Source organism: Pseudomonas sp. Os17 (genome assembly GCF_001547895.1).
Taxonomy (GTDB): domain Bacteria; phylum Pseudomonadota; class Gammaproteobacteria; order Pseudomonadales; family Pseudomonadaceae; genus Aquipseudomonas.
Genome location: NZ_AP014627.1, coordinates 4808837 through 5035899, shown reverse-complemented (window position 1 = coordinate 5035899; position 227063 = coordinate 4808837). Strand labels below are relative to the sequence as shown.

Genomic DNA, 227063 nt, shown 5'->3' with positions numbered 1-227063 from the left:
TGATGAAGGCAAAGGCCAGGGGCACACCGGCGAAGTTGCTGGTCATGTTGGCGAAGGCGTTGACGAAGTTGCGCAGCCTGGAGTCCACCCGGCGCAGCGAGTAGCTGCCCAGCACGGCGATGATGATGCCGAACACGCTGGACCAGAAACTGATCTCCAGGCTGTACTGGATGGCCTGCAGATAGAACTTCGAACTGAAGATCTTGCTGAAGTTGGCCAGGCCCCAGCCGAACTCTTCCGACTGCAGGCTGTTGATCAGCACCCATGCCAGCGGGGCGATCTGGAACACGATGAAGAACAGGGCAAAGGGCACCAGGCACAGCGCCGCCAGCCATTTGCCGCGGGTCACTGAATTCACTGCAACAGCTCCCGGCAGAAAGGTTTGTTATGGGGCACGCCCAGCAGTTGGCAGACGGTGCCGCACAGCTCGGTTTGTTTGGGCGTGGCGTTGGGGTCGAGGCTGAAGGCATCGCCGAGCACGAACAGCGGGACTTCCCGCTCCTCGGCCAGCAGGCCGTTGTGCGAGCGGTCGTTGTTCATGCCGTGGTCGGCCGTCACCAGCACCTGATAGCCGGCCTCGAGCCAGCCTTGCAGATAGTCGGCGAGGATGATGTCCGCCGAGCGCGCGCTGTTGCGGTACTGGGCGCTGTCCAGGCCGTGCTTGTGCCCGGCATCGTCGATGTTCATCGGGTGCACCAGGAGCAGGTTCGGCTGATGGCGCAGGCGCAGGTGCTCCGCATCGGCGAACAGGTGGGAATCGGGGTAGTGATCGCTCCAGTAGAAGTGGCCGTACTGGATCGGCAGTTCCGGGTTGGCGGTATGGCGGTCACGGGGGGCGTTGAACGGGCTGCGGTTGTAGAGCTCGCTGACCCAATGGTAAGCCGCCGCGGCGGTGATCAGGCCGGCCTCGCGGGCATAGTGGAACAGGCTGCGCTGGGTGGACAGGCGCGAGACCTGGTTGTGCACGATGCCGCTGTCGATGGGGGCGACACCGGTGAGGATGCATTCGTACAGGGGGCGGGACAGGGCCGGCAGCTCGCATTGCAACTTGTACAGGGCGGCGCGGCCTGCGCCGACGTAGGCTTGCAGGTGGCCCATGGCGTGTCGGGCCACTTCGTGGTTGAGGCCGTCGAGCACCACAAGAATGACGTTGTGCTTCATGAACGGGGAAACTCCGGGATCAGGCGGCGCATGGAACCTGTAGGAGCGGCCGCACGGCACTGCGTATGCCGGCGAAGGCGTCTGCACATTCGTGCAGGCCTGCGCCGGCAAGCCGGCTCCTACGACTGATGCAGCGTTACGGCATGTTGATGATCACTTCTTCCTGCCACTTCTGCGGCAGGGCCTTGGAGGTTTTCTCCCAGGCATCGGCGTCCTTGATCGGAGTCACGTGCTTGTACTGTTCGTTGGGCAGCAGGTTGGCCTGCACGTCCGCCGGCAGGGTCAGGTGTTCGGCGCGGATCGGCCGGGCATTGCCGCGAGCCAGGTTGGTCTGGCCGGCATCGCTGAAGATGTATTCGCGGGTCAGCTTGGCGGCGTTGGGGTGCTTGGCGTACTTGTTGATGATGGTGGTGTAGCCGGAGATCACCGAGCCATCGGACGGGATCAGCACTTCGTAGTCGTCCTTGTTGACCATCTTGTTGCGGTAGCTCAGGCCGTTGAAGTCCCAGACCACGCCGACTTCCACTTCACCCTTTTCCATGGTGGCGATGGTCGGGTTGGCCAGGGACAGGCGACCCTGCTTGGCGATCTCGGCGAACATCAGCAGCGCTGGCTGGATGTTCTTCTCGTCGCCGCCCTTGGCGATGGCCGCTGCCAGTACGCCGTTGGCGGCTTGGGCGGCGGTGCTCACGTCACCGATGGAAACCTTGTACTTGCCTTTTTCCAGGTCGGCCCAGCTCTTGGGTGCTTCGGAACCGTGCAGCAGCTTCTTGTTGATGATGAAGGCGATGGTGCCGGTGTAGGCCAGCGCCCAATTGCCGTCCTTGTCCTTGGCCCAATCCGGGACCTGGGCCCAGGTGCTCGGCTTGTAAGGCTGGGCCACACCCTGCTTGACCGCGATCGGGCCGAAGGCCGCGCCGACGTCGCCGATGTCGGCACTGGCGTTGTCTTTCTCGGCGGCGAACTTGGCGATCTCCTGGGCCGAGCTCATGTCGGTATCGATGTGCTTGAGGCCGTAGGTTTTCGCCAGGTCCTCCCAGGTGCCTTTCCAGTTGGCCCAGTCATCGGGCATGCCGACGCTGTTGACCGCGCCTTCTGCTTTCGCAGCGGCTTCCAGGGTTTTCAAATCGTTATCAGCAGCCATGGCGGCGGTGCACAGGGCAATGGTCGAGCCTAACAGTGATGCCAGGAAAAGCTGTTTCATCCGAAGCTCCTTTGGGCGTGTTCAACGCTGCGTTTTTATCGACGGTCTTGCGGTGGGTTGGTCTAGGTCAGCAATACCTGAGCCAATTTAGGCGTGTTGGATGACACTTTGATGTCGGAGCCAACGGTCGGCGCATGGATTCGGGCGCAGGTCCGGCGCTGCGAAATAAGCGTAGACCATGAGCAAACACCCGTTCTGCAAGGATCTGGCGGGCAATTTGCAGGTTCGCCAGGGGGCCGCTCGGCGGCTTTGTCATCTCTCAGTCATATGCATTGCCTAGGCTTTGGACACGGCTGCGGAGCGCTGTCCCGACCACTGCGCTGCCCTGAAACAGTGCTGGTCTAGTCCAGATAGGTAACGTTGATGCGTATTGATGCAACCAAAGCGGTGACAGCCATCGGCCAGGTCCTGCAGGAGCAGATCGCCCACGGTCTGTTGGCGCCGGGCAGCAAGCTGCCGGCCGAGCGCAAGCTCAGCGAGCTGTTCGCCACCACCCGGATCACCGTGCGCGAGGCCTTGCTGCAACTGGAGGCCCAGGGGCAGATCTACCGTGAGGAGCGCCGGGGCTGGTTCGTTTCGCCACCGCGGCTGGCCTACAACCTGATGCAGCGCAGCCACTTCCACGCCATGGTCAGTGCCCAGGGACGAGTGCCTTCCACCGAGGTGATCTCGGCACGCCTGCAACCGGCTTCGGCGGCGGTCTGCGCCTGGCTGCAGCTACCGGCGCTGTCCAGCGTGATCCAGATCTGCCGGGCGCGGCGCATCGACGACCGGCTGGTGCTGTACGTGGAGCACTACCTGAACCCCAAGTACTTTCCGCACATTCTCGAGCTGGATTTGAACCAGTCGATCACCGAGCTCTATGCCCGGCATTACGACCTGCATTACGGGCGGGTGCGCTTCGAGATCGTGCCCACCTCCTTGCAGCCGGAAGCGGCGGCGGCCTTGAAGGTTTCGGTGGGCAGTCCCGGGCTGCGCATCGCCCGGGTCAACTATGACCAGCACGAGCGGCTGATCGATTGTGATCTGGAGTTCTGGCGGCATGACGCAATTCATGTCGGCGTTGACGTGCTTTAGAGGCCGGTGCCGTTCGCCGGCAGCCGGCTCCTACAGGGTCATTGTTTCTCCGGGGCGCTGCCGGGGGTGATCACTTGAATGCTCATGCGCGGGGTGGCCAGGTCCAGCCCGGCTTCGTCCAGGTGACGCTTGAGGGACAGGTTGAAGGCCCGGGACACTTCCCATTGCTTGATCGGCGCAGTCTTGAAGCGAGCCCGGAGGATGGCGCTGCCGGACTCGAAGCTTTCCACGCCCTGAATCTCCAGCGGTGACCAGATATTGCGCCGCTGCAACGGGTCGGTGCGCATCTTCTGGCCGACATCGCGCATCAGCTTGATCGCGTCGTCGATCTCCATGTTGTAGGGAATCGCCACGCGGAAGATCGCGTAGCCGAACTCCCGGGAGTAGTTCTTGATGCTCTTGATCTCGCTGAACGGGATGGTGTGCACGATGCCGTCGATGTCCCGCAGGCGCACGGTGCGGATGGTCAGGCCCTCGACGGTGCCCAGGTGGCCGCCGACATCCACGTAGTCGTCGATGGCCAGGGAGTCCTCGATGATGATGAACAGACCGGTGATCAGGTCCGCCACCAGGGACTGGGCGCCGAAACCGATGGCCAGACCGATGACGCCGGCACCGGCCAGCAGCGGCGTGACGTTCATGCCCATGTTGGCCAGGGCGACGATGGTGGCGATGATGAAGATCGCCACGAACAGCACGTTGCGGATCAGCGGCATCATGGTTTGCGCGCGGGCGTTGGCCAGTCCCTTGCGCGAGCGGGTCAGGGCGTGATGCACCGCGGTGTCACTGAGAATCCAGATCAGCCAGGCGAAGATCAGGGTACCGCCGAGGCTGAACAGCTTGACGCTGACTTCATGGCCGTCGCCTTCGGTGAAGCGGATCAGCGACATGCCCCAGACCCGCAGGCCCAGTTCGATGAACGCCAGCCACACCGCCAGGTGGGCCAGGGTATAGAAGAAGCTTTTCAGCCTTTCGGAGTACAGCGCGTGGCGCTTGTGGCCCCGTTGCGGCTTGAGCGCATGACGCCGCACCAGGCCGTTGATCACCATGCACAGCACCAGCAGCACGGTGCACAGCAGGGACTGGCGCAGGGCGGTGCTGGTGTCGCCGGCGGACACGAAGGTGGCGAACAGGGAAATCCCGACCAGCACCAGGGCCGGCAGGTACCAGAAGGTGCCGATGATTTCGATGGTGTCGCTCAGGGCCCGGCGGGTCAGGCGCCGGGACAACGGTTGGTTGCGGATCAGGTGGGCGATTGGCCGGCGGAAACGCAGGATGAACACCCCGGTGGACAGCGCCGCCATCACATTGGCGAAGGTCGCCGCGGTATGGGCCAGGTGCTGGCCGAGGCTGGCCACCATGCGCGGGTCGCTCAGGGCTTCGCCAAAGGCGGCGAAACTGCCGATCCACCACAGCGGGCGGAAGGCCTGGCGGCGCAGGATGTACAGCGCGCGATGGCGGTGCGGGCCATCGAGCACAGAGAACGCCACCACGCAGATCGCCGAGAAACAGGTGCCCACCACCAGCGCGTAGGCCAGGACCATGGCCAGGTCCTTGCCCAGGGAAGAAGGCAGGGAATAGGTCATGTAGACGGTGATCAGCAGGGCGATCAGCCAGGGGCCGAGCTTGCGCAGGGCGAAACGCAGCAAGTCCCAGGTCTTGGGATGCTGGGGCAGTTCGTCGGTGAGGCCAAAACGCAGGCGCACCCGGTGACTGAGCCAGATCAACGCCGCCGCCAACAGGCTCCAGACCATGAGGATCAGGGCAAAGGCAAAGATGATCGGCAGCCATTGGCTGGCCGGCAGCATCAGCGCGGCCAGTTCTTCCTGGGCCAGATCGAACTCGTCGGTCCAGCGGTTGACCGGACTGTCGGCACCTGAGAACTGCTTCTCAAGGCTGCTCAGGGTGCCGCCGATCAAGCCCAGTACGCCTTCCTCGGGGGTGGGCTGAGCTTTTTTCGTGGCGTCCCGGAGCTTCTTCAGGTCCGCCAGCAGCTTGGCCCGTTGCTGGTCGTTCTCCAGGGACTTGATCACCTCGTCCAGGGATTGTCCCAGGGGTTCCTCGGCCTGGGGCTGTGCCTTGGTCTGGCTGCCCAGCAGGCCAGGCAGGCCCACCGCCTGGGCGCTGCTCAGCGGCAGCAGGGTCAGCAGGCAGACAAGTGCATAGCAGGGCAGGGCGAAAAGACGAGCAAACACTGGGCGGTCAACCTCGCAGGCAAAAGGATCGACCGAGTGTACGAGGCCACCAAATTCAATGCGAGGGCAGGCGCCGCATTTATTCCGCGAGCTTGGCCAGGATCTTGTAGACCACGGTGCCGAGAATCAGCAGCATGCCGATCCACATGCTGAACACCCCGAGGTTCTTGTCCCGGAAGTTGAAGCCGATGGCCAACAGGATCATGCCCGTGAGAATCGGGATGAGCATGGAATGGAACGAAGACATCGAGATCATGGCGACGGCCTTGTCTGAAGAGGTACTCATGAGTCTAGGTCGCTTTGTCGCGACCTGGGTTGATGTGTATCAGAAGCCGGCGGGCGTGGAGGTCCACGCCCGCCGCATGCCTTACGGCAGTTCGCGGCTGGCGTAGAAGGCGCTCAGCACCTTCACCAGGTGGGCCAGGTCATGGCTGCCGCACAGTTCGCGGATCGAATGCATGGCGAAAGTCGGCAGGCCGATATCCACGGTGCGCACCCCCAGGTGGCTGGCGGTGATCGGGCCGATGGTCGAGCCGCAGCCCATGTCGCTGCGCACCACGAAGCTCTGCACCGGCACTTCTTCGGCCATGCACAGGTGGCGGAAGAAACCGGCGGTTTCGCTGTTGGTGGCGTAACGCTGATTGCTGTTGACCTTGATCACCGGGCCGGCATTGAGTTTCGGGCCATGGTTGGCGTCGTGCTTGTCCGCGTAGTTGGGGTGCACGCCGTGGGCATTGTCGGCGGACACCAGCAGCGATTTCTGGATGGTGCGCACGAACTCGTCGCCTTCGGGCAACAGGCGACGCAAGGTTTGTTCGAGCATCGGACCGTCGGCGCCGCAGGCCGAGCAGGAGCCGACTTCCTCGTGGTCGTTGCACACCAGCACGCAGGTTTCTTCGCTGTCGGCGTTCAACAGGGCCTGCAATCCGGCGTAGCAGGACAGCAGGTTGTCCAGGCGCGCACCGGCAATGAAATCGCCATGCAGGCCGATTACCGCAGCGCTCTGGGTGTCATAGAAACTCAACTCGTAGTCCAGCACCACGTCGGCGTTCAGGCCGTGTTCCCGAGCCAGCTGGTCGGTGAGTACCGCACGGAAATCCACGCGCTCGTCGCCGGCGAACTGGGCCAGGATCGGTGGCAGTTCATTTTGTGCATTGATCGCCCAGCCCTGGTTGGCTTCCCGGTTGAGGTGAATGGCCAGGTTGGGAATGATCGCGATCGGTGCCTTGAAATCGATCAGTTGGCTTTCCACCTTGCCATCGCGACGGAAAGTCACGCGGCCGGCCAGGGACAGATCGCGGTCGAACCAGGGCGCCAGCAGCGCGCCGCCGTAGACTTCCACGCCCAGCTGCCAGAAGCCCTGGCGCTGCAGTTCCGGCTGCGGCTTGACCCGCAGGCACGGACTGTCGGTGTGCGCGCCCACCAGGCGGATACCGCCTTGCAACGGCGAGTGCCGTCCCAGTTTGAAGGCGACGATGGAGGAGTCGTTACGGGTGACGTAGTAGCGACCGTTGGCCTCGGTGGTCCATGGCTCGCGCTCGTCGAGGCGTTGATAACCGGCCGCTTCCAGACGTTGAACAAGGCTGGCAGTGGCATGGAAAGGGGTAGGGGAGGCCTTGAGGAAGTCGATCAGGCCTTGGTTCAACTCTTCGCGCATAAGTAGCTCCAGACAGCAGTGGCGCGAGTTTAACGTATCGCCGGACGCTGTAGGAGCCGGCTTGCCCGGCGAAGCGGCTGTCGACCCGGAGATCGCCTTCAGAGTGCCTTCGTCGGCAAGCCGGCTCCTACAAAAAAGGGGGGGCTCAAAACGGCGCAGGGCAGTCGAAGCGCAGGCGCTCACCGGTCTGGGGGTGGGTGAAGCTGAGCATGCTGGCGTGCAGGCACAGGCGTGGCCAGGCAGCCAGGGCTTGCGGGTGGGCGTAGAGGCCGTCGCCCAGGAGCGGGTGGCCGATGGACAGCATGTGTACCCGCAGTTGGTGGGAGCGTCCGGTGATCGGCGTCAGTTCGACCCGGCACCAGTCGCCGCAGCGCTCCAGCACGCGCCAGAAGGTCAGGGCGTGTTTGCCGAATTCGTGATCCACCACATGCCGGGGCTTGGTTGGCGGGTCATAACGCAGGGGCAGGTCGATGCTGCCGCTGTCCAGTTCCGGCTGGCCCCAGCACAGGGCGGTGTAGGCTTTTTCGGTTTCCCGGTCATGAAACTGCCGCGACAGCTCGCGATGTGTGTCCGGGTCCCGAGCCAGGAGAATGATTCCGGAGGTTTCCCAGTCCAGTCGGTGGACGATCCGGGCTTCGGGGTAACCGTTTTCCTGCAGACGGGTGATCAGGCAGTCCTTGTTGTCGTCGGCGCGACCAGGGACTGAAAGCAGCAGGGTGGGTTTGTTCACCACCAGGACGGCGGCGTCCTGATGCAGGATGTGGATATTCGACAACGGCATTAAAACAGCCTCGTAACAAACGCCAACGGCGGCTCGCCGACCCCATTCAATGCATGAGGCCTGCGAGCCGCCGTGGCTCCTGGCGGATCAATCAGCGATCAGGCAGGGTGATATTGAGTTCCAGGATCGAGCAACTGCCCTGGTTTTCCAGAGCGACGTGCACGTCGTCGGACCCGATATTGACGTACTTGCGGATCACTTCCACCAGTTCCTTCTGCAAGGCGGGCAAGTAATCAGGGGTGCTGCGCTGGCCGCGTTCATGCGCCACGATGATCTGTAGACGCTCTTTCGCTACCGACGCGGTGCTGACCTTTTTGCTGGCACGAAAGAAGTCAAAAAGATTCATTATCTACCTCCAAACAGGCGCTCGAAGAATCCCTTCTTCTCGACATCAAGGAACCGATGTTCCACGGTTTTGCCCAGCAGACGATCGACCGCGTCGCTGTAGGCCTGGCCCGCATCGCTCTGGTCGTCGAGAATCACCGGTACGCCTTGGTTGGAAGCCTTGAGTACCGCCTGGGATTCGGGAATCACCCCGAGCAGGGTCACTGCGAGAATTTCTTTGACGTCTTCAACGCCGAGCATTTCGCCATTGCTGACGCGCTCCGGGTTGTAGCGGGTCAGCAGCAGGTGCTCCTTGATCGCATCTTCGCCCTTTTCGGCGCGGCGGGATTTGCTGGCCAGCAGGCCGAGCATGCGGTCGGAGTCACGGACCGAGGACACTTCAGGGTTGGTCACGACGATCGCTTCGTCGGCGAAGTACATGGCCAGGTGCGCGCCTTTCTCGATACCTGCAGGCGAGTCGCAGACCACGAACTCGAAGGTTTCCTTGAGTTCCATCAGGACTTTTTCCACGCCTTCGAGGGTCAGCGCGTCCTTGTCCCGGGTCTGGCTGGCGGCCAGCACGTAGAGGTTTTCCAGGCGCTTGTCTTTGATCAGGGCTTGCTGCAGGTTGGCTTCGCCGTTCACCACGTTGACGAAGTCATACACCACGCGACGCTCGCAGCCCATGATCAGGTCGAGGTTACGCAGGCCGACGTCGAAGTCGACGATGACTGTTTTGTGACCACGCAGAGCGAGGCCGGTACCGATAGCGGCGCTGGTGGTGGTTTTACCCACGCCACCCTTGCCGGATGTAACCACGAGAATCTTGGCCAAGGTGTTTCACCCCTAAGGAAAAAGGACTTTTAGCCCCTGAAAAACATCTCTTGAAAACTACTGCAGTCGGACAGCCTTGGCTGGAGCTCGGTCAGCGGCAGGGTTCATCGTCGATAAACACTGCTGATTGCCAATTTCCTACTTCGTTTGAGCCGTAATCGCTACGTTTTAGAGATGCTTGGAAAATGCGGCAGTATCCGTTAAAGGCGTGTGATGTTCAACACGTCACCCGACAGGCTGACCTGGACTCCAGAGCCCCATAGCGGGTCGCGTCGCAGGTCCTCGGAAACCTTGTACTGACCGGCGATGGAGATCAGTTCAGCGCTCAATTGCTGACAGAAAATCCGTGCCTTGGTGTCACCTTTGACGCCAGCCAGGGCCCGGCCGCGCATCGGGCCGTATACATGGATATTGCCATCGGCGAGAAGTTCCGCTCCGGGGCTGACCGAGGACACCACCACCAGATCGCCACCCTGGGCATAGATCTGCTGTCCGCCGCGTACTGGCGAAGTGATGATGCGGGTCGGTTTGACCGTAGGCTCCGGGGGCTTTTCCGGCACTTTCTTGATTTCGCTCTCGGGCGGCTCAAGTGGCCGTTCCCGGGCACCGGAAGGCGGTAGCACCGGCAGGTCGACGGCAATCGCCGCGGCAATGTCTTCTATGCGGCTGGCACGAATGGCCAGGGTGCGCAGGCCGTGCTGGCGGCAGACGCGCATCAGCCCGGGCAGATCCACCGAGCCCTCGGCGGCAGGCAGCTTGTCCAGCGCCAGCACCAGCGGCGCATTGCTGAAGAAGTTCGGGGCCTGGGCGACTTTCGCGGCCAGTTGGCGATCGAGGCCTTCAAGGTCGTTGCGGGCCAGTTCCAGCACCGTGATGGCGAGCATGCTGCCCTTTAACTGGAACACAGGATCTTGGTCTAGCGATTCGGTTTGGCTCATGGTCTGCAGAAGGCGGCTTGTCACTAAAAGTGCCGAGACTTATAACGAGATCGCCCGCGGCCCGCAAGCCAGGGCGAACCGATGTAGAATGCGCGACCTTGTTGTCTGTCCCGGAATCTGTAATGGATCGCCCGCGTTTTCGAGCTGCATTCTTGTCTCCACGTTTCTGGCCGCTGTGGCTGGGACTTGGCGTGTTATGGCTGATCGTCCAGCTGCCTTATCCCGTGCTCCTGCAAATCGGTCGTGCCCTGGGGGCGCTGATGTACCGGGTGGCCGGTGATCGGCGGGCGATCGCCCGGCGCAATCTGGAACTGTGCTTCCCGGAAAAGTCCGCCGCAGAGCGCAAGCGCCTGCTCAAGGAGAACTTCGCCTCCACCGGGATCGCCTTCTTCGAGATGGCCATGAGCTGGTGGTGGTCCAAGCCGCGCCTGGCGCGCCTGGCCCATGTCGAAGGGCTGGAACACCTCAAGCAGGCCCAGCGCGACGGGCATGGGGTGATTCTCATGGCCCTGCACTTCACCACCCTGGAGATCGGCGCGGCGCTGCTGGGCCAGCAGCACACCATTGACGGCATGTATCGCGAACACAAGAACCCGTTGTTCGACTTCATTCAGCGCCGTGGCCGTGAACGGCACAACCTGGACTCTCTGGCCGTCGAGCGTGAGGACGTGCGTGGCATGCTCAAGCTGCTGCGGGCCGGCCGGGCGATCTGGTACGCGCCGGATCAGGACTATGGCATCAAGCAGAGCCTGTTCGTGCCGCTGTTCGGCATCCAGGCCGCTACCGTTACCGCCACCAGCAAGTTCGCGCGTCTGGGCAAGGCCCTGGTGGTGCCTTTCACCCAGGAGCGCCTGGCCGACGGCAGTGGCTACCGCCTGGTGATCCATGCGCCGCTGACGGATTTCCCTGGCGCCACGGAAGAAGAGGATTGCCTGCGGATCAATCAGTGGGTCGAAACGGCGTTGCGCGCCTGCCCCGAGCAGTACCTATGGGCCCATCGGCGCTTCAAGAGCCGGCCGCCGGGCGAGCCCAAGCTCTACACGAAGCGCGGTTGAACTTACGGGTACCGATCGGGACCTTGTGCGCCATGGATGGAGTGAATTGATGAGTGCGGCGGAACCGGTTACCGGTTTGATTCTTTCGGGTGGTGGCGCCCGGGCGGCCTATCAGGTGGGCGTGCTGGCGGCGATTGCCGAGTTGATGGGCCCGGGGGCGCGCAATCCGTTTCCCGTGATTGTCGGCACCTCGGCCGGGGCCATCAATGCCGTCAGCCTGGCCAGTGGCGCCACGGATTTTTCCGCGGCAATCAAGCGTCTCACAGCGTTCTGGAGCAGCTTTCGCAGTGATCAGGTGATGCGCAGCGATTGGCCCGGGGTGATTCGCCAGGCCAGCCGTTTTGTCGGCCACAGTCTGCTGGGGCTTGGTGCTCAGGTGCCGGTGGCGTTGATCAACAACTCACCGTTGCGTGACCTGCTCAACCAGCACATGCACCTTTCGGGCATCAATCAGGCCATTGCCCAGGGGCAGTTGCACGCGGTGGCGGTAACGGCTTTCGGTTATGAATCCGGACAGGCGGTGACCTTCTATCAAGGGGGCGGGGTCATCAATCCCTGGTTGCGCCACCGGCGGATCGGCATTCCCACCCATCTGACGGTGGACCATCTGCTGGCCAGTGCGGCCATTCCCCTGTTGTTCGCTCCGGTCAAGCTCGACCAGGAATACTTCGGCGATGGCGCGGTGCGCCAGTCGGCGCCCATCAGTCCGGCCTTGCACCTGGGAGCCAGTCGCGTGCTGGTGGTGGGGGTCAGTGGCAACCCGCGGGGCAACGATCCGGACACCTCACTGCAGCGCACGTACACCGGGCAGCAGCCGACCCTGGCGCAGATCGGTGGCCATATGCTCAACAGCACCTTCATTGACAGCCTGGAAAGCGATATCGAGCTGCTGGAGCGACTCAATCATTTCAGTCGCCTGTTGCCGGGCAGCGCGGCGGATCGCAGCCTGGGCATTGCGCCTGTGGAAGTGCTGGTGATTGCCCCGAGCCAACCGATCGACGAAATCGCGGCGCGGCACCGGCAGGAGTTGCCGGCGGCGTTGCGCCTGTTCCTGCGTGGACCCGGGGCGACCCGCACCAGCGGTGCCGGGGTCCTGAGTTATCTGCTGTTCGAGGCGGCGTACTGCAGCGAGCTGATAGAACTGGGCCGCAGTGACGCCCTGGCCAAAGGGGAGGAGTTGGCGCGGTTTCTGGGACTCAAGGGCTTCGCGGGCACGCCCGCTCCTACAGAACCTGCGCCGTAGGAGCGTGCTTGCCCGCGAAGAGCGAGGCACGGGTCAACCGCACGTCGCCCAAAGCTCCGTACGGCATCAGCGGCTCGCCCAACAATCAGAAGTGGTACTTGACCAGCAGGCTGGCAGTGTCCTGGTTGGTCTCGAAGTTGCGCGAATCCTCGATACCGTACTTGTTCTTCCAGTAGTCGTATTCGAAACCGACGTACAACTGCTTGGCGCCCCAGTTCAGGGCCTTGCCCAAGTCATATTTGATCTGTGGGTTGAAGTGCAGGTTGGCGTGGTAGGTGCCCTTGGCGTTCTGGTCGTTGTCCACCACCCAGTCCATGAAACCGTCGATCAGGATGTCCGAGCGGCCCACGGGAATGGTGTAGGACCACACCGGAGTGATCTGCCAGACGTTGTCGCCCGGGCGGCTGCCTTCGGTGTGGCGCTGGTAGAAGTTCAACTGGAAGTAGTCGAAGCCCGGTACTGCCAGGTCGAAGCCCGGGCCGATCAGGTAGGACTCATTGTCGCCTTCGCCGAATTCGTAAGTGAACGCCAGGAGCACGTCCTTGATCGGGCCGAATTCCAGTTTCTGGTCGAAGATCTTGCCGAACGACAAGCGTGGCGAGAACTCGCCGTAGTAGGTGTCCGGGCCGACGTTGCCGTCTTCCTTGCCGTTGTAGAAGATCCGGTCGAGGAAGAAGAAGTTGTCGCCGTACTTCCAGGCGTCGGCATGTTCGAAGGTCACCGTCTGTTGAATCTGCGGGTTGACCTCGAAGTTCTTGCCGTACAAGTAAGTCAGGCTGTTGTTCTGCCACTGCAACAGGTCGCCAGCCGCGGCCTGTCCCCCCACCAGCGCACTGGCGGCCAACATCAGGCTCTTGCACATCGGTTTCATTCGGTTGCTCCCAAGTAGGTAGTTCCACGTTTTTATGGCTCGGCGCTCTGGTATGGCGCCTTTTTTCTTTGCTTTAAAAAACCATCCGATCGGTCAGCTTTGTTGCTGGTAGCAAGAGCTGAGCCAAGGCCGAAAAAAAGCAAAAAAACTCCCGGTCGGCTGTAGCAATACAGTCGAACGAGAGTGTTTCGAGCGTTGATTTCGTGCGCCTCGAGACCTGTCCTGGCCGGGATAAGTTGGCCTTCAGGTCAGGTTTTTCATCCGGGCTTTTTTTTAGACCGGATTTGCGCGGCCGCGGAGAATACTGGCTCCCACGGCAGGGCTCAAGTGCTCTGCAACAGCGCACTGGCAGCCACTTTGGGGCAGGCAGATCGCACATCTCAGCGCGCTGTCCGTACTGAGAGGCGCAGAAACCGCGCGGACGACCCGCCATCAGGGGCGCAGTGGGTGGCCGCAAGTGGGTGAGCGGCGGACAGTTGTCGGGCTGGTGCAGGCTGCATGGCGGGCTCCCTGTTTATTCTTGTTTTCAAGGCGCGGCGTTGTTGGGCAGTGATCGGTGCAGGGCTGACGAGCACTGCACTTATGCATGAGCGGTGAGGCAGGGATCGGGGCGCCGGTCCGGCGCCCTGGTCAAGCCTTAATGCTGGTGAGCCTGTTCAGCGTTGCTGATGGCGCGCTCGGTGCCCCCGAGAATGTTGAACAGCAGGTTCAGCACCAGGGCGCTCAAGGTCGCCATGGCAATGCCGCTGTGGGTGATGGGGCTCATCCACAGTGGCAGGTGGGCAAAGAACTCCGGGCGCACCACGGGAATCAGGCCCATGCCGATGCTCACCGCCACCAGCAGTTGATTGCGCCGGTCGCCAATATCAGCCTCCTGGAGGATCTTGATCCCGGTGGCGGCCACCATGCCGAACATGGCGATGGCTGCGCCGCCCAGTACCGCTGGAGGAATCGAGGCCACCAGGAATGCCGCCTTGGGCAGCAGGCTGAGGATGATCAGCAGGCCGCCGGCAACGATGGTCACGGAACGGCAGCGCACCCCGGTCATCTGCACCAGGCCGATGTTCTGGGCGAATGAAGAGTGGGTGAAGGTGTTGAGGAAACCGGCGAAGAACGAGGCGCCGGCATCACACAGCAGGCCACGGCGCAGCATGCGCGGGGTGACCTCCTGGCCGGTGATCTTGCCCAGGGCCAGGAACATCCCGGTGGATTCGACAAAGATGATCACCACCACCAGGCACATGGACAGGATGGGCGCCAGGTGGAACTGCGGCATGCCGAAGTGCAGCGGGGTGACGACCTGCAGCCAGGGCGCCTGGGCCATGCCGCTGAGGTCGACCATGCCGATCATGCCGCACAGCACGTAGCCAAGGCCCATGCCGATCAGCACGGAAATGTTCACCCAGAAACCACGCATGAAACGATGGATCAGCAGGATGGTGCCCAGCACCAGTGCAGCGATGGTCAGGTAGATGGGCGAACCGAACTGCGCGGTACTGCTGCCACCGCCGGCCCAGTTCACCGCCACCGGAAACAGTGACAGGCCGATCGAGGTGATCACCGTGCCGGTGACCAGGGGCGGGAAGAAGCGCACCACCTTGGACATGAACGGCGCCATCAGCATGCCGAAGAAGCCTGCGGCGATGGTGGCGCCAAAAATGCCTTGCATGCCGATGCCGGGCATGCCGGCCATGGCCACCATGCTGCCTACGGCGGCAAAACTGGCGCCCATCATCACCGGCATGCGAATGCCCATGGGGCCGATGCCCATCGACTGGACGATGGTGGCGATTCCGGCCACCAGCAGGTCGGCATTGATCAGGAAGGCGATTTCTTCACGACTCAGGCCCGCGGCCTGTCCGATGATCAGCGGCACCGCAATTGCACCGCCATACATCAGCAGAACGTGTTGCAGCCCCACCAGGATCAGTTGCAGGAAAGGCAAGCGCACAATGGCGGGCGCGGCGGGGACGCACTGTTCGGATGAATCGGACATGCAACACCTCGAATCTTTTTATTCTTGTGATTTAACCGCTGCGTCATGGTGCGCAACGGGTTTGCCGCGGACGAATCTTGGACGGCTGACGGCAATCAAGCCCGCCCCTACAGATGAATCCGGTTCTGTAGGAGCGAGCTTGCTCGCGAAGCAGCCTGGGTGTAGGCACTGATCAGTGGGTCTGGGCCCCCTGGGCAATCCAGGCGCCGATCAATTCACGTTCCTGCTGGGTCATCTGGGTGATGTTGCCCAGCGGCATGATCTGGCTGGTCACGGCCTGGGCCTGGATACGCGCAGCTTGCAGGCGGATCTGTTCCGGTGTGTCGAACATCACCCCGGCAGGCGCGGCGCTGAACAGCGGGCTGGTGGGCTTGGCCGAGTGGCAGACCGCGCAACGCTCCTGTATCACGCTGTGCACCTTGTCGAAGGCCAGGCCGGCATTCGAAGCCTGCGCCGGGGCGCTGGCCGCGGCAGGCGCAGCTGGCGCTGGTGCTGGTGCTGGCTGAGCTTCGGTCGTGGTTGCCGGTTTGCCACCCAGGGCGGTTTCCGGCAATGGCTGGAACTGGGTCTGGGCAGGGGCCTTGGCCACGTCCGCAGCACTGGGCGCTGGCGTCGGACCGGTCACATAGGCCAGGCAGATCATGCCCAGCGCCGCCACGGGCAGGGTCCAGGCGAACTTGTGGCTGTCATGACGGGTGTTGAAGTAGTGACGCACCAGCACTGCCAGGACCGCGATCCCGGCCAGGATCAACCAGTTGTACTGGCTGCCGTAGGTGCTCGGGAAGTGGTTGCTGATCATGATGAACAGCACGGGCAGGGTGAAGTAGTTGTTGTGACGCGAACGCAACAGGCCCTTGGCCGGCAGGGTCGGGTCGGGGGTGCGGTTTTCCGCGATCGCCGCCACCAGCGCCCGCTGGGCCGGCATGATGATGCGGAACACGTTGCCCACCATGATGGTGCCGATGATTGCACCCACATGCAGGTACGCTCCTCGGCCGCTGAACACCTTGCTGAAGCCGTAGGCGGCGCCGATCAGCAGGAGGAACAGAATGAAGCCGAGCAGGGCGGGTTTCTTGCCCAGTGGCGAGTCGCAGAGGAAGTCGTAGACGAACCAGCCGGCGATCAGCGCACCGATCCCGATGGCCACGCCTTCAGGGCCGGTCAGGCCGCTGCCGGGAGCCACCAGGTAGAGCATCGGGTTGTAGTAGAACACCAGGCACAGCAGGGCGATCCCCGACATCCAGGTGAAGTAGGCTTCCCACTTGAACCAGTGCAGGTTCTCCGGCATCGAGGGAGGGGCCAGCTTGTATTTTTCCAGGTGATAGATACCGCCACCGTGAATCGCCCAGAGGTCGCCGGACAGGCCGTCCTTGGGGTTGACGCGATTGAGGTTGTTCTCCAGCCAGACGAAGTAGAACGATGCGCCGATCCAGGCCACACCAGTGATCATATGTACCCAACGCACGCTCAGGTTGAGCCATTCCAACAGATGTGCTTCCACAGTCTTTACCTCTTGCCTGTCACCCTTGTTGTCGAGTGATCGGGCCTTCTCTTATTGGTGGGGGGCGAGGATCAAACGCTCATCCTCTTTGAAGAAATGCTCATCGCAGTTATTGCCTTTGCCACTGCGATCAACCACCAGGAAGTCATCCCGCTTTTCGATCGTCAGCACCGGGTGGTGCCAGACGCCGCGATGGTAATTGATGCCCTGCCTGCCATTGCTGACGAAGGCGCGGACCAAGCCTGATACAGGTTCATCGCCAAGTGGCGCGACCACGATCAGAAAGGGGTTGCCGAGCAGCGGGATGAAGGCCTGGCTGCCCAGCGGATGGCGTTCCAGCATGCGAATGGTCAAGGGCATTTCCAGCGCGTCGGCGCGGAAGATGCTGATGATCGCTTCGTCCTCCGGCTGGGCGGTTTCAACCGTCGCCAGGCGGTGGAAGCGCATGGTCGAACCATTGTTGATCATGAAGTGGTCGCTGCCGTCGGTCTCGATTACGTCACCGAAGGGGGCGAAGGCTTCTTTGCTCAGGGGTTCAATCACTAATGTGCGCATGCTGTTCTTCTTATATTCTCTGATAAGGGTGTCGGTTCATCATCCCCTGGCGCCGCCGGCTTGCCGGCGACGGCGGCCTCAAGCGGAGCGGGGATGCTGAGCTGCCGCTACAGGGCCTGTAGGCGGAACAGGGCGATCTTGTTGATCTCGGCCAGCGCGCATTTGAACTCGGTATCCACGGTGTTGTGGATGCGGGTTTCGAACGCGGCGAGGATCTGGTGCCGGTTGCTGCCCTTCACCGCCATGATGAAGGGAAACTTGAACTTGGCCTTGTAGGCATCGTTCAACTCGGTGAAACGCTGGAACTCTTCGGCCGTGCATTGGTGAATGCCGGCACCGGCCTGTTCGTTGGTGCTGGCTTCGGTCAGCTGGCCCTGGACGGCGGCTTTGCCGGCCAGGTCCGGGTGAGCGTTGATCAGTGCCAATTGGGCGGCGTGATCGGCGCTCAAGAGGATATCGCTCATGCGCTGGTGCAGGCCTTCGATCTGGTCGACGGAGGCGTCGAGGCCCAGGTCGTAGGCTTTTTCAGCCACCCACGGCGAATGCTCGTAGATGTCGGCGAAGGCCTTGACGAAGGCTTCACGGCTCAGGCTCGAGGGCTTGAGGCTCTGGAAGGCGGTCATTTCGTCGCTCCCTGGTAAGGATGGGTCTGTTGCCAGTGGCGGGCGATGTCGACGCGGCGGGTGAACCAGACCTGTTCATGGCCTTTGACGTACTCGATGAAGCGCTTGAGCGAAGCCAGGCGTGCAGGGCGGCCGATCAGGCGGCAGTGCAGGCCGATGGAGAGCATCTTCGGCGCTTCGGCACCTTCGGCGTAGAGCACGTCGAAAGCGTCTTTGAGGTAGTGGAAGAAGTCGTCGCCCTTGTTGAAGCCTTGCACCTGGGTGAAGCGCATGTCGTTGGTGTCCAGGGTGTAAGGGATCACCAGGTGGGGCTTGCCGGTAGGGTTGTTGGGTTCCCAGTAGGGCAGGTCATCGTCGTAGGTATCGCAGTCGTAGAGGAAACCGCCTTCCTCCATCACCAGGCGCCGGGTGTTCGGGCCGGTGCGGCCGGTGTACCAGCCCAGGGGACGCTCGCCGGTGATCTCGGTGAGGATGCGGATGGCTTCGAGCATGTGCTCGCGTTCCTGGGCCTCGTCCATGTACTGGTAGTCGATCCAGCGGTAGCCGTGGCTGCAGATCTCGTGACCGGCTTCGACCATGGCGCGGATCACGTCCGGGTGGCGCTGGGCGGCCATGGCCACGGCGAAGATGGTCAGCGGAATGTCGAATTCCTTGAACAGCTTGAGAATCCGCCAGACGCCGGCGCGGCTGCCGTACTCGTAAAGCGATTCCATGCTCATGTTGCGCTCGCCCTGCAGCGGCTGCGCCGAAACCATTTCCGACAGAAAGGCTTCCGATTCCTTGTCGCCATGAAGGATGTTGCGCTCGCCGCCTTCTTCGTAATTGAGCACGAAGGACAGGGCGATGCGGGCATTGCCCGGCCAGTGAGGATGAGGAGGGGTGGAGCCGTAACCGATCAGGTCGCGAGGGTAGTCAGCGCTCACTGCAGTCTTCCTTCTTGTTCGTGATAACGGTGGCGTGGCGGAACCTGAAGCCGGGAAGCCAGGTGGGCGTCACTGCGATGGGGCGATTGTATACAAATTTATATTCAGTTTGTAAGCCCGATTTTTTGCATTTTTCCGCTTTTGTCACGAGGGATCCTGCTTGCAAGAAACTTGCCCGGTTGGTCAGCTTATGCCTGGAGAGTCGCCTGCTGCTGAGGTTTGGAGGGTGATTCGCAAGTTGCCGGGGAGGGCACCGGTTGTGGGCATATTTGTGATTATTATTGTGTACAATTTTTTTGAAAAATGTCTTAATCGGAACCTCTCCGCAGCCTTTTCACTGCTGAAACGCCGCGGTCCCCTTTCAATCACTGACTCCGGGAGGCGCGAGGCCTGTTCACTCATTGGGCGACAGGCACGCAGAATCAATGGGACGTTTGACTACACATGTTTTGGATGCCGCACATGGCTGCCCTGGCAGCGCTATCAAGGTCGAGCTGTATCGGGTTGAAGGGACGCAGCTGGAACTGGTCGCCAGCGCCCTGACCAATAGCGATGGCCGCTGCGACAGTCCCTTGCTGCAGGGGGAGGACTACCGCTCCGGGGTCTACCAGTTGCAGTTCCATGCCGGTGACTACTACCGCGCCCGAGGCGTGCCACTGCCGCAGCCGGCCTTTCTGGATGTAGTGGTGCTGCGTTTTGGCATCAGTGCCGAGCAGGAGCATTACCACGTGCCGCTGTTGATCTCGCCTTACAGCTATTCGACCTACAGAGGAAGCTAGGACTTACCCCCAAGAATCCTGCGCAAATAGCTTCTTTTGGTCCTTGCCCGCTCACACTGCGGGCTTTTTTTCGTCCTGTTGAAAGTGCCGCCGGTGCAGGTGGCTATTGGCGGGTTGGCAACAAGCGTGTCAACGACTCAGGAGGGATGCAGCTCCAGCCGCGCCGAACAGTCCGGCGCTGAGGCGATTGAACCAACTCTGGCCCTTGCCGCTGCGCAGGTAGCCGGCGGCGCCGCGGGCGCCAAGGCCGTAGGCCAGCTTGCAGCCCAGGTCCAGCAGGGTCCAGGTGGCGAGCATGATCAGCAGTTGCGGCATAAACGGTTGCTGGGCGCTGAGAAACTGCGGCAGGAAGGCGGCGAAAAACAGAATGTCCTTCGGATTGCTCGCCCCCAGGACAAAAGCGCGCCCGAACAGTGCACGAAAGCGCGGTATCGGTGCGGCATCCATCAGCACGGCGCCTTGCTTGTGCAGCCGTGACTGCAGCCAGCTTTGCCGGGCCAGATAGAACAGGTAAAGCGCGCCGACGATCTTCAAGGTGCTGAACAGCTGTTCCGAGGCCATCAACACCGCCCCCAGGCCCAGGGCCGATGCGCTCAACAGGCAGATCGAGGCCAGCACGCCACCCAGAAACGCCGGGTAGGAGCGGCGCAGGCCATGGTTCAGGCTGTTGCTGATCATCAGCAAGGACAAGGGCCCGGGGATCAGAATCACCACCAGTGCAGCGCCACTGAACAACAGCCAGGTTTCCGGGTTCATCACGTTCTCTCCATGCGCAAAAGCCCCATCCGGCGGGATGGGGCAGGTGAAGCCGGAGCAATTTACAAGAAAATGAACTTGGCGATGAAGATTGCGCACAGCACATACAGGCTGATGGAGATTTCCTTGTGCTTGCCGGTTCCGGCCTTGAGCACCACATAGGTGATGAAGCCCAGGGCAATGCCGTCGGCAACGGAGAAGGTCAGGGGCATCATGATTGCCGTGACGATGGCCGGAATGCTGTCGGTGGCTTCGTCCCAGTTGATGTGGGCCATGCCGCCCATCATCAGCATCGCGACATAGATGAGGGCGCCGGCTGTGGCGTAGGCGGGGATCATCCCCGCCAGCGGCGCGAAGAACATGGCGGCGATGAACAGCACGCCTACGGTGACTGCCGTCAGACCGGTGCGCCCGCCGGCCGCCACCCCGGCGGCACTTTCCACATAACTGGTCACTGGCGGTACGCCGACCACGGCGCCGAAGACGCTGGAGGCGCTGTCCGCCTTGAGGGCCCGGGACAGGTTCTCGATCTTGCCGTCGGGGTTGACCAGGCCGGCGCGCTGCGCCACGCCCATCAGGGTGCCGGCGGTGTCGAACATGTGCACGAAAAGGAAGGCCAGGACCACGCTGATCATGCTGACGTTGAACACCCCGGCGATATCCATGGCCATCCAGGTTGGCGCCAGGCTCGGTGGGGTGGAGAGAATACCGTTGTAGTGCACCAGGTCCATGCCCCAGCCGGCCAGGGTCACGGCGATGATGCTGAGCAGAATGGCGCCGAACACCCGGTGGTAGCTGAGCACCGCGATCATCAGAAAGCAGATCGCCGCCAGCAGCGGGCCGGGCTCGCGCAGGGAGCCGAGCTTGATCAGGGTCGCCGGACTGTCGACGATGATGCCGGCGGTTTTCAGGCCGATCAGGCCGAGAAACAGGCCGACCCCGGCGCCCATGGCATAGCGCAGGCTCACCGGAATGCTGTTGAGCAGCCATTCACGGACCCGGGACAGGGTCAGGATCATGAACAGCACGCCGGAAATAAACACGGCTCCGAGAGCCGTTTCCCAGTGGTAGCCCATGGTGCCGACCACGGTGTAGGTGAAAAAGGCGTTCAAGCCCATGCCCGGGGCCAGGCCCACCGGCCAGTTGGCGTACAGGCCCATTAACAGGCAGCCCAGGGCGGCAGCGATGCAGGTGGCGACGAAGGCGGCGCCGTGATCGATACCGGCATCGGCCATGATGTTGGGGTTGACGAAGATGATGTAGGCCATGGTGATGAAGGTTGTCAGACCGGCAATCAGCTCGGTCTTCACCGTGGTGCCGTGCAACCTGAGTTTGAAGATGCGTTCCAGCCAGCCGCTGTTCAGCGAGGGCGAGAGGTCCAGCGGAGAGGCTTCGGATTTGCGGCTTTCCACAGCGAGTACTCCTCAAGAGTTTTATTGTTTTTTCCAGAACCGGGCATCAGAAGGTGGGCGGCGGCTCTTTGAGGCAGGCAGGGCTTGTGGGGTTTGTTGACTTTAAGGTCAAGAACTCACACGGGCGAATTATGCTTTTGTATACAAAGAAAGCAAATAATGTTTTTGCTTTTGTGTGCGAAAAATCTGAGGGCGTGGCTATATACCGGCCCCCGCTTATGCCCAGGGGCCGACCGTCGTGCGTGTGCGATAGACGCCGCCCGAGCGGACGGCGAGGGAGGGCAGGATCAGAGGTCTGCGGTTTTTCCGGCCAGGGCCTGGTTCACCGCCAGCCAGCCGTCGACGGCGCTTTCTCCAGCTTCGCTGAACGCGCGTTGCAGCAGCTTGACCTGCTCGCGGCGCAAGGCTTGTTCGAAACGCGCACCATCGGCGCTCAACTGCAGCAGGCGTTTTCGTTTGTCGCTGTCCGGGGCGACGCTGTCCACCAGGTGCATTTCCATGAGTTGGCGCAAGGGCGTGTTCAACGCCTGCTTGCTCACACCCAGCAGGTTGAGCAGCTCTTTCACGCTCAGCCCCGGGTAGCGCGCGATGAAGAACACGATGCGTTGGTGCACGCGACTCAGGCCACGGCGTTCGAGCATTTCGTCGGCCTTGGCGGTGAAGGCCTGATAGCCAAAGAAGAAGGCCTCCATGGCGGCCTGTTGCGAGGTCGGGTTTTTAAGGTCAAGCATATTGACGTATCTGCGAGAGTCGGCGTAATTTTGGTCAAGCAGTTTGACGTATTTTCTCCCTCCTTCGCTAGCGGTGATCTCCATGGCTTTCTCCGAACGTGTATCGCGCCTCAAAAGCTCCCTGATCCGTGAAATCCTGGCAGCGGCCCAGCGCCCGGAAGTGATGTCGTTCGCTGGAGGCCTGCCGGCCGAAGTGATGCTGCCCAAGGTGCAGTGGCAAGACATGCCGCTGTCCATGGGGCAGTACGGCATGAGTGAAGGCGAGCCGCAGTTGCGAGAGGCCCTGGCTGCCGAGGCGCGCAAGCTGGGTGTAGCCTGCGAGGCGAGCCAGGTCCTGGTGGTCAGCGGCTCCCAGCAGACCCTCGATCTGGCGGCCAAGCTCTACATCGACAAGGGCACGCGGATCATGCTGGAGGCCCCGACCTATCTGGCGGCCCTGCAGATCTTCCAGCTGTTCGGTGCTGATTGCCTGACGGTGCCCCTGGAGGCTGACGGTCCGGACCTGGCGCAGATGCGGGCGAACCTGGAACAGCATCGTCCGGCCTTCGTCTACCTGATTCCGACCTTCCAGAACCCATCGGCGGTGCGCTATAGCGAGAGCAAGCGCGCCGCCGTGGCGGCGTTGCTGGACGAGTTCGGGGTCACCCTGATCGAGGACGAGCCCTATCGCGAACTGACTTTCGATGGTGGCAGTGCCACGCCGATTGTCAGTCGTCTGCAGAAGGCCAGCTGGATCTACACCGGCACGGTGTCGAAAACCTTGCTCCCGGGATTGCGGGTCGGCTACCTGATTGCCAGTCCGGACCTGTTTCCCCACCTGTTGCGTCTGAAACAGTCTGCTGACCTGCACACCAACCGCGTCGGCCAGTGGCAAGCCATGCAATGGATCGGCAGCCGGCAGTTCCAGGAGCACCTGGACGCGCTGCGCAGTTTCTACCGCCAGCGACGGGATGCTTTCCAGGTGGCATTGCAGAGTCATTTCGCCGATCTGGCGGATTGGCAGGTGCCCGAGGGCGGTCTGTTTTTCTGGTTGAGCTTGAAACAGCCCCTGGATACCCGCACTTTGCTCAAGTCGGCGTTGGAGCAGGACGTGACTTTTATGCCCGGCGAACCGTTCTTCTCTGAACCGGAGCGCAATCATGGGCATCTGCGGCTGAATTTCAGCCATATCGATCCGGCGCGTCTGGACGAAGGCCTCAAGCGGCTGGCCACCGTGATACGTCAAGCACAGGCTGCACAGGCAGCCTAAGGGGAGGGCCATGTACAAGGTTTATGGCGATTACCGTTCGGGCAACTGCTACAAGATCAAGCTGATGCTCAATTTGCTGGGGCTGCCCTATGAATGGCAGGCGGTGGACATTCTCGGAGGCGATACCCAGACCGAGGCTTTCCTGGCGAAAAATCCCAACGGCAAGATTCCGGTGCTGGAACTGGAAGACGGCACTTGTCTGTGGGAGTCCAACGCGATTCTCAACTTTCTCGCCGATGGCAGCGAGTTCCTGCCCAGCGAACCGCGCCTGCGTACCCAGGTTCTGCAGTGGCAATTCTTCGAGCAATACAGCCATGAGCCCTATATCGCCGTGGCGCGTTTTATCCAAGTCTACGAAGGCTTGCCCGAAGAGCGTCGGGAGGAATACCTGAAGTTGCACAAGCGTGGCTACAAGGCACTGGATGTGATGGAAAAGCAGCTGAGCCGCACGCCTTACCTGGTGGGCGAGCACTATTCGATTGCCGATATCGCGCTCTATGCCTACACCCACGTAGCCCATGAAGGCGGCTTCGACCTGGCCCGATACCCGGGGATCCAGGCCTGGATCCAGCGAGTGCAGAGCCATCCGCGGCATGTCGGGATGTTCGATTGAACGGACCTGGCCGGATCTGCAACTGACCCGGGACGGCATCGTCCCGGGGAAGGGCCTCAGGCCGCGGAGAAGCGCTGGTTCAGGTAATCGATGATCACCTTGGATTCGTACATCCAGGTGGTCTGGCCGTTTTCTTCGATCCGCAGGCACGGCACCTTGATCTTGCCGCCCTGTTCCAGCAGGGTCTGGCGATCCTGCTCGTTGTTCTTGGCGTCGCGCAGGGCCACCGGCACGTTCAGGCGGTGCAGGGTGCGGCGGGTCTTCACGCAGAACGGGCAGGCGTGGAATTGATACAGGGTCAGGCCCTTGGCGGCCGCTTCGACGTTCGCCTGAGCAGCAGCTGTGCGCTTCTGCTTGCGCGGACGGGTGATGAAGTCGATGAAAATGATGAGTTGACCCAGGCCGACTCGCAGCGCTTTGACGATCACGGTATTGCCTCTTGCCCATGAATGAAGGGGCGGCAGCTTACCTGATTTTGCCGGGCGAAAAAAAACCGGCGAACATCGCCGGTTTCTTGTCTGCCGCCTGTCACTTGATCAGGCTGAGGAACTCGCTGCGGGTCGCCGCATTCTCGCGGAACTCACCCAGCATCACCGAGGTGATCATCGACGAGTTCTGCTTCTCCACACCGCGCATCATCATGCACATGTGCTTGGCCTCGATCACCACGGCGACGCCCAGGGCACCGGTCACTTGCTGGACGGCGTCGGCGATCTGCCGGCTGAGGTTTTCCTGGATCTGCAGGCGACGGGCATACATGTCGACGATGCGCGCCACTTTCGACAGTCCCAGAACCTTGCCGCTGGGAATGTAGGCGACGTGCGCCTTGCCGATAAACGGCAGCAGGTGGTGTTCGCACAGCGAGTAGAGCTCGATGTCCTTGACCAGCACCATTTCGCTGTTGTCGGAGCTGAACAAGGCACCGTTGGTGACCTCTTCCAGGGTTTGGGCATAACCGCGGCAAAGGTACTGCATGGCTTTGGCGGCACGCTTGGGCGTGTCGAGCAGGCCCTCGCGGGAGACGTCCTCGCCCAGTTGGCCGAGGATCGCGGTGTAATTCTGTTCCAGAGACATGAAACTACCTGTGGGATTTTACGCAAAGGGCAAGGGTACGGTGGCGGACACGACGCTGCAAGCGTGATGCAGCGGCTTTATTCGTCACGGCCTTCCATCATGGTGCGTTTGAGCATCACGTAAAGCGCACCGGTGCCGCCGTGTTTGGCCTGGCACGAAGTGAAGCCCAGCACCTGTGGATGTTGGCGCAGCCAGGTGTTGACGTGGCTCTTGATCATCGGGCGCTTGCCGTCCAGGCGCACGGCCTTGCCGTGGGTGACGCGCACGCAGCGGATCTCGAAACGGGTGGCCTCGGCAAGAAACGCCCAAAGGGTTTCCCGGGCCTTTTCTACCGTCATGCCGTGCAGGTCGAGGCTGCCTTCGAAGGGGATCTGGCCGATTTTCAGCTTGCGCATCTGGCTTTCCTGGACCCCGTCGCGGGCCCACATCAGCTCATCTTCCGGTCCTACATCGATGACGAACTGATCGGACAGCCCATCCACCGTAGTGGTTTCGCTGCGCACGGTGGCGGCCTGGCGCAGCTTGGCGATCTGCGCGCGGTCAGCCTTGGGTTTGCCTGTGTCGGCACGATCGTGCTTGATCGGCTTGACGCCGCGGATCTCGTTTTTGAACAGGGAAAAATCGTCGTCTTGCATGTCAGCCTCCGCGAAGGGCGGCTAGTTTACCCAACTCGGTACACCTTCTGGCGCGCAAATCGCGCGCAGATTCGTCAGTCGTGTTTTTTCATCAGGTGTGGCGCCATGTTCAGTGCCAGGGGCTGGCGCATGCGCCGCCGGCAACGCCGCCACAGGCGAACGCCGACATACAGCAGTAACAGGCCAACCGCCAGAATCACCGCCGACCCGGCCGGGCTGGCATTGAGTTCTCCCAGTGCCGGAGCGCGGCCCAGCAGGCTGGCCGCACCTGCCATGGCCAGCAGTACGCCGAATGTCGCCAGCAACGCGGAGAATCCCGCCCCCAGGCGCAATCGCCAGTTCCGCGGGCTTCTGGGCCGCAACCGGCGTGCGTCAAAACCATCGGATATCTTCATTCCGACCTTCCTCAATGGGTATCGGCCCTTCGACCGGGAGTTGACCGGGTGGTTCCTGAGGCTAAGGCAATTGCTGCAAATGCGAGGCGTTTATGGATGAGCGGCCCGCCAGCCGCTCACCAGGGCTGATCAGATCAGGCTTGCGGTCTGGGCGAGGGTGGCGAAGTTGTCGGCCATGATCGCCATTTCGGTCTGCTGAACATGCTCGGCACTGAGGATGCCGCCCTTGTAGGGCAGGTCGCGGGTGGCACAGGCGTCTTCCACCAGGGTGCAGCGGAACCCCAGGTTCTTGGCTGCCCGAACGGTGGTGCTGACACTGGAGTGGCTCATGAAACCGGCCACGATCAGGTCCAGGGAACCGAGGTCTTGCAGGCGTTTTTCCAGTTCGGTGCCATGGAAGGCGCTGGGCAACAGCTTGCCGATGATGGTTTCGTCGCCTTGCGGCTCAAGGCCGGGGATGAACTCGCCGCGCTCGCCCTGGGGGTCGAACAGACCACCGACGGTGCCGAGGTGGCGCACATGCACGATAGGCCGGCCGGCTGCCCGGGCCGCCACCAGCAGTTGACGAATATTGGCTACGGCCGCGTCCATGCCGGACAGGGCCAGGGGACCGCTGAGGTACTCTTTCTGGGCGTCGATGATCACAAGGGTCGCGTGGCTCAAATTGGCCGCGGCGTAACCACGACCGCTGAGTTGAAACATCGTCTTTGGAACGGACATTCTGGGGCTCCTGTGAGTGGGGCTTTTGCGACATTGTCCTCTGGCAGAGCGCTTCTGTGAATCGCTACTAACGTAAGGTGCGCCGTTGTTGGCCTGCAGCCTTGTCAAGAGGGGCAAGGTATTGGCCCTTGAGCGGCAAAACCTGCGCGGCGGACGATTGCCTGCCTGCGGTTTTTCATTCGTCGTCGGCGGGCGTTTTGGCTGGTAGTATTGCCGGTCGTTTTGTCAGGAGTCTGTCCCGTGATCACTTCCCGCCTGCGCACCTTGCGCGACCATATCCGCTGGGCTGTCAGCCGCTTTCATGGGGAGGATCTGTTCTTCGGCCATGGCACCGACAATGCCTGGGACGAGGCCCGCCAACTGGTGCTCGGTGCCTTGCACCTGCCTTGGGAAATTGCCGACAGCTATCTGGATTGCGCTTTGGAAGAGGACGAACTGGCCCACCTGCAGCACCTGCTCAAGCGCCGTATCGAAGAGCGGGTGCCCACCGCCTACCTGTTGGGCGAGGCCTGGTTCTGCGGCATGTCGTTCATCGTCGATGAGCGGGTGCTGATTCCCCGTTCCCCTATCGGCGAACTGATTGAAAAACGCTTTGAACCCTGGCTGGGCAACGAGCCGGCGCGGATTCTCGACCTGTGCACCGGCTCCGGTTGCATCGGTATCGCCTGCGCCTACGAATTCCGCGACGCCGAAGTGGTGCTGGCGGACCTGTCCTTCGAAGCGCTGGAAGTGGCCAATCAGAACATCGAGCGGCACGGCGTCGACGAGCGAGTGTTTACCGTTCAGGGCGATGGCTTCGATGGCTTGCCGGGGCAGCGCTTCGACTTGATCGTGTCCAACCCACCCTATGTCGATGCCGAAGACTTTGCCGACATGCCGGACGAGTACCAGCATGAACCCGAGCTGGGCCTGGCTTGTGGCGACGATGGCCTGAACCTGGTGCGCCGCATGCTCGCCGAAGCAGCCGATCATCTGACCGAGAAGGGACTGCTGATCGTCGAAGTGGGCAACAGCCAGGTTCACGTCGAGGCACTTTATCCGGAAGTGGATTTTGCCTGGCTCGACTTCGAGCGCGGTGGTCATGGCGTGTTCATGCTCACGGCAGAGCAGTGCCGCGAGCATCAGGCGCTGTTTGCTTCTCGCGTTTGAGTGATGGGCCGGCCCGCGTGATGCGGGCCTTGAGCCGTCAGCAGTATGCGACTCAGCGGTGCGTCGCAATCCAGATCAGCAGCCCCGCCTGGAATACCGCGAAGGCCACCAGGCAGGTGATGGTGAAGCGCAGGCCGGTGTCTTCACGTTTGTACTTGGTGACTTTCTCTTCCTGCTTGCGCAGATTGACTTCCAGCTCTTCCAGGTTCTGTTCGGCCTGCTGGAGCATCTGCGCCGCTTCCAGTATTTCCACGAACTGCAGCTTCTCGGTGTTCCACTGGCTCAGCAGCTCGCCTGCCTGGACATCCTTGACGCTGCCCTTGAGGTGTTGGGCGTCGGCATACACCACGTCGAAACCCTGGGTGCGCAACACATGATCGCGACGCAGGCGAGTGTCTTCGTTGAGGGCCTCCTTGTTGCCGAGGTCGAAGCCGTCCACGCGGTAATGCGGCCACTTCTTTTGCGCCCACTGCGCGGCCTGGGCTAGCAGGAAGCGCCCGATGCCGCGGTTCAGCGGTTCGATCTGCAGCCCACCCTCGGGCTCGAAGTACACCCGGCGGGTCTCGTGCTCCACCCAGACATCCAGGTGATTCTGTTCCTTGCGCACCCGCTGACCGGGCAGGCGGATCGTCATGCGCAGCAGGCTGTGCTCTTTGTTGTTGCGTTCGGCATAACCGAACTCGACAAAGCGCAAAGGCCGCACGCCGGTGGCGCGATCGGTCTTCAGGGGCGCCAGGCGCAGCATCTTGTGATGTTCGGCCTGAACGTCCGCCCACGGCAACGGCGGCGCTTCCGGGGCGACGGCTTCCTGCTCGGAGGCGGGTGAATTCGGGGTATCAGTCATAAGGGCAAGTCCTGTCCAATCGCTGCGCGCCGACAGCAATTGAACGGCCGGCAAAGACTTATCGGCCGTTTTTTTCAGGACTGGAGGGTAAAAACAGCCTAACGGGTGTGAAGTCCGTCAATAAAACTGATGATCGACCGGCCCAGTTCTGCCGCCAGGGGCAGTTGCGGGTCCCTGTAGGACGCCAGTTGGCGCTTGAGATCGTTGGGCACGATACGCATGACGTGGTTCATGCCGTCGATCAGGGTCAGTTGGGCGTCGGGTTTCGCCGCCTTGAGCACCCGGGCGTCGTCGACGCTGACCTGGATGTCGTTGCTGCCCTGAATGATCAGCGCCGGCATTTTCAGGCGAGCGAAGGCGGCGGCCGGGTCTTCGCGAAACAGGGTGATCAGATAGGGCTGTACGCTGGGGCGGAAGATCACTTGCAGGGCCGGCGGCACATCGCTGTCCACCTGGCCGGCCTTGAGGCTGTCCAGCAGTTCATTGCTGCGCACCATCAGTGCGGGTGGCAGGCGATAACTCAATTGCTGGCGCAGGACCTGATCCACGGGCCGGGCGGTGCCGGAGATGGATATCACCCCCGCGGCATCCAGTTGCGGTGCGGCGAGGCTGGCGATCAGCGCCCCCTCGCTGTGGCCCAGCACAATCAGTTGGCCCAGGCGCGGGTCGGCCTTGAGCTTCTTGCCCCAGGCCACGGCGTCGGCCACGTAGGCATCGAGCGTCAGGTTGCGTTCGTCCGGGGTCGCCGCGAGACTGGCCGCCACGCCGCGCTTGTCGTAGCGCGCGCTGGCAATGTTGTGCTTGGCCAGGACCCAGGCCAGGCGCTTGAGGCTGTCGTTGCGTCCACCGTCGGGATTGTTGCCGTCGCGGTCGGTGGGGCCCGAGCCGGAAATGATCAGCACCACCGGCACGGGTTGCTCGGACTTGGGCAGCAGCAATGAGCCATACAGCTCGCCGTGGCCGGTGTCCAGGCTGACGGGGCGTTGCAGGACGGTCGCCTGGACCAGGCCGGTGAACAGGGAAAGGCTCAAGAGAAGGGCTCGCAGCATCATCACGCCATCATGGATAAGGTGCCAGTTGGACTCAGGCAGCGGCAGAAGGTTCGAGGATGAACTAGTTGGGTAGCCTGCGTATACTTGCGCCCTTCAGTAATCCTGATTGAGTTATTTCGGCTGATTTCACGGAGCTCCCCGCATGTCCGGCAATACCTACGGCAAGCTGTTCACTGTCACCACCGCGGGCGAAAGCCATGGCCCGGCGTTGGTCGCCATTGTCGACGGCTGCCCGCCGGGTCTTGAGCTGTCCCTGGAGGATCTGCAGCGTGATCTGGACCGGCGCAAGCCCGGCACCAGTCGGCACACCACCCAGCGCAAGGAGCCCGACGAGGTCGAGATCCTTTCCGGAGTGTTCGAGGGCAAGACCACGGGCTGCGCCATTGGCCTGCTGATCCGCAACACCGACCAGAAGTCCAAGGACTATTCGGCGATCAAGGATCTGTTCCGTCCGGCTCACGCCGACTACACCTACCACCACAAGTACGGCATTCGCGACTACCGTGGCGGCGGTCGCAGCTCGGCGCGGGAAACCGCCATGCGCGTGGCGGCCGGAGCCATTGCCAAGAAATACCTGGCCACTCAGGGCATCGTGATCCGCGGCTACATGAGCCAGCTGGGGCCGATCGAGATTCCCTTCAAGACCTGGGATTCGGTGCAGGACAACGCCTTCTTCAGTCCCGATCCGGACAAGGTTCCGGAGCTTGAAGCCTACATGGACCAGTTGCGTCGAGATCAGGATTCGGTGGGAGCCAAGATCACCGTGGTGGCCGAAGGCGTGATGCCGGGCCTGGGCGAGCCGATCTTCGATCGTCTGGATGCCGAGCTGGCCCATGCGTTGATGAGCATCAATGCGGTCAAGGGCGTGGAAATCGGCGCCGGTTTCGCCTGCGTCGCCCAGCGCGGGACCGAGCACCGCGATGAACTGACCCCGCAAGGGTTCCTCAGCAATAACGCCGGCGGCATTCTGGGGGGCATTTCCTCGGGGCAACCGATCATCGCCCATCTGGCTCTCAAGCCGACGTCCAGCATCACCACGCCCGGGCGCTCGATCGACATCGATGGCAATCCGCTGGACGTGATCACCAAAGGCCGCCATGACCCCTGTGTGGGCATTCGCGCCACGCCGATCGCTGAAGCGATGATGGCCATCGTGCTGATGGATCACCTGCTGCGTCACCGCGGCCAGAATGCCGACGTGCGCGTCAGCACGCCGGTACTGGGTCAGCTGTAATGGCGGTTCTGCCAGTCGCCACGGCCTGATGGCCGGGGCGGCGCTGCCGTACTGGCGGCTTTCCAGTTTCTACCTGTTCTACTTCGCCCTGCTGGGGTCGACCGCGCCGTTCCTGGCGTTGTATTTCGATCATTTGGGTTTTTCCAGCGCGCGGATTGGCGAGCTGGTGGCCATTCCCATGCTCATGCGTTGCGTGGCGCCCAACCTGTGGGGCTGGCTCGGTGATTACACCGGCCGGCGCCTGGCAATCGTGCGTTTTGGCGCGTTCTGTACCCTGGTCTGTTTCTCCCTGATCTTCGTCAGCAAGAGCTACGCCTGGCTGGCGATGGTCATGGCGCTGCATGCCTTTTTCTGGCATGCGGTCCTGCCACAGTTCGAGGTGATTACCCTGGCGCATCTGCAAGGGCAGGCCTCTCGCTACAGCCAGATCCGTCTCTGGGGCTCCATCGGTTTCATCCTTACGGTGGTCGCGATGGGCCGCCTGTTCGAGTGGCTGAGCCTGGATATCTATCCCGTGGCGCTGGTGATGATCATGGCGGGGATCGTGTTCAGCAGCCTGTGGGTGCCCAATGCCCGCCCCGTGGTCCAGGGGCCGCGTCTGGCCGGGGACGGCTTTCTCCAGCAGTTGCGCGGTCCCGGTGTGCTGGCGTTCTACCTGTGCGTGGCGCTGATGCAGATGAGCCACGGGCCGTATTACACCTTCCTGACTCTGCACCTGGAACGCCTGGGCTATACCCGCGGCCTGATCGGCATGCTCTGGGCCCTGGGAGTGGTGGCCGAGGTGCTGATGTTCCTGGCCATGAGCCGGATTCTCGCGCGGTTTTCCGTGCGTCGGGTGCTGTTGGCGAGTTTTCTGTTGGCGGCGCTGCGCTGGTTGCTGCTGGGCAGTCTGGCGGAGTATCTCGGGGTGCTGTTGTTGGCGCAGGTGCTGCACGCGGCCACCTTCGGCAGTTTTCACGCCGCGGCCATTCATTTTGTCCAACGCAGTTTCGGTGCGCGCCAGCAAGGTCAGGGGCAGGCGTTGTACGCCGCCCTGGCCGGAACCGGTGGTGCGCTGGGGGCCTTGTATGCCGGCTACAGCTGGAACGTCCTGGGCGCCACATTGACCTTTAGTATTGCCAGCGTCGCCGCCATGGCCGCAGCCGTTATCATTGCCACCCGCATGCAAGAGGAGTTGCCGTCATGAGCAGCCTGTCCGTCTACCACGTATCCAGCCCGGACCTGCCGAACAAGGTTCTGACCCATTTCGACGATATCGCGGCGACCCTGGCCGAGCAGGGCATTCGCTTCGAGCGCTGGCCCGCCACCACCCGCATTGTGCCGGGCGCCAGCCAGCAAGAGGTGATCGATGCCTATCGCGAGCAGATCGACCGGTTGATGACCGAGCAGGGGTATCTCAGCGTCGACGTGATCAGCCTCAACCGCGACCACCCACAGAAAGCCGAGCTGCGCGCCAGCTTTCTCGACGAACATCGTCATGGCGAGGATGAAGTGCGATTTTTCGTGGCCGGACGCGGTCTGTTTTCGCTGCACATCGACGACTACGTCTATGCCGTGCTCTGCGAAAGAAATGACCTGATCTCGCTGCCTGCGGGCACTGCGCATTGGTTCGATATGGGCGAGGAGCCGAATCTGGTGGCCATCCGCCTATTCAATAACCCGCAAGGCTGGGTTGCCAATCCGACCGGCGATCCCATCGCCAGCCAGTTCCCGCGGCTGGACGACTAGGCGCGGGGAACAACGACCACAGGCCGGCCCACGCAACGTGGGCCGGCCAGTCGAACCATGGCAGCAGGCTTACGCGCTGTGGTAGGTCGGCAGGGCGAAGCGGTTCTGGCTTTGCAGCATGGAAATCTGAGGCAGCTCACTGGCCTGTTCGGCCAGATCTCGACGAATCGCGCTGATGACCCAGGACAGTTGGTCGGCGGCATGCAGCTGCGCGTAGGAAATCGAACGCTTGAACTGTTTGCCTTCGCTGTTGCGCAGGGTCAGCAGGATGCCGCCGTCGGGACGAGGCTGGGTGGTGACTTCGAAGTTGGAGAACAGGGAGGAGAATTTTTCTTGGATCAGGCTCATGTCTATCAGCTCCGTTAGCTCTTGAAGGGCAAGCGTGAACGGATAGGTGCAGCGATTGTGCCAGTATTGATATTTTAAAAAATCCTTTCAAATCAATAAGTTATATTTTTAATTGAAATCCTGATTCGTGCAAATTGCATGAAAGGCCATCGTGCATCCTGCATTTTGCAGGTTGGTGGCGGGGCAGGGCGGGCGTAGGTACAGAGGTGTGACCACAGGCTGCGGCGGAAAATTCAATCGCTGATGCAAGGTTTCAGGCCTCTGCCGAATCCCGCCGCAGAGATACAAAAGTTTGCAAAAACCCCGTGTACAGTCTCGCGACGGCTGACGTATTTTCCAGCCAGTCACGCCGTTTCAAGTCGGCCTTGGCACCTTGCCGAAGACCGTTGAGAGGCGTTTCTGCGACATGGAATGGTGGGGCGCGATCTTGGCGATCCAGCCCGCCAGATAATAAAAATACCAGGACGCCCTCCATGAACGGTCCCACCGCATCGATGCCGGTGCTGTCAGCAGCGCCGCGCTTGTCCTTTCTCTGTCCCGCCCCGGGAGCCATCCACCGTCCCTGCTTGCCCGTTGCCGACACCCGGGGCGCGGCGCCCGGTTGAGCCCTGTTCCGGCCCTTGTCACGCCCGACCCGTCTGGTCGGGGCACAGACTGTTGTCTTCGAACCGGAGCACGCATGAACAAGCACAAGAGCGACATGATCACCTGGGGCATGATGCTGCGTAAGCTGCCTTCCATTGCCAGGGCGCTGCCGCGGGTGGTGCGTGGCGTCAGGGCGGGAAATATCGACAAGCCTGATCAGGCCTGTGGCCTGGGCTGGAGCTTCGAGCAGGCGACCCGGCGCAATCCCGATGGGCCGGCCTTGTTGTATGGCGATCGGATCCTCAGCTATTCCCAGGTCAATCAGTGGGCCAACCGTATCGCCGCCTACCTGCAGGATCGAGGCATCGGCAAGGGCGATGTGCTGGCAATCTTCATCGAGAACCGCCCGGAACTGCTGGTCACGGTGCTGGCGGTGGCCAAGCTTGGGGGGATCTGCGCGATGCTCAACACGGCCCAGACCCACAGCGTGCTGGCGCATAGCCTGGAGTTGGTGAGGCCGGCGGGGATCATGCTGGGCGGTGAGTTGCTGGCGGCCTACGGGGCGGTGCGCGAGCAGGTGGGGATCGACCCGCAGTGCACCTGGTTCGTGGCCGATCAGGACACCTTCGCCGATCCGGGCACTGCCCCGGACGGGATGCTCAACCTGATGGGCGAGAGTGCCGGTTATCCCGCCGACAATCTGCAGCAGACTCAGCAGATCTTCTTCAATGACCCCTGCTTCTATATCTATACCTCCGGCACTACGGGCCTGCCCAAGGCGGGGATCTTCAAGCATGGGCGCTGGATGCGCACATCCGCCGGTTTCGGCACCATCGCCCTGGATATGCAACCCGACGACGTGGTGTATTGCACCTTGCCGCTGTATCACGCCACCGGATTGTGCGTGTGCTGGGGCTCGGCCATCACCGGGGCGTCGGGATTCGCCATTCGCCGCAAGTTCAGCGCCAGTCAGTTCTGGGACGATGCGCGTCGCTACAAGGCGACGACCCTGGGCTATGTCGGTGAGCTGTGTCGCTACCTGATCGATCAGCCAGGCAGTGCGCAGGACACCGAGCATGGTGTGTTGAAGATGATCGGCAACGGCCTGCGGCCGGGAGTCTGGAGCGAGTTCAAGCAGCGTTTTGGCGTCGGTCATGTCTGTGAGCTGTACGCGGCCAGCGACGGCAATATCGGCTTCAGCAATATCCTCAACTTCGACAACACGGTGGGGTTTTCCCTGATTCCCTGGGCGTTGGTGGAATATGCCCACGACACCGGGGCACCATTGCGCAACAGCCAGGGCTTCATGCAGAAGGTGGCCAAGGGCGGCCAGGGCCTGCTGTTGGCGAAGATCGACGACAAGGCGCCGCTGGATGGCTACACCGATCCGGAAAAGAACCTCAAGGTGATCCTCAAGGATGTGTTCGAGAAGGGCGATTGCTACTTCAACACCGGTGACTTGCTGCGCGACATCGGGTTTGGCCATGTGCAGTTCGTCGATCGGCTGGGGGACACCTATCGCTGGAAGGGCGAGAACGTTTCCACCACCGAGGTGGAGAACATTCTCCTGGGGCATCCGCAGATTGCCGAAGTGGTGGCCTATGGCGTTGAAATCCATAACACCAACGGCCGGGCGGGGATGGTGGCGATCACGCCCGCGGAGTCCCTGGCGACCCTGGATTTCGGCGAATTGTTGCAATTTGCCCGGCAGCAGATGCCGGCGTATGCCGTGCCGCTGTTTCTGCGGATCAAGGTGAAGATGGACACCACCGGCACGTTCAAATATCAGAAAAGCCGCCTCAAGGAGCAGGCATTCGACCTGGAGCAGGTGGCCGATGATCCGATCTATGCCTGGTTGCCGGGGTCGGACACTTACGTGCGGCTGACCCCGCCGATTCTGGCGGACATTCAGGCCGGACGCCTGCGTTATTGATTGTGTCTATGGCGCTTCTTGGGAAAAAAGGGATGACAGGCCGCGGCCGGCTTGGGGACACTAGCGCCTTTCCGATTTGCCGAACCTGGAGTTTCCGATGACCGACAAAAGCCGCCAGATGACTGAAGAAGAGGCCGCCCAGTTTGTCGAACAGGTATTCAACGTGGCCCGTCAGGGTGACGCACAGATGCTCGACAAGCTGGCGGCCAGTGGCCTGCCGGTCAACCTGCGCAACCACAAGGGCGACACCTTGCTGATGCTGGCCGCCTATCACGGGCATGTCGACGCCGTGCAGGTGCTGCTCAAGCACAACGCCGATCCCGAGATTCGCAACGACAATGGCCAGAGCCCGATAGCCGGCGCTGCCTTCAAGGGCGACCTGGCGATGGTCAAGGCCTTGGTGGAGGGCGGCGCGCAAGTGGAAGGTTCGTCCTTTGACGGGCGTACCGCGCTGATGATGGCGGCGATGTTCAACCGCTGCGAAATCGTCACCTACCTGATCAGCCAGGGCGCCGATCCCAAGGCGCGTGACAGCAATGGTGTCAGTGCCCTGGAAGCCGCCAGGACCATGGGCGCGGTGGACACCGCCGCACAGCTGGAAAAACTCCTGGCCTGAGCCGTCTAGGCCCGAGGGGCGAGGGCGCCGGGTGCGCCTCACAGGCGTAGGTCTGGCCGCGCACTTTAGGCTATCCTTCGCGCCCTCGAATTTCCTTGCCTGCAGGATGTGCCCATGAAAACCGCCCTTATCGAACTCATCAGCAAAATCAGCTCCGGGTGCATGGGCGACGCCGAGATCCAGCAGATCGCCGACGAAGCGGCCCAGGCCTACGCCGATCCCCAGGCGTTCCTGGCGGCCAACCCGGACATCAACTATGACGACAGCTTCCCCATTCCCCTGGGCGAGTGGGTGGTGGTCGGCAGCTTGCCCGATACCGTGCTGTTTCAGGCCGACACTTATGTCGATCTGTTTGCACAGATCGTCGCTTCCTTCGGCAAGGACGTGCCTTTCAACATCAAGCCCAAGCAGCTGGCGAAGATCGAAGCCCTGACGGCCTTGAACCGCATCCAGATCCAGATGGGCAGCATGAACCCGGAAAACGGCGGCTATGTGCTGATGAATTTCAGCCAGTTGCTCGATGACGAGCTGCAGATGGTGCTGGTCTACGGCCATGACCTGCCGCGAGTGCTTGAGCTGTGTGCCGAGGTCGGGATCGCCGCGGCGCCGGCCCTGGAAGCGCTGAAGATTGCCGTGCACGTCTGAGCGGGTCTCCGTGCAATACAGGGGAACCCCGAAGGTGGGCGGCTATCCTAAGGAGGCACACCATCATTTGGGAGCGACACCATGGGTTCCACCTTCAATGGCCTGATTGGCCTGATCATTCTGGCCCTGGATATCTGGGCCATCATCAACGTGCTGAAAAGTGGCGCCGAAACCGGGATGAAGATCCTGTGGGTGCTGTTGATCATCTTCCTGCCGGTTTTGGGGTTGATCATCTGGGCCATTGCCGGGCCGCGAGGCAATGTGCGGCTCTGACCCGTGAAGGTTGCAAGATGAAGAAAAGGGCCGTCAGGCCCTTTTTGTGTGACTAAACATGCGTTGAACGAAATTTTCACAAAGCCTCAAAGACAATTCGCCGGCGTTTTTCCCCTGGTGTAAATCCCCGCCATCTGTTGTTCCAGAGCCGTAGGAGGTGGGCTGGTCGGTAGTGCCCACTAATCAATGGCAATGCCTTCAGTGATCGTGCAACATCTGCGCACCGCGTAATCCCCGTCGCCCTGGCGACAAAAAGAGGGCAGAACGCCGCTTTTTCTTTGCAACTTAAACTTCCAATGGGTCCTAAAACGACATGGCAAACTCGGATGCCCTGAGTCAGCAGCGATCCTCGAATCGCCTGCTTCAACCGACCGTTAAATCCCATCTGGCCTACACGCTGCTGTGTGCGCTGGTCGTGATGGTGATGCTCTCTTTGTTGCGCGTTGCGCTGCTGATCTACAACCGCGAGATGATTCTCGACACCCCGGCTTCGACCTTTCTTGAGGCGTTCGCCAATGGGCTGCGTTTTGACCTGCGGCTGGTGGTCTATCTCAGCGTTCCGCTGATCCTGGCGCTGACCAGTGCCCGGGCCATGGCGGCGCGCGGACTGTTGCGCTTCTGGCTGACGGTGACCTCCAGCATCGCGCTGTTCCTCGGCCTGATGGAGATGGACTTCTACCGTGAATTCCACCAGCGCCTCAACGGCCTGGTCTTTCAGTACGTGAAAGAAGATCCGAAAACCGTGATGAGCATGCTCTGGTACGGTTTCCCGGTGGTTCGCTACCTGCTGGCCTGGGCTGTGGGGACCTGGATTCTCAGCCTGGCATTCAAGGGCGCTGACCGCGCCACTCGGCCCCGTGGCCCGTTCAGCGGAGGCAATGTCGGTACGCGGCAGATTGCGCCCTGGTATGCGCGCATCGCGGTGTTCGTGGTCTGCCTGCTGATCTGTGTGGTCGCCGCCCGTGGCACGCTGCGGCAGGGCCCGCCCATGCGTTGGGGCGACGTCTACACCACCGAGTCGAACTTCGCCAACCAGCTGGGCCTCAACGGCACTCTGCAGTTGATGGCGGCCGCCAAGGATCGCCTGTCCGAAGACCGCAACAATATCTGGAAGGCGACCCTGCCTCAGCCATTGGCTCAGCAGACCGTACGCGACATGCTGCTGGTGCCGAACGACAAGCTGGTGGATGCGGACATCGCCGCCGTGCGCCGTAACTACAGCCCGGATGCGGACAAGACCCTGCCGATCAAGAACGTCGTGGTGATCCTGATGGAAAGCTTCGCCGGGCACTCGGTCGGTGCTCTGGAGCGTCCGGGTCAGATCACCCCTTATTTCGACAAGCTGTCGAAGGAAGGCCTGCTGTTCGATCGCTTCTTCTCCAACGGCACTCATACCCACCAGGGCATGTTCGCCACCATGGCTTGCTTCCCCAACCTGCCGGGCTTCGAGTACCTGATGCAGACCCCGGAAGGCAGCCACAAGCTGTCTGGCTTGCCGCAGCTGCTCAGCGCCCGCAAGTACGACGATGTGTATGTCTATAACGGTGATTTCGCCTGGGACAACCAGTCGGGGTTCTTTGGCAACCAGGGCATGACCAACTTCGTCGGCCGCAATGACTTCGTCAATCCGGTGTTCTCCGACCCGACCTGGGGTGTGTCCGACCAGGACATGTTCAACCGGGGCCTGGAAGAGTTGAAGGCCCGTGATGGCAAGGGGCCGTTCTACGCCCTGTTGCAAACCCTGTCCAACCACACCCCCTATGCGTTGCCGACACCATTGCCCGTGGAGAAAGTCACCGACCGTGGCAGCCTCAACGAGCACCTGACCGCCATGCGCTACTCCGACTGGGCGCTGGGCCAGTTCTTCGAGAAGGCGCGCAAGGAGCCGTACTTCAAGGAAACGCTGTTTGTCGTGGTCGGCGACCACGGTTTTGGCAATGAGCAACAGATCACGGAAATGGACCTGGGCCGTTTCAACGTGCCGATGCTGATGATCGCACCCGGTATCCAGGAGAAGTTCGGCCAGCGCGACCACACCGTGGGCACGCAGATCGATATCGTGCCGACCATCATGGGCCGCCTCGGTGGTGATGTGTTGCACCAGTGCTGGGGGCGTGACCTGCTCAACCTGCCCGAAGGCGACAAGGGCTTTGGCGTGATCAAGCCGTCGGGTAGCGATCAGACCGTGGCGCTGCTGACGGCGGATCGGGTGCTGGTCCTGCCCAAGGAAATGCCGCCCAGGCTGTACAAGTACGAACTGGGTGCAGCACCCGGAGGCGAGCTGATTTCCGGAGCCGCCGATGAGGCGCAGCTCAAGCAGAAGCTGGAATCCTTCCTGCAGACGGCGACCAAGAGCCTGATCGACAACACCGCCGGCGTGGTCAACGGCAAGCCGGATTGACCCTTGGACTTGTCGGCGCTTGTAGAGCGTTGGCAAGACCTTGCTGAGAAAGAAAACACCCCTGATGGGGTGTTTTTTTTTGCCTGTCGACAGATGAGGCCATTGATTTGTCTTGAGGTATTTCCCGTTCTTCTTGGGAAAAGTTTCTCGGTGATTAGTCGATTTCTCGCTTTTAAATGGGAAATTTCTTGGATTTTAGGATTCATCTGATGTTAGCCAATACAACAGACTGTAATGATCGCATCCGCTTCGGCCCGGACGGATACGCACAAAGCTCCAGATCTGGCACGCAGCATTGATTGTTGAATGGTGTGGTCGGCAGTACGCCACGATGATGGGTAAATGGAGAATTAAATGAAAAAGTTTCGTTTGGCGGCGGGTGTTGTATCGGCTCTATTCTTCGCGGCAAACAGTGCTTTTGCATATGATGTGCTGCTTACATTTGAGGGTAAGGTTGTACCCACGACATGTAAGGTAGACGGGCTTTCTGAAATTAAACTTAATCCTGTGAGTACAAGTGCTCTGAAAAGCTCGGGTGATTTTGCAGGTGCGAGTCCTTTTACTATTCATGTGTCGGGGTGTGATGCTACTAAGTTAAAAGGAAAGTTTAGTTTTGAGTTTCCTAAAGTGGACGCTAAAACAGGCGCTCTTATAAACAGTGCTCCAGGTGGTTCCACGGCTCAGATCCAACTGCTTGATCATGGAAGTAATCCTATTCATCTACTGGCCTCATTTGCTCAAGAGCCGTTTGCGCCCGTGGTTGCAAATGAAAGTGAGGCGCGATTTGCATTCGCTGCTCGGTACTTGGCAGGTGAAGACCCAGTGACTGCAGGGGACGTTAAAGCCGAACTGACCTTTGATCTTGTTTACGAGTGAAATCAAAGCCTTGAAGCCTGAGCTTCGAGGCTTAATCCTGTGAGCGATAGAGTCCATGTTTTGTTGTTTCATTTCACGTCTGATCACTTGTATCGCTATTTTGCTGTGTTCTCTATCCGTCCAGGCCAGCGTGGTGGTTGATGCCACGCGAATTGTCTATCCAGCCAAGGAGCGCGAGGTTTCTCTCAGGCTGAGCAATCAGGGGCAACAAGCGGCGCTGGTACAGACCTGGATCGACGATGGCCGCGTCGATGCCAAGCCGGATGAGGTGGATACACCTTTCATGGTGACGCCGCCCATGGTGCGGATCGATCCCGACAAGGGGCAGTCGCTGCGGATTGCCTTTGTACCGTCAACTCATTTGCCCAAGGATCGTGAGTCGGTGTTCTGGCTCAATGTGCTGGATGTACCCCCACTGGCGAGTGCGCAGGTCGGCAATCACATGCAACTGGCGTTTCGTACGCGTCTGAAGTTGTTTTTCCGCCCTGCGGATCTTCCGGGAAGTTCCACTGAAAGTGCGGAAAAACTGCGCTGGAATTTATCCAAGTCTGGCAAGGATACTGTCTTGCAGGTGCACAATGATGGAGCCTTTCATGTGTCTTTCAAGTCGGTTGAGTTAAAGCTCAAAGATGGTCGGGCTGTAACAGTAGAAAGTCATATGGTTGCTCCAAAATCATCTGCTGATTTTGTTTTTGAACAAACACCCAAGGCCTCCGAGGTCGGGGTGGGTGTGATGTACGAATGGATCAACGATTTTGGAGTCAATGTGCGCGTTGAGGCCAAGCTGCAACAATAAAATACTCCAGAAAAAGCTCTTGGTTTTATCCCCTGCTTAATGTTCGTGCCGAGGCATTTGCCTCGGTATTTTCGTCATTGACCCATCGTACTGACTGTTCGGGCAGGTTAGATGAGTGCTTTGTCAAAAAAGTTGCTGTTACTTGTGAGTTGCGTACTTGCTTACTCTAGAAAGTGTTTGGTTGTGCGTGATGGTTTTATTCTGGGCAGCATGACGCTGATCGGATCGTGGATGGTTATTGATGTCAGCGCGGCTGACGAGCCGATTCGTTTCAATCCGGCGTTCTTTGGCAACAGTCGTGGAGAAACGCTGGACCTGTCCAGGTATGAGCAAGGTAATCCGCTGACGCCCGGGACTTATCGCCTTGATGTGTATCTCAATCAAAACCGGGTTGGGACTCAAGAGATCCTACTGAGGACCGTGGCCGATGGTTCAAGGGTCGAGCCCTGCCTACCCCCCGCTTTGCTGGAGCAACTGGGCGTTGATTTCACCCGGCTGCCCGAGGACCAGGCCAACCGGGCCCGCGCCGCCGAGTGCCTGGGGCCCGACGAAATGGTGCCTCAGGGGCGCTTGGAAGTGGACATGGCCGACTTGCGCGCTGATCTGTCCATTCCTCAGTTGTACCTGAGCCGGACCCAGCGCGGTTATGTGTCGTCCAAAGAGTGGGATGCGGGGGTCAATGCAGGCTTTCTCGGCTACAGCAACAACCTGTCCGAGAACCGTAGCAACGGACAGCGCAGTCGCCAGTTTTATAGCGGCCTCAATACGGGGCTCAACCTGGGCCAATGGCGCCTGCGACACAATGGCTCCTACAGTTATGACGATCAGTCAGGTTCCGGCGGTCGCAGCCAGTACAACGCCTTGAGCAGCTATGTGCAGCGCGATATCACCGCAGCCCAGGCCCAGCTGACCTTGGGGGAGTTCTATACCCCCGGCAATCTGTTCGACAGCTTTTCCTTTACCGGCGTACAACTGCGCAGCGATGAGCGCATGTTGCCTGATTCGATGCGTGGGTTTGCGCCCGTGGTGCGTGGCGTCGCCGATACCACCGCCAAGGTCAGCGTGCGTCAGGGCCAGAACCTGTTGCATGAAACTACGGTGCCCCCGGGGCCGTTTGCCATCGATGACCTGAACAGCGCGGGCTACGCCGGTGACCTCAATGTCACCATCACCGAAGCCGATGGGCGGACCAAAAGTTTTGTGGTTCCCTATGCCTCGATGGCCCAGTTACTGCGGCCCGGCAGTTCGCGCTTCAGCCTGAGTGCCGGACGCTACCGCGATGACAGCCTGGATACGCTGCCCGGTTTTGTCCAGGGAACCTATCAGTACGGCTTGTCCAATCTGTGGACCGGTTATGGCGGCAGTATCCTGGCTCAGGATTATCGGGCCTGGCAGGGCGGCGTGGCCTTGAGCACTTCCGTGGGAGCGGTGGCGCTGGATCTGACCCATTCCCAGGCCTCGGGCTTGAACGATTCAGAGGCTGACGGCCCCACGCAACTCAGTGGTCGCAGCCTGCGCTTGTCGTACAACAAGCTGATTGAAACCACTGCCACCAACTTCAGCGTGGCGGCCTATCGGTTCTCCAGTGAGGGTTATCTGAACTTCGACGAGTACGCTCGCCTGCGGGACAGCCCGTCGCAAGACCGGTCGTTCAAGCAACGCAGTCGGCTGCAGTTGAGCCTGAGTCAGCCGATAGGCGAGCGCATGGGGCAGCTGAACTTTTCCGCTCTGGCGCAGGATTACTGGCGTCGCGATCAGGGGCGGGATCTGAGCTATCAGGTGGGGTACTCCAACAGTTACAGCTGGGGAAGTTTCAGTTTCAGCGCCGCCCGCACCCGCAGCGGAGGGGGCAGCATGGACAATCAATACCTGCTCAGTATCAGTTTGCCTCTGGGACGCAGCCGCTATTCACCCTACCTTAGCTCGTCCATCAACTACGACGGCAGCGGCAATCACGGCGTCAATAGCTCCTTGAGTGGCAGTCTCGGCGAAAACGCCCAGGTCGGTTACAGCCTCTACGGTTCACGTGATCATTATGCGGGGCAAAGCAACAGCAACTATGGCGGCAACCTGCGTTATGACGCGGCCCATGCCAACTACAACCTAAGCGCCAGCCGTGGCCAGAACTATCAGCAAGCCAGCTTCGCCATGCAAGGCACCCTGGTCGCCCACCCGGGCGGCATCAACGCCACTTCGGGGCAGGGCGAAACCATGGCCGTGCTCGAAGCCGCCGGGGCCAAGGGCGCCCAGGTCCTGAGTAACGCCAACACGCGGATCGCTGATAACGGTTATGCAGTCGTGACCGGACTTACGCCTTATCGACGCAACGATATGGCCCTGGACCCTAAGGGCACTTCCCGGGATGTCGAGTTGGAGATGACCTCGCAACAGACAGCTCCGCGTGCGGGGGCGGTGGTCATGTTGCGTTATCCGACCGTGGTGGGGACGGCCGTGCTGCTCAAACTGGTACGCGATGATGGCCAGATGATTCCCTTGGGCGCGCAAGTTCTCGGTGTCAATGGGGAGGTGTTGACGCAGGTCGGACAGGGCGGCCGAGCCTTTGTTCGGGGGTTGGAAGGTCAGGGCCAGTTGTTGATTCAGTGGGGGGCAGGGCAGAGTTGCCTGGCCTCTTATCGTATGCCCAGCGCCCCCTCCTCGAATGACGAGTATTACCAGCAATTGGAGTTGCCCTGCCATAAGGGCGGCGCAATCTTAAACAGGTAGGTAAGGGATGAGTATCAAAGTCCTGCTCAACAATCGATGGTCCTTAATGGCTTGGTTACTGCTTGCCACCATTCATGGCGGTCACGCTTGGGCCAATAAATGCATCGGAGAGCCATTGGCGACGCACTTCACCAGTGCCGATTTCGCCATGCTCAAGCCTCCGCGCGATATTCCGGTGGGCAGCACTATCCTGGTCAAGGAGATAGATCAGGGCAACACCACCATGACCTGTAGTGGCAACGGGCTCTGGTTTGACTACGGCTTTGTCGGGGGCGCCACCAAGACCGCCTTTGAGCATGTCTATGAGACGGGAGTGCCGGGGATTGGCATGCGGATCTACTGGTACAACGAGGGCGGTGTTTACATGGAATGGCCCAGGTTCGAGCGTCGGTTGAACCCCACCACCTATTCACCGCCGCATAAGTTCAAGTTCGAACTGGTGAAGACCGGCACCATCAGCTCGGGAAAGTTCATCGATCACAAGATCGAGATTTATTATCACAACCAATTGAGCAATAAGATTTCGTTCAATAACGTGTCCTACACCGCTCAGAGCAGGGGTTGTACTGTCGCCCGTCCGGTGCAAACGGTCACCATGCCCACTGTTCCACTGGGCAAGTTCAAGCCGGATGCCACTCCGATCGGCCCCAAGTCGTTTGCGATCGATCTTAAGTGTGACAAAGGCGTCAAGGTTGCCTATTACATCACCGGGCTCAATACCGACCTGCATATTTTAAAAAACAGCGTGGGGAAAGGCATGGCCAAGGGCGTGGGCCTGATCCTGGTTCAAGGTGATGCCAGCAGCCAGACCCAGCAAATGTTTGGCACCCGCACTGAGTTCAAGACTTCGCAAACTACTGTCGATGACGAAAGACTCAGTATCCCGCTGACTGCCTTTTACATTCAGTACGGTCCGGAAGTAACGGCAGGCGATGTCCTGGCCAACGCCACGGTGACGTTCATGTATGAATGAACGGGGGTTCTTCACTCGTCTGTGAACCCTGCCCAGCGTCCTGTCGTCAGGACGCTGGCTGTTTCAGTAGTCAGTTCACGCTAAAGCGGTCTGGCTGATTCAAATCCTGCCCAGCAGCAATAACACCAAGAGCACCACCAGCACGACGCCGATGATTCCCGAAGGGCCATAACCCCAACTTCTGGAGTGAGGGAATACAGGCAGGCCGCCAATCAGCAGCAAAATCAGAATGACGATCAGAATGGTGCCCATGGTGGTTTCCTTGAATTGAATAGAGTTGAACAACGCAGTTGTTCAAGGACAACTTGGCTTTATGAATAAAGCCAAGCGCTTAATAAATCCGACTCTGCGCCTATCGAGATAATTCCAAATTTTTTAATGCATTGCGCTGCCCGGGTTATTTCCTTTGCGTCTGTCATCGATCGCGCGGCAGCGTGCACCCGGCCAGCGGTTTGCCCGGGGCATTCAGCAGCCTGATGGTGCGTGGGTGGCGCAGGGGCCTTCGCTACACTGCGGCCCATCTTCCCCGGAACCACAAGGCAACTCTTATGCACAATCGCATGATGATCACTGGCGCGGGCTCCGGCCTGGGTCGCGAAATCGCTTTGCGCTGGGCCCGCGATGGCTGGCGGCTGGCCTTGTCCGATGTCAGCGAAGCGGGCCTGCAGGAAACCCTGAAGCAGGTACGCGCCGCCGGTGGCGACGGTTTCGTGCAGCGTTGCGATGTGCGTGACTACAGCCAGTTGACGGCGTTTGCCCAGGCTTGCGAAGTGAAGTTCGGCGGCATCGACATCATCGTCAACAATGCTGGCGTGGCTTCGGGCGGGTTCTTCGGCGAGCTGTCCCTGGAGGATTGGGACTGGCAGATCGCGATCAACCTGATGGGCGTGGTCAAGGGCTGCAAGGCCTTTCTGCCGCTGCTGGAACAGAGCAAGGGCAAGATCATCAATATCGCCTCCATGGCCGCCTTGATGCAGGGCCCGGCCATGAGCAACTACAACGTGGCCAAGGCCGGAGTGGTGGCGCTGTCCGAGAGCCTGCTGGTCGAGCTGGCGCAGCAGGAAATCGGCGTGCACGTGGTCTGCCCGTCGTTCTTCCAGACCAACCTGCTGGATTCCTTCCGTGGTCCGACCCCGGCCATGAAGGCCCAGGTGGGCAAATTGCTGGAAAGCTCGCCGATTACCGCCGCCCAGATTGCCGATTACATCCACACCCAGGTCAACGCCGGCCAGTTCATGATCCTCCCCCACGAGCAGGGGCGCATGGCCTGGGCCCTGAAGCAGAAAAACCCTCAGGCGCTGTACGACGAAATGACCCTGATGGCCGACAAGATGCGCGCCAAGGCCAAACAAGGGGCCCACTGAGCTTGCTCCACCCCCTTGGCCTCGTTAGGGTTGCCGGCACCTGGCAATCCTGACGAGACCTTGCATGCTCAATTACCTGTGGTTCTTCCTCGCCGCGCTGTTTGAAATCGCCGGCTGCTATGCCTTCTGGATGTGGCTGCGCCAGGGCAAGAGCGCCTTGTGGGTGATTCCCGCCCTGATCAGCCTGACCCTGTTCGCCCTGTTGCTGACCAAAGTCGAAGCCAGTTACGCCGGACGCGCCTATGCCGCCTACGGTGGCATCTACATCGTTGCGTCCATTGGCTGGCTGGCGGTGGTGGAGCGGGTGCGGCCCCTGGGCTCGGACTGGTTGGGGCTGGCACTGTGTGTGATCGGGGCCAGTGTGATTCTGTTCGGCCCGCGCTTTTCCAACGGTTGAGCATCCCGGCCCAAAGGTTTGGGCCGGTCCAGGCATCAGTCGAACAGCTCCTTGGGCACGTCGTGCTTGAGCATCAACTGGCACTGTTCGCTGTCCGGATCGAAAACGATCACTGCCTGGCCCTTGCTCAGGGCCTGACGAACCCGCAGCACACGGGTTTCCAGAGGCGTCTCATCGCCGTTGTCGGTGCCCTCGCGGGTGACGAAGTCTTCGATCAGACGGGTCAGGGTGTCGACTTCAAGTTGGTCGTGGGGAATCAGCATGGGGGCCTCCGAAAAACAATCCCGGATGCTACTGCGCCCGGGGCCGTGCCGCCAGTTGTAGCGCGCACAAACCCCGGGTCGCGGTTCAGGACCTGTTGCCCACCAGGCTGTCTACCGAGGGCACCCGAGTGTCGCTTTCCATCTGGGTGTCGTGTTCCAGCTGATGACTGAAGCGGTCCAGGGAACCCTGGGCCGGTTGTGCATCGCTGGCAAACACCGGCGGGCTGAGAATGTAGGCGCTGAGCAAGCGGCTGAGCGCCGCCAGGCTGTCGATGTGGGTGCGTTCGTAGCCGTGGGTGGCGTCGCAACCGAAGGCCAGCAGCGCCGTGCGAATGTCATGGCCGGCGGTCACGGCCGAGTGGGCGTCGCTGAAGTAGTAACGGAACAGGTCGCGGCGCACCGGCAGTTCGTGCTCGGCGGCCAGACGCAGCAGGTGCCGGGACAGGTGATAGTCGTAAGGGCCGCCGGAGTCCTGCATGGCCACGCTCACCGCGTGTTCGCTGGAGTGCTGGCCCGGGGCGACCGGGGCGATGTCGATGCCGACGAATTCACTGACGTCCCAGGGCAGGGCCGCCGCCGCGCCGCTGCCGGTTTCCTCGGTGATGGTGAACAGCGGGTGGCAATCGATCATCAGCGACTCACCGCTGTCGACGATGGCCTTGAGCGCCGCCAGCAGGGCGGCGACGCCGGCCTTGTCATCCAGGTGCCGGGCGCTGATGTGGCCGCTTTCGGTGAACTCCGGCAGCGGGTCGAAGGCGACAAAGTCGCCCACGCCTATACCTAAGGATTCGCAATCGGCGCGGGTGGTGCAGTAGGCGTCCAGGCGCAGTTCGATATGGTCCCAACTGATGGGCAGCTCATCCACCGCCGTGTTGAAGGCGTGGCCGGAGGCCATCAACGGCAGCACGCTGCCGCGCAATACGCCGTTGTCGGTGAACAGGCTGACCCGGCTGCCCTCGGCAAAGCGGCTGGACCAGCAACCCACCGGGGCCAGGGTCAGGCGGCCGTTGTCTTTCACCGCGCGAACGCTGGCACCGATGGTGTCCAGGTGCGCGGACACCGCCCGGTCCGGGCTGTTCTTCTGGCCCTTGAGGGTGGCGCGGATGGTGCCGCGCCGGGTCAGCTCGAAGGGAATGCCCAGTTCTTCCAGGCGTTCGGCAACGTAACGCACGATGGTGTCGGTAAAGCCGGTGGGGCTGGGAATGGCGAGCATTTCCAGAAGGACTTTCTGCAGGTAAGCGAGATCGGGCTGGGGGATCTGACGGGTCATGGAAACTCCGGATGAAAAAGGCCATCGATGGTTTCGATGAGGCAGTGAGAGGCCTGAAGAGGGCTTTCGCTGGCAAGCCAGCTCCTACGAATGAGGGTAGGAGCCGGCTTGCCGGCGAAGGATCAAGGCGCAGGTTGGCTGTGGGGAAACAGCAGGTCGATAAAACGCTCGGCAGTGGGTTGCGGGTCGTGGTTGGCCAGCCCGGCGCGCTCGTTGGCCTCGATGAACACATGGTCCGGCTGGTCCGCCGCGGGCACCAGCAGATCCAGGCCGACCACCGGAATGTCCAGGGCCCGGGCCGCGCGGATGGCGGCGTCGGCCAGGGCCGGATGGAGGAGGCTGGTGACGTCTTCCAGGGTGCCGCCGGTGTGCAGGTTGGCGGTGCGTCGGACGAACAGCCGCTCCCCGGCCGGCAGCACGCTGTTGTAGTCGTAACCGGCGGCATGCAGGGTGCGCTGGGTTTCCTGGTCCAGGGGGATCTTGCTTTCGCCGCCGGTGGCTGCCTGGCGTCGGCGGCTGCGGGCCTCGATCAACGCGCCAATGGAGTGCTGGCCGTCGCCGATGATCTCGGCGGGACGGCGAATGGCCGCGGCCACCACTTCAAAGCCGATCACCAGGATGCGCAGGTCCAGGCCTTCGTGGAAGCTTTCCAGTAACACTCGGTTGTCAAAGCGGCGGGCGTGGTCGACGGCCTGCTGCACCTCTTCGATCGTGCGCAGGTCCACGGCCACGCCCTGGCCCTGTTCTCCGTCCAACGGCTTGACCACCACTCGCTGGTGCTCGTCGAGAAACTCCAGGTTGTCGTCGGCGCTGCCCGCCCGTTGCTGGGCGGGCAGCTTCAGGCCGGCCTCTTTGAGCACCTTGTGGGTCAGGCTCTTGTCCTGGCACAGGCTCATGCTGATGGCACTGGTCAGGTCGCTCAGGGATTCCCGGCAGCGCACCCGGCGACCGCCGTGGCTGAGGGTGAACAGCCCGGCGTCGGCGTCATCCACCTGGACATCGATGCCACGGCGATGGGCCTCCTCGACGATGATCCGTGCATAGGGGTTGAAGTCCGCCTGGGGCCCGGGGCCGAGGAACAGCGGCTGGTTGATGCCGTTCTTGCGCTTGATGGCAAAGGTCGACAGGGTGCGAAAGCCCAGCTTGGCGTAGAGGCTCTTGGCCTGGCGGTTGTCGTGCAGCACCGACAGGTCCAGATAGCTCAGGCCGCGGCTCATGAAGTGTTCGATCAGATGCCGCACCAGCACTTCGCCCACGCCCGGGCGGCTGCAATCGGGGTCCACCGCCAGGCACCAGAGGCTGCTGCCGTGCTCCGGGTCCTGGAAGGCCTTGTGATGATCAAGGCCCATGACGCTGCCGATCACCGCGCCGCTGTCCTGGTCTTCGGCCAGCCAGTACACCGGACCGCCCTGATGGCGCGGGGTCAGCCGTTGCGGGTCGATGGGCAGCATGCCCCGTGCCTGGTACAGGCGGTTGATGGCCTGCCAGTCGGACTCGCTTTGCGCGCGACGGATGCGGAAGCCGCGAAACACCCGGGTGGCCTGGCGGTAGTCGCTGAACCACAGGCGCAGGGTGTCGGAAGGGTCGAGGAACAGCTGCGTCGGTTCCAGGCCCAGCACCTGCTGCGGCGCGGCTACATACAGAGCAATGTCGCGTTCACCGGGCTGCTCGTTGAGCAGTTCCGCGGCGAGGCTGCCGGGATCGGGAAAGGTGTGGCCGATCAGCAGTCGGCCCCAGCCGCAGTGCAGGGCAATGGGGGCGTTGCCGGGTTCGCTGCCGTCTTCGGCAAAGCGCGCTTGCAGACGTTCATAGGAGGGCGCCTGGCCGCGCAGCAGGCGTTGGCTGTAAGCCGTGGCATTGGCTTTCATCGGTCAGATTCCTTGTTCGCTGAGCCACAGGTTCAAGGCCGCCAGTTGCCACAGCTTGGAGCCGCGCAGGGGCGTCAGTTGGCCCTGGGGATCGGTCAGCAGGCGATCGAGCATGGCCGGGTTGAACAGGCCGCGATCCTGGCTCGGGTCCAGCAGCAGTTCACGCACCCAGTTCAGGGTGTCGCCCTGCAAATGCTTGAGGCCCGGCACCGGGAAGTAGCCTTTCTTGCGGTCGATGACCGCGCTGGGGATCACCCGCCGCGCCGCTTCCTTGAGCACCTGCTTGCCACCGTCCGGCAGCTTGAAGCGTGCCGGCACCCGGGCCGACAGCTCCACCAGGCGGTAGTCGAGGAAGGGCGTGCGCGCCTCCAGGCCCCAGGCCATGGTCATGTTATCCACACGTTTGACCGGGTCATCCACCAGCATCACCGTGCTGTCCAGGCGCAGGGCCTTGTCCACAGGCGCGTCGGCGCCTGGTTGGGCGAAATGCTCGCGGACGAAGTCGCCGGCGGCGTCGTGTGCCGTCAGCCATTGCGGCTGCACGGTGGCCGCGTAGTCGTCGTAGCTGCGATCGAAGAAGGCCGCGCGGTAGGCAGCGTACGGGTCGCTGGCGCCGTCTACCTGCGGGTACCAGTGGTAGCCGGCGAACAGTTCGTCGGCGCCCTGGCCGCTTTGCACCACCTTGCAGTGCTTGGCCACTTCTCGGGACAACAAATAGAAGGCGATGCAATCGTGGCTGACCATCGGTTCGCTCATGGCGCGGAACGCCGCCGGCAACTGGTCGATGATCTCGCCCTCGTCGATGCGCAACTGGTGATGCCGGGTGCCGTAGTGGCGGGCAATCAGGTCCGAGTACTGGAACTCGTCGCCGCGTTCGCCGCCGGCATCCTCGAAGCCGATGGAGAAGGTCGACAGGTCGTCCACCCCGACGTCCCGCAGCAGGCCCACCAGCAGGCTGGAATCGACACCGCCGGACAGCAGCACGCCGACATCCACCGCCGCCCGCTGACGGATGGCCACCGCCTCGCGGGTGCTCTCGAGCACCCGGTCAGTCCAGTCTTCCAGGGTCAGCTGGGTTTCGTCGGCACGGGGGCCGTAGGGCAGGGACCACCAGGTCTGCTGTTCGGTGCGGCCGTCGGCTTCGATGCGCATCCAGGTGGCCGGTGGCAGTTTCTCGATGCCCGCCAGCAAGGTGCGGGGCGCCGGCACCACGGCGTGGAAGTTCAGGTAGTGATTGAGCGCCACCGGATCGAGAATCGGGTTGATGTCGCCGCCCTTGAGCAAGGCCGGCAGGGCCGAGGCGAAGCGCAGGCGCTGGCCGGTGCGCGACAGGTACAGAGGCTTGACCCCGAGGCGGTCGCGGGCGATGAACAGGCGCTGGGCGTCGCGCTCCCAGATGGCGAAGGCGAACATGCCGTTGAGCTTGGGCAGCAGGTCGGCGCCCCAGGCGTGATAGCCCTTGAGCAGCACTTCGGTGTCACCGCCGGAGTGGAAGGCATAGCCCCGGGCTTCCAGTTCGGCGCGCAATTCGGGGAAGTTGTAGATCGCGCCGTTGAAGGCCAGGGACAGGCCCAGTTGGTTGTCGATCATGGGCTGCGCCGAGCCGTCCGACAGGTCCATGATTTTCAGTCGTCGATGGCCGAGGGCGATCGGGCCCTGGCTGTGAAAGCCCCAGGCGTCGGGGCCACGGGGGGCCAGGTGATGAGTGATTCGTTCAACCGCTGCCAGGTCGGCAGGTTGATGATCAAAGCGTAATTCGCCAGCTAATCCGCACATAAGTCCTTACCGGTTTTTCCGTTGGGGAGAGTCGATCCGCAGTCGCCAAAAGGGCGGCTACCTGGAAACTGACCTGTGCATAACTCGGGAGTTTTAGATCGATCGGTTATAAGCCGACCGGTGGTGCTGAGGCGTGAAGAGCGGTTTTGCGTTCGGCCAAGGGCCGGCGGCGCTCTTCAACACCCGGGGTTGGCGCTCTGTCTCAGGCCTTGCCGCGAATCAGGCGGCGCAGGGCAAAGCGATTGGGATGGCAGGCTTCGGCCACGCTCCTGGGCAGTGGCAGCGGCTCGTTTTCCAGCCAGGCGGCCAGCAGTTCGCCGGACAGTGGCGCAGTGATCAGGCCGCGAGAACCGTGGCCGCTGTTGATGTACAGGCCGTCGAGCCAGGGGCAGGGCAGGTCCGGCACCTGGCGCGCGTCCTTGCCCAGGGCGGCGTAGGTGTCGGCGAACGCTGCCGGGTCCGCCAGGGGGCCGACGATGGGCAGGTAGTCCGGGCTGGTGCAACGGAAGGCCGCACGACCTTGCAGGCGGTCCAGGGGCAGTTGCTCGGCGTTCAGGCGTTGCAGCAGATCACTGGAGATTTCCCGCAGCATGTCCAGGTTGCCGGCATGCTCGGCGCTGGTCGGGGTCAGGTCCTGGCTCTTGAAGTCGAAGCTGGCGCCCAGGGTGTGCTCCCCAAGGCGCGGCGGAGCGACGTAACCCTCGGCGCAGACCACGGTGGCCAGGCTCTGGCTTTGCGCGGTCTGCGGCAGGCGGGTGATCTGCCCGCGAATGCGCTTGAGGGGCAATTCGGCACTGGCCGGGAAGCGCCTGATTTCGGCGGCACCGGCAAGGATCACCACCGCCGCACTGGCCAGCATCCGTTCGCCGTCCCAGGCTTGCCATTGCTGATCGACCCGGCGTAACTCCAGCACCTCCCGGTGCGCCAGGACCTGGATCTGCGGATGATCGGCCTGCCACTGACACAGCGCTGGCGGATGCACCCAGCCGCCTTCGGGGTAGAACAGGCCGCCGTGTTCCAGGCCGATGCCGGCCAGGGCCTGGGCCTCTGGCTGGCCCAGCCGCCGCAGCAGGTCGGCGGGGAAGGCCGCGGCCAACTGCGCCTGGCGCTCGGCTTCCTTGGGATTGAAGGCCAGTTGCAGTACCCCGCAGCCGTCCCAGTCCAGGCCACGTTGCAGGTGTTCCAGCTGGCGCCGGGTGTAGCCGAAACCGCTGAGGATCATTTGCGATAGCGCAGTGCCGTGGGCGGAGAGCTTGAGGTAGAGCACCCCTTGCGGATTGCCCGAGGCTTCCTGGGCCAGTTGTTCGTGGCGTTCGAGCAATTGCACCTGCCAGCCGCGGGCGGCAAGGCTGGCCGCACTGGCGCAGCCGGCCAGGCCGCCGCCGATCACCAGGGCGGTTTTGGCCTGGGCTGGCGGGCGGGCGAACCACGGCTTGGCCTGTGCCGGCGATGGACTGTCCTCGGGCCAGCCCAGGAATTCGCCGCGCAGCACTTCCCACTTGCGACCGATGCCCGGGGTGCGCTTCATCTTGAAACCCGCCGCGTTCAACAGGCGGCGTACCCAGCCGGTGCTGGTAAAGGTGCTGAGGGTGGACCCCGGTGCCGCCAGGCGCGCCAGTTCGGCGAACAGTTCCGGGGTCCACATGTCGGGGTTCTTCGCCGGGGCGAAGCCGTCGAGAAACCAGGCGTCGATCTGTGCGTCCAGGTGCGGCAACTGCTCCAAGGCGTCGCCGATCAGCAGGGTCAGGGTGACCCGGCCGTCGTCCAGCACGATGCGCTGGAAACCGCCGTGCACGGCGACGTAGTGCTTGAGCAGCTGCTGGCTCAGTTCCGTCAGTTCCGGCCACAGGGCCAGGGCCCGTTGCAGATCGGCCGGACTCAGGGGGTACTTTTCCACGCTGACGAAATGCAGCCGTGCAGTGGCCGGCGCCTGCTGCCGGAACAACTGCCAGGCGCAGAGAAAGTTCAGCCCGGTGCCGAAGCCGGTTTCACCGATGACGAAACGCGCATCGGCATTCAAGGCGGCAAAGCGTTCCCGCAGGCGGTTCTGTTCGATGAACACATGGCGGGTTTCCTCCAGGCCCGAGTCGCTGGAGAAGTACACGTCATCGAAGACCCGCGAGCGCGGGCGTCCTTGGTCGTCCCAGTCGAGCTGGGCGTGGGGCAGTTCAGGTGTCATGTTCGGCTCGTCTGGCGCAAGGCGGCCATTCTAGCCGATCGCCGGCGCCGTGCCTGATCCACGGCAAGGCTGAGCGGGGTCGGGGATTTGTTTTCCTTGGCCGAGGCCGATCCGCTAGTCTTGGACAATTCTTGGAAGGAGCCACCCATGTTCGAATCCGCTGAAATCGGTCACGCCATCGACAAAGAAACCTACGATGCCGAAGTGCCGGCCTTGCGCGAAGCCTTGCTCGAGGCGCAGTTCGAGCTGCGCCAGAAGGCCAGGTTTCCGGTGATTGTGTTGATCAATGGCGTCGAGGGCGCGGGCAAGGGCGAGACGGTCAAGCTGCTCAACGAATGGATGGACCCGCGGCTGATCGAAGTGCGCACCTTCGACCAGCAGACCGATGAAGAACTGTCGCGACCGCCGGCCTGGCGCTACTGGCGGATGCTTCCGGCCAAGGGCCGCATGGGGGTGTTCTTCGGCAACTGGTACAGCCAGATGCTCCAGGGCCGGGTGCATGGCCAGATCAAGGACCCGCGCCTGGACCAGGCGATCAATGGCGCCGAACGCCTGGAAAAGATGCTCTGCGATGAAGGCGCGCTGATCTTCAAGTTCTGGTTTCACCTGTCCAAGAAACAGATGAAGGACCGCCTCAAGTCCTTGCAGGATGATCCGCTGCACAGCTGGCGCATCAGCCCGCTGGACTGGCAGCAGTCAGAAACCTACGACAAGTTCGTCAAGTACGGCGAACGGGTCCTGCGGCGTACCAGTCGCGACTATGCGCCCTGGCATGTGATCGAGGGTGTCGATCCGCATTACCGCAGCCTTACCGTGGGCCGGATCCTTCTGGAGGGCCTGCAGAATGCCTTGAACCGCCAGCCGCTGAGACCGGCCCAGGTCAACGCCGCGCCGTTGCCGACAGCGGTGGATGAGCTGAGTCTGCTGGACAGCCTGGACATGACCCAGCACCTGGACAAGGACGACTACGAGGAGCAGTTGATTACCGAGCAGGCGCGCCTGGCCGGTCTGCTGCGGGACAAGCGCATGCGCAAGCACGCCCTGGTGGCGGTCTTCGAGGGCAATGACGCGGCGGGCAAGGGCGGCGCCATTCGTCGGGTCGCCGCGGCCCTGGACCCGCGCCAATACAGCATCGTGCCGATTGCCGCGCCCACTGAAGACGAACGCGCGCAGCCCTATCTCTGGCGTTTCTGGCGGCATATTCCGGCGCGCGGCAAGTTCACCATCTTCGATCGTTCCTGGTACGGCCGGGTCCTGGTGGAGCGGGTCGAGGGCTTCTGCCAGCCCGCGGACTGGCTGCGGGCCTACAGCGAGATCAACGACTTCGAGGAGCAGTTGGCCGATGCCCGGGTGATCGTGGTGAAGTTCTGGCTGGCCATCGACAAGGACACGCAACTGGAGCGTTTCCAGGTGCGGGAGGCGATTCCCTTCAAGCGCTTCAAGATCACCGAGGACGATTGGCGCAACCGCGATAAATGGGGCGATTACCGCCTTGCCGTCGGCGACATGGTCGACCGTACCAGTACCGAAGTGGCGCCCTGGACCCTGGTGGAAGCCAACGACAAGCGCTGGGCCCGGGTCAAGGTTCTGCGCACCATCAACCGTGCCCTGGAAGCCGCCTTCGAGCGCTCCGACAAGCACGACAAGAAAGACCGGAAGGACAAGAAGTAGGCCGATGGTCGCGCATACGCCCAGTGAATGATTGTCGCGGCAGCGAGGGAGGGGCATCTATGCTCGAGGCTCTTCCTGCTGCCAACAACAATGAGGTGCGTCATGCGTGAAGTGGTGATCGTCGACAGCGTACGGACTGGCCTGGCCAAGTCCTTTCGCGGCAAGTTCAACCAGACCCGTCCGGATGACATGGCCGCGCACTGCGTCAATGCGCTGCTCGCCCGCAATGGCATCGATCCGGCCAGCGTCGAGGACTGCATCGTCGGCGCCGGTTCCAATGAAGGGGCCCAGGGCTTCAACATCGGCCGCAACGTCGCGGTGCTCTCGGCCCTGGGTACCGGCACGGCGGGCATGACCCTCAACCGTTTCTGCTCCTCGGGCCTGCAGGCGATCGCCATCGCCGCCAACCAGATCGCCTCCGGCTGCAGCGACATCATCGTTGCCGGTGGTGTCGAGTCCATCAGCCTGACCATGAAGAGCGTCAACACCGACAACCTGATCAACCCGCTGCTCAAGGAGCAGGTGCCGGGCATCTACTTCCCCATGGGCCAGACTGCCGAGGTGGTGGCCCGGCGCTACAACGTCAGCCGTGAAGCCCAGGACCGGTATTCCCTGCAAAGCCAGCAGCGTACCGCCCAGGCCCAGGCCGACGGCCTGTTTCGCGACGAGATCGTGCCGATGACGGTCAAGTACCACGTCGAGGACAAGCACACCGGGCAAGTACAGATGCTCGACGGTGTAGTGGATCGTGACGACTGCAACCGCCCGGATACCACCCTGGAAAACCTTGCGGCCCTCAAGCCGGTGTTTGCCGAGGACGGTTCGGTGACCGCGGGCAACTCTTCGCAGCTGTCCGATGGCGCCTCCATGACCCTGGTGATGAGCCTGGAACGGGCCCTGGCCCTGGGGCTCAAGCCCAAGGCGTTCTTCCGTGGCTTTACCGTCGCCGGCTGCGAGCCGGACGAGATGGGCATCGGCCCGGTGTTCTCGGTGCCCAAGCTGCTCAAGGCCAAGGGCCTGAAGGTGGATGACATCGATCTGTGGGAACTCAACGAGGCATTTGCCTCGCAGTGCCTGTATGCCCGCGACCGCCTGGAGATCGACAACGCCAAGTACAACGTCAATGGCGGCTCGATCTCCATCGGCCACCCGTTCGGCATGACCGGCTCGCGCCAGGTCGGGCATCTGGTGCGTGAATTGCAGCGGCGCAACCTGCGTTACGGCATTGTCACCATGTGCGTGGGCGGTGGCATGGGCGCCACGGGGCTGTTCGAAGCCGTGCGCTAGTTTTCGCGGAGTCGGCAAGCCGGCTCCTGCGGGGCCGGTTTGCGACCTGCACAATTCTGTTTGCGCTGGGTCGCCAACTGTCACTGTGTCGAGGGTTGGCGCGGGCCTAGAATGTGCACCTCACTGGCACGGCTTTTTGGGGTTCGCATGCACGTCTCGTCCGGTCGTTGGGTCTACGGTCTGTTCCTGGCCCTGTTGACCGCGCTGTTGTGGGGCATCCTGCCCATCAAGCTCAAGCAAGTGCTGCTGGTGATGGACCCGGTCACCGTGACCTGGTTTCGCCTGCTGGTGTCCGGCGGCTGCCTGTTCCTCTATCTGGCGGCGGTCAGGCGCCTGCCACGCTGGCGCTTGCTCGGCCCGAAAGGGATATGGCTGGTACCGATCTCGGTCTTGGGCCTGGTGGGCAACTACGTGCTGTACCTGATGGGCCTGAACCTGCTGAGCCCGGGCACCGCGCAACTGGTGGTGCAGATGGGACCGATCCTGTTGCTGATCGCCAGTGTGTTTGTGTTTAAGGAGCGGTTCAGCCTGGGGCAGGGACTGGGGTTGCTGGTGCTGCTGATTGGCTTCGGGCTGTTCTTCAATCAACGGCTGACCGAGCTGCTGACCTCGCTCAGTGACTACACCGCCGGCGTTCTGACCATTCTCGCCGCTTCCGCGGTCTGGACCTTCTATGCCCTGGGCCAGAAGCAGCTGCTGAGCGTGTGGAATTCCTTGCAGGTGATGATGGTGATCTACCTGTTCTGCGCCTTGTTGCTGACGCCCTGGGTACACCCGCTGGAAGCCCTGGAGCTGAGCCCCCTGCAAGGCTGGCTGTTGCTCGCCTGTTGCCTGAATACCCTGATCGCCTACGGTGCCTTTGCCGAGGCCCTGGCGCATTGGGAGGCGTCGCGGGTCAGCGCGACCCTGGCGATCACGCCCCTGGTGACCTTTGCCGCGGTGGCGTGGGCGGCCTGGGTCTGGCCGGAGCATGTGCAGGCCGAACAGATCAACGGCCTGGGTTATGGCGGGGCGCTGCTGGTGGTGCTGGGGTCGGCGCTGACGGCCCTGGGGCCGTCATTGATGGCGGGGTTGCGCGCCCGGCGGCAGCGGATCGCGGCGGGGTGAGCTGCGCTGGCGAGTCAGTTCCTGCAGCAACCCGTCTGTAGGGACTGGCTGGCCAGCGAACAAGACGCCGCGCTAACCCTGTTTTCCGGCCTCCAGCATGTTTTCCGGGCGGACCCAGGCATCGAACTGCTCATCGGTCAGGTAGCCCAGCTCCAGCGCCGCTTCGCGCAGGGTCAGGTTTTCGGCATAGGCCTTCTTGGCGATCTCGGCGGCCTTGTCGTAGCCGATGTGGGTGTTCAGCGCGGTCACCAGCATCAGGCCGCGTTCCAGGTGCGCGGCCATCTGCTGGGGATCCGGTTCCAGCCCGGTGATGCAGTGCTGCTGGAAGTTGCTGCAGCCGTCGGCCAGCAAGCGGATCGATTGCAACAGGTTGTGGATGATCACCGGCTTGAACACGTTCAACTGCAGATGGCCCTGGCTGGCGGCAAAGCCGATCGCCACGTCGTTGCCCATCACTTGGCAGGCGAGCATCGACAGGGCTTCGCACTGGGTCGGGTTGACCTTGCCGGGCATGATCGAGCTGCCCGGTTCGTTGGCCGGCAGCTTGACTTCGGCCAGCCCCGCCCGCGGGCCAGAGCCCAGCAGGCGCAGGTCGTTGGCGATTTTCATCAGGCACACCGCGAGGGTTTTCAGCGCGCCGGACAGGGTGGTCAGCGGCTCGTGGCCGGCCAGGGCGGCGAACTTGTTGGGGGCGGTGACGAACGGCAGGCCGGACAGCGCGGCCAGTTCGGCGGCGATGGCTTCACCGAAGCCGTGGGGCGAATTCAGCCCGGTGCCCACCGCGGTGCCGCCCTGGGCCAGTTCGCAGACTGCCGGCAAGGCGCTGCGGATGGCCCGTTCGGCGTAGCCCAGTTGAGCGATGAAAGCGGAGATTTCCTGACCGAAGGTAATGGGCGTGGCATCCATCATGTGAGTGCGTCCGGTCTTCACCAGCTTCATGTGCCGGGCCGACAGTTCGGCCAGGCCGCCGGACAGCTCGGTGATCGCCGGCAGCAGTTGGAACTGCACGGCCTGGGCCGCCGCGATGTGCATGGCGGTGGGGAAGCAGTCGTTGGAGCTTTGCGAGCGGTTGACATGATCGTTGGGGTGCACCGGATACTTGCCGCCCCGGGGATTGCCCGCCAGTTCGTTGGCCCGCCCGGCCAGGACCTCGTTGACGTTCATGTTGCTCTGGGTGCCGCTGCCGGTCTGCCACACCACCAGGGGGAACTGATCGTCATGCTCGCCGGCCAGCACTTCGTCGGCTGCCTGTTCGATCAGCCGGGCGATGTCGGCGGGGATATCGCCATTGCGATCATTGACCCGGGCGGCGGCTTTCTTGATCAGGGCCAGGGCATGCAGCACGGCCAGGGGCATGCGCTCGTTGCCGATGGCGAAGTTGATCAGCGAGCGCTGGGTCTGTGCGCCCCAATAGGCTTGTTCCGGGACTTCAACCTGGCCCAGGCTGTCGGTTTCGATTCGATTCATCGTGACATTCCTCCAAGTCTGACTGGCCAGTTTAGGCCCTGATCTGCGGCCCGGGTTCCGTGCGCGGAGGTTTTGTGTCGGTTATCCGGGCAAAACCGGGGTCGCTGGGGCGTGGGGTTGAGGGACGCGGATTAATAGGCGCAGAATGGGCGCCCTTGGGGTTTTACCTCGCCTGCTAGAAAAGGAAACTCGATGACCCGTTTTCGTGCCATCTGTACCGCGGTTGTTCTGGTGTGTGCCAGCGGCCAGGTTCTTGCCGATACCGCCAGCCACAACGCCAGTGCCGAGGCCTTCCTGACCCTGGCCCATGCGGACAAGCTCGGTACGCCGGTGTACATGCAAGTCCAGCAAATGTTCGCCCAGCGTTTTGAACAGACCAAAGCCCCGGAATCCAAACGCGCTCTGCTGGAAACCTACCAGGCCAAGGCCAACGCCGCGCTGGATCAGGCCATTGGCTGGAACAAGCTGAAACCGGACATGGTCAAGCTCTACACCAGCAACTTCAGCGAGTCCGAGCTCAAGGACCTGGTCGCGTTCTACCAGTCGCCACTGGGCAAGAAAGTCCTGGAAAAAATGCCCCAACTGACCCAGCAATCGGCGCAGATGACCCAGGCCAAGCTGGAAAGCGCGGTGCCGGTGGTGAACAAGCTGCTGGCCGATATGACCGCCGAGCTCGAGCCCAAGGCGGCCCCGGCGAAGAAGAAGTAAGCGGAGCCCGCAATGACCATGCAACAACGTATCGAAGCGGCGCTCGCGGCCCTGCAGCCCGAGCACCTGCAAGTGCTGGATGAAAGCCACATGCACAGCCGTGGCCTGGAAACCCACTTCAAGGCGGTACTGGTCAGCGAGCAGTTCGCCGGCCTCAACAGCGTCAAGCGTCACCAGAAGGTCTACGCCACCCTCGGTGAGCTGATGGGCCAGTTCCATGCGTTGGCGCTGCACACCTACACCCCCGAGGAGTGGTCGAAGATCGGTGTGGCTCCGGCCTCGCCGACTTGCGCCGGTGGTCGATAGGAGCGGGTGCGTCTCGCCGCAGTTCTGAGGTCACTCAGGTGCGGCTTGCCGCTTGGAGCTTGAGGCTGCCTTTCTGATAGAATCCGCAACGCGCCGCTTATGCCGGCGCGTTTTTTTTTGCATCCGGTTCACCCTTTACGAGGGTAGCCACCTGGAGAGATTTCCCATGACACAACCCATTGTCGTGGCGGCACTGTACAAGTTCGTCACCCTCGAAGATTACGTCAGTCTGCGCGAGCCCCTGTTGCAGGCCATGCTCGACAACGGCATCAAGGGCACCTTGCTGATCGCCGAAGAAGGCATCAACGGCACGGTTTCCGGCAGCCGCGAAGGCATTGACGGGCTGCTGGCCTGGCTGAAGAACGATCCGCGCATGGTCGATATCGATCACAAAGAGTCGTATTGCGACGAGCAGCCGTTCTATCGCACCAAGGTCAAGCTCAAGAAAGAGATCGTCACCCTGGGTGTGCCCGGCGTGGACCCCAACAAGAAAGTCGGGACCTATGTCGAGCCCCAGGACTGGAACACCCTGATCAGCGATCCGGAAGTGCTGCTGATCGACACCCGTAACGACTACGAAGTGTCCATCGGCACCTTCGAAGGCGCCATCGACCCCAAGACCACCAGCTTCCGCGAGTTTCCGGACTACATCAAAGCCAACTTCGACCCGAGCAAGCACAAGAAGGTGGCGATGTTCTGCACCGGCGGCATCCGCTGCGAGAAGGCGTCGAGCTACATGCTCAGCGAGGGCTTCGACGAGGTGTTCCACCTCAAGGGCGGGATCCTCAAGTACCTCGAAGAGGTGCCACAAGAGGAGAGCAAGTGGCAGGGCGACTGCTTCGTGTTCGACAACCGGGTCACCGTTCGCCACGACTTGAGCGAAGGCGACTACGATCAATGTCATGCCTGCCGGACTCCGGTGAGCGTCGAGGATCGGGCGTCCGAGCACTATGTGCCCGGCATCAGCTGCCCGCATTGCTGGGACAAGCTGAGCGAGAAGACCCGCCGCAGTGCCATCGACCGGCAGAAGCAGATCGAATTGGCCAAGGCGCGCAACATGCCGCACCCGATCGGTTACAACTACAAGCAATCTTCCTCCGAGGCTTGAGCCATGTCTGCCCGCCTGCTCTATGTGATGGACCCGATGTGTTCGTGGTGCTGGGGTTTTGCGCCCGTGGCCCAGGCCCTGGCAGAGCAGGCCCAGGCTGCCGGTGTCGAGCTGCATCTGGTGGTGGGCGGCTTGCGCACCGGGAGCGGCTCGGCGCTGGAACCCAACACCCGGCGCTACATTCTTGAGCACTGGCAGGCGGTGCAGCAGGCTACAGGCCAGCCGTTCACCTTCGAAGGCGCCTTGCCCGATGGCTTTGTCTACGACACCGAGCCGGCTTGCCGGGCGATCGTCACCGCCCGGAGCCTGGCCCCGGACTGCGCCTGGAGGCTGCTGGGGCTGATCCAGCGGGCGTTCTATGTCGAAGGCCGTGATGTCACCCTGGCCAGTGTGCTGGTCGAGCTGGCGGAGCAGGCCGGGGTTCCGCGGATCGAGTTCGCCGAAGCCTTCGACCGGGCCGAGCAGCACGCGGCCACGGCGGCGGACTTCACCTGGGTCCAGGACCTGGGAATCGCCGGATTTCCGACCTTGCTGGCAGAGCGCAACGGCCAGTTGGCGCTGCTGACCAATGGCTATCAGCCGCTGAGCGAGTTGTCGCCGTTGCTTGGCCGCTGGCTGGAGCGCGCCGCCTGTGCCTGAGCCGGTCGAATCCAGCATCCCCGGCAAAACCGTCGATCGTCTGAGCTGGGGTGAGATCCGCCGTCTGGCCCTGCACCACCGGAAGTCGCTGTGGATCGCCAACGGCGTGGCCGTGCTGGCAACGCTGTGCAGTGTGCCGATTCCGCTGTTGCTGCCATTGCTGGTGGACGAGGTGCTGCTGGGGCATGGCGACGCGGCGCTGCAAGTGATGAACCGCCTGCTGCCGGGCGGCTGGCAGAGCGCGGCGGGCTACATCGGCCTGATGCTGCTGGCGACCTTGATCCTGCGTTGCTCCGCCCTGGTGTTCAACGTGGTCCAGGCGCGGCTGTTTGCCGGGCTGGCCAAGGACATCGTCTACCGGATCCGGGTGCGCCTGATCGAGCGGCTCAAGCGTATTTCCCTGGGGGAATACGAAAGCCTGGGGGGCGGCACGGTGACCACCCACCTGGTCACCGATCTGGACACCGTGGACAAGTTCGTCGGTGAAACCCTCAGCCGGTTCCTGGTGGCCATGCTGACCCTGGTGGGCACGGCGGGCATCCTGATGTGGATGCACTGGAAGCTGGCGCTGCTGATCCTGCTGTTCAACCCGCTGGTGATCTTTGCCACGGTGCAACTGGGCAAGCGGGTCAAGCACCTGAAAAAACTGGAAAACGACAGCACCTCGCGGTTCACCCAGGCGCTGACCGAGACGCTGGAGGCGATTCAGGAAATTCGAGCCGGCAACCGTCAGGGCTACTTTCTCGGTCGCCTGGGGCGGCGTGCCGAAGAGGTGCGCGATTATGCCGTGGCCTCGCAGTGGAAGAGCGATGCCTCGGGCCGGGCCAGCGGCCTGTTGTTTCAGTTCGGCATCGATATCTTCCGCGCCGCCGCGATGCTCACGGTGCTGTTCTCCGACCTGTCCATCGGCCAGATGCTGGCGGTGTTCAGCTACCTGTGGTTCATGATCGGCCCGGTGGAGCAGTTGCTGAACCTGCAATACGCCTACTACGCCGCCGGCGGGGCCCTGACCCGGATCAACGAGTTGCTGGCGCGGGCCGACGAGCCGCAGTACAGCGGTGGTACGGATCCGTTCCTGGGCTGCGAAACCGTGGGCATCGAGGTCCGCGGCCTGAGCTTCGGTTACGGCGATGAACGGGTGCTGGACAACCTGAACCTGTCCATTGCGCCTGGCGAAAAGGTGGCCATCGTCGGCGCCAGTGGCGGTGGCAAGAGCACCCTGGTGCAGCTGCTGCTGGGGTTGTACACGCCGCAGACCGGCGTGATCCGTTTTGGTGGTGCGACCCAGCAGGAAATCGGCCTGGAAACCGTGCGCGATAACGTCGCCGTGGTGCTGCAGCATCCTGCGCTGTTCAACGACACCATTCGCGCCAACCTGACCATGGGGCGCGAGCGCAGTGACAGCGCCTGCTGGCAGGCTCTGGAAATTGCCCAGTTGGACGCCACCGTCAGGGCCCTGCCGCAGGGACTGGACAGCGTGGTCGGACGTTCCGGGGTGCGTTTGTCCGGTGGCCAGCGCCAGCGCCTGGCCATTGCACGGATGGTCCTGGCCGAGCCCAAGGTGGTGATCCTGGACGAGGCCACCTCAGCCCTGGATGCCGCCACCGAATACAACCTGCATCAGGCCTTGACGCGCTTTCTGCGTGGGCGGACTACGCTGATCATTGCTCATCGCCTGTCGGCGGTAAAACAGGCAGACCGGGTTTTGGTGTTCGATGGCGGACAGATTGCCGAAGATGGCGACCATCAGCAGCTTATTGCCGATGGCGGCCTATATGCCAAGCTTTACGGGTATCTGCAGCAGGTTCGATAGTCTTGAGTTTTATCCGGCTTTCTGTGCTTAGTGCTTGAATTTCCTGGTGGAATAACCGTTTCAGCGTGAGGCAGCGGCCGTTTCCTCCTGCTGGTCAGATTCGCTTGCAGCTCGCCTTGCGTCGGATCTGAGGAAATTGGCCTAATCTGTGCTGGCTGGGGCGGGACTACTGGGTGTTCATTTGGCAGTGCGCGAGCAAGGACCCTCATGAAGCAAAAGCGGACTTTCGCAACGCCGCGGTTGTTGGGCATCGTCTGGCCCTTTATCGCCGTGGTGTTATTCCAAGCCTTGTTGGGCGGCCTCAGCCTCTATGTCCTGTCGGCAGTGCGTGGTTACGTGGCTGGCGAAAGCCTGTGGTCCAAAGGGCAGAAGGACGCCATCTACTACCTCAATCTGTACGCCGACAGCCGCGACGAAGGCACCTTTCTCAAATACCAGAACGCCATAGCCGTGCCTCAGGGCGGGCATGAGCTGCGGGTGGCCCTGGATCGCCAGCCGCCGGATCTTGAGGCGGCGCGGCTGGGGATCCTCAAGGGCGGCAATCACCCGGATGACGTCCCCAGCCTGATCTGGCTGTATCTCAACTTCCGTCATTTCAGCTATCTGGAAAAGGCCATCGATTTGTGGACGGTGGGTGACGGCTACCTGCTGCAGCTCGATACGGTGGCCCGAGAGATGCACCAGGGGATCGGCAGCAACAGCGCCAGCGAAGCCGACGTCAAGCGCTGGAAGGGTCAGATCTTTGCCATCAACGATGGGGTGACGCCGGCGGCCAAGGCCTTCAGCGACGCCCTGGGAGAGGGCTCGCGGGTGATCTTGCGCCTGTTGCTGGTGACCAACCTGGCCACGGCGTTGGTCCTGATTGCCCTGGCGTTGCTGCGCACCCACAAGCTGCTGGCCCAGCGCCATGCCTTTGCCGACGCCTTGCAACTGGAGAAGGAGCGCGCGCAGATTACCCTGCAATCGATTGGCGATGGGGTAATCACCACGGATGTCGAGGGCGCCATTGCCTATATGAACCCGGCCGCGGAAGAGTTGACCCGCTGGAAGGCCGAGCAGGCGGTGGGATTGCCCCTGGCCGCGCTGTTCAATCTGCTGGATGAGAATGCCCAGACCGATGGGTTCACCCTGATCGAGCACATTCTCAGCGGCCAGCTCAGCGGTGGCAGCGAACATTCCAAGCTGATCCAGCGCCTGGATGGCAGCACGGTCTCGGTGACCCTGGTGGGGGCGCCAATCCGTAATGCCGGCAAGGTCAGTGGCACGGTGCTGGTGCTGCATGATATGACCCAGGAGCGGCAGTACATCGCCAATCTGTCCTGGCAGGCGACCCACGATGCACTGACCGGGCTGGCCAACCGCCGCGAGTTCGAGTTCCGCCTGGAGCAGGCCCTGCACAACCTGATCCGCCAGCCGGCCCGGCACGCGTTGATGTTCCTGGATCTGGACCAGTTCAAGCTGGTCAACGACACCTGTGGTCATGCCGCCGGAGACGAGTTGCTGCGACATATTTGTGCGCTGCTGCAGTCGGGGCTGCGCGAAGGTGACACCCTGGCGCGGCTGGGGGGCGACGAGTTCGGGATTCTCCTGGAAAACTGCTCGCCGGAGGCGGCGGAAAAGATTGCCGAAGGGCTGCGTCAGACAGTGCAGAATCTGCACTTTGTCTGGAAGGGCCGGCCGTTCGTCACCACGGTGAGTATCGGTCTGGTGCACATCGCCCAGACCCCGACCACCCTTGAGGCGTCATTGCGGGCGGCGGATATGGCCTGCTACATGGCCAAGGAAAAAGGACGCAACCGGGTCCAGGTCTACCATGCCGACGATTCGGAGCTTTCCCTGCGATTCGGCGAGATGGCCTGGGTCCAGCGTCTGCACATGGCTCTCGAGGAGAACCGTTTCTGCCTCTATTCCCAGGAAATCACGGCCTTGGGTCATGCCGAGCGTGAGGGTGGGCATGTCGAGATTCTCCTGCGTCTGCACGACGAGGCGGGCAGGATGATCCTGCCGGACAGCTTTATCCCGGCGGCGGAGCGCTACGGCCTGATGACCTCTCTGGATCGCTGGGTGGTGCAGAACGTGTTCAAAGTCATTGCCCAGTGCATCGCCGAGGGGCGTGAAGGGCCCATGGCCATGTGCGCGATCAACTTGTCGGGGATCACCATTGGCGACGACGAATTTCTCGACTTCCTGAGGGAGCAGTTCATCGTCTACGGCGTACCGCCGCAGATGATCTGTTTTGAAATTACTGAAACCAGTGCGATTGCCAATTTGGGCAGTGCGATCCGTTTTATAAATGAACTCAAGGGCTTGGGCTGTCATTTTTCCCTGGACGACTTTTGTGCGGGAATGTCGTCGTTCGCTTATCTCAAACATTTGCCTGTAGACTTCCTCAAGATCGATGGAAGTTTCGTAAAGGATATGCTGGACGACCCGATTAACCGCGCCATGGTCGAAGTGATCAACCACATCGGGCATGTCATGGGTAAGCGCACGATTGCCGAGTTTGTTGAAACACCGCAGATCGAGCAGGCCTTGCTTGAGATCGGCGTGGATTATGCTCAAGGCTACATTGTTGAACGCCCGCAATTGTTTACCTGTGACAGCCTGCAGTGTCGACCCGTGCGACCACGGCCCTTGTTGTTCAAGGCGCCCGGCACCTTCCGTTGAAACCTCTTTTGGGTCCGCACATCACAATCAAAAGGAGTCCGACAGTGATCGACACATTCAACCGAACCGGCCCGCTCATGGAAGCTGCCAGCTACCCCGCCTGGACCCAGCAATTGATCCAGGACTGCAGCGAGAGCAAGCGCCGTGTGGTGGAGCATGAGCTGTACCAGCGCATGCGCGACAACAAGCTCAGCGCCAAAGTCATGCGCCAGTACCTGATCGGCGGCTGGCCGGTGGTTGAGCAGTTTGCCCTGTACATGGCGCAGAACCTGACCAAGACCCGTTTTGCCCGCCACCCCGGCGAGGACATGGCGCGCCGCTGGCTGATGCGCAACATTCGTGTCGAACTCAATCATGCCGATTACTGGGTGCACTGGAGTCGGGCCCACGGTGTGACCCTGGAGGACTTGCAGGCCCAGCAAGTGCCACCGGAACTGCATGCCCTGAGTCATTGGTGCTGGCACACCAGCTCTGCGGATTCGCTGATCGTGGCTATTGCGGCCACCAATTACGCCATCGAAGGGGCGACGGGCGAATGGTCGGCCCTGGTTTGCTCCAGTGGTGTCTACGCTGCCGCGTTCCCGGAAGAGGAGCGCAAGCGCGCCATGAAGTGGCTGAAGATGCATGCCCAGTACGATGATGCTCATCCCTGGGAAGCGTTGGAGATCATTGTCACCCTGGCGGGCCTGAATCCGAGCAAGGCGCTGCAAGCCGAGCTGCGGCAGGCGATCTGCAAAAGCTATGACTACATGTTCCTGTTTCTGGAACGTTGCATGCAGCAGGAAAAGACCACGGTAACCCGCGAGCGTCTCGCGCTGGTCGAGGGGTAAGGCAGGAGGTGCGGGCAGGTCGCTGGTCGCCGGCGCGGGGCGCTTGTGACGATGGCGTTGCCCGCCACTGCTTGTGAGGTGTGGGCCGGCGTCTAGCCGGCCATCGCCAGGCGATTGCGGCCCTCGCGCTTGGCCACGTACAGCGCGCTGTCGGCGCGACGCAACAGGCTCTCGGCGGACTCTCCCGGCAGCAGGGTCGAGCAGCCCAGACTCACCGTCAGTTCGATTGAGTGGTCATCGGCTCGATACTCCTGCGCTTGCGCGGCATGTCGCAGCCGTTCTCCCACCATTGCTGCGGCTTCGCGTCCAGTGTTGGAAAGCAGGATCAGGAACTCCTCCCCGCCAAAGCGAAACACCATGTCCACATTGCGCAACTGCGCCTTGATCGAGGCCGCCACGGCTTTGAGCACTTCGTCGCCGGTACTGTGGCCGTAGCTGTCGTTGATCCGCTTGAAGTGATCGATATCCAGCATCAGCAATGACAGTGGTAGCTGGTGGCGGCGAGCCATCTCGATTTCCCGTTGCAGGGTCTGGTCCATGGCGATGCGGTTGCCGGTGTCGGTCAGCGGATCGCGCAGTGCACTGCGGGTGGCGGCGCGATACAGCAGGGCGTTGCGCATGGGGTACAGCAGGGTGGACAGCAACGACTCCAGGCTGCCCTGTTCGCTGTCGCTGAAACGCTGGTTGCGCCGGAACACCAGTTCGCCCATGGGCTCGCCTTCATGGCTCAGGCTGTAGCTGATGGAGTGGTGCCCGCGCTGGCCAAATTCCAGGCGCAGATCACTGGGGGCGTGCTCATAGCGCAGGGCATCAAGGGGGACCAGTCTTTGCGCTTCGCGAAAGAACAGGCCGAGGATGCGTTGTGGCTCAAGGCTGGTCTGCAGTTGCAGGCTCAGTTGCTGGCGCAATTGTCCGAGGCTGATGGGGTGCTTGACCGGCGGTGTCTGTTGGCCAAAACCCAGGCGTTGCAATTTCGCGCTATCGAAGTCAATTGCGTTGGTCTGGGAAGGTGTTTTCATCTGAGCTTGAGCCCCCTGAGCACTGTGTACGCTGTTACTGCCTGGGTGAGAGCGGCTCGGAGCTGCGCGTCATACTGTTCCTTCAGTCCCGTAGGACAATTGCGCGCATTTTATGCCGCTCGCCATTGGCTAGAAAGCCCTTGGCGCAAGCCGGTTACCACAGTGTTGATGCACTGTGCGTTGAGTGTTCTTAGAGCGAAACTCGTGCCATTCGGTTCATCTGAATAAAACTCGTTTTAATTCAAATGGTTGGTGATTGTTTCGGAAGGCATGTCGCCTCAAGCGACACTTGTTTGGCTTGAGAACCCCCGAGAACCGGGAGCGGTAGAGGCATCGCGCCAGTATTCTGGCGCGACGAACGGGAGGGGTTACTGCGCGTCGAAAGCCTGGCCGTTGATCCCGGCGCTGTCCGGGCCCATGAGGTACAGGTAGACCGGCATGATCTCTTCCGGTGTCGGGTTGTTGCTCGGGTTTTCCCCGGGGTAGGCCTGGGCCCGCATGCTGGTGCGGGTGGCGCCGGGGTTGATGCTGTTGGCGCGAACCGGGGCCACGGTATCCAGCTCATCGGCCAGGGTTTGCATCAGGCCCTCGGTGGCGAACTTGGACACGCCGTAAGCCCCCCAATAGGCCCGCCCCTTGCGTCCGACGCTGCTGGAGGTGAAGACCACCGAGGCATCCTGGGACAGCTTGAGCAAGGGCAGCAGGGTGCTGGTCAGCATGAACATCGCGTTGACGTTGACTTGCATCACCCGCATGAAGTTTTCCCCCGACAACTGCTCCAGCGGTGTGCGAGGGCCAATGATCGAGGCGTTGTGCAGCAGGCCGTCGAGATGGCCGAACTCGGTCTCGATCATCGCCGCCAGCTCGTCGTATTGGTGTGGCAGGGCGGTTTCCAGGTTGAACGGGATCACCGCAGGCTGAGGGTGGCCCGCGGCTTCGATGGCGTCGTAGACCTCGGCCAGGTTGGCTTCGGTCTTGCCCAGCAACAGTACCGTGGCGCCGTGGGCAGCGAAGGTCTTGGCGGCGGCGGCGCCGATGCCGCGGCCGGCGCCGGTGACCAGGATGACCCGATCCTTGAGCAGTTCGGGGCGAGCGGAGTAATCAAACATAAAGGGCCTCAACAGAAAATGGAGCGTTCCCGGCGCTTAGCCGGGAATGCCGCTGCTCAGCAGCTGCACAATGCGTTATCCAGAACCTGGCGCAGTTCCAGCGGGTGATTGATCACCACATCGGCGCCCCAGTGCCGGGGGTTATCGTCCGGATGGATGTAGCCATAGGTCACTGCGGCAGTCTTGGTGCCGGCGTCGCGGCCGGACTCGATGTCTCGCAGGTCGTCGCCGACGAACAGGACGCTGGCAGGGTCCAGGTCGAGCATCTTGCACGCCAGGATCAGCGGCTCCGGATCGGGCTTGCTGTTCTTGACGTGGTCAGGGCAGATCAGCAGCGCCGAGCGCTCGGCCAGTCCCAGTTGCTGCATGATCGGTTCGGCGAAGCGCAGCGGCTTGTTGGTGACCACGCCCCAGATCAGATTGGCTTTTTCGATATCGGCCAGCAGCTCGGCCATGCCGTCGAAGAGCCGGCTGTGCACGGCGCAATGCGCGAGGTAGCGCTCGAGGAACTCCAGGCGCAGTTCTTCGAAGCCCGGGGATTCCGGATCCATGGAGAAGGTCACTGCCACCATGGCCTTGGCGCCGCCGGAGACTTCGTCGCGAATGTGCTGATCGTTGATCGGTGGCAAGCCGCGATCATGGCGCATGCCCTGGCAGACCGCGATGAAGTCCGGCGCAGTATCGAGCAGGGTGCCATCCATATCGAAAAGAACGGCTCTGATAGCCATGTCTCACTCCTCTCGCAGGGTCTGGATCATGTAGTTGACGTCAACGTCCGCCGCCAGCTTGTAGTGCTTGGTCAGCGGGTTGTAGGTCAGGCCAATGATGTCCTTGACGGTCAGGCCGGCGGAGCGGCTCCAGGCGCCAAGCTCCGAGGGGCGGATGAATTTCTTGAAATCGTGAGTGCCGCGGGGCAGCAGCTTCATGATGTATTCCGCACCGATGATGGCGAACAGGTAGGCCTTGGGGTTGCGGTTGATGGTCGAGAAGAACACCTGGCCGCCGGGCTTGACCATGCGGAAGCAGGCACGGATGACCGATGAAGGATCGGGAACGTGTTCGAGCATCTCCAGGCAGGTGACCACGTCGAATTGCTCGGGCATTTCCTCGGCCAGGGCTTCGGCGGTGATCTGCCGGTACTCGACGTTGACGCCGGATTCCAGCTGGTGCAGTTGTGCCACGGCAAGGGGGGCCTCGCCCATGTCGATGCCGGTTACGGTGGCGCCACGTTGGGCCATGGCTTCGCTGAGGATGCCGCCGCCACAGCCGACGTCGAGGACTTTCTTGCCCGCCAGGCCGACCCGCTCATCGATCCAGTTGACCCGCAGCGGGTTGATGTCGTGCAGGGGCTTGAATTCGCTTTCGCGGTCCCACCAGCGATGGGCCAGGGCTTCGAATTTGGCGATTTCAGCGTGGTCGACGTTGCTCATGGGTGGTGCTCCAAAGCTAATGAATGCTGTGTTGGGCCTCGAGCATCCGCTCAAGGCCCGGGTTATTGGGTGTGGCCGCCGATGCGCTGGCCCCAGCTGCGGGCGGTGGCGCCAAGCTGTTGTTCATCGAGGCGGGTCAGGCGCCGGTCCTCCAGCAGTTGCTTGCCGGCGACCCACAGGTGCCTGACGCAGTCCCGGCCGGTGGCGTAGATCAGTTGCGACACCGGGTCGTAAATCGGTTGCTGGGCCAGTCCGGACAGGTCGAAGGCCACCAGGTCTGCGGCCTTGCCGATTTCCAGGGAGCCGACTTCGCTCTCCAGGCCCATGGCCCTGGCGCCGTTGAGGGTGGCCATGCGCAGCGCGCGATGGGCGTCCAGGGCGGTTGCCGATCCGGCCACGGCCTTGGCCAGCAGGGCCGCGGTGCGAGTCTCCCCCAGCAGATCCAGATCGTTGTTGCTGGCCGCGCCATCGGTGCCCAGCGCAACATTGACTCCGGCCTGCCACAGGCGCTCCACCGGGCAGAAGCCGCTGGCCAATTTCAGGTTGGACTCCGGGCAATGAATGACGCTGGTGTTGGTTTCTACCAGTAAAGCCAGGTCGTCATCGCTGATTTGGGTCATGTGAACGGCCTGGAAGCGCGGTCCCAGCAGTCCGAGGCGAGCCAGGCGCGCCAGCGGCCGTTCACCGCGCTGCTCCAGGGATTGCTGCACCTCGAATGCGGTTTCATGCACGTGCATGTGGATCGAGGCGTCGAGCTCTTCGGCGATCACCCGAATCTTTTCCAGGTTTTCGTCGCCCACGGTGTAGGGGGCGTGGGGGCCGAAGGTGATCTTGATCCGTGGGTGATGCTTGAGGTCGCCAAACAGTTCCACTCCCTGACGAATGGCTTCGTCGGCGTCGTGGGCGCCGGGGATGGGGAAGTCCAGGATCGGCATGGCGATCTGTGCACGAATGCCGCTGTTGTGCACCCGTTCACTGGCAACCTTTGGGAAGAAGTACATGTCAGAGAAACAGGTGATACCGCCTTTGATCTGTTCGGCGATGGCCAGGTCGGTGCCGTCACGGACGAAGGCTTCATCCACCCACTTGGCTTCGGCGGGCCAGATGTGCTTCTCCAGCCAGGTCATCAGTGGCAGGTCGTCGGCCAGGCCTCGAAACAGGGTCATGGCCGCGTGCCCATGGGCGTTGATCAGACCGGGGCTGAGCAGCATGCCGGGCAGCTCGCGGATTTCGCTGGCGCGGCACTTCAAGGCTTCGCTGCGTGGCCCGATGAAGTGGATGCGGCCGTCGCGGATGCCCAGCCCGTGGTCCTTGAGCACGACCCCGGCCGGCTCCACCGGTACCAACCAGGTCGGCAACAGCAGCAGGTCGAGCGCAATGTCACGGTTTGGCATCGAATATCGGTCCAGGGCTTCATATAAAGGATGGCGAAGTATACCCGAGCGTCCTGGCGGGGTGATCGCTATAATCGGCCGCTTTTGTTCATGAGTACGGGGTGAGGGATGCGCGATCGTCTGTTGGCTGCGGAGAAGGTCAAGGCCATTGAATGGCGAGATAGCACTCTGTACCTGCTCGATCAGCGGAAATTGCCCCGCGAGCAAGTCTGGGTTGCATGCGACAGTGTGGCCGGGGTGGTTGAGGCGATTCGCTCGATGGTGGTGCGCGGTGCGCCGGCCATTGGCATCTGCGCGGCCTATGGCGTGGTCCTGGCGGTGGGCGCGCGCCTTGCCGCGGGCGGTGACTGGCTGGCAGCCCTGGAAGAGGATTTCAACCTGCTGGCGGACTCGCGCCCAACCGGTGGTCATTTGCTCTGGACCCTGAATCGCATGCGCGAGCGCCTGGATCGGGTCAAGGATCAGGCCAGTCCACTGGCGGCCCTGGAAGCCGAGGCACTGGCGATCCACGAAAGCGATCGGGAGGCCAATCTGACCATGGCCCAATTGGGCGTGGAGCTGATTCGCCGGCATCAGGGCAATCCCCAGGTCCTATTGACTCACTGCAACACCGGCGCCTTGGGCTCCGGCGGTTTCGGCACTGCGCTGGGGGTGATCCGTGCGGCGTGGCTGGAAGGCATGGTCGAGCGGGTCTATGTCGATGAAACGCGGCCCTGGCTGCAAGGCTCGCGCTTGACCGCCTGGGAGCTGGCCCATGAGGGGATTGCGTGCACCATCAATGCCGACTCCGCGGCCGCGCACATCATGAAGACCAAGGGGGTGACCTGGGTGGTGGTCGGCGCTGATCGGATCTGCGCCAATGGTGATGTGGCGAGCAAGATCGGCACTTATCAACTGGCGGTCAATGCCATGCACCATGGCGTGCGCTTCATGGTGGTGGCCTCCAGTTCGAGCATTGATATGACCCTGGTCAGTGGCGAGGATGTTCCTCTGGAAGAGCGCGAAGGCAGTGAGCTGCTGGATGTCGGCGGGCAACCGCTGGGTGCCTTGGTGGAAGTCTTCAATCCGGTATTCGATGTGACCCCGGCGGACCTGATCGATGCCATCGTCACCGAGAAGGGCGTTGTCGAGCGTCCGGACGCCGCCAAGATGGCGCAATTGATGTGTCGCAAGCGCTTGCATTGACCGTGGTCCGCGGAAATGGTCGGTGGCGACTTCCCGGGGCGGCTGTCCAGTCAGCAAAAAACGGTCAAATGCGTACGAATTTGTCCTCTGAGGCTCTCTCGTCTCTTATCAGGCTGTCACCGGTCAACTAACTATGCTCCATGCGCGTCTGGGGGATAGGTGCGTGGCGGCGATTGTGATAACATCCGGCGGTTTCCAAGGTGGTCCGATGCGGCCGCCTTCACTGCGCAAATCCATGGCATAACTTGTTGATTTGTCGTAAGTCGGTGCATGGCACTAGGCCTGCAGCGGCGAGCTTCGTTCGTCCCATATGGATGTGACGAAGTTTCACCAGAAAAAGGAATCAGGCTTCTCATGGGCGAACTGGCCAAAGAAATCCTCCCGGTCAATATCGAAGACGAGCTGAAACAGTCCTATCTCGACTACGCGATGAGCGTAATCGTCGGGCGGGCACTGCCTGATGCGCGCGATGGCTTGAAGCCCGTGCACCGGCGTGTGCTCTACGCGATGAGCGAGCTCGGTAACGACTGGAACAAGCCGTACAAGAAATCTGCCCGTGTTGTCGGTGACGTGATCGGTAAGTATCACCCGCATGGTGATACCGCGGTGTACGACACCATCGTTCGTATGGCCCAGCCATTCTCCCTGCGCTACCTGCTGGTAGACGGCCAGGGTAACTTCGGTTCGGTCGACGGCGACAACGCGGCGGCCATGCGATACACCGAAGTGCGCATGACCAAGCTGGCGCACGAGCTGTTGGCCGACCTGCACAAGGAAACCGTGGACTGGGTGCCGAACTACGACGGCACCGAGATGATCCCGGCGGTCATGCCGACCAAGATCCCCAACCTGCTGGTCAACGGTTCCAGCGGTATCGCCGTGGGCATGGCGACCAATATTCCGCCGCACAACCTCGGTGAAGTCATCGACGGTTGCCTGGCGCTGATCGACAACCCCGAGCTGAGCGTTGACGATCTGATGCAATACATCCCCGGTCCGGACTTTCCGACCGCGGCGATCATCAACGGTCGTGAAGGCATCATCGAGGCCTATCGTACTGGCCGTGGCCGCATCTACATGCGTGCCCGCTCGATCATCGAAGACATCGACAAGGTCGGTGGCCGCCAGCAGATCGTCATCACCGAGCTGCCTTACCAGCTGAACAAGGCTCGCTTGATCGAGAAGATCGCCGAGCTGGTGAAAGAGAAGAAACTCGAAGGTATCACCGAGCTGCGCGATGAGTCCGACAAGGACGGTATGCGCGTAGTGATTGAGTTGCGTCGCGGCGAAGTGCCTGAGGTGATCCTCAACAACCTCTACGCCCAGACCCAACTGCAGGCAGTGTTCGGCATCAACATAGTGGCGCTGATCGACGGTCGTCCGCGGATCCTCAACCTCAAGGACCTGCTGGAAGCCTTCGTTCGTCACCGTCGCGAAGTCGTGACCCGCCGCACCGTGTTCGAGCTGCGCAAGGCCCGTGAGCGTGGCCATATCCTTGAAGGCCAGGCCGTTGCCCTGTCCAACATCGACCCGGTCATTGCCCTGATCAAGGCCTCGCCAACACCGTCGGAAGCCAAGGAAGCGCTGATCAGCACGCCGTGGGAGTCCAGCGCGGTCATGACCATGGTCGAGCGCGCCGGCGCGGATTCCTGCCGTCCGGAAAACCTTGATCCGCAGTACGGTCTGCGCGATGGCAAGTACTTCCTGTCCCCGGAGCAGGCGCAAGCCATCCTGGAGCTGCGTCTGCACCGCCTGACCGGCCTCGAGCACGAGAAGCTGCTGGCCGAGTATCAGGAGATCCTCAACCAGATCGGCGAGCTGATCCGCATCCTCAACAGCGCTACGCGCTTGATGGAAGTGATCCGCGAAGAGCTGGAAGTGATCCGTGCCGAATACGGCGATGCCCGTCGCACCGAGATCCTTGATGCCCGTCTCGACCTGACCCTGGGCGACATGATTCCGGAAGAAGAGCGCGTGGTGACCATCTCCCACGGCGGCTATGCCAAGACCCAGCCGCTGGCTGCCTACCAGGCTCAGCGTCGCGGCGGTAAGGGCAAGTCGGCTACCGGCGTCAAGGATGAGGACTACATCGCTCACCTGCTGGTTGCCAACAGCCACACCACGCTGCTGCTGTTCTCCAGCAAGGGCAAGGTGTACTGGCTCAAGACTTACGAGATTCCCGAAGCATCCCGCGCCGCTCGCGGCCGTCCATTGGTGAACCTGCTGCCGCTGGACGATGGCGAATACATCACCACCATGCTGCCGGTCGAGGAATACACCGAAGGTCACTACATCTTCATGGCTACCGCCAACGGCACCGTGAAGAAGACCCCGCTGGAATCCTTCAGCCGTCAGCGCAGCGTCGGTCTGATCGCCCTGGAGCTGGACGAAGGCGATGTGCTGATCAGTGCCGCCATCACGGATGGCGAGCGCGAAGTGATGCTGTTCTCCGACGGTGGCAAGGTGACTCGCTTCAAGGAGTCCGACGTGCGTGCCATGGGCCGTACCGCCCGCGGTGTGCGCGGCATGCGTCTGGCCGAAGGCCAGAAACTGATCTCCATGCTGATCCCGGAAGAAGGCAGCCAGATTCTCACCGCTTCCGAGCGTGGTTTTGGCAAGCGCACGGCCATCAGCGAGTTCCCCGAGTACAAGCGTGGCGGACAGGGCGTTATCGCCATGGTCAGCAACGAGCGTAACGGTCGCCTGGTTGGTGCGGTGCAGGTGCTGGACGGTGAGGAAATCATGCTGATTTCCGATCAGGGCACCCTGGTTCGTACTCGGGTCGACGAAGTGTCGAGCCTGGGCCGTAACACTCAGGGCGTGACCCTGATCAAGCTGGCCAACGATGAAACCCTGGTGGGCCTGGAGCGTGTGCAGGAGCCATCGGAGATCGAGGGCGAAGAGTACGAAGGTGAAGAGGGCGCTGAAATCGAGGGCACCGTGCTGGATGCGGCAGCCGAGCCGGATGATGCAACCGATAGCCAACAGGCAGACGCCGCAGGCGAAGAAGAGTCGCAAGACTAAATAAATCGTAGCAGGGCAGAGTGTTTGCTCTGTCCGCTACCGTGAATGCATAGCGAGAGTGGATGTGAGCAAACGAGCCTATAACTTCTGCGCAGGTCCCGCTGCGCTACCTGAAGCTGTCCTGTTGCGTGCCCAGGCCGAATTGCTGGATTGGCATGGCAAGGGCCTCTCGGTCATGGAGATGAGTCATCGCAGCGATGAATTCGTCTCCATTGCCACCAAGGCCGAGCAGGATCTGCGTGATCTGCTGAATATCCCCTCGAACTATAAAGTGCTGTTTCTGCAAGGCGGCGCCAGCCAGCAATTTGCCCAGATTCCACTGAACCTGCTGCCAGAAGGCGGCAAGGCTGACTACATCGACACCGGTATCTGGTCGCAGAAAGCCATCGAAGAGGCTTCCCGCTACGGTCAGGTCAATGTCGCGGCCACTGCCAAGCCTTACGACTACTTTGCGATTCCCGGCCAGAACGAATGGCAGCTGTCGAAAGACGCCGCCTACGTGCACTACGCGCCGAACGAAACCATCGGCGGCCTGGAGTTCAACTGGATCCCGCAAACCGGCGATGTTCCCCTGGTGGCCGACATGTCTTCCGACATCCTCTCGCGCCCTGTGGATATCTCCCGTTTCGGCATGATCTACGCCGGCGCGCAGAAGAACATCGGTCCCAGCGGCATCCTGGTGAACATCATTCGCGAAGACCTGCTGGGGCGTGCCCGTTCCCTGTGCCCGACCATGCTCGACTACAAGGTCGCTGCGGATAACGGCTCGATGTACAACACGCCGCCGACCCTGGCCTGGTACCTGTCCGGCCTGGTGTTCGAATGGCTGAAGGAGCAGGGCGGGGTGGAAGCCATCGCCAAGCTCAACGAGGTCAAGCAGCGCACCCTGTATGACTTCATCGATGCCAGCGGCCTGTACAGCAACCCGATCAACAAGTCCGACCGCTCGTGGATGAACGTGCCGTTCCGCCTGGCCGACGATCGCCTGGACAAGCCGTTCCTGGCTGGCGCCGAGGCCCGCGGTCTGCTCAACCTCAAGGGCCATCGCTCGGTGGGCGGCATGCGCGCCTCCATCTACAACGCCGTGGACATCAACGCCGTCAATGCGCTGGTGGCTTACATGGCAGAGTTCGAGAAGGAACACGGCTGATGTCTGAGCAAGAACTCAAGGCCCTGCGCCTGCGCATCGATGCTCTGGACGAGAAGGTCCTGGAGTTGATCAGTGAGCGTGCGCGGTGTGCCCAGGAAGTTGCCCGGGTGAAGATGGCTTCCCTGGCAGAAGGCGAAGTGCCGGTGTTCTATCGTCCCGAGCGTGAAGCTCAGGTGCTCAAGCGTGTCATGGAGCGCAACCAGGGGCCGCTGGGCAACGAAGAGATGGCGCGTTTGTTTCGCGAAATCATGTCTTCGTGCCTGGCCTTGGAGCAGCCGCTGAAAGTGGCTTACCTCGGCCCTGAAGGTACCTTCACCCAGGCAGCGGCCATGAAGCACTTCGGTCACGCCGTGATCAGCAAGCCGATGGCGGCGATCGACGAGGTGTTCCGCGAAGTGGCGGCCGGCGCGGTCAATTTCGGCGTGGTGCCGGTGGAGAACTCCACCGAGGGCGCGGTCAACCATACCCTCGACAGCTTCCTCGAACACGACATGGTGATCTGCGGCGAAGTCGAGCTGCGTATCCACCACCATCTGCTGGTGGGCGAGAACACCAAGACCGACAGCATCAGTCGTATCTACTCCCATGCCCAGTCCCTGGCCCAGTGCCGCAAGTGGCTGGACGCCCATTATCCGAATGTCGAGCGCGTGGCGGTGTCCAGCAACGCTGAGGCGGCCAAACGGGTCAAGGGCGAATGGAACTCGGCGGCCATCGCCGGCGACATGGCTGCGGGTCTGTATGGGCTGACGCGCCTGGCAGAGAAGATCGAGGATCGTCCGGACAACTCCACGCGCTTCCTGATGATCGGTAATCAGGAAGTGCCGCCGACCGGCGACGACAAGACTTCGATCATTGTCTCCATGAGCAACAAGCCCGGTGCCCTGCACGAGTTGCTGGTGCCGTTCCACGACAACGGTATCGACCTAACGCGCATCGAGACCCGACCCTCGCGCAGCGGCAAATGGACCTATGTGTTCTTCATCGACTTCGTTGGCCACCACCGTGATCCGTTGATCAAGGATGTGCTGGAGAAGATCAGTCAGGAAGCAGTGGCACTCAAGGTGCTGGGTTCCTACCCGAAAGCGGTTCTCTGAGGCTTTAACAATGAGTGGCGACTTCCTCGCACTGGCACAACCAGGCGTGCAACAACTTTCGCCTTACGTTCCGGGCAAGCCCGTGGACGAACTGGCCCGTGAGCTGGACATCGATCCGGCCACCATCGTCAAGCTGGCGAGTAATGAAAACCCGCTGGGCGCCAGCCCCAAGGCGCTGGCGGCGATTCGTGACGAGCTGGCGGAATTGACCCGTTATCCCGATGGCAACGGCTTTGCCCTCAAATCCCTGCTGGCCGAACGCTGCGGCGTGGATATCCAGCAGGTCACTCTGGGCAACGGCTCCAACGACATCCTTGAGCTGGTGGCGCGGGCCTACCTGGCGCCAGGACTGAATGCGGTGTTCAGCGAGCATGCCTTTGCCGTCTATCCCATCGTGACCCAGGCGGTGGGGGCCGCGGCGCGTGTGGTTCCGGCCAGGAATTGGGGGCATGACTTGCCGGCCATGCTCAAGGCCATCAATGAGCAGACCCGTGTGGTGTTCATTGCCAACCCGAACAACCCGACCGGTACCTGGTTCGGTGCCGAAGAACTGGATGAGTTTCTGCAGGACGTCCCGGCTCATGTGCTGGTGGTACTGGACGAAGCCTATATCGAGTACGCCGAAGGCAGCGATCTGCCGGACGGCCTGGACTTCCTGGCGGCCTACCCGAACCTGCTGGTATCGCGGACCTTCTCCAAGGCCTATGGCCTGGCGGCCCTGCGGGTCGGTTATGGTCTTTCGACCCCGGTGGTGGCGGATGTGCTGAACCGAGTCCGTCAGCCGTTCAACGTCAACAGCCTGGCCCTGGCGGCGGCTTGTGCCGCGTTGCAGGATGGGGATTACCTGGTTGAGAGCCGTCGTTTGAATGAGGCGGGCATGCAGCAGCTGGAGGCCGGGTTCGGTGATCTGGGCTTGAGCTGGATTGCGTCCAAGGGCAACTTCATTGCCGTGGATGTGGGGCGCGAGGCTGCCCCCGTGTTTCAGGGCTTGTTGCGTGAAGGGGTGATTGTGCGTCCGGTGGCTAACTACGGGATGCCTAACCATTTGCGCGTCACCATCGGCTTGCCGGCGGAAAACACACGTTTCCTTGAGGCTTTGGCCAAGGTTCTGGCTCGTGGTTGATGTCATTCCAACGCAATCTGCTGTACCTATGATCGGTCGCCTGGTGGTGATCGGTCTGGGATTGATTGGCGGCTCCTTCGCTAAGGGGTTGCGCGAAAGTGGCGTGTGCCGCGAAGTGGTCGGTGTCGATCTGGACCCGCAGTCCCGCCAGTTGGCGGTTGAGCTGGGGGTTGTGGATCGCTGTGAAGAGGATCTGGCTCTGGCTTGCCAGGGGGCCGATGTGATTCAGCTGGCCGTGCCGATCCTGGCCATGGAAAAGCTTCTGGCGCTGTTGGCCAGGATGGATCTGGGGCAGGCGGTGCTGACCGATGTCGGCAGTGCCAAGGGTAATGTGGTGCGCGCGGCACAAGAGGCGTTTGCTGGCATGCCGGCGCGCTTCGTCCCCGGGCATCCGATTGCCGGCTCCGAGCAGAGCGGTGTCGAAGCCTCCAATGCCCAGCTGTTCCGTCGCCATAAAGTGATCCTGACGCCTCTGGAGCAAACCGATCCGGATGCGCTGGACCTGGTCGACAGGCTTTGGCGTGAACTGGGGGCGGATGTTGAACACATGCAGGTCGAGCGCCATGACGAGGTCCTGGCGGCCACCAGTCACTTGCCGCACTTGCTGGCATTCGGCCTGGTGGATTCGCTGGCCAAGCGCAGTGAAAATCTCGACATCTTCCGTTACGCTGCGGGCGGGTTCCGCGATTTCACGAGAATCGCCGGCAGCGACCCGGTCATGTGGCACGACATCTTCCTCGCCAATCGCGAAGCGGTTCTGCGCACACTCGATACATTTCGCAACGACCTCGACGCCCTGCGCGATGCGGTCGATGCAGGGGACGGGCATCAGTTGTTGGGCGTATTCACTCGCGCCCGGGTTGCCCGCGAGCATTTCGGTAAAATCCTGGCCCGCCGGGCCTATGTGGACGCTATGAACTCCAACGATCTGATTTTCCTGGCAAATCCTGGTGGCCGCCTGTCTGGGCGGATTCGTGTACCGGGCGACAAGTCGATTTCCCACCGTTCGATCATGCTCGGCTCCCTGGCTGAAGGCACCACTGAAGTCGAGGGTTTCCTCGAGGGTGAAGATGCCTTGGCCACGTTGCAGGCATTTCGCGACATGGGGGTGGTCATCGAGGGGCCGCACCATGGGCGTGTGACCATCCATGGCGTGGGGTTGCATGGCTTGAAGCCGGCACCGGGCCCGATCTACCTGGGCAACTCCGGTACTTCGATGCGTCTGCTCTCCGGTTTGCTGGCTGCACAGAGCTTCGACAGCACTCTGACGGGGGATCCTTCTCTGTCCAAGCGCCCAATGAACCGCGTGGCCAATCCGCTGCGGGAAATGGGGGCGGTGATCGAGACGGCGGCCGAAGGGCGTCCACCGATGGTGATTCGCGGTGGCCACAAGCTCAAGGGGCTGACCTATACCTTGCCAATGGCCAGTGCCCAGGTTAAGTCGTGCCTGCTGTTGGCCGGTTTGTACGCCGATGGGAAGACCACCGTCACCGAGCCTGCGCCGACTCGCGATCACACCGAGCGCATGCTGCGAGGCTTCGGTTACTCGGTGAATGTCGACGGTGCAACCGCTTCGGTTGAATCCGGCGGCAAGCTCAAGGCGACTCATATTGAAGTGCCGGCAGATATCTCCTCTGCAGCGTTCTTCCTGGTCGCGGCGTCGATCGCCGAAGGTTCGGAGCTGGTGCTTGAGCACGTGGGTATCAACCCGACCCGTACTGGCGTAATCGATATCTTGCGGCTGATGGGTGCTGATATTCGTCTGGAGAACCAGCGCGAAGTCGGCGGTGAGCCTGTTGCGGATCTGCATGTGCGCGCAGCCAAACTCAAGGGGATCGAGATTCCCGAGGAATTGGTACCGCTGGCAATTGATGAATTCCCTGTGTTGTTCGTGGCGGCGGCCTGCGCTGAAGGACGCACTGTGCTGCGCGGCGCGGAAGAGCTGCGGGTCAAGGAATCTGACCGCATCCAGGTCATGGCTGACGGCCTGTTGACCTTGGGGGTCAAGTGCGAGCCGACTCCGGACGGCATCATCATTGATGGTGGGCAGATCGGCGGGGGCGAAGTGCACGGTCACGGCGATCACCGTATTGCCATGGCCTTCAGTGTTGCCTCGTTGCGGGCCAATGCGCCGATTCGTATTCACGACTGCGCGAACGTCGCGACTTCGTTCCCGAATTTTCTCGCGCTGTGCGCGCAGGTGGGGATTCGGGTTGCACAAGAGGCTCAGTCGTGAATATCAAGGCGCCTGTAATCACCATCGACGGGCCCAGCGGTTCCGGCAAGGGCACCATTGCCGGCAAGTTGGCCAAGCATTTGGGGTGGTGCTTGCTGGATTCCGGCGCTTTGTACCGGTTGCTGGCGTTCGCGGCACGCAATCATGGGGTCGACCTGACCAACGAAGAGTCGCTTAAGTTGCTGGCGGCGCATCTTGATGTGCAGTTTCTTGGCGCCACCGAAAATCATCCGCAGAGAATCATTCTCGAGGGCGATGATGTAACTGATGATCTGCGTAATGAGCAGGTTGGTTCCTGGGCTTCTCAGGTCGCGGCGCTGCCGGCCGTGCGTGATGCCTTGTTGCAGCGTCAGCGAGCTTTTCAGGAGCCGCCGGGGCTGGTTGCGGATGGTCGCGATATGGGGACAGTGGTGTTTCCGGATGCGCCGTTAAAAATTTTCCTCACTGCCAGTGCCGAGGAGCGTGCTCGTCGACGTTACTTGCAGTTGAAGGGGAAAGTCGATGGTGTTAGTCTGTCCAGTCTGCTAGATGAGATTCGTGCGCGCGATGAGCGCGATACCCAGCGAGCGGTGGCCCCGCTCAAGCCGGCGGCCGACGCCATACAGCTGGATTCTACGGAGTTGTCCATCGATCAGGTGTTGCAACGCATTCTGAGCGAGATCGCCATTCGCGATATCGCCGGGTGAACAAGGAAGATCGCGGGGGACCAGTCATAGTCCTGCGATCTTTCTTTTATATGAACGTAACCCACATTGTCTGGGATGTGGCAGATGGGCGTATTCTTCGCCCTTATCAACAGGAATTAAAATGAGCGAAAGCTTTGCGGAACTCTTTGAAGAAAGCCTAAAAACCCTGAACCTTCAGGCAGGCTCCATCATCACCGGTGTTATCGTCGACATCGACTACCAAGCGCGTTGGGTAACAGTTCACGCTGGTCTGAAGTCTGAAGCACTGATCCCGCTTGAGCAGTTCTACAACGATGCTGGCGAACTGTCCATCAATGTTGGTGATGAAGTTCACGTTGCTCTGGATTCGGTTGAAGACGGTTTCGGTGAAACCAAGCTCTCCCGTGAAAAAGCCAAGCGCGCTGAATGCTGGATCGTTCTGGAAGCAGCCTTCGCAGCCGAAGAAGTGGTCAAGGGCGTTATCAACGGTAAGGTTAAAGGCGGCTTCACTGTCGACGTTAACGGCATCCGTGCGTTCCTGCCAGGTTCTCTGGTTGACGTCCGTCCAGTGCGCGATACCACGCACCTGGAAGGCAAAGAGCTCGAGTTTAAAGTCATCAAACTCGATCAGAAGCGCAACAACGTTGTCGTTTCCCGTCGTAGCGTCCTCGAAGCCGAGAACTCCGCTGAGCGTGAAGCTCTGCTGGAATCCCTGCAGGAAGGTCAGCAAGTCAAAGGTATCGTCAAGAACCTCACCGACTACGGCGCATTCGTTGATCTGGGCGGCGTCGATGGCTTGCTGCACATCACCGACATGGCTTGGAAGCGCATCAAGCATCCATCCGAGATCGTCAACGTTGGTGACGAGATCGATGTCAAGGTTCTGAAGTACGATCGCGAGCGCAATCGTGTTTCCTTGGGTCTGAAGCAACTGGGCGAAGATCCATGGGTCGCTATCAAGGCTCGTTACCCAGAAAGCACCCGCGTTACCGCGCGTGTAACCAACCTGACCGACTACGGCTGCTTCGCTGAGCTGGAAGAGGGCGTTGAAGGCCTGGTACACGTTTCGGAAATGGACTGGACCAACAAGAACATCCATCCTTCGAAAGTCGTACAAGTTGGCGACGAAGTGGAAGTTATGGTTCTGGACATCGACGAAGAGCGTCGTCGTATCTCCCTCGGCATCAAGCAGTGCAAGTCCAACCCATGGGAAGACTTCTCTGGCCAATTCAACAAGGGCGATAAAATCTCCGGCACCATCAAGTCGATCACCGATTTCGGTATCTTCATTGGTCTGGACGGCGGCATCGACGGTCTGGTTCACCTGTCCGACATCTCCTGGAACGAAGTGGGCGAAGAAGCCGTACGTCGCTTCAAGAAGGGCGACGAGCTGGACACCGTTATCCTGTCGGTTGACCCAGAGCGCGAGCGTATCTCCCTGGGTATCAAGCAGCTGGAAAGCGATCCGTTCTCCGAGTACGTTCAAGAGAACGACAAAGGCGCAATCGTTAAGGGTGTTGTAAAAGAAGTTGACGCCAAAGGCGCCATCATCACCCTGGCTAACGATATCGAAGCTACTCTGAAAGCCTCCGAAATCAGCCGCGACCGCATCGAAGATGCGCGTAACGTTCTGAAAGAAGGCGAAGAAGTTGAAGCCAAGATCATCAGCGTTGACCGTAAGAGCCGTGTAATCCAGCTCTCGATCAAGTCGAAAGACGTTGAAGACGAGAAAGAAGCTATCCAGAGCCTGCGCGACAAGCCAGCTGCTTCGGATATCGCTGCTGGTCCTACCACTCTGGGCGACCTGCTGCGTGCACAGATGGAAAAACAGAACTAAGTTCTGTTTGACCATAAAAAGGGCGACTTCGGTCGCCCTTTTTTGTGCGTGAGATTTGAGGTGAAAAGAGTGGGGAAACCAATGTTAGCAATGGGTTGTCTCTTTCTTAGTGGCTGGCTCCTTTGGGTCTAAGACTTTTAGTCTAACGGTGTGTTGCCCGGGCGGCGCTGGCTGTCCTAAGGAAGAGCATGATCAGGCAGAGTGTTGTTGTTTTTCTTCTTCTCCCGGCCGGGTGTGTGACCAATGTAAAGGCTCATGCAGTTCGTAGGGGGGGGGGGCAGCGGTATAGAGATTGCCTGTTCAGGATTGGGGGTGGGCTGGAGCAAGTGTTACGAGCGTGCTGAGCTTGAGTGTAGGGCTGATGGATACAAGGTCATCACCAAGTCCCGCGACTCCATGGATGAGGAGGGGAATTACCCTTTTGGTTGGAATCCGGCGGGTCATCTGACTCGAACGATGTTAGTCGTGTGTCGATAGGTAGATATTGTATTTTGGCTGCTGCTTCTTTTATGGACTGCTGAGTTTGTATCTGCTTTGCGCATGGGCTGTTCAAAACCTTCTGGGCGTGCTAAAACCTTTTGAGCACTGACCTAGCTGCTTGAAAAAGAAGGGAAAAATATGACGAAGTCGGAGTTGATCGAACGAATTGTCACCCATCAAGGGCTGCTGTCATCTAAGGATGTCGAGTTGGCCATCAAGACAATGCTTGAGCAAATGTCTCAGTGTTTGGCTACAGGTGATCGGATTGAAATTCGCGGGTTTGGTAGTTTTTCGCTTCACTATCGGGCTCCTCGGGTAGGTCGGAATCCAAAAACGGGTCAATCAGTTAGTTTGGATGGAAAATTCGTTCCACATTTCAAGCCTGGTAAAGAGCTCAGAGATCGGGTGAATGAAGATGAGGAATGATTTAAAGGCTATGTGATTTTTGCTTTATAAGTTTATTCTATTATTTAGCCTTGTAGTTATAAAGAATGTTGTTGTGAGATGGCTTGGCGAAGTGCCCCCTGTTGCATAGATTATATGGTTTGATTTTTCTTGATTGTTTTTTAGGGGGGGCGCTTAGCCTTTTCGAGTTTTGATCTTTATTTAGGCTTTGTGTAGTACTCATCTATTCAGGTGGGCGTTGGCTGTAGTGAGTTATTCGTAGATTTTATTTTTTCGGATTTTGGTGTTTCATGAAGGGCTTGGTTCGCCATGCCCTTGCAAGCGCATAATGAAATTTCAAGTTTTTCAGCTGTTATTCTGTAGCGTCGTGTTGAGTAAGGTATGTTAAATCATGAGTAGAGTCCTTTTGACGGGCGCTTCCGGTTTTGTAGGACGGGCTGTTGTTGAGCGCTTGTCTAGTATTTCAGCTCATCAATTAACCGTCGCAATACGCAAGCCATTGCAGGGCTTAGCAGCCACTACGAATGCAGTTCAGATCAACCAGATAGATGGTGCTACTGATTGGACTCAGATTCTGCCCGATTGTGATGTTGTCATACATGCAGCAGCCCGTGTTCATGTGATGCAAGAGTTCTCTGTGGATCCTCTTGCTTCGTTTCGAAAGGTGAATGTGGAAGGAACGCTAAAACTGGCGCGACAAGCAGCCCAAAGAGGAGTGCGTCGTTTTATATTTATCAGCTCCATCAAAGTCAATGGTGAGGGGACGTCACTCGGTATCCCCTATACTGCCGATTCAGAGTTACTCCCGCTTGACCCTTATGGCATCTCGAAGATGGAGGCGGAAAAAGGACTTTTAAGTATTGCCTCGCAAACGGGGATGGAGGTAGTGATCATTCGTCCACCGCTTGTTTATGGTCCCGGAGTTAAGGCGAATTTTTTGACTATGATGCAGTACTTGTATAAAGGAGTTCCCTTACCCTTCGGCTCCATACACAATCGAAGAAGCTTAGTGGCATTGGATAATTTGGTAGACCTAATTGTAACTTGCATTAATCATCCCGAGGCCGCAAATCAAGTTTTTTTGGTTAGTGATGGGGACGATCTATCAACTACTGCATTGATGAGAAAGATGGGGGATGCACTGGGTAAGCCTGCTCGCTTATTGCCGGTGCCGAGCGGTATTTTGACATTTTTTGCTGGTCTGTTAGGAAGGACATCACTTTCTCAGCGATTATGTGGTTCGCTTCAAGTTGATATTGCAAAAAATCGCGAACTGTTGGGGTGGGTTCCGCCTGTCAGTGTAGATTCGGCGCTTATTCTTACGGCCAAACATTTTCTTGAGGGAGAAACTTAGTTTCTATCGCTGTGTGGTGTGTTGAAAGCTGGATGTATCTAAGAGGGGTAATGCTGGTTATCTTTTTTATTCGGTCTCAGGGTGTGGATTTTACATGGTGATTTTGTGGTTGATGTTGGCGGTACTTGGTATCTCGCTCTTTTTAACATGGGGGTTGCGGCGTTACGCGTTAACTCGCAGCTTGCTGGATATTCCCAATCATCGTAGTTCCCATTCTGTTCCTACTCCAAGAGGAGGAGGGGTAGCAATTGTCTTGAGTTTTCTTGCGGCAGTCCCTTTCCTGTCATTTTTTGCTGATTTGTCTTGGTCATTTATCTGGACTCTATGGGGCGCAGGTGGGCTCATAGCTGTGGTTGGTTTTCTGGATGATCATGGGCATATAGCTGCACGTTGGCGACTAGTTGCACATTTCTCTGCCGCTATTTGGGCAATGTTCTGGATACGTGGCTTGCCAGCTGTTCAGTTATTGGGAGTCGATTTCGATCTGTCTTGGGTTGGTCATCTTTTAGCCGTTTTCTATCTGGTCTGGATGCTTAATTTATATAATTTTATGGACGGTATTGATGGAATAGCCAGTGTTCAGGCTGTTACGGCATGCCTTGGCGCATGTCTTATCTATTGGCTGGCCGGAGATACATCTTTGATCTGGGCACCGTTATTATTGGTTATGGCCGTTTTGGGTTTTTTGTATTGGAATTTTCCTCCTGCGCGTATCTTCATGGGGGATGCGGGTAGTGGTTTTCTTGGTCTAGTGCTGGGGATCTTATCAATACAGGCGGCGTGGGTTTCGTCGCGCTTCCTCTGGGTGTGGGTGATTCTTCTCGGTGTATTTATTGTTGATGCGACCTTTACGCTGATGCGTAGATTGTTACGTGGCGATAAAGTTTATGAAGCCCATCGTAGTCATGCTTATCAGTTTGCGTCGCGTCAGATTGGTAGGCATTTGCCTGTGACCTTAGCGGTCATGGTAATCAATATTTTTTGGTTGTTTCCGATAGCCATATGGGTGGGGCTCTTCGATCTGGATGGTACTATAGGCACGGTATTGGCTTATGCGCCGTTGGTTTTCCTTGCTGCTAGGTTTAATGCTGGCAAGCTTGAGAAAACCGCCTGATAGTGGTCAATATCATGGGCTGCCAAAGAAAGCTCCCCATTGGCGCTAAAACTGATATTGAGGAAAGGGGCTGGGGCTCATAGAAGCGATTATGGATAAAATACGAACACGTCTCTTGAGGCTCCCGCGCCGACAAAAACGAGTCCTGCAAGTGATCACCGATATCTTTTTGGTATGGGCGGCATTGTGGATGGCGTTCGTTGTGAGGCTGGGCTTTGATGAACTCACTAACCCCTTTGTTGTGCATTTCTGGCTTTTTGCCAGTGCACCTGTTGTTGCTATTCCATTATTCATCAGGTTCGGAATGTACCGTGCAGTCATGCGTTACTTCGGGAACGATGCCCTCATTGCAATAGTCAAGGCGGTAACCTTATCTGCATTGGTTCTTGCATTGGTTGTCTATCTCTACAGTAATCATCAAACCGTAGTGCCACGTTCAATTGTATTCAACTATTGGTGGTTGAGTATGGTTATGATCGGTGGGCTCAGACTGGTTATGCGTCATTACTTTCTCGGGGATTGGTTCACGGCTGCTCAGCATGTACCGTTCACCAATCGTGATGATGGTTTGCCCAAAGTGGCGATCTATGGCGCAGGGGCCGCAGGTAATCAGTTAGTTGCAGCGTTGCGATTAGGGCGTCTTATGCGCCCAGTCGCATTTATCGATGATGACAGCAGTATTGCCGACAGAATGATCGCTGGGTTGCAGGTATATAAACCCAAGCATTTGCAGCAAATGATCGACGACACCGGAGCAGAAGAGATACTTCTGGCAATTCCTTCATCAACTCGCAGTCGTCGTAGAGAAATCCTTGGTTTTCTTGAGGGGTTCCCTCTTCATGTCCGTAGTGTTCCCGGATTCATGGATCTTGCCAGTGGTCGAGTGAAGGTAGATGACATTCAAGAAGTAGACATTGCTGACTTGCTCGGTCGTGACTCTGTTCCCGCTCAAGGGGATTTGCTGGCGCATTGCATCCAGGGACAAACCGTCCTGGTGACAGGTGCCGGCGGATCTATTGGCTCTGAACTATGTCGGCAGATTCTGAGTCTGAACCCTACTACGTTAATATTGTTCGAGCATAGTGAGTTCAATCTTTACAGTATCTTGTCCGAGCTTGAACAGCGGCGAACGCGTGAGGCGCGCGCTGTAAAACTGCTTCCGATTCTAGGATCGGTGCGTAACTTTGAGAAGTTGTTGTCGGTCATGAAGACCTGGAACGTCGCGACGGTCTATCATGCAGCGGCTTATAAACACGTGCCTATGGTGGAGCATAATATTGCGGAGGGCGTGCTCAACAATGTGATAGGCACACTCAACACTGCACAAGCTGCCTTGCAGTCCGGTGTTGCCAACTTTGTACTGATTTCCACTGACAAGGCTGTTCGCCCAACCAATGTAATGGGCAGCACCAAACGTTTGGCGGAGCTCACTCTGCAGGCCTTAAGCAAAGAAGTGGCTCCGGTGTTATTCAATGACCCGTCGAATATTTCAAGGGTCAATAAAACCCGTTTCACCATGGTGCGTTTCGGCAACGTATTGGGCTCCTCGGGATCGGTCATTCCGCTGTTCCACAAACAGATCAAAGCCGGCGGCCCATTGACGGTCACCCATCCGAAAATTACTCGCTACTTCATGACCATTCCTGAGGCTGCGCAGTTAGTTATTCAGGCAGGGTCGATGGGGCAGGGTGGTGATGTTTTTGTATTGGACATGGGCGAGCCAGTAAAAATTGTCGAGCTGGCAGAAAAGATGATTCATCTCTCCGGGCTGAGCATACGCTCGGAAAAAAATCCCCACGGTGATATCGCCATCGAGTTTACCGGTCTGCGTCCTGGTGAAAAGCTTTACGAAGAGTTGCTGATTGGTGATAACGTAGTGGCTACTCAGCATCCGATGATCATGAGTGCCAATGAAGACCATCTGCCTTGGGATTCACTGAAAGGCAAGCTCAGTGAGCTCCTTGCTGCGCTGGACGCAGATGATTATGCAAGGGTTCGCCAGTTGCTCCGTGAGACGGTGAGTGGCTATACACCGGATGGCGAAATTGTCGACTGGGTTTATCAGCAGCACCGCCTCAAACCCTGAGGCTACATACGCAGTAACTCTCCCGCCTTTGACTTGCCTCCCGCATCACCTAGGTTTGGAAGGCAGCTTCGGAAAAGCTGCTTTCCTTACTCGATGTCATGGAGCGTCATTATGCAAAACTCGTATTTCCTCTCTCTGATCTTTGCCTTCCTGGCCAGTCTTTCGCTTACCACTCAAGCGGCTCCTCTTGTCAACGCGCCGGCCAGCTCTCCCGAAATCGTGGAGCTGGCAACCGCTCAAAGTGGCAAGGTCAATATCAATACCGCTGACCAGGCCTTACTGCAGCGCGAGCTCTTCGGTATTGGCGAGGCCAAGGCCAAGGCGATTGTTGCTTATCGCGAAGAGAATGGCCCTTTTGCTTCGGTGGATGAGCTGTTGGAGGTCAAGGGGATTGGCAAGACCATCCTGGAGCGCAATCGGGACAAGCTCGAGGTCAATTGATTTGATTCTGTAATCACCAGAGGCCGGACTTCCACCGGCCTCTGGCATGTCTGAGGGCTTCTGGCTCGCAAGTGAACCTGTGGCGAAGTCATGGATGGTTTTAGCGACTCAGGGATGTCAGGTCGCAAGCGTTCACTGCCTTCGAGCGTTGTCTGGAGCGGGCGGTGTTACTTAAGCTCCCGCTCCTTCAGGCCATTGGCGACAACATCCAGAATCCGCTCGCCCAATTCAGCGTTTTCCACGCTGCGCGAGAGCATCAGCGCACCCACCAGGGTCGACATGATCATCAGGCTGCGCTGCGCTTTGTTATCGCCTTCCAGGGTGTCTTCCAGTTGCGCGAGCCTGGTGTTCAGTACTGCATCGGTGACGGGGCTGGGTTGGCCACGTTGGCCGAGCTCCGCGCTCATGGTCGGTAGCGGGCAGCCCAGATGGGGGGAAGTCCGGTGCCATTCGGACAGGTAGTTGTCGATAAACGCCTGTAGCGGCTGCGCTTGTGCGAACAAGGTGGCGCAATGGGCATCCAGGTCTTGGGCCGCTGAGCTTAGTGCTTCCTCTACCAGCTCATCCTTGGATTTGAAGTGGGAGTAGAAACCGCCATGGGTCAAGCCCAGCGCCTTCATCAGGGGTTGCAACCCCGTTGCGCCTATTCCATCACGGCGAAAGCGTTCCGAAGCTTCTTTGATAATGCGTTGGTGAGTCTGGGCTTTATGGTCTGCTGAATAACGCATTTGAGAAACCTCCACATCTAGAGCGCCATTTTAACCAAGGATGGTCAGATCACGCCGCACCTTCTTGTAGGCTTTATCTGTAGGTACAGCGTTCTGACAGGTATTGCTGTTAGGAGTCTCATGGAGGTTTGGCACGATAATTGTTTGCTGATTGATCAAAAGTTGTTGAACAATCCAGAGGCGCCTCCATGAGCAACGGTTTATCCCTGGCGGACCAGATCACCGTGGAACTGCGTGCAGACATCATCGGCGGTCGCTTGCTGCCTGGCATGCCGCTGGTGGAAAGCGAGCTGGTCAACAGTTACAACGCCTCTCGCAACACCATTCGTGAAGCACTGCACCGTTTGGGTCAGGAGGGCCTGGCCCTTTATGTCCGGCATAAGGGCGTGGTGGTTCGCCGTCTCGGTCATGACGACATACGGGACCTGTTTCGGGTACGCCGCACTCTCGAGTTGCAGGCGATCGCCGGCGCCCGCCCTCTGTGTGAGCTGCAGTCCGAGCGCATGCTTGATGCCATCGAAGCGGCCGAGCTGGCCCGGGAACGTGAAGACTGGCGCGCCGTCGGTACCCATGGTTTGCGCTTCCATCAGCATGTGGTGGGGTTGCTGGATTCGCCGCTGTTCGATGAGTTCTTCACCAATGTGGTCGCACAGTTGCGCCTGGTGTTTTGCAACGCGCCGGACGAAGCGCAGTTTCAGGCCCCCTGGCTGATGCGTGACCGGATCATTTACCAGTGCTTGGCAGAGGGGGACAGAACCTCCGCCGGCGAGGCCATGGAAACGTATCTGGACGACTCCGAGCGCTTGTTGTTGAGCATGTTCAGCCAATCCTTACGTCACTGAGCGAGGGCGATACCCATGTACAAAGACTATCCAGCGGCTTACCAGGTCAGTAAAGGTTCGGCGCTGCAGGTGGACACGGCGTTCTATGAACGTATTCGCGACAGCCGTGAGCAGCGCACGCTGGTCGAGCAATTTGAGGTGCCGATCCGCACCGGGCGTGCCTGGAAGGTTCCCGCCGGACATGTGTTTCGCGTCACCACTCCGGCAGGGCCGCAGGTGGGCGATTTCAACGTCTGGAATGCCAACGACCCGCGGGAAAGGTTATGGGCGGCCCGGACCCGGCAATTGCAAGGGGCTCACGTCAGTACCCACGATCGACTCTGGTCGAACCTGCCTTTTCTTCGGCCCCTGGTCACCATCACCGATGACAGCCTGGCGAATTACGGCATTGATGAGCACGGCGGTCGCCTTCACGACCTGTTGGGCACCCGTTGTGATCCCTATGTCAACCGTATGCTCACCGGCGAGGACTTCCACCACCACTGTCACTCCAACCTGACCCGGGCGGTGCTGCCCCACGGGCTGACCGAGTTTGACGTGCACGATGTCTTGAACATCTTCCAGTGCACCGGCCTGAATCACGACGACATGTACTTCATGAAGGCCTGTCCGGCACAGAAGGGCGATTATCTGGAGTTCTTTGCCGAGATCGACTTGCTGTGTGCGTTGTCGACCTGCCCGGGCGGTGATCTGTCGCTACCGATGTGGGGCCCGGATGCCCAGGATCCCTTGAGCGTATGCCGGCCGCTGGGGGTCGAGATCTATCGTCTCGACGAAACCCTGCTCGAAGGCTGGAGCCAGCCGCAGCGCGCGGCCTACAAAGGAATGCACGGCTTGCATATCGCCAAGGCCGAATGGGAACAGTAGGGCACGAAATAGCCCCTTCATCCGTCGGTGAAGGGGCTGGGGATCAACGATCTCGTGCTTCCTTGGCATCCATTTCCGCGTTGCGTTGCGCCACGCGTTTACGCTGCTCATCGGTCAACTCCACCTTGTTGGCGGTGTCGCGCAGCAGCATCAAGCCGCCGACGATCGAACCGATAGCAACCACCAGGATCAACCAGGCATACCAGGGCATAGGACTCTCCTTGAACGGCAGTTCCCGAGGACGAAGGTTCGTCCTCGGCACGGCCTGTAATGCTTTGAGTTAAAGCACTGCGCAGGGGTTCCATTGTATGCCCGATTGCCCTGGCCAGTGGCGACCGATGCTTACAGCCCGGTGAGCATGGCATCCGCCGGAGCATTGGCCCGCAGTTGTGCGGTGAGTTGGAAGTAGATGAAGCCCAGCACCATGAAAGCCAGGAAAATCAGGCCGATCAGGGCGTTGAACCAAGCCATGGCAACCAGGCACACCACGGCCAGGATCAGGGCGATCCCCGGTATCAGCGGATAGCCAGGAGCACGAAAGCTGCGTGGCAGGTTCGGTTCGGCCCGGCGCAGTTTGAACAGGCTGAGCATGCTCATGATGTACATCACGATGGCGCCGAACACGGCCATGGTGATCATCGCCGCGGTGAGGGTCATGCCGCCCAGGTTGATCAGGCCGTCGCTGTAGATCGCGGCGATGCCGATCAGGCCGCCGGCGATGATTGCTCGGTGCGGTGTTTGAAAGCGCGACAGCCTGGCCAGGGAAGCGGGCAGGTAACCGGCCCGGGCCAGGGCGAAGAACTGCCGCGAATAGCCGAGGATGATCCCGTGAAAACTGGCGACCAGTCCGAACAGACCGATCCACACCAGCATGTGCAGCCAGCCGGAACTGTCGCCGACCACCGCCTTCATTGCCTGGGGCAAAGGATCGTTGATGTTCGACAGGGTGCGCCAGTCGCCCACGCCGCCGGCGAAGAACATGACACCCATGGCCAGCAGCACCAGGGTCAGAATGCCGCTGATATAGGCCTTGGGAATGGTGCGCTTGGGATCCTTGGCTTCCTCGGCGGCCATGGCGGCGCCCTCGATGGCCAGGAAGAACCAGATGGCGAAGGGAATCGCGGCGAACATCCCGGCGATCGCCGGAGCGCCGAAGGTGTCGGCACCGGCCCAGCCATTGAGGGCAAAATTGCTGAAGCTGAAGGCCGGGGCCACCACCCCCATGAAGACCAGGAGTTCCGCCACCGCCAACACACAGACCACCAGCTCGAAGGTGGCCGCCAGTTTCACCCCGAGAATGTTCAGGCCCATGAAGACGATGTAAGCGCCCACCGCAGCGTGCTTGGGATCCAGCGCCGGAAACTGCACATTCAGATAGGCTCCAATCGCCAGGGCGATGGCCGGTGGGGCGAAGACGAATTCGATCAGGGTGGCCAATCCGGCGATCAAGCCGCCTTTCTCGCCGAAGGCGCGACGGCTGTAGGCAAACGGGCCTCCCGCATGGGGAATGGCGGTGGTCAGCTCGGTGAAACTGAATATAAAGCAGGTATACATGGTTGCGACCAGTAAGGAGGTCAGCAAAAAGCCCAGGGTCCCGGCGACCCCCCAACCATAGCTCCAGCCGAAATACTCTCCGGAAATCACCAGGCCAACCGCGATTCCCCATAAATGCAGCGTGCCCAAGGTGGGTTTGAGTTGTGTGTTCATCGGTGGCTCCCTGAACGGTTGACAGTGCTCGGGACAGGCCGCTGCAGCAGCCATGCCAGCCCAGCAACCCGCGTCGTAAAGCCGGGAAAGCTGTCGTATCGAGGATATTTCCCGCTTTTTCGCCGCTGATTCCCTTCCACCCGCGCTGTCCTCGCGCTTCTTTTTGGGGCACGACCGCTGTTGGCCTCTCAGGCCCGTCCTGCCACCGTGCGCGCCAACCCAGTCTTTACGCTTTCTTTATGGGCTGCCCACCCCGTCGATCTCGTTCCTTTACAGCGACCCTGCGGACAATGACGGCATTCGCGGCAATCGCCGTACCTCGGAGACATTCCATGAACATTCTGGACGCGGTGTCGCTGCTGCTGGCAGTGGGCCTGTTCGTTTATCTACTGGTTGCGCTGTTGCGCGCGGACCGGAACTAGGAGCTGCGGTTATGCACAGTTATGACTATTGGCTGATCCTGGCCTTTTTCGCCCTGGTGCTGTTGCCGGCGCCCTGGCTGGGACGTTTCTACTACCGGGTCATGGAAGGCCAGCGTACCTGGCTGACGCCGCTGCTGGGGCCGGTGGAGCGTGTCTGTTACCGGGTTTCCGGGGTCGATCCGCAGGTGGAGCAGAGCTGGCAGAAATACGCCCTGGCCCTGCTGGCGTTCAACTTTGCCGGCTTTGTCCTGCTGTTCGCCATCCTGCTGTTCCAGGATCACTTGCCGCTCAACCCGCAGCATCTTCCTGGGCAGGAATGGACCCTGGCGTTCAACACGGCGGTCAGTTTCATGACCAATACCAACTGGCAGTCCTACAGCGGTGAAGCCTCCCTGAGCTACCTCAGTCAGATGGTGGGCCTGACCGTGCAGAACTTCGTCAGCGCGGCCACCGGCCTGGCGGTGCTGGTTGCCCTGTGCCGCGGCATCGGCCGGCGTTCGGTTCGCACCCTGGGCAATTTCTGGGTCGACATGACCCGCGCGACCCTTTATGGCCTGCTGCCCCTGTGCCTGCTGCTGGCCCTGTTCCTGGTCTGGCAGGGCGTGCCGCAGACCTTTGCCCATTACGTGGACGCCCTGACCCTGCAAGGCAACGAGCAGGTGATCCCCCTGGGCCCGGCAGCCAGCCAGATCGCTATCAAGCAGCTGGGCACCAACGGCGGTGGCTTCTTCGGCGTCAATTCGGCGCATCCCTTCGAGAACCCCACCGCCTGGAGCAACCTGCTGGAACTGGTGTCGATCATCCTGATTCCGGTGGCCCTGGTGTTTACCTTCGGCCATTACGTCAAGGACCTGCGCCAGAGCCGCGCCATCATCGCCTGCATGTTCGCCCTGTTCCTGATCGGCGGCGCCACCTCGCTGTGGGCCGAATACCAGCCCAACCCGGCGTTGCAGAACGCTGCGGTAGAACAGACCGCCCCTCTGGAAGGCAAGGAGGCACGCTTCGGCACCACTGCCACGGTGCTCTGGTCGGTGACCACCACCGCCGCCTCCAATGGCTCGGTAAACGGCATGCATGACAGCCTCAACCCGCTCAGTGGCATGGTGGCGCTGATCAACATGATGGTCGGCGAAGTGATCTTCGGCGGCGTGGGGGCTGGTCTCTACGGCATGCTGCTGAACGTGCTGATTGCGGTGTTCCTGGCTGGATTGATGATCGGCCGCACCCCGGAATACCTGGGCAAGAAGCTTCAGGCCAAGGAAGTGCAACTGCTGGTGGTGACCCTGATGGTGATGCCGATTGGTGTCCTGGTCCTGGGCGCCCTGGCCGCCAGCCTGCCGGGCCCGGCCGCTGCCATCAGCAACCCGGGGCCCCACGGCTTCAGCCAGTTGCTGTACGCCTACACCTCGGCCAGCGCCAACAACGGTTCGGCATTTGGCGGCTTCAGCGCCAATACCCCGTTCCACAACCTGATGCTGGGCCTGGGCATGCTGATCGGGCGTTTCGGCTACATCCTGCCGGTGCTGGCCCTGGCCGGCAGCCTGGGCTTGAAGAAAACCGCGCCCATCGGCCTGAACAGTTTCCCCACCCATGGCCCGTTGTTCGTGGCCTTGCTGACCGTGACCATTTTGCTGGTGGGGGGCCTGACCTTCCTGCCGACCCTGGCGCTGGGCCCTATCGCCGAACACCTGAGCATGGGCTTCTGAGGACCTGATGATGAATATGCATGTTCCTGCCTCAAACAAGGCTGCCGATGCGCCCGCCAAGACCAAGCCGGCCAAGGCCGAAGCGTCGGGCACCGCGATCTCGGCCCTGTGGCGTCCGGCGCTGATCCAGGCCTTCGTCAAGCTCGATCCGCGCCAGTTGCAGCGCTCGCCGGTGATGCTGGTGGTGGAGTTGACGGCGCTCCTGACCACCGTGCTGTGTTTCGTGCCGGACACTGCGGTGCCGACTTTCGTCGCTGCCCAGATCGCCCTGTGGCTGTGGTTCACGGTGCTGTTTGCCAACTTCGCCGAAGCCCTGGCCGAAGGTCGGGGCAAGGCTCGCGCCGACAGCCTCAAGGCCGGTAGCGAGGGCTTGAGCGCCCGGCGCCGGAGCGCCGATGGCGGCTATCAGCTGGTGCCGGCGACCCAACTGCGCAAAGGCGATGTGGTTCGAGTCGAAGCCGGGGAAATGATCCCCGGGGACGGCGAGGTGATCGAGGGCATCGCCGCGGTCAACGAGGCGGCGATTACTGGTGAGTCGGCGCCGGTGATCCGCGAATCCGGTGGGGATCGTTCGGCGGTGACCGGCAATACCCGGTTGGTTTCCGACTGGCTGCTGGTGCGCATCACCAGCAACCCCGGAGAGTCGACCCTGGATCGCATGATTGCCCTGGTGGAGGGCGCCAAGCGGCAGAAGACCCCCAATGAAGTGGCCCTGGACATCTTGCTGATCGGCTTGACCCTGATTTTCCTGCTGGTGGTGGTGACCCTGCAGCCGTTCGCCCACTTCGCCAATGGCAGCCTGCCGCTGGTGTTCCTGGTGGCGTTGCTGGTGACCCTGATCCCCACCACCATTGGCGGCCTTCTGTCGGCGATCGGGATCGCCGGGATGGATCGACTGGTGCGCCTGAACGTGATCGCCAAATCCGGTCGTGCGGTGGAAGCGGCAGGGGACGTGCACGTGCTGTTGCTGGACAAGACCGGCACCATCACCTTCGGCAACCGTCGTTGCAGCGCCATCCACCCGGCTCCCGGGGTCAACGCCCGGGAACTGGCGGAGGCGGCCTTGCTGGCCTCCCTGGCGGATGACACCGCCGAAGGCAAATCCATCGTCGAGTACCTGCGCGAACTTTATCCACAGCCCGAGCCGGCCAGCGATGTGTTGACCGCCGTGCCGTTCAGTGCGGAAACTCGCCTTTCCGGCGTCGATTACCAGGGGCGGATCTATCGCAAGGGCGCGGTGGATTCGGTACTGAGTTTCGTCGGCCTGGAGCGCCGCGACCTGGCCCCGGCCCTGTCCCGGGAGATCGACAAGATCGCCCAGAGCGGCGGCACGCCGCTGCTGGTCTGTGGCGAAGGCCGGATGCTCGGCGCCATTCACCTCAAGGACGTGGTCAAGCCCGGTATCCGCGAGCGTTTCGCCGAGTTGCGCAAGCTGGGGATCCGCACCGTCATGGTCACCGGCGACAACCCGCTGACCGCCGCCGCCATCGCGGCGGAGGCCGGGGTCGATGATGTGCTGGCCGAGGCCACGCCGGAAAAGAAACTGGCGCGCATCCGTCATGAGCAGAACGACGGGCGTCTGGTGGCCATGTGCGGCGACGGCGCCAACGACGCCCCGGCACTGGCCCAGGCCGATGTCGGCATGGCGATGAACGACGGCACCCAGGCGGCCCGCGAGGCGGCCAACATGGTCGACCTAGATAGCGATCCGACCAAGCTGCTGGACGTGGTGCAGATCGGCAAGGAGCTGCTGGTGACCCGTGGCGCCCTGACCACCTTTTCCATTGCCAACGACGTGGCCAAGTACTTCGCCATCCTGCCGGCGTTGTTCGCGGCGATTTATCCACAGCTGGGCGTGCTCAACATCATGCAACTGACCAGCCCGCAGAGCGCGATCCTTTCGGCGATCGTGTTCAACGCCCTGATCATCGTGGTGCTGATCCCCCTGGCGCTGCGTGGCGTGCGGGTCCAGGCGGCCAGCGCCGCCCACCTGCTGCGGCGCAACCTGCTGGTCTATGGCGTGGGCGGGATAGTGGTGCCCTTTGTCGGGATCAAGCTGATCGACATGCTGCTGACCGCGCTGCACCTGGTGTAGCCCGCCGCTGGCCGGCGCAGGACGCAGCAAGGTTTGCGACCTGATCGCCGGCAGCCGGCTCCTGCACGTGACCGAATGAATCGAGGAATGAGAAATGACTAGCGTATTGCGTCCGGCCTTGAGCCTGATGGTGTTGATGACCCTGATCACCGGCGTGGCTTATCCGCTGGTGGTCACTGGAGTGGCCCAGGTCGCGTTTGCGGACCAGGCCAACGGCAGCCTGGTGCGTGATGCCGAGGGCAAGGTGCGGGGCTCGGCCCTGATTGCCCAGGATTTTGTCGGCGATGCCTGGTTCCATCCGCGTCCTTCGGCGGGGGCCTTTGCCACGGTATCCAGCTCTGCCAGCAACCTGGCGCCGAGCAACCCGGCCCTGGCCACCCGGGTGATCGACGATGCCCACAAGCTCCAGGTTGCGGGTCAGGGCCCGGTGCCCCTGGCCCTGCTCACCACCTCGGGCAGCGGCCTTGATCCGCACTTGCCACCCGAGGCAATTGACTATCAACTGGCGCGGGTCGCGGCGGCGCGCAATCTGCCGGCGGACCAGCTGCGGGCCCTGGTGGCGGCACATACCCAGCGGCCCCTGGTGGGGCCACCGGTGGTCAATGTGCTGACCCTGAATCAAGCCCTGGACCAGTTGTAAGCGCTGGCGCCGGCGGCGGCAGCTAGAGTGCCTGGTGAATTGAATGTTTCGTTGCAGAGAGATACCCCATGAGTGATTCCGGTCGCGCCGATGCGCTGCTCGCTGAACTGCCCCGTGACGGTCGTGGCCGGCTCAAGGTCTTCCTCGGTGCCGCTCCCGGCGTCGGCAAGACCTACGCCATGCTCCAGGCTGCCCACACGCAACTGCGCCAAGGGGTCAAGGTGCTCGCCGGGGTGGTGGAAACCCACGGGCGCGCCGAGACCGAGGCGCTGCTGGCCGGTTTGCCGCAGCAGCCCCTGGTGCGTTCGGAATACCGCGGGGTGATGCTCGAGGAAATGGACCTGGACGGCCTGCTCAAGGCCAAGCCCAAGCTGGTGCTGGTGGATGAGCTGGCCCACAGCAATGCCCCCGGCAGTCGGCACGCCAAGCGCTGGCAGGATATTCAGGAACTGCTGGCGGCCGGCATCGACGTGTTCACCACGGTCAATGTCCAGCACCTGGAAAGCCTGAATGATCAGGTCCGCGGCATCACCGGGGTCCAGGTGCGTGAAACCCTGCCCGACTGGGTGCTGCAGGAAGCCTATGAACTGCTGCTGGTTGACCTGCCGCCACGAGAGCTGCTGGAGCGCCTGCGGGACGGCAAGGTCTATGTGCCGGAGCAGGCGCGGGCGGCCATCGATGCGTTCTTTACCCAGACCAATCTCACCGCCTTGCGCGAGTTGGCGATGCAGACCGCCGCGGCCCAGGTGGATAACGACCTGGCCCTGGGCTACCGCCAGCTTGGCCAGGCGGCGCCGGCGGTGCGGGGGCGTTTGCTGGTGGGCATTGACGGCGATGCCCAGGCCGAGCGCCTGGTGCGCCATGCCAGTCGCGTGGCCCAGCGTCGGCACCTGCCCTGGAGCCTGGTGCATGTGGACAATGGCCGGCTGCAGGACGAGCAATCGCGCCTGCGGTTGCAGGCGGCGCAGCAACTGGCTGAGCGCCTGGGCGGGGAGGTGGTGCTGCTGCGCGCCGGCGAGGTGGCCAAGACCTTGATCCAGCACGCCGCCGAACGCCGTGCCAGTTTGCTGCTGGTGGGGCAGTCCAGTCGTCGCTGGCGTCGGCGCTGGTTTGGCGGCGGCCTGGCGGCGCGCCTGTTGCGCAACGCCGAGGGCCTGGAGATCAATGTCCTGGACACCGATCCTCTGCCGCATCAGCCGGGCTTGCGCAGCCAGCATTCCCTGCAGTGGTTCGACTATGGCCTGGCGCTGTTGGCCACCGTTCTGGCCAGTGCCCTGGCCTGGGGTGTGGCCAGTGTCCTGCCGCTGCCGAACATCTCGCTGGTGTTTCTCGCCGCGGTGTTGCTGGTGGCGGTGCGCAGCAGCCTGGGGCCGGCCCTGGCCTGCGCCGCGCTGTCGTTTTTGGCCTATGACTTTCTGTTTATCCCGCCCAGTTTCTCGTTTGCCATCCAACGAGAAGAGGATGTGCTGACCCTGTTGTTCTTCCTGCTCATGGCGGCGCTCACCGGCAACCTGGCGGCGCGCCAGCGGCGGCAGCTGCAGGCGCTGCGTGAAACCCAGGAGGAAACCGGCGAGTTGCTCGATCTGTCGCGCAAGCTCACGGCCGCCACCGATCGGCAGGCGGTGATCAGCGCCGCAGCCCAGCACCTGCACGGTCGCGATGAATTGCGCATCTGCCTGCTCAATCGCGACGGGCAGGGCGGCTGGAAAGTCGAGACCGGCGGTTCGCTGCAGTTTTCCGAGGCCGAGCGGGCCGCGGCGGACTGGGCCTGGCAGCATGATCAACCGGCGGGCCTGGGCACCGGGACCCTGCCATTCGGACGCTGGTGGTGGTGGCCGCTCTCGGTGGACGACGGTCCCCTGGGGCTGTTGGGCGTGTGTCCCAGGGAAGGCGAGGAGTTCAGCGGTCAGCGCCGGCGCCTGCTCACGGCCCTCAGCCAGCCCCTGGCCCAGGCCCTGGCCCGGGCGCGTCTGGCCGAGGACCTGGAGGCGGCGCGCCTGCACGGCGAAACCGAACAGTTGCGCAGTGCCTTGCTGGCCTCGGTGTCTCACGACCTGCGCACGCCGCTGACGTCGATGCGCGGCAGTATCGACAGCCTGCTGGCCCTGGGGGAGGCGATCCCCCTGGAAGATCGGCGCGAATTGCTCGAAGGGACGCGGGATGAAGCCGAGCGCCTGGATCGCTATATCCAGAACCTGCTGGACATGACCCGGCTTGGGCATGGTGCGTTGAAGCTGGCCCGGGACTGGGTGGCGCCGGGGGACATAGTCGGCAGTGCCCTCAACCGTCTGCGGGTGGTGCTGGCGCCGTTGCGGGTGAGCACCGAGCTGCCGCCGGACCTGCCGCTGCTCTATGTCCATGCGGCCCTGATCGAGCAGGCGCTGGTCAATGTCCTGGAAAACGCCGCACGCTTCTCGCCGCCCCAAGGGCGTTTGCAGCTGAAAGTCAGTGCCGGTGAGGGGGAGTTGAGCTTTGCCGTCAGCGACGAGGGGCCGGGGATTCCCGAGGAGGAGCGGGCGAAGATCTTCGACATGTTCTACACCTCCGCCCGCGGCGATCGTGGCGGGCAGGGCACGGGCCTGGGGCTGGCGATCTGTCAGGGCATGGTCGGCGCCCATGGCGGGCATATCAGCGTCGCCGAAGGCATCGACGGCCAGGGCACTTGCATCACCTTGCACCTGCCGCTGCAGACCCAGCCGGAGCTGGAGAACGACCTGTGACAAGCCGTGATCCGCAACACTGCCAGCGCGCACGAAGGCCATTTGGATGTGGCCCGGCGTGCGCTACTCTTTTGCCTCTTATTTGCCTTGAATTGAACCCATGAGCCAGACCGCGACCATCCTGGTCATCGACGACGAGCCGCAGATCCGCAAGTTCCTGCGCATCAGCCTGGCGTCACAAGGATACAAAGTGATTGAAGCCGGAGCCGGTGCCGAAGGCCTGGCCCAGGCGGCGCTGAACAAACCGGACCTGCTGGTGCTCGATCTGGGGCTGCCGGACATGGATGGCCAGCAGGTCCTGCGCGAGTTTCGCGAGTGGTCGACGGTGCCGGTGCTGGTGCTTTCGGTGCGCGCCAGCGAAGTGCAGAAGGTCGAAGCCCTGGATGGCGGCGCCAATGACTACGTGACCAAACCCTTCGGCATCCAGGAATTCCTGGCACGCATCCGTGCCCTGCTGCGCCAGGCGCCCGCCGGCGAGGTGCAGGAAGCGGCCTTGCAGGTGGGGCCGTTGACGGTGGACCTGGCCTATCGCCGGGTACTTCTGGACGGTCTTGAAGTGGCCCTGACCCGCAAGGAATACGCCGTGCTGGCGCAGCTGGCACGGCATCCCGGGCGGGTGATCACCCAGCAGCAGTTGCTCAAGGACATCTGGGGACCAACCCACACCGAGGACAGCCACTACCTGCGGATCGTGGTCGGGCATCTGCGGCAGAAACTGGCGGACGATCCGACTCGGCCTCGGTTCATCGTGACCGAGGCGGGAGTGGGCTACCGGCTGTTGGGCGGTGATTCCTGAGCTGTCGGGCTCGGCTCTTGCTGGCTCAGCGCTGTTCCTGTTCGTAGCGGTCCAGGGTGTCGCTGGCGATTTCCCGCCCCAGGGCGATCAGCTCAGGCGCCTTGTAGAACTCGAAGAACCGGCACACGCGCTTGGGCACGTTGATCAGGATGTCCGGCGGGTAGCCGGCAATCTTGTACTGCGCCAGGGAGGTCTGCATCACCTCGAAGCTCTGGTTCACCAGGTCCAGCAGCGACGCCGGGCCGACGTTGTCGATGATGAATGAACCACTGGCGGACTTGGGCGCGCCTTCGGTTTCCGGTGCGGCCGCCGGTTGCTGGGCCTCCGGCTCGGCGCCTTCGACCCAGGGATTGATGTCGGCCGCTTCGCTCTTGAAGGCTTCCTGTTCGAGCAGCAACAGTTGCTCGGCCTGCTTGCGGCGGAACGGCAGGTGCGAGCCCAGGGAATTGATCAGGCTGTCGAAGCGGCTCTTGAACGCCGGCGGGCGTTGGATCACCGGCAACTGGTAATGGCGCTGGTTGGTGGAGTTGAGGTTGACCGCGATGATCAGGTCGCAATGACTGGACACCACCGGCACGATCGGTAGCGGGTTGAGCAGGCCGCCGTCCACCAGCATGCGATTGCCCTGCATCACTGGGGTGAACAGGCTGGGAATGGCCGCCGAGGCGCGCATGGCCTGATGCAGGCAGCCCTCCTGGAACCAGATCTCCTGTTGGTTGGTGAGGTCGGTGGCCACGGCGGTGTAGGGAATGCGCAGGTCTTCGATGTTGACGTCACCGACGATCTTGCGGATCTGGCCGAAGACCTTTTCGCCGCGAATCGCCCCCAGGCGGAAGCTCACGTCCACCAGGCGCAGCACATCGAGGTAGTCCAGGCTTTCGATCCATTCCCGGTACTCGGCGAGCTTGCCCGCCGCGTAGATGCCGCCCACCACCGCGCCCATCGAGCAACCGGCGATGCAGGCAATGTCATACCCGCGTCTTTCGATCTCCTCGATGACCCCGATATGGGCATACCCGCGTGCGCCTCCTGAGCCGAGGACCAATGCAACACGTTTGTTCATGATTCGTCCCTTCGCCAAACAGGCTGCAACAATGCACCCATAGCGCCCCGGGGTTCAATTGCTGATGCGCCTGCGGCTTGCATCAGTGTTTTTTCCTAGGGGCGATGGGGCGGTGACGCTATGCTCCTGCGGCTATATTTTCCAAAGGTCGAGTCAGGCACTTTTCGCGGCTGCCATCGTCTTAACCTGTACGACTGTTTCTTTTTCCTGAGGTGTCATTGATGAAAGCCTGGATCTGTTTGCCCCTGATTGCATTGGTTCTGACCGGTTGCGCGGGCAAGACCGCCTACCGCGACAGTTGCGGCACTCAGCTGGACGCCGCCTGGCATGAGCTGGACCTGGCCAAGGCCGAAGGGTTCGCTGGCACCGTGAGCTATTCCAAGGCCCTGTCGCTGCTGACCGGTGCCAAGACCCAGCAGCAATTCGAAGCCTTTGAAGGCTGCACCAAGAAAGCCGAGAAGGCGCGCTTCTACATTCGCGAGTCGCGTGCCGGGCGCTGAGTCGCGCCAGGCGCTACGCTGAAGCGGCAACCCTCATAGCGTGGGGCCGTGACCGGGCGCAATGCCGGTCACGGGTCCACGTTTTCATTCTTGAGCTGGATAAGCCGAATTCAGGCTTGCACGTCGTATTGGGGAACCCGTGATGTGTGCCTTGGTTGATCGATTGGTGGTTCAGATCCTGAGCCTGGAAGTGAGCTTGCTGGCTTGTCAGGCGCGCATGGCGGCGGCCACCGATGCCGAGGCGCTGCACGACTTGCGCATCACCGTGCGCCGCTTGCGCAGCCTGTTGCGCCCGTTGCGCGGCCTGCCCGGTGTCGAGCAGTTGGAGGCGGCAGCCGGCGCGGTCGGGCAACTGACAACGCCGATTCGTGACCGTGAAGTACTGGCGGCTTATCTGCACCAGCATGGCCAGCACCTTGCCGCCGAGCGGCGCACCGCCCAGTTGCGCCGGGAGTATTCGGCAGTGGCTGGCGGACCCCAGCTGGCCCAGCTGTTCCTGGTACTGGATGCGTTTCCGCGATTCCTGCGGGCTTGCCAGCGCCAGGGTTTGCTCCGAGGTTTGCGCGTGCGGATTGAGAAGCGCCTGGCCAAGCAGTGGAAAGCCCTGGGCAAGGCGCTGCAGGATCCCGCTCACGATCGCCATCGTTTGCGGCTGTTGATCAAGCGTGTGCGCTACGCGGCCGATGCCTATCCCGAGCTCGATCGTTTGCCGGCGCTGGCGATGAAACGTCTCAAGGCGGCCCAGGGCGCCCTGGGGGATTGGCATGACTGCTGGCAGTGGCTGGCGCAGGCCGAGCAGCAAGCGGATCTGCTGCCCTGTGTCGCCGTCTGGCGTCGAACCATGCTCAAGGCCGAAACCGCAGCTGACCAGGTGCTGGACCAGTTGTACGACGATTGCTTGCGAAAGTGATTGTCGTTGTGCGGCTTATCTGTCCGCTGCTTTGGCCGGAATAGTGGCTGTGCGGCTCTAAGGCGCTGGTTAAGATCCCTGAGTCTTTTTTTTGCCCCCGAGGTTTTCATGCGTTTCTATGATTTGCTCGAAGCCGTTCGCAGCCAGCCCCAGGCGCTGACCATTCCGGCCGAGTGGGCTCAAGGTCGCGCCAGTTTCGGTGGCCTGGTGGTCGCCCTGCAGTACGAAGCGATGCGCGCCAAGGTTCCGGCCGACCGCCCGGTGCGCTCTTTGGCGGTCACTTTTGTCGGGCCCGTGGCGCCGGACGTTCCGGTCAGTTTTGAAGTGGATGTCCTGCGTGAAGGCAAGGCGGTTAGCCAGGTATTGGGGCGGGTGATGCAGGAAGGCCAGGTGGTGACCCTGGTGCAGGGCAGCTTTGGCGCCTCACGCGAGTCTTCGGTGACGATTGACGCCGAACCTGCGCCCGAGATGAAACACTGGGATGACTGCCAGGAGCTGCCCTACATCAAGGGCGTAACGCCGGAGTTCATGCGCCATCTGGCGATGCGCTGGAGCGTTGGCGGCCTGCCCTTTACCGGCAACCGTTCCCGGGACATGGGCGGCTGGGTGCGTTTGCGCGGGGAGGTCAAGGAAGAACCCGTGACCGAGGCGCACATCCTGGCGCTGGTGGATGCCTGGCCGCCGGCCTTGTTGCCGCACCTGAGCAAGCCGGCCGCCGGCAGCACCCTGACCTGGACCATCGAGTTCGTGCAGCCGCTGCTGCCAGTCAGCACCCTGGACTGGTGCAAGTACCGGGTGGAAACCGAACATGCCCGCGACGGTTACGGCCACGCGGCGGCGGCACTCTGGAGTCCCGATGGACAACTGATTGCTCTGAGCCGGCAGACGGTGACCATCTTCGCCTGAGGCCTCAGTGCCGGTGGCGTTGCAACCAGGCCCGCCACCAGGCACCGCTGAGGACAAAGCGCGGGAAGGTCAGAAACTGTTCCACCAGCAGGCGTTGCACGGCGTCCTGGCGATCAGTGAAAGGCTCGACGGCTTGGGCTTCCAGGCTATGGCCGTGGCGTTGCAGGCCCAGGGCGGCCAATACACCGACCAGGCCGATGGCCAGACTCAGGAAACTCAGGGAAAACACGCCCGAGACAATCAGCAGAAAACCGACGATGAACAGCGGTACGGCAATCAGGTGCAACACCAGATTGGTCGGGTGCTGGTGGCTCTGCGGGTAGACGCGCCATTGCCAGGCCGGAAGATTGGGGTGACGTTTGCCCATGGTGATCATCCTCAGTTCTTGAAAACTCGTGAACCAAGAATAGGGGCGAGGTCGGGAGAGGGCGAATCAAGGCTGGCTATCGCTCCGATAGCCAGCGGGCATGTGCAGGGGATCAGAGTTTCAGTTGGCCGATGGCCTTGCTCAGTTCGCCGGCCAGGGTCGCCAGTTCACTGCTGGTGGTGGCGGAGGCCACGGTCTGTTGCACGGTGTTTTCGGTGACGTCGCGGATGCTCACCACCGCCCGGTTCATTTCTTCGGCCACCTGGCTTTGTTGTTCTGCGGCCACGGCAATCTGCGTATTGCTTTCGCGCATCTGCGCCACCGCGCCGGTGATCTCCGCCAGAGCCGCCCCGGCTTCCTGGGCCTGCTGCACGCAGTCGTCGGCCTTGAATGAGCTCTCCTGCATGAAGTCCACGGCGTCCCGGGTGCCTGCCTGCAAGGCTGCGACCATGCCGGTGATCTCGTCGGTGGAAGACTGTACGCGTTTGGCCAGATTGCGCACCTCGTCGGCCACCACGGCAAAGCCGCGGCCCATTTCGCCGGCTCTGGCGGCTTCGATGGCGGCGTTGAGAGCCAACAGGTTGGTCTGTTCGGCGATGCTGTGGATCACGTTGACCACGCCGTTGATCTTCTGGCTGTCTTCCGCGAGCTTTTGAATCATCTCGGCGGTTTGCTGCACGCCGTTGGAGAGCCCGGCAATGGACTTCTGCACTCGGCCGACCACTTCATGGCCGGTGCCGGCCAGGGTGTCGGCGGTCTGGGACAGGTCCCGGGTGGCGCCGGCGTGCTGGGCGATGTGGAAGACGGTGGCGGACATTTCGTTGATGGCAGTGGCGGCCTGATCGGTTTCACTTTGCTGACCGAGCATGCCGTGACGCACATCGTTCATGCTCGAGGCCAGGCGCGCGGCGCCCTGATCCAGCTGGCGAGCGGTGTTGGCCACGGTGTTCACCACCCGCTGGTAACCGGCCTGCATGGCATTGAAGGCGCTGGCCATCTGGCCGACTTCGTCCTTGCAGGACAGCGGCACCCGGGCCGACAGGTCGCCGGTTTTCTCCACATGCAGCATCACATCCTTGAGGGTGTTGAGCTGGCTGAGGAGAAAGCGGATCAGCAACTGCGAGGCGCAAAGCATGGCGAACATCAGGATGAAGACGGCCACGGCGTAATTGGTGAAGCGGTCGCTGAAGACCTGAGCCAGGCTCGGTGCGTGGGCCAGTACGGCAACCTGCTGGCCATTGGCGCGGCTGACGACCTCGGCACCCAGCAGCGGGTTGTCGCCGAAGAGCGGCATGTGATTGATTTCGACCCAGCCGTTGGCGCCGTTCAGTTCAGGCAAGGCCTGTTCGTTGAGGCTGGGAGTCTGGCCCTGGGAGAAGGCCAACAGGTTCTCGCCACTGGGCAAGGGCTGTCCCGCAGGCCAGGCATTGAGCAGATGTGCCTGGCTCCGGGCTGCGGCCTGTGCGGCCTGACTACGGGCCTGCTGCTCCAGTTGCACCGCGTACAGCACCAATAACAGGGTGGTGACGAAGGCGACCGCATTGACCGCCCAGAATTTGTATTTCAGCGAGATATTGCTAAGCCAGGCACCCATAGAAGGTCTTCTCTGATTGAGCGAAACAGTATTGGCAAGGTGCCAGTATTGTGCCGCTATGATCTCGGAAAAATCTTGATATGGGTCAAGCAATTTCTGGCAAGTTGAAAAAGGCTCTGGAGCAGGCCGTGCTGTGGCTGGCCAGGTCTTGCGGCGTTTCGTCCCGGTGCAGAGCCACTTCCCGCAGGACTTCTGTCAGGTAGGCCGGTTCGTTACGGCCATTTTTCGGTTTCGGCCGCAGGCTGCGGGGCAGCAGGTAAGGGGCGTCGCTTTCCAGCATCAGGCGTCCCCGGGGGATGTTGCGCACCAGTGGATGCAGATGGGTGCCCCGGCGTTCGTCGCAAATCCAGCCGGTGATGCCGATATGCAGGTCCAGGTCGAGGTAGCTGAACAGCGCTCGTTGCTCGCCGGTAAAGCAATGCACCACGGCCGCCGGCAAACGGTCACGAAAGTCTCGCAGAATGTCCAGCAGACGCTGGTTGGCGTCGCGTTCGTGGAGGAACACCGGCAGTTGCAGTTCGGCCGCCAGGGCCAGGTGCTCTTCCAGGACCTTTTCCTGCTGCGGGCGAGGGGAGAAGTCGCGGTTGAAGTCCAGCCCGCATTCGCCCACCGCCCGTATCCGTGGCTCGCTGAGCAGGGCGCGCAAGCGCCGCGGACTGTCGGCATTCCAGTCGCTGGCAGAGTGAGGGTGCAGGCCCGCAGTGGCGAACAGTCTTTGCCCATCGGCATCCAGTTGCTGGCACAGTTCCAGGGCCTGTTCGCTGCCATCGACGCTGGTTCCGGTGAGGATCAATTGGCAGACCCCGGCCTCATAGGCGCGATTGAGAACGGCTTGGTGTTTTTCGGCAAAACAGGGATTGGTCAGGTTGACGCCGATATCGATGAGTTGCATGGTGCTATCTCCGCCTGCGGCCGGAAAGCATATCAGAGCTGTAGATTTATAAGAAAAGCCAAGAACTACAACGAGTTAACGCTGTCTTTTGCTGCCAGAAGCACGTAGCGGCCGGGCATTGTGCCGCCGTTTCGCTGCTCTTTTGCACCTTGCCAGCGCTCAAGGCGCTCTGTTTCTGTCGATCAAGCCTTCAAAAAACGACGAAGGGTTGAACAGTATTTCCTGCGGAGAACGGATGACCCGACCCTCGATCTTGCTCGCGCTGTGCCTGTCGCTGCTGCTGCCCTTGCCGGCGCTGGCCCGTCTGGCCGGACCGCCGGAAGCCCTCGCGTCCGGCAAGGTCCGCGACCTGGCAGAGATCCGCAGCAGCCGCGTGCTGCGGGTGCTGGTCAATCAGAGCCGCAACAGCTCCGGTGAGGTCCAGGGACAGGCCATCGGCGTCGAATACCATCGCTTGCGCGCGTTCGAGCAATACCTCAATGGTCATGCCCGTGACGGACAGGAAATCAGCCTCAAGATCATTCCCAAAGCCAAGGATCAGTTGCTGGGTGCGTTGCAGCGGGGAGAGGGCGATCTGGTGGCGCCAGGGGAATTACTGGAGGCTCTGCCGGGCCATGTGGTCAGTTCCAGCGATCCCATCGTCAGCAATGTTCCGTTGCTGTTGGTGGGTATCAAGGGCGAGCGTCGTTACACGCGGATCGAACAGCTGTCCGGCAAGACGCTGACCCTGACCACCGGCAGTGCCGCCGGCGAGGCGGTGAGTCAGATCAATCAGCGACTGGCCTTGCGCAAGCTGGCGCCGATCAAGGTCGAGTGGGTGGACCCGAGTCTGGCGGTGGAGGACGTGCTGGAAATGGTCCAGGGGGGAATCTTTCACCTGACCATCGTCGAGCAGCCGATTGCCGAGCGCTGGAGCAAGATCCTGCCCAAGCTGCGTTTCGATCGACAGTTGAAGATCAGCGAGCCGGGCGAGGAGCACTGGTTTGTGCGGCGCGATGCGTCGATGCTGCGGGCCAGCATCGACCGTTTTCTCAAGAGCTATAAGACCCCGGCGGATCAGGATGTGGCGTTCCTGCGCATCTATCGGCGTCAGTATCAGGTGCATTACCCCCTGGCCCAAGCCGACCGACAGCGCCTGGAGAAACTGCGTCCGGTGCTGCAGAAGCATGCCGGGGAACAGGGCATGGACTGGCTGAATCTGGCGGCCCTGGCGTTCAAGGAGTCGGCTCTGCAACCCAGCGCCAGGAGCGGTAGTGGCCCCACCGGACTGATGCAGATCACGCCTTCGGCGGCGCAACGGGTCGGGGTCAACAATATCCAGTCCCTCGATAACAATGTGCAGGCGGGAGCCAAGTACCTGGCGATGATTCGTCGCAAGTTCTTTGCCAGTCCCAAGCTCAACGAACGCGAGCGCATGGCTTTTGTCCTGGCCGCCTACAACATGGGGCCGGAACGGGTGCAGGGCATGCGCAGCGAAGCCCGGCGGCGAGGGCTCAATCCCAATCAGTGGTTTTTCCAGGTGGAGCGGATCGCCATGGAGCAGGTGGGTATGGGCGCGGTCAGCTATGTTAATAGCGTCAACAAATACTATCTGGCCTTCGATCGTGAACGGGACTCGCTGGAGCCTCGGGAGCGAAAAGTTGCGTCTCGCAAATAATCGAAAATACTGATTGTTATCTCGGAATTATTCCGCTTTTAACATGATAAAAACTGATTAATATGGCGACCAACTTCCCCGTCTTACACAGGACTACACAGCATGAGCACACTGATCAAAAACGTACTGAGCACTCGCGCCGGTTATGGCTTGACCGTTTTGCGGATTTTCGTCGGCATCATCTTTGCTGCCCACGGTTCGCAAAAACTCTTTGGCTGGTTCGGTGGTGGCGGCCTGGCGGGGACGGCTCAGTGGATGGAGAGCATCGGCCTGGCGCCGGGGTATCTGATGGCGTTGCTGGCCGGTGGTACCGAGTTCTTCGCGGGTCTGGCGCTGATCATTGGCCTGTTGGCGCGTCCTGCTGCGCTGGGCCTGTCGTTCACCCTGCTGGTGGCAATCTTTTCGGTGCATATCAGCCACGGTTTGTTCATGGCCAACAATGGCTATGAATTCGCCCTGGCGCTGCTGGGCGGTACCCTTGCCGTGCTGTTTGAAGGCGCCGGCAAACTGTCGCTGGATGCAACGATCGCCAAGTAATCCGTGGGCTTGATTCGTCCGTCGCTGGTGGCTTTCGGACGCTCTGGATCAACCCTTAGGAGAAATTCCAAGGCCTGCCTGTGCAGGCCTTTTTCGTTGCTGCGAAATCTTGACACTGACCGGCCGGCTTCTCTAGGATGCTGCCCATGCGCCGATTTAAACAGCTACTTGCGGGGCGCCAGGTGAGTCGAAAGACCATCGATAGAAGCTGCAGGCAGGCTTCGAAATACCGCTAAAGCGCTGGTTCGGTGTTGCCTCTCACCTGCCCGGCAGAAACCAGAGGCAGAGACACAATACGATGAATGCACCACGCCCCCTTGTACGTCTTGCGCCGCTCACGGCGAGTCTTTCCCAGCGCAACCCGAAAATTCTTCTTGGCGGCAAGCACCAACCCACCCTGTTGCGTTATCTCGATGGCTGGCCGCGGCGTTCCGCGGGCCCGGCGGCATTTCTGATCCAGTTCGTCGAAGAGGGCGAGTCCCTGGCACGTTTTGCCAGTGACAGCTTTGATCTGGCGGTCATTCCGGCACCCAGTGCCGAGCACGCCGCTGAAGTCATCAAGCAATTGACCCGCGTCGCTCGCCAAGGGCTGATCATTCGCCGCTAGTGGTTCGGCGGCTCCGACGGCGCTGTGCAGCTTGCTGCTGACTGCGCCGTATTTAGATAGTGATTGCATCGAGCAGACAGTGGCTGGCGTATCTCCAGCTGTGGCGGATGCTCCTTGCTCATGCACTGATCGGGGCTGGCTATTCAAACAACCGCATTGCGCTTTGCCAGTTCAGCCAGGGCTACCAGGTTGGAAATGTTGAAGCGCTTGAGCAAACGCACTTTGTAGGTACTGACGGTCTTGTGGCTGATCAGCAGGGCGTCGGCAATCTGCTGATTGTTGAGGCCGGTGGCCAGCAGTTTCAGGACTGTGATCTCGCGATCGGTCAGGCGGGAGATCAGTACGCTTTCCTGGCTGGCGGCATTGGTGTTCTGCTGCAGGATATTGATAGTGTCTTCCGGGAAGTAGCTGTACCCGGACAGAATGGCCTTCACTGCATTGGCCAGTTCGTGAAGATTCTCGGTCTTGCACAGAAAGCCCGCGGCTCCGGCCTGCAGGCAGCGCAAGGCGAAGTTCTTCGAGTCGCTTGAAGTCAGGACCAGGGTTTTCACATGCAGGTCCGCGGACTTGATATGGGCGATGACCGAGAACCCGTCCAGGTTGGGAATCCCCAGGTCGAGGATCAACAGGTCCGGCATGTGTTTGCGCACCAACTGCACGGCGTCCGCACCGTTGTCGGCTTCAGCGACGATGGTGTGGTGATGGGGTTCCAGCACCGACCTGATGGCCAGTCGGATCAGTGGGTGGTCATCGACGATAATGATGTTGCCCATTTAGTGCATTCCCTTTGTTTTTTAGAGGTTTTGGTCGTTGGTGGCGGGTTCTTTGCGGAGGTCGGTTGCAGGTTGTCAGGCGCGCCGAGTGCAAACTCTGTTGCTTAAAATGTGTCTGAGGCCGTAAGCCTCGGCGGTTTGGCTCTATGATTGGCCGACCTCTCTGAAATCTAAATCGGACAAATCTGATAGTGCTGCGTTAACGATGCGCGGGGAGAGCAGCCGCCCGAGATCGGCCGGGTTCAACGGTTAATTCAAATAACAGAACAGCCGCTACAAGGCTGGAAGGTGACAAGCCAATTGAGTACCAAGCTCATCACACAGGATGGTTACGACGCACTGAAGCAGGAGCTGGATTATCTGTGGCGGGAGAAACGTCCGGACATCACCCAGAAGGTCACCTGGGCGGCGTCCCTGGGGGATCGCAGCGAGAATGCCGACTATCAGTACAACAAGAAGCTGCTGCGGGAGATTGATCGTCGGGTGCGCTACATCCGCAAGCGTCTGGAAGACATGAAAGTGGTGACCTATGCCCCGGAGCAGGAAGGCCGGGTATTTTTCGGTGCCTGGGTCGAAGTGGAAAACGAGGCCGCCGAGATCAAGCGCTTTCGTATCGTCGGTTATGACGAGATCTATCTGCGCAAGGACTACATTTCCATCGACTCGCCGATGGCCAGGGCGCTACTGAAGAAGGAAGTGGGCGACGAAGCCATTGTTCATACCCCGGCGGGTGAAACCTGCTGGTGGATCAACCAGATCGAGTACGTGAAGTAGGCTCGGCAGCCGGCGCTGGCGAGCCATGAGTCTTCATCCTTCGCGCAGGACGCTCAAGGGGCTGGCGTTCAACGCCCGGCGGGTGCCGAAAATTCCGGCTCCGCCTATCAGCAGCGCGCCAATCACCGGCAGCAGCAATAGCCAGGGGTGGGGGTGCCAGGGCAAGTCGAAGGCAAACCGGTAGAGCACCAGGCTGATCAGTTCGCTGCCCAGGGCCGCCAGCAGGCCGCTGACCGCGCCAAGCAAGCCGAACTCGATCCGTCGGGCCTTGATCAGCAACCGTCGTTCGGCACCGAGGGCGCGCAGCAGCGCACCCTGGCGAATGCGTTCGTCCAGGGTGGCTTGCAGGCCGGAAAACAGCACGGCCATTCCCGCCGCCAGGACAAACAGCAACACATATTCCACCGCCAGAGTGACCTGGGCCAGGATGCTGCGCAGCTGCTCCAGCAGGGCCTCCACTTGAAGGATGGTGACTGCCGGGAAAGCCCTGGACAGTTCGACGATCTGCTGGTCGTGACCTGGACTCAGATAGAAGCTGGTGAGGTAGGTGGCGGGCAGGTCCTTCAGGGTGCCTGGCTGGAAGATCATGAAGAAGTTCGGTTGGAAGTTGTCCCAGTTGATGCTGCGCAGGCTGGTGACCTGGGCCTCCCGATTGACTCCCGCCACGGTGAAGATCAAGCGGTCACCCAGTTTCAGCTTCAGGCTTTGCGCCACCTTGGCCTCCACGGACACGCCAGGCACCGGGTCATCGGTCTGGCTCGACCACCATTGGCCTTCGGTGATGCTGTTGCCGGCAGGCAGATCAGCGGCCCAGGTCAGGCTCAGATCACGCTGAACGGCCCGGTCGCCACTGGAGTCCTTGCTGACAATCTCCCTCACAGGTTCGCCATTGATACTCACCAGGCGTCCGGGAACCACCGGATACAGCGGTGCTGAGGGCGCCGAGAGTTGTACCAGGCGATCGCTGAAAGCCTGCTTTTCGGCCGGCAGGATATTCAGGGCAAAGTAGTTCGGGGCATTTTTGGGCAACTGGTTCTGCCAGGTATCCAGCAACTCGCCCCGCAGCAGGGCGATCAAGGCCATGGACAGCAGAATCAGGCCGAAGGCCAGGGATTGCCCGGCCGCCGCCAGGGGGTGACGCAGTAATTGGCCCAGCCCCAGGCGCCAGGGCAGGGACGACCGGGCCAGCAGGCGACGCAGGCTTTGCAGCAGCAACAGCAGCAATCCGCCCAGGAACAGTGCAGCGATCAGGCCGCCACCGAGCAGGGCGAAGGTCAGCAGTAGATCCAGGCTCAAGCGCCACATGATCAGGCCCAGGGCAAATAGCGCGGCGCCATAGATCATCCAGGTGCTGGAGGGAATCGGCAGCAGGTCGCGCCGCAGGACCCGCAATGGCGGGACCCGTCCCAGTGCGGCCAGGGGCGGCAAGGCGAATCCCGCCAGGGCGACCAGCCCGGTGCCAATCCCGGCGATGGCTGGCAGCAGTCCTCCAGGTGGCACGTCGTTGGGCAAAAGATCATGCAACAGGTAGAACAGGCCAAGCTGGGCCAGCCAGCCCAGCAGCGCGCCGGCGAGGCTGGCCAGCAGCCCCAGCACTGCCAACTGCACGCTGAACAGCAGCATGGTTTCCCGGCGTGACAAGCCCAGGCAGCGCAACAGGGCGCTGGCATCGAAGCGGCGGGCGGCAAAGCGATTGGCTGACAAGGCCACGGCGACACCCGACAGCAGCACTGCCACCAGGCTGGCCATGTTCAGGTAGCGCTCGGCCTTGCCCAGGGCGCCGCCGATCTGCTGGTTGCCATCTCGGGCGTCCTGCAGTCGCTGGTTGGCTGCCAGTCCCGGCTTGATCAATTGGCGGTAGTGTTCGAGGGCTGCGGCGGGGCCGCGCCAGAGCTCCTTGTAGCTGACCCGGCTGCCAGGCTGGACGACGCCGGTGGCTTGCAGGTCATCCAGGCTGATCAGCACCCGGGGCGTCAGGCTGTAGAAGTTGCCGGCCCGGTCGGGCTCATAGGTCAGGACCCGCGCCAGGCGCAGGGTCTGCAGGCCGACATCGATGCTGTCTCCGATCTTCAGGTTCAGCGCGGTCAGCAGTCGTGACTCGACCCAGGCCTCGCCCGCCTTCGGCCCCCCGCCCGACTCTTCGCTGGCGTAGGGAGCTGCTGCGCTCTTGAGCTGGCCGCGCAGCGGGTAGGCGGAGTCCACGGCCTTGATGCTCGACAGCTGAATGCCGTTGTCTGTGGCGATGACGCTGGAGAATTCGACAATGCGTGCATGCTCCAGCCCAAGTTCGCGCCCACTGTCGATTTGTTCCGGGCGTGCCGGCGAGCTGCCTTCCAACAGCAGGTCAGCGCCGAGAAACTCGGTGGCGCGCAACAACATGGCGCCATTGAGACGGGCGCCGAAATAGCCGATGGCGGTACTTGCCGCCACGGCGACCAGCAACGCAAAGAACAATACGCGCAACTCGCCGGCGCGGGCGTCGCGCAGCAACTGGCGGACGGCGAGGCTCAGCAGGCGCAACAGTGGCATGCGTGCCATCAAGGCTCCAGAGGGGCGACCAGCAAGCCCGCTTCAAGACGGATCAGGCGCCGGCAGCGATGGGCCAGGCGTTCATCGTGGGTCACCAGCACCAGGGTGGTGCCGCTTTCCTTGTTGAGTTCGAACAACAGGTCACTGATGCGTTCGCCGGTGTGACTGTCGAGGTTGCCAGTGGGCTCATCGGCAAACAGCACATCGGGTTCGGCGGCAAAGGCCCGGGCGATAGCTACTCGTTGCTGCTCGCCGCCGGACAGTTGGCGTGGCGAGTGGCTCAGGCGCTGGCCGAGGCCGACTCGCTGCAGCAACTCGGTGGCTCGCTCTCGGGCGTCACGGCGGCCATCCAGTTCCAGGGGCAGCATGACGTTTTCCAGAGCATTGAGGCTGTCGAGCAGTTGAAAGGACTGGAATACGAATCCCACGTGTTCGGCCCTGATCCGCGCCCGCTGGTCCTCATCCAGGCGGCTCAGGGCCTGACCGGCCAGGGTCACTTCACCGCTGCTGGGCAGGTCGAGTCCGGCCAGCAGGCCGAGCAGGGTGGATTTGCCGGAGCCGGAGGCGCCGACGATGGCCAGGCTGTCGCCCTGATTCAGCTCCAGGTCGAGTTCGTGCAGGATGGTCAGTTCACCTTCCGCGCTGGGAACCACTTTGCTAAGGTTCCGCGCAGTGAGAATGCTTGCGCCCATGGAGAATCCGATGCGTGTATGGTTTTTGAGTGCCGGCCTGGCCTTGATGTGCATGGCCCAGAACGCAGCGGCGGGTACGGTCCTGATCGTGGGCGATAGTATCAGTGCGGCTTTCGGCCTGGATACCCGCGATGGTTGGGTGGCCCTGCTGGAGAAGCGGCTCAAGGACCAGGGTTTTAGCGACAAGGTCGTCAACGCCTCGGTCAGCGGCGACACCAGTGCGGGGGGGCAGGCGCGGCTGCCGGCGCTGCTTGCAGCACATAAGCCGCAAGTGGTGATCCTTGAATTGGGTGGCAACGATGGCTTGCGCGGCCAGCCGCCACAGCAATTGCAACAAAATCTTGCGTCGATGATCGACAGTGCCCAGGCCGATGGGGCCAAGGTCCTGCTGTTGGGCATGCAGTTGCCGCCCAATTACGGTGTGCGCTACACCCGGGCGTTCGCCCAGGTCTATAGCCAGTTGGCCAGCGACAAGCAGGTGGCCCTGGTGCCGTTTTTTCTCGAAGGGGTCGGCGGTCATCCCGAACTGATGCAGGCGGACGGTTTGCACCCCGCGGCAGCGGCCCAGGGCAAGTTGCTGGAAAATGTCTGGCCGACGCTAAAACCGCTGCTTTGACGCTTTTCTAGTGGCAGTGTTTCGGCTAATGTGGCGCCCCCGATTTGGAGCCCCCGATGCCGCGTCCCGCCTGGTCCCTGTTTGCCTATCAACTGATCGAGCCTGATGAGCAGCTTGACCTGTTCGCCTGTCAGGAAGTTCGGGTGCATCTGGTGACTCGGCAGTTGGAATTGGGTGGTTCGGCCGACCGGACCTTGTGCGGCACCTTGCTGCCTGCGCAGCCACGCTGGTCGAGCGTGGATCGGACGATTTTCCAGGACCAGCGACTCTGCCCTCTGTGTCGGGCGATCCTGGAGTCACAAAAGCGCGGGACGCCACCGATCTGGCCTGAGCTGCGCTTCGAGCTGTAGGCGGTCGATCGCCGACCGTTGCGACAGGGATTTCATGTGTCTGTGCTTGTCTCCCCGCTTGGCTCCCGTAGCCTCGGGGCGGGGGTGTACAATCGCGTTTCTATCACTCGTTGTTCATGCGAAGGATTATCCGGATGTTGCCGCGCCTCCCTGCCGTCACCCGCTGCCTGACACTTGCCGCATTGTGTGTGGCCGGTCCCGTTGCAGCATTGGAATTGCCTCTACCGCCGCCCGGTGAAGATATCGTCGGCCAGGTGCAGGTGATCAAGGCCAAGTACGAAGACACCTTTGCAGATCTGGGTACCGCCTACGACCTGGGCTACCTGGAAATGGTGGCAGCCAACCCGGGGGTCGATCCCTGGTTGCCGGGAGCCGGCACCGAGGTGGTCCTGCCGACTCGCTTTGTCCTGCCTCCCGGGCCTCGTGAAGGCATCGTGATCAACCTGGCGGAGTATCGCCTGTACTACTTTCCCAAAGGGCGGAATGTGGTTTACACCTTCCCCCTGGGCATTGGGCGTGAGGGCTGGGGGTCGCCGATCGCGCACACCAGCATCACCGCGAAGACTCCGAATCCGACCTGGACGCCACCGGCGTCGATCCGGGCAGAACACGCTGCCGACGGTGACCCGTTGCCAAGCGTCGTACCTGCCGGGCCGGACAACCCCTTGGGACCATTCAAGTTCACCTTGGGCACCCCCGGCTACCTGATTCACGGTTCCAACAAGAAGTTTGGTATTGGCATGCGCACCAGCCATGGCTGTTTCCGCATGCTCAACAACAACGTGCTGGAGATGGCTGGCATGGTTCCGGTCGGAACTTCGGTGCGCATCATCAACGAGCCGTACAAGTTCGGCGTCAGTGGCGGAAAAGTCTATCTGGAAGCGCACACGCCATTGGATGACAAGGGCAATCCTTCAGTGGTCGATAAACACACTGCGGTGATCAATGCCTTGCTCAAGCGCGAAGATCTTGCCAATAACCTGCGTATGAACTGGGACGTGGTGCGTGATGTAGTGGCCGCCGAAGACGGGCTGCCAGTGGAGATCGCGGTACCGACGACCGCAGCGCCTGCGGCATCGACGTCCAACCTGTCCTACGATCTGCAGCAGTAAGCGCTGCAACAGAAACCCGCCGATGTCGACTGGCAGCGGCGGGTTTTTTATTGCCGGTGAAAAACTCCGGGCAATAAAAAAGCCGATCCAAAAAATGGATCGGCTTGTTAACAATCCCGAGGGACTATTACTTGCGGCTAGCTTTTTCCAGCATACGCAGAGCGCGCTCGTTAGCTTCGTCAGCAGTCTGTTGTGCTTTTTGAGCAGCAGCCAGAGCTTCATCAGCTTTACGGTAGGCTTCGTCTGCACGAGCCTGAGCACGAGCGGCTGCATCTTCAGTAGCAGTCAGACGAGCTTCGGTTTCTTTGGATACGCTGCTGCAACCGGTAGCCAGAACTGCGGCCAGAGCCAGAGCAGAGAATTTCAGAACGTTGTTCATCGTGTTCCCCTTCAAGGACTTTCTATTAGTAGCTATCCCCCCAGAGTGGGGAAATAACCGGCGTACATACTACCCATTACTTGTAGTAAGTAAACTGACGTAGCGCAAGAAGCAAAAAAAATTCTAGGTGGTGATTCTTTTTCGAGCAACTTTTTGGGCGGTTGTATAAAAAATATTCAATCGCAAGGCTCTGCCAGAGGGTGCTGCTCGTTTGCCAGCATTGCTCACGGACTTTTCCGATCGCTGTTTTGGAGTCTAGGCTAATGTCGTTCTATATTGCGTGACCGACACTTTTCTTCAGATTCCGCGCAGCCTTGGCCTATCTTTATCCATCTCGCCGGTGACTTTAAGAGGCGCTGTTCGTCTTAAGTTCCAGCATCCGGCGATGTATAGCCTCAACCCATTCATGCGCTGAACCGGGCAGTGGTTCCTGCAAGGCCCGATTGGAGTATTTGCGCTGATCTGTGACGAGTGTGGCTTGAGCATTTGCGCCAAGGGCGCCTACTATTTTGTAACGTGCTCGCGATGCAAGAGCGGTAGCTTCTACTCGGCGTCCGACTGGCACGAGGTGGCGTAAGTTGTTCCTTCGCCGGAAAAACATCGGTAAGGTAGGGGTCAGCATTCCAGACCCGCAAGGAGTAGTGATGAGCGAGGCGTTGTCCATCCACCATGACCAGGCTGGTCATCAGTTCGAGACCAATGTGGACGGTCATCGTGCCTACCTGACCTATATGGACCTGGGTAAGCAAACCCTGGATATCTACCGCACCTTCGTGCCCAATGCGTTGCGTGGGCGCGGTATTGCCGCGGCGCTGACCGAGCAGGCACTGGAGTACGCCGAACGTATGGGCTACACAGTGATTCCTTCCTGCTCCTATGTAGAACGCTACATGGAACGCCATCAGCGTCACGCCGCGAAGCTCTGATCGGGGCGACCATGAAAAACGCCGGGCTTGGCCCGGCGTTTTTGTGTCTGGCGAATGTGATCAGCTGCGATCGCGTTTCGGCAGTACATCCTTGAGCTTGGCGTGCATGCTGCGCAGGGTTTTCTCGGTGCTTTCCCAATCGATGCAGGCATCGGTAATCGACACCCCGTACTGCAGGTCCGACAAGTCTTTTGGAATGGCCTGGCAACCCCAGTTCAGATGACTTTCCACCATCAGGCCGATGATCGACTGATTGCCTTCGAGGATCTGGTTGGCGACGTTCTCCATGACCAGTGGTTGCAGCGCCGGATCCTTGTTGGAGTTGGCGTGGCTGCAATCGATCATGATGTTCGGCTTGATCTTGGCCTTGCTCAGGGCCTGTTCGCAGACCGCGACACTGACCGAGTCATAATTGGGCTTGCCATTGCCACCACGCAGTACTACGTGGCCGTAGGCGTTGCCTTTGGTGGTGACGATCGACACGCCGCCCTGTGGGTTGATCCCCAGGAAGCGGTGGGGACTGGAAACCGATTGCAGGGCGTTGATCGCTACCGTCAGGCCGCCGTCGGTGCCGTTCTTGAAGCCCACGGCAGAGGACAGGCCGGAAGCCATCTCGCGGTGGGTCTGGGATTCCGTGGTGCGGGCGCCAATGGCCGACCAACTGATCAGGTCCTGCAGGTATTGCGGGGAGATGGGGTCCAGAGCTTCAGTGGCAGTGGGCAGACCCATTTCCGCGAGGTCCAGCAGCAACTGGCGACCAATATGCAGACCGTCCTGAATCTTGAACGAGTCGTCCAGGTACGGGTCGTTGATCAGGCCTTTCCAGCCAACGGTGGTCCGCGGTTTCTCGAAGTAAACGCGCATCACCAGATACAGGGTGTCGGAAACTTCCGCCGCCAGGGCCTTGAGTCGCTCGGCGTACTCGTGGGCTGCCTTGATGTCGTGGATCGAGCAGGGCCCGATGACGATGAACAACCGATGGTCAGTGCCGTCGAGGATGTTGCGGATCACTTCGCGACCCTTGGTCACGGTGCGCAAGGCGGTGTCGCTCAGCGGGATGTCTCGTTTGAGTTGATCAGGGGTGATCAGGGTCTCGTTGGAGGCGACGTTTAGGTCGTTGATCGGTAAATCAGCCATCGTGTTACTCGTCAGGTCACGGGTGCCGGCCGCCAGCGATCCCCGCGCGGCGGAGCACAGCGGATTTGAGCGCGTCGGGGAGCGGAACCTTAGCGCGTTAGCCGGTGACTCTACAATGGGCAAGGGGCGGTTTTATTGGGCTAAGGCTGCACAAAAGCCTGGTGTACACGGTCTTGCGAATAGTCTTCTGCATGCCGTTCGACCCAATCCAGAGCCAGGGCTTCGATGCATTGCTGTTCGCTTAGCGGTTCATGCAGGCGGCAGTAGCGGGCGATCTGGCACACCTGCTCGCCCATGCGAGCGCTGAACAGGGTTTGCTCATCGACGAAGGCGATACCCACCAGATAGCCGCGCTTGCGTTTCAGGCACCAGGCAACATAACCGTTGTAGCGTGCGTTTTCCCCCAGCGAGGGCATGTGCACTTCCAGCGCGGTGCCGTGGCGCCAGGCGCGGTGGTAATTGCACGCCATGCCACCGAGGCTGATAGTGTGCAACCGCTGGCGCGAAATGCAGGCGTACTTGCGCAGGGTCAGTTCAACCGGAACATCATCAGGATGAGGCAGAAAACGTCCCATGACCGCAGACTCCGAGTGTCGTCCATTTGACATTATTTCCCCCAGTATAGTGATCGAATTGGAACTGACCGACTTCGACATCGACCAGCAATTACTGAGACTGGATGGCGTTTCCCTGGTGGTTTTCACCTCCCCCGGTTGCTCCGGTTGTCGCTGGGCACGATCACAGCTGCCCGGGATGGGACTGCCGGTCGCGCGCCTGTGCTGGGTCGATGCGGGCGACAACGGTGGGGCAGTGGAGCGCTATCAGGTGTTTCACCTGCCTGCGCTGTTCGTGGTGCGCGACGGTGAGTTTTATGGATCCTTAGAATCGCGGCTGACGCCCAATGCGCTCATTGCGGGCCTGCGTCAGGCGCTCAATCGAATGCCAGAGGAGTTGCCTTGATGGGTGCAGACCGTAAGCCGCGTATAGGCATTATCGGAACCGGAGCGATCGGAGGTTTTTACGGGGTGATGCTGGCGCGGGCCGGTTTCGACGTGCATTTTCTGCTGCGCAGCGAGTTCTCCGCGGTGGTGGAGCAGGGACTGCGGGTCAATAGCGCCCAGCATGGGGTGTTGAGCCTGAAGCCGGTGCAGGCATACGCCAGTGCCGAAGAGATGCCACCTTGTGACTGGCTGCTGGTGGGCGCCAAGACCACCAACAATGTCCAGTTGGCGCCGGCGATCATCCAGGCGGCGGCGCCTGGGGCCAAGGTGCTGTTGCTGCAAAACGGGCTGGACGTGGAGGACGCCTTGCGTGCCGAGCTCCCCGACACGCTGCATCTGTTAGGCGGCTTGTGCTTTATCTGCGTGCATCGCGCGGGCCCCGGCCAGATCGAACACCAGGCTCTGGGGGCGGTGAACCTGGGGTACCACAGTGGTCCGGCCAGTGCCGATCCGGCCCTGAGCCAGGCGCTGGTCGAGGAGGGGGCGGCGTTGTTTCGTGCTGCCGGGCTCGACTCCCAGGCCATGAACAATCTGCATCAGGCGCGCTGGCAGAAGCTGGTGTGGAATGTGCCGTACAACGGCCTGTCGGTGCTACTCAAGGCCAGCACCACGCCGCTCATGGCCGACCCGGCCAGTCGCGAGCTGATTCAGGACCTGATGCAGGAAGTCTTGCAGGGGGCTGCGGCTTGCGGTCATGTGATCCCTGAGGCTTATGCACAGCAACTGTTCAGGTCCACTGAGCACATGCCCGATTATTGGCCGAGCATGTACCACGATTTTCTGCATCAGCGCCCTCTGGAGTTGGCGGCTATTTATGCTGCACCTTTGGCAGCGGCACGGGCCGCGGGTTGCGAGTTGCCGAAAATCCGGGCGTTGTACCAGAGCCTGTGTTTTATCGACCGGCACCATGTTTGAGCTTATGACCTGAAGGGGGAGCGGTATGGCAAAGGGACTGGATGGCAAACTGGTGGTGGCAATCTCTTCGCGCGCTCTATTCGACCTGAGCGAAAGCCATAAGGTCTATCTGGCCCAGGGCGTCGAAGCCTATCGGCAATATCAGATCGAGCACGAGGACGAGATTCTTGAGCCAGGCGATGCCTTTCCATTGGTGAAGAAACTCCTGAGCCTGAATGCCAGCCTGGGTCGGGCGCGGGTCGAGGTGGTGCTGGTGTCGCGCAACAGTGCCGACACCGGCCTGCGGGTGTTCAACTCGATTGAACATTACGGCCTGGGTATCTCCCGTGCGGCATTTGTGGGGGGGCGCAGTCCCTATCCCTACCTGGCAGCCTTCGGCAGCGATCTGTTTCTCTCCACTCATGCCGACGATGTCCGCAGCGCACTGGAGGCCGGATTCGCCGCTGCAACAATCCTTTCCGGTGGGGCCCGACGCGCTGCCAATGGCGAACTGCGCATCGCCTTCGATGGCGATGCGGTGCTGTTTTCCGACGACTCGGAACGGGTCTACCAGGCCGCAGGTCTGGAAGCGTTTCAGGCCAGTGAGCGGCAGTCGGCGCGTGAGCCTCTGCCCGGAGGACCTTTCAAGGGGTTTCTGGCGGCGCTGAATCTGCTTCAGGGCGAGTTTGCCGACGACGCCTGCCCGGTCCGCACGGCCCTGGTCACCGCCCGCTCGGCACCGGCCCATGAGCGGGTCATTCGCACCTTGCGCGAGTGGAACATCCGTCTCGACGAGTCCCTGTTCCTGGGCGGCCTGGAGAAAGCGGCCTTTCTCGAAGCCTTCGCCGCCGATGTTTTTTTCGACGACCAGGCCGGTCATTGCGAGTCCGCTCGCGAGGTGGTCGCTACCGGTCATGTGCCTCATGGCATCAGCAACGAAGCCAGGACTTGAGCCCGAAACCTGGTGGTTTTGCCTCCAGCCTCCCACAGTTCCTGGCACTGCTAAGCTGAATCCATCTCCGCCATCTTGGCAGTTGAGGAGGTCATATGATTCGTTCGATGCTGTATGCCACGGACCTCGGTCTGTACGCTCCCTTTGTCATGCAGCATGCCCTGGAGCTGGCTCGAACGTTCAATGCCGACTTACATGTAGTGCACGCTGTGGAGCCCATGGGATTGTTCGCCGAATCGGTGTTGCAGAGCTATCTGGACGAGCAGTCGCTGAACGAGTTTCATCGCCAGGGCCTGAGCACCGTGATGGCCAATATCGAACAGCGGGTACTGGACAGTTTTCGCGAGGAGCTGGGTGAAGGCATGCACGACCTGAGCTTGATCCAGTCGGTGCGGGTGCTTCAGGGGGACCCGTCCCAAGTGATTCTGGAGCAGGCGGGGAAACTCTCGGTGGATTTGCTGATCGTAGGAAGTCACAGCCACGGGGTCGGTGCGCAAACTCCTCTGGGGCGCACCGCATCACGGGTTTTGCAGTTGTCCAAAGTGCCGGTTTACCTGGTGCCGCTGGTCCAGCGTCGACGGCAGGGGGATGCCTGAGGGCGGAATGGAAAAATCTGAATAAAAGTTCTAGATTTATTCTCCTGACCATTAATATAGTTATATACCGTCGCTGATACCCGTGGCGTCTACCTGCTTTGAGGGATTCATATGAAGCTTCAACAATTGCGCTACATCTGGGAAGTGGCGCACCACGACCTCAACGTTTCAGCCACCGCGCAAAGCCTTTACACCTCGCAACCGGGTATCAGCAAGCAGATCCGTCTGCTCGAGGACGAGCTCGGGGTCGAGGTCTTCGCTCGCAGTGGCAAGCATCTGACGCGGGTGACCCCGGCCGGCGAGCGGATCATCACTACCGCCGGCGAGATCTTGCGCAAGGTCGAAAGCATCAAGCAGATCGCCCAGGAGTTCTCCAACGAGAAGAAAGGCACCCTGTCGATTGCCACCACTCACACCCAGGCGCGTTACGCCTTGCCTCCGGTGATCAGCAGCTTCATCAAGCAATACCCGGATGTGGCCCTGCACATGCACCAGGGCTCACCGATGCAGATCGCCGAAATGGCCGCCGACGGCACCGTGGATTTCGCCATCGCTACCGAGGCCCTGGAGTTGTTTGGCGATCTGGTGATGATGCCGTGCTACCGCTGGAACCGTTGCGTGGTGGTGCCACAGGGCCACCCGCTGACCAAGTTGCCGAAACTGACTCTGGAAACCCTGGCCGAGTACCCGATCGTCACTTACGTGTTCGGTTTCACCGGCCGCTCCAAGCTCGACGAAGCCTTCAGTCATCGCGGCCTGACGCCAAAGGTGGTGTTCACCGCCGCCGACGCCGACGTGATCAAGACCTATGTGCGCCTTGGGCTGGGCGTGGGCATCGTGGCCAAGATGGCCGTCGACACCAAGCTCGACAGCGACCTGGTGGTCCTGGATGCCAGTGAGCTGTTCGAGTCGAGCATCACCAAGATCGGTTTCCGTCGCGGCACCTTCCTGCGCGGTTTCATGTGCGACTTCATCGAGAAGTTCGCTCCGCACCTGACTCGCGAAGTCATGGCCAAGGCCATTGCCTGCCACAACAAGCAGGAACTGGAAGAACTGTTCGACGGCGTCGAACTGCCGGTTCACTGATCCTAGCGGACCTCGGTGACAGTGAAGTGTTGCCGAGTCCCCGCCACCACGATTTCCACCTCATCCTCCTCGAACTTGCCCAACAGGCTTTTGCCCAGCGGGGAGCGCGGGGTGATGACGGTTACCAGCTGTCCGACCACCTGGACTTTCAAGCCCGCTCCATCCGGACCGAGAAACAGCCATTGTTCGCGGCCATTTTCATCCTCAAGTCCCAACAGCGTGCCGACCTGGATCCCTGACTGCGCGTCGTAGGGACGCAGGCCAAGGTTTTGCCAGAGGCTCAATGCCTGGCGGATCTCCTCGACCCGGCGAGCCTGCCCGGCTGCCAGGTAGGACGCCTCAAGTCCCAGCGTGTCGTACTTGTTCTCGGCGATGTTCTCTTCATGGGTGGCGGTTTCGTAGGCGGTTTGTGCGGCCCGTACCGCGACCTCCAGGTCGTCCCGGAGCTGTTGCAGAATCAGTTGGCAGACAGACTGTTTATTCATGATCAATTACAGAATTGCAGGACATTGGCCCGGCTCTTGTCACTGGGTGCGGTCTGGTCCTGCTGCAACCAGAACTGGCATTTGGGGTTGGACAGGTTGCGCGGATTGCTGCGAGCGTTATCCAGGGATTGCAGTTCTTCGTTCTTGCGCAGGTTGTCCTGATATTGCTCGAACATCCGATTGGGCGGCTCCGGCGCCACTACCGGCGGCTTCGCCAATTGCTGTACGGCTTGCGCCACAGGGGCCAGTTGCTGGCTGAAGAGAAAGTGCGAACCCAGCCAGCAAGTCAGGGCAATCGCCAGAAAACCCAGCCACAAGCCCAGGGCAATGCTGCCGCTGAGCGCCAGGGCATTGAAGCTGATGCGCAAGGGGCGACGAGCGGGCGGGCGATAGGACATGGTTGCCTCCTGGCGGGCGGTAGTGGGCGAGGGCTGATTGTCGCACGAAGATTAATCGAGGTTGGCTCTTCTGCGCAGGAGCATTTATGCGGACAATCGGCGCCTTTGCCAATCGGGGACTGGAATGAAAGCCTCCTGGGACATTTTTTGCAGCGTCGTCGACAACTACGGCGACATCGGCGTGACCTGGCGTCTGGCCCGGCAGTTGGTGGCCGAGCATCAATGCGCGGTGCGCTTGTGGGTCGATGATCTGCGGGCCTTTGAAAGGATTTGCCCGGAAATTGACACCCAGCGGCAGCGCCAGGAACAGGATGGGGTCGAGGTGCGGCACTGGTCGGCCCAGTGGCAGGCTGAGGCGGCCGCGGATGTGGTGATTGCCGCGTTCGCCTGCCAGTTGCCCCACGCCTATATGGAGGCCATGGCCGACCGCGAGCGGGCGCCCCTGTGGTTGAACCTGGATTACCTGAGTGCGGAAGACTGGGTCAGTGGCTGCCACGGCCTGCCGTCAGTGAAGTTTCGTGGCGTACAGAAGTACTTTTTCTTCCCCGGATTCCAGCCTGATACCGGCGGTTTGCTGCGCGAAGCCGGGTTGCTTGAGCGCCGCCGGCATTTTCAGGCCGATCGCCAGGCCCAGCAGGAGTTTCTGCAGGGCCTGGGAGTGACTCCCGCCGCCGATAGCCGCTTGATGTCGCTGTTTGCCTACGAAAACGCCGGTCTTGGCAGTTGGCTGGAGGCGTTGGCCGCCGATGCGCGACCGACTCATTTGCTGGTGCCTGAAGGACGTATTCTGGGCGACGTGCAGCGCTGGCTGGGAGTGGAATCTCTGACGGTCGGCAGTCTGCAGGTGCGTCAGTCGCTGACGGTCCAGGTCTTGCCCTTTGTGCGCCAGGAAGATTACGACCGTTTGCTGTGGTGCTGCGCCTTCAACGCGGTGCGCGGGGAGGATTCCTTCGTGCGCGCACAATGGGCCGGGCGGCCGATGCTCTGGCATATCTATCGCCAGGACGAAGATATTCACCTGGACAAGCTCGAGGCCTTTCTTGCCCTGTACACCCGGGCACTTTCCCCGGGCGCCAAGGCGGCGGTACTGGCCCTGTGGCAGGCCTGGAATACCGAGGCCGCGATGGCCGAACCCTGGAAAAACCTGCTGCAACACTGGCCGGAAGTCGCCGCACATGCCGAGCAATGGTGTCTGGAACAAGGCTTGCAGGCCGATCTTGCTGCGGCGCTGGTGCAGTTTTACCTAAATTGGATATGATACGCGGCCTAGATTTTTGTAAATCCCATCCAAATTCGGATATTCGCAATGAAAACTGGTAAAGAACTCAAACCCGGTACCGTGATCCGTATCGACAACGATCCTTGGCTGGTTCAGAAAGCTGAATTCACCAAGTCCGGTCGTAACAGCGCGATCATGAAGACCAAGCTGAAGAACCTGCTGACCGGTTACAAGACCGAAACCGTTTACGGTGCGGACGACAAGCTGGACGACGTGATCCTGGATCGCAAAGAAGCGACCCTGTCGTTCATCAGCGGTGACACCTACACGTTCATGGACACCACCGACTACACCATGTACGAGCTGAACGCCGAAGACATCGAAGCGGTTCTGCCGTTCATCGAAGAAGGCATGACCGACGTTTGCGAAGCCGTGTTCTTCGAAGACCGTCTGGTTTCCGTTGACCTGCCGACCACCATCGTGCGTCAGGTTGACTACACCGAAGGTTCCGCTCGCGGCGACACTTCGGGCAAGGTGATGAAGCCTGCCAAACTGAAAAACGGTACCGAGCTGAGCGTTGCGGACTTCATCGAGATCGGCGACATGATCGAGATCGATACCCGCGAAGGCGGTTCCTACAAAGGCCGCGCCAAGGTTTGATCCTGGCTTGACCTTGGACATGAAAAAGCCCGACTTCGAGTCGGGCTTTTTTATGCCTGGCGTTTGCCGTTCAGACGCTAACGTGCAAGCGCACATCGACGTTGCCGCGGGTGGCGTTGGAGTAGGGGCAGACCTGATGCGCCGCGTCCACCAGGCTTTGCGCTTCATCCTGGGCCAGGCCGGGCAGGCGCACATGCAGATCGATATCCAGGCCAAAGCCGCCAGGGATCTGACCGATGCCGACATGGGCGGTGATCGAGGCGTCGTCCGGAATCTTGCGCTTGCTCTGGCTGGCCACGAACTTCAGTGCGCCGATGAAGCAGGCGGAATAGCCGGCGGCGAACAGCTGTTCCGGGTTGGTGGCCTGCCCACCGGCACCGCCCAGCTCCTTGGGAGTGGCCAGTTTGACGTCGAGGATGTTGTCACTGGAGACGGCGCGACCATCACGGCCACCCGTGGCGGTTGCAACAGCGGTGTAGAGAGTTTGCATGGCGAGAGCCTCGTATCGATTGTTTTTGCGCTAATAGTTTGCGCGCCAAGTAAGTGCGAAATAAATGTACTGCGCTAATATTTGGTGCGCAAGATAATTTTTCAGAGAACACCGCAAAAAGCCCATCAATTCGCGCCAAGCAGTTGATTTTAAAAAAGATATATTTTCATTGCGAAAACCAGCTCCCGCCGCTGAGAGCTGGTTGATCGATGCCGCCTCAAAGGCTGTCTTGCAAATGCCCCCGCAGTACCTGCAACTCCTCCTGCAACCGGCGCAACTGCTCCACCGTGCGGCCGCTGGCGCCGAGGATGCACTGGGGGATTTCCCGGGCCTGATCCTTGAGGGCGCGACCCTGCTCGGTCAGTTGCACAATCACCACCCGCTCATCTTCCCGGCTGCGGGTCCGGCTCAGCAGGCCCTCGGCTTCCAGGCGCTTGAGCAGTGGCGTCAGTGAGCCCGGATCGGTCAGCAACCGCTGGCTGATCTCGCCCACGGTCAGTCCGTCGCGCTCCCAGAGCACCAGCATGGCCAGGTACTGCGGGTAGGTCAGACCCAGTCGCTGCAGCAATGGCTTGTAGACCTTGGTCATCAGCAGCGATGTGGAGTGCAGGGCGAAACATACCTGGTTATCCAGCAGCAGCTGTTCGCAAGTGTCCGCGGTAGAGGGTTGGGTGGTCATGAGGCTGGCCTTGATCATTAATGGTCCTGAATCTAGCGGGCGAGTCTTTAATGCGCCAGATAATTTTCCCCCAGGCCTAGCCCATGGCGCTTTGCAGCGCCAGGTCCCAGGGTGGAATCGGGCTGAAACGGCTCTTCAGGTATTCCAGGAGCAAGCGGCTGCGGGCATTGGGGTGCTGTTCCATGCGCAAGGCGTAGATGCCGGCGGTTTCCGGCTTGGGCAGGCCGCCGTCGCAGAACAGCGGCACCAGTTCCCCCCGCAGCAGGTATTCGCTCACCAGCCAGGTCGGCAGGTGCGCAATCCCCAGGCCGGCCAGGGCCCCGGAAAGCAGCGCTTCGGCATTGTTGGCACTGAGGCGGATGCGCTGGGGGCGATGGCTCTGTACCTGGCCATCAAGCTCGAAACGCCAGGCAAACAGCGGCGCCAGCCCGTCCCAGTCCAGGCCATCGTGCTGGCTGAGTTCGGCGGGATGGGTCGGGATGCCGCGGTTTTTCAGGTAGGACGGGCTGGCGCAGGCGATGCGCACGATGCTGGCCAGGGACGTGGCGACCATTCGCGTATCCACCCGCTGGCCTGCGCGCAGGACCAGATCGACCTTGCCCAGATGCGAGCCCTGCATGTCGACGAAGCTGTCGATCAGGTGCAACTGCACGTCCAGCCCCGGATAGAGCGCCAGGAAGTCGGCAATGGCCGGTGCCAGATGGCGGCGACCGAAGGCGGCCGGGGCATCGATGCGGATCAGGCCTTCCGGGGCGTGGCTCAAGGACACCGCTTCGGCGCGAGCCAGTTGCAGTTCAGCGACGATGCGCCGGGCCCGTTCGGCGAAGGCCAGGCCCGCCGCAGTAGCGACTACCGCGTGGGTGGTGCGCATGAACAGTGGGGTGCCCACGGCATTTTCCAGGCTGTCGATGCGCCGAGCCACGGCGGAAGGGGTCAGGGGATGACGGCGGGCCGCGGCGGAAAAGCTCCCGGCTTCCAGCACATCGAGAAACAGCCCCAGTTGTTCGGTGAGGATATTGGGATTCATGATCAGGTCGCTTATGCGAAAACGGCACAGCCATTGTGCGTTGCTGTGCGTTTCCGAGCCAGGGCCGACTGCGTAGCATGCAGCTCTCGGGTGAGGAGAGACGCTTTGATCGAGTTAGTGATGTATCTGTTGTTGGGCGCAGCCCTGGGCACGGTGGGCGGTCTGTTCGGGATCGGTGGCGGTTTGATCGCCATTCCGGTGCTGGGGGTCATGTTCGGCCTGGACCAGCAGATTGCCCAGGGCACCGCGCTGGTGATGGTGGTGCCCAATGTGATGCTGGCGCTGTGGCGTTATCACCAGCGCAACCGCATCGAACTGCGCCATGCCCTGCCGCTGGCGCTGATGGGCTTTTGTTTCGCCTGGCTCGGCTCGATCTGGGCGGTGGGCATTGACGCGCAGAAGATGCGTATCGGCTTTGTCGTCTTTCTCCTGGTGCTGTCGGCCTACAACCTGCTGCGCATGTTCATGAGCAGCGCGCCGGCCAGCACGCAGATGCGTTATTCCTGGCCTTGGCTGGGGGTTCTGGGCGCCGCTTCCGGGGCCATGGGCGGTTTGTTCGGCGTGGGCGGAGCGGTAGTGGCCACGCCAGTATTGACCAGCATCTTCGGCACCACCCAGGTGGTGGCGCAGGGGCTGTCCCTGGCCCTGGCGCTGCCGAGCACCGGGGTGACCCTGGTGACCTACGGCTTGCATCATCAGGTGGACTGGATGATCGGCCTGCCGTTGGCGGCCGGCGGTCTGTTGAGCATCAGTTGGGGGGTGAAGGTGGCTCATGCCTTGCCCGAGCGCCTGTTGCGTGGGTTGTTCTGCGGTTTCCTGGTGGTGTGTGCCGTGATGCTGGCCTTCAAAGTTTGAAGCCTTCGACGATGTGCTCTGCCAGGCATTCGGTGATCGGGGAGGGATTGTTGAGGTTGCGCACCAGCATGATGCTGGCTTCCGGCAATTGCGGCAGCCCCTGTGCCTCGCCGAGGATGCGCATGTCCGGGGTGATCAGGCTTTCCAATTGGGCGGTGACCGCCAGCCCGGCGCTGACCACCGCCATGATCGCCGACAGGCTGGAACTGTTGTAGGCAATGCGGTAGTCCAGGCCCGCAGCGTCCAGAGCGTTGCAGGCCCAGAGCCGGCAGAAGCAGTCGCTGTTGAACATTGCCAGGGGCAGAGGTGTTTGCTCGTGGGGATTGAAGCACTGGGCCACGGCCCAGACGAAGCGCTCCTTGCGCAGCAGTTGGCCGATCTCGCTGCCCGGCTCGCGGGTGACGATGGACAGGTCCAGGTCCTGGCGTTGCAACAGCTGTTTGCTTGACTCGCAATGCACCTCGATCTGGATCAGCGGATAGCTTTGGGCAAAGCGCGACAGAATCCCCGGCAGAAAGCGCATCACATAGTCATCCGGGGTGCCGATGCGTACCAGGCCCACCATGTGCGGCTCGCGCAGGGTATTGAACACCTCGCTATGCAGTTTCAGGATGCGTCGGGCGTAGCCCAGCAGCACCTGGCCCTCGGCGGTGAGCTTGACCTGGCGCCCGTCGCGCTGGAACAGCTGGCGCTGCAGTACGTCTTCCTCCAGGCGCTTCATCTGCATGCTCACCGCGGATTGAGTGCGATTGACCCGCTCGCCGGCCCGGGTAAAACCGCCTTCATCGGCGATGGCGACGAAGGTGCGCAGAACTTCGGTATCGATGCTGGGGAACTGGGACATTGCATCAAATCCTGAGATGTATGGCATAAGAAACATTCGTTGGATTGATCTTAAGCCCCGGCAGACACTGTCGTCATCCCCACTGGAGGGCAAGATGATGAAAGGTCAAAAGGGTTATGTGCTGGTCCACAAGCTGTCATTTCAGGCGCTGGCCTTCAGCGGCCTGTGGCGTCGGGTCATGCGCTGGTATGAGCTTGGGCGCGAGCGCCGGATGCTGGCCGGGCTGAGCGATGAGGCGTTGAAGGACCTGGGGCTCACGCGGGTCGATGTCGAGCATGAGCGGGTCCGCCCGTTCTGGGACGACCCAATGCATAAATAGCGGCAAGGGTGCTACACAAGCCGGTTCCCGGTGCGCTAGCGTGCGGGCAGACAAGGAGACTCCCCCATGCCCGCAGAATGTTCTTTCTCACTCAAGCAAGCTCGCCGATTGGCCCTGGCCGCCCAGGGTTTCGGCGGGCGTCGGCCGCCGGCAACGATCAAGGCCGCGGGGCTCAATCGACAGATCGAGCGCCTGGGCCTGCTGCAGATCGATTCGGTCAATGCCCTGGTGCGGGCGCATTACCTGCCTCTGTTCTCCCGCCTGGGCAGTTATCCACAGGCCTTGCTCGACCAGGCCGCCTGGAGTCAGGGCCGGCAACGCACCTTGTTCGAATACTGGGGGCATGAGGCGTCGTTGCTGCCCATGTCCATGTACCCGTTGCTGCGCTGGCGGATGCAGCGGGCGCGGCAAGGGCAGGGCATCTATTCGCAGCTGGCGCGTTTTGGCCAGGAGCGCCTGGTCACGGTCCGTCGGGTTCTGGCGGCGGTCCAAGAGCAGGGCGCGCTGGGTGCCGGCAGCCTTTCCACCCGCGAGGAGCGCGCCGGGCCCTGGTGGGATTGGAGCGATGAAAAGCACGCCCTGGAATGGTTGTTCGCCGCCGGTGAAGTGACGGTGGCCGGGCGTCGTGGCTTCGAGCGCCTCTACGATTTGCCGGAGCGGGTGCTGCCGGCGGCCATTCTCCAGCAGTCGCCGCTGGACGAAGCCCAGGCCCAGCGCGGCTTGCTGGTGCACGCGGCCAGGGCCCTGGGCGTGGCCACGGAGAAGGACCTGCGAGACTACTTTCGCCTGGATCCCGGCGACAGCCGTGCGCGGCTGGCGGAGTTGCTGGAGTCCGGCGAGTTGTTGAGCTGCGAAGTGCAGGGCTGGCGCCATCCGGCCTACTGTCTGCCGCAGGTCAGGGTGCCGCGCCAGGTCGACGCCAGTGCGTTGCTCTCACCGTTCGATTCGCTGATCTGGGAGCGCAGTCGCACCGAGCGGCTGTTCGACTTCCGCTATCGGCTGGAGATCTACACGCCAAGGCATAAGCGGGTCTATGGCTATTACGTGCTGCCGTTCCTGCACAACGAGCGGATTGTCGCCCGCATCGAGCTGCGGGCGGAGCGAGCCCAAGGCTGCCTGGCGGTGCATGCGGTGCATGAGGAGGAGCCAGGCCTGGACGAGGAGGGGGTGGTGGCGTTGGCCGGGCAGCTACGGCAGATGGCCACTTGGCTGGGGCTGGAGCAGATTCAGCTCAATTGCCGACGTGACGGCGCACGCCGTCTGCGTGAGGTCATGGCGTGAAGAGCTTCGCGGGCAAGCCCGCTCCTACGCTGCCCTTGTAGGAGCGGGCTTGCCCGCGAAAGCGCTTCTCAACGCTTGACCTGTTTGAGCGTCTCGGCGATCAGGAAGGCCAGTTCCAGGGACTGGTCGGCGTTCATCCGCGGGTCGCAATGGGTGTGATAGCGGTCCGACAGGCCGTCTTCGGTGATCGGGCGGGCGCCGCCGATGCACTCGGTGACGTTCTGTCCGGTCATCTCGATATGGATGCCGCCGGCATAGCTGCCTTCGGCCTGATGCACCTGGAAGAACTCTTTGACCTCGCTCAGGATCTGCGCGAAATCCCGGGTCTTGTAGCCGCTGCTGGCCTTGATGGTGTTGCCGTGCATCGGGTCCGAGCTCCAGAGCACTTGCTTGCCTTCGCGCTCGACCGCGCGGATCAGCTGTGGCAGGTGGTCGCCGACCTTGTGGGCACCCATGCGCACGATCAGGTTGAGCCGGCCTGGATCGTTGCTCGGGTTGAGGATATCGATCAGGCGGATCAGTTCCTCGGTGTTCATGCTCGGGCCGACCTTGACCCCGATCGGGTTGTTCACCCCGCGCAGGAACTCGACGTGGGCACCGTCGAGCTGGCGGGTGCGGTCGCCGATCCACAGCATGTGGGCCGAGCAGTCGTAGTAGTCGTTGGTCAGGCTGTCGCGACGGACGAAGGCTTCCTCGTAATTGAGCAGCAGCGCTTCGTGGGCGGTGAAGAAGCTGGTTTCGCGCAGTTGCGGCGAGCTGTCCATGCCGCAGGCGCGCATGAAGGCCAGGGTTTCATCGATGCGATCCGCCAGCTGGCTGTACTTCGCGGCCAGGGCCGAGTTGGCGATGAAGTCCAGGTTCCACTTGTGCACCTGATGCAGGTCGGCAAACCCGCCCTGGGCAAAGGCCCGCAGCAGGTTCAGGGTGGCGGTGGCCTGGTGATAGGACTGCAGCAGGCGGTCCGGGTCCGGTACCCGGCTTTTCTCATCGAAACCGATGCCGTTGACGATGTCGCCACGATAGGCCGGCAAGGTCACGCCATTGATGGTTTCGTCGTTGGCCGAGCGCGGTTTGGCGAATTGCCCGGCCATGCGTCCGACCTTGACCACCGGGCAGCCGGCGGCAAAGGTCATGACAATCGCCATCTGCAGCAGCACCTTGAAGGTGTCGCGGATTTTCGCCGCGGAGAATTCGGCAAAGCTTTCGGCGCAGTCGCCGCCCTGCAGCAGGAAGGCGCGACCCTGGGTGACTTCGGCGAACTGGCGGCGCAACTCCCGGGCCTCACCGGCAAACACCAGCGGTGGATAACTGGCCAGGGTCTGCTCGACCTGCAGCAGATGTGCGGCGTCGGGGTACTGGGGTTGTTGCTGGATCGGCAGGGCGCGCCAGCTGTCGGGGCTCCAGGGTTGGCTCATCGCGGACTCGAGTGTTTTACGGTGGGAGGGGCATGTTAGCAGCAAATTAGTGCGTGACCTGCTCCTCTCGCTTGGCCGACAATCGCGCCTTTCCCGCTCGCTGCCGAGCGGTTGGTTTCTCGCGCCGGCCCGATTGCGGGCCCCGCGACTAGGAGATGAAATGACTGAGGAGCGCGTCGAGCGTGTGCTCGCCGAGGTTCATGACGAGTTCGGCATGATTCGGGTATTGGAAGTGGCGGACTACCGCTTCCTCGAATTTGGCGACGCCATCGAGCAAAGCTGCGTGTTCACCGCCGACCCCAGTTGGCTGGAGTACGACTACACCCGGGCCATGCTGATCGGTGCCCTGTGTCATGAGGCGCCGGAGAGCGCACTGTTTCTCGGCCTGGGCGCCGGGACCCTGACCCAGGCCTGCCTGAAGTTCCTGCCCCTGGAAGACGTCGAGGCCATCGAACTGCGTCCGGATGTGCCGCGCCTGGCCATCGAGTACCTGGGGCTGGACGACGATCCGCGTCTATATATAAGAATCGGCGATGCCCTGGAGCTGTTGGACAGCGCCGAATCCGCCGACCTGATCTTCGTCGACCTGTACACCGATGTCGGCCCCGGCGTTGGCCATCTGGCCTGGGGGTTTCTGGAAAACTGCCAGAAGCGCCTCAATCCCGGGGGCTGGCTGGTGATCAACCAATGGGCCACCGATGATGGCAAGCCCTTGGGCGCCGCGCTGTTGCGCGGGCTCTATCACCGGCATTACTGGGAGCTGCCGGTGAAGGAAGGCAACGTGATTTTGATCGTGCCCTCCGATCTTGATCAGACGCTCGATCTGCCAGCTCTGAATGCCCGGGCCGAAGCCCTGGCCCCGCGCCTGGGTTACTCCCTGCAGCCGCTGATCAAGGCCATTCGCCCCGCCACTTAAACCCCTGTCAGGCCACGGCTGGCCGGCGAAGACGATCCGCCGGCCAGCCGGTTCAACAGCCCTTGAACACCCCGGGGCGTTTCTCGATCATCGCTCGCACCCCTTCCTTGGCGTCCTCGCTGTTCATCAGCTTGTGCACCAGCGGCGGCAGGCCCTGAGCGGCCAGTGTTTCGCCCTCAAGCCGGGCCTGACGCGCCGACATCAGCGTCGCCTGCACGCCCAGCGGTGCTTGCCGGGCGATGCGTTCGGCCAGTTCCACGGCCCGGGGCAGCAGGTCCTCACTGGCCATCACCTCCTGCACCAGTCCCAGGCGCAGCGCTTCATGGGCGTCGAACTCATCGCCGGTGAGCAACCAGCGCATGGCATTGCCCCAGCCGGCCAGTTGGTGCAGGCGCAGGGTCGCGCCGCCGAAGGGAAATATTCCGCGTTGCACCTCCATCTGGGCAAAGCGCGTATTGCTGGCACACAGATTGATGTCCGCCGCCAGCATCAGCTCGATACCGATGGTCAGGCAGTAGCCCTGCACGGCGACGATCACCGGCTTGCTCACCCGCGGTCCGGCGAACACGCCCCAAGGGTCGCAGCCGCCGGGTGGTGCCTGCCAGCCCTGGGCCAGGGCAGCACCGACATTGGCCAGGTCCAATCCCGCGGTGAAGTGCTCGCCGTGGCCGAACACCACGGCGATCCGCGCCTGGCTGCTGGCTTCGAACTCGCCGTAGGCCAGGCTCAGCTGGTTGAGCAGCTCCAGGTCGAAGGCATTGCGCTTGGCGACCCGGTCCAGGCCGATCAGGAATAGGTGACCGCGCAGTTCGCGGCTGACACGGCTGGCACTGGGCTGATTCATGGACGCGATCCTCAAGGGGTTAGAGGGAATGGGCGAGACGGCTTTCAAGCACCAGGGTGAATCGTTTTAGCGGTGACGACCAACAGCGGCGGGCCCAAGCAAAATAGCGCGCCCTTCGAGTCTGCGCAAAGCCCGTGACCATCGGGCGTTGAGCGGACTTTTCCGATAAAAAAAACTCCCTTTTTTGAGTAATTCCGGTATAGTGCGCGCCGGCCTTTAGCCGGGCCACGTTTAGGTAATGCAATTCCCCGAAGTCAGCTTCGGCTGCTTGTCCGCTGCGCGGACTATCCTTGACGATCCATTCATCCAATCGTTTTCGCAAATCCCCGCCGACAAAGCTGCCAGGGTGACTCTTGAGTCTTACACGGCATGCGCAGCTTTGGAGCATGGGTCTTTGCGGATGCACTTAGAGGCAGACCCATGACCCAGGAAATCGGCGGCTTCGCCGCTCTTGAACTTCATCCCAATATTGTTGCTGCAGTAGTCGCTACCGGCTATGAAGAGCCTTCGGCTATTCAGCAGCAGTCGATCCCGATCATCCTTGCCGGGCACGATATGATTGGCCAGGCGCAAACCGGTACCGGTAAAACCGCTGCCTTTGCCCTGCCTATCCTGCACCGCATTGATCCGTCCAAGCGCGAGCCGCAAGCTCTGATCCTGGCCCCAACCCGTGAGTTGGCGCTGCAAGTTGCAACCGCTTTCGAAACCTACGCCAAGCAGATGCCGGGCGTGACTGTTGTGGCCGTCTACGGCGGTGCGCCGATGGGCCCACAATTGAAAGCAATCCGGAATGGCGCACAGATCGTTGTCGCCACACCGGGCCGTCTGTGCGACCACCTGCGTCGCGACGAAAAAGTGTTGGCCACCGTGAACCACCTGGTTCTCGACGAAGCCGACGAAATGCTCAAGCTGGGCTTCATGGATGACCTGGAAGTCATCTTCAAGGCCATGCCTGAGTCCCGCCAGACCGTACTGTTTTCGGCCACCCTGCCGCAGTCGATCCGGGCCATTGCCGAGCGTCACCTGAAAGACCCGAAACACGTCAAGATCCAGAGCAAGACCCAGACCGTCACCGCGATCGAGCAGGCTCACCTGCTGGTTCACGCTGACCAGAAGACCTCTGCTGTTCTGAGCCTGCTGGAAGTTGAAGACTTCGACGCCCTGATCATGTTCGTGCGCACCAAGCAAGCGACCCTGGACCTGGCCAGTGCCCTGGAAGCCAAAGGCTACAAGGCCGCTGCGCTGAACGGTGACATTGCCCAGAACCAGCGTGAGCGCGTGATCGACTCCCTCAAGGATGGTCGTCTGGACATCGTTGTGGCCACCGACGTCGCCGCTCGTGGTCTGGACGTACCGCGCATCACCCACGTATTCAACGTGGACATGCCGTACGACCCGGAATCCTACGTGCACCGTATCGGCCGTACCGGCCGTGCCGGTCGCGAAGGTCGTGCGCTGCTGCTGGTGACTCCGCGTGAGCGCCGCATGCTGCAAGTGATCGAGCGTGTGACCGGTCAGAAGGTTGCCGAAGTTCGCCTGCCGGACGCCCAGGCCGTTCTTGATGCCCGCATCAAGAAGCTGACCAACAGCCTGTCGCCACTGGTGGCCGATGCCGAAGCGACCCACGGCGAGCTGCTGGATCGTCTGACCGCCGACATCGGTTGCAGCCCGCGTGCTCTGGCCGCGGCCCTGCTGCGCAAGGCCACCAACGGTCAGGCGCTGAACCTGGCAGCCATCGAGAAAGAGCGTCCACTGGTGCCCAACAGCGCGCCACGTGGTGATCGTCCTGAGCGTTCCGGCGATCGTCCTGATCGTGGTGATCGTGAGCGTCGCGCGCCAATGCCTCTGGGCGAAGGCCGTGCTCGCTGCCGTACCGCGCTGGGTGCCCGTGACGGTATCGCTGCCAAGAACCTCTTGGGCGCGATCCTCAACGAAGGTGGCCTGGCCCGTGAAGCCATCGGTCGCATCCAGGTGCGTGACAGCTTCAGTCTGGTCGAGCTGCCGGAAGACGGTCTTGACCGTCTGCTGACCAAGCTCAAGGACACTCGCGTGGCTGGCAAGCAGCTGAAACTGCGTCGCTACCGCGAAGATTGATCCGCCCCCGGGCTGATTGATCAGGCATAAAAAATCCCCGACTGGTTCGGGGATTTTTTTTGCCTGGAGTTCGGGCCGGGACTGTTCGCCGGCAAGCCGGCTGCTGCGCGGCGGTGTAGCAGCCTTGGCGCTGAGGCCTCAGCCAAAGCGGTAGATGTCCATGCCCAGCGCGCCCAGGGTGAAGCCCTGGTGGGCCACGCTGAATTCGCCACCGGCACCTCGGGCGAAGTACAGCGGCAGCAGGTGTTCATCGCTGGGATGGCTGCGCACGGCATGCGGTGCCTGCTGCCGGTAATCATGCAGGGCCGCTTCATCATTGGCCGCCAGTTTTTCGATCATCCAGTCACGAAAGGCCTTGGCCCAGGGTTCGACACTTTCCGGGCCGGCGTGCCAGTCCAGTTCCCGCAGGTTGTGGGTGATGCTGCCGGAGCCGATCAGCAACACGCCCTGTTGCCGCAGGCCTGCCAGGGCGTGGCCGACGCGGGTCTGCAGGGCCGGGCCCAGGCGACTGGGCAGCGATAGCTGGATCACCGGGATGTCCGCTTGCGGGTACATCAGCGACAGCGGCACCCAGGCGCCGTGGTCGAAGGGGCGCTGGTTGTCCAGCTGCGCCGGCAGGCCGTCGGCCTTGAGCAGCTCCACCACTTGTGCCGCCAGTTCAGGATCGCCGGGAGCCGGGTATTGCACGGCAAACAAGGCGGCGGGGAAGCCGCCGAAGTCATGCCAGGTTTCCGGATGAGGGTGGGCGCTGACCCGCAGATCCTGGCTTTCCCAATGGGCTGAAACCACCAGGATCGCCTTGGGGCGTGGCAGCTGTGCCGCCAGGTTGGCCAGGGCGGGACCACTGGCACCGGGTTCCAGGGCCAGCATGGGAGAACCATGGGAGATAAACAGGCTGGGGAGCATGAGGAAGGTCCTGAAGGTTAAGATGCGCCATCTTCAATCAGATCATTGATCTAAATCTAATATAAGTTTTAGCGCTTTTTGATCGAATTTTAAGGACTTCTCATGCAAGCGGACTTTTGGCACAAGCGTTGGGAGCGGGATCAGATCGGCTTTCACCTGGCAGAGGTCAACCCCTACCTGCAGCAGTACTGGCCGGCTCTGGGGCTGGCAGCACAAACCCGTGTGCTGGTGCCGTTGTGCGGCAAGAGCCTGGACCTGATCTGGCTGGCCGACCAGGGCTTCGAGGTGCTGGGCATCGAGCTGGCGGAAAAGGCGGTGGAGGATTTCTTCCGTGAGCATCAGTTGCAGCCTCAGATCAGTCAGCACGGGGAGTTCAAGGTCTATGCCCAGGGTCCGATCCAGCTCTGGTGCGGCGATTTCTTTGCCCTGACTGCCGAGGACACGGCTGGTTGCACAGCCCTGTACGACCGTGCGGCCATGATTGCCTTGCCCCCGCCGATGCGGCAGCGCTACACCGCCCACCTCAATGGCCTGTTGCCGGAGGGCAGCCAGGGGCTGCTGATAACCATGGACTACGCCCAGGAGCAACTGGACGGGCCGCCATTCGCGGTGCTCGACGATGAGGTTCGACAGCGCCTGGGGGATGTCTGGCAGCTGCAGGTCGAAACGGAGCGCGACATTCTGGGAGAGAGCTGGAAGTTTCTCCAGGGTGGCGTGACCCGGCTGGTGGAGCGGGTCTATCGCCTGAACAAGCAAGGTGTCCGTGAATAGGCTTTATTGGCGGCCATGCAAAAGGGCGACTCGCGTCGCCCTTTTGGGTATGGCCTTGCAGCGGATCAGCCGCGACGACGCAGGGCGTCGATACGCTCTTCCAGCGGCGGGTGGCTCATGAACATGCGAGCCAGGCCCTGTTTGATGCCGCCATTGATGCCGAAGGCGTTCAGGGTGTCGGGCATATGCACCGGCAGGCCCTGTTCCGAACGCAGGCGCTGCAGGGCGCCGATCATGGCGTTGGTGCCGGCAAGGCGGGCACCGGCTTCGTCGGCACGGTATTCACGCTTGCGCGAGAACCACATGACGATGGCGCTGGCCAGGAAGCCCAGGACCAGCTCGGCGAAGATGGTCGCCACGTAGTAGGCAATGCCCTGGCCTTCTTCGTTCTTGAAGATCACCTTGTCGACGAAGTTGCCGATGATCCGCGCGAAGAACATCACGAAGGTGTTCACCACGCCCTGGATCAGCGCCAGGGTCACCATGTCGCCGTTGGCAACGTGACCGATCTCGTGGGCCAGCACGGCTTTCACTTCATCGGGCGAGAAACGCTCCAGCAGGCCCTGGCTGACCGCTACCAGGGCGTCGTTCTTGTTCCAGCCGGTAGCGAAGGCGTTGGCCTCGTAGGCCGGGAAAATACCCACTTCGGGCATCTTGATCCCGGCTTCGCGGGACAGTTGCTCAACGGTTTGCAACAACCATTGCTCATGGCGGGTGCGCGGTTGAGTGATGATCTGCGTGCTGGTGCTCATCTTCGCCATCCACTTGGAGATGAACAGCGAGAACAGCGAACCGGCAAAACCAAAGACGGCACAGAAAATCAGCAGCTGATTGAGGTTGAGATCAACCCCATTGGCCGCCATGAACCCGTTGAAGCCGAAAAGGCTCAGGGTGATGCTGGCAATCAGCACGACCGCAAGGTTAGTGGCCAAAAACAGCAGGATTCGCATCATGGTTGTAGAAATCTCCTCAAGCTAAAGATGTAGCGTACTGCGGGGTATATAAGGTGCGGCAACGGCCTATTCAATACGGCTTCTATTTCAAACTGTGTCGTCTAGCCCCAGTGTTAGGCGCTTGCATTGACGCGGCGCGAGCGATTGTCGGAAGGGGCAATCAACCGGCTGCGGTGCAGGGTTTGTGACCATGGGCCGGGCGGAAAGTGCAAGCTTATAGAAGGGGCGTGGTGCAGGGCAGTGAAGATGTGTTGCTGAATTAATCGCAGTGCGACCGGGTAAGGATCGCACTGCGTGATTCGGATTACTGACGGTAGGACTTGAGGAAACTTCCGATCCGACCAATGGCCTGTTCCAGGTCATCCACCCGCGGCAGGGTGACCACGCGGAAGTGATCCGGCCAAGGCCAGTTGAAGGCGGTGCCCTGGACCACCAGGAGTTTTTCCGAAAGCAGCAGGTCGAGAACGAACTTCTCGTCGTTATGGATCGGGCAGACTTTCGGGTCGATCCGGGGAAAGGCATACAGCGCGCCCATGGGTTTCACGCAGCTGACCCCGGGAATGTCGTTGAGCAGCTCCCAGGTGCGGTTGCGCTGTTCCAGCAGGCGGCCCGGCGGCAGCACCAGGTCGTTGATGCTCTGGTAGCCGCCCAGGGCGGTCTGGATCGCGTGCTGGCTGGGCACGTTGGCGCACAGGCGCATGTTGGCCAGCATGTCGATGCCTTCGATATAGCTCAGGGCATGTTGCTTGGGACCGGAAATCGCCACCCAGCCGGAACGGAAACCGGCTACGCGGTAGGACTTGGACAGGCCGTTGAAGGTCAGGCACAGCAAGTCCGGTGCCAGGGAGGCGGTGCAGATGTGCACGGCGTCGTCGTAGAGGATCTTGTCGTAGATCTCGTCCGAGAACACCACCAGGTTGTGCTGGCGGGCCAGTTCCAGCATGCCCAGCAGCACTTCCTTGGGGTACACGGCGCCGGTGGGGTTGTTCGGGTTGATGATCACCAGGGCCTTGGTGTTCGGGGTGATCTTGGCCTTGATGTCGGCCAGGTCCGGCCACCAGTTGGCCTGCTCGTCGCACAGGTAGTGCACCGGGTTGCCGCCGGCGAGGCTCACCGCGGCGGTCCACAGCGGATAGTCCGGGGCTGGCACCAGCACTTCGTCGCCGTTGTTGAGCAGGGCCTGCATGGCCATCACGATCAGCTCGGAAACACCGTTGCCCAGGTAGATGTCTTCAATGCCGATGCCTTCCACCTGCTTTTGCTGGTAGTACTGCATCACCGCCTTGCGCGCACTGAACAGGCCCTTGGAATCGCTGTAGCCCTGGGCGGTGGGCAGGTTGCGGATCACGTCCTGGAGAATCTCGTCCGGCGCTTCGAAACCAAAGGGCGCCGGGTTGCCGATGTTCAGCTTGAGGATGCGATGGCCTTCCTCTTCCAGACGCTTGGCGTGCTTGAGCACTGGGCCGCGAATGTCATAACAGACGTTGGCGAGCTTGTTCGATTTGCTGACCTGCATGGCGATGTGTTCCCGAAAATGAACGATCCAGGCGGAGGATGAACTACCGTACTGGGAATCCTGCCGTGTCACACCGGCCTGTAGCCCGCACCGGCTGCGGCAAAATCCGTTTGAATGGGTGTAACGCGGCTGCCAGACTGGCGTCTGACGAGGCGCAATCATACGTGCCGCCCGATCCGTGGAAAAGACACAGATCGGGCTTTTTCCGTTGCAGAGGAAGGACCATGGAAAAGCTGGAAAAAACCCTGGAAGAGTGGCGGGCGATGCTCGATCCGGAGCAGTACAACGTCTGCCGGCTCAAAGGCACCGAACGCCCGTTCTCGGGCAAGTACAACGCCACCAAGACCGATGGCGTCTATCACTGCATCTGCTGCAACGAGCCGCTGTTCGACTCCCGGGCCAAATTCGACTCCGGCTGCGGCTGGCCCAGTTTCTACGAGCCGATCGCCGACAGCGCCATGGTCGAGATCCGGGACATGAGCCACGGCATGATCCGCACCGAAGTGGTCTGTGCCAAGTGCGATGCCCACCTGGGCCACGTCTTTCCGGACGGTCCGCCACCCACCGGCCTGCGTTACTGCATCAACTCGGTGTGTCTGGATCTCTCGCCGCGCTAGGGCACAAGGCGACTCTTGGGTCGCCTTTTTATCAATTAAATTGCACACAATTTAATTGGGCGCTATTTTTACCGACTCTTATCCTGAGTGGAATTGCTGCCATGACCGACTCGCTGCTGACTATTCCCTGCACCACCATCAAGGGCGAACACAAGACCCTGGCGGACTTCGCCGGCAAGGCCGTGCTGGTGGTCAACACCGCCAGCAAATGTGGCTTCACCCCTCAGTACAAGGGGCTTGAGCAGCTGTGGCAGACCTACAAGGACCAGGGCCTGGTGGTGCTGGGTTTTCCCTGCAACCAGTTCGGCAAGCAGGAGCCGGGTGACGAAGGGGCGATTTCCGAGTTCTGCGAGCTGAACTATGGCGTCAGCTTCCCGCTGTTCAAGAAGATCGACGTCAATGGCGCCGCGGCCCACCCGCTGTTCGTCCAGTTGAAGAAGCGCGCGCCCGGTGTCCTCGGTTCCCAGGGCATCAAGTGGAACTTCACCAAGTTCCTGATCGGTCGGGACGGCAAGCTGGTCAAGCGCTTCGCTCCGGCGACCAAGCCCCAGGACCTGACCCGCGAGATCGAAGCCCTGCTCAAATGAACGACCTGCCCGTGGATGCCTCCCTCCAGCTCGACCGCCAGCTGTGCTTCAAGCTGTACGCCGCCTCGCGGGCGGTGGTGCGTGGTTACAAGCCGATGCTCGACCGCCTCGGCCTGACCTACCCGCAGTACCTGGTGATGCTGGTGCTGTGGGAGTGGCAGGCGACGCCTGTGCCGCAGCCGACCGTCAAAGCCCTGGGGGAGCGTCTGTTGCTCGACTCCGGAACCCTGACCCCGCTGCTCAAGCGTTTGCAGCAACTGCAGTTGGTGCAGCGCCAACGTTCCGGGCGCGATGAACGGGAAGTGCACCTGAGCCTGAGCGAAGCCGGACTGGCTCTGCGGGATCAGGTGCCGCCGCTCAAGGCGGCGCTGTTGTGCGACAGCGGCGTCGATCTCGACAACCTTGATCCCTTGCGCGACGGCCTCGATCACCTGCTGCAGCAGATCAGAGCCTTGTCGTAGTCGGCACCCACTGGTCCAGCAGGGCGATCAGTTCCTCGCGGCGAAATGGCTTGGCCAGGTAGTCGCTCATGCCCGCGGCCCGACAGCGTTCACGCTCCTCGGGCATGGCGTTGGCGGTCAGGGCAATGATCGGCAGGTCCGGCCAGCGTCCGCTGCGACGGATCTGCCGGCTGGCCTCGTAACCGTCCATGACCGGCATGTTGCAATCCATCAGCACCAGATCGAAGCGGTTGTGCTCCAGTTGGTTGAGGGCTTCGGCACCGTGGGCGGCCACGGTCACCGCGCAGCCGAGTTTGCTCAGCATGCCCTTGGCCACCAGTTGGTTCACCGGGTTGTCTTCCACCAGCAAAATGTCGGCCCGACGCCGCTGCGTCGGCATGTTCAACTGGGCGTCGTTGAGGGTGATGGTTTCCGCCAGCAATGAGCGGCGCAGGGTCTGATACAAGGCATTGCGCGCCAGGGGACGGGCCTGTTGCTGCAGTGGCGCCAGGGCGCTGGCCTCCTCGCTGGGCAGGAAGCTGCCATAGGCGGTCACCAGCAGGATCGGCGCGGTGATGGCCGGGCGCAGGCCAAACAGGCATTCCGGGCAATCGGTGATCAGCAGGTCGGGATTGATCCCGGCCAGCGAGGCCTCGATGTCGTAGCGCCGGTAGTCCAGGCCCCAGGTCGGCAACAGGGAGTCGAGCAGTTCGGCCAGGCCGCTACCGGCATCGGTAATGCCCACGACCTTTCCGGACAAGGCCGGCGGCGGGGCCGAAGGCGTATGGCAAGGCAGCGGCAGATCGGCGCAGAACTGGCTGCCGAAACCGACTTCCGAACTGATGGTCAGGCGCCCGTGCATGGCTTCGCACAGGTTGTTGGTCAGCGCCAGCCCCAGGCCGGTGCCGCCGTACTGGCGGGTGATGCCGGCGCCCGCTTGGGTATAGGGCTGGAAAATCTTCACCTGGGCTTCCTGGGCGATGCCGATGCCGGTGTCGCAGATCTCGATGCGCACCCCGTCACCCTGCGTGCTCAGGCGTACATCGACCCGGCCGAAGCGAGTGAACTTGAGGGCATTGGACAGCAGGTTGCTGACGATCTGCCGCACCCGCATCGGATCCCCCAGCACCAGGGCCGGAAAGTCCGGAGCGATCAGGCAGGCCAGTTCCACGCTGGCCGCGGCGTTCTGCGACAACAGGTTGGCGGTGTCCTCCACCAGCACCCCGAGATCGAAGGGAATGCGCTCCAGTTCCAGCTGCCCGGCGTCGAACTTGGACATGTCGAGAATATCGTTGAGCAGCTCCACCAGCACCTTGCCGGAGTCGTGGGCGATGGACAGCTGCTGGCGCTGTTCGGGGTTCAAAGGGCTGTCCAGGGCCAGGGCGATCATCCCCAGCAGGCCGTTGAGCGGGGTGCGGATCTCGTGGCTCATGTTGGCCAGGAAGGCGGCGCGGGCCTGGGCCATGTCCAGCGCGGTGCGTCGGGCAAGCTCCAGTTCTTCGTTGGACTGGCTGAGCCGGGCGTTGCTGGCCTTGAGCTCGGTGGTACGCGCCGAGACGATGTTTTCCAGTTGCCCGAGGTACTCGGTCAGGCGGTTCTCGGCAATGCGGCGCTGCTGGATTTCCGTGGCCATGATCTCGAACTGCTGGTTGGCGACCTTGACCAGCACCCCGACTTCATCGTTTTCATGGCCCGGGGGGAATTCCAGCGGAGTCTGTTGCGGGCTGCGTGGATCGCGGCTGCTGAGCTCGCGGATCACCCCCACCAGCGGCTTGGTCAGCATCACGTAGAACAAGGCCAGGAGAATCCCGGTGAGGATCAGGCTGCGGGCAAAACCGTTGATCAGGGTGACTTCGGCGCGGCGCAGGAAGCGACTGCCGAAGGCATAGGTATCCACGTCCAGGTGCAGGGTGCCCAGGGATTCTTCCGGCAGGTGGCTCAGGTACAGGCGGTCCTCGAACTGGCGGTCGGCGCCGAACAGGAAGTCGCTCAGGGCCCGGTAACCGCTCTGTTGCGGCGGGCGCTCGACGTTGGCCAGCAGGGTATTGTTGTTGTCGATCAATTGCGCGCGAATGATCGCCGGGGAGCGCAACAGGCCCAGGGTCAGCTCCTGGGCCAGTTCGGCGTCGATGTTGTAGGCAATGCGCGAGGCCGGGTTGTGGCTGATTTCCAGCAATGACTGGATTTCACGATTGATGGAGGCGTCTTCACTGGCATAATCGATGCCGATTTGCAGCAGACTGAGCGCGGTCCCCAGAATGAACCCCACCAGCACGGTGAGCCGGGCCTGTTTATAGGACAGGCGGTTGGTGAACTTGATATCCATGGGGGGCTGAACCACTTTCGTTTCCCTTCGCTGCGCAAGCATAGCTGATCATCTTTGGTTGCCGGTCGGGTCGGCAGCAGCTGACAAGGCGATAGACCCTTTGATCAGGACGGCGTTTGGTCTGTGTGCCGCATCATTACCTTGAACGTGCCTGAGGAAAAGCCGTGGATGCCCGATTGAATGCATTTCTTGAACGTGCCGACGCCGTGCTGGCCCGGATCGAACCGCTGTTGCCGACCCTGCGCCAGAACATCGACTGGAACCAGTGCCTGGCCGCGCGCTGGCAGCGCGAGGGCCGCAGCGGCTTCCTGCTGCCCCTGGAGGTCAGCCTGGACATGCGCCTGAGCGATCTGATCGGGGTCGACAAGCAGCGCGAGCAACTGGCGCGCAACACCCGGCAATTCCTCGATGGCCTGCCGGCCAACCATGCCCTGCTCTGGGGTTCGCGTGGCACGGGCAAATCCTCCCTGGTGCGCGCCTTGCTGGCCGAACATGCCAAGGGCGGCCTGCGGCTGATCGAGATCGAGCGTGATCATCTGGCGGACCTGCCGCGGGTGGTGGAGCAACTGGTCAAGCTGCCCCAGCGTTTCGTGCTGTTCTGCGATGACCTGTCGTTCGAGGCCGGCGAGGGCGATTACCGGGTGCTCAAGAGCGTGCTCGACGGGTCCCTGGAACAGGCCCCGGAAAACGTATTGCTGTACGCCACGTCGAACCGCCGGCACTTGGTGCCGGAAAAGGAAAGCGACAACGAGAACTGGAAGCGCGTCGACGGCGAGCTGCACCCCAGCGAAGCGGTGGAGGACAAGATCGCCCTGTCGGACCGCTTCGGCCTGTGGCTGTCGTTCTATCCCTTCACTCAGGAACACTTTCTCAATGTGGTGGAACACTGGATCGGCGAGCTGGCGCGCAAGGCCGGCTTGAGCTGGCAGCGCACGGAGGAGCTGGACATTCTGGCGGTACGCTGGGCCACGGGCCGGGGTAACCGCAACGGCCGGTGTGCCTATCAATTTGCCCGCTATTGGGTGGGCTTGCAGTTGTTGGAGCAAAAAGCATGATCGATTTGCAAAGTGCCGGCCAAGGTCTGGATGGCTACGGGCTGTTGTGTGCCCAACTGGAGTCGCTGTTGGCCGATGAGCGTGACTTCATCGCCAATGCCGCGCAGTTCTCGGCGTTCCTGTTCAGCCAGCTCGACGACCTGAACTGGGCCGGCTTCTACCTCAACCGCAACCAGGAACTGGTGCTGGGTCCGTTCCAGGGCCAGATCGCCTGCGTGCGGATTCCCTTCGGCCGTGGCGTCTGCGGCACTGCCGCGGCCACCCTGCAGACTCAGCGGGTAGAGGATGTGCATGCCTTTGCCGGACACATCGCCTGTGACAGCGCGTCCAACAGCGAGCTGGTGGTGCCCCTGGTCAAGGACGGCCGGTTGATCGGCGTGCTCGACCTGGACAGCCCGAAGCTGGCCCGCTTCAGTCCGGCGGACCAGGCCGGGATCGAGCAACTGGCGGCGATCTTCCTGCGCCTGAGTGACTGCTGACCGCCATCAGGCGGTCAACCCTGCCTTTTTCAACAGCGCGTCCCGATCCACGGCATCGATCTGCTCCGGCACCAGGAAGCGCTCGGCGTAGCGCTGATAGATCTGCTCCTGGAGAAACAGCTCGAACAGCTCGGGATCGATGTGGGCGTCGCGGCACATCATGGCCATGATGTTCAGCGCTTCGCTGAGGGTCTTGCCCTTCTTGTAGGGGCGGTCCGCGGCGGTCAGGGCCTCGAAGATATCGGCGATGGCCATCATCCGCGCCGGCAGGCTCATCTGTTCGCGCCTGAGCTGCTTGGGGTAGCCGCTGCCGTCCATCTTCTCGTGATGGCCGCCGGCGATCTCCGCCACGTTCTGCAGGTGGCTGGGGAAGGGCAGGTGGTTGAGCATGATGATGGTCTGCACGATGTGGTGATTGATCACATAGCGCTCCTCGGCGGTCAGCGTGCCCCGGGGCACGCTCAGGTTGTACAGCTCGCCGCGGTTGTACTTGTGGGCCGGCACCTGGAGCTTGAAGCCCCAGGGATTGTCCGCGGTCATGATCTCCACCGCGCTGCGCTCGAACAGGTGTTCCGGCTTGTCCGCCAGCAGCCGCTCCTGCACCGGCAGGCTGGGCGCCGGCGTGCGTTCCTGGCGCCGCAGCTCTTCCCAGGACACCCCCAGGCGATCATCCAGGGTCCGGCTCCAGGTGCGCTGGGCGATATTCTGCAGGCGCTGCTGGTCGGCCTCGGCCATGAACTCGGCCCCCAGGTTGCAGCGCGCGACAAAGGCGAAGTCGTCGTCCAGGGCACGCAGGCGCTCGTCGCGGCTGGCGGCCTGGGCAGTGACTTCCGCCCCTTCGGCCACGGCCCGCCAGTAGTCGATCCAGGCATCGCGCTTGAGCACTTCGAAGCGGGTACGGATTTCATGGATCCGATCGTTCAGGGTTTCCAGCTTGGTGGCCTTGTCCACCACGTATTCCGGGGTCGTGACCTTGCCGCAATCGTGCAGCCAGGCTGCGATATGCAGGGCTTCCCATTCGTCGTCGGTAGGCTGGTAGGCGGCGAATCGCGGGTCGTGGCTGGCGGCCGCGGCCTCGGCCAGCATCAGGGTCAGGGCCGGCACCCGCTGGCAGTGGCCGCCGGTGTACGGGCTCTTGGCGTCGATGGCGCCGGCCAGTAGCTGGATGAAGGCGTCCAGCAGTTGCTTCTGCTTGTTCTGCAGGCGCTGGCTTTCGATGCACAGCGCGGCGGTGGCGGACACCGCCTGGATAAAGGCGATCCGATCCGGGCTGAGTTTGTCCAGGTCCGCCTCGGTGCCGCTGTCCTCCAGAAACAGCAGGAGCATGCCCACCATTTCGTGATGGCGGTTGCGCAAGCGCAGGCCCAGCAAGTGGGCGCTGGGACTGTCCAGGGCCAGCAGCACGCTTTGCAGGCTACCGGCCTGTTCGAAGCCCAGGGTGGTGACCACGGTGTCGCTGTCGGTGAGTTGGCGCAGCCAGTCCGGCAGCCGGTGGTCGGTCAGGTCCTTGGTGGCGATATTGAAGCGCGGTAGATCCTGATGCTCGCCGTCGATGATCAGGCCATAGGGTTCCAGGCGCGCGCCCTTGCTTTCAGAGAGGTAGATCAGGCCGGCCTTGGCCTGGGCCAGCTTGACGGTTTCCGACAGCACTCGTTGCAGCAGCGGGTCGAAGCGGGTTTCCGCCGACAGGCTGGCATTGATCTCGAAAAAGCTCGCCAGGGTGTCTTTCATCCGGGCCATGGACAGGCTCAGTTGATCCACTTCCAGCACCGGCGAGCGGCGTGACATCGGCACCTTGAAGTCGAAACTGCGGATGGCGTCGGCCTCTTGCACCAGGGCGCGCAGCGGTCGCACCAGCACCCGCGAGATCAGCCAGCCCAAGGGCAGGCACAGCAGCAGGATGGTCAGGGTGATCAGCGCGCCTTGCCAGCGCAAGCGATAGGCATCGGCCAGCAGCTCATCCTCGGGCACCAGCAAGGCCAGTTGCAGGCCGCCCGGCCCGCCCTCGGCGATCCGGTTGCTGGCGGCGATCCAGCTGCGCCCCTCGGACTGCAAGTGGCCGTTTTCCGCCTGCTCTCGCAGCAGCGCGCCGAACACCGGATTCAGGGCATTGGCCTTGATCAGGCGTGCGCTGTGCTTTTCCAGGACCAGCTTGTCGCTGTCGGGATAGGCCACGACGTTGCCCCGGTCGTCGAGCAGGGCAATCTCGGTGCCGGGGGTGACCCGGTGCTTGGCCAGGGTCGAGGACAGTTGTTCCAGCGTCAGGTCGGCGCCCATCACTGCCAGGTTGCCGCTGCTCAGGGCCAGGGTGGTGCCGACGTTGTTGGTGGAATAGAAGACATAGGGCTCGGTGGTGATCTGCTCGGTTTCGTTGCGGGCGTTGGAAAACCAATCGCGGTTGCGAGGGTCGTAGCCCTCCTGCGGGTGCTCCTGGCGGCCGATCATCGAGAGCTGCGAATCGAAGAACAGTGATTGTGAGTGCATCTGTCCGGCGTTGGCGTCGCGCTCGATGCTCCAGACTTCGTAGGCACTGTTGGGCGGCGCCTGGCGCTGATTGCGGATAGCCGCGTCGCGCAGGGGCCGCACCATGAAGAAATCGCCATTGGCATACCCCAGGTACAACGAGGCCAGGTTCGGGTTGTCCTGCAGCGACTGGCTGAACGGCCTGAGCAGTGCCAGGCGTTGCTCCAGGTTGCCGCTCTGGGTCGCCGGGTCCCCGGCCAGCAGGCGCAGCAGATGGCGGATGGGTTCGTAAGTGGACTTCAGGTCGCCGCGCACATCCTGTTCGATGCGCTGGAAGAGCTTTTCGCTGCTTTGCAGGATGATGCGGGTGGTCTGCCGGTAGTTGTAGATCCCCAGGATGACCCCGGTGAGCAGCATCAGCAGGGTGAACATCACGCTGATGTGGATATGAAGAGGAAAGCGACGGAGGGCAGGCGTTGGCGTGCTCGGCATTGCAATTCTCTCCGGAGGCGCATGAGGCTGGGTTCTAGGCCCAAGCATAGTTAAGGCCGGCTCTTCCTGCCTTGGCCCCGTCGGCTGCGGGTTGACGGGGCTGGCCTGCAGGGACGGGTGGCGAGGCAATACTGGCCCTTTGATATTTATCTGGCAAGCGCAGGCTTCATGGCGGATTCGTCAGCTGCGGGGCGATGCTTTTCTGCCCTGTGGCTTGCGTCTTGGAGGGCTCGGGTGGCGGGTGATCAAGGTGGCGATGCAAGGACTGGGCGAAGTGCACCAGGTCCCGGTCCAGGCGGCGGACCGCAGCGCTTATCGCCTGCTGTGCAGCCGGTTGCAGGCAAGCCTGTTCCAGAGCCTCGCACCCGGCTTGCAATGCCCCGGCCCCGACCATCAGCGCCGAGCCCTTGATCTTGTGGGCCAGGGCCACCAGCGCCCGGGGATCACTGGTCGGGATCTGCTCCAGCTGGCGCCGGTCTTCCTGGCAGCAGCGCAGCAACTCGTTGAGCATGCGCCGGGCGAACAGCGGCTTGCCACGGGTCAGGGTCCGCAAGGCGCGGATGCTGAAGCTGTCGGGCCGAGGCCGGGGCTTGAGGCTCGCCAGCCTGCGGCTCAAGTGCTCCAGGCCCAGGGGCTTGGCCAGGCAGTCGTGCATGCCGGCGTCGAGGCCGCGCTGGAGTGCTGGCGGGTCGGTGTCGGCGCTGCAGCCGATCAGGGTGGTCGCCGGCCGCTGCTCCCGTGTTTCGTGCTGGCGTATGGCCTCAGCCAGCTGGTAGCCGTCCATCGATGGCATGTTGCAGTCGAGGATCAGCAGGTCGAAGTCGCCTTGGCGCCACAACTCAAAGGCCTGGCGTCCGTCGCTGGCGCAGGTGACCCGGTGTCCGAGGTACTCCAGCTGGCCCTGCAGCAGGGTCAGGCTGGCGCGGTGGTCGTCTGCCAGCAGCACATCCAGCGGCACCGCCGTGGCGGGCAGCGGCTCTGTGGCACCCGCGGCGGCTTGGGCGGTGCGGCCGCTCAGGGGGAGCCTGACCCGCGCCTCGCAGCCGGGGCCGCTGCGCCCGTGCAGGCTCAGGCTGCCGCCCATCTGCCGGCACAACTGGTGGCTGATGGGCAGGCCAAGCCCGGCGCTGTTTCGCGGCGACTGGCTGTCGGGGTCAAGCTGGGCGAAGGGCAGCAACAGCCCCTGGCGTTCCTGCTCGGGAATGCCGATACCGCTGTCTTGCACTTGCAACAGCAACTCGTACCGATCCTGGCTTGCGGCGGGCTGCAAAGTCGCCCTGACCTGGATCGCGCCCTGCTGGGTGAACTTGATGGCGTTGCTCAACAGGTTGCCCAGCACTTGCTTGAAGCGCAGAACATCGATCAGCACCTGGGGAACGGGGCTGGGGGCGTTGAATTCCAGCTCCAGCGCCAGGTGCTTTTGTCGGGCCTGGGCGTGGAACACCCCGATCTGCCCCTCGATGCAATCGCGCAGGTCGACCCAGGTCGGGTTCAGGCGCAGGTGGCCGGACTCGATCCGGCTGATGTCCAGCAGGTCATCCAGCAGTTCCTTGAGGTCGCCGGCCGCGCCCAGCGCCAGCTCCAGCGGCGCGTGGGTTGGCGAACTGTCGCCGGTGCGGCGCAGCACCAGCTCCAGCAAGCCGATCAAGGCATTCAACGGGGTACGGAGTTCGTGGCCAAGGTGCCCGAGGAAGCGGCTCTTGTTGCGATCGGCCGCTTCGGCGCGCTGCTTGTCGGCCTCCAGGGCCGTCGCCGAGCGGGCCAGCGCCTGCAAGTGCCGGCGCTGCCGGCGCAGTTGCCGATAGAGCCGGACCTGGTTCAGCCATGAAGCCAGCAGTATCAGGCTGATGATGCCAACGGGCTGGAGCAGGGTGTCGATCATCGCTCGGCCGCTCGCCGCGACGGTGGTACCGGCAACTGGCGTCTCATATCAGTTCATTGCGCTTGGCCATGTCCACCAGTTCATTCATCGAGGTGGTAGCCAGTTTCTGCATGATGCGTTTCTTGTAAGTGCTGACGGTCTTGTGGCTGAGAAACATGCCCGTGGCAATTTCCTTATTGGTCTGGCCCATGGCGAAAAGTTGCAGAACCATCAACTCCCGATCACTCAAGGAGTTGAATTGGGCCAACTCCAAAGTTGCTCCCAGGGCGGCCCGGTCAAGGTGCAGGGCCTGGCTGGGAAAGTAGTTGTAGCCGTTGCAAATGGCCTTGACGGCACTGAGCAGTTCGCTCAGGTCTTCGCACTTGCACACATAGCCACTGGCCCCGGCGCGCATGCAGCGACTGGCAAACAGGGCCGCGGACTGGGCCGTAAGCACCAGGATGCGCATGGATGGGTGCATGTTGCTCAAGCGCTCCAGCAGCTCCAGGCCATCGAGCTTCGGGATGCAGATATCGAGGATGACCAGGCTGGGTTCGCATTCGCGGACCATCTGCAGGGCATCCACGCCATTATCGGTTTCACCAATGATCTGATACCCCTCGTGCTCCAGCAGAATACGCACCGCCATGCGTATCACGGGATGATCGTCAATGATAAGTACTGAGCCCATGTTGGCCTCCTGCCGATAAAGGAAAGTCCGAACAGTAGCCCAGCCGCGGGAGCGGAAATAGTTGCGAAAGTGTTGAAAAAACCAATCTAAGACAGGTCTTACAACGAATAAGGGGAGGTATTACAGCCGGTTGGCTGTCACGTGAAGTTAAGGCGGAGCGCAGCGCCCCTGAACCCGGGATAAAGGCCCCGGCGCGAGTCCGTGCAGGCCGCCCCCCGCGAGGAGGGCGGCCCGGGCCTCATGGGGTTTTCTGATCGATGCCGGCTTGCAGCAGCTGGCTGTCGGTATGGCCGCCGATCCGCAGCGGACCGAGGTTGAACGCCTGGTCCTGGCGGGTGGCGTCATCCTGTTTGCGGGTCAATTCGGCCACGCTGCCGGTGGCAATGTTGACCGGTGACTTGGACAGGTTGGCGCCGACGTCCACGCGCAGTTCCGAGCCGGCCAGGTCGGTTTTGCTGACTTTGGACCCCCCCAGTTCGACGCGACCCTCGCTGGCCCCGATGCGCGCACCGGTGAGCTGGGTTTCGCCGCTGACCTTCAGGTTGACGCCCTGCTGGGTACTGATCCCCGAGGCCTGTTCCACGCGGTTCTTGCTCTCGTGGCTGACGTTCAGGTTCAAGGTCGGGGTATAGGAGGTCTGACCGCTCTTGTCGCCAAACAGCACGCCTTCAGCGGTATTGGAAACTTTGCTGCCGGTGGTGTTCTTCTCGCTGACCGAGTAGCTGTCGCTGGTTTTCGGCCAGAAGCGTTCCTTCAGGCTGGAAAAGCGATTGCCCACGGCGTCGGCCTTGTCGGCCAGGTAGTTCTTGGCCTTGTCCACGCCGTTGCCAAAGGCGCCGCGTGGCTCGGGGTTGACGTCGTAGCTGCCGCTGCGGCTGAGTTTTTCTCCCAGGCGCTCCTTGGCGTCGCTGGCCTTGGCGACCAGGTTGTCCTTCGCCGAGCCGAGTTTGTCGACGCTCTTGTCGACGGCGTTTTCCAGCTTTTCCCGGTGCTGGTCGAAGCCTTTTTCGGCCTTGGCCTTCAGGTCGTCCTTGAGCGGACCGGCCGGCTTGGCCAGCTTGTCCACCAGCCCCGGCTGGTTCTTCGCCACTTCCAGCTTGGCGTCGATATTGACCTGGGTGCTGCGCAGCCGGTCCTGGCGGCTTTCGATGTCGAGGTTGCCACCGATGGCACCGTCGAGGCGTTGCGCGTCGATGTTGGCGCCGGCCAGATGCACGTTGCCGGCACTGTTGAGGGTCACCTGATCGGCCTTGATCAGGCTGTTGTGCTGAGTCGTGTTCTGGCGCTGATCGACGTCGATCTTGGCCCGGGCATTGATCCCGCGATCGACTTTCGGCGAGTCGTGCTCACCGGCATCGGCCAGGGTGGTCTTGCCCATGCTGCCACCGGCGCCCAGGGTCAGGCCCCAGTTGTTGTGGACCTGGGTGGACTGCGCCGACTCCTGATAGATGCCGCCCTGGGCCGCATCCAGCACCACCTTGGCGGCGTCGATGCGCGTGCCCTGCAGGTGAATGGCGCTGTCGCCCTCGGCGGCGCTGGCCAGGCGTACCTGGCCCTGGCTGTAGAGCTGGGCGCCGCGCTGGCTCTGATCGTTTTCATTGACCCGGCCGATGTTGAAGTTGGCACTGAGGTTGACGCTCTTGCCGCTGCTTTGCTCGCTGCTGGTCTTGCTGCCACCGGCCGTGAGGCCGCCACCGAGGTTGCTGCCCTGGCTGTGGTGGGTGTCCACCGCGGCTTGCAGGTCGAGCTTGCCGCCGGCGTCCAGGGTGATATCGCCGGCCGGCCGCGCGGCGTTGCCGATCTGCGTGCCTTGCAGCGTCAGGTCGCTTGCACTCTTGAGGTTGACCGGTCCCTGGCCCTGGATGCTGGCGACCCGCGCCTGGCTGTCCTGCTGTTCGAGGCCCTTGTGATCCAGTTGCAAGCCTGCACCGACATTGAGGTTGGTGCCGCTGCTACCTGGAGTGGTGCCCAGGGTCAGGGAGGCATCGCCACGCAGGCTGGAGTTGCTGTTGCTCTGGCGGTCGTTGGCCTGATTCAGCGCCAACTGGCCACCGCTCTTGAGGTCGACGCCGCCCTGGCCACCATTGAACTGGCTGCCTTCGAAGCGGGCATCGCCACCGACCTTGATGTCCACGCCCTGGCTGCCTGCGTAGCTGCCGACCTGGGCCTTCTCGGAGCTGCTGGTGACGTTGCTGCTGCCACCGGCACCGCTGCCACGGATGTTCAGGTCTTCACCGGTGTTGGTGTAGACCCGCACGCCAACCTTGGCGTCCACGGCCTGTTCGCTGCTGCTTTGGGTATCGCTGGCGGCACTGGCCAGTAGGCTGCCGGCGTCGATCTTCAGCGCGCCGTCGGTGGCGCGGTACTGGGTGCCCTGGTCCTTGAGTTGGCCGTCGGCCTTGACCGTGACCTGGCCGCCGCTCAACTGGCTGACCACGGCGGTGCTGGCGCTTTCATTGCGCTGGCGGTTTTGGTGGCTGACATCCACATCGAGCCCGACATTGGGCTGTTCCAGGGCATCGAGTACCCCAGGCTGATGGAACTTGCGCTGGGCCACGCCCTGGATGGCTTTTTCGATGGGGCGGGTGACGCCCTTGTATTCGACGTTGGCGCCGACATCCACCGCCCAGTTGTTCTCCTTGTGGCTGCTGCTTTCGCGGTTGTGCGCGGCCTGGTTGTCGATTTCGGCTGCATTGACCTGCAATGCACCGCCAGCCTTGACCTGGGCGCCTTCGGTGGTGAGGCGGTTGCCGGCATTGATGGTCAGGTTGCCGCTGGCAGCGATGTTGCTGGTCTGGGCAGTGCTCTTGCTGCTGCTGTCCTGGCTGCTGGTGTGGGCCACTTCCAGGCCATTGCCGGCGCGGTCCAGGCCGCCGGTGTAGTAGAAGCCGCCACCGGTGGTGGTGCTGTCGCTGTGCTTGGCGGTGGTGTTGTCCGCGGCCAGCAACTGCACATTCTTGCCGCTCAGGCTGGCATCGCCGGCCGTGGCCGCAAGGTCGCTGCCTTGTACCTTGAGGTCCTCGCCGACAGTGACCGCCAGGGTGCCGCCAGTGAGGCTGGAGGCCTGTTGCCGGGTGCTGTCGCTGCTGTCGTTGCGCTGCTCATCCTGGTAGCGCACCCCGGCCCGGTACTGGCCGGTGCCCGGGGCGTTTTCCTTGGCGTAGGCGTCGAAGCCGCGCTTCTGGGTGCTGCTGCTGTCGTGCCGGGTGTCTTCGGCTGCGACGACCTTGACCGTGCCCTTGGCGCTGGCGTCCAGGGCTCCCGCAGCGGCGACCTGGGAGCCGCTGATGGTCAGGTCCTCGGCACTTTGCAACTTCAGGTTGCTGTCCGAGCGCACCTGGCTGCCGACGGTGGTGCTGCCTTTGCTCTGCTGACGGCTCTCGTCCTTGGTGATGCCGAAGAACTTGCTGTCCTTGCTGTGGCTGTTGCGATGGGAGGTGTCCTGCACGCCGTCGATGGTCAGCGAGCCTTTGTTACTGATGACGCTGGCCTGGGTGGCGCCCCGGGCCTGGCTGCCGCTGATGCGTACGCTGTCGGCACGCACGATCAGCTTGCCGTCGGCGTTGACCTTGCTGCCCTGGTTCTCGGTCTTGCCCTGGTCGCCGTCGGCGTTCTTGCCGAAGAAACCACCGCCCACCAGGTCGCCGGAGTAATGCTGGTTGCTCTGGCTCTGCTGGCGGCTGGCGCTGGTGATGTCGACGTCCTTGGCGGCCAGCTGGATGTCGCCCTTGCTGTGCAGCTCGGCGCCTTCAAGGCGCAGCTTCTGCCGGCTGTCGAGTTGCAGTTGCTGGCCGCTCTTGAGCTGGCTGGTGACGCTGCGCTGCTGGCTGCTGGCGTTGTCCCAGTTTTCCTTCCACAGGTGCTTGCGGTGCTGGCCCTGGTCGCGCTGGGTGTGGGTTTCGGTGGCGGCGGTCAGTTGCAGGTCGCCGCCACTCTGGGCGTTGAGGTTGTGGCCAGCCTCGACGCTGCTGCCCTGGATCCGGGTATTGGCGCCGGATTTCAGCTCCGCGTCATGCTGGGCCAGCACCTTGTTACCGTGCTGGCGTGTTTCGCTATCGGTCTGGGTAGCGTCGTAGGTCTCCCAGGTGATGCCGATGGTGCTCTTGTCCCACTGTTGGCGTTTTTCCTGGAGCTTGCGGCTTTCGATGCTGCTCAGGGTCAGGTTGCGCCCGGCATCGAGCTTGACGTTGCGGCCGCTGACGTCGGTGGCGGCCAGGGTCAGGTCCTTGGCGCCGTGCAGTTCGATATCGCCCTGGCTGCGCACCCCGGCGCGAACCGCGTCGAGGCTGTTGTCCACGGCCTGGCCGCGGATGTCCAGGTCACCGGCGGAAGTCAGTTTGACCCCGTCGCGGCCGTCCACCTGGACGGCGCCGACGCGCACCCCGGCACCTTCAGCGGTGCTGACGATATTGATCCGCCCGGCCTGCATGGCGCCGAACAGGCTGGCATCGATGCGCTGGTCCTGGGTGTGGCTGGTCGGGTCGACCTTCAGCACCTTGCCGCTGGGGTAGTCGAGCTGATTGCGGCCCACGGTCACGTTCAACTGGTCCCGGGCGGCGAGGCTGCCTTTGCTGTCGATGCGTGGGGCGATCAGGTTGATCGAGCCCTCGGCGTTGCGCAGGCCGCCGCCGTGGATATCCAGCTGGCCCCGGGCGTCCTGGGTGTTGAGCCCCTGCAGCTTGCCGTCCTGGAGTTCCGGGCGACCCACCACCAGGTTGGCGTTGGGGGTGTTGATGAAGCTGCCGCCATTGACCGAGATGCCGTTGGGGTTGGCCAGCACGAAGTCGGCGGCGCGGCCGAAGATTTCCTGGGCGCCATTGAGTTGCGAGGCGTTGCGGCTGATCACCTCGTTGAGGATCACGCTGGCCGCCTGGCCGTGGAGTTGCTGGTTGGCCGCCAGTTGCCCGGCCAGTTGCGACTGCCCGGCTTGCAGGGCGTTGTTCAGCACCACCCCCTGTTGCCCGACGTTGTAGTCCAGGAACTGGTTGTGGGACAGGCCGCCGGCGTTGGGCGCGACGATGTTGACGATGGGCACGCCGCCCTGGTTCTGCAGTTGCGGGGTGCCGCCAGGGCCCTCGACCACGGTGATCCCGCCGGCCAGGGCCAGGGGCAGATGGGATACCAGCAGCAGGCCGGCGATGGTCCAGCGCAATCTGCCCTGGGGCGAAAGGTTGAAGCGGTGAGTGTTGTCAGGCATGAGAACCTCGTTCTGAGTAAGTGAGCCGGGCGTTGCCTTCTAGAGGGGCGACGGCGCGTTGTGCTCAGGTTCGTCGGGTATTTCAGGCTAATCGGCGGTTGATCAAATCTGCAGGCTGAACCTGGCCAGCCAGACTTCCGGTTCCGTTCGGAAACCTTGTGGGGTGTTGAGGCTGTGCTGGTAATCCAGGTCGACCTGAAGGTTTTTCCAGGCCAGGTTGAGGCCCAGGCTGGCCGCGCTCAGGTGCCGACTCTGGGCACCGTGTTCGGCCTTGATCCAACCGTTGTCCAGGCCCAGGCGTGGGGTGATCTTGAGCGGCAGGTCGCTGTTGAGCGGCAGGCGCAGGGTGTTGCGCCACACCGCGCCGATGGCGCCGGAGGCACTGTTGAGGCGGTAGCCGCGCACCGCCGAATCGTCGGTGCCCAGCAGTTGTTCGATGGCCGGCAGCGGGTCCGGGCTGTACTGCGCCGAGAGCTGGCTCTGCCACTGCCAGCGCTGCTCGCCCAGCTGGCCGTTGCGCCACTGGCTGAGGCCGGCGCGGTACTTGCGAAACTGTGCCTGGGGCAGGTTGCGCTGCACCTGTTGCGAGTCGCGGTCGGCGCCGAACCAGGTCAGGCCCTGGGCGTAATTGACATCCAGGTTCCACACCGCGCTGTCGAGCCAGAACAGGTTGAGCCCGGCCTCGGCCACGGTCAGGGTCGGACTCTGGATCTGCAGGTGGGCCTTTTGCAGGTAGCTGTCCACATCCTTGTAGGCCAGTTGCAGGTTGGCGCTGAGCTGGTGGCTCTGGTCGCGCCACAGCACCCGGTCGGCGCGGCCGCTGACCATGTCGGTGCGGCCGCTGTTGTACAGGGTGGTGCGGGCCAGCTTCAGCGGCGCGCGGTATTCGGCGTGGCTGGCGAACAGGCTGTAGGTCCAGTAGCCGTAGGGCACCGAGTAGAACAGGCTGCTGCTGCGGCTGTAGCGCGGGCCGTGGTTGAGGGTGTCGCTGTAGTTCAGGTTCAGCGCGTCGTTGATCTGCAACGGGCTGTCGAGGTTGAGGTTGATCGACTGGCGGTCACGCCCGGTGCCGGCGCTGCCGAGGTTATCCACACCCAGGCCGAGCCCCCAGCGCGCGGCGCTGCTGCGTGAACGCAGGATGATCCGCGAGGCGCCGGGCTGGCTGCCGGGAGCGATGTCGGCGGTCAGGTCCAGGGAGCGCAGGCGGTTCAACTGGTCCAGGCCCTGTTCCAGGTCCCGCAGGTTCAGCGGCTTGCCGAGCATGCCGGGGAAGGCCCCGCCCAGGGACACCGGCAGGCTCTGGTCGGCCAGTTCGATGGCTTCGACGTAGCCTTCCTCCACCAGGATATCCAGGCTGTGCCCGGCGGCCGGGGTGCTGGCCAGGTACGGGCGGCTGGCAATGTAGCCGGCCTCGACATAGAGGCGAGTGATGGCCGCCAGTAACTGGTTGATCTGATTGACCCCCATGCACGGCGCGACATACGGCTTGATGGCGTCGTTGAGCCGGGTTTTGCCGAACAGGCTGACACCGCCGATGCGGGTGCCGCTCAGGGGCCAGCAGCGCTCGTCGCTGGCGGGCTGCCGGGGCAGGTCGGGGTTGGCCGGGGTGCTGCTGAAGCTGCCGCGCTGCATCTGCCGCTGGCGCTGTTCCAATTGCAGTTGTTGCAGGTCGCGTTGCTGTTGCTGCTGCAGGCGCAGGGCTTCCTGGCCCGGTTGCACGTCGGCCAGGGCCAGGGCCGGGGTCAGGCAGATCAGGCCCAGCAACAATCCCAGGCAGCCGTTGCCCATAGGGGCGAAAAGGGAGCGGTCAGTGCGTGATGAATAGGGCACTTGGCATCCTTACTGTAAAAAGACCAAGTGACGAACAACAGAAAAGCCGATCGTTGAGGCTCAACTAGTGACGTCGCTTTAAGTTCTGCACGGTGAATATGAGGTACCGTCGATCGCTATATCGACGACCTATCTTCAAGTGCTCGCGAGTGACAATTCCTGAGTGAGAGCCGGGTGCTTCAATCTAAAATCAGGTATGACAAAAGGGTTGAGTGAGTTGCAGTGCAAACGTTACAGCGTGGTGTGAAACTAATTTTTCCGGGGGCGGTCAGCGGGGAAATATCTTGTTGAAATCGAGACTATCCGAAACTAAAAACTCGATTTGTACGTAAATTGTAAATGCATAGAAGGCTAACAAAAAAATCCTGGCGGCCTTGATTGGCAAGGGGTTCAGGCAATTGCTGAGAATCTGCAAAGGTAGGATGTTTGGTTGAATCAAGAACAGGTGTTGGAATGTGTGAAAGCAGCGCAATATCTGCGCGCCGCACACCGAGTGTTTACGGCTAGTTGCTCTTTCTACCTGAGTAGTTGCTCTAGTCTTGTTGTTCGTTAATTGAAGTCATGTTGCTCGGGGAATGCCTTAGAGTCGGACTCTTGAATGACATGCCCGTAATGCCGAGTGTTTTTCCCCCTGTACTGGCGCATATCCGGAGTTTGTCGGCCGCTGTTGCGCCGGCCGGGCTAGGGGAATCCCTTAGTTGTCGATTGGATGTTGCCGGTCATATCAAGTGCCTGGCGCGGCCGCCAGGCACTTGATGTGCGAGGGTCATTGCGGACTTGAGCGTCCGGTCATTTCCCGGGCCATTTCACTGGCGTAGCTGTCGGTCATGCCGGCGATGAAATCGATCATGCGCAGGAACGAGGTGTGCAGCGGCCAGTTCGGATCCGGCGCGTTGTTGCCCAGCAGATCGAGGATCCGCCGGTTCTTGAACGACGGCGTCTTGCCGCCGTGCTGCTCCAGTGCCGCGCCGCAGAACGAGTTCAGCAGGATTTCCAGGGTGGTGTAGGCGCCGATCTCGTGCAGGGTCTTGCGCTTGTCCTGGAAGATCTTGCGCCGTGCCACGTCCTTGGCATTGAGCACGCAACGCTTGGCCGGGCCATGCATGTGCTCCACCAGATCGCCGTGCAGGGTGCCGGCCAGCAGGGCGTCCTGCTGTTCGACAAAGGCTCGGGCGGCAGCGTTGGTCAGGTGCTCGATGGCCTTGCCCCGCAGGATCGCCAGGCGCCGCCGGCGCGAATCCCCCGGGCCCAGCTGGCGATAGGTTTCCGGCAGGTCGTCGCCCACCAGCCCCAGCAGCAGGGACTCGACTTCGGCGTACTCCAAGAGGTCCATCTCCAGCCCGTCTTCCAGGTCGATCAGGGCGTAGCAGATGTCGTCCGCGGCTTCCATCAGGTACACCAGCGGATGCCGGGCCCAGCGCTGGTCTTCCAGTTGTGGCAGGCCGAGCTTGTGGGCGATCTGCTCCAGCAGCGGCAATTCGCTCTGGTAGCAGCCGAACTTGTGCTTCTTGTAGCCCAGGGAGTCGGCGTGGCGCGCGGTCCAGGGGTACTTGAGGTAGGTGCCGAGGGTGGCGTAGGTGAGCCGGGTGCCGCCGTCGAACTGGTGATATTCGAGCTGGGTGAGGACCCGGAAACCCTGGGCATTGCCTTCGAAATTGAGGAAGTCCTGGCGTTCGGCCTCGCTCATCGCGTCCAGCCAGCCACGCCCGGCGGCCTGCTGGAACCAGTGGCGGATGGCGTCTTCGCCGGAATGGCCGAAGGGCGGGTTGCCGATGTCATGGGCCAGGCAGGCCGACTGCACGATCATCCCCAGGTCGCTGGGTTCGCACCAGTCGGGCAGGGCGTCGCGCAGCGTCTCGCCGACGCGCATGCCCAGGGAGCGACCGACGCAGCTGACTTCCAGGGAGTGGGTCAGGCGGGTGTGGATATGGTCGTTGCTGGACACCGGGTGCACCTGGGTCTTGCGTCCCAGGCGGCGGAATGCGCCGGAGAAGATGATGCGGTCATGGTCTTTATGGAAAGGGCTACGGCCGAGTTCTTCCGGGCTGTGCACTGGCTTTCCGAGGCGTTCGCGGTTGAGCAGGGTCTGCCAATCCAAGGCGGGGTCTCTCCGAAAAAAAACTGAAGGGCAGAGCTTCCGGGTTCCCGGGCGTGGCCGCAAGAGGCGCATGGCCTGCGCTGGTGCATCTATAGGGCCGACGCCTTCGCTGGCAAGCCAGCTCCTACGCGGAAATGGCGTGGCCTGCGCCCCCAGCTGTAGGAGCCGGCTTGCCGGCGAAAGGGCCTGCTAGTCGTGCACCCGTCTGGCGAACGCCTTCGTCGGCAAACGGGGCGGGGCTACAAGCCGGCGGCGTCGATGTCGATCAGCAGCAGGCGCTGGCCGTTGTCGAAGAACTGGCCGGCGGTCAGGCAGTACTGGTTGCTGGTGGCGTCGCGATAGGTGCTGGACAGGGTCAGGCGCCGTTCCTCCCAGCCTTCGGCCAGCAGGTGATAGAAGTACGGGCGCCAGGACCAGTTGTGGCCGACGTAGCTGCTGTCGGCCTGCCAATGGTTGTGGCGCCATTCCAGGTTCGGGGTCAGTTGGGTGCCGTGGCGATCGCACTGGTAGAAGCGCAGCAGCCAGGGAAAGGCCGTGACCTCGGGCAACTGGCTGATGGGTGCCTGGGCCTGGGCCCAGGCCTGCAGCAGGTGCATCAGTTCCGCCAGTTGCAGGCGCATATGCATCAGGCGATTGCGTTCGGCCAGCTTGTGCCGCACGTAGCGCTCGCGCAGGCGGGCGAAGGGCTGGACGAAGGCATCACTGGCGAACAGCTGTTCCTGGGCCCGGGCAAACAGAAAACCCTGGACATAGCGCGAGCCACACTCCAGGGCGAAATCCAGCTCGGCCTCGGTTTCCACCCCTTCGGCGATGATCCAGCAGCCGGTCTTTTCCGCCATCAGGGCCAGGGCCTTGACCACGTCGCTGCTGGGGCCGCCGCGGGCGGCGGCCTGGAACAGGCGCATGTCGAGCTTGAGGATGTCCGGTTGCAGGGCCAGCACCCGGTCCAGTTGCGAGTAGCCGGCGCCGAAGTCGTCGATGGCGATTCGCGCCCCGGCCTGGCGGTAGCGCGCCACCACTTCGCTCAGACGCTGGCTGTTGCCCCCCAGCTCGGTGATTTCGAAGACGATGCGCCGTGGGTCGACGGCGTTGTGCTGGATCTGCCTGAGGCTCGGCAGGGCTTGCCCGGGCCTGAGCCGGCTGATCCAGCGCGGGGAGATGTTCAGGCTCAGGAACCAGTCCGCCGGGGCTTCGTGCAGGCGCCGCAGGGCGTCGTCGCGGACCTGGCGGTCAAGGCGCCGCAAAGCGCTGGAAGGGGTACGCGGATCGGCGAACAGCGGTCCCACCGACGTCAGCTGGCCATTGCTCTGGCGCAGGCGGCCCAGGGCCTCGACCCCGGCGATCCGCCCGGTGGCGGTATCGATGAACGGCTGGAAGCAGGCGAGCGGTTGCCCGTCGATCACAGAGCCTCCTTATAAGATTCTTGTGGTTAGGAAGTCTTGGCTGCCGGGTGCACAGGCAGGAGTCGGCCCCTTGGTTAAGGGGCCGATCGGGGTTGCATAGCAAGAATGCAGCCAGATGTGGAACCGCCAGTGACAGGTCGGTTGCGCAGGGGCGATCAGGGCTTGCGCGAGGTGCCTTGCAGCGCCAGCCGGATCAGCGGCAGCAGGCTGGTGCCCAGACGAACCAGGCGCGTGAGGCCGCCGGTGCCGCCGCTTTTGGCGCCCTTGCCGGTGAGGAACCCCAGCAGGGTCACCACCGCCACGCCCCAGAGTGGTGCGTGCTTGATGCCAAAGCCTTCCTGCCAGCTTTGTCCCAGGCCACGCACCCGTTGCAGGGGTTGCAGCAGTTGCTGGGACTCGTGGCGGATTTCCTGGCGATGCATTTCCATGCGCAGGCGAATCAGTACCTTGCGCATCTCCCGGCGTGAGGTGTTCTGCGGAATGTCGGGCAAGTTCATGGCAGCAGGTGCTCCCGATCGTTGGCCAGCTCTTCGAGCGTGGCGTGGAAGGGCGAGGATTCATCGAAGATCGCCGCTTTCAGGCGCAGGCCGCAGAACAGCGCCGCCAGGGCATAGAACACGCACAGTCCGATGATGCCGGCCAGGCGATAGCTGTCCCACAACAGGATCAGCACCAGCGCCGACAGCCCCACCAGCAACAGCAGGGCGAACACCAGGGCCAGCCCGGCGAACAGCAGCAGGCTGACGGTGCGGGCCTTCTGCTCCTGCAACTCGATGCCGAACAGTTCTACGTGGCTGTGCAGCAGGCCCAGAACCGCGGCTCCCAGACGCCGTGAGGACGCGCTTGGACCGCTGCCGGACGAAGTGGATTCGCCGATAGCCATATCAGCGCCGCGTCGCCAGCAGGCCGATCAGAAAGCCCACGCCGGCGGCGATCCCGACCGACTGCCAAGGGTTGCTCTGCACGTAGTCCTCGGCGGCGGTGACGGCGGCCTGGCCGCGCTGGCGCAGGGATTCCTCGGTCAGTTGCAGGGTTTCCCGGGCCTTGAGCAGGCTTTCGTGGATCTGTTCGCGCAGTTCGTCAGCCTGGTCGCCCGCCAGGGTCGCGGTGTGTTCCAGCAGACGCTCCGTGTCACTGACCAGTGCCTGAAAATCCGCCATCAGTACTTCTTGAGCCGTCTTCGCCGTTTTGCTGGCCATGGTTGTTTCTCCGTTGATTGCGTGTGTGAGCTATGAGTGTGAGCCCTGAGTGAAGGTTCACTGTAATTGCCTGGTACAGCTTTTGCTTTGTCCTGGTGCGCAAGACGTCGGGCTTGCGCCGAAAACGAGCGAGGGTGGCGCGCTAGCCCGCGTAAACCCTGGCCGAAAAATCACAACCTCAAGGTCAATCTGCTTTCCGTGGTCTTGCGTCCGCTGCCTGGCGCGCCAAAACGGTTCACCGACAGCGCGGATCGCGCACCCGGGGAGCCAACTTGGTGCAAGGTCGGCTGCAGGGGGCGGGAGATGATGGCCGATTTCGGATCTGCCTACTCCATGGAAAATCTGCAAAGCGCTGTGGACACCCTGGTCCACGGTTCCAACACCCTGTTCATCCTGATCGGGGCGGTCATGGTCCTGGCCATGCACGCCGGTTTTGCCTTCCTTGAGGTGGGCACCGTGCGCCTGAAAAATCAGGTCAATGCGCTGTCGAAGATCCTCAGTGACTTCGCCGTCTCGACCCTGGCCTATTTCTTTATAGGCTATTGGATCTCCTACGGCGTGAGCTTCCTGCAACCGGCCGCGGTCATCAGCGCCGATCACGGCTATGGCCTGGTGAAGTTCTTCTTTCTGCTGACCTTCGCCGCGGCGATCCCGGCGATTATCTCCGGCGGCATCGCCGAGCGCGCGCGTTTTGTGCCGCAATTGTGCGCCACGGTGCTGATCGTGGCCTTCGTCTACCCGTTTTTCGAGGGCCTGGTGTGGAACGGCAATTTTGGCGTGCAAGCCTGGTTGCAACAGCGCTTTGGCGCCGGGTTCCATGATTTCGCCGGGTCGGTGGTGGTGCACGCCATGGGTGGTTGGCTGGCGCTGGCGGCGGTGCTGTTGCTGGGGCCGCGCAACGGACGCTATCGCGACGGCAAGCTGGTGGCGTTCGCGCCGTCGAGCATTCCGTTCCTGGCCCTGGGGTCGTGGATCCTGATTGTCGGCTGGTTCGGCTTCAACGTGATGAGCGCCCAGACCTTGCAAGGGGTCAGCGGCCTGGTGGCGGTGAACTCGCTGATGGCCATGGTCGGCGGCACCGTGGCGGCATTGATCGTCGGGCGCAATGACCCGGGCTTCCTGCACAACGGGCCACTGGCCGGGCTGGTGGCGATCTGCGCCGGTTCTGACCTGATGCACCCGGTAGGAGCCCTGGTGACCGGGGCGATTGCCGGGGCCTTGTTCGTCTGGTGCTTCATCGCCGCCCAGAGCCGCTGGAAGATCGACGACGTGCTCGGAGTCTGGCCGTTGCATGGCCTGTGTGGCGCGTGGGGCGGGATTGCCTGCGGGATCTTCGGCCAGAGCGCGTTGGGCGGCTTGGGCGGGGTCAGCCTGGCCAGTCAGGTGTTCGGCACCGCCCTCGGGGTGCTGGTGGCGCTGCTGGGCGGCTTTGCCGTGTATGGCCTGATCAAGGCCGCCTGCGGGCTGCGCCTGACCCAGGAGCAGGAGTACTACGGCGCCGACCTGTCGCTGCACAAGATCGGTGCGGTGAGTCAGGACTGAGGCACTCGCGGCCCTGGCGGCGTCACGCCCAGGGCCATTGCAGGGCGGCCTCAACCGCCCTGCAGGCGGGCTTCGCAGGCCTCGATCGCGGCCTGGGAGCCGGACACCAGCACCCGGTCGCCGGCCTGCAGGCGCGGTGCCGGGTTCAGCGGCAGGTCGTTGCCGTTGCGTTGCACGCCTTGCACATCCACCCCCAGGGCCTCCAGGCCGAGCTCTTGCAGCAGCCGGTTGCAGGCGTGGGCGTCGGCGTCCAGGTTCACCGCGTGCATCTGCACCGCCGGCGGTTCGTGATTGTCCTGGGTCGTGCTTTGCGCGCCGTGGTAGAAACCGTGCAGCAGGCGATAGCGGCTGTGGCGCACTTCGTCCACGCTGCGTTGCACCCGCTGCTCCGGCAGGCCAAGCATGATCAGTGCGTGGGAGGCCAGCATCAGGCTCGACTCCAGCAATTCGGGCACCACTTCGTTGGCACCGGCGGCCTTGAGTTCGGCCAACTGGCTGTCGTCCCGGGTCCGCACCAGGATCGGCACGTTGCGGTCCAGGCGCCGCGCGGCCTTGAGTACCGCCAGGGCGATGTCGGTCTTGTCCACGGCAATCACCAGCAGGCGGGCCCGCTCCAGGCCCACCGCGGCCAGCAGGTCGCCACGGCGGCAATCGCCGTAGTGCACGCAGCTCTCCGCCGCCGAGGCTTCCTGGACCCGCACCGGATCATCGTCCAGGGCAATGAAACGCAGGTGCTCGTGCCGCAGGAAACGCCCGATGGACTGGCCGACCCGGCCATAGCCGCAGATCACGACATGGCCCTGCAGCTCGGCGTTCTGCGCGCTGATCTCCTCCAGCTGGGCGGCCTGGTTGGGCTTGCGGTGCAGGCGCGCGGTGATCACCGGCGCGGCCCGCAGCAACAGTGGGGTCAGCAGCATGGAGCTGAAGGTGGCGGCCAGCAGCAGGCTGCTCAAGTGGGACGGGATCATCTGGGTCAGTTGCATCTGCGCCATCAGGGCGAAGCAGAATTCGCCGCCCTGGGCCAGGGCCAGGCCGCTGCGCCAGGCCGTCTCGCCGTCGCTGCCGCGCAGCTTGAGCAGGATCGCCACCACGCTGCCCTTGATCAGCAGCAGGGCCAGGGTCAGGCCGAGGATCAGCAGGCTGTGATCGATGAACAGTTGCAGGTCGATGAGCATGCCGATGCTGACGAAGAACAGTCCGAGCAGAATGTCGCGGAACGGGCGGATATCGGCTTCGATCTGGTGCCGGTAATGGCTTTCTCCCAGGAGCATGCCGGCGAGGAAGGCGCCCAGGGCCGGCGACAGGCCGAGCAGGTGGGTGAGCCAGGCGGTCAGCAGCACGATCACCAGGGCCAGTAGCACGAAGAGCTCGGCGGAGTGGGAGGCGGCGACTTCATGGAACAAGCGCGGCAGCAGCCAGCGGCTGGCCAGCAGCAGGCCGAAGAACAGCACCAGGGTCTTGCCCAGCGTCGCCGGCAGGGCCCAGTACCAGGCGTGCTCGCTGTTGCCGGCGAAGACCGGCACCAGGGTCAGCAACAGCACCGCCACCACGTCCTGGAACAGCAGCACGCCGATGGCGTTCTGCCCGTGGCTGCTGAAGATCTCGCCGAGGCTGGTCAGCTCCTTGCTGACAATCGCGGTGGAGGACAGGGCCAGCCCGGTGCCGAGCATCAGCGCCGCGCTCAGGGGCATGCCGAACAAGGCCAGCACTCCCCCCAGGATCAGCCCGGTGCACAGCACTTGCAGGCTGCCCAGGCCAAACACCACATGGCGCAGGGCGAGCATCTTCGACAGGGAGAATTCCAGGCCCAGGGAGAACAGCAGGAACACCACGCCCAGTTCGGCCAGGTCCGGCAACTCTTCACTGTCGTTGACCCAGTCCAGGGCGGTTGGCCCGACCATCAGGCCGACGGACAGGTAGCCCAGAACCGGCGGCAGGCTCAGGCGCCGGAACAGCGCGATGACCACCAGTGACGAGGCGAGAATGATTAGCAGATTGGCAAACAACGGGCATCTCCGGACAAGGGGGCGGGCAGGGCAAAGCCTAGAGGCAAAAAAGCGGCGAGGATCGCCCGGACGGCAAAAAAACACCCTGACTCACGTCATTCTTTGTCGAGAATGCTTCATATTCATGAGCCTCAGAATCTGCCTGTCCGGGGGCTGTCCGCCTGCCGCAGCATTCTCGGAGCAGAGCCACGCAGGGGCACGGATCCCGGGTCAGCCAGGACCAGGAGCGGGTCGACGGCTTGCCTGCTCGCGCCTAAAATAGGCACCTGTTCTTCACACGGTTGCCCTGTCATGCCCCCTGAATGCCAATTGTTCGGCACCCTTGGTTGCCATTTGTGCGAACTGGCCGAGGCCGAGTTGATGCCGCTGGTGGAGCACGGCCTGATGGTCGAGCTGGTGGATATCGCCGAGAGTCAGGAGCTGTTCGAAACCTATGGCCTGCGCATTCCGGTGTTGCGCCGCGTGGACAATGGCGGCGAGCTGGGCTGGCCCTTCGATGCCGAACAGGTGGTGGCGTTCCTGCGCTGACCCCCGGGTAGCCGGGGCGCGACTTCCGCCTGTCGCCCGTCCCCGGAATTCATTGGCGAGATCCGTCGATTCGGTTACTGTATGCATATACAGCTATCGAGGAGTCTCGCCATGTCTCTCACTTTCCTGACCGGTTCCGAACGCTCACAGCCGTTGCCAGCCCGTTTCCTGGAGCAGGGTGACGGTGACTGTGCCTCCCTGGCCAGTGAGCCCATCGGCAACGGTTTTTCCCTTGACCGGACCCTGGGGCTTGGGGCTCCGCAGATCCACGGCCTGCTGGTGGATGACGACAACCTGCTGGGGTTCGGCATCTACCCCGGAGACCGGTTGATCGTCGATCGCTCGGCCACTCCGGTGGTGGATCAGTACCTGGTGGTAAGGCCCCGGGGCGCGGCTGAATACTCCCTGCGCCTGCTGGCGCCCGATCCTCGGGGCGGTCTGTTGCTCAAGGCGGCGCGGCCTTCAATTCCCTCCATGGCGCTGGATGACCCGGACTCGATCGAGATCTGGGGCGTGGTGCTGTGGGTGGTCAGTTATGTGGGGCGCAAGCAGCCCTGATGGATGTGGCGCACGCTTCGAATCGTTAAAGGAATACATGATGGTCAATGTCGAACAACTGAAAAACAGCGTGAACGGCATGTCTGCCGATGTGGTTCGGGAGGCGGTGCTGGAGCTGCGCCTGGACGGACTGGTCACTGAAGGCAAGACGCCCTTCAACAAGTTGCATTTCAATACCTGCTTTGCCGAGATCGAGGCCCTGTTCCAGCGTGCCGGTTACCATCGGCAACTGGATGTGGTGGGTTACCAGGGGCTGCTGTACGCCCTCTATGATCCAGGCCGCTGGGAGGCGGTGGATGTATTGCGCTGGCTCAAGGAGTTCACCGAGGCTGCCGCGCAGGCCCGGCATTCGTGCGCTTGAGGTCGGGCAAACTGATCCTAGGTTTCCCGGGGGCTGCTGTTGGATAATGCCGCCTCGCATTGAACCCTCGAGCTTTGTCATGTCCTCCGCGAGTTTTTCTGCTGCACAGCATCAAGCCAGCACCTTGTACCTGCCCCCCGGCTCCTGGCCGACGGTGCTGGACTGCCTGTGCGATCACTTCAAGGCCATCAGCCGCGAGCAATGGCTGGATCGCATCGCCCGTGGTCGGGTGCTGGACGGGCAGGGCCAGCCCATCAGTCTGGACCTGGCCTATCGCGAAGGCCTGCGGATTCATTATTTCCGCGAGGTGCCGGACGAGAAGGTGATCCCGGTGCAGGAGACCATCCTCTACGCCGACGAGCATCTGGTAGTGGCGGACAAACCGCATTTCCTCCCGGTCACCCCGGCGGGCGAGTATGTCGAGCAAACCTTGCTGCGCCGTCTGATCCGGCGCCTGGACAACCCGCACCTGGTGCCCTTGCACCGCATCGACCGGCACACCGCCGGGCTGGTGCTGTTTTCCGCCGATCCGGGCAGTCGTTCGGCCTATCAGGCGCTGTTCCCCACCCGGCGGATCGAGAAACGCTACGAGGCCATTGCCGGCGCCTTGCCGCACCTGAGCTTTCCCCTGGTGCACAAGAGCCGCCTGGTGGACGGCGAGCCCTTTTTCCGCATGCAGGAAGGCGCGGGCGCAAGCAACACCGAAACCGCCATTGAGGTCAGGGAAAAGCACGGCGACCTGTGGCGTTACGCGCTGTACCCGGTGACCGGCAAGAAGCACCAGTTGCGCGTGCACATGAGCGCGCTGGGGGCGGCGATTTGCAACGACCCGTTCTACCCCGAGGTGCTCAAGGATGCCGAGGACGATCATGCCAGGCCGCTGAAGCTGCTGGCCCAGGGGCTGCGTTTCATCGATCCGCTGACTGGACAGGAACGCGAGTTCGAGAGCCGCATCCGCCTGCAGTGGTGAAAACCCTTTCGCAGAAACAATAAAACCCGCACCAGGCGGGTTTCATTGCATGCAGATCGCTAGCCGTCGGACTTACAGCTCCTTGACGGTGCGGACCTGATCCTTGTTGATGCGGGTGCGCTTGCCGTCCAGCTGTTCGAACTCGTAGAAACCCGAGTCCTTGTCGTATTGGGGGGTGTCGACGGCCTGGATTTCGCGACCGTCATTCAAGGTGATCACTGATGGCGAAGCGCAACCGGCGAGCGTGGCCAGGCCCAGTGCGAGCATGAAAGTGGCGAGGGTCCGATGAGTCATTGTGTGTCTCCGAAATGAGTACTTTTGAGTGCTGGTCTTCAGACGTATGGTGCGTCTGCAAGTTCCTTGGCCAGGTGCATTCTGCCACGTTGTCAGACAGATCGTAGGCGTTCAGCGAGTTATCTTGACTAGTGTCGCGTGCCTGGCTGCGCAGGCGGATGCCTGCTCCTGGCGGCCTGCGCAGGACCGTCCCAGGGGATTGCCGGCCACCAGGGGCGGCGGATCGGAGCGCTGTGATATAACACCGGGCTGTTTCTCTTACCTCAGGATCGAGCCTATGAAAGCCAAGGCTGATGTACCTTTTGTTCCCCTGAACATTGCGGTGTTGACCGTCAGTGATACCCGCACCCTGGAAACCGACACTTCCGGACAGGTCTTCGTCGAGCGTCTGGGCGCCGCGGGTCATCGTCTGGCCGCACGGGTGTTGCTCAAGGACGATCTGTACAAGATCCGCGCCCAGGTCGCCACCTGGATCGCCGACGAACAGGTGCAGGTGGTGCTGATCACCGGCGGTACCGGCTTTACCGGTCGCGACAGTACCCCGGAAGCGGTGGCCTGCCTGCTGGACAAGCAGGTCGACGGTTTCGGTGAGCTGTTCCGGCAGATTTCGGTGGCCGATATCGGCACCTCCACCGTGCAGTCCCGCGCGTTGGCCGGGCTGGCCAACGGTACCCTGGTGTGCTGCCTGCCGGGCTCCACCAATGCGGTGCGCACCGGCTGGGATGGCATCCTCGCCGAGCAACTGGATGCGCGCCACCGGCCGTGCAATTTCGTGCCCCATCTGAAACAGGCGGCGGCTTGTGAATCCCGTGGGTAAGCCGGGCAAGCTCGGCGCCTTGATGCCGGTTGAGCAGGCGCTGGAGCGTTTGCTGGCCATGGCCGCGGCGGCGCCGATTGTCGAGCGCGAACCATTGCCCCTGGCGGCCACTCAGGGCCGGGTGCTGGCCGAGGCGCTGATCTCCAGCCTGGACCTGCCGCCCTGGCCCAACAGCGCCATGGACGGCTACGCCTTGCGCCTGGAGGACTGGAAGGGCGAGCCCTTGCCGGTCAGCCAGCGGATCTTCGCCGGACAGTCCCCCGAGCCGTTGCAACCGGGAACCTGCGCGCGGATTTTTACCGGCGCGCCAGTGCCGGCCGGGGCGGATTGCGTTGAGATGCAGGAAAATGTCCAGGTTCAGGACGATCAGCGGGTGCTGTTCAACCAAGCCTTGAAGATCGGCCAGAACATCCGTCCCCAGGGGCAGGAAACCACGGTGGGCGAGCAGGTGCTCGCAGCCGGCACACGCTTGGGGCCGATCGAGCAGGGGCTGGCGGCTTCCCTGGGATGTGCCGAACTGTTCGTGGTGCGGCGGGTCCGGGTGGCGGTGCTGTCCACCGGTGACGAGTTGGTGGAGCCGGGCCAGGCCCTGGGCCCCGGGCAGATCTACAACAGCAACCGGGTACTGCTGTGCAGCTGGTTGCAGCGCCTGGGCTGCGAAGTGCTGGACGCGGGCATCCTGCCCGATGACCTGCCCGCGACCCGCCAGCGCCTGGCGGAGTTGGGCGAGGTCGATCTGATCCTCTCCACCGGCGGGGTGTCGGTGGGGGAGGCGGACTTTCTCGGTATGGCCCTGCGCGAAGCCGGCGAACTGACGCTGTGGAAGCTGGCGATCAAACCCGGCAAGCCCCTGACCGTCGGCCATTTTCGCGGTGTGCCGGTGATCGGTCTGCCGGGCAACCCGGCTTCCACCCTGGTGACCTTTGCCCTGCTGGCGCGGCCTTACCTGCTGCGGCGCCAGGGTGTGCAGCAGGTGCAGCCATTGCGCTTCCAGGTGCCTGCCGGTTTTGTCTGGCCCCAACCGGGCAATCGTCGCGAGTACCTGCGCGGGCGCCTGGAGAACGGGCGAGCGATCATCTATCGCAACCAGAGCTCGGGGGTGTTGCGCAGCGCGGCCTGGGCGGAAGGTCTGGTGGAAGTGCAGGAAGGCCGGACCCTGGAAGAGGGCGATTGGGTCAGCTTCATTCCGTTGAGCGAGGTGCTGGATTGATCGAGGGCGGGCCCGGTTTGGTGTCGGGCCCGCGCCTCGCGGTTCAGCGCAGCAGGAGCAACAGCAGCAGGCCGAAGCGGCTGTGGAACCCCCAGGCCACCAGCCCCGCCATTATCGAGGCCACCAGCGTCAGCCAGCCCACGCGCTTGAGTATCGACAGCAGCTTGGAATGAGGCGCTTGCGCCTCGCAGGAGAGCGGCAGATCGAACTCCGGTGACGGGTGCCCCGTCAGCCAGGAGCTGTCCTTGATGCGGGTCAGGGGTGAATGCCCCCGTGGATAAAACCCCTTGTCGTTCATGACGATTCACTTCCCTGTATGAGGCGTCAGCGCCTGGCATGCACAGTCACTGATTGGCCCGACAGGGTCAATTCAGGCAATTCTCATTCTGCAGTCAGAAAATTTACTTTAAGTCCTGCACCTTTTTTCAGGTCCTCGGGGCTGTTGCGCCAGACTCATGGGCTCGACGCGGTTTCAGCGAGTGCCGGGGGCGATCGGGGCCCGGCCATACAGGTCGTTGAAGCGCACGATGTCGTCTTCGCCCAGGTATTCGCCGCTCTGCACTTCAATCATGACCAGGTCGATGACCCCGGGATTGCTCAACCTGTGGGGGCGCCCGGGTTTGATAAAGGTCGATTCATTGGTGTCGAGCAGGAGTTCGTCTTCTCCGTTGGTCACCCGGGCCATGCCGCTGACCACGATCCAGTGCTCGCTGCGGTGGTGATGCATCTGCAGGGACAGTGAGGCACCGGGCTTGACCTCGATGCGCTTGATCTTGAAGCGCGGCCCTTCCTCGAGCACGGTGTAGGCGCCCCAGGGGCGGTTCACGGTGCGGTGCAGCCGGTAGGCATCGTGGCCCAGGCGCTTGAGCTCCTGGGCGATCAGTTTGACGTCCTGGCTGCGCTTGCCATCGGCGATCAGCAGCGCGTCCGGGGTGTCGACGATGATCAGGTTGTCCAGGCCGACTGCGCCCACCAGGCGCTGGCGCGAATCGATGTAGCAATTGCTGACTTCGTGCAGCACGGTGTCACCGGTGCACTGGTTGCCCTGTTCGTCCGCCGGGATCAGCTCGCGCACCGCCTGCCAGGAGCCGATATCGCTCCAGCCGAGCTGGCAGGGCACCACGGCGACTTTCTCCGAGCGTTCCATCACCGCGTAGTCGATGGAGATGTCCGGCGCCTGGGCGAAGCTGTCGCTCTCCAGCTCCACTTGCAATTCGTGGGGGCCTTCCTTGCGGTAGCTCCGCTCCAGGCAGTGCTCGACGGCGCTGAGCACCTGCGGCACGAACTCCCGCAGCTCCTGAAGAATCGCGTCGGCGCGCATGCAGAACATGCCGCCGTTCCACAGGTGCTGGCCGCCCTCGACGTAGCGCTGGGCGGTGGCGGCATCGGGTTTCTCGACAAAGCGCCTGACCTGGAAGCTGTGGTCGTCCAGAGCCTGACCTTTCTCGATATAGCCGAAGCCGGTTTCCCCATGGGTGGGCACCAGGCCAAAGGTCACCAGCCAGCCTTGTTCGGCCAGTGGCCGGGCGCTGTCCACCGCAGCGGCGAATGCCGCGACATCCTTGATCAGGTGGTCGGCGGGCAGTACCAGCAGTTGTGCATCAGCGCCGTAGCGCTGGCTGACGTGCAGCGCCGCGGCGGCGATGGCCGGCGCGGTGTTGCGACCAAAGGGTTCGAGGATGAAGTCCAGCTCGATCCGCGCCTGGTTCAGCGGGCGATAGTCGTCCAGGGTGCGGAAGAACACCTCGCGGTTGGTCATCGTCAGCAGCCGTTCGACGCCCTTGAGGGCGGCAGCGCGGGCGAAGGTCTTCTGCAGCAGGCTGTCGCCGTCGGGCAGGCGCATGAAGGGTTTGGGCGTGGCCTCGCGGGATACCGGCCACAGGCGGGCGCCGGCGCCGCCAGCAATGATGCAGGGAATGAGAGTGCTCACTCAGTGGGTCTCGCGGAACATGATGATGGGCGCCATGGTGCGCCAGCGGATGCGCAGATCAAAGCGGATTGATCGGTTTTCGCTGTGGCGCGCAGCGAATTCCAGAGGTTGGGCGATTGTTCCAGGCGGTCGCTTGAGGTCGCTCGGCCATTGGTTTGCGCCCGGCCAGGGGGAAGCGGCTGCAGGTGCTGAAGGGGCGACAGCTGACTCAGCCTGATCCGGGGCGGGCCGCCCGGACAGATCCGCGGCAGGTAAAAATTAATCGACGGGACAGACTTTTTTCGCATGGCCCGGGGTCAACATCCTTCAAGGATTCAATAATCGGAGTCATGGCTGATGAGTGAGCGCAAGGCACTGCTGATACTGCACGGCAAACAGGCCCTCAACGATGAGGTCCGCGCGGCGGTCGAGGCCAAGCGGGCCCAGGGCTGGGCGTTGTCGGTGCGGCTGACCTGGGAGGCGGGGGATGCCCGGCGCCTGGTGCATGAAGGGCTGGCCGCCGGCCACACGCGGCTGATTGCCGGGGGCGGTGATGGCACTTTGCGTGACATCGCCGAGGCCCTGGCCAATGCGCCGAATCCGGCCAGCCTGGTGCTGTTGCCTCTGGGCACGGCCAATGACTTTGCCCGGGCCGCCGGGGTGCCACTGGAGCCGGCTGCCGCCCTGGAGTTGCTGGAGGTTGCCCCCCGGGCGGTGGATCTGGGGGAGGTGGGCGGGCAGATATTCCTCAACATGGCCACCGGCGGCTTCGGCAGTCAGGTGACCGCCAACACCTCGGAAGACCTGAAGAAAGTCCTTGGCGGCGCGGCTTATCTATTTACCGGGCTGTCGCGCTTTGCCGAGCTGAGCGCGGCCTATGGCGAGTTGCAGGGGCCGGATTTCCACTGGCGCGGCGAACTCCTGGCCCTGGGCATTGGCAATGGCCGTCAGGCGGGGGGCGGGCATGAACTGTGTCCGGGTGCCCTGGCTGATGACGGTTTGCTGGATATCAGCATCTTGCCGGCCCCGCAGGAACTGGTGGGCACGTTGAAGAACCTGCTGGCCGGCGGCCTGGGGATCGACAACATGTTTGTCCGTGCGCGGCTGCCCTGGGTCGAGATCAAGGCTTCACGGGGGCTGGACATCAACCTCGATGGCGAGCCGCTGCAGGGCGACACCTTGCGCTTCAGCGCGCGTCCGGCGGCCTTGCAGGTGCATTTGCCGGTGGACTCGCCGTTGCTCGGCGGTACGCCTTAGGTCAGTCGTCGAGGCTGATGATGTGTTCGCGCACGGCGAACAGCACCAGGCCGGCGACATCGAAGATTTGCAGGCGTTTCATGATCTGCGAACGGTGGGTTTCCACGGTCTTGATGCTCAGCCCCAGGCCCAGGGCGATCTCCCGGGTGGATTTGCCGCGCACGATCAGCCGCAGGATTTCCAGTTGGCGAGCGGTCAGGTTGTGATTGTCCACCGGCTGCGGCGTGTGTTTCTGGGCCCGGGTCAGGGCCTGGGTGATCACTGTGTGAGCGATGGCCGGGCTCAGGTAGCGTTCGTTGTTGCGCAGGGCTTCCAGGGCATGTTCCAGCTCGGTGGCGGTGGTGTCCTTGAGCAGGTAGCCGTGGGCGCCGGACTCCAGGGCCTGCATGATCAAGGCCGGATCGGTGTGCATCGACAGGATCAGGACCTTGCTTTGCGGGTGCAGCGCCTTGAGCCGGCGCAAGGCGTCGAGGCCGCCGATGCGCTTCATCGACAGGTCCAGCAGGATGATGTCCGGGCGCAGTTGCTCGACCAGTTCCAGCAGGTGCGCGCCGTCGTCGGCCTCGCCGATCACCGCGTATCCGGGAATGTCCATGACCAGGGCACGCACGCCAGCCCTGATGAGCGAGTGGTCATCCACCAAGAGTAAATTACAGGTCAATGGGAAACCTTATTCGTGCTGGCCCGTTCCAGAGTGCGGGGGGCCCAGGGAAAGAGTGCTTCGATCTGGGTGCCTTGGTCGGCTTCGCTGGTGACTTTCAGCAGGCCGCCCAGCTGGCTGATTCGTTCCTGCATCCCGGCCATGCCGCGCTGACCCTGGGCGCCCGGATCGCTGGCCGGGGCGAACCCCTGGCCGTCGTCGCTGATGAACAGCGAGAGGCCTTCGGGCAAGCGCTGTACGCGCACCAGCAGATTCTTGGCCCGGGCATGACGCAGCATGTTGGTCACGGCTTCCTGAGTGATGCGAAACGCCGCCACCGCCATCTCCTCGGGAATTCCCGTCAGGCGCTGGTGGCATTCAAGGCTCCAGTGCACCGAGGTGTTTTCCAGGGTCTTGAGCAGGTGGGCGCGCAGGCTGGCTTCCAGGCCCAGGCTGGTCAGTTGCCGGGGGTTGAGAATGGCGGACACGTCGCGGACCTTGGCCAGGGTCTCTTCCAGGGTGGTGGCGAGCACGGCGCAGGGTTGCTGCAAGTCGTCCGGCAGACGGCGCTTTAGCCAGTCGGTCTGCAACTTGGCCGCGGTCAGCAGTTGGCCAATGTCGTCGTGCAGTTCCCGGCTCAGGCGGTGGCGTTCATTCTCCTTGACCTTGAGCAGGCGCTCGGCCAGTTCCTGAGGCTGGAACCGGATGGACTTTCGCGAATAGCCGTATTGCATCCAGATGCAGGCCAGCGCCGCGATATTGACTGCCAGCAGGCTCATGGGCACGGGCCGGCCCAGGCTGTAGATCAGCACATTGCCCAGGCTTGAGCAGGAGCACAGCAACAGGCTGAACCAGCGCAGATGATCACGGGAAGGAGGCCAAGAGAAGAATGACTTGAGGCTGGCGTACATAGCGGATGGAGCCAATGAATGTTCGCTGCGAAGTGCCCGGTCAGGTATGGATGACGAGGCTTGTTTGAGAAACAGTGTTATTTGAATTGCCGGCTTCGATCAATGCAGTGTGTGGGTTTTGCAGAAGCCGCGTAGTGACTGTCGACATTGGAATCAAAGTGCCATTATCTGGGTCCGTTTATGCGCCGCATAATACCACCGAACATACCGTTGGTCGCGTTTATACACGCAGGTATATATGTCTTCAAAGTCAGGAATATCGGGCTCAGGCACGCTTGTGCCAGTTAGTCTGCGGGCCTTGGAGAGCCAATCGCCAATAGGAACTGTCGTTGAATTTGCGCGGGAAAATATGGATTGGAACAGTAAGTCCGGGCCCGGCATTAGTTGGTTTTTTTGCAACGATGCTGTCGTTCTTGAGTATGAAATATTCAATAACGACCTATTAGTTGTCCTTGGGCCCCAGGGTTCTATCGATGTTCTGTGTTAGCGATCGTAGATAGCGGCTTTATCGGCCATCGCTTGGCGCAAGTGCAATTTCAATGGCTGCAGGACGGGGAGGCGCAGGTGCAGTTCTGTGTCACTTGTTGGGTCAGTTCGCCGATCAGCATGAGCTGTTCGCTGTCGTCCAGATTGAGTTGGCCATTGTGCGGGTCGACCAGTTCCAATTGCCAGGCCATCAGGGTCAGGCAGCTCCTCAAGGCATCGAGGATCGGGTCGTTGAGGTCCACCGGGTGCACGGTGCGTTTGAGCACGCCATGGATATGCAGCGCGAACTCGGCCAACGGGCTGATGGCGTGGCGCGCTGCGATCTGGGCCAGGGACTGCAGGCTGGCGAGCAGGCAGTTGATGGCCTCTTCGTCGTTTCTGATCAGGTGCAGATGACTCAGGCAATCTTCCGATTTGGCCAGCAGGGCCTGGGCTTCGAGCAGGAACTCAGGCAGGGGTGGGGCGCATTCGTGGCTGTCCTTTAGCATGCTTATCTCCATGACTTCGTGTCCGATGAGGGGATAGGGCTCTGGCTGAAGGGGGTTAAGGTATGGTGCGCTTTTTCAAATTGTATATAGGATAATTCTGATTTTATTTCCGGGGTTGCAGCCGCCTGCGAGAGGCGATTTTCATCGTTTCCGAACGCTGCCCAAATACCGGCCACAGCCATGCGGCGCATGGGCGCTGGGGCGTGATGGGCGAGGGGGTTTAGGCTTGAAAGGGTGCTGGGCCACCTTTCTGCGGTCACAAACAAAAGCCTGACTCCGTTCATGCAATGAGAATGGCGTCACATTAATGGCTATTGGATATCGCGAATATCAGGATGGTCCTGATTGTTGCTAGGGGAAACCCTTAGGCGCAGGAACTTCACGCCGTGATTAAGGTCGCGTCGTCGCAGACTGGTGTTGCTGAATTGACGGCCTCAGTAAAGCATGATGTTAATGTGACATCAATGGCTTTCATATGGCAATTTGCATGTGGGTCAAGATACGGCGCAGCCCGCCGATATCTGTCTTTAGTGAATTCATCAGAACAAGCCCAGGAGTCATTAATGGCCGGCATTCTCGACACGGTAGATCAACGCACACAGCTGGTGGGTGAGAATCGCCTGGAAATCCTCATGTTCCGCCTGGCCGGTCGGCAGTTGTTCGCCATCAACGTCTTCAAGGTTCAGGAAGTCCTGCAACTGCCCAAGCTGACCCTGATGCCCCAGCGTCACCCGTTTGTCTGCGGTGTGGTCAACCTGCGCGGCCAGACCCTGCCGGTGATCGACCTGTCTCAGGCCATCGGCATGCGCCCGCTGGTTCCGGGGCCCAACAGCACCATCATCGTCACCGAGTACAACCGCTCGGTGCAGGCGTTCCTGGTGGGTGGGGTGGACCGCATCGTCAACATGAACTGGGAAGCCATCATGCCGCCGCCTACCAGTGCCGGGCGCCAGCACTATCTGACGGCCATCAGCAAGGTCGACGAGCAACTGGTGGAGATCATCGACGTCGAAAAGGTCCTGGCCGAAATCGTCCCCTACAATGCCAAGGTTTCCCGGGACAAACTCGAAGATCCGGTGCTGGAGCGCGCGCGCGGTCGTGAAGTGCTGCTGGTGGACGACTCCAATGTGGCCCTCTCCCAGCTGCGCGATACCCTCGGCCAGCTCGGGGTGAAGATGCATATCGCCAGTGACGGCCTCAAGGCCCTGAACATGCTCAAGGCCTGGGCCGATACCGGGGTCGAGATGACCGACAAACTGCTGATGGTGTTCACCGATGCGGAAATGCCGGAAATGGACGGCTACCGCCTGACCACCGAAATTCGCAACGACCCTCGTCTGCGTGGGCTGTATGTGGTGCTGCACACCTCCTTGTCCGGCAGTTTCAACGAATCGATGGTCAAGAAGGTCGGTTGCGACAACTTCCTCTCCAAGTTCCAGCCGGACAAGCTGGTGGACGTGGTCCGTCAGCGCCTGATGCTGGACGAAGTCAGCGCCTGAACCCGGGCCGGTGTCGACAGCCGCTCTCCCTGTACCTTTGTTTGCTCCGAGCGCTGGTATAGGGTGAGCTTTTTTGCTCACACAGGGAGCTGGACATGCGTCTTAGCGCGCTTTATCGATACCCGTTGAAATCCGCCCGGGGCGAAACCCTGCAACAGATCGGCCTGGACAAGCTCGGGCTGCAAGGGGATCGCCGCTGGATGCTGGTGGATGAAGCCAGCGGGCGTTTTCTCACCCAGCGTGCGGTGGCGCGCATGAGTCAACTCTCGGCCTTGTACAACGACCAAGGCGGCCTGACCCTCAGTGCTACCGGGTTTGCCAGCCTTGAAGTACCCCTGCCCGATGCCGCGGCGGCCTTGCGTGGGGTGACCATCTGGCAGGACAGCCTGCGGGTGCCCGATGCCGGGGATGAGGCGGCTGCCTGGGTCAGTGAGTTCGTCGGCAAGCCTACCCGCCTGGTGCAGGTGCCGCTGGAACGGGCGCGGAGCACCGCCGCCGGCTACGGCAGGGACGATGATCAAGTGGCGTTTGCCGACGGCTTTCCGCTGTTGCTGATTGGCCAGGCGTCCCTTGACGATCTGTCCAGCCGGGTCGGGCGGCCTCTGGAGATGCTGCGTTTTCGTCCCAATCTGGTGATCGAGGGCAGCCAGGCCTTTGCCGAGGACCAGTGGCGGCGCATACGGATTGGCGACCTCGAGTTTCGCGTGGTCAAGCCGTGCTCGCGCTGCATCCTGACCACCATCGACCCCCAGACCGGCGAGCGCAGCGCCGACCGCGAACCCCTGGCGACCTTGCAGAAGTACCGGGCCCAGGCCGACGGGGCGATGTTCGGGCAGAACCTGGTCAACGACGGCCCGGGTCGTCTGCAGGTGGGGATGCCGGTCACGGTGTTGGAATAACCTTTCGCCGGCCCCAAGAAAAATGCCCGTCTGTTGCGCAGACGGGCATTTTTTATCGGTGATAAAGCCGCAGCGGCTCGATCAGCCGCGGTACTCGCACAGATAAGCGGTGTCCACCGCGACTTTCAGCTGGAACTTGCTGTTGGCCGGTACGTTGAACTGGCTGCCGGCAGGGAAGGTTTCCCAATCGGCACTATCGGGCAGGCGCACGGTCAGCGCGCCGGACACCACGTGCATGATTTCCCGTTGTGCCGTACCGAACTCGTATTCGCCCGGGGCCATGACGCCAATGGTGGCTGGGCCTTCGGCCGTGCCGAAGGCAATCGACTTGACGGTGCCGTCGAAGTACTCGTTGACTTTAAACATGGGCGATTCCTCAAGAAAGGGTCAAAAAGGCTGGCCAGTATGCACAAGGCCTCAAGGGCCGTCACCTGCCGCCATCAAGGAAGAATCAGGGGCAACAGGCGCGCGGTATTGCGCGCATCTTCCAGGGCCCGATGCTGTTGGCCGTTGAACTGCATGCCGGCCAGTTGCAGGGCCGCATTCAGGCCCAGAGGGCGCTCCAGGCGCCGGGCCTTGGCGAAGCGCTGCTTGAGGTTCATATGCGGCACTTCATTCAACAGGCTGTGCAACTGCTGGTTGTGCCATTCCAGCTGCAACTGCTTGCGGTCGTAGTCGCCCCAGCTGGCCCAGCCCTCCAGGCGCGGCCGATGCTGGCCCAGCCAGCGCTCGAACAGGTTCCAGACCTCGCTCAGCGGCGCGGCGCTGTCGATGTTGGCCTGGGTGATATGGGTCAGTTCGCGACAGAACGGCGTCAGCCGAGGGCGTCGCAAGGGGCGGACGAAACGCTGGAAGTGGTCTTGTTCCCGGCCTTGGCGGTTGACCAGGGTGGCGCCGATTTCGATGATTTCCATCTCGCTCACCGGCCAGCCCCCTTCATCCGTCGTGGCTTCCAGATCTATTACCAGCCAGTGGGGCATCGCAAATTCCAGCCTTCAACATCCTGATGAGGCTTGAGCGTAGCCAAAGCTGCGGCATCCGCCTAGTGCTCCATTTCCGGGGCGCTGCCGAGCGCTTGCACCTCCAGAAGGATTTGCCGGTTCTTCACCTGATCCCCAAGGTTGACCTGAAGCCGGGTGATCACCCCATCGATTCCGGCCTTGAGCGGGTGTTCCATCTTCATCGCCTCCAGCACCAGCAGCAGTTGGCCCTTGCTGACGCGCATGCCCTCGGTGACCTGCACATCGACGATGGCCCCGTCCATGGGGGCCTTGACGGTGCCGCCGTGGGCGTCCGACTGGCCCTGCACCGGCGCATGGCTCAGGTCCTGCAGGCGCAGGCTGGCGCTGGCGCTGCCCAGCCACAGCTCGCCGTCCTGCAGACGGTAGGCGTAGTGGCGCCGGATGCCATTGACCTCCAGGCTGGCCCGGCGGCCATCGGCGGTGCAGATTCTCACCTCGTGCAGCACCTGCGCCTGCCGCACCTGCAACCGACCGGTTGCCGAGGCGCTCAGTTGCAGCGACCACTGCTGCTCACCCAGGCCCAGGCGATAGAGCAGCGGCACACCGGCCTGATTGCGCCAGGCGCGAAGGGCCGCGCCGTGGTGGCTGGCGCTGTGCTGATAGAACAGTGCCGCGGCAATCGCCAGCTCCTCGTTGCCGGGCACCTGGGGTTGCAGGCTCGGGTCCTGCGCGAAGTGTTCGGCGATGAAGGCGGTGCTGAACCGGCCGCTGGCGAACAGCGGATGCCGGAGCAGACCGGCGAGCAGCCGGCGATTGCTCTCAAGTCCCAGCAGCACGCAGTCTTCGACTCCGCGCAAGAGCTTGCGCCGGGCTTCCTCGCGGGTGGCGCCGTGGGCGATCAGCTTGCCCAGCATCGGGTCGTAGAACGGGCTGATCCACTGGCCTTCCTGCAAACCATGGTCGGTGCGCAGCCCCGGCGCCGGCTCCCAGCGCAGGATCTGGCCGGTCTGCGGCAGGAAGTTCTGCGCCGGGTCCTCGGCGTACAGCCGTACTTCGATGGCGTGCCCCTTGAGCTGCACCTGCTCCTGGCTCAGGGGCAGCGGCTCGCCGGCGGCCACTTGCAGTTGCAGGGCCACCAGATCCAGGCCGGTCACCAGTTCGGTCACCGGATGCTCGACCTGCAAGCGGGTGTTCATTTCCAGGAAATAGAACCGGCCGCCTGCGTCCAGCAGGAACTCCACGGTGCCGGCCCCCACATAGTTCACCGCGCGCCCGGCCTTGAGCGCCGCCTCGCCCATGGCCCGCCGCAGTTCCTCGGTCATCACCGGGCAAGGGGCTTCCTCGATGACTTTCTGATGGCGGCGCTGGATCGAGCAATCCCGCTCTCCCAGGTAGATCAGATGACCGTGGTGATCGCCGAACACTTGCATTTCCACGTGCCGGGGCTCGATCAGCGCCTGTTCCAGAATCAGCTCGTCGCTGCCGAAGGCGTGCAGGGCTTCCGAGCGCGCAGTGCGGATCTGTTCCAGCAGATCCTCGTGCCGCTGCACCAGGCGCATGCCGCGCCCGCCACCGCCAGCGCTGGCCTTGATCATCAGCGGGTAACCGATGCGCTGGGCCTCGCGCTGCAGGGTCGCGTCAGCCTGGTCCTCGCCCTGATAGCCCTGGATACAGGGCACACCGGCTTCGAGCATGGCGATTTTCGAGCGGCGCTTGCTGCCCATCAACTCAATGGCGGCAGCACTGGGGCCGATGAAGGTGATGCCGGCGGCGGCGCAGGCGGCGGCGAATTCGTGGTTTTCCGAGAGGAAGCCATAGCCCGGGTGGATGGCGTCGGCGCCGCTGCGACGGGCAGCGTCGAGGATCGCCTCGCTGTTGAGGTAGGACTGCTGCACCGGGGACGGGCCGATGTGCAGGGCTTCGTCGGCCATGTGCACGTGCAGGGCCTCGGCATCGGCGTCGCTGTACACGGCCACGGTGCGATAGCCCAGGGCCTGGGCGGTGCGCTGGATGCGGCAGGCGATTTCGCCGCGATTGGCGATCAGGATCTTGTTGAAGAGGGGCATACAGGCTCCCGGGAATCGGTGGGTGGGGCATTCGCCGGCGAACCGGCGTCTACCAGGCGCTCAACCGGCCCAGGCCGGTTGGCGTTTCTGCACGAAGGCCAGGGTGCCCTCGACGCCTTCTTCGCCCATGACTGCGTTGGCGAAGTCGCTGGCGGCCTGGTCCAGCAACGGGCCCCGGGGCTGCTCGACACTGGCCAGCAGCAGGGCCTTGGTCGCCGCATTGGCCCCGGGAGCGCAGCGCAGCACCTGGGCCAGTTGCTGCTCAAGGCGTGCCTGCAGGGCCTGGGCATCGGGCTCGACAAAGTGCACCAGCCCCAGGCGCTGGGCCTCGGCACCGTCGAAGCGGGCGGCGGTCAGGGTCAGGCGCCGGGCCTGGGTCAGGCCGATGCGCTGCACCACGAACGGGGCAATCTGGGCCGGCAGCAGGCCCAGGCTGGTTTCCGGCATGCCGAACTGCGCCGATTGCTCGGTGATGGCGATGTCGCTGACACAGGCCAGGCCGAAGCCGCCTCCCAGCACCGCGCCTTGCAGCACGCAAACCAGTACCTGGGGCAGCTGTTGCGCCTCTTCCAGCAGGGCGCCGAAGGCCCGGTTCAAGTCCCGGTAGGCGCTGCTGCCGTGGGCTCGGGCGCCGGCCATGTCCTTGAGGTCGCCGCCGGCGCAGAAGTGCTCGCCAGCGCCACGCAGGACCAGGGCGCGGACGCTGCGCCGATCACGGACCGCGGCCATCACCGTGCGCAGTTCGGCGACCATCTGCAGGCTCATGGCGTTGCGGCTTTCCGGGCGGTTGAGGCGGATGAACAGCACGCCGTTGCGCGACTCCAGCAACAGCGTCTGGCAGGCAGGAAGCGGGCTCATTTCTTTTTCCCCGGCAGGATGCCCATGAGTTTGCAGATGATCCCCAGCATGATCTCGTCGGCACCACCGCCGATCGACACCAGGCGCACGTCGCGATAGGCCCGGGCCACCGGGTTGTCCCACATGAAGCCCATGCCGCCCCAGTACTGCAGGCAGCTGTCGCTGACCTCGCGGCCCAGGCGCCCGGCCTTGAGCTTGGCCATGGACGCCAGGCGGGTCACGTCCTGGCCGCGCACATACTGCTCGGTGGCCTGGTAGACCAGGGCCCGCAGGCACTCGATCTCGGTGGACAGTTCGGCCAGGCGGAAGTGGATCACCTGGTTGTCGATCAGCGGGCTGCCGAAGGTGCGGCGCTCCCTGCAGTATTCGATGGTGCTGTCGACGCAGTATTCCAGGCCCTTGATCATGTTCGCCGCGCCGAACAGCCGCTCCTCCTGGAACTGCAGCATCTGCATCATGAAACCCGCGCCTTCGTGGCCGATGCGGTTGCGCTGGGGCACCCGCACATTGTCGAAGAACACCTGGGCGGTTTCCGAGCTGCGCATGCCGAGCTTGTCCAGGTGCGAACTGAGGCTGATGCCCGGGGTGTTCATCGGCACCATGATCAGCGACTTGTTGACGTGGGGCTTGTCGTCCGAGGTGTTGGCCAGCAGACAGATGAAATCGGCGCTGGGGGAGTTGGTGATCCACATCTTGCTGCCGTTGATCACGTAGTCGTCACCGTCCTTGCGCGCATGGGTCTTGAGCCCGGCGACATCGGAGCCGGCGCCGACTTCGGAGACGCCGATGCAACCCACCTGCTCGCCGCTGATGGCCGGGCGCAGGAATTCGTCGCGCAGCTCATCGGAGCCGAAGCGCGCCAGGGCCGGGGTGCACATGTCGGTCTGCACGCCAATGGACATGGGAATGCCGCCGCAATGGATGGTGCCGAACTCCTCGGCGGCGACGATGGAGTAGCTGTAGTCCAGGCCCATGCCGCCGAATTTTTCCGGCTTGGAGATGCCCAGCAGCCCCAGCTCGCCGGCCTTGCGGAAAATTTCGTGGATGGGAAAGCGCCCGGCCTTCTCCCATTCCTCGACATGGGGATTGATCTCGCGGTCGACAAAATGGCGCACCGTGCGCCGCAGCTCTTCGTGTTCCTGGGTGAAGATCATTGTTGTTCTCCTCAAGTGGGGTCAGACCGCGAAATGCCCTATCAAAACCGTGCCACGCCGAAACTGTTGGGCTGCAAGGGGCGGGCGTCCGCCTCATGGCAGATATCCAGCAGGTAGCCCAGCAGGGTGCGGGTAGCCCGCGGGTCGATCAGCCCGTCGTCCCACAGGTTGGCGCTGCCATACAAGGCGGTGGACTGGCTGTCGAGCTTCTGCGCGGTGACCTGCTCCAGCATGTCGAGCATCTTCGGGTCGGCTTCCTGGCCGTTCTTCGCCTGCTTGGCCTCGGTGACGATGCGCAACACCTTGCCGGCCTGGGCGCCGCCCATCACCGCCGTGCGGCTGTTGGGCCAGGCGAAGATGAAGCGCGGGTCCAGGCCGCGGCCGCACATGGCGTAGTTGCCGGCGCCGTAAGAGCCGCCGACGACGATGGTCAGTTTTGGCACCCGGGCATTGGCCACCGCCTGGATCATCTTCGCCCCGTGCTTGATCACCCCTTGCTGTTCGGATTCGGTGCCCACCATGAACCCGGTGGTGTTGTGGAAGAACAGCAGCGGCGTGCGGCTCTGGTCGCACAGCTGGATGAACTGCGCGGCCTTGCTCGCGCCCTGGGGCGTGATCGGGCCGTTGTTGCCGATAAAGCCGCAGGCCCGGCCCTGGATCTGCAAATGGCCGCACAGGGTCTGCGCATCGAACTCGCCCTTGAACTCCAGGAACTGCGAGCCGTCCGCCAGGCGGGCGACGATTTCCCGGGCGTCGTAGGGCTTTTTCGGGTCAGAGGGAATCAGCCCCAGCAATTCGTCGATGGGGTACAGCGGCTCGCTCCAGGTCCGCGCCGGCTGCACCGGCAATTGGGCATTCCACGGCAGCAGGCTGACGATCTCGCGGACGATGCGGATGCCATCGGCATCGTTCTGCGCCAGGTACTCGGCGGTGCCGGCGACCTGGGCGTGCATCTCGGCGCCCCCCAGTTCTTCATCGGTGGCCACTTCACCGGTGGCGGCCTTGAGCAGCGGCGGCCCGGCGAGAAACAGCTTGGCCTTGCCGCGCACCACCACCACGTAATCCGAGAGCCCGGGCTGATAGGCGCCGCCGGCGGTGGCCGAGCCGTGGACCACGGTGATCTGCGGCAGGCCCATGGCCGACATCCGTGCCTGATTGGCGAAACTGCGCGCGCCTTCGACGAAGATTTCCGCGGCGTAGTTGAGGTTGGCGCCCCCGCTTTCCGCCAGGGTCACCACCGGCAGCTTGTTCTCCATGGCGATCTGTTGCAGGCGCAGGGACTTCTTCAGGCCACTGGGGGAAATGGTCCCGCCCTTGATCGCACTGTTGTTGGCCACCACCAGCATGCGCACCCCGCACACATAGCCGATACCGGCGATCAGCCCGCCGCCGGCCTGGCTGCCGTCCTTGTCATCGTGCAGCTTGTAACCGGCCAGGCTGGCCAGTTCGAGAAAGGGCGCCCCCGGGTCCAGCAGCAGGTTGAGGCGCTCGCGGGGCAGCAACTGGCCGCGCTGGTCGAACCTGGCCTTGGCCTCGGCCGCCTTGTTCAGCAGGTCCTGCTGCAACTGCTGCACCTGTTGCAGGCCCGTCAGCATCGCTTCGCGGTTCTCGGCGAACGACGGGCTGTGGGGATCGAGCTGGGACTGGATCACCGGCATGAGTTATTCCTCGCCCTTGAGCACATCGGGCAGGTAGGCCCGGTGAAAACCGTTGTACGACTCACTGTTGCGCGCCTTGCTCAACGGCCAGGCACGGCTGCCGAGGCTGGCGGCACCGTCGATGCGCAGGGTGCTGCCGCTGATAAAGGCCGCGCCGGGGCTGAGCAGAAAGACAATGGCGGCGCTGACTTCCGACTCCGTGCCAATGCGCTTGAGCGGCACGTGCTCGCGCAGGGTCGGAATCACCGCCTTGAACGCGCCTTCGTAAGTGTCCATGCCGCTGGAGGCGATCCAGCCCGGGGCCACCGCGTTGACCCGAACCCCGGCATGGCCCCATTCATAGGCTGCGGTCTTGGTGAAGTTGTCCATCCCCGAGCGCGCCGCGCCGGAGTGGCCCATGCCCGGCATGCCGCCCCACATGTCGGCGAGCATGTTGACGATGCTCCCGCCGTGGCGGCTCATGGACTGGTTGAACACTTCCCGGGCCATGAGGAAACCGCCCACCAGATTGGTGCGCAGCACGGTCTCGAAGCCCTTCTGATTGATCGACGCCAGCGGCGCCGGGTATTGGCCGCCGGCATTGTTCACCAGGCCATGGATCGGACCAAAGCGCTCGACCCACTGCCCTACCAGGGCCTTGACCGCGTCCTCGTCGCGAATGTCGCAGGCCTGCCACTGGGCCAGGCCGCCGTCCTCGGCAATCTCCCCGGCAACCTGCTGCAGTTTCTCCGTCTTGCGTCCCACCAGCAGCACCCGGGCGCCGAGGGCCGCCAGTTCATGGGCGGTGCAGCGGCCGATACCGCTGCCGCCGCCGGTGACGATGACGGTCTGGCCGGCAAACAATCGGTCTTTGAAAATCGAGTCGTACACCACGGCCACTCCTTTAATTGACGGCGTCGGCGATGCGCCGCGGCACCGGGATCTGGATCTCCAGCAACTGCTGGGCGAAGGCCTTGCCTTGCGGGTCGATGCGCAGGCTGGCGACACCGCCGCCGCCCAGGGCGTTTTCCAGCAGGAAGTTGAGGCTGTGCGTGCCCGGCAGGTACCAGCGCTGCACGCGGCCGTGGACCGGGTCCAGCACGTGCCCCATCCAGTCCGCCAGCACTTGCGGGCTCAGGGCTTCGGCGATCCACGGCAGGTAGTCGGGATCGCGCGCCATGACCCCGATGTTGCTGTGATTGCCCTTGTCGCCGGAGCGCGCCACCGCCAGCTTGACCAGGGGCACGCTGGCATCGGCCCGTCCCCGGGGCACGGGCAGGGCATGGGCGACGGGCAGGGCGCCGGGGTCCAGAGGCTCGGTGCGGGGCAGGGCACAGGGAGACTGCTGGCCGGCAAAGTCGATGTGCAGCTGGCAGGCGTCCTTGTTCAGCAGGAACGAGAACAGTCGGATGACCGGATAGACCGTGGGCCGGCCGCCGACAATTCCGGTCAGGCCCGGGGCCATGCCGGTGGCGGCCTGGGCGATTTCCCGGGAGAACAGCACCAGCGCCGCCTTGTGCGGGTGACGCACCGCCAGCTTGATCACCACTTCGCGGCTGTCCTGGCGGCGGCCGTGGGGACCGTAGGTGGCTTCGCTGCCCAGCAGCTCGATATTGACTTCGCTGTAGTCCGGCCAGCCGCGCTGGGCAAACATCTCGCGGGTCTTGTCGATGATCGCCTGGCTAACCCGGCGCGCCTTGGCCACCGCGTCGATCCCGGCCATCAGGCAACTGGCGGTGCAGCGGAAGCCGTCCGGGTAGGTGGCGCTGACCTTGTACTGATGGCTGGGGGGCAGGCCCTTGGCTCCCTGCACCGCCACGGCATTCGGCGCTTGCTGATGCAGTTGCACCTCGGAGAAATCGCACACCACATCCGGAAGCAGGTAAGCCTGTGGATTGCCGATTTCGTACAGCAGTTGTTCGCCAACCGTCAGCGGGCTGATCAGTCCGCCGCTGCCCGGCGCCTTGCTGACCACGAACCGGCCGTCGGCGCCGACTTCCACGATGGGAAAGCCGATGTGCTCGTAGTCCGGCACGTCGCGCCAATCGGTGAAGTTGCCGCCGGTGCATTGGGCGCCGCATTCGATGATGTGCCCGGCCAGGGCGGCCTGGGCCAGGCGGTCGTAGTCCTGCCACGACCAGTTGAATTCGTGGACCAGGGCCGCACTGACCACCGCGCTGTCGACGCCGCGCCCGGTGATCACGATATCCGCCCCCAGGCCCAGGGCCTCGACGATGCCCGGGGCGCCAAGGTAGGCATTGATGGAGACACACATCGGCGGCAGGGGCGCGCCGCTGAACATCTCCTTGATCCCGGCGCCGGCCAGTTGCTTGAACTGTGGCTGCAGGTCGTCGCCCAGCAGCACGGCGATCTTCAGCGGCACCCCGGCCTGCTCGCAGGCGGCGCGCAAGGCCTGGGCGCAGGCGTGGGGATTGACCCCGCCGGCATTGCTGATGACGCGGATCTTCTGTGCATGGATCGAGCCCAGCAAGGGCGTGAGCACCTCGACGAAGTCCGTGGCGTAACCGGCGTTCGGGTCCTTCATGCGTGCCCCGGCCATGATCGACAGCGTGACCTCGGCCAGGTAGTCGAACACCAGGTAGTCCAGGCGTGCGCCTTGCACCAGTTGCGCGGCGGCACTGCTGGTGTCGCCCCAGAAGGCGCTGGCGCAGCCGATTCGTACAGTCTTGGTCATGGCAGGGCTCTCGGAAAAAGAACTGCGAGGAGGCTACCAAGCAAGCGCTTGGTTTGTAAATGGGCCGATGGATTCTTCTGCCCAAGCGCTTGCTTGGTGATCCCGGGGGGCTTAAATTGCGCGCGCTACAGCCGGTTTCAGGCTGGGCTCTTGATGAAGTGACGCTAGGAGAACACCGGTGGACGAGCAAAAAGCCTTGCAGGTGGTACGCGAGCTGATTGCCAGCGGGCAAGTGACCGATCCCGACAGTGCCCGGGGCAAACTGTTGCAGACCGCCGCCCATCTGTTTCGCAACAAGGGCTACGAACGCACCACGGTGCGCGACCTGGCCAGCGCGGTGGGCATCCAGTCCGGCAGCATCTTTCACCACTTCAAGAGCAAGGACGACATCCTGCGGGCGGTGATGCAGGAAACCATCCACTACAACACCGCCCTGATGCGCGCCGAGCTGGCCGAGGCCGGCAGCGTGCGTGAGCGGGTGCTGGCGCTGATCCGCTGCGAACTGCAATCGATCATGGGCGGCAGCGGCGAAGCCATGGCGGTGCTGGTGTACGAATGGCGTTCGCTGTCCGCACAAGGTCAGGCCGAGGTGCTGGCCCTGCGCGACATCTATGAACAGATCTGGCTCCAGGTGCTGGGTGAGGCCAAGGCCGCCGGGTTTATCAAGGGCGACGTGTTCATCACCCGGCGCTTTCTCACGGGCGCCTTGTCCTGGACCACCACCTGGTTTCGTGCCCAGGGCAGCATGACCCTGGAGCAGTTGGCCGAGGAGGCCCTGCTGCTGGTGCTCAAGGATCATTCGGACGCCGACTGATTCAGCAGTGCAACATTGTCGAAGAGCCTTAAAGCGCCTAGCTTTAGAGCATCATTTTTCTTTTGTCCGAGGTGGGTTGCCTTGATGTCCTTGCCGCTGCGATCAGCCTTGCGAATGCTCCTGCTGGCACTGGCAACCCTTTGGGTCTGCCCGGTCTCCTCGGCGCAACTGGTGCGGGTCGCGGCGGCGCATTTTCCGCCCTATACCGTCCGTCCCGAAACCGGCGCCGACACCGGCTTGCTGCCGCAACTGGTGGAGGCCCTGAACCAGTCCCAGAGCAAGTACCAGTTCGTCCTGGTGCCGACCTCGATTCCCCGGCGTTTCCGCGATTTCGAACAAGGCCGGGTCGACCTGGCGATCTTCGAGAACCCGGCCTGGGGCTGGAAGGACATTGACCACACCAGTGTCGACATGGGCCTTGAGGATGCGGAGATCTTCGTCGCCCAGCGCCAGCCCAATCGCGGCCAGGAATATTTCGCCGACCTCAAGGGCAAGCGCCTGGCGCTGTTCAGCGGCTATCACTACGCCTTTGCCCAGTTCAACGCCGACCCCAAGTACCTGGCCGACACCTTCAACGCCACGCTCACCTATTCCCACGACAGCAACCTGCTGATGGTCCTGCGGGGCAGGGCGGACATTGCCCTGGTGACCCGCTCCTACCTCAGCGATTTCCTGGCCCGCAATGCCGAGGACAACGTCCAGTTTCTGGTGTCCCAGCGCATCGACCAGGTCTACCACCACTACAGCCTGATCCGCCCTCAAGCACCGATCAGCGCCGAGGACTTTGCCGGGCTGCTGCAAAAACTGCGGGACAACGGCCAGATGCGCAAAATCTTCGATCCCTACCGCATCGTCGTGATGCCCGTGCCCCACGCCTGAGCCCAGGGAGCCGCCCGGCTCCCCGAGGGGCACCTAAATTTCTCCCGCCGGTCCACGTCACTTGCTTGAATGCCCTTTGACGGTGAGGCCTGCCATGTCCCTTGTAAGTCCGCTGAGTGTCGAGACCCTGTCGGCGGCTGTGCTATCGGGCATCGATGAGGTCGGCGCCCGGCATCGGTTGTTCCCGGCATGGCGCAGCCAGGGCCAGGAGTCCGCAGCGCCGGATGCCCGGGCCGAGCGGCAGGAGCAGTTGGCGTTCTGGCTGTCGGCCCAGGTGCATGCGCTGTACCTGGACCCGCCGGGCACGCCGCCACCCGCCCACGCCGATGCCTGTGCCGGGCAAAACCGTTGTCGGTACTGCCGGCAGGACTTCGATCTCTTGCACAAACGTGCCGCGTTGCTGGTGCTGGGGCGCAGTGGCCTGCTGGAGGGATAAGCGGCGTTCGGCGCTCAGCGCCGGGCGAAGGTATCGGGGCGATTGCCCGAGACTTTGCGGCAATGCACCAGGGCATCGCGAATCATGAAATTGACCAGGGTCGGCGAGACGCCCAGCTCCTTGGCGATGTCCTTTTGCGGCACGCCGTGCAGGCGATACATCTCGAAGGCATAGCGGGTGCGGCTGGGCAGCTCGGTCAGGGCATCGGCAATGTGTTCCAGGGTGGAAAAGTTCATGTGCGAGGTTTCGGGCGAAGCGCCATGAATCACCACATTCAAGCCTTCCTCTTCGGTGCCCGAATACTTCTGCTCCAGCGCCTGCTTGCGGTAATGGTCGATGGCCAGATTGCGCACGATCTGGAACAGGTAGCTGAGCTGGGCCTTGAACGAGGAGGTGATTTGCGGGGCCGACTGCAGGCGGAAAAAGGCGTCCTGGACCACGTCCTCAGCCCGGGACCGGCAGCCGGTAATCCGCGCTGCGATCTTGACCAGAATCAGACGGTTGTCGACAAAAGCCTGGAGTAACGGTGAATCGCACCTGCTTGTGGATACTTGTTCCGTCATGGAAATCACCTTGTTGCAAAGAAGTTAGTGGGACGTCAGAAAAGTCTGACCCGTCCTACACATCGAGCGACAAATTAGGCTGAATGATAATGATTGTCAATTGAGAAAAAGAACTAATGCTCTCTAGCGGTGCAGATTGAGAACAGCGGCTCATTCAGGGGGCGGAGCGGGTCCTGCCAGGGCCCGTGGGGACTAATTATTTGCCGAGGCCATCCGTTCCCATGGGAGAAAGATTCCGGGCAGCAAGCCCGGGCGCGGCGCCTCGCGGATGCCTGTGACCTGTTGCCAAGCCGTTGATTTTCGGTGGTTTGCCAGGGGCATGGCAGGGCAGGGGCCGCTCTCCATCGCAAGCACACTCCTGGCAGGAAACCCCATGACGGACGCGTTCGAACTCCCCAGCACCCTGGCCCAAGCCCTTCAACGCCGGGCGGTCCTGGCCCCTGATCAAGTGGCGTTGCGGTTCCTCGCCCAAGAGCAGGAGCAGAGCGTGGTGCTCAGCTACCGGGACCTGGATCTTCGCGCGCGGACCATTGCCGCGGCCCTGCAAGCCAACGCTGAATTCGGCGACCGCGCGGTGCTGCTGTTCCCCAGTGGCCCGGACTACGTCGCAGCGTTCTTCGGTTGCCTGTACGCCGGGGTGATCGCGGTGCCGGCCTACCCGCCGGAGTCGACCCGGCACCATCACCAGGAGCGGCTGCTCTCGATCCTGGCCGACGCCGAGCCACGGTTGCTGCTGACCAGCGCCGGGCTGCGCGACTCACTGTTGCAGATGGACGAACTGCAGGCCGCCGGGGCGCCGCAACTGCTCTGCGTCGACACCCTGGACCCCGCGCTGGCGCAGGACTGGCAGGCGGTGGAACTCAAGGACCAGGACATCGCCTTCCTGCAGTACACCTCCGGTTCCACTGCGCTGCCCAAGGGCGTGCAGGTCAGCCACGGCAATCTGGTGGCCAACGAACTTTTGATCCGGCGCGGTTTTGGCATCGACCTCAACCCGGACGACGTGATCGTCAGCTGGCTGCCGCTGTACCACGACATGGGCCTGATCGGCGGCCTGCTGCAGCCGATCTTCAGCGGCGTGCCCTGCGTGCTGATGTCGCCGGCCTACTTCCTGGCCCGCCCCGTGCGCTGGCTGGAAGCGATCAGCGAATACGGCGGCACCATCAGCGGCGGCCCGGATTTCGCCTACCGCCTGTGCAGCGAGCGGGTCAGCGAATCGGCCCTGGAGCGTCTCGACCTCAGCCGCTGGCGCGTGGCCTATTCCGGTTCCGAGCCGATCCGCCTCGACACCCTGGAGCGCTTTGCCGAAACCTTCGCCCCCTGCGGTTTCAGTGCCGACAATTTCCTCGCTTCCTACGGCCTGGCCGAAGCCACCCTGTTCGTCGCCGGGGGCGTGCGCGGCCAGGGCATCCCGGCCCTGCACCTGGACGACCGGGCCCTGGCGCAGAACCGCGCCGAGCCGGGGCAGGGCAGCGCGATGATGAGTTGCGGCTTCAGCCAGCCTGAGCACGCCGTGCTGCTGATGGATCCGCAGCAGCTCACGGAATTGCCTGACAACCGCATCGGCGAAGTCTGGGCCAGCGGACCGAGCATCGCCCACGGCTACTGGCGCAATCCCGAAGCCACGGCCAAGACCTTCGTCCAGCATGCCGGCCGCACCTGGCTGCGCACCGGCGACCTGGGCTTCATGCGCGACGGCGAGCTGTTCATCACCGGGCGCCTGAAGGACCTGCTGATCGTGCGCGGGCACAACCTGTATCCTCAGGACATCGAAAAGACCATCGAGCGCGAAGTGGAAGTGGTGCGCAAGGGCCGGGTGGCGGCGTTCGCGGTCAGCGACCAGGGCCAGGAAGGCATCGGCATCGCCGCGGAAATCAGCCGCAGCGTGCAGAAGATCCTGCCCCCCGAAGCACTGATCAAGGCCATCCGCCAGGCAGTGGCCGAAGCCTGCCAGGAAGCGCCCAGCGTGGTGGTACTGCTCAACCCCGGGGCCCTGCCGAAGACCTCCAGCGGCAAGTTGCAGCGTTCCGCCTGTCGCACCCGGCTGGCCGATGGCAGCCTGGATCACTACGCGCTGTTCCCCCAGGCCGAGGCTGCACCCGCCGGCGTTCAGGACGCGTCCGACGACGCGCTGCAAAACCTGATCGGGCGAATCTGGCAGGAGCACCTGCAATGCGCCGCCGTGGCCGCCGACGATCACTTCTTCCTCCTGGGAGGCAACTCGATCGCCGCCACCCAGGTCACGGCCCGCCTGCGCGAGGAACTGGGCCTGGAACTGAGCCTGCGGCTGTTGTTCGAAGCGCCGACCCTGGGCGCCTTCACCGCCGCCGTGGCGCGTCAGCAACAGGACGGCGGCGTGGCCCAGGGCAGCATCCAGGCCCTGTCGCGCCAGCAGCCGCTGCCCCAATCCCTGGCACAGAACCGCCTGTGGATCACCTGGCAACTGGACCCCCACAGCAGCGCCTACAACATTCCCGGTGGCCTGCGCCTGCGCGGCGAGCTGGACGAAGACGCCCTGCGCGCCAGCTTCCAGCACCTGCTGCAGCGTCACGAAGCGCTGCGCACGCGGTTCTTCGAACGCGACGGCCAGGCCCTGCAACAGGTGGACGCGGCCGGTGAGTTCAACCTGCAGGTGATCGACATCAGCGATCTGCCTGTGGCCGAGCGTGAAGCCCGGGCGCAGCAGATTCGCGAAGACGAGGCCCGCACCCAGTTCGACCTGGAAAAGGGCCCGTTGTACTGGGCGACCCTGATCCGCCTGGACGACGAAGAACATCAACTGCTGCTGACCCTGCACCACATCATCGCCGACGGCTGGTCGCTGACTGTGCTGATCGACGAGTTCTCCCGGCTCTACGCCGCCGCGGCCCAGGGCCAGCGCCTGGAGCTGGCGCCCCTGGCCCTGCAATACGCCGACTACGGCAGCTGGCAGCGCCAGTGGCTGGCCCAGGGCGAAGGCCAGCGCCAGCTGGACTACTGGAAGCAGCAACTGGCCGATGAGGCCCCGGTACTCAGCCTGGCCACCGACCACCCGCGTTCGGCCCAGGTCCGCCACAGCGCCGCGCGCCACAGCCAGCGCCTCGGCGTGAACCTCAGTGAAACCGTGCGTCAGACCGCCCAGGCCTGGCAGGTCACGCCGTTCATGCTGTTGCTGGCCACCTTCCAGACCCTGCTGCACCGCTACAGCGGGCAGACCGAGATCCGCATAGGCGTGCCCAACGCCAACCGTCCGCGCCTGGAAACCCAGGGCCTGCTGGGCTTCTTCATCAACACCCAGGTGCTGCGCGGCCAACTGGAGGCGCGCCAGACCTTCGCCGAGTTGCTGCAACAGACCCGCCGCACCGTCCTTGAGGCCCAGGCGCATCAGGACCTGCCCTTCGAACAACTGCTCGAAGCCTTCCCCGACGCTCGTGAGCAAGGCCTGTTCCAGGTCATGTTCAACCACCAGCAGCGCGACCTCAGCGCCTTGCGCCGTCTGCCGGGGCTGCTGGCCGAAGAGCTGCCGTGGCACAGCCGCGAGGCCAAGTTCGACCTGCAACTGCACAGCGAGGAAGACCGCAACGGCCGCCTGAGCCTGGCCTTCGACTATGCCGACGAGCTGTTCGATGCAGCGACCATCGAGCGTCTGGCCGGGCACTTCATCAGCCTGCTGGAGCAGGCCTGCCAGCAGCCGGACTGCGCCCTGGGTGATTTGCCGTTGCTCGGCAAGGTCGAAGCGGCGCAATTGCAGCAATGGAGCATGGCCCCCTGCGCGCGCGCCGAGCGCTGGTTGCCGGAGCGCCTGCAGGAACAACTGCAGCGGACTCCGGAGCGCACCGCGCTGGTGTGGGACGGCGGGCAACTGAGCTTTGCCGAACTGCACGCCCAGGCCAACCGCCTGGCCCATTACCTGCGGGACAAGGGCGTCGGCCCGGACGTGTGCGTGGCCATCGCCGCCGAGCGTTCGCCGCAACTGCTGATCGGCCTGTTGGCGATCATCAAGGCTGGCGGCGCCTACGTGCCCCTGGACCCGGATTACCCCGCCGAGCGCCTGGCCTACATGCTCGCCGACAGCGGCGTGCAACTGCTGCTGACCCAGACCCAGCTGCTCGGCCAGATGCCCGAAGCCCCGGGCGTCAGCGCCATCGCCATGGACGGCCTCAAGCTCGACAGCTGGCCGAGCCACGCCCCGGGCCTGCACCTGGACGGCGACCACCTGGCCTACGTGATCTACACCTCCGGTTCCACCGGCCAGCCCAAGGGCGTGGGCAACACCCATCGTGCCCTGATGGAGCGCCTGCAATGGATGCAGGACAGTTACCAGCTGCAAGCCGACGATGTGCTGATGCAGAAGGCCCCCATCAGCTTCGACGTGTCGGTGTGGGAGTGCTTCTGGCCATTGATCACTGGCTGCCGCCTGCTGCTCGCTGCCCCCGGCGAGCACCGCGACCCGCACCGCATCGCCCAACTGGTTCAGGAGTTCGGCGTGACCACGCTGCACTTCGTGCCGCCGCTGTTGCAGCTGTTTGTCGATGAACCGCTGAGCGCCGAATGCCACAGCCTGCGCCGGGTGTTCTCCGGTGGCGAAGCCTTGTCCGCCGAGCTGCGCAACCGCCTGCTGCAGCAGTTGCCGAACGCGCAACTGCACAACCGTTACGGCCCGACAGAAACCGCGATCAACGTCACCCACTGGCAGTGTTCGGTGGAGGACGGCGAGCGTTCACCCATTGGCCGGCCGCTGGGCAATGTGCTGTGCCGGGTGCTGGATGCCGAGCTCAACCTGCTGCCCGCCGGGGTTCCGGGCGAGCTGTGCATCAGCGGCCAGGGCCTGGCCCGGGGTTACCTGGGACGCCCGGCGCTCACCGCCGAACGCTTTGTGGTCGACCCGCTGGGCGAAGAGGGCGCACGCCTGTACCGCACCGGTGACCGGGTGCGCTGGTGCGCCGACGGCGCCCTGGAATACCTCGGCCGCCTCGACCAGCAGGTCAAGCTGCGGGGTTTTCGGGTCGAGCCGCAGGAAATCGAAGCACGGCTGCTGGCCCAGGACGGCGTGGCCCAGGCCGCGGTGCTGGTGCGCGACAGCGTCGCCGGCCCGCAGTTGATCGGCTACTACACCGCCCCTGCCAGCGACGAAGATGAAACCGAGCAACGCGCCCGGCTGACCGCCGCCCTGGCCGCCGAGTTGCCGGAGTACATGGTGCCGGCGCAACTGCTGCGCCTGGACGCCATGCCCCTGAGCCCCAGCGGCAAGCTCGACCGCCGCGCCTTGCCGGAGCCGCAGTGGCAGGTGCGCGAGCACGTCGAACCGAGCACCGATCTGGAACGGCAGATCGCCGCCATCTGGCGCGACGTGCTGGGCCAGCCCCGGATCGGCCTCAAGGACGACTTCTTCGCCCTGGGCGGGCATTCGCTGCTGGCTACCCAGATCATTTCCCGCACCCGTCAGGCCTGCGATGTCGAGCTGCCGCTGCGGGTGCTGTTCGAAGCCAGCGAACTGGGGGCCTTTGCCGAACAGGTGCGGCTGATCCAGCAATCCGGCGCGCGCAACCAGCAGCCGCCGATTGCCCGGGTCGACCGCAGCCAGCCGGTGCCGCTGTCCTACTCCCAGCAGCGCATGTGGTTCCTCTGGCAGATGGAGCCCGACAGCCCGGCCTACAACGTCGGCGGCATGGCGCGCTTGTCTGGCGTGCTGGACGTGGGGCGCTTCGAGGCCGCGTTGCAGGCGTTGATCCTGCGCCACGAAACCCTGCGCACCACCTTCCCCAGCATCAACGGCGTGGCCCACCAGCAGGTGCATGCCGACACCGGCCTGCGCATGGCCTGGAAGGATTTCTCGGCCCTGGCTCCGGAGGCCCGGCAACAACGCCTGCAACAGCTGGCGGACAGCGAAGCCCACCAGCCCTTCGACCTGGAAACCGGCCCCTTGCTGCGCGCCTGCCTGGTCAAGGCCGGGGAGCAGGAGCACTACTTCGTCCTGACCCTGCACCACATCGTCACCGAAGGCTGGGCCATGGACATCTTTGCCCGCGAATTGAGCGCGCTGTACGAAGCCTTCCTCGACGACCGCGAATCGCCTCTGCAACCCTTGCCGGTGCAGTACCTGGACTACAGCGTGTGGCAGCGCCAGTGGCTGGAATCCGGCGAGCGCCAGCGCCAGCTGGATTACTGGACCGGGCAACTGGGCCGCGAACACCCATTGCTGGAACTGCCCAGCGACCGGCCACGGCCGGCGGTGCAAAGCCACCAGGGCGAGCTGTACCGCTTCGACCTGAGCGACGAGCTGGCGGCCCGGGTGCGGGCTTTCAATGCCGAACACGGCCTGACCCTGTTCATGACCATGACCGCGGCCCTGTCGGTGCTGCTCTATCGCTACAGCGGCCAGACCGACCTGCGCATCGGCGCGCCGGTGGCCAACCGTATCCGCCCGGAAAGCGAAGGGCTGATCGGCGCCTTCCTCAACACCCAGGTGCTGCGTTGCCAGCTCGACGGGCAGATGAGCGTCGGCCAGTTGCTGGAGCAGGTGCGCCATACGGTGATCGAGGGCCAGTCGCACCAGGACCTGCCGTTCGACCATCTGGTGGAAGCCTTGCAGCCGCCGCGCAGCGCCGCCTACAACCCGCTGTTCCAGGTGATGTGCAACGTCCAGCGCTGGGAGTTCCAGCAAAGCCGGCAACTGGCGGGCATGACCGTGGACTACCTGGTCAACGATGCCCGGGCCACCAAGTTCGACCTCAACCTGGAAGTCACCGACCTGGATCAGCGCCTGGGTTGCTGCCTGACCTACAGCACCGACCTGTTCGACGAGCCGCGGATTGCGCGCATGGCCGGCCATTGGCGCAACCTGCTGCAGGCTCTGATTGACGATCCGCAGCGGCGCTTGTGCGAACTGCCGCTGCTGCACGCCGAGGAACAGCAACAGCTGCTGGACAGCCTGAGCGTCGAGCCCGGTGAGCAACGTCTGGATCAGTGCATCCATCACCTGTTCAGCGAGCAGGCCCTGGCCCGTCGCGACGCTCCGGCCCTGACCTTCGCCGGGCAGACCCTGAGCTACAGCGAACTGGACAGCCGCGCCAACCGCCTGGCCTGGATGCTCCGCGAGCGTGGCGTGGGCCCGCAGGTGCGGGTCGGTCTGGCCCTGGAACGTTCCCTGGACATGGTCGTCGGCCTGCTGGCGATCCTCAAGGCCGGTGGCGCCTACGTGCCCCTGGACCCGGAATACCCCCTGGATCGCCTGCACTACATGATCGAAGACAGCGGCCTCGGCCTGCTGCTCAGCGATGCACGGATGTTCGCCGCCCTGGGTGAGTTGCCGACGGGCGTCGGCCGCTGGTGCCTGGAAGAAGACGGCGCGTTGCTGGCCGACTACCCGGCCAGCGAGCTGCCGTTCATCAGCCTGCCCCAGCATCAGGCGTACCTGATCTACACCTCCGGCTCCACCGGCCAGCCCAAGGGCGTGGTGGTGTCCCACGGGGAAATCGCCATGCACTGCCAGGCGGTGATCCGCCGTTTCGGCATGCGCCCGGACGACTGCGAGCTGCACTTCTATTCCATCAACTTCGACGCCGCCACCGAGCGTCTACTGGCACCGCTGCTCAGCGGCGCCCAGGTGGTGCTGCGGGCCCAGGGCCAGTGGGATGCCGAAGAGATCTGCCAGCTGATTCGCCAGCATCGCATCAGCATCCTCGGCTTCACCCCCAGCTACGGCAGCCAGCTGGCCCAGCACCTGGCCACCCAGCAGCAGACCCTGCCGGTGCGCATGTGCATCACCGGCGGCGAGGCCCTGACCGGCGAACACCTGCAGCGCATTCGCGCGGCGTTCCAGCCGAGCCTGTTCTTCAACGCCTACGGCCCCACTGAAACCGTGGTCATGCCCCTGGCCAGCCTGGCGCCGGAGCACTTGGCCGAAGGCGTGGCCAGCGTGCCCATCGGCCGCATTGTCGGGGCGCGGGTGGCTTACATTCTCGATGCCGATCTGGCGCTGGTGCCCCAAGGGGCGACCGGTGAGCTGTATGTCGGCGGCGCCGGCCTGGCCCAGGGGTATCACCGTCGTCCGGGGATGAGCGCCGAGCGTTTCGTGGCCGATCCGTTCTCCGGCGATGGCGGGCGCCTGTACCGCACCGGGGACCTGGTGCGCCAGTGCGCCGACGGTCAGCTGGAGTACATCGGCCGGGTCGACCATCAGGTGAAGATTCGCGGTTTCCGCATCGAGCTGGGAGAGATCGAAACCCGTCTGCTGGATCATCCGGCCGTGCGTGAAGCGGTGGTGCTGGCCCTGGACACCCCGGCCGGTAAGCAGCTGGCCGGTTATCTGGTGAGCGAGGTGGCCGAGCACAACGAGGCGCAGCAGGCCAACCTGCGGGAAGCTCTCAAGCAGCAGCTGAAAACCCAACTGCCGGACTACATGGTGCCGACCCACCTGATCCTGCTCGACAGCATGCCGCTGACCGCCAACGGCAAGCTCGACCGCCGGGCCCTGCCGATGCCGGACCCGGAGCTCAACCGCCAGCAGTACGTGGCGCCGAGCAACGAGCTGGAACAGACCCTGGCCAAGGTCTGGGGCGAAGTGCTGAACGTGCGGCAAGTGGGCCTCAACGACAACTTCTTCGAACTGGGGGGCGACTCGATCCTGTCGATCCAGGTGGTCAGCCGCGCCCGCCAGCTGGGGCTGCACTTCACCCCGCGGGACCTGTTCCAGCACCAGACCGTGCAGACCCTGGCCCGGGTCGCCAGCCATACCCAGCGCGTCAGCGCCGAGCAGGGCCCGCTCAGTGGCGAAGCGCCGCTGACGCCGATCCAGCACTGGTTCTTCGACAGCCGCATTCCCCAGCCACAGCATTGGAACCAGGCATTGCTGCTGGAGCCGCTGGGCCTGCTCGATGCCCAGACGCTGGAACAGGCGCTGCTGGCGGTGCTGGAGCAGCACGACGCCCTGCGCCTGCGTTTCAAACCGGTGGATGGGCAGTGGCGCGCCGAGTACCTGCCGCTGTCCGACGTGCCTGTGCTGTGGCAAGTGCGGGTGCCGTCCATGGCCACCTGCGAGGCACTGTTCGCCGATGCCCAGCGCAGCCTCGACCTGGAACACGGACCGCTGCTGCGGGCGGTGCTGGTGGACGGGCCGGAAGGCGAGCAGCGCCTGTTGCTGGCGATCCACCATTTGGTGGTGGATGGCGTGTCCTGGCGCGTGCTGCTGGAGGATTTGCAGAACGCCTACCGTCAGCTGCAAGCCGGACAGAGCCTGAAGCTGCCGGCCAAGACCAGCGCCCTGCGGGACTGGTCGAGCCGCCTGCAGGCCTATGCCGGCAGCGAATCCCTGCGAGAGGAACTTGGCTGGTGGCAGCAGCAACTGGCCGGCCCGGCCGCGCAACTGCCGGGCTTGAATGCCGCCGGTAGCCAGCAGCATCAGCAGGCTCGCTGCCACAGTGTGACTCTGGATGCCGAGCGCACCCGCCAACTGCTGCAACAGGCCCCGGCTGCCTACCGTACCCAGGTCAACGACCTGCTGCTGACCGCCCTGGCCCGGGTGCTGTGCCGCTGGAGCGGGCAGCCTTCGGCCCTGGTGCAACTGGAAGGCCACGGCCGCGAGGCGCTGTTCGACGAGATCGACCTGACCCGCAGCGTCGGCTGGTTCACCAGCGCCTATCCGCTGCGCCTGACCCCGTTGCAAGTGGAAGACGCGGCCGGGCAGGGCGCCTCGATCAAGGCCATCAAGGAACAACTGCGGGCCGTGCCGCACAAGGGCCTGGGTTACGGCGTGCTGCGCTACCTGGCCGATGACGCCTGCCGCGAGGCTTTGGCGGCGCTGCCGCTGGCGCCGGTGACCTTCAACTACCTGGGGCAGTTCGACCAGAGTTTTGGCGCCGATGCCTTGCTGCGTCCGCTGGATGAATCCGTCGGTCCGACCCATGCACCTGAAGCACCGTTGCCCAACGAGCTGAGCATCGACAGCCAGGTCTATGGCGGCGAGCTGGTACTGCGCTGGACTTACAGCGGCGAACGCTTCGCCGCCGAACTGATCGGTGAACTGGCGGACGCCTACCTGGGCGAGCTGCAGGGCCTGATTGCCCATTGCCTGAAGGACGATGCCGGTGGCCTGACGCCGTCGGACTTCCCCCTGGCGCGCCTGACCCAGGCCCAGCTCGATGGCCTGCCGGTGCCGGCTGGGCAGATCGAAGACGTCTACCCGCTGACCCCGATGCAGGAAGGCATGCTGCTGCACACCCTGCTGGAGCCGGGCACCGGCTTGTATTACATGCAGGACCGCTACCGCATCAACAGCGAGCTGGACCCGGAGCGTTTCGCCCAGGCCTGGCAGGCGGTGGTGGCGCGCCACGAGGCTCTGCGCGCGTCGTTCTGCTGGAACGTCGGCGAAGACATGCTGCAGGTTATCCACAAGCCGGGCCGCACCCCGATCGAATTCCTCGACTGGAGCGCGGTGCCCGAGGCCGAGCAGGAACCCAAGCTCCAGGCCCTGCACAAACAGGAGCGCGAGGCCGGTTTCGATCTGCTCAACCAGGCGCCGTTCCACCTGCGACTGATCCGCGTCGGCGCCGCGCGCTACTGGTTCATGATGAGCAACCACCACATCCTCATCGATGCCTGGTGCCGCTCGCTGTTGATGAACGACTTCTTCGAGATCTACACCGCCCTGGGCGAAGGCCGCGAGGTGCAACTGGCGGTGCCACCGCGCTACCGCGACTACATCGGCTGGCTGCAACACCAGAGCCTGTCCGAGGCGCGGCAGTGGTGGCGGCAGAACCTTGAAGGCTTTGAACGCACCACGCCGATCCCCAGCGACCGGCCGTTCCTGCGCGAACACGCCGGTGACAGCGGCGGCATGATCGTCGGCGACTGCTACACCCGCCTGGATGCCCGGGACGGCGCGCAACTGCGCGAGCTGGCGCAGCAGCATCAGCTGACCGTCAACACCTTCGCCCAGGCGGCCTGGGCCCTGGTGCTGCGGCGCATGAGCGGCGATCGCGACGTATTGTTCGGGGTCACCGTGGCTGGGCGCCCGGTGCAGATGCCGGAGATGCAACGCACCGTCGGCCTGTTCATCAACAGCATCGCGCTGCGGGTCAAGCTGCCCGAGGAGGGCCAGCGTTACAGCGTGCGCCAGTGGCTCGGCGACCTGCTCGACCGCAACATGCAACTGCGTGAATACGAATACCTGCCGCTGGTGGCGATTCAGGAATGCAGCGAGCTGCCCAAGGGCCAGCCGCTGTTCGACAGCCTGTTCGTGTTCGAAAACGCCCCGGTGGAAGTCTCGGTGCTGGACCGCGCCCAGAGCCTGAACGCCAGTTCGGATTCCGGCCGTACCCACACCAACTTCCCGATCACCGCCGTGTGCTACCCGGGGGATGACCTGGGCCTGCACCTGTCCTACGACCAGCGCTACTTCGAACAGGCGACCATCGAGCGCCTGCTCGGCGAGTTCAAGCGCCTGCTGCTGGCGCTGATGCAGGGCTTGCATGGCGACATGGCCGACCTGCCGCTGCTGGGTGAAGAGGAGCAGGATTTCCTGCTGGCCGGCTGCAACCAGAGCCAGCATGAGTACCCGCTGGAGCGCAGCTACGTGGAGCTGTTCGAGGCCCGGGTGGCGGCCCATCCGCAGCGCATCGCCGCCAGTTGCCTGGAGCAGCGCTACAGCTACGCCGAGTTGAACCAGTGCAGTAACCGCCTGGGCCATGCCTTGATTGCCAACGGCGTGGGCTTTGACCAACCGGTGGCCTTGCTGGCCGAGCGCGGCCTGGAACTCTTGGGCATGATCATCGGCAGCTTCAAGGCCGGAGCCGGCTACCTGCCCCTGGACCCGGGCCTGCCAAGCCAGCGCCTGGGGCGCATCATCGAACTCAGCCGCACGCCGATCCTGGTCTGCACCGCGGCCTGCCGCGAACAGGCCCAGGCCCTGCTGGACGAGTTCGCCTGCGCCGCACGGCCACGGTTGCTGGTCTGGGAAGAACTGCAAGGTGCCGGGCATGCCGAGAGCAACCCGGGCCGCTACAGCGCGCCGGACAACCTGGCCTACGTGATCTACACCTCCGGTTCCACCGGCCTGCCCAAGGGCGTGATGGTGGAGCAGCGCGGCATGCTCAACAACCAGCTGGGCAAGGTGCCGTACCTGCACTTGAGCGAGGCTGACGTGATCGCCCAGACCGCGTCCCAGAGCTTCGACATTTCGGTCTGGCAGTTCCTTGCCGCGCCGCTGTTCGGTGCTCGGGTCGACATCGTGCCCAACGCCATCGCCCACGATCCCCAGGGCCTGTTGGCTCACGTCCAGGAGCAGGGCATCACCGTGCTGGAGAGCGTGCCGTCGCTGATCCAGGGCATGCTCGCCCAGGACGCCATCGCCCTGGATGGCTTGCGCTGGATGCTGCCCACCGGCGAGGCCATGCCGCCGGAACTGGCGCACCAATGGCTGCTGCGTTATCCACAGATCGGTTTGGTCAACGCCTACGGTCCGGCGGAATGTTCCGATGACGTGGCCTTCTTCCGCGTGGACCTGGCTTCGACCCGGGGCGCCTACCTGCCCATCGGCACGCCCACCGACAACAACCAGCTGTACCTGATGGACGAAGCCCTGGCGCTGGTGCCCCTGGGCGCGGTCGGCGAGTTGTGCGTGGCCGGCACCGGGGTCGGCCGCGGTTACGTCAGCGACCCGTTGCGCACCGCGCTGGCCTTCGTGCCCCATCCGTTCGGTGCGGCGGGCGAACGCTTGTACCGCACCGGCGACCTGGCACGCCGGCGCAGCGACGGCGTACTGGAATACGTCGGCCGGATCGACCATCAAGTGAAGATCCGTGGCTACCGCATCGAGCTGGGGGAGATCGAAGCGCGCCTGCACGAACAGCCGGAAATCCGCGATGCCGCCGTGGCGGTGCAGGAAGGGGTCAACGGCAAGCACCTGGTGGGTTACCTGGTGGCCAGTGACTCAAGCCTGAGCCCGAGCGAATGCCTGGAGCGGATCAAACCGCGTCTGCGCGCCGAACTGCCGGAATACATGGTGCCGCCGCACTGGCTGTGGCTGCCGCGCTTGCCCCTCAACGCCAACGGCAAGCTTGATCGCAAGGCCCTGCCGGCCCTGGAGATCGGCCAGTTGCAGAGCCAGGACTACCAAGCCCCGGGCAGCGAGCTGGAGCAGACCCTGGCGGACATCTGGGCCGAGGTGCTCAAGGTCGAACGGGTGGGCGTGCGCGACAACTTCTTCGAGTTGGGCGGGCATTCCCTGCTGGCCACGCAGATCGCCTCGCGGGTACAGAAAACCCTGCAACGCAACGTACCGCTGCGGGCCATGTTCGAATGCAGCACGGTGCAGGAGTTGGCCGCGTACATCGACGGTTTGGGTGCCAATGAAATCAGCGAGGAGAAGGTCGACCGCCTGAGTGACCTGATGGCCGAGCTGGAGGGCTTGTAAGTTTTTGTGGCGGGCGCAGCCACCCCAAAGGCTGCGCCTCACTCCTTCAGGAAGGTCGCGCATTCAGGCTTTATGGCCGTTGCATAACCGAGCGGTCTCTACAGGAAGCCTATTCAGGGGGGAAATAGAAAGGCAGTATTCAGCTAAGGGTTTTTGTTTGCCCTTATCGATTGGACTGAGCATGAAGAAAAAATAACAAGGATGCACCGAATGAAAGCAGAGTTGCGAGGCGGCGAAAAAATCATCAAAGAAGGGCCGGCAAACCTTCAAAGAAATATTGAGACGGTGGGCGGAAGGCTTTTTCTGACGAACCAGCGTCTGCTATTTGTCGCGCATAAAATTAACTTCCAAAGCGCTCCTGACGAGATTGAAATCTCAAACGTCCAGTCATTGCAGCCGGCGTGGACTAGATTTTTAGGTTTTATCCCCGTTTTCCCCAACTCTTTATCTGTTTTTACAAAGCAGGGTATAGAGTCTCGATTTGTACTATTTGGCCGTGACGCATGGGCTGCTGCTATTGCTGCAACCATGAATGGGGCCAATGGCTAAATAACCTTCAGTTTGAAATAGTCCGCCGCGCATTGCCCGACAGCAGCCCTGTCGGGCTTTGTCGTTTCAGACAGTTCAAGGACCGGAACCATGGCAGAACAGCTTTACTGGCACGACATCGAAGACACCCTGGGCAACTGGAGTGGCCTCGGTGTCGAGGTCGAACCGGGTGCCACGGACAGGCCGCCGCTGCACCTGCGCACCGGCACCAATGCCCGGATCAAGCTGATGCACCACGACACGCCACTGTTCTGGGCCACCTTCGCCTGGGATCACGGCGGCGTCTGGCTGGTGCGCAACCCGCTGGCGGAAGGCGCCGAATGCCGAATGCTGGCCCCCATCGATTCACCCACAGTCCAACAGTACGCAGCCCTGGCGCCTGAGCTACGGATCAAGGCCTGGAGCCGCTATTTCGTCAGCCGCCTCAGCGAAAGCGCCCGGCACTTCCTCACCCCCGGTTTCTGGCTGGCCCAGAGCCTGCTGCCGGAGCCCTCCAGCACCGCGAACGGCCTGGACCACTGGCGCTTCACCTCGGTGATCGATCCTTTGACCCACGTGCCCAGCTGGCACCTGTACGGCGAGGATTTTCTCGACAACCTGCAACCCCAGACCCTGGAGTGGATCGACTGGTGGCACGGCGGCGGCAAGCTCATCGGCCTGCACCGGGTCGACCCCGAGGCTGGGCGCTTGAAGTGGTGGCGCAAGAAGGCCCGGGAAGGCAGCCTGCCGCCGATTCTGCTGTGGTACGTCGGCGGGCTGGCCTCCTATGTGGTCATCGATGGGCATTACCGCTTGCAGGCGGCCATCGCGGAAAACCTCGCGCCATCATTCATCGTCCTCAGCGCCACCCGCGAGCGCGACTTCACGCCGAGCCTGGAGCATCAGCAGCGGGTCATGGATTCACTGCGCAAGCGCGGCGACGCGGTGCCGCGCAACCCGGCCCTGAGCACCGAGCATCTCAACCGGGTGCTGATCCAGGCGTTCGATGACCGGCCGCAGTACCGCAGCGCTACCCCGGCCTGGGCCGGCAACGAGCCGCAATCGCAGTGGTGCGACGAGGTGCGCCAGTGCCTGAGCGGGCAAGGGCTGGAGGACCAGATGGAGGCGGTGATTGCCCGGCGTGGATAGGGCGCTGGCCGTGTCGCTGGCAAGCCAGCTCCTACAGGGGGGCTGCGTGTAGGAGCCGGCTTGCCGGCGAACAAGTCCCCAAACACTCTGCTATATTCGCGCCCGCCCGCCGCAGGGCCGGTCATTGATAAAGGATTAGGGACAATCGTGGAACAGCTTTTCTGGCGTGACATCGAGGATTTGGCCGGCCAGTGGAACGGCCTCGGCGTGGACGTCAAACGCCCGGCCAGTGGCAAGCCCAACCTGTGCCTGCTCAGTGGCGACAACCGCCGCATGCAGCTGGTGCTGGGGGACCAGACTCTGCTCTGGGGCACCATGTCGCACTGCCGCTATGGCGTGTGGCTGGTGCGCAATGACCTGCCGGAGCAACTGCCGCAAACCCTGGTGGGCCCCATCGACTCGCCTCAGGTTGAACAACAGGCGCGCCTCGACCCGGCCCTGCGCCTCAAGGCCTGGAGCCGCTTCTTCGTCGAGCAACTGATGCAGCACCAGCCGGACTTCTTCTACCCCGGCTCCTGGCTGGTGCGGGCCTTGCGCCCGGCGTCCCAGAAACCCCTGCGGCCGCTGCTCAGCGGCACCGAAGCCTGGTACTTCAAGGGCGGCGAAGACGCCCAGAGCCATATGCCGCAGTGGGCGATCTACGGCCGCAACATCCTCGACAACCAGCAGCCCGGCTCGGCGCGCTGGGTCGAGTTGTACGAGGGCGGCGCGGCGGTGGTCGGCCTGCATGCCGTGGACCCCCATTCCGGACGCTTGAAATGGTGGCGCAAAAAAGCCCGCGAAGGCAGCTTGCCGCCGATCCTGCTGTGGTACGTCAGCGGCCTGAACTGCCACCTGATCCTCGACGGTCATTACCGCCTGCAGGCGGCCATCGATGAAAACCTGCCACCGGAGTTCCTGGTGCTCAGCACGCCGCGGCTCTACCACTATCGCCCCAACCCGCAAGAGCAGCAGAAAGTGCTGGGGGCGCTGCAAGTGCAGGTCCAGCGCAACAACCTGGACACCAGGCGCTTCAACCAGTTGCTGATCAGCACCTTTGACGATCGGCCATATCACGGCTTCGGCAGCCAGTCGTGGGCGGGGATTGCTTCGGAGCAGGAGTGGATCGACCAGGTCAGCGACCTGCTCAAGGCACGCGATGACTTGAGCAACCTCGAAGAAATCCTCGAGCGCGAAGCGCCTGAAGAGTACCGCTGAGGCCCAGCCCTAAGGCGGACACGCCCTCTGTAGGAGCTGGCTTGCCAGCGAACAGGCCCGTAATCCATACGCCAGCCTGAAGGACGCCTTCGCCGGCAAGCCGGCTCCTACGGGTGTAGTTACGTGTGATGGGTGGGGATACGTGTTGTAGGAGCTGGCTTGCCAGCGAAGAGGCCCACAAGCCATGCGCCAAACTGACGGACGCCTTCGCCGGCAAGCCGGCTGGAAGGTCGCTGGAACGGCGTTTAGTCGCTTTCTTTTGTAAGGCAAATCCGAGAAACTGCGGGCCGCTTGAATGCGCCTGGTGGGCGGGCTAGGGTTCCGGAGCCATCGCCCAATCGATGGCTCGGATGTGCAAGTCCGACTGTTACCAGACGCATAAGCGCTCAGTCATGCCTGAGCGATTTCATGTTCGCCGTGTTATGGCGGCCGTGCGCGGGAGATCTTCGGATCTGCCGGGGTTCTGGTAACTCGGTCTTGCACACCCGCGTACGGCTGCCACCTTATTCGTGTGCAAGCGAACGGTGTCAGCTCCTTGTCATTACCAGGAGTTTGACCATGAAAAAGCTCGTCCCCGATCCCCCCACGTCCTATCGCGATCCCGAACTCAAGGCCGCCAACGCCACCCTGCGCGTGGCCCTGGCCCGGCAACCGCTGGACCCCGCGCTGTTCCAGCTCACGACCCAAGCCAAAGCCGTTTCCCCCGACTCGCTGTTCAGCGTGCGCGAAGGCGTTAGCGCCGAAGAGGCCCTGGTGCATGTGGCGCTGCTGCTCAAATGTGCTGAAGAGGTCTGCGATGAAATCACCCAGCAGGGCAGCGGCCTGGAGCGCGGGCTGATCTGGTCCATGGTGCATTCGGTGGAGATGGCCCGCGCGGTGGTGGAGGCCTTGCTCGACGGCCAGCGCGGGCCGTGAATCCGGGCATTTCCTGATACGTTTTTGTCGCCCCGGTCCGATTGACTGAGCCTGGTTCGCGGCACAGTCTGTCGGACCTTTTTCGTCATTCCCTACAGGAGCTAGCCGATGCCTTTCGCCACCCTCGATGGACAACCGTTGCACTACCTTGACCAGGGCCAGGGGCCGGTGGTGTTCCTGGCCGGCAGTTATTTGTGGGACACCAGCATGTGGGCGCCGCAGATCGAGGCGTTGTCGGCGCAGTACCGGGTGATTGCGGTGGACCTGTGGGGCCATGGCCAGTCCGGGCCGTTGCCGCAAGGCACCGCGTCGCTGGACGATGTGGCGCGGCAGATGCTGGCCTTGCTCGATCATCTGCAGATCGAGCGGGTGACGTTGGTGGGCTTGTCGGTGGGCGGCATGTGGGGTGCACGTCTGGCCCTGGCGGCGCCGCAGCGCATCGACGGTCTGGTGCTGATGGACACCTACCTGGGGGCCGAGCCGGAGCCGACCCGGCAATACTACTTTTCCCTGTTCCAGCAGATCGAGGACAGCGGCCTGATCGCCGAGCCGCTGCTGGATATCGTGGTGCCGATCTTCTTCCGCCCGGGTATCGATCGGCAGTTGGCGTTGTATCAGGATTTTCGCGCCAGCCTCGCGGCGCTGCCGGCCGAGCGCCTGCGCCAGAGCGTGATACCCATGGGGCGCATCACCTTCAGCCGGGCGGATGTGCTGGATCAGCTGCAGCACCTGGATGGGCCGAACACCTTGCTGCTGTGTGGCGACCAGGACCAGCCGCGGCCACCGGCGGAAACCATCGAGATGGCCGAACGCATCGGCTGCCCTTACCAGCTGGTGCCCGAGGCGGGGCATATTTCCAGCCGTGAGAATCCGGAATTCGTGACCCGGGCCTTGCTGGCGTTTTTACAGCGCCACGGTTGAAGCGCGATTCTTCCCTCGTAGGAGCTGGCTTGCCAGCGAAGGGGCCCGCAAGTCAGGCGCCCGTCGCAAGGAGGCTTTCGTCGGCAAGCCGGCTCCTACAGAGGCTGCACAATGGCGAGGTGTTCACCTGCTGTCGTAGGAGCTGGCTTGCCAGCGAAGGAGCCCGCAAGCCAGGCGCCCGTCGCAAGGACGCTTTCGCCGGCAAGCCGGCTCCTACAGAGGCTGCACAATGGCGAGGTGTTCACCTGCTGTCGTAGGAGCTGGCTTGCCAGCGAAGGGGCCCGCAAGTCATGCGCCCATCGCAAGGACGCTTTCGCCGGCAAGCCGGCTCCTACAGAGGCTGCACAATGGCGAGGTGTTCACCTGCTGTCGTAGGAGCTGGCTTGCCAGCGAAGGGGCCCGCAAGTCAGGCGCCCGTCGCAAGGACGCTTTCGCCGGCAAGCCGGCTCCTACAGGGGCGGGGATTTATTTCGGGCCGAAAATCTGCGTCAGCTTGCCTGGGGCCGGGGCGCCTTGCTGTTGTTGCAAGTCGCCCTTGTCGTCGAGGTAGAAGATCGCCGGGGTCGCCGACAGCTCCAGTTCTTCCATCAGTTTCATGTTGGCGTCGAGCTTGGCCTGCACGGCCGCGGGAATGCTCGCCAGGGGTTTCAGGGCGCTGCCCTTGCCGGCTTTCTCATGCTCTTGCAGGGCCTGTTGCGGGTCCTTGGCGGCCAGCAGGGCGGCGGATTTGCCCGGGCTGTCTTCGCGGATGATGCCCACCATGATGTGCCGCAGCTGCACCTTGCCGGCTTTGACCCAGGGCCGGGCTTGCTCCCAGAACATGTTGCAGTAGGGGCAGTTGGGGTCGCTGAACAGGTAGACGATGCGCGGTGCGTCGTCCTTGCCATCGGCGATCCAGTTGCTTTTGTCCAGCTTGTTCCAGACTTCCTTGGCCATCGGTGCGTAGACCAGCTTCTGCAAGGGTTCGGCGCTCAGGTCCTTGCCGTCGGCGTCGTACAGGTTGCCCAGCAGCACGTGCTTGCCGTCCGGGGTCAGGTACAGGGTCATGCCACGGTTCTGGTACTGCGCGGCGTAGCCCTTGAGGCCATCCGGGGCATCGAAGCTGCCGATGATCTTGGCACCTTTTTCTTCGATCTTGCGGATCGGTGCGGGCAGTTCTTCGGCCTGCAGCAGCGGCGCGTTGAGCAGGGCTGCGCCCAGGGACAGGCTCAGCAGGTGGCGGATGAAGGGCATGGCAGTTTCCTTGCAGGGGCGACCGGGGTCGGATGGGCGTCGTCGAAGTTTTCCAGTGCACGGGCCAGGCTGGCTTCCGAGAGTTCACCCAGGTGACTGCTCAGCAGGCGGCCGTCGGCGCTGTAGAACAGTGTAGTGGGCAGGGCCATGGAGCCCACGGCCTGGCCCAGGCGGCCGCCGCTGTCGAAGAGTACGTTGTCCAGGTTGAGTTCCTGGGTGGCGAGGAAGGTGGCCACGCTTTGCATGCTTTCGCCCTGGTTGACGAACAGGAAGGTCAGGTCCGGACGTTGCTGCTGAGCGCGCTCCAGGACCGGCATTTCTCGCCGGCACGGCGGGCACCAGGTGGCCCAGAGGTTGATCACCAGTGGCCCACCCTGGTAGTCGGTGAGCTGCACGGTGTCGCCTGTGGCATTGCGCAGGGGCATTTCCGGCAGGCGGGTGCCCTGGTCGTAGAGCGTCAGGGACAGGCTGGCCAGCAGCCAGAAGGCCAGGCCGCTGGCGATACCGGCGCCCAGCGGGCGGCGCAGCGGTGGGCGTTTCCAGCCCCAGGCCAGGGCTGCCAGGAGCATGAAGATGACCCCCGGCCAGGCCAGGAAGCCGCCGTCGCGCAGGTCGATGATCAGCCACAGGTTGTGCTGGTAGTGCTTCCAGTAAGCGATGACGAAGCAGATCCGCGCCGCGAGCATGCCCAGCAGGAACAGCATGAACAGCACCGATTCCGGGTTGTCGCCGCCGCGCTTGGCCACCCGCCAACCCACCAGGGTGGCCAGGGCCAGGGCACTGATCAGCAGCAGGTGGTTGAGGGCGATGGCGAAGGTGCCGATGGTAAAGGTCAGCATCAACGGGCTTCCCGGGTCTGGGTCCAGCGTTGCAGGAAGGTGTTGGCATCCACTTCACCGGTGATGCGCTGGCTGCGGCGTTCGCTGCCGTCCGGGCCGATCCACAGCATGCTCGGTGGCCCCGGTACCTTGTAGCGGCCCAGCAGTTCGCGGCCGTCGGCGTTGTCCAGGGTCACGTCCAGGCGCAGCAGGCGCACGTCCTTCAGGGCGTCCTGGACCTGAGGCTGGCCGAACACGGTCTTCTCCATGATCTTGCAGGACACGCACCAGTCGGCGTAGTAGTCCAGCAGCACCCATTGGCCCTGGGCCTGGGCGCTGTCCAGGGCACGTTGCAGTTCCGCGGGCGACTTGACGGTGGTGAAGGCATCGTGGGCGGTGGCGCTGCTGGCCACGCTGCCACCGCTGTAGACCTTCAGCGGTCGCCACAGGTCATCGCTGCCACCAGCGGCGCCCACCAGCAGCACGCTGCCCCACAGGCCGAACAGCACGGCGGCGGCGCCGAACAGGTGCAGCAGGCGCCCGGCGATGGCCCGTTGCTGCCAGGCGCAATAGGCCAGTACCAGGGCCAGGGCGCCCCACAGACCGATCCACAGGCTGGTGTCGAGCACCGGGCGCAACATATAGATAGCGGTGCCCAGGAACAGGAAGCCGAACACGCCCTTGAGCAGGTTCATCCAGGGCCCCGGCTTGGGCAGGAAGCGGTTGCCCAGGGTCACCAGCAACAGCAGCGGCAGGCCGATGCCCAGGCCCAGGGCGAACAGCGCCAGGCCGCCAAACAGGGCGTTGCCGGTCTGGGCGATGTACAGCAGGCCGCCGGCCAGGGGGGCGGTCATGCACGGACCCACCAACAGCGCCGACAGCGCGCCGAGAGCGCCACAGCCGATCAGGCTGCCGCCCTGGCGCTGGCGGCTGGCGCCCTCCAGGCGGTCGCGCAGAAACGCGGGCATTTGCAGTTCAAAGAAGCCGAACATCGGCAGCGCCAGCAGCACGAACAGCGCGGCGAAGCTGCCCAGCACCCAGGGCTGTTGCAACCAGGCCTGCAGGTTGCTGCCCAGCAGGGCGGCGATCACCCCCATGCCGGCATACACCAGGGCCATGCACAGCACGTAGCTGGAGGCCAGGGCCAGGCCCCGACGCGGGCTGGCGCCGCTGCCGACCACGATCCCCGCGAGGATCGGCAGCATCGGCAGTGAGCAAGGGGCGAAGGCCAGCAGCAGGCCGAAGCCGAAGAAGGCCAGCAGGCCCAGGCCCCAGGATTTTTGTTGCAGGTCGTTGGCCAGCAGTTGGTCCTGGGCCGTGCCGTTGCCGGTTGCGGCGCTGTTGCCGGCAGCAACGGCGGGGGCGCCCCCCAGGTTGACCTCCAGGGTCTGTGGCGGGTAGCACAGGCCGGCGTCGGCGCAGCCCTGCCAGCCCAGCTTGACCTTGCCGCTGGCGGCTGCCGGCAGCTTCACTTCCAGGCCCTGGCGATACACCGTCTGTTCGCCAAAGAACTCGTCGCTGTGGTGTTCGCCGTCCGGCAGGGCCGGCTGATGGTCCTGGGCCAGGCCGTCGAACTTCAGGCGTTTCTGGTACAGGTAGTAGCCGTCGGCAATCTGCCAGAACAGCTGGGTTTCCCCGGAAGGCAGGCGCTCGGAGGTGAAGGTGAAGGCCTTGTCCACCGGCAGGAAGTCAGGCTTGACCTCGAACGGATTGTTGCCGGCTTCTGCCAGGGTGGTGAACAGCATAAACAGCAAGATGAGCAATCGACGCATGGTCAAGCCTTAAACCGGTGCAAGTGGGAAGCACAATGGCGGGTCCTGATTAACCGATGATTAACCATACTTGGGTTGTTGCAGGGCGGCGCCGGGCATAATGTCCGCTTAATCCGCTGCCTGCCTAATCAACGCCTTTCGTTACAGGACCGACCATGCACGTACTTGTCTGTGAAGATGATGAGCTGATTGCCAGCGGAATAGTCGCCGGCCTCACGGCCCAGGGCCTGACGGTCGAGCATGTGGCCTCTGCCTCGGCGGCGCGGGCCATGCTCGGCGTGGCCGATTTCGACGTGATGGTACTGGACTTGGGCCTGCCGGATGAAGATGGTTTGAAGTTGCTCAAGCAACAGCGCCAGCAGGGCCTGGAGATTCCGGTGCTGATCCTCACCGCCCGCGACTCGGTGACCGATCGGGTCGACGGCCTGCAGGCCGGGGCAGACGATTACCTGCTCAAGCCCTTCGACCTGCGGGAACTGGCGGCGCGCCTGCACACCCTGTTGCGCCGGGTGGCGGGGCGCAGCGTCAACCTGATCGAGCACGGGCGCCTGACCTACGACCCCAGTACCCGGGAAACCCGCCTGGGCGGCGAACCGGTGGACCTGTCCCGGCGCGAACAGGCGCTGCTCCAGGCCCTGCTGCACAACCGCGGCCGGGTGCTGTCCAGCGAACAGCTCAAGGACAGCGTCTACGGGTTCAACGATGAGCTGGAAAGCAACGCCCTCAACGTGCACATCCACCACCTGCGGCGCAAACTCGGCAACGGCATCGTCGAGACGGTGCGCGGCCTGGGCTATCGCCTAGGGCCGGCCGATAGCCAGGAGAAGTCATAAGTGAGGAGCCTGCGCCTGCGCCTGAGCGTGACCCTGGGCGCCGCCTTCATTCTGATCTGGACCCTGGCCGCGGCCTGGATGCTCAGCGATCTGCGCAATCAGATGATGTTTTCCCTGGACCAACGCCTGGTGGCCTCGGCGCGCATGGTGGCCGGCCTGCTGGAACAGATGCCGGCGCTGCCTTCCGACACCCACGCCCATCCCATTGCCAGCGCGGCCTTGACCATTCCCGGGGGCATGGCCTGTCAGGTCAGCTCCCTGCGCGGGCAGGTCCTGGCCCGCAGCCACAGCACGCCTGAACACACTCTGGAAGCCGAGAAGCTGGGCTTTCACGACCAGATGATCGACGGCGCGCCCTGGCGCACCTTCACCCTGGTGCGCGGTGATCTGCGCATCACCACCGCCGACCGCCAGGTGGAACGCGAAGCCCTGAACATGTCGGTGCTGCTGGCCGCTTCGGTGCCGGTGGGGGTGGCCCTGCTGGGTTGCCTGTGGCTGTTGTGGCTGGGCATCGGCCAGAGCCTGGCGCCGTTGAACCGGATTCGCGACGCGCTGATGCGCCGCAGCGCCGACTCCCTGGAGCCGTTGCAGATCCAGCCCATGCCCAGCGAATTGCGGCCGCTGGTGGACACCCAGAACCAGCTGTTCCAGCGCATCGCCAAGACCATCGAGCGCGAACGCCGCCTGACCGGCGACGCCGCCCATGAGCTGCGCAGCCCGCTGACCGCGATCAAGACCCACCTGCAGGTGGCGCGCATGACCGACGGCGCGGCCCGGGATCAATCCCTGGCCCGGGCCGAGGAGGGCGCCGACCGCCTGCACCGGACCCTGGAGCAACTGCTGTTGCTGGCTCGGGTCGAGGGCAGCCTGTCGTTCGATGACGGCGTGCACTGCAATGCCGAGCAAGTGGTTCGCCTGGCAATCCAGGATGCTGCCGTGGGCGCCCGGCAGCGGGTCAAGGTGCACCTGGGAGAGCACGCCGCCGAGGCCCCGGTGGCCATGCCCTCGACCCTGGCGATTGCCGCCTTGCGCAACCTGTTGGACAACGCCCTGCGCCACACCCCGCAAGACTGCCCGGTGGAGTTGAACCTGGAGCTGGTGGCCGGTCGCCTGCGTTTCCAGGTGCGTGACCATGGCCCGGGGATTGCCCAGGAAGACCTGCAGCACCTGACCCAGCGCTTCTGGCGCAACAGCCAGAGCACGGGGTGCGGACTGGGCCTGGCGATTGTCCAGGCCATCGTCCAGCGCTGCGGCTGCGAGCTGAACTTCGACAGCCGTCCTGACGGCCTGCGGGTCGAACTGACCCTGCCTGCCCACCCCGCCTGACCCATCACCGCCCACCGTAGGAGCTGGCTTGCCAGCGAAGGGGCCTTTGAGACCGCCTTCGCCAGCAAGCTGGCTCCTACAAGGCCTTTTACGTCCCGCCTGCCCAACGTAGGAGCTGGCTTGCCAGCGAAGGGGCCCGTGAGACCGACTTCGCCAGCAAGCTGGCTCCTACAGGGCCTTGTACGTTCCGCCTGTCCACCGTAGGAGCTGGCTTGCCAGCGAAGGGGTCCTTTGAGACCGCCTTCGCCAGCAAGCGGGCTCCTACAGGGCCTTGTACGTTCCGCCTGTCCGCCGCAGGAGCTGGCTTGCCAGCGAAGGGGCCCGTGAGATCGCCTTCGCCAGCAAGCTGGCTCCTACGGGGCGGTATGTGCAATTTCCTCGTCCCGGGGTGTAAATCCCGACCTCGCTGGTGCGTTTTTAGAACAGGAAAACCTGTCAGTGTGCACCCGCGCTTGGGCTGCGCATTCGGCCGGTGGCCGTTTTGCTCAAATTGCAGCGCGAGGGTTCGAGACATGTCAGCCGTTACCAGCCTTATGGACGATCAGCCGGTGGCCCTTGCCGCCATCCCGGCCGAGACGCTTTACCAGTTCGACGAGTCGCCCCTGCTGGCCCGTCAGAACCGTCAGGAATCCAATGCCCGCAGCTACCCACGGCGCATCCCCCTGGCCCTGAAGCGGGCCAGTGGCATTCATGTCGAGGATGTCGAAGGCCGGCGTTTCATCGATTGCCTGGCCGGTGCCGGGACCCTGGCCCTGGGCCACAACCACCCGGTGGTGATCGCCGCGATCCGGCAGGTACTGGCCGATGAACTGCCGCTGTTGACCCTGGACCTGACCACCCCGGTCAAGGACCAGTTCGTCCAGGACCTGTTCGGCCTGTTGCCCGAGGCCCTGGCCACCGAAGCCAGGATCCAGTTCTGCGGCCCCACCGGCACCGACGCCGTGGAAGCCGCGTTGAAACTGGTGCGCACCGCCACCGGGCGCAGCACCGTGCTGTCGTTCCAGGGCGGTTACCACGGCATGAGCCAGGGCGCGCTGAGCCTGATGGGCAGCCTGGGGCCCAAGCGGGCCCTGGCCGGCTTGCTCAACAACGGTGTGCAGTTTCTGCCGTTCCCCTACGACTACCGTTGCCCGTTCGGGCTCGGTGGCGCCGAGGGGGTCAAGGTCAACCTGCATTACCTGGAAAACCTGCTGAACGATCCTGAAGCGGGCGTGGCCCTGCCGGCGGCGGTGATCGTCGAGGCGGTGCAGGGCGAGGGCGGGGTGATCCCGGCGGACCTGGACTGGCTGCGAGGGTTGCGGCGTATCACCGAGCAGGCCGGGGTGGCGCTGATCGTCGATGAAATCCAGAGCGGCTTCGGTCGCACCGGCAAGATGTTCGCCTTCGAGCACGCCGGGATCATTCCCGATGTGGTGGTGATGTCCAAGGCCATCGGCGGCAGCCTGCCGCTGGCGGTGATGGTCTATCGCGACTGGCTCGACACCTGGCAGCCGGGGGCGCACGCGGGCACCTTCCGCGGCAATCAGATGGCCATGGCCACCGGTTCCGCGGTGATGCGCTACCTCAAGGAACAGCGGCTGCCCGAACACGCGGCCGCGATGGGTCAGCGTTTGCGCGAGCACCTGCTGATCCTGCAGCGCGACTACCCGCAACTGGGGGATGTCCGCGGCCGTGGCCTGATGCTCGGCGTCGAGCTGGTGGACCCGGCCGGCGCGCCGGACGCCCAGGGCCATCCGCCACAGCATTTGCGTCTGGCTCCCCTGGTGCAGCGTGAATGCCTCAAGCGCGGCCTGATCCTCGAACTGGGCGGGCGCCATGGCAGCGTGGTGCGCTTCCTGCCGCCGCTGATCATCAGCGCGGCGCAGATCGATCAGGTGGCGGACATCTTCAGCAAGGCAGTGGCCGCCGCGGTGGCCAGCCTCTAATTTTTTTTGGCCCTGATTCGTTCCTTCTACACAACCGCCGCGCCTGGGGTGCGGCGTCCCTAATCAGCGATGGAGACAAGCAATGACTTCCGTATTCGACCGCGAGGACATCCTGTTCCAGGTGGTGGTCAACCACGAAGAGCAATACTCGATCTGGCCCGATTACAAGGCCGTGCCGCAAGGCTGGCGCACCGTGGGCAAGAGCGGTTTCAAGAAGGAGTGCCTGGCCTACATTGAAGAAGTCTGGACCGACATGCGCCCCCTGAGCCTGCGCCAGAAGATGGACCAGCAGCCCGTGGCCGGCTGATCTGTAGCCGCTGCTGAGCCACGGCGAAGCTGCGCCAAGGGCCGCAGGCCCTTCAGCGATCTCAAGAGCAGCGCCTCCTACGGAGTCGTTCGCAGCCTGCGGCAGCGGCTACAAAACCCGGATCGAGATTGTTGCTGTAGCCGCTGCTGAGCCAAGGCGAAGCTGCGCCAAGGGCCGCAGGCCCTTCAGCGATCTCAAGAGCGGCGCCTCCTACGGAGCCGTTCGCAGCCTGCGGCAGCGGCTACAAAACCCGGATCAAGATTATTGCTGTAGCCGCTGCTGAGCCACGGCGAAGCTGCGCCAAGGGCCGCAGGCCCTTCAGCGATCTCAAGAGCAGCGCCTCCTGCGGAGCCGTTCGCAGCCTGCGGCAGCGGCTACAAAGGCGCTGGCGTCTTGAGTTTGACGGGGTTTTCATGCCGGGCGATCAGGCCAGGCGCTTGACGGCCTGCAGGGTGTAGCTCAGTGGCAGGCGCCATGGCGCTTGCTTGAGTCGCCATTCGCCGCGTTCATCCACCACCATCTGCCCGGGCAGGGCTTCCCAGGGAATGCTCTGGTGCTCCACCAGCCCGGTGATTTCCAGGCCCTGGGCCAGCAAGGCGCTGATGATTTCCCCCAGGCCGTGGTTCCATTCGTGGGTCACCGTGGCCTTGAGGCTGCTTTCGGTTTGCACGTAGGTGTTTTCGTCCTCCCAGACCAGCGGCTCGCTGCGTTCGAAGTAGGGGTATTCCACCCGCAGCGAGTCGCTGTGATCTTCATTCAGGGCCCAGAGCATCGGGTGCCCTTCGCGGATAAACAGCCGGCCACCGGGCTTGAGCAGGGCGCCGACGGTCTGTGCCCAGCGCTCGATGCTCGGCAGCCAGCACAGCGCGCCGATGCCGGTGTAGACCAGATCGAAGCTGCCCTTTGGCAACACCTCGGCGGCCAGGAACACGTCCGACTCGTGGTAGTCGATGGGTGTATGGCAGCGCTGGGCCAGGGTCCGGGCTTCAGCCAGGGACGCCGAGGAAAAATCCAACCCGCTCATCTGCGCGCCGAGGCGGGCCAGGGACAGGGTGTCGGTGCCGATATGGCATTGCAGATGCACGCCGCGCAGGCCCTGGATGTCGCCCAGCAGGGGGCGGTCGAACTGCACCACGTCGGAGAGAAACTGCGGGTCATCGACGAAGCGCTGCACCGCGTAATCCGCCGAGGCGGCGTGCAAGGGCGCGCGTTCGTCCCAATTGGTCTTGTTGAGTGTCAGGTATTCGCTCATGGCGTGGGGGTCCTGTCTGGGCATTTTTGCGAAGCGCAGACTAGCACCGGGCAATGAGCACAATCTTGAGCAAATATGTAAGCGGCCCCTGATGCCGACTGTAGCCGCTGCAGAGCCATGGCGAAGCTGCGCAAAGGTCCGCAGGACCTTGCCTGGCGATTGTCTGTCGAGCACCGGGTCTCTGCGTCGGAGTGCCGCCCAGGCGGTTCGCAGCCTGCGGCAGCGGCTACAAGGCCAGGGCCTGGGTGACTTTTTGCAGGTTGCCTTCCAGTTCGCCGAGCGGGTCGGCGCTGTCGGTTTCCAGCACCAGCAACTGGCTGCCACCGGCGCTGACGGCGGCTTTCAGTGCCTCGGACGGCTGGCGGTGGTGCAGGACCAGTGCCACGTCGTTGTCCTTGAGCCGGGCTTGCAGCTTCTGCAGGGCTTCGGGCGTCCATTCGTTGTCGGCGCGGGCGTCGACTTCCACCAGCTCCAGGTTCAGGCCGCTGACCAGATAGCCAAAGTGCTCGGAGAGGCTCAGCACGCTGAGGTTGTCGGCCTCGGCCAGGCGCGCTTCGCTGTCGGCGCTGAGTTTCAGCAGGCGTTGTTTCAGCCCCGCCAGGTTGCGCTCGATCTGGGGCTTGGCTTCGGGGGCCAGGCGTGCCAGGTCGGCGGCGAGCACATCCGCCATGCGCCCCAGGTTGTTGCTGGACAGCCAGGGCTGGGCGTTGAGCCCGTCGCTCTGGCCCGGTTGCAGGGCCACCCCGGGCAGGGCGCCATCCACCGGGCGCGCGGCATCGATCTCGACGATGCGGATGTTGCTGCGCCGGGCGTTGGGGTACAGCGGGTCGTCCGGCCAGATCGAGCGCAAGCCGATCACCGCGTCGGCATCCAGCGCCAGCTTGCTCAGGGCCGGGGCGCCGCGCCCGGTGAAATAGGCGGTCTGCCGCGAGCCGGGGAGGTTGGCCGGGGCCGCCCGCTCCAGCTTGATGGGGGTGCCTTGCAGCAGGATCTGCCCCAGGCCGAAGGTCACCGGCAGCGAGGCCAGCACCGTCAGCGGTTTCTGCGAGGCGGCGCTGTGCAGCGCGGTATTGCCCATGCCATGGCTGGCCACCACGCGCATCGGCTCGAAGTGGTCGCGCTCGGCCAGGGCCGGGGTGCTGATCAGGCCGCCGAGGATCAGGGCCAGGCTCAGCTGACGCAATGACAAGTGACGCAGTGAACTGTGCATTTATCCGATATTCCCTTTCAGGCTGGGGACAGTGCCGCGGGCGATGGCGGCCAGGGCGAAGGCCACGCCGGCCACCAGGATGATGGCCGCGCCGGAGGGCACCGGCAGGTCGAAGATGATCGGCAGCAAGATGCCGCACAGGGTGCTGACAGTGGCGATGTTCACCGAGATCCAGAAGAAGCCCTTGAGCGACTGGCTGAGCAGGCGGGCGGCAGCGGCCGGAATCACCAGCAGCGCGCCCACCAGGATCGCGCCGATGACCTTGACCGCCGCCACGGTGATCAGGGTCACCAGGATCACGAACAGGTAGTCCAGGGTCTTCACCGCCACCCCGCGCACCGCCGCCAGCTGCGGGTTGAAGCTGGCCAGCATGATGCGGTTGTACAGCGGCAGGCTCAGGCCCAGCACCAGGGCGCCGACGATCAACAGCACCAAGAGGTCGTTGCCGTTGACCGTGAGCACCGAGCCGAACAGCACGTTCTCCAGGATGTGCACGTTGATCTTGCCGGCCAGGATCAGCAGCAGGCTGGCGCCCAGGGCCAGGGACACCGAGAGAAACACCCCGATCAGGGTGTCCGGGGCCAGCCCGGTGCGGTTGCGCAGGTAGTTGAGCAGGATGCCGAACAGCAGGCAGTAGCCGAACAGGCTGCCGTAGGGGCCGGTGTAGGGCTCGCCCAGCAGGATGCCGATGGCCACCCCGGTCAGTGCCGCGTGGCCCACGGCTTCGGAGAAGAAGGCGAAGCGCTTGACCACCACCAGGGTCCCCAGGCCACCGAGCACCGGCCCGATCAGCAGGCCGGCCAGCAGCGCATTGACCACGAACCCGTAGGCCAGGGCTTCGGGCAGGTAGCCGGCCGAGGCCCAGCCCTGGACCATCAGGCGAAAAGCTTCATAGGTCATCAGGCAGCGCTCCCGGCGGCTCGTGGATGGGTGGAGAACAGGCTGAGCAGGCGCTCCGGGGTCAGGGTCTGTTGCGCCGGACCGTCGAACAGCACCCGGCGGTTGAGGCCGGTGACCCGGTCTGCCAGGCGGCCCACGGCTTCCAGGTCGTGCTCGATCCACAGCAGGGTGATGCCGCTCTGGCGCCAGTCGTGGAGCAGGCGTTCGAAGACCTGGATCCCGGCCTCGTCCAGGGCCGACATCGGTTCGTCCAGCACCAGCAGTTGCGGGGCCGGGATCAGGCCCTGGGCCAGCAGCACCCGCTGGCGTTCACCGCCGGACAGGGCGCCCATGCGTCGCTTGCGCTTGTCCTGCATGCCGACCCGTTCCAGGGCGTCGCCAATCGCCTGGGCGAAATGCCGGCTCAGGCCGAGGAAGGCCGGGCGCCGCTGGCACATGGCGGCCATGAAGTCGTCCACGGTCATCGGCAGGCCACGGTCGAATTCCAGGGCCTGGGGCACGTAGCCGATGGTGCCGGGAGCGCCGGGCCATTGCAGGCGCAGTTGGCCCTGGTGCGGCATCTGCCCCAGCAGGGTCTTGATCAGCGAGCTCTTGCCGCCGCCGTTGGGGCCCACCAGCGCGTGCACGCTGCCGGGCTGCACCTGGAAGGTCACGCGGTCGAGGATGGTGGTGCGGCCCAGGGTCAGGCCGACCTGGTCGAACTCGACGGCCGGGCCGCGCAGCAGGGTTTCGATGGCGGTCATGCCCCGGCCTCCTGGATGGCCCGGACCACGGTGTCGAGGTTGCCCTGCATTTCCTTCTCGTACTTGTCGGCGCTGTAGTCGCCGTAGGAAATGTGCGACAGCGGGTAGAGCTTGACCCCGGACTCGCGCTGGATGGTTTCGACGTAGGTGGAGGGGAAGTCCATCTCCGAAAAGATCACCTTGACGTCCAGCTCGCGCAGTTGGTCGATGGTCTTCTTCAACTGGCTGGGGCTGGGCTCGATGCCGTGGGCCGGTTCCACCACCGCGGTGACTTGCAGGCCGAACTCGCGCAGCAGGTAGTCGTAGGCGGCGTGCACCGTGGCCACCCGCAGGTCGGCATTGGGCGCCTGGGTCAGCTTGGCCAGGGCGTTGGCGCGCAACTGGCGCAGGCGCTTGCCGTAGGCCCGGGCGTTCTGGGTGTAGGTCTTGGCGTTGGCCGGGTCCAGCTTGCCCAGCTCCCGGGCGATGTTGTTGACCTGGGCGATGGACGCGCTGATGGAGAGAAAGGTGTGCGGGTTGACCACCTTGCCGGCGCCCCGGGCGGCGACCCCGGTGGCGGCCAGCAGCGGCACGTTCTCGTTGGCTTCGATCAGTGGGATGTCCGGGCGCTCGCTGGCGGCGATCATGCGATCGGCGAAGTCATCGTGGCCCACGCCGTTGAGGACGATCACGTCCAGGCTGCCGATGCGCTTGATGTCCTCGGCCCGGGGCTCGTAGGCGTGGGGGTTGAAGCCGGCGGGAATCAGCGGCACCACCTCGGCCTTGTCGCCGACGATGTTCGTCACGTAGCTGTAGTAGGGATGCAGGGTGATGCCGATGCGTAGGCGTTTGGCCGGATCGGCGCTGACCAGCGGGCTGAGCGTCAGGGCCAGCAGGCCGATCAGCAGCCCCCGCAGAAAGGGACGGCGTTGCGATGAAATGGACATGGGCAAGCGTTCTTCTCTCGGAATGGGTTCAGTGGCGATGCTGGCGGGTCACTCCGGCATCGAATTGCGCGACCACCTGTTGCCAGCCGGCGGCGGCCAGCGTCGCGTCGCTCAGATCGACCGGCACGGCGACGGATGGGGCGCGGTTGAG

At 62.7% G+C, this 227063-nt stretch carries 203 protein-coding genes and 2 pseudogenes (2 of these 205 running past the window's edge); 105 read left to right on the top strand and 100 right to left on the bottom strand.

Annotated features, from left to right (window positions below; all coding sequences use genetic code 11):
• The 3 genes from POS17_RS21960 to POS17_RS21950 form a co-directional block, all read right to left on the bottom strand.
• Positions 1–358, bottom strand: partial view of an ABC transporter permease gene (locus POS17_RS21960; protein WP_060840509.1) — the start only. It extends 488 nt beyond the left edge of the window; the window shows 358 of its 846 coding nt (coding positions 1–358); it begins with the start codon at positions 356–358; the stop codon falls past the left edge of the window.
• Positions 355–1161 carry an alkaline phosphatase family protein gene (locus tag POS17_RS21955; RefSeq protein ID WP_060840508.1) on the bottom strand — a complete coding sequence of 269 codons (807 nt, stop codon included), beginning with the start codon at positions 1159–1161 and terminating at the stop codon, positions 355–357. Before POS17_RS21955 ends, POS17_RS21960 begins: the two co-directional genes overlap by 4 nt.
• A gap of 136 nt (positions 1162–1297) precedes the next feature.
• The gene (locus POS17_RS21950) at positions 1298–2365 is read right to left on the bottom strand and encodes an ABC transporter substrate-binding protein (protein ID WP_016963880.1); all 1068 of its coding nucleotides are present in this window, start codon (positions 2363–2365) and stop codon (positions 1298–1300) included.
• A gap of 363 nt (positions 2366–2728) precedes the next feature.
• On the opposite strand from POS17_RS21950, the gene POS17_RS21945 reads away from it, so the two are divergent.
• Positions 2729–3442, top strand: coding sequence for a UTRA domain-containing protein (locus POS17_RS21945; RefSeq protein WP_060840507.1), 714 nt, complete (start codon positions 2729–2731; stop codon positions 3440–3442).
• Positions 3443–3480: 38 nt separating this feature from the next.
• Here POS17_RS21945 and POS17_RS21940 read toward each other — a convergent pair whose 3' ends face one another.
• The 7 genes from POS17_RS21940 to minC all read right to left on the bottom strand — a co-directional run bounded on the left by POS17_RS21940 (position 3481) and on the right by minC (position 10171).
• Entirely contained in the window at positions 3481–5637 is a 2157-nt protein-coding gene (locus tag POS17_RS21940; protein ID WP_060840506.1) for a mechanosensitive ion channel family protein, read from the bottom strand.
• A 79-nt stretch (positions 5638–5716) separates the two neighbouring features.
• Positions 5717–5923 carry a hypothetical protein gene (locus POS17_RS31930; protein ID WP_129406377.1) on the bottom strand — a complete coding sequence of 69 codons (207 nt, stop codon included), beginning with the start codon at positions 5921–5923 and terminating at the stop codon, positions 5717–5719.
• An 81-nt stretch (positions 5924–6004) separates the two neighbouring features.
• A complete protein-coding gene (locus POS17_RS21935) occupies positions 6005–7294 on the bottom strand; it encodes a M18 family aminopeptidase (RefSeq protein ID WP_016963877.1) in 1290 nt (429 codons plus the stop codon).
• A 145-nt stretch (positions 7295–7439) separates the two neighbouring features.
• The gene (locus POS17_RS21930; protein ID WP_060840505.1) at positions 7440–8075 is read right to left on the bottom strand and encodes an RluA family pseudouridine synthase; all 636 of its coding nucleotides are present in this window, start codon (positions 8073–8075) and stop codon (positions 7440–7442) included.
• Between the two features lie 91 nt (positions 8076–8166).
• Positions 8167–8421, bottom strand: a complete 255-nt coding sequence (gene minE, locus POS17_RS21925) for a cell division topological specificity factor MinE (protein WP_007898843.1) — start codon at positions 8419–8421, stop codon at positions 8167–8169.
• Entirely contained in the window at positions 8421–9233 is an 813-nt protein-coding gene (gene minD, locus POS17_RS21920) for a septum site-determining protein MinD (protein WP_011062650.1), read from the bottom strand. Before minD ends, minE begins: the two co-directional genes overlap by 1 nt.
• 200 nt (positions 9234–9433) lie before the next feature.
• Positions 9434–10171: a septum site-determining protein MinC gene (gene minC / locus POS17_RS21915; RefSeq protein ID WP_060840504.1), complete on the bottom strand. Its 738-nt coding sequence runs from the start codon at positions 10169–10171 to the stop codon at positions 9434–9436.
• A gap of 122 nt (positions 10172–10293) precedes the next feature.
• Between minC and POS17_RS21910 the strand changes: the two genes are divergently transcribed.
• Both POS17_RS21910 and POS17_RS21905 read left to right on the top strand, forming a co-directional pair.
• Entirely contained in the window at positions 10294–11226 is a 933-nt protein-coding gene (locus POS17_RS21910; protein ID WP_060840503.1) for a lipid A biosynthesis lauroyl acyltransferase, read from the top strand.
• A 49-nt stretch (positions 11227–11275) separates the two neighbouring features.
• Positions 11276–12469 carry a patatin-like phospholipase family protein gene (locus POS17_RS21905; RefSeq protein WP_060840502.1) on the top strand — a complete coding sequence of 398 codons (1194 nt, stop codon included), beginning with the start codon at positions 11276–11278 and terminating at the stop codon, positions 12467–12469.
• 85 nt (positions 12470–12554) lie between these two features.
• Here POS17_RS21905 and POS17_RS21900 read toward each other — a convergent pair whose 3' ends face one another.
• The 6 genes from POS17_RS21900 to puuE form a co-directional block, all read right to left on the bottom strand.
• Complete coding sequence (locus tag POS17_RS21900) at positions 12555–13340, bottom strand: outer membrane protein OmpK (protein ID WP_060840501.1); 786 nt, start codon at positions 13338–13340, stop codon at positions 12555–12557.
• A 637-nt stretch (positions 13341–13977) separates the two neighbouring features.
• Positions 13978–15336 carry a nucleobase:cation symporter-2 family protein gene (locus POS17_RS21895; RefSeq protein WP_060840500.1) on the bottom strand — a complete coding sequence of 453 codons (1359 nt, stop codon included), beginning with the start codon at positions 15334–15336 and terminating at the stop codon, positions 13978–13980.
• 172 nt (positions 15337–15508) lie between these two features.
• On the bottom strand, positions 15509–16837 hold the full coding sequence (locus POS17_RS21890) for a urate hydroxylase PuuD (RefSeq protein WP_060840499.1): 1329 nt from the start codon (positions 16835–16837) through the stop codon (positions 15509–15511).
• Positions 16838–16888: 51 nt separating this feature from the next.
• Positions 16889–17392 (bottom strand): ureidoglycolate lyase, encoded by a 504-nt coding sequence (locus POS17_RS21885; RefSeq protein WP_016962791.1) that lies wholly within the window; start codon positions 17390–17392, stop codon positions 16889–16891.
• 107 nt (positions 17393–17499) lie between these two features.
• The gene (gene uraD / locus POS17_RS21880) at positions 17500–18015 is read right to left on the bottom strand and encodes a 2-oxo-4-hydroxy-4-carboxy-5-ureidoimidazoline decarboxylase (protein WP_060840498.1); all 516 of its coding nucleotides are present in this window, start codon (positions 18013–18015) and stop codon (positions 17500–17502) included.
• Positions 18012–18938 (bottom strand): allantoinase PuuE, encoded by a 927-nt coding sequence (puuE, locus tag POS17_RS21875; protein ID WP_060840497.1) that lies wholly within the window; start codon positions 18936–18938, stop codon positions 18012–18014. The genes uraD and puuE overlap by 4 nt, the downstream gene beginning before the upstream one ends.
• A 425-nt stretch (positions 18939–19363) precedes the next feature.
• Here puuE and uraH point away from each other — a divergent pair, with 425 nt between their 5' ends.
• Positions 19364–19717, top strand: coding sequence for a hydroxyisourate hydrolase (uraH, locus tag POS17_RS21870; RefSeq protein WP_060840496.1), 354 nt, complete (start codon positions 19364–19366; stop codon positions 19715–19717).
• A gap of 129 nt (positions 19718–19846) precedes the next feature.
• On the opposite strand, the gene POS17_RS21865 is transcribed toward uraH, so the two are convergent.
• The 3 genes from POS17_RS21865 to POS17_RS21855 all read right to left on the bottom strand — a co-directional run bounded on the left by POS17_RS21865 (position 19847) and on the right by POS17_RS21855 (position 22616).
• Complete coding sequence (locus POS17_RS21865; RefSeq protein ID WP_060840495.1) at positions 19847–20473, bottom strand: LysE family translocator; 627 nt, start codon at positions 20471–20473, stop codon at positions 19847–19849.
• Between the two features lie 62 nt (positions 20474–20535).
• Positions 20536–21885: an NCS2 family permease gene (locus POS17_RS21860; RefSeq protein ID WP_060840494.1), complete on the bottom strand. Its 1350-nt coding sequence runs from the start codon at positions 21883–21885 to the stop codon at positions 20536–20538.
• A gap of 287 nt (positions 21886–22172) precedes the next feature.
• Positions 22173–22616: a MarR family transcriptional regulator gene (locus POS17_RS21855; protein ID WP_060840493.1), complete on the bottom strand. Its 444-nt coding sequence runs from the start codon at positions 22614–22616 to the stop codon at positions 22173–22175.
• Positions 22617–22698: 82 nt separating this feature from the next.
• On the opposite strand from POS17_RS21855, the gene POS17_RS21850 reads away from it, so the two are divergent.
• Positions 22699–23865, top strand: coding sequence for an aminotransferase-like domain-containing protein (locus tag POS17_RS21850; protein ID WP_060840492.1), 1167 nt, complete (start codon positions 22699–22701; stop codon positions 23863–23865).
• Positions 23866–23875: 10 nt separating this feature from the next.
• The gene (locus POS17_RS21845; protein WP_060840491.1) at positions 23876–24478 is read left to right on the top strand and encodes a glutathione S-transferase family protein; all 603 of its coding nucleotides are present in this window, start codon (positions 23876–23878) and stop codon (positions 24476–24478) included.
• A 56-nt stretch (positions 24479–24534) separates the two neighbouring features.
• Here POS17_RS21845 and POS17_RS21840 read toward each other — a convergent pair whose 3' ends face one another.
• The 5 genes from POS17_RS21840 to POS17_RS21820 all read right to left on the bottom strand — a co-directional run bounded on the left by POS17_RS21840 (position 24535) and on the right by POS17_RS21820 (position 27302).
• Positions 24535–24906 (bottom strand): glutathione S-transferase N-terminal domain-containing protein, encoded by a 372-nt coding sequence (locus tag POS17_RS21840; RefSeq protein WP_060840490.1) that lies wholly within the window; start codon positions 24904–24906, stop codon positions 24535–24537.
• Between the two features lie 100 nt (positions 24907–25006).
• Positions 25007–25552, bottom strand: coding sequence for a GTP cyclohydrolase I FolE (gene folE, locus POS17_RS21835; protein WP_011062625.1), 546 nt, complete (start codon positions 25550–25552; stop codon positions 25007–25009).
• Positions 25553–25629: 77 nt separating this feature from the next.
• Positions 25630–26187 carry a Smr/MutS family protein gene (locus tag POS17_RS21830; RefSeq protein ID WP_060840489.1) on the bottom strand — a complete coding sequence of 186 codons (558 nt, stop codon included), beginning with the start codon at positions 26185–26187 and terminating at the stop codon, positions 25630–25632.
• A 74-nt stretch (positions 26188–26261) separates the two neighbouring features.
• Positions 26262–26582 carry a hypothetical protein gene (locus POS17_RS21825; RefSeq protein WP_060840488.1) on the bottom strand — a complete coding sequence of 107 codons (321 nt, stop codon included), beginning with the start codon at positions 26580–26582 and terminating at the stop codon, positions 26262–26264.
• Between the two features lie 129 nt (positions 26583–26711).
• Positions 26712–27302, bottom strand: coding sequence for a cysteine hydrolase family protein (locus POS17_RS21820; RefSeq protein ID WP_060840487.1), 591 nt, complete (start codon positions 27300–27302; stop codon positions 26712–26714).
• 240 nt (positions 27303–27542) lie between these two features.
• On the opposite strand from POS17_RS21820, the gene prmB reads away from it, so the two are divergent.
• Positions 27543–28451, top strand: coding sequence for a 50S ribosomal protein L3 N(5)-glutamine methyltransferase (prmB, locus tag POS17_RS21815; RefSeq protein ID WP_016962780.1), 909 nt, complete (start codon positions 27543–27545; stop codon positions 28449–28451).
• A gap of 52 nt (positions 28452–28503) precedes the next feature.
• Here prmB and POS17_RS21810 read toward each other — a convergent pair whose 3' ends face one another.
• Both POS17_RS21810 and POS17_RS21805 read right to left on the bottom strand, forming a co-directional pair.
• Positions 28504–29295: a hypothetical protein gene (locus POS17_RS21810; RefSeq protein ID WP_060840486.1), complete on the bottom strand. Its 792-nt coding sequence runs from the start codon at positions 29293–29295 to the stop codon at positions 28504–28506.
• A 98-nt stretch (positions 29296–29393) separates the two neighbouring features.
• On the bottom strand, positions 29394–30347 hold the full coding sequence (locus tag POS17_RS21805) for an alpha/beta hydrolase (RefSeq protein WP_060840485.1): 954 nt from the start codon (positions 30345–30347) through the stop codon (positions 29394–29396).
• 142 nt (positions 30348–30489) lie between these two features.
• Between POS17_RS21805 and aroC the strand changes: the two genes are divergently transcribed.
• The 3 genes from aroC to POS17_RS21790 are packed head-to-tail and all read left to right on the top strand — an operon-like array spanning position 30490 to position 33309.
• On the top strand, positions 30490–31581 hold the full coding sequence (gene aroC, locus POS17_RS21800; protein WP_060840484.1) for a chorismate synthase: 1092 nt from the start codon (positions 30490–30492) through the stop codon (positions 31579–31581).
• Positions 31582–31609: 28 nt separating this feature from the next.
• Positions 31610–32767 carry an MFS transporter gene (locus POS17_RS21795; protein WP_060840483.1) on the top strand — a complete coding sequence of 386 codons (1158 nt, stop codon included), beginning with the start codon at positions 31610–31612 and terminating at the stop codon, positions 32765–32767.
• Positions 32764–33309, top strand: coding sequence for a 1,2-dihydroxy-3-keto-5-methylthiopentene dioxygenase (locus tag POS17_RS21790; protein WP_060840482.1), 546 nt, complete (start codon positions 32764–32766; stop codon positions 33307–33309). Before POS17_RS21795 ends, POS17_RS21790 begins: the two co-directional genes overlap by 4 nt.
• 69 nt (positions 33310–33378) lie before the next feature.
• Here the strand turns inward: POS17_RS21790 and POS17_RS21785 are convergent, their stop codons facing one another.
• Positions 33379–33657 carry a DUF3509 domain-containing protein gene (locus tag POS17_RS21785; protein WP_019093389.1) on the bottom strand — a complete coding sequence of 93 codons (279 nt, stop codon included), beginning with the start codon at positions 33655–33657 and terminating at the stop codon, positions 33379–33381.
• A 679-nt stretch (positions 33658–34336) separates the two neighbouring features.
• Here POS17_RS21785 and POS17_RS21775 point away from each other — a divergent pair.
• The 9 genes from POS17_RS21775 (at position 34337) to POS17_RS21740 (ending at position 45479) form a co-directional block, all read left to right on the top strand.
• Complete coding sequence (locus POS17_RS21775; RefSeq protein WP_060840480.1) at positions 34337–36175, top strand: long-chain-acyl-CoA synthetase; 1839 nt, start codon at positions 34337–34339, stop codon at positions 36173–36175.
• A gap of 97 nt (positions 36176–36272) precedes the next feature.
• Positions 36273–36791 carry an ankyrin repeat domain-containing protein gene (locus POS17_RS21770; protein ID WP_060840479.1) on the top strand — a complete coding sequence of 173 codons (519 nt, stop codon included), beginning with the start codon at positions 36273–36275 and terminating at the stop codon, positions 36789–36791.
• A gap of 114 nt (positions 36792–36905) precedes the next feature.
• Positions 36906–37436, top strand: a complete 531-nt coding sequence (locus tag POS17_RS21765) for a hypothetical protein (protein ID WP_060840478.1) — start codon at positions 36906–36908, stop codon at positions 37434–37436.
• Positions 37437–37517: 81 nt separating this feature from the next.
• Positions 37518–37709, top strand: coding sequence for a PLDc N-terminal domain-containing protein (locus POS17_RS21760; RefSeq protein WP_060840477.1), 192 nt, complete (start codon positions 37518–37520; stop codon positions 37707–37709).
• Positions 37710–38022: 313 nt separating this feature from the next.
• Entirely contained in the window at positions 38023–40110 is a 2088-nt protein-coding gene (locus POS17_RS21755; protein ID WP_060840476.1) for an LTA synthase family protein, read from the top strand.
• A gap of 354 nt (positions 40111–40464) precedes the next feature.
• The gene (locus POS17_RS31225) at positions 40465–40986 is read left to right on the top strand and encodes a fimbrial protein (RefSeq protein WP_082729923.1); all 522 of its coding nucleotides are present in this window, start codon (positions 40465–40467) and stop codon (positions 40984–40986) included.
• Positions 40987–41041: 55 nt separating this feature from the next.
• Complete coding sequence (locus tag POS17_RS21750) at positions 41042–41782, top strand: fimbria/pilus periplasmic chaperone (RefSeq protein WP_060840475.1); 741 nt, start codon at positions 41042–41044, stop codon at positions 41780–41782.
• 111 nt (positions 41783–41893) lie between these two features.
• On the top strand, positions 41894–44506 hold the full coding sequence (locus POS17_RS21745; protein WP_082729922.1) for a fimbria/pilus outer membrane usher protein: 2613 nt from the start codon (positions 41894–41896) through the stop codon (positions 44504–44506).
• A 7-nt stretch (positions 44507–44513) separates the two neighbouring features.
• Complete coding sequence (locus POS17_RS21740) at positions 44514–45479, top strand: fimbrial protein (protein WP_082729921.1); 966 nt, start codon at positions 44514–44516, stop codon at positions 45477–45479.
• Positions 45480–45578: 99 nt separating this feature from the next.
• Here POS17_RS21740 and POS17_RS21735 read toward each other — a convergent pair whose 3' ends face one another.
• On the bottom strand, positions 45579–45731 hold the full coding sequence (locus tag POS17_RS21735; protein ID WP_007945780.1) for a DUF3309 family protein: 153 nt from the start codon (positions 45729–45731) through the stop codon (positions 45579–45581).
• A 296-nt stretch (positions 45732–46027) separates the two neighbouring features.
• Between POS17_RS21735 and POS17_RS21730 the strand changes: the two genes are divergently transcribed.
• Both POS17_RS21730 and POS17_RS21725 read left to right on the top strand, forming a co-directional pair.
• Positions 46028–46843, top strand: a complete 816-nt coding sequence (locus POS17_RS21730) for an SDR family oxidoreductase (RefSeq protein WP_060840472.1) — start codon at positions 46028–46030, stop codon at positions 46841–46843.
• A 64-nt stretch (positions 46844–46907) separates the two neighbouring features.
• On the top strand, positions 46908–47240 hold the full coding sequence (locus tag POS17_RS21725) for a YnfA family protein (protein ID WP_060840471.1): 333 nt from the start codon (positions 46908–46910) through the stop codon (positions 47238–47240).
• Positions 47241–47275: 35 nt separating this feature from the next.
• On the opposite strand, the gene POS17_RS21720 is transcribed toward POS17_RS21725, so the two are convergent.
• The 5 genes from POS17_RS21720 to mnmC all read right to left on the bottom strand — a co-directional run bounded on the left by POS17_RS21720 (position 47276) and on the right by mnmC (position 54596).
• The gene (locus POS17_RS21720) at positions 47276–47503 is read right to left on the bottom strand and encodes a YheU family protein (RefSeq protein WP_025127101.1); all 228 of its coding nucleotides are present in this window, start codon (positions 47501–47503) and stop codon (positions 47276–47278) included.
• Between the two features lie 85 nt (positions 47504–47588).
• Complete coding sequence (locus POS17_RS21715) at positions 47589–48773, bottom strand: osmoprotectant NAGGN system M42 family peptidase (protein WP_060840470.1); 1185 nt, start codon at positions 48771–48773, stop codon at positions 47589–47591.
• Between the two features lie 122 nt (positions 48774–48895).
• Complete coding sequence (gene ngg, locus POS17_RS21710) at positions 48896–50641, bottom strand: N-acetylglutaminylglutamine synthetase (protein ID WP_060840469.1); 1746 nt, start codon at positions 50639–50641, stop codon at positions 48896–48898.
• A 3-nt stretch (positions 50642–50644) separates the two neighbouring features.
• Positions 50645–52417: an N-acetylglutaminylglutamine amidotransferase gene (locus POS17_RS21705; protein WP_060840468.1), complete on the bottom strand. Its 1773-nt coding sequence runs from the start codon at positions 52415–52417 to the stop codon at positions 50645–50647.
• A 202-nt stretch (positions 52418–52619) separates the two neighbouring features.
• Positions 52620–54596 (bottom strand): bifunctional tRNA (5-methylaminomethyl-2-thiouridine)(34)-methyltransferase MnmD/FAD-dependent 5-carboxymethylaminomethyl-2-thiouridine(34) oxidoreductase MnmC, encoded by a 1977-nt coding sequence (mnmC, locus tag POS17_RS21700; protein ID WP_060840467.1) that lies wholly within the window; start codon positions 54594–54596, stop codon positions 52620–52622.
• Between the two features lie 147 nt (positions 54597–54743).
• Between mnmC and pap the strand changes: the two genes are divergently transcribed.
• The 3 genes from pap to POS17_RS21685 all read left to right on the top strand — a co-directional run bounded on the left by pap (position 54744) and on the right by POS17_RS21685 (position 58661).
• Complete coding sequence (gene pap / locus POS17_RS21695; protein WP_060840466.1) at positions 54744–56267, top strand: polyphosphate:AMP phosphotransferase; 1524 nt, start codon at positions 54744–54746, stop codon at positions 56265–56267.
• A gap of 102 nt (positions 56268–56369) precedes the next feature.
• Positions 56370–57554, top strand: a complete 1185-nt coding sequence (locus POS17_RS21690; protein ID WP_060840465.1) for a thiolase family protein — start codon at positions 56370–56372, stop codon at positions 57552–57554.
• Positions 57555–57701: 147 nt separating this feature from the next.
• Entirely contained in the window at positions 57702–58661 is a 960-nt protein-coding gene (locus POS17_RS21685) for a DMT family transporter (protein ID WP_060840464.1), read from the top strand.
• Between the two features lie 72 nt (positions 58662–58733).
• On the opposite strand, the gene POS17_RS21680 is transcribed toward POS17_RS21685, so the two are convergent.
• Positions 58734–60128 (bottom strand): class II fumarate hydratase, encoded by a 1395-nt coding sequence (locus POS17_RS21680; RefSeq protein WP_060840463.1) that lies wholly within the window; start codon positions 60126–60128, stop codon positions 58734–58736.
• A gap of 192 nt (positions 60129–60320) precedes the next feature.
• On the opposite strand from POS17_RS21680, the gene POS17_RS21675 reads away from it, so the two are divergent.
• The 7 genes from POS17_RS21675 to POS17_RS21645 all read left to right on the top strand — a co-directional run bounded on the left by POS17_RS21675 (position 60321) and on the right by POS17_RS21645 (position 68199).
• Positions 60321–60836, top strand: a complete 516-nt coding sequence (locus POS17_RS21675; protein WP_042940787.1) for a DUF2059 domain-containing protein — start codon at positions 60321–60323, stop codon at positions 60834–60836.
• 12 nt (positions 60837–60848) lie between these two features.
• Positions 60849–61142: a BolA family protein gene (locus POS17_RS21670; protein WP_060840462.1), complete on the top strand. Its 294-nt coding sequence runs from the start codon at positions 60849–60851 to the stop codon at positions 61140–61142.
• Between the two features lie 166 nt (positions 61143–61308).
• On the top strand, positions 61309–62250 hold the full coding sequence (trhO, locus tag POS17_RS21665) for an oxygen-dependent tRNA uridine(34) hydroxylase TrhO (RefSeq protein WP_060840461.1): 942 nt from the start codon (positions 61309–61311) through the stop codon (positions 62248–62250).
• A 36-nt stretch (positions 62251–62286) separates the two neighbouring features.
• Positions 62287–62889 carry a DsbA family protein gene (locus tag POS17_RS21660; protein ID WP_173655954.1) on the top strand — a complete coding sequence of 201 codons (603 nt, stop codon included), beginning with the start codon at positions 62287–62289 and terminating at the stop codon, positions 62887–62889.
• Positions 62890–62905: 16 nt separating this feature from the next.
• Positions 62906–64702 (top strand): ABC transporter ATP-binding protein, encoded by a 1797-nt coding sequence (locus POS17_RS21655; protein WP_173655953.1) that lies wholly within the window; start codon positions 62906–62908, stop codon positions 64700–64702.
• Positions 64703–64909: 207 nt separating this feature from the next.
• Positions 64910–67369: an EAL domain-containing protein gene (locus tag POS17_RS21650; protein WP_060840458.1), complete on the top strand. Its 2460-nt coding sequence runs from the start codon at positions 64910–64912 to the stop codon at positions 67367–67369.
• A 77-nt stretch (positions 67370–67446) separates the two neighbouring features.
• Positions 67447–68199: a TenA family transcriptional regulator gene (locus POS17_RS21645; protein ID WP_375136276.1), complete on the top strand. Its 753-nt coding sequence runs from the start codon at positions 67447–67449 to the stop codon at positions 68197–68199.
• Between the two features lie 92 nt (positions 68200–68291).
• On the opposite strand, the gene POS17_RS21640 is transcribed toward POS17_RS21645, so the two are convergent.
• The 5 genes from POS17_RS21640 to POS17_RS21620 all read right to left on the bottom strand — a co-directional run bounded on the left by POS17_RS21640 (position 68292) and on the right by POS17_RS21620 (position 73151).
• Positions 68292–69218, bottom strand: a complete 927-nt coding sequence (locus POS17_RS21640; protein ID WP_060840456.1) for a GGDEF domain-containing protein — start codon at positions 69216–69218, stop codon at positions 68292–68294.
• Positions 69219–69586: 368 nt separating this feature from the next.
• On the bottom strand, positions 69587–70327 hold the full coding sequence (locus tag POS17_RS21635; RefSeq protein WP_060840455.1) for a YciK family oxidoreductase: 741 nt from the start codon (positions 70325–70327) through the stop codon (positions 69587–69589).
• A 56-nt stretch (positions 70328–70383) separates the two neighbouring features.
• Complete coding sequence (gene mupP / locus POS17_RS21630) at positions 70384–71055, bottom strand: N-acetylmuramic acid 6-phosphate phosphatase MupP (RefSeq protein ID WP_060840454.1); 672 nt, start codon at positions 71053–71055, stop codon at positions 70384–70386.
• 3 nt (positions 71056–71058) lie between these two features.
• Entirely contained in the window at positions 71059–71757 is a 699-nt protein-coding gene (ubiG, locus tag POS17_RS21625; RefSeq protein ID WP_016964097.1) for a bifunctional 2-polyprenyl-6-hydroxyphenol methylase/3-demethylubiquinol 3-O-methyltransferase UbiG, read from the bottom strand.
• Between the two features lie 62 nt (positions 71758–71819).
• Positions 71820–73151 (bottom strand): TRZ/ATZ family hydrolase, encoded by a 1332-nt coding sequence (locus tag POS17_RS21620; protein WP_060840453.1) that lies wholly within the window; start codon positions 73149–73151, stop codon positions 71820–71822.
• Positions 73152–73259: 108 nt separating this feature from the next.
• Here POS17_RS21620 and mtnA point away from each other — a divergent pair, with 108 nt between their 5' ends.
• From mtnA to POS17_RS21565, 14 genes and pseudogenes are all read left to right on the top strand, one after another.
• Positions 73260–74336 (top strand): S-methyl-5-thioribose-1-phosphate isomerase, encoded by a 1077-nt coding sequence (mtnA, locus tag POS17_RS21615; protein ID WP_060840452.1) that lies wholly within the window; start codon positions 73260–73262, stop codon positions 74334–74336.
• A 354-nt stretch (positions 74337–74690) separates the two neighbouring features.
• On the top strand, positions 74691–77360 hold the full coding sequence (gene gyrA, locus POS17_RS21610; RefSeq protein WP_060840451.1) for a DNA gyrase subunit A: 2670 nt from the start codon (positions 74691–74693) through the stop codon (positions 77358–77360).
• 64 nt (positions 77361–77424) lie between these two features.
• Complete coding sequence (gene serC, locus POS17_RS21605; RefSeq protein WP_042940789.1) at positions 77425–78510, top strand: 3-phosphoserine/phosphohydroxythreonine transaminase; 1086 nt, start codon at positions 77425–77427, stop codon at positions 78508–78510.
• Positions 78510–79604 carry a prephenate dehydratase gene (gene pheA, locus POS17_RS21600; protein WP_016964092.1) on the top strand — a complete coding sequence of 365 codons (1095 nt, stop codon included), beginning with the start codon at positions 78510–78512 and terminating at the stop codon, positions 79602–79604. The genes serC and pheA overlap by 1 nt, the downstream gene beginning before the upstream one ends.
• 10 nt (positions 79605–79614) lie before the next feature.
• Positions 79615–80727 (top strand): histidinol-phosphate transaminase, encoded by a 1113-nt coding sequence (hisC, locus tag POS17_RS21595; RefSeq protein WP_060840450.1) that lies wholly within the window; start codon positions 79615–79617, stop codon positions 80725–80727.
• Positions 80728–80755: 28 nt separating this feature from the next.
• Complete coding sequence (locus tag POS17_RS21590) at positions 80756–82963, top strand: bifunctional prephenate dehydrogenase/3-phosphoshikimate 1-carboxyvinyltransferase (protein ID WP_016964090.1); 2208 nt, start codon at positions 80756–80758, stop codon at positions 82961–82963.
• A complete protein-coding gene (gene cmk, locus POS17_RS21585; RefSeq protein ID WP_060840449.1) occupies positions 82960–83649 on the top strand; it encodes a (d)CMP kinase in 690 nt (229 codons plus the stop codon). Before POS17_RS21590 ends, cmk begins: the two co-directional genes overlap by 4 nt.
• A 121-nt stretch (positions 83650–83770) precedes the next feature.
• Entirely contained in the window at positions 83771–85465 is a 1695-nt protein-coding gene (rpsA, locus tag POS17_RS21580; RefSeq protein WP_007931318.1) for a 30S ribosomal protein S1, read from the top strand.
• Positions 85466–85653: 188 nt separating this feature from the next.
• Positions 85654–85942, top strand: a pseudogene (locus POS17_RS32400) (hypothetical protein).
• Between the two features lie 141 nt (positions 85943–86083).
• Positions 86084–86371, top strand: a complete 288-nt coding sequence (gene ihfB / locus POS17_RS31215) for an integration host factor subunit beta (protein WP_068587689.1) — start codon at positions 86084–86086, stop codon at positions 86369–86371.
• A gap of 370 nt (positions 86372–86741) precedes the next feature.
• A complete protein-coding gene (locus POS17_RS31210) occupies positions 86742–87704 on the top strand; it encodes a UDP-glucose 4-epimerase family protein (protein WP_082729920.1) in 963 nt (320 codons plus the stop codon).
• 94 nt (positions 87705–87798) lie between these two features.
• Positions 87799–88818 carry an MraY family glycosyltransferase gene (locus POS17_RS21575; RefSeq protein WP_173655913.1) on the top strand — a complete coding sequence of 340 codons (1020 nt, stop codon included), beginning with the start codon at positions 87799–87801 and terminating at the stop codon, positions 88816–88818.
• Between the two features lie 91 nt (positions 88819–88909).
• Positions 88910–90904, top strand: a complete 1995-nt coding sequence (locus POS17_RS21570) for a polysaccharide biosynthesis protein (protein WP_060840448.1) — start codon at positions 88910–88912, stop codon at positions 90902–90904.
• 111 nt (positions 90905–91015) lie between these two features.
• Complete coding sequence (locus tag POS17_RS21565) at positions 91016–91345, top strand: ComEA family DNA-binding protein (protein ID WP_060840447.1); 330 nt, start codon at positions 91016–91018, stop codon at positions 91343–91345.
• 167 nt (positions 91346–91512) lie between these two features.
• Here POS17_RS21565 and POS17_RS21560 read toward each other — a convergent pair whose 3' ends face one another.
• The gene (locus POS17_RS21560) at positions 91513–92073 is read right to left on the bottom strand and encodes a TetR/AcrR family transcriptional regulator (RefSeq protein ID WP_060840446.1); all 561 of its coding nucleotides are present in this window, start codon (positions 92071–92073) and stop codon (positions 91513–91515) included.
• 188 nt (positions 92074–92261) lie between these two features.
• Here POS17_RS21560 and POS17_RS21555 point away from each other — a divergent pair, with 188 nt between their 5' ends.
• Both POS17_RS21555 and POS17_RS21550 read left to right on the top strand, forming a co-directional pair.
• On the top strand, positions 92262–92915 hold the full coding sequence (locus POS17_RS21555; protein WP_060840445.1) for a GntR family transcriptional regulator: 654 nt from the start codon (positions 92262–92264) through the stop codon (positions 92913–92915).
• Between the two features lie 15 nt (positions 92916–92930).
• Positions 92931–93782: an urea carboxylase-associated family protein gene (locus tag POS17_RS21550; RefSeq protein WP_060840444.1), complete on the top strand. Its 852-nt coding sequence runs from the start codon at positions 92931–92933 to the stop codon at positions 93780–93782.
• A 43-nt stretch (positions 93783–93825) separates the two neighbouring features.
• Here POS17_RS21550 and POS17_RS31205 read toward each other — a convergent pair whose 3' ends face one another.
• Together POS17_RS31205 and eat are read right to left on the bottom strand one after the other, a co-directional pair.
• Complete coding sequence (locus tag POS17_RS31205; protein ID WP_082729282.1) at positions 93826–93993, bottom strand: DUF2897 family protein; 168 nt, start codon at positions 93991–93993, stop codon at positions 93826–93828.
• 131 nt (positions 93994–94124) lie between these two features.
• Positions 94125–95489: an ethanolamine permease gene (eat, locus tag POS17_RS21545; RefSeq protein WP_060840443.1), complete on the bottom strand. Its 1365-nt coding sequence runs from the start codon at positions 95487–95489 to the stop codon at positions 94125–94127.
• Between the two features lie 332 nt (positions 95490–95821).
• Here eat and kdpF point away from each other — a divergent pair, with 332 nt between their 5' ends.
• From kdpF to POS17_RS21515, 6 genes are all read left to right on the top strand, one after another.
• Entirely contained in the window at positions 95822–95911 is a 90-nt protein-coding gene (gene kdpF, locus POS17_RS21540) for a K(+)-transporting ATPase subunit F (RefSeq protein ID WP_016964080.1), read from the top strand.
• Positions 95912–95922: 11 nt separating this feature from the next.
• Positions 95923–97617: a potassium-transporting ATPase subunit KdpA gene (kdpA, locus tag POS17_RS21535; protein ID WP_060840442.1), complete on the top strand. Its 1695-nt coding sequence runs from the start codon at positions 95923–95925 to the stop codon at positions 97615–97617.
• Positions 97618–97627: 10 nt separating this feature from the next.
• Entirely contained in the window at positions 97628–99712 is a 2085-nt protein-coding gene (gene kdpB / locus POS17_RS21530; RefSeq protein WP_060840441.1) for a potassium-transporting ATPase subunit KdpB, read from the top strand.
• A 94-nt stretch (positions 99713–99806) separates the two neighbouring features.
• Positions 99807–100352, top strand: coding sequence for a potassium-transporting ATPase subunit KdpC (kdpC, locus tag POS17_RS21525; RefSeq protein ID WP_060840440.1), 546 nt, complete (start codon positions 99807–99809; stop codon positions 100350–100352).
• 68 nt (positions 100353–100420) lie between these two features.
• A complete protein-coding gene (locus tag POS17_RS21520; RefSeq protein ID WP_060840439.1) occupies positions 100421–103072 on the top strand; it encodes a sensor histidine kinase in 2652 nt (883 codons plus the stop codon).
• A 100-nt stretch (positions 103073–103172) separates the two neighbouring features.
• Positions 103173–103868, top strand: a complete 696-nt coding sequence (locus POS17_RS21515; RefSeq protein ID WP_060840438.1) for a response regulator — start codon at positions 103173–103175, stop codon at positions 103866–103868.
• Positions 103869–103893: 25 nt separating this feature from the next.
• Here the strand turns inward: POS17_RS21515 and POS17_RS21510 are convergent, their stop codons facing one another.
• Positions 103894–104931 (bottom strand): patatin-like phospholipase family protein, encoded by a 1038-nt coding sequence (locus tag POS17_RS21510; protein ID WP_060840437.1) that lies wholly within the window; start codon positions 104929–104931, stop codon positions 103894–103896.
• Between the two features lie 221 nt (positions 104932–105152).
• On the opposite strand from POS17_RS21510, the gene POS17_RS21505 reads away from it, so the two are divergent.
• The 3 genes from POS17_RS21505 (at position 105153) to POS17_RS21495 (ending at position 107247) form a co-directional block, all read left to right on the top strand.
• Positions 105153–105431 carry a hypothetical protein gene (locus POS17_RS21505; protein WP_016964073.1) on the top strand — a complete coding sequence of 93 codons (279 nt, stop codon included), beginning with the start codon at positions 105153–105155 and terminating at the stop codon, positions 105429–105431.
• 142 nt (positions 105432–105573) lie between these two features.
• A complete protein-coding gene (locus tag POS17_RS21500; RefSeq protein ID WP_060840436.1) occupies positions 105574–106341 on the top strand; it encodes a CHAD domain-containing protein in 768 nt (255 codons plus the stop codon).
• A gap of 108 nt (positions 106342–106449) precedes the next feature.
• The gene (locus POS17_RS21495) at positions 106450–107247 is read left to right on the top strand and encodes an acyl-CoA thioesterase (RefSeq protein WP_060840435.1); all 798 of its coding nucleotides are present in this window, start codon (positions 106450–106452) and stop codon (positions 107245–107247) included.
• Between the two features lie 4 nt (positions 107248–107251).
• Here the strand turns inward: POS17_RS21495 and POS17_RS21490 are convergent, their stop codons facing one another.
• The 3 genes from POS17_RS21490 to POS17_RS21480 all read right to left on the bottom strand — a co-directional run bounded on the left by POS17_RS21490 (position 107252) and on the right by POS17_RS21480 (position 110100).
• Positions 107252–107614: a terminase gene (locus tag POS17_RS21490; RefSeq protein WP_060841993.1), complete on the bottom strand. Its 363-nt coding sequence runs from the start codon at positions 107612–107614 to the stop codon at positions 107252–107254.
• A gap of 112 nt (positions 107615–107726) precedes the next feature.
• Complete coding sequence (locus POS17_RS21485; RefSeq protein WP_060840434.1) at positions 107727–109208, bottom strand: methyl-accepting chemotaxis protein; 1482 nt, start codon at positions 109206–109208, stop codon at positions 107727–107729.
• 85 nt (positions 109209–109293) lie between these two features.
• A complete protein-coding gene (locus POS17_RS21480) occupies positions 109294–110100 on the bottom strand; it encodes a TatD family hydrolase (RefSeq protein ID WP_060840433.1) in 807 nt (268 codons plus the stop codon).
• A 235-nt stretch (positions 110101–110335) separates the two neighbouring features.
• On the opposite strand from POS17_RS21480, the gene POS17_RS21475 reads away from it, so the two are divergent.
• The 3 genes from POS17_RS21475 to POS17_RS21465 all read left to right on the top strand — a co-directional run bounded on the left by POS17_RS21475 (position 110336) and on the right by POS17_RS21465 (position 112901).
• On the top strand, positions 110336–111757 hold the full coding sequence (locus tag POS17_RS21475; protein ID WP_060840432.1) for a transglycosylase SLT domain-containing protein: 1422 nt from the start codon (positions 110336–110338) through the stop codon (positions 111755–111757).
• Positions 111758–111859: 102 nt separating this feature from the next.
• Entirely contained in the window at positions 111860–112294 is a 435-nt protein-coding gene (locus tag POS17_RS21470) for a DoxX family protein (protein WP_060840431.1), read from the top strand.
• Between the two features lie 298 nt (positions 112295–112592).
• On the top strand, positions 112593–112901 hold the full coding sequence (locus tag POS17_RS21465; protein ID WP_060840430.1) for a hypothetical protein: 309 nt from the start codon (positions 112593–112595) through the stop codon (positions 112899–112901).
• A gap of 143 nt (positions 112902–113044) precedes the next feature.
• Here POS17_RS21465 and POS17_RS21460 read toward each other — a convergent pair whose 3' ends face one another.
• Positions 113045–113674, bottom strand: a complete 630-nt coding sequence (locus POS17_RS21460; protein ID WP_016967435.1) for a response regulator transcription factor — start codon at positions 113672–113674, stop codon at positions 113045–113047.
• A gap of 300 nt (positions 113675–113974) precedes the next feature.
• Here POS17_RS21460 and greB point away from each other — a divergent pair, with 300 nt between their 5' ends.
• Complete coding sequence (gene greB / locus POS17_RS21455; protein WP_060840429.1) at positions 113975–114448, top strand: transcription elongation factor GreB; 474 nt, start codon at positions 113975–113977, stop codon at positions 114446–114448.
• A gap of 33 nt (positions 114449–114481) precedes the next feature.
• Here greB and POS17_RS21450 read toward each other — a convergent pair whose 3' ends face one another.
• Together POS17_RS21450 and POS17_RS21445 are read right to left on the bottom strand one after the other, a co-directional pair.
• On the bottom strand, positions 114482–116986 hold the full coding sequence (locus tag POS17_RS21450) for an ABC transporter permease (protein ID WP_060840428.1): 2505 nt from the start codon (positions 116984–116986) through the stop codon (positions 114482–114484).
• Positions 116986–117669 (bottom strand): ABC transporter ATP-binding protein, encoded by a 684-nt coding sequence (locus tag POS17_RS21445; RefSeq protein WP_016967432.1) that lies wholly within the window; start codon positions 117667–117669, stop codon positions 116986–116988. Before POS17_RS21445 ends, POS17_RS21450 begins: the two co-directional genes overlap by 1 nt.
• A 10-nt stretch (positions 117670–117679) precedes the next feature.
• Here POS17_RS21445 and POS17_RS21440 point away from each other — a divergent pair, with 10 nt between their 5' ends.
• The 3 genes from POS17_RS21440 to POS17_RS21430 all read left to right on the top strand — a co-directional run bounded on the left by POS17_RS21440 (position 117680) and on the right by POS17_RS21430 (position 119747).
• Positions 117680–118285, top strand: a complete 606-nt coding sequence (locus tag POS17_RS21440) for an arylesterase (RefSeq protein ID WP_060840427.1) — start codon at positions 117680–117682, stop codon at positions 118283–118285.
• Between the two features lie 56 nt (positions 118286–118341).
• Positions 118342–118635, top strand: coding sequence for a hypothetical protein (locus POS17_RS21435; protein WP_007931378.1), 294 nt, complete (start codon positions 118342–118344; stop codon positions 118633–118635).
• 134 nt (positions 118636–118769) lie between these two features.
• Positions 118770–119747, top strand: coding sequence for a L,D-transpeptidase family protein (locus POS17_RS21430; protein ID WP_060840426.1), 978 nt, complete (start codon positions 118770–118772; stop codon positions 119745–119747).
• 127 nt (positions 119748–119874) lie between these two features.
• On the opposite strand, the gene oprI is transcribed toward POS17_RS21430, so the two are convergent.
• Positions 119875–120126, bottom strand: a complete 252-nt coding sequence (gene oprI / locus POS17_RS31200; protein WP_003448337.1) for an outer membrane lipoprotei OprI — start codon at positions 120124–120126, stop codon at positions 119875–119877.
• Between the two features lie 644 nt (positions 120127–120770).
• On the opposite strand from oprI, the gene POS17_RS21420 reads away from it, so the two are divergent.
• Complete coding sequence (locus tag POS17_RS21420; RefSeq protein ID WP_011062548.1) at positions 120771–121052, top strand: GNAT family N-acetyltransferase; 282 nt, start codon at positions 120771–120773, stop codon at positions 121050–121052.
• A 60-nt stretch (positions 121053–121112) separates the two neighbouring features.
• Here POS17_RS21420 and POS17_RS21415 read toward each other — a convergent pair whose 3' ends face one another.
• Both POS17_RS21415 and POS17_RS21410 read right to left on the bottom strand, forming a co-directional pair.
• Positions 121113–122189 carry a 3-deoxy-7-phosphoheptulonate synthase gene (locus POS17_RS21415; protein ID WP_016967428.1) on the bottom strand — a complete coding sequence of 359 codons (1077 nt, stop codon included), beginning with the start codon at positions 122187–122189 and terminating at the stop codon, positions 121113–121115.
• A gap of 140 nt (positions 122190–122329) precedes the next feature.
• On the bottom strand, positions 122330–122764 hold the full coding sequence (locus POS17_RS21410) for a PilZ domain-containing protein (protein ID WP_060840425.1): 435 nt from the start codon (positions 122762–122764) through the stop codon (positions 122330–122332).
• Here POS17_RS21410 and POS17_RS21405 point away from each other — a divergent pair.
• The 5 genes from POS17_RS21405 (at position 122763) to cysB (ending at position 126718) form a co-directional block, all read left to right on the top strand.
• Entirely contained in the window at positions 122763–123149 is a 387-nt protein-coding gene (locus tag POS17_RS21405; protein WP_060840424.1) for a thioredoxin family protein, read from the top strand. The genes POS17_RS21410 and POS17_RS21405 overlap by 2 nt on opposite strands.
• A complete protein-coding gene (locus tag POS17_RS21400; protein ID WP_060840423.1) occupies positions 123149–124105 on the top strand; it encodes a putative 2-dehydropantoate 2-reductase in 957 nt (318 codons plus the stop codon). Before POS17_RS21405 ends, POS17_RS21400 begins: the two co-directional genes overlap by 1 nt.
• A gap of 25 nt (positions 124106–124130) precedes the next feature.
• The gene (locus tag POS17_RS21395) at positions 124131–125036 is read left to right on the top strand and encodes a 5'-nucleotidase (protein WP_060840422.1); all 906 of its coding nucleotides are present in this window, start codon (positions 124131–124133) and stop codon (positions 125034–125036) included.
• Between the two features lie 95 nt (positions 125037–125131).
• Entirely contained in the window at positions 125132–125632 is a 501-nt protein-coding gene (locus POS17_RS21390) for a universal stress protein (RefSeq protein WP_060840421.1), read from the top strand.
• Positions 125633–125743: 111 nt separating this feature from the next.
• The gene (gene cysB / locus POS17_RS21385; protein ID WP_011062541.1) at positions 125744–126718 is read left to right on the top strand and encodes an HTH-type transcriptional regulator CysB; all 975 of its coding nucleotides are present in this window, start codon (positions 125744–125746) and stop codon (positions 126716–126718) included.
• A 2-nt stretch (positions 126719–126720) separates the two neighbouring features.
• Here the strand turns inward: cysB and POS17_RS21380 are convergent, their stop codons facing one another.
• Together POS17_RS21380 and POS17_RS21375 are read right to left on the bottom strand one after the other, a co-directional pair.
• Positions 126721–127203 (bottom strand): GreA/GreB family elongation factor, encoded by a 483-nt coding sequence (locus POS17_RS21380; protein ID WP_060840420.1) that lies wholly within the window; start codon positions 127201–127203, stop codon positions 126721–126723.
• A 2-nt stretch (positions 127204–127205) separates the two neighbouring features.
• On the bottom strand, positions 127206–127601 hold the full coding sequence (locus POS17_RS21375) for a hypothetical protein (RefSeq protein WP_060840419.1): 396 nt from the start codon (positions 127599–127601) through the stop codon (positions 127206–127208).
• 124 nt (positions 127602–127725) lie between these two features.
• Here POS17_RS21375 and earP point away from each other — a divergent pair, with 124 nt between their 5' ends.
• Together earP and POS17_RS21365 are read left to right on the top strand one after the other, a co-directional pair.
• Complete coding sequence (gene earP / locus POS17_RS21370) at positions 127726–128859, top strand: elongation factor P maturation arginine rhamnosyltransferase EarP (RefSeq protein WP_060840418.1); 1134 nt, start codon at positions 127726–127728, stop codon at positions 128857–128859.
• A 48-nt stretch (positions 128860–128907) separates the two neighbouring features.
• Complete coding sequence (locus tag POS17_RS21365; RefSeq protein WP_007931398.1) at positions 128908–129480, top strand: elongation factor P; 573 nt, start codon at positions 128908–128910, stop codon at positions 129478–129480.
• A gap of 70 nt (positions 129481–129550) precedes the next feature.
• Here the strand turns inward: POS17_RS21365 and POS17_RS21360 are convergent, their stop codons facing one another.
• From POS17_RS21360 to POS17_RS21350, 3 genes are all read right to left on the bottom strand, one after another.
• Entirely contained in the window at positions 129551–129970 is a 420-nt protein-coding gene (locus tag POS17_RS21360; protein WP_060840417.1) for an organic hydroperoxide resistance protein, read from the bottom strand.
• 217 nt (positions 129971–130187) lie between these two features.
• Positions 130188–130649, bottom strand: coding sequence for a MarR family winged helix-turn-helix transcriptional regulator (locus POS17_RS21355; RefSeq protein ID WP_060841991.1), 462 nt, complete (start codon positions 130647–130649; stop codon positions 130188–130190).
• 76 nt (positions 130650–130725) lie between these two features.
• Entirely contained in the window at positions 130726–131676 is a 951-nt protein-coding gene (locus POS17_RS21350; protein ID WP_060840416.1) for a LysR family transcriptional regulator, read from the bottom strand.
• A gap of 105 nt (positions 131677–131781) precedes the next feature.
• Between POS17_RS21350 and POS17_RS21345 the strand changes: the two genes are divergently transcribed.
• A complete protein-coding gene (locus POS17_RS21345; protein ID WP_060840415.1) occupies positions 131782–132531 on the top strand; it encodes a sulfite exporter TauE/SafE family protein in 750 nt (249 codons plus the stop codon).
• Here the strand turns inward: POS17_RS21345 and POS17_RS21340 are convergent.
• Positions 132521–133375, bottom strand: coding sequence for a LysR substrate-binding domain-containing protein (locus POS17_RS21340; RefSeq protein WP_060840414.1), 855 nt, complete (start codon positions 133373–133375; stop codon positions 132521–132523). The genes POS17_RS21345 and POS17_RS21340 overlap by 11 nt on opposite strands.
• A gap of 97 nt (positions 133376–133472) precedes the next feature.
• Between POS17_RS21340 and POS17_RS21335 the strand changes: the two genes are divergently transcribed.
• Positions 133473–133694, top strand: coding sequence for a DUF1127 domain-containing protein (locus POS17_RS21335; RefSeq protein ID WP_060841990.1), 222 nt, complete (start codon positions 133473–133475; stop codon positions 133692–133694).
• A 66-nt stretch (positions 133695–133760) separates the two neighbouring features.
• The gene (locus tag POS17_RS21330) at positions 133761–134975 is read left to right on the top strand and encodes a winged helix-turn-helix domain-containing protein (RefSeq protein WP_060840413.1); all 1215 of its coding nucleotides are present in this window, start codon (positions 133761–133763) and stop codon (positions 134973–134975) included.
• Positions 134976–135043: 68 nt separating this feature from the next.
• Here POS17_RS21330 and POS17_RS21325 read toward each other — a convergent pair whose 3' ends face one another.
• Positions 135044–136390 carry a class II 3-deoxy-7-phosphoheptulonate synthase gene (locus tag POS17_RS21325; RefSeq protein ID WP_060840412.1) on the bottom strand — a complete coding sequence of 449 codons (1347 nt, stop codon included), beginning with the start codon at positions 136388–136390 and terminating at the stop codon, positions 135044–135046.
• 160 nt (positions 136391–136550) lie between these two features.
• Between POS17_RS21325 and POS17_RS21320 the strand changes: the two genes are divergently transcribed.
• Entirely contained in the window at positions 136551–137306 is a 756-nt protein-coding gene (locus POS17_RS21320) for a spermidine synthase (protein ID WP_060840411.1), read from the top strand.
• Between the two features lie 52 nt (positions 137307–137358).
• On the opposite strand, the gene POS17_RS21315 is transcribed toward POS17_RS21320, so the two are convergent.
• The gene (locus POS17_RS21315; RefSeq protein ID WP_016968523.1) at positions 137359–138150 is read right to left on the bottom strand and encodes a crotonase/enoyl-CoA hydratase family protein; all 792 of its coding nucleotides are present in this window, start codon (positions 138148–138150) and stop codon (positions 137359–137361) included.
• A gap of 19 nt (positions 138151–138169) precedes the next feature.
• Positions 138170–138460 (bottom strand): hypothetical protein, encoded by a 291-nt coding sequence (locus POS17_RS32205; RefSeq protein ID WP_164990744.1) that lies wholly within the window; start codon positions 138458–138460, stop codon positions 138170–138172.
• Between the two features lie 76 nt (positions 138461–138536).
• On the opposite strand from POS17_RS32205, the pseudogene POS17_RS21310 reads away from it, so the two are divergent.
• Positions 138537–140244 (top strand): annotated as a pseudogene (locus POS17_RS21310) (DEAD/DEAH box helicase).
• A 138-nt stretch (positions 140245–140382) separates the two neighbouring features.
• On the opposite strand, the gene POS17_RS21305 reads toward POS17_RS21310, so the two are convergent.
• The gene (locus tag POS17_RS21305) at positions 140383–141150 is read right to left on the bottom strand and encodes a DODA-type extradiol aromatic ring-opening family dioxygenase (protein ID WP_060840410.1); all 768 of its coding nucleotides are present in this window, start codon (positions 141148–141150) and stop codon (positions 140383–140385) included.
• 102 nt (positions 141151–141252) lie between these two features.
• Here POS17_RS21305 and POS17_RS21300 point away from each other — a divergent pair, with 102 nt between their 5' ends.
• On the top strand, positions 141253–141921 hold the full coding sequence (locus POS17_RS21300) for a thiopurine S-methyltransferase (protein ID WP_060840409.1): 669 nt from the start codon (positions 141253–141255) through the stop codon (positions 141919–141921).
• A gap of 65 nt (positions 141922–141986) precedes the next feature.
• On the opposite strand, the gene htpX is transcribed toward POS17_RS21300, so the two are convergent.
• Together htpX and POS17_RS21290 are read right to left on the bottom strand one after the other, a co-directional pair.
• Entirely contained in the window at positions 141987–142874 is an 888-nt protein-coding gene (gene htpX, locus POS17_RS21295) for a protease HtpX (protein WP_016965069.1), read from the bottom strand.
• A 304-nt stretch (positions 142875–143178) separates the two neighbouring features.
• Positions 143179–144390, bottom strand: a complete 1212-nt coding sequence (locus POS17_RS21290) for a pyridoxal phosphate-dependent aminotransferase (RefSeq protein WP_016965070.1) — start codon at positions 144388–144390, stop codon at positions 143179–143181.
• 224 nt (positions 144391–144614) lie between these two features.
• Here POS17_RS21290 and msrB point away from each other — a divergent pair, with 224 nt between their 5' ends.
• The 3 genes from msrB (at position 144615) to POS17_RS21275 (ending at position 146055) form a co-directional block, all read left to right on the top strand.
• Positions 144615–145007, top strand: coding sequence for a peptide-methionine (R)-S-oxide reductase MsrB (gene msrB, locus POS17_RS21285; protein ID WP_060840408.1), 393 nt, complete (start codon positions 144615–144617; stop codon positions 145005–145007).
• Between the two features lie 101 nt (positions 145008–145108).
• The gene (locus tag POS17_RS21280) at positions 145109–145594 is read left to right on the top strand and encodes a glutathione peroxidase (protein ID WP_060840407.1); all 486 of its coding nucleotides are present in this window, start codon (positions 145109–145111) and stop codon (positions 145592–145594) included.
• Positions 145591–146055, top strand: a complete 465-nt coding sequence (locus tag POS17_RS21275; RefSeq protein ID WP_060840406.1) for a MarR family winged helix-turn-helix transcriptional regulator — start codon at positions 145591–145593, stop codon at positions 146053–146055. The genes POS17_RS21280 and POS17_RS21275 overlap by 4 nt, the downstream gene beginning before the upstream one ends.
• On the opposite strand, the gene POS17_RS21270 is transcribed toward POS17_RS21275, so the two are convergent.
• Positions 146039–148360 (bottom strand): hybrid sensor histidine kinase/response regulator, encoded by a 2322-nt coding sequence (locus tag POS17_RS21270; protein ID WP_060840405.1) that lies wholly within the window; start codon positions 148358–148360, stop codon positions 146039–146041. The genes POS17_RS21275 and POS17_RS21270 overlap by 17 nt on opposite strands.
• Before the next feature lie 164 nt (positions 148361–148524).
• Here POS17_RS21270 and POS17_RS21265 point away from each other — a divergent pair, with 164 nt between their 5' ends.
• Together POS17_RS21265 and POS17_RS21260 are read left to right on the top strand one after the other, a co-directional pair.
• Positions 148525–149415 carry an ATP-binding protein gene (locus POS17_RS21265; RefSeq protein WP_060840404.1) on the top strand — a complete coding sequence of 297 codons (891 nt, stop codon included), beginning with the start codon at positions 148525–148527 and terminating at the stop codon, positions 149413–149415.
• Positions 149412–149894, top strand: a complete 483-nt coding sequence (locus POS17_RS21260; RefSeq protein ID WP_016965076.1) for a GAF domain-containing protein — start codon at positions 149412–149414, stop codon at positions 149892–149894. The genes POS17_RS21265 and POS17_RS21260 overlap by 4 nt, the downstream gene beginning before the upstream one ends.
• A gap of 6 nt (positions 149895–149900) precedes the next feature.
• Here the strand turns inward: POS17_RS21260 and POS17_RS21255 are convergent, their stop codons facing one another.
• From POS17_RS21255 to POS17_RS21205, 10 genes are all read right to left on the bottom strand, one after another.
• Positions 149901–152849 carry an HD domain-containing phosphohydrolase gene (locus POS17_RS21255; protein ID WP_060840403.1) on the bottom strand — a complete coding sequence of 983 codons (2949 nt, stop codon included), beginning with the start codon at positions 152847–152849 and terminating at the stop codon, positions 149901–149903.
• A gap of 166 nt (positions 152850–153015) precedes the next feature.
• On the bottom strand, positions 153016–154731 hold the full coding sequence (locus POS17_RS21250; RefSeq protein WP_060840402.1) for a response regulator: 1716 nt from the start codon (positions 154729–154731) through the stop codon (positions 153016–153018).
• Positions 154732–154774: 43 nt separating this feature from the next.
• Positions 154775–155401 carry a response regulator transcription factor gene (locus POS17_RS21245; RefSeq protein WP_060840401.1) on the bottom strand — a complete coding sequence of 209 codons (627 nt, stop codon included), beginning with the start codon at positions 155399–155401 and terminating at the stop codon, positions 154775–154777.
• A 238-nt stretch (positions 155402–155639) separates the two neighbouring features.
• Positions 155640–160598: a hemagglutinin repeat-containing protein gene (locus tag POS17_RS21240; RefSeq protein ID WP_060840400.1), complete on the bottom strand. Its 4959-nt coding sequence runs from the start codon at positions 160596–160598 to the stop codon at positions 155640–155642.
• Between the two features lie 102 nt (positions 160599–160700).
• On the bottom strand, positions 160701–162428 hold the full coding sequence (locus POS17_RS21235) for a ShlB/FhaC/HecB family hemolysin secretion/activation protein (protein WP_060840399.1): 1728 nt from the start codon (positions 162426–162428) through the stop codon (positions 160701–160703).
• 766 nt (positions 162429–163194) lie between these two features.
• Positions 163195–164526 (bottom strand): deoxyguanosinetriphosphate triphosphohydrolase, encoded by a 1332-nt coding sequence (locus POS17_RS21225; RefSeq protein ID WP_060840397.1) that lies wholly within the window; start codon positions 164524–164526, stop codon positions 163195–163197.
• Positions 164527–164765: 239 nt separating this feature from the next.
• Positions 164766–165929: an EAL domain-containing protein gene (locus POS17_RS21220; RefSeq protein WP_060840396.1), complete on the bottom strand. Its 1164-nt coding sequence runs from the start codon at positions 165927–165929 to the stop codon at positions 164766–164768.
• 155 nt (positions 165930–166084) lie between these two features.
• Positions 166085–166426: a hypothetical protein gene (locus POS17_RS21215; RefSeq protein WP_060840395.1), complete on the bottom strand. Its 342-nt coding sequence runs from the start codon at positions 166424–166426 to the stop codon at positions 166085–166087.
• Positions 166423–166812, bottom strand: a complete 390-nt coding sequence (locus tag POS17_RS21210) for a phage holin family protein (RefSeq protein WP_060840394.1) — start codon at positions 166810–166812, stop codon at positions 166423–166425. Before POS17_RS21210 ends, POS17_RS21215 begins: the two co-directional genes overlap by 4 nt.
• 1 nt (position 166813) lies before the next feature.
• Positions 166814–167128, bottom strand: coding sequence for a DUF883 family protein (locus tag POS17_RS21205; RefSeq protein ID WP_060840393.1), 315 nt, complete (start codon positions 167126–167128; stop codon positions 166814–166816).
• 333 nt (positions 167129–167461) lie between these two features.
• Between POS17_RS21205 and POS17_RS21200 the strand changes: the two genes are divergently transcribed.
• Positions 167462–168670, top strand: a complete 1209-nt coding sequence (locus POS17_RS21200; protein ID WP_060841989.1) for an ammonium transporter — start codon at positions 167462–167464, stop codon at positions 168668–168670.
• Positions 168671–168720: 50 nt separating this feature from the next.
• Here the strand turns inward: POS17_RS21200 and POS17_RS21195 are convergent, their stop codons facing one another.
• Positions 168721–170676: a monovalent cation:proton antiporter family protein gene (locus POS17_RS21195; protein WP_060840392.1), complete on the bottom strand. Its 1956-nt coding sequence runs from the start codon at positions 170674–170676 to the stop codon at positions 168721–168723.
• A 291-nt stretch (positions 170677–170967) separates the two neighbouring features.
• On the opposite strand from POS17_RS21195, the gene POS17_RS21190 reads away from it, so the two are divergent.
• From POS17_RS21190 to POS17_RS21175, 4 genes are all read left to right on the top strand, one after another.
• Positions 170968–171204 carry a glutaredoxin family protein gene (locus tag POS17_RS21190; RefSeq protein ID WP_060840391.1) on the top strand — a complete coding sequence of 79 codons (237 nt, stop codon included), beginning with the start codon at positions 170968–170970 and terminating at the stop codon, positions 171202–171204.
• Positions 171205–171315: 111 nt separating this feature from the next.
• Positions 171316–171762: a S24 family peptidase gene (locus POS17_RS21185; RefSeq protein WP_060840390.1), complete on the top strand. Its 447-nt coding sequence runs from the start codon at positions 171316–171318 to the stop codon at positions 171760–171762.
• Between the two features lie 40 nt (positions 171763–171802).
• The gene (locus tag POS17_RS21180) at positions 171803–172123 is read left to right on the top strand and encodes a hypothetical protein (RefSeq protein ID WP_060840389.1); all 321 of its coding nucleotides are present in this window, start codon (positions 171803–171805) and stop codon (positions 172121–172123) included.
• A gap of 79 nt (positions 172124–172202) precedes the next feature.
• Positions 172203–173093 (top strand): pseudouridine synthase, encoded by an 891-nt coding sequence (locus tag POS17_RS21175; protein WP_060840388.1) that lies wholly within the window; start codon positions 172203–172205, stop codon positions 173091–173093.
• A 72-nt stretch (positions 173094–173165) separates the two neighbouring features.
• Here POS17_RS21175 and POS17_RS21170 read toward each other — a convergent pair whose 3' ends face one another.
• The gene (locus POS17_RS21170; protein WP_060840387.1) at positions 173166–173387 is read right to left on the bottom strand and encodes a YgdI/YgdR family lipoprotein; all 222 of its coding nucleotides are present in this window, start codon (positions 173385–173387) and stop codon (positions 173166–173168) included.
• A gap of 277 nt (positions 173388–173664) precedes the next feature.
• Here POS17_RS21170 and moaB point away from each other — a divergent pair, with 277 nt between their 5' ends.
• Entirely contained in the window at positions 173665–174204 is a 540-nt protein-coding gene (gene moaB, locus POS17_RS21165) for a molybdenum cofactor biosynthesis protein B (protein WP_060840386.1), read from the top strand.
• Between the two features lie 22 nt (positions 174205–174226).
• Positions 174227–175414, top strand: coding sequence for a molybdopterin molybdotransferase MoeA (locus POS17_RS21160; RefSeq protein WP_162492858.1), 1188 nt, complete (start codon positions 174227–174229; stop codon positions 175412–175414).
• Positions 175415–175457: 43 nt separating this feature from the next.
• On the opposite strand, the gene POS17_RS21155 is transcribed toward POS17_RS21160, so the two are convergent.
• Positions 175458–175712, bottom strand: coding sequence for a hypothetical protein (locus POS17_RS21155; protein ID WP_060840384.1), 255 nt, complete (start codon positions 175710–175712; stop codon positions 175458–175460).
• Between the two features lie 174 nt (positions 175713–175886).
• Positions 175887–177344: a mannose-1-phosphate guanylyltransferase/mannose-6-phosphate isomerase gene (locus tag POS17_RS21150; RefSeq protein WP_060840383.1), complete on the bottom strand. Its 1458-nt coding sequence runs from the start codon at positions 177342–177344 to the stop codon at positions 175887–175889.
• A 336-nt stretch (positions 177345–177680) separates the two neighbouring features.
• Here POS17_RS21150 and yegS point away from each other — a divergent pair, with 336 nt between their 5' ends.
• The gene (yegS, locus tag POS17_RS21145; RefSeq protein WP_060840382.1) at positions 177681–178580 is read left to right on the top strand and encodes a lipid kinase YegS; all 900 of its coding nucleotides are present in this window, start codon (positions 177681–177683) and stop codon (positions 178578–178580) included.
• A gap of 1 nt (position 178581) precedes the next feature.
• On the opposite strand, the gene POS17_RS21140 is transcribed toward yegS, so the two are convergent.
• The 3 genes from POS17_RS21140 to POS17_RS21130 form a co-directional block, all read right to left on the bottom strand.
• Positions 178582–179241, bottom strand: coding sequence for a response regulator transcription factor (locus tag POS17_RS21140; RefSeq protein ID WP_060840381.1), 660 nt, complete (start codon positions 179239–179241; stop codon positions 178582–178584).
• A complete protein-coding gene (locus POS17_RS21135; protein WP_060840380.1) occupies positions 179238–180131 on the bottom strand; it encodes a sensor histidine kinase in 894 nt (297 codons plus the stop codon). The genes POS17_RS21140 and POS17_RS21135 overlap by 4 nt, the downstream gene beginning before the upstream one ends.
• A gap of 536 nt (positions 180132–180667) precedes the next feature.
• Positions 180668–181105 carry a hypothetical protein gene (locus POS17_RS21130; protein ID WP_060840379.1) on the bottom strand — a complete coding sequence of 146 codons (438 nt, stop codon included), beginning with the start codon at positions 181103–181105 and terminating at the stop codon, positions 180668–180670.
• A gap of 563 nt (positions 181106–181668) precedes the next feature.
• Between POS17_RS21130 and POS17_RS21125 the strand changes: the two genes are divergently transcribed.
• The gene (locus POS17_RS21125) at positions 181669–182604 is read left to right on the top strand and encodes a chemotaxis protein CheV (RefSeq protein WP_060840378.1); all 936 of its coding nucleotides are present in this window, start codon (positions 181669–181671) and stop codon (positions 182602–182604) included.
• A 95-nt stretch (positions 182605–182699) separates the two neighbouring features.
• Positions 182700–183503: an MOSC domain-containing protein gene (locus tag POS17_RS21120; protein WP_060840377.1), complete on the top strand. Its 804-nt coding sequence runs from the start codon at positions 182700–182702 to the stop codon at positions 183501–183503.
• Between the two features lie 81 nt (positions 183504–183584).
• Here POS17_RS21120 and ppnP read toward each other — a convergent pair whose 3' ends face one another.
• The 8 genes from ppnP to POS17_RS21080 form a co-directional block, all read right to left on the bottom strand.
• The gene (ppnP, locus tag POS17_RS21115) at positions 183585–183869 is read right to left on the bottom strand and encodes a pyrimidine/purine nucleoside phosphorylase (RefSeq protein WP_011062476.1); all 285 of its coding nucleotides are present in this window, start codon (positions 183867–183869) and stop codon (positions 183585–183587) included.
• Between the two features lie 74 nt (positions 183870–183943).
• Positions 183944–184483, bottom strand: coding sequence for an exonuclease domain-containing protein (locus POS17_RS21110; RefSeq protein WP_047305507.1), 540 nt, complete (start codon positions 184481–184483; stop codon positions 183944–183946).
• Positions 184484–184545: 62 nt separating this feature from the next.
• Positions 184546–186531, bottom strand: a complete 1986-nt coding sequence (locus POS17_RS21105) for an acetyl/propionyl/methylcrotonyl-CoA carboxylase subunit alpha (protein ID WP_060840376.1) — start codon at positions 186529–186531, stop codon at positions 184546–184548.
• A 60-nt stretch (positions 186532–186591) separates the two neighbouring features.
• Positions 186592–187389, bottom strand: coding sequence for an enoyl-CoA hydratase/isomerase family protein (locus tag POS17_RS21100; RefSeq protein WP_060840375.1), 798 nt, complete (start codon positions 187387–187389; stop codon positions 186592–186594).
• Positions 187386–188543: a citronellyl-CoA dehydrogenase gene (gene atuD, locus POS17_RS21095; RefSeq protein ID WP_060840374.1), complete on the bottom strand. Its 1158-nt coding sequence runs from the start codon at positions 188541–188543 to the stop codon at positions 187386–187388. The genes POS17_RS21100 and atuD overlap by 4 nt, the downstream gene beginning before the upstream one ends.
• Before the next feature lie 41 nt (positions 188544–188584).
• Positions 188585–190201 carry a geranyl-CoA carboxylase subunit beta gene (gene atuC, locus POS17_RS21090; protein WP_060840373.1) on the bottom strand — a complete coding sequence of 539 codons (1617 nt, stop codon included), beginning with the start codon at positions 190199–190201 and terminating at the stop codon, positions 188585–188587.
• Positions 190202–190204: 3 nt separating this feature from the next.
• Positions 190205–191074, bottom strand: a complete 870-nt coding sequence (locus POS17_RS21085; RefSeq protein ID WP_060840372.1) for an SDR family oxidoreductase — start codon at positions 191072–191074, stop codon at positions 190205–190207.
• Between the two features lie 10 nt (positions 191075–191084).
• Positions 191085–192875, bottom strand: coding sequence for an acyclic terpene utilization AtuA family protein (locus POS17_RS21080; RefSeq protein ID WP_060840371.1), 1791 nt, complete (start codon positions 192873–192875; stop codon positions 191085–191087).
• A gap of 178 nt (positions 192876–193053) precedes the next feature.
• On the opposite strand from POS17_RS21080, the gene POS17_RS21075 reads away from it, so the two are divergent.
• The 3 genes from POS17_RS21075 to POS17_RS21065 all read left to right on the top strand — a co-directional run bounded on the left by POS17_RS21075 (position 193054) and on the right by POS17_RS21065 (position 195004).
• Positions 193054–193689 carry a TetR/AcrR family transcriptional regulator gene (locus tag POS17_RS21075; protein ID WP_060840370.1) on the top strand — a complete coding sequence of 212 codons (636 nt, stop codon included), beginning with the start codon at positions 193054–193056 and terminating at the stop codon, positions 193687–193689.
• Positions 193690–193773: 84 nt separating this feature from the next.
• Positions 193774–194568, top strand: coding sequence for a substrate-binding periplasmic protein (locus POS17_RS21070; protein WP_060840369.1), 795 nt, complete (start codon positions 193774–193776; stop codon positions 194566–194568).
• 94 nt (positions 194569–194662) lie between these two features.
• On the top strand, positions 194663–195004 hold the full coding sequence (locus POS17_RS21065; RefSeq protein ID WP_060840368.1) for a hypothetical protein: 342 nt from the start codon (positions 194663–194665) through the stop codon (positions 195002–195004).
• A gap of 14 nt (positions 195005–195018) precedes the next feature.
• Here POS17_RS21065 and POS17_RS21060 read toward each other — a convergent pair whose 3' ends face one another.
• Entirely contained in the window at positions 195019–195567 is a 549-nt protein-coding gene (locus POS17_RS21060; RefSeq protein ID WP_060840367.1) for an RNA polymerase factor sigma-70, read from the bottom strand.
• A gap of 373 nt (positions 195568–195940) precedes the next feature.
• Between POS17_RS21060 and POS17_RS21055 the strand changes: the two genes are divergently transcribed.
• From POS17_RS21055 to POS17_RS21030, 6 genes are all read left to right on the top strand, one after another.
• Complete coding sequence (locus POS17_RS21055) at positions 195941–208957, top strand: non-ribosomal peptide synthetase (protein WP_060840366.1); 13017 nt, start codon at positions 195941–195943, stop codon at positions 208955–208957.
• 210 nt (positions 208958–209167) lie between these two features.
• Positions 209168–209506: a hypothetical protein gene (locus POS17_RS21050; RefSeq protein WP_060840365.1), complete on the top strand. Its 339-nt coding sequence runs from the start codon at positions 209168–209170 to the stop codon at positions 209504–209506.
• A 90-nt stretch (positions 209507–209596) separates the two neighbouring features.
• The gene (locus tag POS17_RS21045) at positions 209597–210634 is read left to right on the top strand and encodes a ParB/Srx family N-terminal domain-containing protein (RefSeq protein WP_060840364.1); all 1038 of its coding nucleotides are present in this window, start codon (positions 209597–209599) and stop codon (positions 210632–210634) included.
• 147 nt (positions 210635–210781) lie between these two features.
• Positions 210782–211831 (top strand): hypothetical protein, encoded by a 1050-nt coding sequence (locus POS17_RS21040; protein WP_060840363.1) that lies wholly within the window; start codon positions 210782–210784, stop codon positions 211829–211831.
• Between the two features lie 558 nt (positions 211832–212389).
• Positions 212390–212746, top strand: coding sequence for a DUF6124 family protein (locus POS17_RS21035; protein WP_060840362.1), 357 nt, complete (start codon positions 212390–212392; stop codon positions 212744–212746).
• A gap of 108 nt (positions 212747–212854) precedes the next feature.
• Positions 212855–213667: an alpha/beta fold hydrolase gene (locus POS17_RS21030; protein ID WP_060840361.1), complete on the top strand. Its 813-nt coding sequence runs from the start codon at positions 212855–212857 to the stop codon at positions 213665–213667.
• A 465-nt stretch (positions 213668–214132) separates the two neighbouring features.
• On the opposite strand, the gene dsbG is transcribed toward POS17_RS21030, so the two are convergent.
• From dsbG to dsbD, 3 genes are read right to left on the bottom strand one after another with little or no spacing between them, the layout of a single operon-like run.
• Positions 214133–214900 carry a thiol:disulfide interchange protein DsbG gene (dsbG, locus tag POS17_RS21025; protein WP_060840360.1) on the bottom strand — a complete coding sequence of 256 codons (768 nt, stop codon included), beginning with the start codon at positions 214898–214900 and terminating at the stop codon, positions 214133–214135.
• Entirely contained in the window at positions 214876–215739 is an 864-nt protein-coding gene (locus tag POS17_RS21020; RefSeq protein WP_060840359.1) for a TlpA disulfide reductase family protein, read from the bottom strand. The genes dsbG and POS17_RS21020 overlap by 25 nt, the downstream gene beginning before the upstream one ends.
• A complete protein-coding gene (dsbD, locus tag POS17_RS21015) occupies positions 215739–217490 on the bottom strand; it encodes a protein-disulfide reductase DsbD (RefSeq protein ID WP_060840358.1) in 1752 nt (583 codons plus the stop codon). Before dsbD ends, POS17_RS21020 begins: the two co-directional genes overlap by 1 nt.
• 155 nt (positions 217491–217645) lie before the next feature.
• Between dsbD and POS17_RS21010 the strand changes: the two genes are divergently transcribed.
• From POS17_RS21010 to POS17_RS20995, 4 genes are all read left to right on the top strand, one after another.
• Complete coding sequence (locus tag POS17_RS21010) at positions 217646–218323, top strand: response regulator (RefSeq protein ID WP_060840357.1); 678 nt, start codon at positions 217646–217648, stop codon at positions 218321–218323.
• Positions 218324–219649: an ATP-binding protein gene (locus POS17_RS21005; protein WP_060840356.1), complete on the top strand. Its 1326-nt coding sequence runs from the start codon at positions 218324–218326 to the stop codon at positions 219647–219649.
• Positions 219650–220161: 512 nt separating this feature from the next.
• Positions 220162–221574: an aspartate aminotransferase family protein gene (locus POS17_RS21000; protein ID WP_060840355.1), complete on the top strand. Its 1413-nt coding sequence runs from the start codon at positions 220162–220164 to the stop codon at positions 221572–221574.
• An 82-nt stretch (positions 221575–221656) separates the two neighbouring features.
• On the top strand, positions 221657–221881 hold the full coding sequence (locus POS17_RS20995; protein ID WP_060840354.1) for an MbtH family protein: 225 nt from the start codon (positions 221657–221659) through the stop codon (positions 221879–221881).
• Positions 221882–222305: 424 nt separating this feature from the next.
• Here the strand turns inward: POS17_RS20995 and POS17_RS20990 are convergent, their stop codons facing one another.
• From POS17_RS20990 to POS17_RS20965, 6 genes are all read right to left on the bottom strand, one after another.
• The gene (locus tag POS17_RS20990; RefSeq protein ID WP_060840353.1) at positions 222306–223133 is read right to left on the bottom strand and encodes a class I SAM-dependent methyltransferase; all 828 of its coding nucleotides are present in this window, start codon (positions 223131–223133) and stop codon (positions 222306–222308) included.
• 226 nt (positions 223134–223359) lie between these two features.
• Positions 223360–224343: a metal ABC transporter solute-binding protein, Zn/Mn family gene (locus POS17_RS20985; protein WP_060840352.1), complete on the bottom strand. Its 984-nt coding sequence runs from the start codon at positions 224341–224343 to the stop codon at positions 223360–223362.
• Entirely contained in the window at positions 224344–225243 is a 900-nt protein-coding gene (locus POS17_RS20980) for a metal ABC transporter permease (protein ID WP_060840351.1), read from the bottom strand.
• Positions 225243–225986 (bottom strand): metal ABC transporter ATP-binding protein, encoded by a 744-nt coding sequence (locus tag POS17_RS20975; protein WP_060840350.1) that lies wholly within the window; start codon positions 225984–225986, stop codon positions 225243–225245. The genes POS17_RS20980 and POS17_RS20975 overlap by 1 nt, the downstream gene beginning before the upstream one ends.
• Positions 225983–226912 (bottom strand): metal ABC transporter substrate-binding protein, encoded by a 930-nt coding sequence (locus tag POS17_RS20970; protein ID WP_060840349.1) that lies wholly within the window; start codon positions 226910–226912, stop codon positions 225983–225985. The genes POS17_RS20975 and POS17_RS20970 overlap by 4 nt, the downstream gene beginning before the upstream one ends.
• Before the next feature lie 28 nt (positions 226913–226940).
• A protein-coding gene (locus POS17_RS20965; RefSeq protein WP_060840348.1) for a DUF6162 family protein crosses the window boundary here: on the bottom strand, positions 226941–227063 show its final stretch. The gene runs 450 nt beyond the window's last position; only the last 123 of its 573 coding nucleotides appear in the window; its start codon lies off the right edge, out of view — the gene reads right to left on this strand; the stop codon is at positions 226941–226943.

Coding starts and splice junctions, on each gene's coding strand:
- POS17_RS21725 (WP_060840471.1), top strand. CDS start 46,908: ATGCTCAATTACCTGTGGTTCTTCCTCGCCGCGCTGTTTGAAATCGCC.
- folE (WP_011062625.1), bottom strand. CDS start 25,552: ATGTCTCTGGAACAGAATTACACCGCGATCCTCGGCCAACTGGGCGAG.
- POS17_RS21560 (WP_060840446.1), bottom strand. CDS start 92,073: ATGCGTTATTCAGCAGACCATAAAGCCCAGACTCACCAACGCATTATC.
- POS17_RS21180 (WP_060840389.1), top strand. CDS start 171,803: ATGGTCAATGTCGAACAACTGAAAAACAGCGTGAACGGCATGTCTGCC.
- POS17_RS21865 (WP_060840495.1), bottom strand. CDS start 20,473: ATGAACCCGGAAACCTGGCTGTTGTTCAGTGGCGCTGCACTGGTGGTG.
- POS17_RS21515 (WP_060840438.1), top strand. CDS start 103,173: ATGAGCCAGACCGCGACCATCCTGGTCATCGACGACGAGCCGCAGATC.
- POS17_RS21690 (WP_060840465.1), top strand. CDS start 56,370: ATGCGTGAAGTGGTGATCGTCGACAGCGTACGGACTGGCCTGGCCAAG.
- eat (WP_060840443.1), bottom strand. CDS start 95,489: ATGAACACACAACTCAAACCCACCTTGGGCACGCTGCATTTATGGGGA.
- ppnP (WP_011062476.1), bottom strand. CDS start 183,869: ATGTTTAAAGTCAACGAGTACTTCGACGGCACCGTCAAGTCGATTGCC.
- POS17_RS21340 (WP_060840414.1), bottom strand. CDS start 133,375: ATGTCCCAGTTCCCCAGCATCGATACCGAAGTTCTGCGCACCTTCGTC.
- POS17_RS21555 (WP_060840445.1), top strand. CDS start 92,262: ATGAGCAACGGTTTATCCCTGGCGGACCAGATCACCGTGGAACTGCGT.
- POS17_RS21185 (WP_060840390.1), top strand. CDS start 171,316: ATGTCTCTCACTTTCCTGACCGGTTCCGAACGCTCACAGCCGTTGCCA.
- POS17_RS21785 (WP_019093389.1), bottom strand. CDS start 33,657: ATGAGCCTGATCCAAGAAAAATTCTCCTCCCTGTTCTCCAACTTCGAA.
- msrB (WP_060840408.1), top strand. CDS start 144,615: ATGGAAAAGCTGGAAAAAACCCTGGAAGAGTGGCGGGCGATGCTCGAT.
- POS17_RS20995 (WP_060840354.1), top strand. CDS start 221,657: ATGACTTCCGTATTCGACCGCGAGGACATCCTGTTCCAGGTGGTGGTC.
- POS17_RS21410 (WP_060840425.1), bottom strand. CDS start 122,764: ATGGGACGTTTTCTGCCTCATCCTGATGATGTTCCGGTTGAACTGACC.
- POS17_RS31225 (WP_082729923.1), top strand. CDS start 40,465: ATGAAAAAGTTTCGTTTGGCGGCGGGTGTTGTATCGGCTCTATTCTTC.
- yegS (WP_060840382.1), top strand. CDS start 177,681: ATGAGTGAGCGCAAGGCACTGCTGATACTGCACGGCAAACAGGCCCTC.
- POS17_RS21250 (WP_060840402.1), bottom strand. CDS start 154,731: ATGATCGACACCCTGCTCCAGCCCGTTGGCATCATCAGCCTGATACTG.
- POS17_RS21810 (WP_060840486.1), bottom strand. CDS start 29,295: ATGACTGATACCCCGAATTCACCCGCCTCCGAGCAGGAAGCCGTCGCC.
- atuD (WP_060840374.1), bottom strand. CDS start 188,543: ATGATCTTCACCCAGGAACACGAAGAGCTGCGGCGCACGGTGCGCCAT.
- POS17_RS21000 (WP_060840355.1), top strand. CDS start 220,162: ATGTCAGCCGTTACCAGCCTTATGGACGATCAGCCGGTGGCCCTTGCC.
- POS17_RS21335 (WP_060841990.1), top strand. CDS start 133,473: ATGAAAGGTCAAAAGGGTTATGTGCTGGTCCACAAGCTGTCATTTCAG.
- POS17_RS21375 (WP_060840419.1), bottom strand. CDS start 127,601: ATGTCCTATCGCCCGCCCGCTCGTCGCCCCTTGCGCATCAGCTTCAAT.
- POS17_RS21720 (WP_025127101.1), bottom strand. CDS start 47,503: ATGCTGATTCCCCACGACCAACTTGAAGTCGACACCCTGACCCGTCTG.
- POS17_RS21395 (WP_060840422.1), top strand. CDS start 124,131: ATGGCAAAGGGACTGGATGGCAAACTGGTGGTGGCAATCTCTTCGCGC.
- dsbD (WP_060840358.1), bottom strand. CDS start 217,490: ATGCGTCGATTGCTCATCTTGCTGTTTATGCTGTTCACCACCCTGGCA.
- POS17_RS21855 (WP_060840493.1), bottom strand. CDS start 22,616: ATGCTTGACCTTAAAAACCCGACCTCGCAACAGGCCGCCATGGAGGCC.
- pap (WP_060840466.1), top strand. CDS start 54,744: ATGTTCGAATCCGCTGAAATCGGTCACGCCATCGACAAAGAAACCTAC.
- ngg (WP_060840469.1), bottom strand. CDS start 50,641: ATGAAAGCCAATGCCACGGCTTACAGCCAACGCCTGCTGCGCGGCCAG.
- oprI (WP_003448337.1), bottom strand. CDS start 120,126: ATGAACAACGTTCTGAAATTCTCTGCTCTGGCTCTGGCCGCAGTTCTG.
- mupP (WP_060840454.1), bottom strand. CDS start 71,055: ATGGCTATCAGAGCCGTTCTTTTCGATATGGATGGCACCCTGCTCGAT.
- POS17_RS21490 (WP_060841993.1), bottom strand. CDS start 107,614: ATGGGCAAACGTCACCCCAATCTTCCGGCCTGGCAATGGCGCGTCTAC.
- POS17_RS21050 (WP_060840365.1), top strand. CDS start 209,168: ATGAAAGCAGAGTTGCGAGGCGGCGAAAAAATCATCAAAGAAGGGCCG.
- POS17_RS21645 (WP_375136276.1), top strand. CDS start 67,447: ATGGAAGCTGCCAGCTACCCCGCCTGGACCCAGCAATTGATCCAGGAC.
- mnmC (WP_060840467.1), bottom strand. CDS start 54,596: ATGACACCTGAACTGCCCCACGCCCAGCTCGACTGGGACGACCAAGGA.
- POS17_RS21760 (WP_060840477.1), top strand. CDS start 37,518: ATGGGTTCCACCTTCAATGGCCTGATTGGCCTGATCATTCTGGCCCTG.
- POS17_RS21280 (WP_060840407.1), top strand. CDS start 145,109: ATGACCGACTCGCTGCTGACTATTCCCTGCACCACCATCAAGGGCGAA.
- POS17_RS21830 (WP_060840489.1), bottom strand. CDS start 26,187: ATGCAAGACGACGATTTTTCCCTGTTCAAAAACGAGATCCGCGGCGTC.
- POS17_RS21045 (WP_060840364.1), top strand. CDS start 209,597: ATGGCAGAACAGCTTTACTGGCACGACATCGAAGACACCCTGGGCAAC.
- POS17_RS21400 (WP_060840423.1), top strand. CDS start 123,149: ATGGGTGCAGACCGTAAGCCGCGTATAGGCATTATCGGAACCGGAGCG.
- POS17_RS21750 (WP_060840475.1), top strand. CDS start 41,042: ATGTTTTGTTGTTTCATTTCACGTCTGATCACTTGTATCGCTATTTTG.
- POS17_RS21135 (WP_060840380.1), bottom strand. CDS start 180,131: ATGTACGCCAGCCTCAAGTCATTCTTCTCTTGGCCTCCTTCCCGTGAT.
- POS17_RS21900 (WP_060840501.1), bottom strand. CDS start 13,340: ATGAAACCGATGTGCAAGAGCCTGATGTTGGCCGCCAGTGCGCTGGTG.
- POS17_RS21450 (WP_060840428.1), bottom strand. CDS start 116,986: ATGGCACGCATGCCACTGTTGCGCCTGCTGAGCCTCGCCGTCCGCCAG.
- POS17_RS21200 (WP_060841989.1), top strand. CDS start 167,462: ATGGAAAATCTGCAAAGCGCTGTGGACACCCTGGTCCACGGTTCCAAC.
- POS17_RS21210 (WP_060840394.1), bottom strand. CDS start 166,812: ATGGCTATCGGCGAATCCACTTCGTCCGGCAGCGGTCCAAGCGCGTCC.
- POS17_RS21360 (WP_060840417.1), bottom strand. CDS start 129,970: ATGCAAACTCTCTACACCGCTGTTGCAACCGCCACGGGTGGCCGTGAT.
- POS17_RS21500 (WP_060840436.1), top strand. CDS start 105,574: ATGTGTGCCTTGGTTGATCGATTGGTGGTTCAGATCCTGAGCCTGGAA.
- POS17_RS21550 (WP_060840444.1), top strand. CDS start 92,931: ATGTACAAAGACTATCCAGCGGCTTACCAGGTCAGTAAAGGTTCGGCG.
- POS17_RS21945 (WP_060840507.1), top strand. CDS start 2,729: ATGCGTATTGATGCAACCAAAGCGGTGACAGCCATCGGCCAGGTCCTG.
- kdpC (WP_060840440.1), top strand. CDS start 99,807: ATGACTAGCGTATTGCGTCCGGCCTTGAGCCTGATGGTGTTGATGACC.
- aroC (WP_060840484.1), top strand. CDS start 30,490: ATGTCCGGCAATACCTACGGCAAGCTGTTCACTGTCACCACCGCGGGC.
- POS17_RS21275 (WP_060840406.1), top strand. CDS start 145,591: ATGAACGACCTGCCCGTGGATGCCTCCCTCCAGCTCGACCGCCAGCTG.
- POS17_RS21110 (WP_047305507.1), bottom strand. CDS start 184,483: ATGCCCCACTGGCTGGTAATAGATCTGGAAGCCACGACGGATGAAGGG.
- POS17_RS21430 (WP_060840426.1), top strand. CDS start 118,770: ATGTTGCCGCGCCTCCCTGCCGTCACCCGCTGCCTGACACTTGCCGCA.
- POS17_RS21125 (WP_060840378.1), top strand. CDS start 181,669: ATGGCCGGCATTCTCGACACGGTAGATCAACGCACACAGCTGGTGGGT.
- POS17_RS21305 (WP_060840410.1), bottom strand. CDS start 141,150: ATGCTCCCCAGCCTGTTTATCTCCCATGGTTCTCCCATGCTGGCCCTG.
- POS17_RS21240 (WP_060840400.1), bottom strand. CDS start 160,598: ATGCCTGACAACACTCACCGCTTCAACCTTTCGCCCCAGGGCAGATTG.
- POS17_RS21420 (WP_011062548.1), top strand. CDS start 120,771: ATGAGCGAGGCGTTGTCCATCCACCATGACCAGGCTGGTCATCAGTTC.
- POS17_RS21635 (WP_060840455.1), bottom strand. CDS start 70,327: ATGTTTGATTACTCCGCTCGCCCCGAACTGCTCAAGGATCGGGTCATC.
- POS17_RS21355 (WP_060841991.1), bottom strand. CDS start 130,649: ATGACCACCCAACCCTCTACCGCGGACACTTGCGAACAGCTGCTGCTG.
- POS17_RS21620 (WP_060840453.1), bottom strand. CDS start 73,151: ATGCCAAACCGTGACATTGCGCTCGACCTGCTGCTGTTGCCGACCTGG.
- POS17_RS20970 (WP_060840349.1), bottom strand. CDS start 226,912: ATGTCCATTTCATCGCAACGCCGTCCCTTTCTGCGGGGGCTGCTGATC.
- POS17_RS21390 (WP_060840421.1), top strand. CDS start 125,132: ATGATTCGTTCGATGCTGTATGCCACGGACCTCGGTCTGTACGCTCCC.
- POS17_RS21730 (WP_060840472.1), top strand. CDS start 46,028: ATGCACAATCGCATGATGATCACTGGCGCGGGCTCCGGCCTGGGTCGC.
- POS17_RS21070 (WP_060840369.1), top strand. CDS start 193,774: ATGTCCTTGCCGCTGCGATCAGCCTTGCGAATGCTCCTGCTGGCACTG.
- POS17_RS21475 (WP_060840432.1), top strand. CDS start 110,336: ATGACCCGACCCTCGATCTTGCTCGCGCTGTGCCTGTCGCTGCTGCTG.
- POS17_RS31205 (WP_082729282.1), bottom strand. CDS start 93,993: ATGCCCTGGTATGCCTGGTTGATCCTGGTGGTTGCTATCGGTTCGATC.
- POS17_RS21440 (WP_060840427.1), top strand. CDS start 117,680: ATGCGTGTATGGTTTTTGAGTGCCGGCCTGGCCTTGATGTGCATGGCC.
- POS17_RS31210 (WP_082729920.1), top strand. CDS start 86,742: ATGAGTAGAGTCCTTTTGACGGGCGCTTCCGGTTTTGTAGGACGGGCT.
- moaB (WP_060840386.1), top strand. CDS start 173,665: ATGAAAGCCAAGGCTGATGTACCTTTTGTTCCCCTGAACATTGCGGTG.
- atuC (WP_060840373.1), bottom strand. CDS start 190,201: ATGCCGGTGATCCAGTCCCAGCTCGATCCCCACAGCCCGTCGTTCGCC.
- POS17_RS21260 (WP_016965076.1), top strand. CDS start 149,412: ATGATCGATTTGCAAAGTGCCGGCCAAGGTCTGGATGGCTACGGGCTG.
- POS17_RS21935 (WP_016963877.1), bottom strand. CDS start 7,294: ATGCGCGAAGAGTTGAACCAAGGCCTGATCGACTTCCTCAAGGCCTCC.
- rpsA (WP_007931318.1), top strand. CDS start 83,771: ATGAGCGAAAGCTTTGCGGAACTCTTTGAAGAAAGCCTAAAAACCCTG.
- gyrA (WP_060840451.1), top strand. CDS start 74,691: ATGGGCGAACTGGCCAAAGAAATCCTCCCGGTCAATATCGAAGACGAG.
- POS17_RS21685 (WP_060840464.1), top strand. CDS start 57,702: ATGCACGTCTCGTCCGGTCGTTGGGTCTACGGTCTGTTCCTGGCCCTG.
- POS17_RS21765 (WP_060840478.1), top strand. CDS start 36,906: ATGAAAACCGCCCTTATCGAACTCATCAGCAAAATCAGCTCCGGGTGC.
- POS17_RS21300 (WP_060840409.1), top strand. CDS start 141,253: ATGCAAGCGGACTTTTGGCACAAGCGTTGGGAGCGGGATCAGATCGGC.
- POS17_RS31930 (WP_129406377.1), bottom strand. CDS start 5,923: ATGAGTACCTCTTCAGACAAGGCCGTCGCCATGATCTCGATGTCTTCG.
- POS17_RS21190 (WP_060840391.1), top strand. CDS start 170,968: ATGCCCCCTGAATGCCAATTGTTCGGCACCCTTGGTTGCCATTTGTGC.
- POS17_RS21805 (WP_060840485.1), bottom strand. CDS start 30,347: ATGATGCTGCGAGCCCTTCTCTTGAGCCTTTCCCTGTTCACCGGCCTG.
- kdpA (WP_060840442.1), top strand. CDS start 95,923: ATGCACAGTTATGACTATTGGCTGATCCTGGCCTTTTTCGCCCTGGTG.
- minE (WP_007898843.1), bottom strand. CDS start 8,421: ATGAATCTTTTTGACTTCTTTCGTGCCAGCAAAAAGGTCAGCACCGCG.
- POS17_RS20980 (WP_060840351.1), bottom strand. CDS start 225,243: ATGACCTATGAAGCTTTTCGCCTGATGGTCCAGGGCTGGGCCTCGGCC.
- POS17_RS21520 (WP_060840439.1), top strand. CDS start 100,421: ATGAGTGATTCCGGTCGCGCCGATGCGCTGCTCGCTGAACTGCCCCGT.
- POS17_RS21850 (WP_060840492.1), top strand. CDS start 22,699: ATGGCTTTCTCCGAACGTGTATCGCGCCTCAAAAGCTCCCTGATCCGT.
- POS17_RS21315 (WP_016968523.1), bottom strand. CDS start 138,150: ATGAATCAGCCCAGTGCCAGCCGTGTCAGCCGCGAACTGCGCGGTCAC.
- POS17_RS21325 (WP_060840412.1), bottom strand. CDS start 136,390: ATGAGCCAACCCTGGAGCCCCGACAGCTGGCGCGCCCTGCCGATCCAG.
- POS17_RS21245 (WP_060840401.1), bottom strand. CDS start 155,401: ATGGGCTCAGTACTTATCATTGACGATCATCCCGTGATACGCATGGCG.
- uraH (WP_060840496.1), top strand. CDS start 19,364: ATGGGACGTTTGACTACACATGTTTTGGATGCCGCACATGGCTGCCCT.
- POS17_RS21330 (WP_060840413.1), top strand. CDS start 133,761: ATGCCCGCAGAATGTTCTTTCTCACTCAAGCAAGCTCGCCGATTGGCC.
- POS17_RS21290 (WP_016965070.1), bottom strand. CDS start 144,390: ATGCAGGTCAGCAAATCGAACAAGCTCGCCAACGTCTGTTATGACATT.
- trhO (WP_060840461.1), top strand. CDS start 61,309: ATGACACAACCCATTGTCGTGGCGGCACTGTACAAGTTCGTCACCCTC.
- POS17_RS21080 (WP_060840371.1), bottom strand. CDS start 192,875: ATGACCAAGACTGTACGAATCGGCTGCGCCAGCGCCTTCTGGGGCGAC.
- POS17_RS21735 (WP_007945780.1), bottom strand. CDS start 45,731: ATGGGCACCATTCTGATCGTCATTCTGATTTTGCTGCTGATTGGCGGC.
- POS17_RS21120 (WP_060840377.1), top strand. CDS start 182,700: ATGCGTCTTAGCGCGCTTTATCGATACCCGTTGAAATCCGCCCGGGGC.
- dsbG (WP_060840360.1), bottom strand. CDS start 214,900: ATGCCCTTCATCCGCCACCTGCTGAGCCTGTCCCTGGGCGCAGCCCTG.
- POS17_RS21755 (WP_060840476.1), top strand. CDS start 38,023: ATGGCAAACTCGGATGCCCTGAGTCAGCAGCGATCCTCGAATCGCCTG.
- POS17_RS21905 (WP_060840502.1), top strand. CDS start 11,276: ATGAGTGCGGCGGAACCGGTTACCGGTTTGATTCTTTCGGGTGGTGGC.
- POS17_RS21650 (WP_060840458.1), top strand. CDS start 64,910: ATGAAGCAAAAGCGGACTTTCGCAACGCCGCGGTTGTTGGGCATCGTC.
- POS17_RS21350 (WP_060840416.1), bottom strand. CDS start 131,676: ATGAATCCCAATATCCTCACCGAACAACTGGGGCTGTTTCTCGATGTG.
- POS17_RS21030 (WP_060840361.1), top strand. CDS start 212,855: ATGCCTTTCGCCACCCTCGATGGACAACCGTTGCACTACCTTGACCAG.
- POS17_RS21445 (WP_016967432.1), bottom strand. CDS start 117,669: ATGGGCGCAAGCATTCTCACTGCGCGGAACCTTAGCAAAGTGGTTCCC.
- POS17_RS21105 (WP_060840376.1), bottom strand. CDS start 186,531: ATGCCCCTCTTCAACAAGATCCTGATCGCCAATCGCGGCGAAATCGCC.
- POS17_RS21955 (WP_060840508.1), bottom strand. CDS start 1,161: ATGAAGCACAACGTCATTCTTGTGGTGCTCGACGGCCTCAACCACGAA.
- ubiG (WP_016964097.1), bottom strand. CDS start 71,757: ATGAGCAACGTCGACCACGCTGAAATCGCCAAATTCGAAGCCCTGGCC.
- POS17_RS21675 (WP_042940787.1), top strand. CDS start 60,321: ATGACCCGTTTTCGTGCCATCTGTACCGCGGTTGTTCTGGTGTGTGCC.
- POS17_RS21495 (WP_060840435.1), top strand. CDS start 106,450: ATGCGTTTCTATGATTTGCTCGAAGCCGTTCGCAGCCAGCCCCAGGCG.
- POS17_RS21160 (WP_162492858.1), top strand. CDS start 174,227: ATGCCGGTTGAGCAGGCGCTGGAGCGTTTGCTGGCCATGGCCGCGGCG.
- POS17_RS21670 (WP_060840462.1), top strand. CDS start 60,849: ATGACCATGCAACAACGTATCGAAGCGGCGCTCGCGGCCCTGCAGCCC.
- POS17_RS21590 (WP_016964090.1), top strand. CDS start 80,756: ATGATCGGTCGCCTGGTGGTGATCGGTCTGGGATTGATTGGCGGCTCC.
- POS17_RS21010 (WP_060840357.1), top strand. CDS start 217,646: ATGCACGTACTTGTCTGTGAAGATGATGAGCTGATTGCCAGCGGAATA.
- POS17_RS21505 (WP_016964073.1), top strand. CDS start 105,153: ATGAAAGCCTGGATCTGTTTGCCCCTGATTGCATTGGTTCTGACCGGT.
- POS17_RS21930 (WP_060840505.1), bottom strand. CDS start 8,075: ATGCCGTTGTCGAATATCCACATCCTGCATCAGGACGCCGCCGTCCTG.
- POS17_RS21795 (WP_060840483.1), top strand. CDS start 31,610: ATGGCCGGGGCGGCGCTGCCGTACTGGCGGCTTTCCAGTTTCTACCTG.
- POS17_RS21680 (WP_060840463.1), bottom strand. CDS start 60,128: ATGAATCGAATCGAAACCGACAGCCTGGGCCAGGTTGAAGTCCCGGAA.
- POS17_RS21660 (WP_173655954.1), top strand. CDS start 62,287: ATGTGTTCGTGGTGCTGGGGTTTTGCGCCCGTGGCCCAGGCCCTGGCA.
- minC (WP_060840504.1), bottom strand. CDS start 10,171: ATGAGCCAAACCGAATCGCTAGACCAAGATCCTGTGTTCCAGTTAAAG.
- POS17_RS21460 (WP_016967435.1), bottom strand. CDS start 113,674: ATGGGCAACATCATTATCGTCGATGACCACCCACTGATCCGACTGGCC.
- POS17_RS21910 (WP_060840503.1), top strand. CDS start 10,294: ATGGATCGCCCGCGTTTTCGAGCTGCATTCTTGTCTCCACGTTTCTGG.
- POS17_RS21155 (WP_060840384.1), bottom strand. CDS start 175,712: ATGAACGACAAGGGGTTTTATCCACGGGGGCATTCACCCCTGACCCGC.
- POS17_RS21770 (WP_060840479.1), top strand. CDS start 36,273: ATGACCGACAAAAGCCGCCAGATGACTGAAGAAGAGGCCGCCCAGTTT.
- mtnA (WP_060840452.1), top strand. CDS start 73,260: ATGCGCGATCGTCTGTTGGCTGCGGAGAAGGTCAAGGCCATTGAATGG.
- POS17_RS21885 (WP_016962791.1), bottom strand. CDS start 17,392: ATGCGCACATTAGTGATTGAACCCCTGAGCAAAGAAGCCTTCGCCCCC.
- POS17_RS21570 (WP_060840448.1), top strand. CDS start 88,910: ATGGATAAAATACGAACACGTCTCTTGAGGCTCCCGCGCCGACAAAAA.
- ihfB (WP_068587689.1), top strand. CDS start 86,084: ATGACGAAGTCGGAGTTGATCGAACGAATTGTCACCCATCAAGGGCTG.
- POS17_RS21100 (WP_060840375.1), bottom strand. CDS start 187,389: ATGAGCCCGCTTCCTGCCTGCCAGACGCTGTTGCTGGAGTCGCGCAAC.
- POS17_RS21775 (WP_060840480.1), top strand. CDS start 34,337: ATGAACAAGCACAAGAGCGACATGATCACCTGGGGCATGATGCTGCGT.
- POS17_RS21705 (WP_060840468.1), bottom strand. CDS start 52,417: ATGTGCGGATTAGCTGGCGAATTACGCTTTGATCATCAACCTGCCGAC.
- POS17_RS21060 (WP_060840367.1), bottom strand. CDS start 195,567: ATGACGGAACAAGTATCCACAAGCAGGTGCGATTCACCGTTACTCCAG.
- POS17_RS21715 (WP_060840470.1), bottom strand. CDS start 48,773: ATGACCCGTCAGATCCCCCAGCCCGATCTCGCTTACCTGCAGAAAGTC.
- POS17_RS20975 (WP_060840350.1), bottom strand. CDS start 225,986: ATGACCGCCATCGAAACCCTGCTGCGCGGCCCGGCCGTCGAGTTCGAC.
- kdpF (WP_016964080.1), top strand. CDS start 95,822: ATGAACATTCTGGACGCGGTGTCGCTGCTGCTGGCAGTGGGCCTGTTC.
- POS17_RS21470 (WP_060840431.1), top strand. CDS start 111,860: ATGAGCACACTGATCAAAAACGTACTGAGCACTCGCGCCGGTTATGGC.
- POS17_RS21215 (WP_060840395.1), bottom strand. CDS start 166,426: ATGAACTTGCCCGACATTCCGCAGAACACCTCACGCCGGGAGATGCGC.
- POS17_RS21510 (WP_060840437.1), bottom strand. CDS start 104,931: ATGAACAAACGTGTTGCATTGGTCCTCGGCTCAGGAGGCGCACGCGGG.
- POS17_RS20985 (WP_060840352.1), bottom strand. CDS start 224,343: ATGCACAGTTCACTGCGTCACTTGTCATTGCGTCAGCTGAGCCTGGCC.
- POS17_RS21055 (WP_060840366.1), top strand. CDS start 195,941: ATGACGGACGCGTTCGAACTCCCCAGCACCCTGGCCCAAGCCCTTCAA.
- POS17_RS21640 (WP_060840456.1), bottom strand. CDS start 69,218: ATGAAAACACCTTCCCAGACCAACGCAATTGACTTCGATAGCGCGAAA.
- POS17_RS21480 (WP_060840433.1), bottom strand. CDS start 110,100: ATGCAACTCATCGATATCGGCGTCAACCTGACCAATCCCTGTTTTGCC.
- POS17_RS21435 (WP_007931378.1), top strand. CDS start 118,342: ATGCCGCGTCCCGCCTGGTCCCTGTTTGCCTATCAACTGATCGAGCCT.
- POS17_RS21895 (WP_060840500.1), bottom strand. CDS start 15,336: ATGTCCGATTCATCCGAACAGTGCGTCCCCGCCGCGCCCGCCATTGTG.
- POS17_RS21820 (WP_060840487.1), bottom strand. CDS start 27,302: ATGTCCGTTCCAAAGACGATGTTTCAACTCAGCGGTCGTGGTTACGCC.
- POS17_RS21575 (WP_173655913.1), top strand. CDS start 87,799: ATGGTGATTTTGTGGTTGATGTTGGCGGTACTTGGTATCTCGCTCTTT.
- POS17_RS21020 (WP_060840359.1), bottom strand. CDS start 215,739: ATGCTGACCTTTACCATCGGCACCTTCGCCATCGCCCTCAACCACCTG.
- POS17_RS21205 (WP_060840393.1), bottom strand. CDS start 167,128: ATGGCCAGCAAAACGGCGAAGACGGCTCAAGAAGTACTGATGGCGGAT.
- POS17_RS21790 (WP_060840482.1), top strand. CDS start 32,764: ATGAGCAGCCTGTCCGTCTACCACGTATCCAGCCCGGACCTGCCGAAC.
- POS17_RS21465 (WP_060840430.1), top strand. CDS start 112,593: ATGAATGCACCACGCCCCCTTGTACGTCTTGCGCCGCTCACGGCGAGT.
- POS17_RS21320 (WP_060840411.1), top strand. CDS start 136,551: ATGACTGAGGAGCGCGTCGAGCGTGTGCTCGCCGAGGTTCATGACGAG.
- POS17_RS20990 (WP_060840353.1), bottom strand. CDS start 223,133: ATGAGCGAATACCTGACACTCAACAAGACCAATTGGGACGAACGCGCG.
- POS17_RS21405 (WP_060840424.1), top strand. CDS start 122,763: ATGACCGCAGACTCCGAGTGTCGTCCATTTGACATTATTTCCCCCAGT.
- pheA (WP_016964092.1), top strand. CDS start 78,510: ATGTCTGAGCAAGAACTCAAGGCCCTGCGCCTGCGCATCGATGCTCTG.
- htpX (WP_016965069.1), bottom strand. CDS start 142,874: ATGATGCGAATCCTGCTGTTTTTGGCCACTAACCTTGCGGTCGTGCTG.
- POS17_RS21845 (WP_060840491.1), top strand. CDS start 23,876: ATGTACAAGGTTTATGGCGATTACCGTTCGGGCAACTGCTACAAGATC.
- POS17_RS21745 (WP_082729922.1), top strand. CDS start 41,894: ATGAGTGCTTTGTCAAAAAAGTTGCTGTTACTTGTGAGTTGCGTACTT.
- POS17_RS21255 (WP_060840403.1), bottom strand. CDS start 152,849: ATGCCGAGCACGCCAACGCCTGCCCTCCGTCGCTTTCCTCTTCATATC.
- POS17_RS21365 (WP_007931398.1), top strand. CDS start 128,908: ATGAAAACTGGTAAAGAACTCAAACCCGGTACCGTGATCCGTATCGAC.
- kdpB (WP_060840441.1), top strand. CDS start 97,628: ATGAATATGCATGTTCCTGCCTCAAACAAGGCTGCCGATGCGCCCGCC.
- POS17_RS21950 (WP_016963880.1), bottom strand. CDS start 2,365: ATGAAACAGCTTTTCCTGGCATCACTGTTAGGCTCGACCATTGCCCTG.
- cysB (WP_011062541.1), top strand. CDS start 125,744: ATGAAGCTTCAACAATTGCGCTACATCTGGGAAGTGGCGCACCACGAC.
- POS17_RS21740 (WP_082729921.1), top strand. CDS start 44,514: ATGAGTATCAAAGTCCTGCTCAACAATCGATGGTCCTTAATGGCTTGG.
- POS17_RS21130 (WP_060840379.1), bottom strand. CDS start 181,105: ATGCTAAAGGACAGCCACGAATGCGCCCCACCCCTGCCTGAGTTCCTG.
- POS17_RS21035 (WP_060840362.1), top strand. CDS start 212,390: ATGAAAAAGCTCGTCCCCGATCCCCCCACGTCCTATCGCGATCCCGAA.
- POS17_RS21270 (WP_060840405.1), bottom strand. CDS start 148,360: ATGGATATCAAGTTCACCAACCGCCTGTCCTATAAACAGGCCCGGCTC.
- POS17_RS21175 (WP_060840388.1), top strand. CDS start 172,203: ATGTCCTCCGCGAGTTTTTCTGCTGCACAGCATCAAGCCAGCACCTTG.
- POS17_RS21485 (WP_060840434.1), bottom strand. CDS start 109,208: ATGGGTGCCTGGCTTAGCAATATCTCGCTGAAATACAAATTCTGGGCG.
- POS17_RS21415 (WP_016967428.1), bottom strand. CDS start 122,189: ATGGCTGATTTACCGATCAACGACCTAAACGTCGCCTCCAACGAGACC.
- POS17_RS21170 (WP_060840387.1), bottom strand. CDS start 173,387: ATGACTCATCGGACCCTCGCCACTTTCATGCTCGCACTGGGCCTGGCC.
- POS17_RS21065 (WP_060840368.1), top strand. CDS start 194,663: ATGTCCCTTGTAAGTCCGCTGAGTGTCGAGACCCTGTCGGCGGCTGTG.
- POS17_RS21380 (WP_060840420.1), bottom strand. CDS start 127,203: ATGAATAAACAGTCTGTCTGCCAACTGATTCTGCAACAGCTCCGGGAC.
- uraD (WP_060840498.1), bottom strand. CDS start 18,015: ATGACCGCCTTCCAGAGCCTCAAGCCCTCGAGCCTGAGCCGTGAAGCC.
- POS17_RS21825 (WP_060840488.1), bottom strand. CDS start 26,582: ATGAAGATATCCGATGGTTTTGACGCACGCCGGTTGCGGCCCAGAAGC.
- POS17_RS21565 (WP_060840447.1), top strand. CDS start 91,016: ATGCAAAACTCGTATTTCCTCTCTCTGATCTTTGCCTTCCTGGCCAGT.
- hisC (WP_060840450.1), top strand. CDS start 79,615: ATGAGTGGCGACTTCCTCGCACTGGCACAACCAGGCGTGCAACAACTT.
- earP (WP_060840418.1), top strand. CDS start 127,726: ATGAAAGCCTCCTGGGACATTTTTTGCAGCGTCGTCGACAACTACGGC.